At 73.0% G+C, this 226,589-nt stretch carries 217 protein-coding genes, 2 tRNA genes, 1 pseudogene and 1 riboswitch (1 of these 221 cut by a window edge); of the genes and pseudogenes, 107 read left to right on the top strand and 113 right to left on the bottom strand.

The features are described 5' to 3' along the window. From QRT05_RS01680 to QRT05_RS01665, 4 genes are all read right to left on the bottom strand, one after another. Positions 1-749, bottom strand: the 5' portion of a protein-coding gene (locus QRT05_RS01680) for a CPBP family intramembrane glutamic endopeptidase (RefSeq protein ID WP_289444628.1). It extends 52 nt beyond the left edge of the window; only the first 749 of its 801 coding nucleotides appear in the window; the start codon lies at positions 747-749; the stop codon falls past the left edge of the window. Between the two features lie 60 nt (positions 750-809). Further along, positions 810-3,203 carry a heavy metal translocating P-type ATPase gene (locus tag QRT05_RS01675; RefSeq protein ID WP_407650303.1) on the bottom strand — a complete coding sequence of 798 codons (2,394 nt, stop codon included), beginning with the start codon at positions 3,201-3,203 and terminating at the stop codon, positions 810-812. 83 nt (positions 3,204-3,286) lie between these two features. Continuing rightward, positions 3,287-3,520 carry a heavy-metal-associated domain-containing protein gene (locus QRT05_RS01670; protein WP_289444623.1) on the bottom strand — a complete coding sequence of 78 codons (234 nt, stop codon included), beginning with the start codon at positions 3,518-3,520 and terminating at the stop codon, positions 3,287-3,289. A gap of 16 nt (positions 3,521-3,536) precedes the next feature. Continuing rightward, positions 3,537-3,818: a metal-sensitive transcriptional regulator gene (locus QRT05_RS01665; RefSeq protein WP_289444619.1), complete on the bottom strand. Its 282-nt coding sequence runs from the start codon at positions 3,816-3,818 to the stop codon at positions 3,537-3,539. A gap of 106 nt (positions 3,819-3,924) precedes the next feature. Here QRT05_RS01665 and QRT05_RS01660 point away from each other — a divergent pair, with 106 nt between their 5' ends. From QRT05_RS01660 to QRT05_RS01650, 3 genes are all read left to right on the top strand, one after another. Continuing rightward, entirely contained in the window at positions 3,925-4,383 is a 459-nt protein-coding gene (locus QRT05_RS01660) for an RrF2 family transcriptional regulator (protein WP_289444617.1), read from the top strand. 133 nt (positions 4,384-4,516) lie between these two features. Beyond that, complete coding sequence (locus tag QRT05_RS01655) at positions 4,517-5,500, top strand: sulfite exporter TauE/SafE family protein (protein WP_289444615.1); 984 nt, start codon at positions 4,517-4,519, stop codon at positions 5,498-5,500. 83 nt (positions 5,501-5,583) lie between these two features. After that, complete coding sequence (locus QRT05_RS01650; RefSeq protein ID WP_289444612.1) at positions 5,584-6,138, top strand: RDD family protein; 555 nt, start codon at positions 5,584-5,586, stop codon at positions 6,136-6,138. A gap of 9 nt (positions 6,139-6,147) precedes the next feature. Here QRT05_RS01650 and hemL read toward each other — a convergent pair whose 3' ends face one another. From hemL to hemE, 6 genes are all read right to left on the bottom strand, one after another. Further along, entirely contained in the window at positions 6,148-7,473 is a 1,326-nt protein-coding gene (hemL, locus tag QRT05_RS01645) for a glutamate-1-semialdehyde 2,1-aminomutase (protein WP_289444610.1), read from the bottom strand. Next, positions 7,470-8,462, bottom strand: coding sequence for a porphobilinogen synthase (gene hemB / locus QRT05_RS01640; RefSeq protein ID WP_289444608.1), 993 nt, complete (start codon positions 8,460-8,462; stop codon positions 7,470-7,472). The genes hemL and hemB overlap by 4 nt, the downstream gene beginning before the upstream one ends. Continuing rightward, entirely contained in the window at positions 8,463-9,251 is a 789-nt protein-coding gene (locus QRT05_RS01635; RefSeq protein WP_289444606.1) for a uroporphyrinogen-III synthase, read from the bottom strand. After that, complete coding sequence (gene hemC / locus QRT05_RS01630) at positions 9,248-10,207, bottom strand: hydroxymethylbilane synthase (protein WP_289444605.1); 960 nt, start codon at positions 10,205-10,207, stop codon at positions 9,248-9,250. Before hemC ends, QRT05_RS01635 begins: the two co-directional genes overlap by 4 nt. A 166-nt stretch (positions 10,208-10,373) precedes the next feature. Continuing rightward, positions 10,374-11,777: a protoporphyrinogen/coproporphyrinogen oxidase gene (locus QRT05_RS01625; RefSeq protein ID WP_289444604.1), complete on the bottom strand. Its 1,404-nt coding sequence runs from the start codon at positions 11,775-11,777 to the stop codon at positions 10,374-10,376. A gap of 2 nt (positions 11,778-11,779) precedes the next feature. Then, positions 11,780-12,841, bottom strand: coding sequence for a uroporphyrinogen decarboxylase (gene hemE / locus QRT05_RS01620; RefSeq protein WP_289444602.1), 1,062 nt, complete (start codon positions 12,839-12,841; stop codon positions 11,780-11,782). A gap of 45 nt (positions 12,842-12,886) precedes the next feature. On the opposite strand from hemE, the gene QRT05_RS01615 reads away from it, so the two are divergent. Then, complete coding sequence (locus QRT05_RS01615; RefSeq protein WP_289444600.1) at positions 12,887-14,269, top strand: glutamyl-tRNA reductase; 1,383 nt, start codon at positions 12,887-12,889, stop codon at positions 14,267-14,269. A gap of 7 nt (positions 14,270-14,276) precedes the next feature. Here the strand turns inward: QRT05_RS01615 and QRT05_RS01610 are convergent, their stop codons facing one another. Beyond that, positions 14,277-15,134, bottom strand: coding sequence for a hypothetical protein (locus QRT05_RS01610; RefSeq protein ID WP_289446090.1), 858 nt, complete (start codon positions 15,132-15,134; stop codon positions 14,277-14,279). Positions 15,135-15,287: 153 nt separating this feature from the next. Continuing rightward, entirely contained in the window at positions 15,288-16,709 is a 1,422-nt protein-coding gene (gene purB, locus QRT05_RS01605) for an adenylosuccinate lyase (protein ID WP_289444598.1), read from the bottom strand. Positions 16,710-16,882: 173 nt separating this feature from the next. Between purB and QRT05_RS01600 the strand changes: the two genes are divergently transcribed. From QRT05_RS01600 to QRT05_RS01570, 7 genes are all read left to right on the top strand, one after another. Then, positions 16,883-17,581 carry a DUF4129 domain-containing protein gene (locus tag QRT05_RS01600; protein WP_289444596.1) on the top strand — a complete coding sequence of 233 codons (699 nt, stop codon included), beginning with the start codon at positions 16,883-16,885 and terminating at the stop codon, positions 17,579-17,581. Beyond that, the gene (locus QRT05_RS01595; RefSeq protein WP_289444594.1) at positions 17,578-18,084 is read left to right on the top strand and encodes a hypothetical protein; all 507 of its coding nucleotides are present in this window, start codon (positions 17,578-17,580) and stop codon (positions 18,082-18,084) included. The genes QRT05_RS01600 and QRT05_RS01595 overlap by 4 nt, the downstream gene beginning before the upstream one ends. Next, positions 18,081-19,082: an AAA family ATPase gene (locus QRT05_RS01590; protein ID WP_289444592.1), complete on the top strand. Its 1,002-nt coding sequence runs from the start codon at positions 18,081-18,083 to the stop codon at positions 19,080-19,082. The genes QRT05_RS01595 and QRT05_RS01590 overlap by 4 nt, the downstream gene beginning before the upstream one ends. Further along, positions 19,079-20,368 (top strand): DUF58 domain-containing protein, encoded by a 1,290-nt coding sequence (locus tag QRT05_RS01585; RefSeq protein WP_289444591.1) that lies wholly within the window; start codon positions 19,079-19,081, stop codon positions 20,366-20,368. The genes QRT05_RS01590 and QRT05_RS01585 overlap by 4 nt, the downstream gene beginning before the upstream one ends. Beyond that, a complete protein-coding gene (locus QRT05_RS01580) occupies positions 20,365-20,907 on the top strand; it encodes a hypothetical protein (protein ID WP_289444589.1) in 543 nt (180 codons plus the stop codon). Before QRT05_RS01585 ends, QRT05_RS01580 begins: the two co-directional genes overlap by 4 nt. 90 nt (positions 20,908-20,997) lie before the next feature. Further along, a complete protein-coding gene (locus QRT05_RS01575; RefSeq protein WP_289444586.1) occupies positions 20,998-21,204 on the top strand; it encodes a hypothetical protein in 207 nt (68 codons plus the stop codon). Continuing rightward, positions 21,201-22,673: a hypothetical protein gene (locus QRT05_RS01570; protein WP_289444583.1), complete on the top strand. Its 1,473-nt coding sequence runs from the start codon at positions 21,201-21,203 to the stop codon at positions 22,671-22,673. The genes QRT05_RS01575 and QRT05_RS01570 overlap by 4 nt, the downstream gene beginning before the upstream one ends. Here the strand turns inward: QRT05_RS01570 and QRT05_RS01565 are convergent. Beyond that, a complete protein-coding gene (locus tag QRT05_RS01565) occupies positions 22,630-23,010 on the bottom strand; it encodes a phage holin family protein (protein WP_289444580.1) in 381 nt (126 codons plus the stop codon). The genes QRT05_RS01570 and QRT05_RS01565 overlap by 44 nt on opposite strands. Positions 23,011-23,079: 69 nt before the next feature. Between QRT05_RS01565 and hisC the strand changes: the two genes are divergently transcribed. The 4 genes from hisC to QRT05_RS01545 all read left to right on the top strand — a co-directional run bounded on the left by hisC (position 23,080) and on the right by QRT05_RS01545 (position 28,615). Further along, positions 23,080-24,147 carry a histidinol-phosphate transaminase gene (gene hisC, locus QRT05_RS01560; protein WP_289444578.1) on the top strand — a complete coding sequence of 356 codons (1,068 nt, stop codon included), beginning with the start codon at positions 23,080-23,082 and terminating at the stop codon, positions 24,145-24,147. Between the two features lie 716 nt (positions 24,148-24,863). Further along, complete coding sequence (gene pdhA, locus QRT05_RS01555; RefSeq protein ID WP_407650274.1) at positions 24,864-26,099, top strand: pyruvate dehydrogenase (acetyl-transferring) E1 component subunit alpha; 1,236 nt, start codon at positions 24,864-24,866, stop codon at positions 26,097-26,099. Beyond that, on the top strand, positions 26,096-27,133 hold the full coding sequence (locus tag QRT05_RS01550; RefSeq protein ID WP_289444576.1) for an alpha-ketoacid dehydrogenase subunit beta: 1,038 nt from the start codon (positions 26,096-26,098) through the stop codon (positions 27,131-27,133). Before pdhA ends, QRT05_RS01550 begins: the two co-directional genes overlap by 4 nt. A 30-nt stretch (positions 27,134-27,163) precedes the next feature. Further along, positions 27,164-28,615 (top strand): dihydrolipoamide acetyltransferase family protein, encoded by a 1,452-nt coding sequence (locus QRT05_RS01545; protein WP_289444574.1) that lies wholly within the window; start codon positions 27,164-27,166, stop codon positions 28,613-28,615. 12 nt (positions 28,616-28,627) lie between these two features. Here the strand turns inward: QRT05_RS01545 and QRT05_RS01540 are convergent, their stop codons facing one another. The 3 genes from QRT05_RS01540 to QRT05_RS01530 all read right to left on the bottom strand — a co-directional run bounded on the left by QRT05_RS01540 (position 28,628) and on the right by QRT05_RS01530 (position 31,316). Beyond that, positions 28,628-29,029, bottom strand: a complete 402-nt coding sequence (locus QRT05_RS01540; RefSeq protein ID WP_289444572.1) for a hypothetical protein — start codon at positions 29,027-29,029, stop codon at positions 28,628-28,630. A 1-nt stretch (position 29,030) separates the two neighbouring features. Continuing rightward, positions 29,031-29,423, bottom strand: coding sequence for a QcrA and Rieske domain-containing protein (locus QRT05_RS01535; RefSeq protein WP_289444570.1), 393 nt, complete (start codon positions 29,421-29,423; stop codon positions 29,031-29,033). Positions 29,424-29,513: 90 nt separating this feature from the next. Then, on the bottom strand, positions 29,514-31,316 hold the full coding sequence (locus QRT05_RS01530; protein ID WP_289444568.1) for an MDR family MFS transporter: 1,803 nt from the start codon (positions 31,314-31,316) through the stop codon (positions 29,514-29,516). 135 nt (positions 31,317-31,451) lie between these two features. Between QRT05_RS01530 and QRT05_RS01525 the strand changes: the two genes are divergently transcribed. The 7 genes from QRT05_RS01525 (at position 31,452) to QRT05_RS01495 (ending at position 39,404) form a co-directional block, all read left to right on the top strand. Next, entirely contained in the window at positions 31,452-32,096 is a 645-nt protein-coding gene (locus tag QRT05_RS01525) for a hypothetical protein (RefSeq protein ID WP_289444566.1), read from the top strand. A gap of 117 nt (positions 32,097-32,213) precedes the next feature. Further along, complete coding sequence (locus tag QRT05_RS01520; RefSeq protein WP_289444564.1) at positions 32,214-32,897, top strand: YcnI family copper-binding membrane protein; 684 nt, start codon at positions 32,214-32,216, stop codon at positions 32,895-32,897. 20 nt (positions 32,898-32,917) lie between these two features. Further along, entirely contained in the window at positions 32,918-33,556 is a 639-nt protein-coding gene (locus QRT05_RS01515) for a copper resistance CopC family protein (RefSeq protein WP_289444563.1), read from the top strand. Further along, entirely contained in the window at positions 33,553-35,646 is a 2,094-nt protein-coding gene (locus QRT05_RS01510; protein WP_326522623.1) for a cytochrome c oxidase assembly protein, read from the top strand. Before QRT05_RS01515 ends, QRT05_RS01510 begins: the two co-directional genes overlap by 4 nt. A gap of 243 nt (positions 35,647-35,889) precedes the next feature. Then, positions 35,890-36,855 (top strand): type IV toxin-antitoxin system AbiEi family antitoxin domain-containing protein, encoded by a 966-nt coding sequence (locus QRT05_RS01505; RefSeq protein ID WP_407650273.1) that lies wholly within the window; start codon positions 35,890-35,892, stop codon positions 36,853-36,855. A 157-nt stretch (positions 36,856-37,012) separates the two neighbouring features. Then, a complete protein-coding gene (locus QRT05_RS01500; RefSeq protein ID WP_289444558.1) occupies positions 37,013-39,070 on the top strand; it encodes an alpha/beta fold hydrolase in 2,058 nt (685 codons plus the stop codon). Between the two features lie 106 nt (positions 39,071-39,176). Further along, positions 39,177-39,404: a DUF6458 family protein gene (locus QRT05_RS01495; protein WP_289444556.1), complete on the top strand. Its 228-nt coding sequence runs from the start codon at positions 39,177-39,179 to the stop codon at positions 39,402-39,404. On the opposite strand, the gene QRT05_RS01490 is transcribed toward QRT05_RS01495, so the two are convergent. From QRT05_RS01490 to QRT05_RS01475, 4 genes are all read right to left on the bottom strand, one after another. Next, positions 39,325-40,305, bottom strand: a complete 981-nt coding sequence (locus QRT05_RS01490; RefSeq protein WP_289444554.1) for an anti-sigma factor — start codon at positions 40,303-40,305, stop codon at positions 39,325-39,327. The genes QRT05_RS01495 and QRT05_RS01490 overlap by 80 nt on opposite strands. After that, entirely contained in the window at positions 40,292-40,909 is a 618-nt protein-coding gene (locus QRT05_RS01485; protein ID WP_289446087.1) for an RNA polymerase sigma factor, read from the bottom strand. Before QRT05_RS01485 ends, QRT05_RS01490 begins: the two co-directional genes overlap by 14 nt. 113 nt (positions 40,910-41,022) lie before the next feature. Further along, positions 41,023-41,511 carry a class F sortase gene (locus QRT05_RS01480; protein ID WP_289444551.1) on the bottom strand — a complete coding sequence of 163 codons (489 nt, stop codon included), beginning with the start codon at positions 41,509-41,511 and terminating at the stop codon, positions 41,023-41,025. Positions 41,512-41,711: 200 nt separating this feature from the next. Continuing rightward, on the bottom strand, positions 41,712-42,539 hold the full coding sequence (locus QRT05_RS01475; RefSeq protein ID WP_289444549.1) for a DUF4397 domain-containing protein: 828 nt from the start codon (positions 42,537-42,539) through the stop codon (positions 41,712-41,714). Positions 42,540-42,793: 254 nt separating this feature from the next. On the opposite strand from QRT05_RS01475, the gene QRT05_RS01470 reads away from it, so the two are divergent. After that, positions 42,794-44,212 carry a GGDEF domain-containing protein gene (locus QRT05_RS01470; protein WP_289444545.1) on the top strand — a complete coding sequence of 473 codons (1,419 nt, stop codon included), beginning with the start codon at positions 42,794-42,796 and terminating at the stop codon, positions 44,210-44,212. A gap of 2 nt (positions 44,213-44,214) precedes the next feature. On the opposite strand, the gene QRT05_RS01465 is transcribed toward QRT05_RS01470, so the two are convergent. Then, entirely contained in the window at positions 44,215-46,080 is a 1,866-nt protein-coding gene (locus QRT05_RS01465) for an NHL domain-containing thioredoxin family protein (RefSeq protein WP_289444543.1), read from the bottom strand. 71 nt (positions 46,081-46,151) lie between these two features. On the opposite strand from QRT05_RS01465, the gene QRT05_RS01460 reads away from it, so the two are divergent. Then, positions 46,152-46,970, top strand: a complete 819-nt coding sequence (locus QRT05_RS01460) for a patatin-like phospholipase family protein (protein ID WP_289444540.1) — start codon at positions 46,152-46,154, stop codon at positions 46,968-46,970. Then, positions 46,967-48,013 (top strand): 1-acyl-sn-glycerol-3-phosphate acyltransferase, encoded by a 1,047-nt coding sequence (locus QRT05_RS01455; RefSeq protein ID WP_289444538.1) that lies wholly within the window; start codon positions 46,967-46,969, stop codon positions 48,011-48,013. The genes QRT05_RS01460 and QRT05_RS01455 overlap by 4 nt, the downstream gene beginning before the upstream one ends. Positions 48,014-48,193: 180 nt before the next feature. On the opposite strand, the gene QRT05_RS01450 is transcribed toward QRT05_RS01455, so the two are convergent. Next, positions 48,194-49,486, bottom strand: coding sequence for a methyltransferase (locus QRT05_RS01450; RefSeq protein WP_289444536.1), 1,293 nt, complete (start codon positions 49,484-49,486; stop codon positions 48,194-48,196). Position 49,487: 1 nt separating this feature from the next. Continuing rightward, positions 49,488-50,093 (bottom strand): TetR/AcrR family transcriptional regulator, encoded by a 606-nt coding sequence (locus QRT05_RS01445; protein ID WP_289444534.1) that lies wholly within the window; start codon positions 50,091-50,093, stop codon positions 49,488-49,490. A 92-nt stretch (positions 50,094-50,185) separates the two neighbouring features. Here QRT05_RS01445 and QRT05_RS01440 point away from each other — a divergent pair, with 92 nt between their 5' ends. Both QRT05_RS01440 and QRT05_RS01435 read left to right on the top strand, forming a co-directional pair. Further along, on the top strand, positions 50,186-50,725 hold the full coding sequence (locus QRT05_RS01440) for a DinB family protein (protein WP_289444532.1): 540 nt from the start codon (positions 50,186-50,188) through the stop codon (positions 50,723-50,725). Positions 50,726-50,884: 159 nt separating this feature from the next. Further along, on the top strand, positions 50,885-51,733 hold the full coding sequence (locus QRT05_RS01435; protein WP_289444530.1) for a hypothetical protein: 849 nt from the start codon (positions 50,885-50,887) through the stop codon (positions 51,731-51,733). A 16-nt stretch (positions 51,734-51,749) separates the two neighbouring features. Here QRT05_RS01435 and QRT05_RS01430 read toward each other — a convergent pair whose 3' ends face one another. From QRT05_RS01430 to QRT05_RS01415, 4 genes are all read right to left on the bottom strand, one after another. Then, complete coding sequence (locus QRT05_RS01430; RefSeq protein WP_289444528.1) at positions 51,750-52,670, bottom strand: transglutaminase family protein; 921 nt, start codon at positions 52,668-52,670, stop codon at positions 51,750-51,752. Further along, positions 52,667-55,150, bottom strand: a complete 2,484-nt coding sequence (locus QRT05_RS01425; protein WP_289444525.1) for a circularly permuted type 2 ATP-grasp protein — start codon at positions 55,148-55,150, stop codon at positions 52,667-52,669. Before QRT05_RS01425 ends, QRT05_RS01430 begins: the two co-directional genes overlap by 4 nt. 161 nt (positions 55,151-55,311) lie before the next feature. After that, positions 55,312-57,255, bottom strand: coding sequence for a glycoside hydrolase family 15 protein (locus QRT05_RS01420; protein ID WP_407650271.1), 1,944 nt, complete (start codon positions 57,253-57,255; stop codon positions 55,312-55,314). A gap of 56 nt (positions 57,256-57,311) precedes the next feature. Further along, entirely contained in the window at positions 57,312-58,676 is a 1,365-nt protein-coding gene (locus tag QRT05_RS01415) for a pyridoxal phosphate-dependent decarboxylase family protein (protein ID WP_289444520.1), read from the bottom strand. Positions 58,677-58,746: 70 nt separating this feature from the next. Here QRT05_RS01415 and arr (QRT05_RS01410) point away from each other — a divergent pair, with 70 nt between their 5' ends. After that, a complete protein-coding gene (gene arr, locus QRT05_RS01410) occupies positions 58,747-59,166 on the top strand; it encodes an NAD(+)--rifampin ADP-ribosyltransferase (protein WP_289444518.1) in 420 nt (139 codons plus the stop codon). An 11-nt stretch (positions 59,167-59,177) separates the two neighbouring features. On the opposite strand, the gene QRT05_RS01405 is transcribed toward arr (QRT05_RS01410), so the two are convergent. The 3 genes from QRT05_RS01405 to QRT05_RS01395 all read right to left on the bottom strand — a co-directional run bounded on the left by QRT05_RS01405 (position 59,178) and on the right by QRT05_RS01395 (position 61,110). After that, positions 59,178-60,071 carry an SDR family oxidoreductase gene (locus QRT05_RS01405; RefSeq protein ID WP_289444516.1) on the bottom strand — a complete coding sequence of 298 codons (894 nt, stop codon included), beginning with the start codon at positions 60,069-60,071 and terminating at the stop codon, positions 59,178-59,180. A 140-nt stretch (positions 60,072-60,211) separates the two neighbouring features. After that, positions 60,212-60,394 (bottom strand): Rv0909 family putative TA system antitoxin, encoded by a 183-nt coding sequence (locus QRT05_RS01400; RefSeq protein WP_289444514.1) that lies wholly within the window; start codon positions 60,392-60,394, stop codon positions 60,212-60,214. Positions 60,395-61,039: 645 nt separating this feature from the next. Then, positions 61,040-61,110 (bottom strand) — tRNA-Gly (locus tag QRT05_RS01395). Positions 61,111-61,224: 114 nt separating this feature from the next. On the opposite strand from QRT05_RS01395, the gene QRT05_RS01390 reads away from it, so the two are divergent. Then, positions 61,225-61,830, top strand: coding sequence for a GNAT family N-acetyltransferase (locus QRT05_RS01390; protein WP_289444512.1), 606 nt, complete (start codon positions 61,225-61,227; stop codon positions 61,828-61,830). 98 nt (positions 61,831-61,928) lie between these two features. Here QRT05_RS01390 and QRT05_RS01385 read toward each other — a convergent pair whose 3' ends face one another. The 4 genes from QRT05_RS01385 to QRT05_RS01370 all read right to left on the bottom strand — a co-directional run bounded on the left by QRT05_RS01385 (position 61,929) and on the right by QRT05_RS01370 (position 66,871). Continuing rightward, the gene (locus QRT05_RS01385) at positions 61,929-62,744 is read right to left on the bottom strand and encodes an LppX_LprAFG lipoprotein (protein WP_289444510.1); all 816 of its coding nucleotides are present in this window, start codon (positions 62,742-62,744) and stop codon (positions 61,929-61,931) included. Positions 62,745-62,862: 118 nt separating this feature from the next. Further along, positions 62,863-63,777: an aldose epimerase family protein gene (locus QRT05_RS01380; RefSeq protein WP_289444508.1), complete on the bottom strand. Its 915-nt coding sequence runs from the start codon at positions 63,775-63,777 to the stop codon at positions 62,863-62,865. Between the two features lie 56 nt (positions 63,778-63,833). Beyond that, positions 63,834-66,284, bottom strand: coding sequence for a GH36-type glycosyl hydrolase domain-containing protein (locus tag QRT05_RS01375; RefSeq protein ID WP_289444505.1), 2,451 nt, complete (start codon positions 66,282-66,284; stop codon positions 63,834-63,836). A gap of 164 nt (positions 66,285-66,448) precedes the next feature. Beyond that, positions 66,449-66,871, bottom strand: a complete 423-nt coding sequence (locus QRT05_RS01370; RefSeq protein ID WP_289444503.1) for a DUF6069 family protein — start codon at positions 66,869-66,871, stop codon at positions 66,449-66,451. A gap of 189 nt (positions 66,872-67,060) precedes the next feature. Between QRT05_RS01370 and QRT05_RS01365 the strand changes: the two genes are divergently transcribed. The 6 genes from QRT05_RS01365 (at position 67,061) to QRT05_RS01340 (ending at position 71,756) form a co-directional block, all read left to right on the top strand. Beyond that, entirely contained in the window at positions 67,061-68,200 is a 1,140-nt protein-coding gene (locus tag QRT05_RS01365) for a sensor histidine kinase (RefSeq protein WP_289444501.1), read from the top strand. Next, on the top strand, positions 68,197-68,850 hold the full coding sequence (locus tag QRT05_RS01360; RefSeq protein WP_289444499.1) for a response regulator: 654 nt from the start codon (positions 68,197-68,199) through the stop codon (positions 68,848-68,850). Before QRT05_RS01365 ends, QRT05_RS01360 begins: the two co-directional genes overlap by 4 nt. 30 nt (positions 68,851-68,880) lie before the next feature. After that, complete coding sequence (gene dcd, locus QRT05_RS01355; RefSeq protein ID WP_289444497.1) at positions 68,881-69,456, top strand: dCTP deaminase; 576 nt, start codon at positions 68,881-68,883, stop codon at positions 69,454-69,456. Continuing rightward, positions 69,457-70,587, top strand: a complete 1,131-nt coding sequence (locus tag QRT05_RS01350; protein WP_289444495.1) for a hypothetical protein — start codon at positions 69,457-69,459, stop codon at positions 70,585-70,587. A 69-nt stretch (positions 70,588-70,656) separates the two neighbouring features. Further along, the gene (locus QRT05_RS01345) at positions 70,657-71,190 is read left to right on the top strand and encodes a hypothetical protein (RefSeq protein ID WP_289444493.1); all 534 of its coding nucleotides are present in this window, start codon (positions 70,657-70,659) and stop codon (positions 71,188-71,190) included. Next, positions 71,187-71,756, top strand: a complete 570-nt coding sequence (locus QRT05_RS01340; protein ID WP_289444491.1) for a hypothetical protein — start codon at positions 71,187-71,189, stop codon at positions 71,754-71,756. The genes QRT05_RS01345 and QRT05_RS01340 overlap by 4 nt, the downstream gene beginning before the upstream one ends. 23 nt (positions 71,757-71,779) lie before the next feature. On the opposite strand, the gene QRT05_RS01335 is transcribed toward QRT05_RS01340, so the two are convergent. Further along, positions 71,780-73,672: an ABC transporter ATP-binding protein gene (locus QRT05_RS01335; RefSeq protein ID WP_289444488.1), complete on the bottom strand. Its 1,893-nt coding sequence runs from the start codon at positions 73,670-73,672 to the stop codon at positions 71,780-71,782. Positions 73,673-73,757: 85 nt separating this feature from the next. Here QRT05_RS01335 and QRT05_RS01330 point away from each other — a divergent pair, with 85 nt between their 5' ends. Continuing rightward, entirely contained in the window at positions 73,758-74,192 is a 435-nt protein-coding gene (locus QRT05_RS01330) for a MarR family winged helix-turn-helix transcriptional regulator (RefSeq protein ID WP_289444485.1), read from the top strand. Positions 74,193-74,196: 4 nt separating this feature from the next. On the opposite strand, the gene QRT05_RS01325 is transcribed toward QRT05_RS01330, so the two are convergent. Both QRT05_RS01325 and QRT05_RS01320 read right to left on the bottom strand, forming a co-directional pair. After that, a complete protein-coding gene (locus QRT05_RS01325; RefSeq protein ID WP_289444483.1) occupies positions 74,197-74,544 on the bottom strand; it encodes a VOC family protein in 348 nt (115 codons plus the stop codon). After that, positions 74,541-76,637, bottom strand: coding sequence for a (Fe-S)-binding protein (locus QRT05_RS01320; RefSeq protein ID WP_289444481.1), 2,097 nt, complete (start codon positions 76,635-76,637; stop codon positions 74,541-74,543). Before QRT05_RS01320 ends, QRT05_RS01325 begins: the two co-directional genes overlap by 4 nt. Before the next feature lie 593 nt (positions 76,638-77,230). On the opposite strand from QRT05_RS01320, the gene QRT05_RS01315 reads away from it, so the two are divergent. The 7 genes from QRT05_RS01315 (at position 77,231) to QRT05_RS01285 (ending at position 84,976) form a co-directional block, all read left to right on the top strand. After that, the gene (locus tag QRT05_RS01315) at positions 77,231-80,257 is read left to right on the top strand and encodes a Na+/H+ antiporter subunit A (RefSeq protein ID WP_289444479.1); all 3,027 of its coding nucleotides are present in this window, start codon (positions 77,231-77,233) and stop codon (positions 80,255-80,257) included. Beyond that, positions 80,254-80,742, top strand: a complete 489-nt coding sequence (locus QRT05_RS01310; protein ID WP_289444477.1) for a Na(+)/H(+) antiporter subunit C — start codon at positions 80,254-80,256, stop codon at positions 80,740-80,742. Before QRT05_RS01315 ends, QRT05_RS01310 begins: the two co-directional genes overlap by 4 nt. Next, complete coding sequence (locus QRT05_RS01305) at positions 80,739-82,316, top strand: Na+/H+ antiporter subunit D (RefSeq protein WP_289444475.1); 1,578 nt, start codon at positions 80,739-80,741, stop codon at positions 82,314-82,316. Before QRT05_RS01310 ends, QRT05_RS01305 begins: the two co-directional genes overlap by 4 nt. Further along, a complete protein-coding gene (locus tag QRT05_RS01300; RefSeq protein ID WP_289444473.1) occupies positions 82,313-82,867 on the top strand; it encodes a Na+/H+ antiporter subunit E in 555 nt (184 codons plus the stop codon). Before QRT05_RS01305 ends, QRT05_RS01300 begins: the two co-directional genes overlap by 4 nt. After that, complete coding sequence (locus tag QRT05_RS01295; RefSeq protein ID WP_289444471.1) at positions 82,864-83,250, top strand: monovalent cation/H+ antiporter complex subunit F; 387 nt, start codon at positions 82,864-82,866, stop codon at positions 83,248-83,250. The genes QRT05_RS01300 and QRT05_RS01295 overlap by 4 nt, the downstream gene beginning before the upstream one ends. Then, positions 83,247-83,612 (top strand): monovalent cation/H(+) antiporter subunit G, encoded by a 366-nt coding sequence (gene mnhG, locus QRT05_RS01290; RefSeq protein ID WP_289444469.1) that lies wholly within the window; start codon positions 83,247-83,249, stop codon positions 83,610-83,612. Before QRT05_RS01295 ends, mnhG begins: the two co-directional genes overlap by 4 nt. A gap of 71 nt (positions 83,613-83,683) precedes the next feature. Beyond that, complete coding sequence (locus QRT05_RS01285; protein ID WP_289444467.1) at positions 83,684-84,976, top strand: APC family permease; 1,293 nt, start codon at positions 83,684-83,686, stop codon at positions 84,974-84,976. Here the strand turns inward: QRT05_RS01285 and QRT05_RS01280 are convergent. After that, positions 84,973-85,980, bottom strand: coding sequence for a Gfo/Idh/MocA family protein (locus QRT05_RS01280; RefSeq protein WP_289444465.1), 1,008 nt, complete (start codon positions 85,978-85,980; stop codon positions 84,973-84,975). The two genes, QRT05_RS01285 and QRT05_RS01280, sit on opposite strands and share 4 nt — an antisense overlap. Before the next feature lie 130 nt (positions 85,981-86,110). Between QRT05_RS01280 and QRT05_RS01275 the strand changes: the two genes are divergently transcribed. The 4 genes from QRT05_RS01275 (at position 86,111) to QRT05_RS01260 (ending at position 90,598) form a co-directional block, all read left to right on the top strand. Next, complete coding sequence (locus QRT05_RS01275; RefSeq protein ID WP_289444463.1) at positions 86,111-87,697, top strand: ABC-F family ATP-binding cassette domain-containing protein; 1,587 nt, start codon at positions 86,111-86,113, stop codon at positions 87,695-87,697. A gap of 10 nt (positions 87,698-87,707) precedes the next feature. Beyond that, positions 87,708-88,118 carry a nitroreductase/quinone reductase family protein gene (locus tag QRT05_RS01270; protein ID WP_289444462.1) on the top strand — a complete coding sequence of 137 codons (411 nt, stop codon included), beginning with the start codon at positions 87,708-87,710 and terminating at the stop codon, positions 88,116-88,118. A gap of 463 nt (positions 88,119-88,581) precedes the next feature. Next, on the top strand, positions 88,582-89,085 hold the full coding sequence (locus QRT05_RS01265; protein WP_289444461.1) for an FBP domain-containing protein: 504 nt from the start codon (positions 88,582-88,584) through the stop codon (positions 89,083-89,085). A gap of 40 nt (positions 89,086-89,125) precedes the next feature. Beyond that, a complete protein-coding gene (locus QRT05_RS01260) occupies positions 89,126-90,598 on the top strand; it encodes a phytoene desaturase family protein (protein WP_289444460.1) in 1,473 nt (490 codons plus the stop codon). Positions 90,599-90,604: 6 nt separating this feature from the next. On the opposite strand, the gene QRT05_RS01255 is transcribed toward QRT05_RS01260, so the two are convergent. Then, positions 90,605-90,868: a DUF4235 domain-containing protein gene (locus QRT05_RS01255; protein WP_289444458.1), complete on the bottom strand. Its 264-nt coding sequence runs from the start codon at positions 90,866-90,868 to the stop codon at positions 90,605-90,607. An 80-nt stretch (positions 90,869-90,948) separates the two neighbouring features. Beyond that, positions 90,949-91,063, top strand: a riboswitch (TPP riboswitch). Positions 91,064-91,141: 78 nt separating this feature from the next. On the opposite strand from QRT05_RS01255, the gene QRT05_RS01250 reads away from it, so the two are divergent. The 4 genes from QRT05_RS01250 to QRT05_RS01235 all read left to right on the top strand — a co-directional run bounded on the left by QRT05_RS01250 (position 91,142) and on the right by QRT05_RS01235 (position 95,791). Continuing rightward, the gene (locus QRT05_RS01250; RefSeq protein WP_289444456.1) at positions 91,142-92,206 is read left to right on the top strand and encodes a thiamine ABC transporter substrate-binding protein; all 1,065 of its coding nucleotides are present in this window, start codon (positions 91,142-91,144) and stop codon (positions 92,204-92,206) included. A gap of 7 nt (positions 92,207-92,213) precedes the next feature. Beyond that, positions 92,214-93,974 (top strand): ABC transporter permease, encoded by a 1,761-nt coding sequence (locus QRT05_RS01245; RefSeq protein ID WP_407650270.1) that lies wholly within the window; start codon positions 92,214-92,216, stop codon positions 93,972-93,974. Then, on the top strand, positions 93,968-94,990 hold the full coding sequence (locus tag QRT05_RS01240; protein WP_407650302.1) for an ABC transporter ATP-binding protein: 1,023 nt from the start codon (positions 93,968-93,970) through the stop codon (positions 94,988-94,990). The genes QRT05_RS01245 and QRT05_RS01240 overlap by 7 nt, the downstream gene beginning before the upstream one ends. 63 nt (positions 94,991-95,053) lie before the next feature. Beyond that, positions 95,054-95,791 (top strand): hypothetical protein, encoded by a 738-nt coding sequence (locus tag QRT05_RS01235; protein WP_289444451.1) that lies wholly within the window; start codon positions 95,054-95,056, stop codon positions 95,789-95,791. Here QRT05_RS01235 and QRT05_RS01230 read toward each other — a convergent pair. Continuing rightward, positions 95,788-96,858, bottom strand: a complete 1,071-nt coding sequence (locus tag QRT05_RS01230) for a GNAT family N-acetyltransferase (RefSeq protein ID WP_289444449.1) — start codon at positions 96,856-96,858, stop codon at positions 95,788-95,790. The genes QRT05_RS01235 and QRT05_RS01230 overlap by 4 nt on opposite strands. An 85-nt stretch (positions 96,859-96,943) precedes the next feature. On the opposite strand from QRT05_RS01230, the gene QRT05_RS01225 reads away from it, so the two are divergent. Then, positions 96,944-98,179: an Nramp family divalent metal transporter gene (locus QRT05_RS01225; RefSeq protein ID WP_289444447.1), complete on the top strand. Its 1,236-nt coding sequence runs from the start codon at positions 96,944-96,946 to the stop codon at positions 98,177-98,179. Positions 98,180-98,443: 264 nt separating this feature from the next. On the opposite strand, the gene QRT05_RS01220 is transcribed toward QRT05_RS01225, so the two are convergent. From QRT05_RS01220 to QRT05_RS01200, 5 genes are all read right to left on the bottom strand, one after another. Beyond that, the gene (locus QRT05_RS01220) at positions 98,444-99,385 is read right to left on the bottom strand and encodes a hypothetical protein (protein WP_289444446.1); all 942 of its coding nucleotides are present in this window, start codon (positions 99,383-99,385) and stop codon (positions 98,444-98,446) included. Positions 99,386-99,655: 270 nt separating this feature from the next. Then, a complete protein-coding gene (locus QRT05_RS01215) occupies positions 99,656-100,981 on the bottom strand; it encodes an RNA polymerase sigma factor (RefSeq protein ID WP_289444445.1) in 1,326 nt (441 codons plus the stop codon). Further along, a complete protein-coding gene (locus QRT05_RS01210) occupies positions 100,978-101,202 on the bottom strand; it encodes a hypothetical protein (RefSeq protein WP_289444442.1) in 225 nt (74 codons plus the stop codon). Before QRT05_RS01210 ends, QRT05_RS01215 begins: the two co-directional genes overlap by 4 nt. A gap of 156 nt (positions 101,203-101,358) precedes the next feature. Then, a complete protein-coding gene (locus QRT05_RS01205; protein WP_289444439.1) occupies positions 101,359-102,600 on the bottom strand; it encodes an MFS transporter in 1,242 nt (413 codons plus the stop codon). Positions 102,601-102,631: 31 nt separating this feature from the next. After that, on the bottom strand, positions 102,632-103,594 hold the full coding sequence (locus QRT05_RS01200; RefSeq protein ID WP_289444437.1) for a diacylglycerol/lipid kinase family protein: 963 nt from the start codon (positions 103,592-103,594) through the stop codon (positions 102,632-102,634). A 195-nt stretch (positions 103,595-103,789) separates the two neighbouring features. On the opposite strand from QRT05_RS01200, the gene glsA reads away from it, so the two are divergent. Further along, complete coding sequence (glsA, locus tag QRT05_RS01195; RefSeq protein ID WP_289444435.1) at positions 103,790-104,782, top strand: glutaminase A; 993 nt, start codon at positions 103,790-103,792, stop codon at positions 104,780-104,782. Here glsA and QRT05_RS01190 read toward each other — a convergent pair. After that, the gene (locus tag QRT05_RS01190) at positions 104,779-106,908 is read right to left on the bottom strand and encodes an MMPL family transporter (RefSeq protein WP_289444433.1); all 2,130 of its coding nucleotides are present in this window, start codon (positions 106,906-106,908) and stop codon (positions 104,779-104,781) included. The genes glsA and QRT05_RS01190 overlap by 4 nt on opposite strands. A gap of 158 nt (positions 106,909-107,066) precedes the next feature. Between QRT05_RS01190 and QRT05_RS01185 the strand changes: the two genes are divergently transcribed. Together QRT05_RS01185 and QRT05_RS01180 are read left to right on the top strand one after the other, a co-directional pair. Continuing rightward, the gene (locus QRT05_RS01185) at positions 107,067-108,200 is read left to right on the top strand and encodes an ATP-binding protein (protein WP_289444432.1); all 1,134 of its coding nucleotides are present in this window, start codon (positions 107,067-107,069) and stop codon (positions 108,198-108,200) included. Then, the gene (locus QRT05_RS01180) at positions 108,197-108,853 is read left to right on the top strand and encodes a response regulator (RefSeq protein ID WP_289444430.1); all 657 of its coding nucleotides are present in this window, start codon (positions 108,197-108,199) and stop codon (positions 108,851-108,853) included. Before QRT05_RS01185 ends, QRT05_RS01180 begins: the two co-directional genes overlap by 4 nt. A gap of 239 nt (positions 108,854-109,092) precedes the next feature. On the opposite strand, the gene QRT05_RS01175 is transcribed toward QRT05_RS01180, so the two are convergent. Continuing rightward, entirely contained in the window at positions 109,093-110,028 is a 936-nt protein-coding gene (locus tag QRT05_RS01175; RefSeq protein WP_289444428.1) for a hypothetical protein, read from the bottom strand. A gap of 64 nt (positions 110,029-110,092) precedes the next feature. Further along, a complete protein-coding gene (locus QRT05_RS01170) occupies positions 110,093-110,374 on the bottom strand; it encodes a hypothetical protein (protein WP_289444426.1) in 282 nt (93 codons plus the stop codon). Between the two features lie 79 nt (positions 110,375-110,453). Between QRT05_RS01170 and QRT05_RS01165 the strand changes: the two genes are divergently transcribed. Next, positions 110,454-110,882 carry a VOC family protein gene (locus tag QRT05_RS01165; RefSeq protein ID WP_289444424.1) on the top strand — a complete coding sequence of 143 codons (429 nt, stop codon included), beginning with the start codon at positions 110,454-110,456 and terminating at the stop codon, positions 110,880-110,882. A gap of 20 nt (positions 110,883-110,902) precedes the next feature. Here the strand turns inward: QRT05_RS01165 and QRT05_RS01160 are convergent, their stop codons facing one another. The 3 genes from QRT05_RS01160 to QRT05_RS01150 all read right to left on the bottom strand — a co-directional run bounded on the left by QRT05_RS01160 (position 110,903) and on the right by QRT05_RS01150 (position 112,068). Beyond that, on the bottom strand, positions 110,903-111,199 hold the full coding sequence (locus QRT05_RS01160) for a hypothetical protein (protein WP_289444422.1): 297 nt from the start codon (positions 111,197-111,199) through the stop codon (positions 110,903-110,905). A gap of 147 nt (positions 111,200-111,346) precedes the next feature. After that, on the bottom strand, positions 111,347-111,571 hold the full coding sequence (locus QRT05_RS01155; RefSeq protein ID WP_289444420.1) for a helix-turn-helix domain-containing protein: 225 nt from the start codon (positions 111,569-111,571) through the stop codon (positions 111,347-111,349). Then, a complete protein-coding gene (locus QRT05_RS01150) occupies positions 111,571-112,068 on the bottom strand; it encodes a DUF2975 domain-containing protein (RefSeq protein ID WP_289444418.1) in 498 nt (165 codons plus the stop codon). Before QRT05_RS01150 ends, QRT05_RS01155 begins: the two co-directional genes overlap by 1 nt. Before the next feature lie 154 nt (positions 112,069-112,222). Between QRT05_RS01150 and QRT05_RS01145 the strand changes: the two genes are divergently transcribed. From QRT05_RS01145 to QRT05_RS01135, 3 genes are read left to right on the top strand one after another with little or no spacing between them, the layout of a single operon-like run. Next, positions 112,223-112,672 carry a nitroreductase/quinone reductase family protein gene (locus QRT05_RS01145; protein WP_289444416.1) on the top strand — a complete coding sequence of 150 codons (450 nt, stop codon included), beginning with the start codon at positions 112,223-112,225 and terminating at the stop codon, positions 112,670-112,672. Between the two features lie 9 nt (positions 112,673-112,681). Beyond that, complete coding sequence (locus QRT05_RS01140) at positions 112,682-112,942, top strand: GlsB/YeaQ/YmgE family stress response membrane protein (RefSeq protein WP_289444414.1); 261 nt, start codon at positions 112,682-112,684, stop codon at positions 112,940-112,942. Between the two features lie 18 nt (positions 112,943-112,960). Further along, the gene (locus QRT05_RS01135; RefSeq protein ID WP_289444411.1) at positions 112,961-113,566 is read left to right on the top strand and encodes a class I SAM-dependent methyltransferase; all 606 of its coding nucleotides are present in this window, start codon (positions 112,961-112,963) and stop codon (positions 113,564-113,566) included. A 72-nt stretch (positions 113,567-113,638) separates the two neighbouring features. Here the strand turns inward: QRT05_RS01135 and QRT05_RS01130 are convergent, their stop codons facing one another. Genes QRT05_RS01130 through QRT05_RS01120 form a run of 3 tightly spaced genes read right to left on the bottom strand, consistent with a single transcriptional unit; the run spans position 113,639 to position 116,244 of the window. Beyond that, positions 113,639-114,562 carry an NADP-dependent oxidoreductase gene (locus QRT05_RS01130; protein WP_289444409.1) on the bottom strand — a complete coding sequence of 308 codons (924 nt, stop codon included), beginning with the start codon at positions 114,560-114,562 and terminating at the stop codon, positions 113,639-113,641. 30 nt (positions 114,563-114,592) lie between these two features. After that, positions 114,593-115,777, bottom strand: a complete 1,185-nt coding sequence (locus tag QRT05_RS01125; RefSeq protein WP_326522634.1) for an RNA polymerase sigma factor — start codon at positions 115,775-115,777, stop codon at positions 114,593-114,595. A gap of 26 nt (positions 115,778-115,803) precedes the next feature. Further along, positions 115,804-116,244, bottom strand: a complete 441-nt coding sequence (locus QRT05_RS01120; protein WP_289444406.1) for a YciI family protein — start codon at positions 116,242-116,244, stop codon at positions 115,804-115,806. A 112-nt stretch (positions 116,245-116,356) separates the two neighbouring features. Here QRT05_RS01120 and QRT05_RS01115 point away from each other — a divergent pair, with 112 nt between their 5' ends. Then, entirely contained in the window at positions 116,357-116,695 is a 339-nt protein-coding gene (locus QRT05_RS01115; protein WP_289444404.1) for a hypothetical protein, read from the top strand. 5 nt (positions 116,696-116,700) lie between these two features. On the opposite strand, the gene QRT05_RS01110 is transcribed toward QRT05_RS01115, so the two are convergent. Genes QRT05_RS01110 through QRT05_RS01100 form a run of 3 tightly spaced genes read right to left on the bottom strand, consistent with a single transcriptional unit; the run spans position 116,701 to position 118,852 of the window. Continuing rightward, positions 116,701-117,933 (bottom strand): APC family permease, encoded by a 1,233-nt coding sequence (locus tag QRT05_RS01110; RefSeq protein ID WP_289444402.1) that lies wholly within the window; start codon positions 117,931-117,933, stop codon positions 116,701-116,703. Positions 117,934-117,942: 9 nt separating this feature from the next. Then, entirely contained in the window at positions 117,943-118,227 is a 285-nt protein-coding gene (locus tag QRT05_RS01105) for a hypothetical protein (protein WP_289444401.1), read from the bottom strand. Between the two features lie 58 nt (positions 118,228-118,285). Beyond that, positions 118,286-118,852: a DinB family protein gene (locus tag QRT05_RS01100; RefSeq protein WP_289444399.1), complete on the bottom strand. Its 567-nt coding sequence runs from the start codon at positions 118,850-118,852 to the stop codon at positions 118,286-118,288. Between the two features lie 350 nt (positions 118,853-119,202). Between QRT05_RS01100 and QRT05_RS01095 the strand changes: the two genes are divergently transcribed. Both QRT05_RS01095 and QRT05_RS01090 read left to right on the top strand, forming a co-directional pair. Then, complete coding sequence (locus QRT05_RS01095) at positions 119,203-121,284, top strand: glycoside hydrolase family 3 protein (RefSeq protein ID WP_289444396.1); 2,082 nt, start codon at positions 119,203-119,205, stop codon at positions 121,282-121,284. A 133-nt stretch (positions 121,285-121,417) separates the two neighbouring features. Beyond that, positions 121,418-122,362 (top strand): cold-shock protein, encoded by a 945-nt coding sequence (locus QRT05_RS01090; protein WP_289444394.1) that lies wholly within the window; start codon positions 121,418-121,420, stop codon positions 122,360-122,362. 28 nt (positions 122,363-122,390) lie between these two features. Here the strand turns inward: QRT05_RS01090 and QRT05_RS01085 are convergent, their stop codons facing one another. The 15 genes from QRT05_RS01085 to QRT05_RS01015 form a co-directional block, all read right to left on the bottom strand. Next, positions 122,391-123,032, bottom strand: coding sequence for a winged helix-turn-helix transcriptional regulator (locus tag QRT05_RS01085; protein WP_289444393.1), 642 nt, complete (start codon positions 123,030-123,032; stop codon positions 122,391-122,393). A gap of 5 nt (positions 123,033-123,037) precedes the next feature. Next, positions 123,038-123,472, bottom strand: coding sequence for a VOC family protein (locus QRT05_RS01080; protein ID WP_289444392.1), 435 nt, complete (start codon positions 123,470-123,472; stop codon positions 123,038-123,040). 116 nt (positions 123,473-123,588) lie between these two features. Continuing rightward, positions 123,589-124,035, bottom strand: a complete 447-nt coding sequence (locus tag QRT05_RS01075; RefSeq protein WP_289444390.1) for an NUDIX hydrolase — start codon at positions 124,033-124,035, stop codon at positions 123,589-123,591. Positions 124,036-124,103: 68 nt separating this feature from the next. Next, a complete protein-coding gene (locus QRT05_RS01070) occupies positions 124,104-124,943 on the bottom strand; it encodes a tryptophan-rich sensory protein (protein ID WP_289444388.1) in 840 nt (279 codons plus the stop codon). A 56-nt stretch (positions 124,944-124,999) separates the two neighbouring features. Next, entirely contained in the window at positions 125,000-125,839 is an 840-nt protein-coding gene (locus tag QRT05_RS01065) for an LLM class flavin-dependent oxidoreductase (RefSeq protein WP_289444386.1), read from the bottom strand. 95 nt (positions 125,840-125,934) lie between these two features. After that, complete coding sequence (locus QRT05_RS01060) at positions 125,935-126,585, bottom strand: VOC family protein (RefSeq protein ID WP_289444384.1); 651 nt, start codon at positions 126,583-126,585, stop codon at positions 125,935-125,937. 97 nt (positions 126,586-126,682) lie between these two features. Then, on the bottom strand, positions 126,683-127,714 hold the full coding sequence (locus tag QRT05_RS01055) for a right-handed parallel beta-helix repeat-containing protein (protein ID WP_289444382.1): 1,032 nt from the start codon (positions 127,712-127,714) through the stop codon (positions 126,683-126,685). 57 nt (positions 127,715-127,771) lie between these two features. Further along, complete coding sequence (locus QRT05_RS01050; RefSeq protein ID WP_289444380.1) at positions 127,772-128,347, bottom strand: hypothetical protein; 576 nt, start codon at positions 128,345-128,347, stop codon at positions 127,772-127,774. A 15-nt stretch (positions 128,348-128,362) separates the two neighbouring features. Next, positions 128,363-129,511, bottom strand: a complete 1,149-nt coding sequence (locus QRT05_RS01045; RefSeq protein ID WP_289444378.1) for a zinc-dependent alcohol dehydrogenase — start codon at positions 129,509-129,511, stop codon at positions 128,363-128,365. 59 nt (positions 129,512-129,570) lie between these two features. Beyond that, the gene (locus QRT05_RS01040; protein ID WP_289444375.1) at positions 129,571-130,398 is read right to left on the bottom strand and encodes an SDR family NAD(P)-dependent oxidoreductase; all 828 of its coding nucleotides are present in this window, start codon (positions 130,396-130,398) and stop codon (positions 129,571-129,573) included. Between the two features lie 137 nt (positions 130,399-130,535). Beyond that, the gene (locus QRT05_RS01035) at positions 130,536-130,952 is read right to left on the bottom strand and encodes a CBS domain-containing protein (RefSeq protein WP_289444373.1); all 417 of its coding nucleotides are present in this window, start codon (positions 130,950-130,952) and stop codon (positions 130,536-130,538) included. 161 nt (positions 130,953-131,113) lie between these two features. After that, a complete protein-coding gene (locus tag QRT05_RS01030; RefSeq protein WP_289444371.1) occupies positions 131,114-131,905 on the bottom strand; it encodes an SRPBCC family protein in 792 nt (263 codons plus the stop codon). Further along, entirely contained in the window at positions 131,902-132,480 is a 579-nt protein-coding gene (locus tag QRT05_RS01025; RefSeq protein ID WP_289444369.1) for an ArsR/SmtB family transcription factor, read from the bottom strand. Before QRT05_RS01025 ends, QRT05_RS01030 begins: the two co-directional genes overlap by 4 nt. Positions 132,481-132,532: 52 nt before the next feature. Further along, positions 132,533-133,099 carry a dihydrofolate reductase family protein gene (locus tag QRT05_RS01020; protein WP_289444367.1) on the bottom strand — a complete coding sequence of 189 codons (567 nt, stop codon included), beginning with the start codon at positions 133,097-133,099 and terminating at the stop codon, positions 132,533-132,535. Positions 133,100-133,326: 227 nt separating this feature from the next. Further along, on the bottom strand, positions 133,327-133,998 hold the full coding sequence (locus QRT05_RS01015; protein ID WP_289444365.1) for a hypothetical protein: 672 nt from the start codon (positions 133,996-133,998) through the stop codon (positions 133,327-133,329). A 15-nt stretch (positions 133,999-134,013) separates the two neighbouring features. On the opposite strand from QRT05_RS01015, the gene QRT05_RS01010 reads away from it, so the two are divergent. Next, the gene (locus QRT05_RS01010) at positions 134,014-135,114 is read left to right on the top strand and encodes a DNA glycosylase AlkZ-like family protein (protein ID WP_289444363.1); all 1,101 of its coding nucleotides are present in this window, start codon (positions 134,014-134,016) and stop codon (positions 135,112-135,114) included. Positions 135,115-135,136: 22 nt separating this feature from the next. Here the strand turns inward: QRT05_RS01010 and QRT05_RS01005 are convergent, their stop codons facing one another. Both QRT05_RS01005 and QRT05_RS01000 read right to left on the bottom strand, forming a co-directional pair. Next, a complete protein-coding gene (locus QRT05_RS01005) occupies positions 135,137-135,625 on the bottom strand; it encodes an NUDIX domain-containing protein (RefSeq protein ID WP_289444360.1) in 489 nt (162 codons plus the stop codon). A gap of 23 nt (positions 135,626-135,648) precedes the next feature. Next, entirely contained in the window at positions 135,649-136,356 is a 708-nt protein-coding gene (locus QRT05_RS01000) for an SDR family NAD(P)-dependent oxidoreductase (RefSeq protein ID WP_289444358.1), read from the bottom strand. Positions 136,357-136,496: 140 nt separating this feature from the next. Between QRT05_RS01000 and QRT05_RS00995 the strand changes: the two genes are divergently transcribed. The 3 genes from QRT05_RS00995 (at position 136,497) to QRT05_RS00985 (ending at position 138,025) form a co-directional block, all read left to right on the top strand. Then, a complete protein-coding gene (locus QRT05_RS00995) occupies positions 136,497-136,838 on the top strand; it encodes a YciI family protein (RefSeq protein ID WP_289444356.1) in 342 nt (113 codons plus the stop codon). Between the two features lie 23 nt (positions 136,839-136,861). Next, entirely contained in the window at positions 136,862-137,194 is a 333-nt protein-coding gene (locus QRT05_RS00990; RefSeq protein ID WP_289444354.1) for a YciI family protein, read from the top strand. A gap of 123 nt (positions 137,195-137,317) precedes the next feature. After that, positions 137,318-138,025: a DUF72 domain-containing protein gene (locus QRT05_RS00985; RefSeq protein ID WP_289444352.1), complete on the top strand. Its 708-nt coding sequence runs from the start codon at positions 137,318-137,320 to the stop codon at positions 138,023-138,025. A gap of 7 nt (positions 138,026-138,032) precedes the next feature. On the opposite strand, the gene QRT05_RS00980 is transcribed toward QRT05_RS00985, so the two are convergent. From QRT05_RS00980 to QRT05_RS00960, 5 genes are all read right to left on the bottom strand, one after another. Then, positions 138,033-138,893 carry an aminoglycoside phosphotransferase family protein gene (locus QRT05_RS00980; protein ID WP_289446084.1) on the bottom strand — a complete coding sequence of 287 codons (861 nt, stop codon included), beginning with the start codon at positions 138,891-138,893 and terminating at the stop codon, positions 138,033-138,035. A 96-nt stretch (positions 138,894-138,989) separates the two neighbouring features. After that, positions 138,990-139,436 carry a GNAT family N-acetyltransferase gene (locus tag QRT05_RS00975; protein ID WP_289444350.1) on the bottom strand — a complete coding sequence of 149 codons (447 nt, stop codon included), beginning with the start codon at positions 139,434-139,436 and terminating at the stop codon, positions 138,990-138,992. A 57-nt stretch (positions 139,437-139,493) separates the two neighbouring features. After that, positions 139,494-140,258 carry a MerR family transcriptional regulator gene (locus QRT05_RS00970; protein WP_289444348.1) on the bottom strand — a complete coding sequence of 255 codons (765 nt, stop codon included), beginning with the start codon at positions 140,256-140,258 and terminating at the stop codon, positions 139,494-139,496. Positions 140,259-140,357: 99 nt separating this feature from the next. Then, the gene (locus QRT05_RS00965; protein ID WP_289444346.1) at positions 140,358-140,660 is read right to left on the bottom strand and encodes a hypothetical protein; all 303 of its coding nucleotides are present in this window, start codon (positions 140,658-140,660) and stop codon (positions 140,358-140,360) included. Positions 140,661-140,726: 66 nt separating this feature from the next. Beyond that, the gene (locus QRT05_RS00960) at positions 140,727-141,422 is read right to left on the bottom strand and encodes a helix-turn-helix transcriptional regulator (protein ID WP_289444344.1); all 696 of its coding nucleotides are present in this window, start codon (positions 141,420-141,422) and stop codon (positions 140,727-140,729) included. 74 nt (positions 141,423-141,496) lie between these two features. Here QRT05_RS00960 and QRT05_RS00955 point away from each other — a divergent pair, with 74 nt between their 5' ends. Next, a complete protein-coding gene (locus tag QRT05_RS00955; RefSeq protein ID WP_289444342.1) occupies positions 141,497-142,249 on the top strand; it encodes an alpha/beta fold hydrolase in 753 nt (250 codons plus the stop codon). On the opposite strand, the gene arr (QRT05_RS00950) is transcribed toward QRT05_RS00955, so the two are convergent. Together arr (QRT05_RS00950) and QRT05_RS00945 are read right to left on the bottom strand one after the other, a co-directional pair. Further along, entirely contained in the window at positions 142,242-142,649 is a 408-nt protein-coding gene (gene arr, locus QRT05_RS00950) for an NAD(+)--rifampin ADP-ribosyltransferase (protein ID WP_289444339.1), read from the bottom strand. The genes QRT05_RS00955 and arr (QRT05_RS00950) overlap by 8 nt on opposite strands. Before the next feature lie 23 nt (positions 142,650-142,672). Then, on the bottom strand, positions 142,673-143,536 hold the full coding sequence (locus tag QRT05_RS00945; protein ID WP_289444337.1) for a LysR family transcriptional regulator: 864 nt from the start codon (positions 143,534-143,536) through the stop codon (positions 142,673-142,675). Positions 143,537-143,638: 102 nt separating this feature from the next. Here QRT05_RS00945 and QRT05_RS00940 point away from each other — a divergent pair, with 102 nt between their 5' ends. Continuing rightward, positions 143,639-144,373, top strand: coding sequence for an SDR family oxidoreductase (locus QRT05_RS00940; protein WP_289444335.1), 735 nt, complete (start codon positions 143,639-143,641; stop codon positions 144,371-144,373). A 54-nt stretch (positions 144,374-144,427) separates the two neighbouring features. Here QRT05_RS00940 and QRT05_RS00935 read toward each other — a convergent pair whose 3' ends face one another. After that, positions 144,428-144,994, bottom strand: coding sequence for a GNAT family N-acetyltransferase (locus QRT05_RS00935; protein WP_289444334.1), 567 nt, complete (start codon positions 144,992-144,994; stop codon positions 144,428-144,430). A 376-nt stretch (positions 144,995-145,370) separates the two neighbouring features. Between QRT05_RS00935 and QRT05_RS00930 the strand changes: the two genes are divergently transcribed. Further along, a complete protein-coding gene (locus QRT05_RS00930; protein WP_289444332.1) occupies positions 145,371-145,583 on the top strand; it encodes a hypothetical protein in 213 nt (70 codons plus the stop codon). 54 nt (positions 145,584-145,637) lie between these two features. Next, positions 145,638-146,735: a hypothetical protein gene (locus QRT05_RS00925; protein WP_289444330.1), complete on the top strand. Its 1,098-nt coding sequence runs from the start codon at positions 145,638-145,640 to the stop codon at positions 146,733-146,735. 359 nt (positions 146,736-147,094) lie between these two features. Here QRT05_RS00925 and QRT05_RS00920 read toward each other — a convergent pair whose 3' ends face one another. Together QRT05_RS00920 and QRT05_RS00915 are read right to left on the bottom strand one after the other, a co-directional pair. Continuing rightward, positions 147,095-148,348, bottom strand: coding sequence for a hypothetical protein (locus tag QRT05_RS00920; protein ID WP_289444327.1), 1,254 nt, complete (start codon positions 148,346-148,348; stop codon positions 147,095-147,097). 353 nt (positions 148,349-148,701) lie between these two features. Further along, the gene (locus QRT05_RS00915) at positions 148,702-150,054 is read right to left on the bottom strand and encodes a phospholipase D-like domain-containing protein (RefSeq protein ID WP_289444324.1); all 1,353 of its coding nucleotides are present in this window, start codon (positions 150,052-150,054) and stop codon (positions 148,702-148,704) included. Between the two features lie 149 nt (positions 150,055-150,203). On the opposite strand from QRT05_RS00915, the gene QRT05_RS00910 reads away from it, so the two are divergent. Continuing rightward, on the top strand, positions 150,204-150,974 hold the full coding sequence (locus QRT05_RS00910; RefSeq protein WP_289444320.1) for a hypothetical protein: 771 nt from the start codon (positions 150,204-150,206) through the stop codon (positions 150,972-150,974). Positions 150,975-151,049: 75 nt separating this feature from the next. On the opposite strand, the gene QRT05_RS00905 is transcribed toward QRT05_RS00910, so the two are convergent. The 5 genes from QRT05_RS00905 to QRT05_RS00885 form a co-directional block, all read right to left on the bottom strand. After that, entirely contained in the window at positions 151,050-152,054 is a 1,005-nt protein-coding gene (locus tag QRT05_RS00905; protein ID WP_289444319.1) for an FRG domain-containing protein, read from the bottom strand. Positions 152,055-152,069: 15 nt separating this feature from the next. After that, positions 152,070-152,504, bottom strand: coding sequence for a hypothetical protein (locus QRT05_RS00900; protein ID WP_289444317.1), 435 nt, complete (start codon positions 152,502-152,504; stop codon positions 152,070-152,072). Further along, a complete protein-coding gene (locus tag QRT05_RS00895; RefSeq protein ID WP_289444315.1) occupies positions 152,501-156,028 on the bottom strand; it encodes a type I restriction endonuclease subunit R in 3,528 nt (1,175 codons plus the stop codon). Before QRT05_RS00895 ends, QRT05_RS00900 begins: the two co-directional genes overlap by 4 nt. Beyond that, positions 156,028-157,122, bottom strand: a complete 1,095-nt coding sequence (locus QRT05_RS00890; protein ID WP_289444314.1) for a restriction endonuclease subunit S — start codon at positions 157,120-157,122, stop codon at positions 156,028-156,030. The genes QRT05_RS00895 and QRT05_RS00890 overlap by 1 nt, the downstream gene beginning before the upstream one ends. A gap of 170 nt (positions 157,123-157,292) precedes the next feature. After that, positions 157,293-159,263 carry a type I restriction-modification system subunit M gene (locus QRT05_RS00885; RefSeq protein WP_289444311.1) on the bottom strand — a complete coding sequence of 657 codons (1,971 nt, stop codon included), beginning with the start codon at positions 159,261-159,263 and terminating at the stop codon, positions 157,293-157,295. Positions 159,264-159,503: 240 nt separating this feature from the next. On the opposite strand from QRT05_RS00885, the gene QRT05_RS00880 reads away from it, so the two are divergent. Further along, positions 159,504-160,091 carry a winged helix-turn-helix domain-containing protein gene (locus tag QRT05_RS00880; protein ID WP_289444309.1) on the top strand — a complete coding sequence of 196 codons (588 nt, stop codon included), beginning with the start codon at positions 159,504-159,506 and terminating at the stop codon, positions 160,089-160,091. Between the two features lie 278 nt (positions 160,092-160,369). Here the strand turns inward: QRT05_RS00880 and QRT05_RS00875 are convergent, their stop codons facing one another. The 4 genes from QRT05_RS00875 to QRT05_RS00860 form a co-directional block, all read right to left on the bottom strand. Next, positions 160,370-162,091 carry a TniQ family protein gene (locus tag QRT05_RS00875; protein ID WP_289446083.1) on the bottom strand — a complete coding sequence of 574 codons (1,722 nt, stop codon included), beginning with the start codon at positions 162,089-162,091 and terminating at the stop codon, positions 160,370-160,372. Beyond that, complete coding sequence (locus QRT05_RS00870; RefSeq protein ID WP_289444308.1) at positions 162,060-163,127, bottom strand: TniB family NTP-binding protein; 1,068 nt, start codon at positions 163,125-163,127, stop codon at positions 162,060-162,062. Before QRT05_RS00870 ends, QRT05_RS00875 begins: the two co-directional genes overlap by 32 nt. Beyond that, complete coding sequence (locus QRT05_RS00865; protein ID WP_289444306.1) at positions 163,127-164,815, bottom strand: helix-turn-helix domain-containing protein; 1,689 nt, start codon at positions 164,813-164,815, stop codon at positions 163,127-163,129. Before QRT05_RS00865 ends, QRT05_RS00870 begins: the two co-directional genes overlap by 1 nt. A 308-nt stretch (positions 164,816-165,123) precedes the next feature. Then, complete coding sequence (locus QRT05_RS00860) at positions 165,124-165,846, bottom strand: TnsA-like heteromeric transposase endonuclease subunit (protein WP_289444304.1); 723 nt, start codon at positions 165,844-165,846, stop codon at positions 165,124-165,126. A gap of 285 nt (positions 165,847-166,131) precedes the next feature. Here QRT05_RS00860 and dnaK point away from each other — a divergent pair, with 285 nt between their 5' ends. The 4 genes from dnaK (at position 166,132) to QRT05_RS00840 (ending at position 170,081) form a co-directional block, all read left to right on the top strand. After that, positions 166,132-167,991, top strand: a complete 1,860-nt coding sequence (gene dnaK, locus QRT05_RS00855; RefSeq protein WP_289444302.1) for a molecular chaperone DnaK — start codon at positions 166,132-166,134, stop codon at positions 167,989-167,991. Beyond that, entirely contained in the window at positions 167,988-168,581 is a 594-nt protein-coding gene (gene grpE, locus QRT05_RS00850; RefSeq protein ID WP_289444300.1) for a nucleotide exchange factor GrpE, read from the top strand. The genes dnaK and grpE overlap by 4 nt, the downstream gene beginning before the upstream one ends. Positions 168,582-168,687: 106 nt before the next feature. Further along, positions 168,688-169,650: a DnaJ C-terminal domain-containing protein gene (locus tag QRT05_RS00845; protein WP_289444298.1), complete on the top strand. Its 963-nt coding sequence runs from the start codon at positions 168,688-168,690 to the stop codon at positions 169,648-169,650. Then, the gene (locus tag QRT05_RS00840; protein WP_289444296.1) at positions 169,650-170,081 is read left to right on the top strand and encodes a heat shock protein transcriptional repressor HspR; all 432 of its coding nucleotides are present in this window, start codon (positions 169,650-169,652) and stop codon (positions 170,079-170,081) included. Before QRT05_RS00845 ends, QRT05_RS00840 begins: the two co-directional genes overlap by 1 nt. A 58-nt stretch (positions 170,082-170,139) precedes the next feature. Here QRT05_RS00840 and QRT05_RS00835 read toward each other — a convergent pair whose 3' ends face one another. Then, on the bottom strand, positions 170,140-171,432 hold the full coding sequence (locus QRT05_RS00835) for an ROK family transcriptional regulator (RefSeq protein ID WP_289444293.1): 1,293 nt from the start codon (positions 171,430-171,432) through the stop codon (positions 170,140-170,142). A 328-nt stretch (positions 171,433-171,760) separates the two neighbouring features. Between QRT05_RS00835 and QRT05_RS00830 the strand changes: the two genes are divergently transcribed. Next, positions 171,761-174,226: a glycoside hydrolase family 2 protein gene (locus QRT05_RS00830; RefSeq protein ID WP_289444290.1), complete on the top strand. Its 2,466-nt coding sequence runs from the start codon at positions 171,761-171,763 to the stop codon at positions 174,224-174,226. 69 nt (positions 174,227-174,295) lie between these two features. On the opposite strand, the gene QRT05_RS00825 is transcribed toward QRT05_RS00830, so the two are convergent. Further along, positions 174,296-175,129 (bottom strand): hypothetical protein, encoded by an 834-nt coding sequence (locus tag QRT05_RS00825; RefSeq protein ID WP_289444287.1) that lies wholly within the window; start codon positions 175,127-175,129, stop codon positions 174,296-174,298. 127 nt (positions 175,130-175,256) lie between these two features. On the opposite strand from QRT05_RS00825, the gene QRT05_RS00820 reads away from it, so the two are divergent. Together QRT05_RS00820 and QRT05_RS00815 are read left to right on the top strand one after the other, a co-directional pair. Next, a complete protein-coding gene (locus QRT05_RS00820; RefSeq protein WP_289444284.1) occupies positions 175,257-175,544 on the top strand; it encodes a hypothetical protein in 288 nt (95 codons plus the stop codon). A 122-nt stretch (positions 175,545-175,666) separates the two neighbouring features. Further along, entirely contained in the window at positions 175,667-176,530 is an 864-nt protein-coding gene (locus QRT05_RS00815) for a LacI family DNA-binding transcriptional regulator (RefSeq protein WP_289444282.1), read from the top strand. A 41-nt stretch (positions 176,531-176,571) separates the two neighbouring features. Here the strand turns inward: QRT05_RS00815 and QRT05_RS00810 are convergent, their stop codons facing one another. Further along, on the bottom strand, positions 176,572-177,012 hold the full coding sequence (locus QRT05_RS00810; protein WP_289444278.1) for an anthrone oxygenase family protein: 441 nt from the start codon (positions 177,010-177,012) through the stop codon (positions 176,572-176,574). Between the two features lie 73 nt (positions 177,013-177,085). Between QRT05_RS00810 and QRT05_RS00805 the strand changes: the two genes are divergently transcribed. The 6 genes from QRT05_RS00805 to QRT05_RS00780 all read left to right on the top strand — a co-directional run bounded on the left by QRT05_RS00805 (position 177,086) and on the right by QRT05_RS00780 (position 182,808). Then, the gene (locus QRT05_RS00805; protein ID WP_289444276.1) at positions 177,086-178,018 is read left to right on the top strand and encodes an AraC family transcriptional regulator; all 933 of its coding nucleotides are present in this window, start codon (positions 177,086-177,088) and stop codon (positions 178,016-178,018) included. Positions 178,019-178,202: 184 nt separating this feature from the next. Then, a complete protein-coding gene (locus QRT05_RS00800) occupies positions 178,203-179,129 on the top strand; it encodes an ABC transporter substrate-binding protein (RefSeq protein WP_289444274.1) in 927 nt (308 codons plus the stop codon). Positions 179,130-179,134: 5 nt separating this feature from the next. Continuing rightward, entirely contained in the window at positions 179,135-180,097 is a 963-nt protein-coding gene (locus tag QRT05_RS00795) for an amino acid ABC transporter permease (RefSeq protein ID WP_289444272.1), read from the top strand. A gap of 23 nt (positions 180,098-180,120) precedes the next feature. After that, on the top strand, positions 180,121-180,885 hold the full coding sequence (locus QRT05_RS00790; protein ID WP_289446082.1) for an amino acid ABC transporter ATP-binding protein: 765 nt from the start codon (positions 180,121-180,123) through the stop codon (positions 180,883-180,885). Positions 180,886-180,988: 103 nt separating this feature from the next. After that, a complete protein-coding gene (locus tag QRT05_RS00785) occupies positions 180,989-181,972 on the top strand; it encodes an ATP-binding cassette domain-containing protein (RefSeq protein WP_289444270.1) in 984 nt (327 codons plus the stop codon). After that, entirely contained in the window at positions 181,969-182,808 is an 840-nt protein-coding gene (locus tag QRT05_RS00780) for an ABC transporter permease (RefSeq protein ID WP_289444266.1), read from the top strand. Before QRT05_RS00785 ends, QRT05_RS00780 begins: the two co-directional genes overlap by 4 nt. Positions 182,809-182,852: 44 nt before the next feature. Here QRT05_RS00780 and QRT05_RS00775 read toward each other — a convergent pair whose 3' ends face one another. Next, positions 182,853-186,062 (bottom strand): BTAD domain-containing putative transcriptional regulator, encoded by a 3,210-nt coding sequence (locus QRT05_RS00775; protein WP_289444264.1) that lies wholly within the window; start codon positions 186,060-186,062, stop codon positions 182,853-182,855. A gap of 424 nt (positions 186,063-186,486) precedes the next feature. On the opposite strand from QRT05_RS00775, the gene nrdH reads away from it, so the two are divergent. The 6 genes from nrdH (at position 186,487) to QRT05_RS00745 (ending at position 191,997) form a co-directional block, all read left to right on the top strand. Beyond that, the gene (gene nrdH, locus QRT05_RS00770; RefSeq protein WP_289444262.1) at positions 186,487-186,732 is read left to right on the top strand and encodes a glutaredoxin-like protein NrdH; all 246 of its coding nucleotides are present in this window, start codon (positions 186,487-186,489) and stop codon (positions 186,730-186,732) included. A 50-nt stretch (positions 186,733-186,782) separates the two neighbouring features. Next, positions 186,783-187,199, top strand: coding sequence for a class Ib ribonucleoside-diphosphate reductase assembly flavoprotein NrdI (gene nrdI / locus QRT05_RS00765; RefSeq protein ID WP_289444259.1), 417 nt, complete (start codon positions 186,783-186,785; stop codon positions 187,197-187,199). Further along, on the top strand, positions 187,169-189,316 hold the full coding sequence (nrdE, locus tag QRT05_RS00760) for a class 1b ribonucleoside-diphosphate reductase subunit alpha (RefSeq protein ID WP_289444255.1): 2,148 nt from the start codon (positions 187,169-187,171) through the stop codon (positions 189,314-189,316). Before nrdI ends, nrdE begins: the two co-directional genes overlap by 31 nt. Positions 189,317-189,353: 37 nt before the next feature. Next, positions 189,354-190,328 (top strand): class 1b ribonucleoside-diphosphate reductase subunit beta, encoded by a 975-nt coding sequence (gene nrdF, locus QRT05_RS00755; protein ID WP_289444252.1) that lies wholly within the window; start codon positions 189,354-189,356, stop codon positions 190,326-190,328. Between the two features lie 203 nt (positions 190,329-190,531). Continuing rightward, on the top strand, positions 190,532-191,539 hold the full coding sequence (locus tag QRT05_RS00750; protein ID WP_289444250.1) for a LacI family DNA-binding transcriptional regulator: 1,008 nt from the start codon (positions 190,532-190,534) through the stop codon (positions 191,537-191,539). Between the two features lie 158 nt (positions 191,540-191,697). After that, positions 191,698-191,997, top strand: a complete 300-nt coding sequence (locus QRT05_RS00745; protein ID WP_289444248.1) for a DUF1540 domain-containing protein — start codon at positions 191,698-191,700, stop codon at positions 191,995-191,997. 65 nt (positions 191,998-192,062) lie between these two features. On the opposite strand, the gene QRT05_RS00740 is transcribed toward QRT05_RS00745, so the two are convergent. Both QRT05_RS00740 and QRT05_RS00735 read right to left on the bottom strand, forming a co-directional pair. Continuing rightward, on the bottom strand, positions 192,063-192,863 hold the full coding sequence (locus tag QRT05_RS00740; RefSeq protein ID WP_289444246.1) for a phosphotransferase family protein: 801 nt from the start codon (positions 192,861-192,863) through the stop codon (positions 192,063-192,065). A 48-nt stretch (positions 192,864-192,911) separates the two neighbouring features. Next, positions 192,912-193,664, bottom strand: a complete 753-nt coding sequence (locus tag QRT05_RS00735) for a hypothetical protein (RefSeq protein WP_289444244.1) — start codon at positions 193,662-193,664, stop codon at positions 192,912-192,914. A 137-nt stretch (positions 193,665-193,801) separates the two neighbouring features. Here QRT05_RS00735 and QRT05_RS00730 point away from each other — a divergent pair, with 137 nt between their 5' ends. Continuing rightward, positions 193,802-197,776, top strand: a complete 3,975-nt coding sequence (locus tag QRT05_RS00730) for a sigma-70 family RNA polymerase sigma factor (RefSeq protein ID WP_289444242.1) — start codon at positions 193,802-193,804, stop codon at positions 197,774-197,776. Here the strand turns inward: QRT05_RS00730 and QRT05_RS00725 are convergent. Both QRT05_RS00725 and upp read right to left on the bottom strand, forming a co-directional pair. Then, complete coding sequence (locus QRT05_RS00725) at positions 197,750-197,992, bottom strand: hypothetical protein (RefSeq protein ID WP_289444241.1); 243 nt, start codon at positions 197,990-197,992, stop codon at positions 197,750-197,752. The two genes, QRT05_RS00730 and QRT05_RS00725, sit on opposite strands and share 27 nt — an antisense overlap. A 202-nt stretch (positions 197,993-198,194) precedes the next feature. Then, on the bottom strand, positions 198,195-198,830 hold the full coding sequence (gene upp / locus QRT05_RS00720; RefSeq protein ID WP_289444239.1) for a uracil phosphoribosyltransferase: 636 nt from the start codon (positions 198,828-198,830) through the stop codon (positions 198,195-198,197). A 61-nt stretch (positions 198,831-198,891) separates the two neighbouring features. Between upp and tadA the strand changes: the two genes are divergently transcribed. Continuing rightward, on the top strand, positions 198,892-199,392 hold the full coding sequence (gene tadA, locus QRT05_RS00715; protein ID WP_289444237.1) for a tRNA adenosine(34) deaminase TadA: 501 nt from the start codon (positions 198,892-198,894) through the stop codon (positions 199,390-199,392). Here tadA and QRT05_RS00710 read toward each other — a convergent pair. Further along, positions 199,324-200,178 (bottom strand): Sir2 family NAD-dependent protein deacetylase, encoded by an 855-nt coding sequence (locus QRT05_RS00710; RefSeq protein WP_289444236.1) that lies wholly within the window; start codon positions 200,176-200,178, stop codon positions 199,324-199,326. The two genes, tadA and QRT05_RS00710, sit on opposite strands and share 69 nt — an antisense overlap. An 86-nt stretch (positions 200,179-200,264) precedes the next feature. Between QRT05_RS00710 and QRT05_RS00705 the strand changes: the two genes are divergently transcribed. The 4 genes from QRT05_RS00705 (at position 200,265) to QRT05_RS00690 (ending at position 204,593) form a co-directional block, all read left to right on the top strand. Next, positions 200,265-200,354: transfer RNA gene (locus tag QRT05_RS00705), tRNA-Ser, on the top strand. Positions 200,355-200,431: 77 nt separating this feature from the next. Next, positions 200,432-201,349, top strand: coding sequence for a pseudouridine synthase (locus tag QRT05_RS00700; RefSeq protein WP_289444235.1), 918 nt, complete (start codon positions 200,432-200,434; stop codon positions 201,347-201,349). 110 nt (positions 201,350-201,459) lie between these two features. Beyond that, entirely contained in the window at positions 201,460-203,901 is a 2,442-nt protein-coding gene (locus QRT05_RS00695) for a lysylphosphatidylglycerol synthase transmembrane domain-containing protein (RefSeq protein ID WP_289444234.1), read from the top strand. After that, complete coding sequence (locus QRT05_RS00690) at positions 203,898-204,593, top strand: esterase/lipase family protein (RefSeq protein ID WP_289444233.1); 696 nt, start codon at positions 203,898-203,900, stop codon at positions 204,591-204,593. Before QRT05_RS00695 ends, QRT05_RS00690 begins: the two co-directional genes overlap by 4 nt. A gap of 4 nt (positions 204,594-204,597) precedes the next feature. Here QRT05_RS00690 and QRT05_RS00685 read toward each other — a convergent pair whose 3' ends face one another. Continuing rightward, positions 204,598-205,428, bottom strand: coding sequence for an alpha/beta fold hydrolase (locus QRT05_RS00685; RefSeq protein WP_289444232.1), 831 nt, complete (start codon positions 205,426-205,428; stop codon positions 204,598-204,600). Between the two features lie 135 nt (positions 205,429-205,563). Between QRT05_RS00685 and QRT05_RS00680 the strand changes: the two genes are divergently transcribed. After that, complete coding sequence (locus QRT05_RS00680; RefSeq protein WP_289444231.1) at positions 205,564-207,783, top strand: esterase-like activity of phytase family protein; 2,220 nt, start codon at positions 205,564-205,566, stop codon at positions 207,781-207,783. A 551-nt stretch (positions 207,784-208,334) separates the two neighbouring features. Here the strand turns inward: QRT05_RS00680 and QRT05_RS00675 are convergent. Continuing rightward, a complete protein-coding gene (locus QRT05_RS00675; protein ID WP_289444230.1) occupies positions 208,335-209,036 on the bottom strand; it encodes a phosphatase PAP2 family protein in 702 nt (233 codons plus the stop codon). Further along, the gene (locus QRT05_RS00670; protein ID WP_289444229.1) at positions 209,037-209,711 is read right to left on the bottom strand and encodes a phosphatase PAP2 family protein; all 675 of its coding nucleotides are present in this window, start codon (positions 209,709-209,711) and stop codon (positions 209,037-209,039) included. A gap of 275 nt (positions 209,712-209,986) precedes the next feature. On the opposite strand from QRT05_RS00670, the gene QRT05_RS00665 reads away from it, so the two are divergent. From QRT05_RS00665 to QRT05_RS00650, 4 genes are all read left to right on the top strand, one after another. Beyond that, on the top strand, positions 209,987-211,093 hold the full coding sequence (locus tag QRT05_RS00665) for an LLM class flavin-dependent oxidoreductase (protein ID WP_289444227.1): 1,107 nt from the start codon (positions 209,987-209,989) through the stop codon (positions 211,091-211,093). Between the two features lie 29 nt (positions 211,094-211,122). Beyond that, entirely contained in the window at positions 211,123-211,917 is a 795-nt protein-coding gene (locus QRT05_RS00660) for a tyrosine-protein phosphatase (RefSeq protein ID WP_289444226.1), read from the top strand. A 96-nt stretch (positions 211,918-212,013) separates the two neighbouring features. Beyond that, complete coding sequence (locus QRT05_RS00655; RefSeq protein ID WP_289444225.1) at positions 212,014-213,855, top strand: AAA family ATPase; 1,842 nt, start codon at positions 212,014-212,016, stop codon at positions 213,853-213,855. 104 nt (positions 213,856-213,959) lie between these two features. After that, the gene (locus QRT05_RS00650; protein WP_289444223.1) at positions 213,960-214,892 is read left to right on the top strand and encodes an Fpg/Nei family DNA glycosylase; all 933 of its coding nucleotides are present in this window, start codon (positions 213,960-213,962) and stop codon (positions 214,890-214,892) included. A 6-nt stretch (positions 214,893-214,898) separates the two neighbouring features. On the opposite strand, the gene QRT05_RS00645 is transcribed toward QRT05_RS00650, so the two are convergent. Both QRT05_RS00645 and QRT05_RS00640 read right to left on the bottom strand, forming a co-directional pair. Further along, entirely contained in the window at positions 214,899-215,696 is a 798-nt protein-coding gene (locus tag QRT05_RS00645; RefSeq protein ID WP_289444222.1) for a hypothetical protein, read from the bottom strand. Then, complete coding sequence (locus tag QRT05_RS00640; protein WP_289446081.1) at positions 215,693-216,247, bottom strand: DUF1684 domain-containing protein; 555 nt, start codon at positions 216,245-216,247, stop codon at positions 215,693-215,695. The genes QRT05_RS00645 and QRT05_RS00640 overlap by 4 nt, the downstream gene beginning before the upstream one ends. 331 nt (positions 216,248-216,578) lie before the next feature. Between QRT05_RS00640 and QRT05_RS00635 the strand changes: the two genes are divergently transcribed. From QRT05_RS00635 to QRT05_RS00625, 3 genes are read left to right on the top strand one after another with little or no spacing between them, the layout of a single operon-like run. Then, positions 216,579-218,261, top strand: coding sequence for a glycosyltransferase (locus QRT05_RS00635; RefSeq protein ID WP_289444221.1), 1,683 nt, complete (start codon positions 216,579-216,581; stop codon positions 218,259-218,261). Continuing rightward, entirely contained in the window at positions 218,258-218,980 is a 723-nt protein-coding gene (locus tag QRT05_RS00630) for an HlyD family efflux transporter periplasmic adaptor subunit (RefSeq protein WP_289444220.1), read from the top strand. Before QRT05_RS00635 ends, QRT05_RS00630 begins: the two co-directional genes overlap by 4 nt. After that, entirely contained in the window at positions 218,977-221,022 is a 2,046-nt protein-coding gene (locus QRT05_RS00625; RefSeq protein WP_289444219.1) for a glycosyl hydrolase, read from the top strand. The genes QRT05_RS00630 and QRT05_RS00625 overlap by 4 nt, the downstream gene beginning before the upstream one ends. Positions 221,023-221,408: 386 nt before the next feature. Here the strand turns inward: QRT05_RS00625 and QRT05_RS00620 are convergent. From QRT05_RS00620 to cspE, 6 genes and pseudogenes are all read right to left on the bottom strand, one after another. Continuing rightward, positions 221,409-222,044, bottom strand: a pseudogene (locus QRT05_RS00620) (glycosyltransferase 87 family protein); the annotation flags it as partial. A 308-nt stretch (positions 222,045-222,352) separates the two neighbouring features. Further along, complete coding sequence (locus tag QRT05_RS00615; protein WP_289444218.1) at positions 222,353-222,571, bottom strand: hypothetical protein; 219 nt, start codon at positions 222,569-222,571, stop codon at positions 222,353-222,355. Between the two features lie 65 nt (positions 222,572-222,636). Next, entirely contained in the window at positions 222,637-223,287 is a 651-nt protein-coding gene (locus tag QRT05_RS00610) for a LytR C-terminal domain-containing protein (protein WP_289444216.1), read from the bottom strand. Continuing rightward, positions 223,284-223,580: a type II toxin-antitoxin system VapB family antitoxin gene (locus tag QRT05_RS00605; RefSeq protein WP_289444215.1), complete on the bottom strand. Its 297-nt coding sequence runs from the start codon at positions 223,578-223,580 to the stop codon at positions 223,284-223,286. The genes QRT05_RS00610 and QRT05_RS00605 overlap by 4 nt, the downstream gene beginning before the upstream one ends. A 35-nt stretch (positions 223,581-223,615) precedes the next feature. Further along, entirely contained in the window at positions 223,616-224,683 is a 1,068-nt protein-coding gene (locus QRT05_RS00600) for a fatty acid desaturase family protein (RefSeq protein WP_289444214.1), read from the bottom strand. 175 nt (positions 224,684-224,858) lie between these two features. Next, complete coding sequence (gene cspE / locus QRT05_RS00595; RefSeq protein WP_118767966.1) at positions 224,859-225,062, bottom strand: transcription antiterminator/RNA stability regulator CspE; 204 nt, start codon at positions 225,060-225,062, stop codon at positions 224,859-224,861. Between the two features lie 256 nt (positions 225,063-225,318). On the opposite strand from cspE, the gene QRT05_RS00590 reads away from it, so the two are divergent. Together QRT05_RS00590 and QRT05_RS00585 are read left to right on the top strand one after the other, a co-directional pair. Beyond that, entirely contained in the window at positions 225,319-225,888 is a 570-nt protein-coding gene (locus tag QRT05_RS00590; protein ID WP_289444210.1) for a SigE family RNA polymerase sigma factor, read from the top strand. Beyond that, the gene (locus QRT05_RS00585) at positions 225,885-226,505 is read left to right on the top strand and encodes a hypothetical protein (RefSeq protein WP_289444208.1); all 621 of its coding nucleotides are present in this window, start codon (positions 225,885-225,887) and stop codon (positions 226,503-226,505) included. Before QRT05_RS00590 ends, QRT05_RS00585 begins: the two co-directional genes overlap by 4 nt. The last annotated feature ends 84 nt before the right edge of the window (positions 226,506-226,589 follow it).

Here is a 226,589-nt window from a genome sequence, read left to right as displayed (position 1 = left end):
ACGAAGACCACGGTGTCCATCACGGTGTGGGCGACCACGAGGGGCATCACGCGTCGCCGGCGGCGGTAGTACTCGGAGAAGACCAGGCCCATCACGAAGTTGCCGGCCAGCGCGCCCCAGCCCTGGTAGAGGTGGTACGACCCGCGCAGTGCCGCGCTCGCGACCACGATGTACGGCTCGCGCCATCGCAGGTCCCGCAACCGCTCCATGAGGTAGCCGACCGCCACGACCTCCTCGAGCAGCGCGTTCTTGAGCGCGAGCAGCACGAGCATCGGGACGGTCCACCAGTGCGCGTCGAGCGCGGACGCCTCGACGCTCACGGCCAGGCCCATCGCCCGAGCCACGGCGTACAGACCCAGCCCGGGCAGCCCGATGAGCGCGGCGAGCCCGACGCCGACGCCCAGGTCCCGCAGCGGGCGGGCGAACGTGAGCCCGATCCGCCGGGTCGCCGAGCGTCCGCCGGCCGAGAGCAGGTAGAGGGCGAGCGCCACGGGCATGAGCGCGAACACGATCGCCAGGCTCTGGTAGACGAGGTCCAGCCAGGGCCGCGGCGAGAGCGTCGGGTTGAGCGTGGTGCTTTGGTCGGCGAGCGGGGGACCGGCGGTGAGCCGGTCGATGATGTTCACCACCGCGTACACGGCGGAGCGGCCGAGCGAGAGCCCGAGCACGATCCAGATCTCGACCGTGAGGCGACGTCGCACGGCCCGCTCGTCGGGCTGCGGCACCTTGTCCACCGGCTGCTGGCTCACGCGCGCAGCGTAGACCCGGGTGCTGGGCGCGGGCCGGGGGACACCGGCCCGCGCCCGCGGCTACGAGAAGCGCCGCAGCCGCAGCGAGTTGCCCACCACGAGCACCGACGACAGCGCCATGGCCGCACCCGCGATCATCGGGTTCAGCAGGCCGAGCGCGGCCAGCGGGATCGCGGCCACGTTGTAGGCGAACGCCCAGAACAGGTTCTGCCGGATCACGCGCAGCGTCCGGCGGGAGAGCCGGATGGCCTGGGCCGCCGAGCGCAGGTCGCCCCGCACGAGGGTGAGGTCGGCCGCCTCGATCGCGACGTCGGTGCCGGTGCCCATCGCGAGGCCGAGGTCGGCCGTCGCCAGGGCGGCGGCGTCGTTGACCCCGTCGCCCACCATCGCGACGTGCGCGCCCTCGGCCTGGAGCCGGGACACCACCTCGGCCTTGTCCGCCGGCAGCACCTGGGCGATCACGTCGGTGATGCCGACCTCGCGTGCTGCCGCCCGGGCGGCGCCCGCGTTGTCCCCGGTGAGCAGCACGGGTCGCAGGCCGAGCGCCCGCAGGTCGTCGACCGCCTGGCGCGAGCTGTCCTTGACCGGGTCGCGCAGCACGAGCGCGCCGCGCACGGAGCCGTCCCAGGCAACCATCACGGCGGTCGCGCCGTCCGCCTCTGTGGCGTCGAACCGCTCCTGGAGCGTCGCGGTGTCGATGCCCTGCTCCCGGAGCCACGCCGGGCGGCCCACCAGCACGCGCCGTCCCAGCCCGAGCCCGGAGTGCGCCGTGCGCACCACGCCGACCACGCCGCGCCCCGGCTCGGCCCGGAAGTCGAGCACCTGGTCGGAGCCGATCGGGACCCCGTCGGCGCCCACGTCCGACGACGCGTCCCGGACGGAGGCGGCCGCGATCGCCTGGGCGATGGGGTGCTCGGCGAGCTGTTCCACCGCACCGGCGTACCGCAGCACCTCGTCCGCAGAGCCGTCCGTGACGAGCACGTCGACGAGCGACATGCGGCCCTGCGTGACGGTGCCCGTCTTGTCGAGCACCACGGTGTCGACGGCGCGTGTCTGCTCGAGGATCTCCGGTCCCTTGATGAGGATGCCGAGCTGTGCGCCGCGGCCGGTCCCCACCAGCAGGGCGGTCGGCGTCGCGAGGCCGAGCGCGCACGGGCACGCGATGATCAGCACGGCCACCGCGGCCGTGAATGCCTGCTGGGCGTCCGAGCCCGCGAGCAGCCATGCCGCCAGCGTGCCGAGCGCGAGCACCAGCACCACGGGCACGAAGACGGCGGAGATGCGGTCGGCCAGCCGCTGCACGGGCGCCTTGCCGGTCTGCGCCGCGGCGACGAGGCGGCCGATCTGGGCCAGCCGCGTCTCCTCGCCCACACGCGTCGCGCGCACGACGAGCGCACCCGAGGTGTTGATCGTGGCGCCGGTGACCTCGTCGCCCGGACCCACGTCGACGGGCACGGGCTCGCCGGTGAGCAGCGACGCGTCGACCGCGCTGGACCCGCTGACCACGACCCCGTCGGTCGCGACCTTCTCTCCCGGCCGGACGGCGAACTCGTCGCCCACGCGCAGCTCGGAGACCGGAGCGCGCCGCTCGGTGCGCCGGCCGTCGACGGTGACCAGGAGCGCCACGTCCTTGGCGCCCAGGTCCAGGAGCGCGCGCAGGGCGTCGCCCGCCCGCCGCCGCGAGCGGTGCTCCGCGTAGCGGCCCGCGAGCAGGAACGTGGTGACCACGGAGGCCACCTCGAAGTACAGCTCGGGCGTCGTGCCCTCGTGCGCGGCGCGCGGCCACAGGGTCGGCGTCATGGTCATCCCGAGCTCGCCCGCGCCACCCAGCAGCAGCGCCCACAGCGACCAGCCCGTCGCGGCCACGATCCCGATCGAGACGAGCGTGTCCATGGTGGAGGCCCCGTGCCGCGCGGCCCGGAACGCCGCGCGGTGGAAGGGCCACGCGCCCCAGGTGACCACCGGGAGCGCGAGCGCGGCGACCACCCACTGCCAGCCGGTGAACTGCAGCGCGGGGATCATCGAGACCAGCACCACGGGGACGGTCGCCACGGCGGCGTACCGCAGGCGGGTGCGCAGCTCGGCGCCGCGCGCGTCGGTGGGGGCCGAGGTGTCCTCGTCGGGGTCCATGTCGTGGCCGGGGGCCATCGTGTGGCCCGACAGCGCGTGCTCGCGCGGGTCCATGCCCGCCATGCCGCCCGGTTCGTGGGAGGCGTGCGGAGCAGGGCGCCGGTCCTGGCCGGCCGGCGCGCTGGTGCGCAGCACCGTCGCGTCGTACCCGGCGGCACGGACCGCGGCGACGAGCTCGTCGGTGCCGGCGGGGCCCGCCTGCTCGTGCTCGGGCACCCGGACCTCGACGTGCGCCTGCTCGAGCGGCAGGTTGACGGTGGCCGAGACGCCGGGCAGGCGACCCAGCCGCTTCTCGACGCGCGCGACGCACGAGGCGCAGGTCATGCCCTCGATGGCGAGGTCGACGACCGCGACGGGGGCGCTGGTCGGCGGGTCGTTCGGCGGGTTGGTCAGCGGGGCGGCGGCCGTCACAGCAGCGACCTGCGCGGTGTCAGGACGTAGCCCGCCTCGTCGACCGCAGCCGCGACCGCGGCATCGGTCAGGGGCTCCTCGGACGTGACCGTCACCTGCGACGACCCGCCCACGACGAGCTGGATGTCGACGCCGGTCACGCCGGGCAGCGCCGTCAGCTCGGTGGTGACGTGCTGCACGCAGTGGCCGCACGTCATGCCGTCGACGCCGAACGTGGTGCTCTGGCTCATGGTTCTCTCCTCGGTGTCAGCTGCGGACGAGACGGGCGATGGCGTCGGAGGCTTCCTTGACCTTGGCGGCGCCCTCCTCGGGCGACTGCCGGGCGGCGTCGACGACGCAGTGGCCGAGGTGGTCCTCGACCAGGCCGATGCTGACCGCCTGGAGCGCCTTGGTCACGGCGGCGATCTGCGTCAGGACGTCGATGCAGTACACGTCCTCGTCGACCATCCGTGCGATGCCGCGCACCTGCCCCTCCACACGCCGCAGGCGCTTGAGGTAGTCGTCCTTGGCGTCGGTGTATCCGTGCACGGTGCCCTCCTCAGGATCGTGATCCGTCTCGCGGTCGACAACACGGTACCCCCTGGGGGTATTCCGGAGTCCTCGGGTTGGCGGCCGGGGGCGGCACAATGGCCCCATGCGTGTCTCGGCGAAGGCGGACTATGCGGTGCGGGCGTGCGCCGAGCTGGCGGCGAGCCCGCACGGCGACCCGGTGGCGGCGGACGTGCTGGCCGCCGGGCAGGGGCTGCCCGTGAGCTTCGTCGAGCGCATCCTCGGCGATCTGCGGCGCGCGGGCATCGTCGTGAGCGTGCGCGGGCGCGCGGGCGGGTACCGGCTGGCCCGCGCGGCGGGCGAGATCACGCTGGCCGAGGTCATCCGCGCGGTCGACGGCCCGTTGGTGACGGTGCGGGACGAGCGCCCGCCCAGCCTCGCGTACGAGGGCTCGGCGGCGGCCCTGCTCGACGTGTGGGTGGCGCTGCGGGTCAGCGTGCGCGGCGTGCTCGACCTGGTGACCCTCGAGTCGCTCGTGGCCGGTCCGCTGCCCGAGCACGTCCGGACCATGGCGGCGAGCGCGGGCGCGTGGGAGAACCCCTGACGCTTGTCCAGCCCGAGGGCGGATGTCTCACTGGGTGAGCAGCGATTTGAACACCGACCCCTCGGATCGGGATTATCGACGAATCGCGCCGGCGTCACCGGGCGGTGTCCCCCGCGCCTGAGGTAGGTCCCCCGTGCACAAGCTCGTGCTGCTCGCCGTCGTCGGGCTCGCCGCGCAGCTCGTCGACGGCAGCCTGGGCATGGCGTACGGCGTCACGTCGAGCACCCTGCTGCTGGCCATCGGGACCAACCCGGCCGCGGCGTCGGCCACCGTCCACCTCGCCGAGATCGGCACCACGCTCGCGTCGGGCGTCTCGCACTGGCGGTTCGGCAACGTCGACTGGCGCGTGGTGCGGCGCGTGGGCGTCCCCGGCGCCATCGGCGCCTTCGTCGGGGCCACGTTCCTGGCGAACCTCGCGATGGACACCGCCAAGCCGGTCATGTCGCTGATCCTGCTCACGCTCGGCGTCTACATCCTGGTGCGGTTCACCGTGAAGGGGCTCCGCAAGGACCGGCTGGGCCAGCCGCTGCGCAAGCGGTTCCTCGCGCCGCTCGGGCTGTTCGCCGGGTTCGTCGACGCGACGGGCGGCGGCGGCTGGGGCCCGGTCGGCACGCCCGCGCTGCTGGCGTCGGGCCGGATGGAGCCCCGCAAGGTGATCGGCTCCATCGACACGAGCGAGTTCCTGGTCTCGGTGGCCGCGAGTCTCGGGTTCCTGGTCGCGCTCGGATCCGCGGGGATCGACATGGTCTGGGTCCTGGCGCTGCTCCTGGGCGGCGTGATCGCCGCACCGATCGCCGCCTGGCTGGTCCGCCACCTGCCGCCGCGCATCCTCGGCTCGGCCGTCGGCGGCATCATCGTGCTCACCAACGCGCGCACGCTGCTGCGCAGCGACTGGCTCGACCTCGGCGGCACCGCCGTCGAGGCGTGGGTCCTCGGCGGGATCGCCGTGATCTGGGCGGCGGCCATCGCCTGGTCGGTGCGCGCGTACCGCCGCGAGCAGGCCGACGAGGCGCGCGCCGCCGCGGACCTGGCGACCGACGACCCGGCCGTGGCCGCGCCCGCTCCGGCGCAGGACGCGACCCCGCACCTCGACGAGCCGGTCGCCGCTCCCCGCTGACCCGCCGGACGCGGTCTCGGCAGTCGGGTGGTTGTGGTCCGAGCGCGGGCGATTCGGGTGGGATCGGGTAGATACTCGGCGCGATGACCAGAACTCCCGAGGGTCCCGGCCCGGACCCGGACGACGAGCAGCAGGGCGCCTCGCCGGCGGCCTGGCTGCCGACGCCCACCGTGCCGTTCCCGCGGCCCGCCCCGCTCGAGGAGCCGGTTCGCGGGGACGAGGAGCAGCAGCGTCGTCCCGCCCAGCCCCCTCGGCCGCCGTACGCGTCGTGGAGCCGCCGTGCCGCCGGCTTCGGCATCGACGTGGCCGTGATGACCCTCCCGCTGGTGCTCGCGCTCACCTACGACGACGCGGTCGTCGCGGCGCTCGGCGTCACGTGGTGGCTGGCCTGGTTCGTCGGCAACCGCGTGGTGGCGCAGGGCTCGTCCGGGATCACGCTGGGCAGGCGCGTGACCGGGAGCCAGCTGCGGCGCGCGGGCACCGGGCGCCCGCCGGGCTGGCGCGTGGCACTCGTGCGGGAGCTCGCGCACGTGGCCGACGCCGTGTGGCTGGTGGGGTTCCTGTGGCCGCTGTGGGACGAGCGCCGACGCACCTTCGCCGACTCGATGTGCGGGACGACGGTGGTGCGGACGCGCTGAGGCGCCGGCTCAGGCCGGGGCGACCGCTTGCGACGCCGCGCGTGCGGCCTGCGGGAGGGCCGCCTCGATCGCGCCGAGCGCCTCGTCGTCGTGCGCCGCCGAGACGAACCATGCCTCGTACGGCGACGGCGGCGCGTAGACCCCGGCCTCGAGCAAGGCGTGGAAGAACGGCGCGTACCGGAACGACTCCGTGGAGAGCACCGTCGCGTAGTCCTGTGCACCGTTCGTGGCCGCCTCGGCGCCGAACATGATCGAGAACAGGTTGCCCGCCCACTGCACGGCGTGCGGCACGCCCTCGGCGGCGAGCGCGGTGGTCACGGCTCCGCGCAGGCGCGCGGACGCGGCGTCGACGGTCGCGTACACGCCAGCGTCGGCGAGGCGCAGCGTGGCCAGGCCCGCCGCGGTGGCGACCGGGTTCCCCGAGAGCGTGCCCGCCTGGTAGACGGGGCCCGACGGTGCGAGCTGCGCCATCACGTCGCGCCGGCCACCGACCGCGGCGACGGGCAGCCCGCCGCCGATGACCTTCCCGAACGTGAACAGGTCGGGTGCCCAGCCCTCGCGCAGGCCCTCGAGGCCCCACCAGCCGGAGTAGCCCACCCGGAACCCGGTGAGCACCTCGTCCTGGACGAGCAGGGCGCCGTGCTCGAGCGTGATGCGGCGCAACGCGGCGTTGAAGCCGGGCAGCGGCGGGACCACGCCCATGTTGGCGGGTGCGGCCTCCGTCACGACGGCAGCGATGCGGTCGCCGTGCGCGACGAAGACCGTCTCGAGCGCGTCGACGTCGTTGTACGGGACGACGATGGTCTCGGCGGCGGTCGCGGTGGAGACGCCGGCGGAGTCCGGCAGGGCCAGCGTCGCGACGCCGGAACCGGCCTGCGCCAGGAGCGCGTCCACGTGGCCGTGGTAGCACCCGGCGAACTTCACCACGAGGTCGCGGCCCGTGAACGCGCGCGCGAGCCGCAGCGCGGTCATGGTCGCCTCGGTCCCGGTCGACACCAGGCGGACCGACTCGGCCGCGGGGACGCGGTAGCGGATCTCGTCGACGAGCTCGACCTCGGTGGTCGTCGGGGCGCCGAAGCCGAGCCCGCGCGAGGCGGCCTCCTGCACGGCGGCGACCACCTCGGGCCGGGCGTGGCCCAGCAGCGCGGGCCCCCAGGACCCGACCAGGTCGACGTACGTGCGACCGTCCACGTCGGTGACGTGCGCACCGCTCGCCGACGCCACGAACAGCGGCGTGCCGCCGACTGCACCGAACGCGCGCACCGGCGAGTTGACCCCGCCGGGGATCACGGACTGGGCGTGGGCGAACACCTCGGCGCTCGTCGTCGGGCTCATCGGGTCTCCTCTGCCAGCCAGCCGGCCAGCTCCGTCGCGTAGTACGTCAGTACGTGATCGGCACCGGCGCGCCGGATGCTGAGCACGGACTCCAGAATCGCCCGTCTGCGCTCGATCCACCCGTTTGCAGCAGCGGCCTCGAGCATCGCGTACTCGCCCGACACCTGGTACGCGGCGACCGGGACGGTCGAGCGCGCCGCGACGTCGGCGAGGACGTCGAGGTAGGACATCGCGGGCTTGACCATCACCACGTCCGCGCCCTCGGCGATGTCGATCGCCACCTCGCGCGCGGCCTCCCGGCGGTTGGCGGGATCCATCTGGTACGTCCGCCGGTCGCCCTCGAGCTGGGACTCGACCGCCTCGCGGAACGGCCCGTAGAAGGCGCTCGCGTACTTGGCGGCGTACGCCAGGACGGCCACGTCGGTGTGCCCCGCCTCGTCCAGCGCATCGCGCACCACCGCGGTCTGCCCGTCCATCATGCCGCTCAGGCCGACGAGGTGGGCCCCCGCCTCGGCCTGCGCGAGCGCCATCTGCGCGTACCTGACCAGCGTCGCGTCGTTGTCGACCGCCCCCGTGGGCGTGAGCACGCCGCAGTGGCCGTGGTCGGTGAACTCGTCGAGGCACAGGTCCGCCTGCACGACGAGGGCGTCGCCCGCCTCCGCGACGGCGTCCGCGATCGCGAGGTTGAGGATGCCCTCGGGCGCGGTGGCCTGCGAGCCGACGGCGTCGCGGACCTCGGGGATCGCGAACAGCATGACGCCGCCCAGTCCGGCCTCGGCTGCCTCGGCGACCGCCCGGCGCAGCGACTCGCGCGTGTGCTGGAGGACCCCCGGCATGGAGGTGATGGGGCGCGGCTCGGTCAGCCCTTCGCGCACGAACACGGGCAGCACCAGCTGCGCCGGGTGCAGGCGCGTCTCGGCGACCAGGCGGCGCATGGCGGACGTGGTTCGGATGCGGCGGGGGCGGACACGTCCCGGGGTGGCACTCACTCAGATCTCCTCGCGGGTCTGGACTGCGTGGGTCAGGGCCTCGACGAGCCCCGTCATGGTCTGGGTCGCGGCCGTGGCGGCGAGCGGGAGGCCGTGGCGGCGCACCTCGGCGGCCGTCGTCGGGCCGATCGCCACGAGCAGCGTGCCGGGCGGCGGGGTGCCGAGCTGGGTGACGAGCTCGCGCACGGTGCTGGCGGACGTGAGCAGCGCGGCCCGGATGTCGCCGTCGGCCCACGAGCGGCGGACGTCGGCGGGCGGAGGGTCGGCCGGGACGGTCCGGTACGCGACGACGTCGTCGACGTGCCAGCCGCGGGCCCGCAGACCGTCGGTCAGCGTGGGTGCGGCGAGGTCGCCACGCGGGAACAGCACGCGCGTGCGCTCGCCGTCGGGTGCGGGCCACACCCGGACGAGTGACTCTGCCGTGGACGGGGCAGGGGGCGTCAGGTCGACCTCGACGCCCGCCTCGCGCAGGGCGCGCGCCGTGCCGGGCCCGACCGCGGCGACCGTGACCTGGTCGACGAGGTCCGCGAGGGACCGCCCGCCGACCTCGGCCCGCGCCGCGAGCACGGGCACGGCGGCCGCGCTGGTGAGCACGAGCCAGCGGTACCAGCCGGCCCCGAGGGCCAGCAGCACGTCGTCGAGCGGCCCGGTGTCCTGCGGCGGCACTGTGGCGATGAGCGGCACCACCTCGGCCGTGGCGCCCGCGGCCGCCAGGGCCATGACGGCGGGGCTGGCTCCGGCGACGGGCCGGGGGACCAGCACGCGCCAGCCGGCGAGCGCCCCGCTCATCGAGCGGTGCCGAGCTCGGCCAGCTCGGCGGCCCCTGCCCCGAGCAGGTCCTCGGCGAGCCGGGCGCCTAGGGCGAGCGCGTCGGCCTCGGGCCGGTCGCCCGGCAGGGCGGCCGCCGACCGGCGCAGCGTCGCCGTGCCGTCGGGGCGGGCCACGACCGCGTCGAGGCGGATCTCGTCGGCGGAGACCGTGGCCAGCGCGCCGATGGGCGCGGCGCACCCCGCCTCCAGGCGGGCCAGGAGCGCGCGCTCGGCGACGACCGCGAGCCGCGTGGGCAGGTGGTCCAGGGCGCGAAGCGCCACGGCGAGGGGTGCGTCGCCGGGCTCGCCGGCACGCACCTCGACGGCGAGCGCCCCCTGGCCCGGCGCGGGGGCCATGACTGCCGGGTCGAAGAGCTCGGTCACCGCGTCGAGCCGGTCGAGGCGGGCCAGGCCGGCGCGCGCGAGCACCACGGCGTCGAGGTCACCCGGGCCGTGCTCGGCGCCCGCGACGCGGCCGAGACGTGTGTCGACGTTGCCGCGGATGTCCACCACGACGACGTCCGGCCGGGCGGCCCGCAGCTGTGCCGCGCGGCGCGGCGATCCCGTGCCGATCACGGCCCCGGCCGGCAGCTCCGCGAGCGTGAGCCCGTCGCGCGCGCACAGCGCGTCGCGCGGGTCCTGCCGCTCGGGCACGGCGCCCAGCACCAGGCCCGGGGCGTCACCCGTGGGAAGGTCCTTGAGGGAGTGCACCGCGACGTCGCACCGCCCGTCGAGCAGCGCGTCGCGCAACGCGGTCACGAACACGCCCGTGCCGCCCAGGGTCGCCAGCGAGCCCGTGAGGCGGTCGCCGTCCGTGCGGACACGCACGGTCTCGATCTCCAGGTCGGCCAGAGCGGCGAGGTCGACGGACACGTGGCCCGTCTGCGTGAGCGCGAGCGCGCTCGCGCGCGTACCGATGCGGACGTGCTGGGGCATACGGTCAGTCTCCCCCCGTCGGGGCGCACCTGTCGAAGCGCGAGGAATTCGCGCGGGGGCGGTTCTCGGAGAACTGACAACGCGTCAGGAAATGCGCCGAATTCGTGACCTGCGTCATGTCCGTGGGACACATTTCCGGCCCCGTCGGCAATTCGCTGACGGATTGTCAGAAAGAAATGTGCGCGGAGTCACTGAGCGAGCGTGCCGCGAGCCGGGCGTCGGGGATCACCGCCGCCAGGCCGTTGCCCGCCACCCACGCGCCGGCGACGGCCACGTCGGGCACCGCGGCGAGCGCGGAGCGCAGCGACGCGACCCAGTCGCGGTGGGCGGAGCTGGGCCGGGGCAGGGCCTGCGTCCAGCGGACCGTGGCGTGCGCGACCACCGACTCGGGAGCGAGCCGCACGCCGAGCAGGGCGGACGCGTCGGCGAGCGCCGAGGCGAGGTCGGGGCCGGTCCCGTCGCTCGCGCCCGCCCGGTCGCGGTCGCCCGCCCGGTCCTCCGCGCGCCCGTAGGACAGGCGCAGCACGTGCCGGCCCGGACCCGCCTCGGCCGCGAGCCAGGGCCACTTCGCCGTCGCGTGCGTGAGCGCCTTGGCGCCCACGTCGGTGCACTCGCGGGCGACCAGAACTCCGGTGCCGCGGGGCGCCGCGTCCAGCTGCGGGGCGTCGAGCACGAGCGTGACGAGGCTGACGACGGCCCCCGCGTCGGGAGCGCCGTCGAGGGCCCCGACGAGCGGCGTGAGCAGCGACGCGACGGGCGCCGCGAGGAGCACGCGGGCCGCCCGCACCGGGCCGTCGGGGGTGTGCAGCAGCAGCCCGTCGGGCTCGCGCTCGATCCGCTCGACGGGCGTGCGCAGGCGCAGCTCCGGGACGGCGGCCGCGAGCGCGTCCACCAGCCCGTGCACGCCCCCCGTCAGGCCGGCCACGGCGGAGCCGGCGGGCGCCGCGGCGCGCATCGTGCGCACCCCTCGCGCGAGCGAGCCCTTCGAGCGCGCCACCGCGGCCGAGAGGCCGGGCGCGACGGAGTCGACCGCGAGATCGTCGGGCTCGGCGGCGTGCACCCCGGCGACGACCGGTCGCACCAGGCGGTCCAGCGCGCGGCGGCCCATGCGCGCGCGCACCAGGGCGCCGAGCGTGCCGGCGGACGCGCCCACGGACCGCGGCAGCACGAGGTCGAGGCACGCGCGTGACCAGCCCAGCACGCCGAGCGTGCGGCGCACGTCGGACGCGGTGGGCGCGGACGGGATCCCCAGCACGCCCGTGCGCGGGAGGGGACCGTCACCCGAGGGCAGGTGCACCCACGAGCCGAGCCCGCTGGGCGCGCAGACGTCTCCGCCCAGGCCGATCTCCGCGAGGTAGTCGGTGACGATCCCGCCGCGGGTGGCGAACGACTCCGCCCCGGCGTCGAGGCGCAGCCCGCCCACCTCGTGGCCGCGGACGGCGCCCCCCGGTGCGTCGCGCGCGTCGAGGACGAGCGTCCGCAGCCCGGCCCGCACCAGGTCCCGGGCGGCGACGAGGCCGGCGACGCCGCCACCGACGACGACGACGTCCCAGCGCTCGTCGCCCACCATGGTCAGAGGCTGTGGATCAGGCCGACGAGGCGCGTGAGCACCTCGGGGTCCGTGGTGGGCGGGACCCCGTGGCCGAGGTTGACCACGTGACCCGGCGCCGAGCCGCCGCGCGCCACCACGTCGCGCACGTGTGCCTCGAGCACGTCCCACGGCGCAGCCAGCAGGGCGGGGTCGATGTTGCCCTGCAGCGGCGTGGTCCCGCCGAGCCGGCGCGACGCCTCGTCGAGCGGGATCCGGTAGTCGACGCCCACGACGTCGGCGCCGACGTCCCGCATGGCCGCGAGCAGCTCGCCCGTGCCCGTGCCGAAGTGGACCGTGCGCACGCCGAGGTCGCTGACGTGCGAGAGGGCCCGCGTCGAGGCGGGCGCGACGTGCGTGGTGTAGTCGCCCAGCGACAGGGAGCCGGCCCACGAGTCGAACAGCTGCGCGGCGCTCGCACCGGCGAGCACCTGCGCGCGGAGGAAGGTTCCCGTGACGTCGGCGGCCCACTCGGTGAGCGCCCGCCAGGTCTGCGGGTCGGCGTGCATGAGCGTGCGCGCGGCCAGGTGGTCGCGCGAGGGCCCGCCCTCGACGAGGTAGGCGGCGAGCGTGAAGGGCGCACCCGCGAAGCCGATCAGCGGCGTGCTGCCCAGCGCGGCCACGGTCAGCGCGACGCCCTGGGCGACCGGCTCGAGGTCCTCGGCGGTGAGCGTCAGCTCGCGCAGTCGCGCCACGTCGTCGGCCGTGCGCACGGGCGCGCCCATCACCGGACCGACGCCGGGCTTGATCTCGACGTCCACGCCAGCCAGCCGCAGCGGCACGACGATGTCGGAGAAGAAGATGGCCGCGTCGACGCCGTGCCGACGCACCGGCTGGAGCGTGATCTCGCTGGCCAGCTCCGGGGTCAGGCAGGCGTCGAGCATGGCCGTGGTCCCGCGGGCCGCCTTGTACTCCGGCAGCGACCGGCCGGCCTGCCGCATGAACCACACGGGCAGGCGCTCGGGCCGGTCACCCGAATATGCGCGCACCAGCGCGGAATGCGTCGTGCGGCCGTCGGACAGCGGATGTGTGAGCGAAAGAACCACGCGTCGATTGTGCCCGACAAATGGGTGAGTGATTAACTCGGGGACGTGGTGCTGCTGTCGCTCGTCGCGTCGCACCACGAGCTCGACCTCGCCGTGCTGGAACGTCTCTCGTCGGACGCGCACGTGGTGGGGGGCGAGCTCGTGAGCGCGTCCCCCTCGATCTCCGGTTCCGTCGTGCTCGCGACGTGCAACCGGTTCGAGCTCTACCTCGACGTCGACGACGCCGCCCACACGCCCGCCGCGCGCGCCGCCGCTGCCGCGGCCGTCGCCGCCCGCTCCGGGTACGACGAGGCGAGCGTCGCGGCCCACCTGCACGCGATGACCTCGACGGAGGCCGCGGGCCACCTGTTCGCGGTCGCCAGCGGGTTGGAGTCCATGGTGGTCGGCGAGCGCGAGATCGCCGGTCAGGTGCGCCGGGCGCTGACCACCGCGCGCCGCGACGGGACCACCACGAGCGACCTCGAGGCGCTGTTCCAGGCGGCGTCGCGCGTGAGCCGCGCGGTCGACGCCGGCACCGGGCTGGGCGGCGCAGGCCGGTCCGTGGTGGGCGTCGCGCTCGACATCGCCGAGGCCGAGCTGCCCGACTGGTCCGAGGTCCGCTGCGTCCTGATCGGCACGGGCTCGTACGCCGGGGCGTCGCTGGCCGCGCTCAAGGCGCGCGGCGTGGGCGAGGTGCGCGTGTACTCCCCGAGCGGCCGCGCGGGGCAGTTCGCGGCCGCGCGCGGGGTGCGCGCGGTGCCCGCAGGCGCCGACCTCGCCGCGGAGCTGGCCGGCATCGACCTGGTCGTCGCGTGCAGCGGCGCCGCCGGGGCGGTGCTCGAGGTGGACGCGCTCGCCGCGAGCCGGTCCGCCGACGCCCGCCCGCTGACCGTGGTCGACCTGGCCCTGCGCCACGACGTCGACCCGGGGGTGCGCGAGCTGCCCGGCGTCCGGCTCGTGTCCCTGAACACGGTCGCCCAGCATGCCCCGGCCGAGCACGCGGCGGTCGAGGCGGCGCGCGGCATCGTCGACGACGCGGCCCGCGACTACGAGGCCGACCGCCGGGTGCGCGAGTGGAACCCGGCCGTCGTGGCCGAGCGCACGCGCGTGCTCGGTGGGCTGGAGACCGCGCTCGAGGCGCTGCCCGAGGACCTGCGCGACGAGCGCGCCGAGCGGGGGCTGCGCCGCCGCACGCGCGCGCTGCTGCACGGGCCGACCGTCCGGGCACGCGAGGCCGCGCGCGCCGGGGACACGGCCGCCTACGCCGCGGCGCTCTCGGCGCTGGCGGCGATCGGCGTTCCCGCGGTGGCGGGGGTGGCGGGGCCTTCGGGCACTGCATCGTCGGGCACTGCATCGTCGGGCACTGCACCGTTAGGCACTGCACCGTTGGACAGGGCACCGTCAGGCACCGTGCCGGCAGGCCCCGTGGCCGCCGGCTCGCCCGCCTAGGCCGTCGTCAGCTCCGCACCGTCTGGCGCTGCTGCGCGGCCGCCGGCCCGGGCGCCCACGTGTGCGGCACCACCTGGTTGGTCTGGATGTCGGTCAGCTCGGCCGCGTAGACCACGGCCTCGTACACGCCTGCCTCGATGCGGTCCATCTGCAGGTGCTCGGCCCGGTCGATGTCGTCGCCCAGGTGCGAGATGCGGGCGACGACGTACCGCTGCGCGTCCTGCCACTGGTCGACCACGCGCACGGACAACCCGTTCCACTGCGCGGTCAGGTCCAGCTCGAACAGCTCCGTCACGTCCTGGCGCGGCACACGCCGGTACCACCGCCCGTTGGCCGACTGCCGGAAGCCGGTCTCGGCCAAGGGCGGGTTGGCGAGCGCGAGCACCAGGGTGTGCCCGTTGTCGATGACGTCTGCCTCGAGGTACGCGCCGTGCCACTTGGCGACCGGCCCGACGCAGCGGGACAGCGACGCGAGCGCGGGGCGGGGACCGCCCAGCGACGTGAGCGTCCAGCCCGTCCCCACGTCGCCGTAGCGCGCGAGCAGCGTCGCGTGCCCGTTGGCGTGGATGCGCACCAGCTCGGTGCCCGGGGGGATGCGCGAGTGGCGCAGCCACCACAGCGGCACGATGTAGCCCGGCACGTCGCGGTACTGCAGGTGCGGCGACGACTCGAACCGCAGCACGTCGATGTGCTCGTCGTGCGGGCTGAAGGGGGAGTCGGGGTAGCCGAGGCCGTGCACCTCGAACAGCTGGGCCGGGGTGGTGGCGAACGAGACGTCGGCCGCGCGCACGACGTACCCCGCGAGCCGGTCGTGACCGGCCGTCAGGTACGCGTGCGAGAGCGCAGGCGTGATCGCCTTCTGCATGAGCGTCACGGAGGTTTCCTCGCCAGAAGATCGGATGAACCGGGGGAAAACGGACGGGGGTGCGCGACGATTGTGCAGACAAACCGGGCGCGTGTCCAGGTTCGTTCCACCGAACGGATGACGGGGCGCGCCGACGCGCCTCCCCGGGCGAGGTCAGTCCTCCAGGTAGGAGACCAGTGCGCCGGCCAGGCCGGTGTAGGAGGCGGGCGTCAGCGCGGCGAGCCGGGACGCGACGTCGTCGGGCAGGCCCAGGCCCGCGATGAACTCGCGCATGTCGTCGGCCGTCAGGCGGCGGCCGCGCGTCAGCTCCTTGAGCCGCTCGTAGGGGTTCTCCATCCCGGTCACCCCGGCCACCGAGGCCGCGCGCATGGCCGACTGCACGGGCTCGCCGAGCACCTCCCAGTTCTCGTCGAGCTCGCGCGCCAGCAGCGCCGGGTCCACGGCGAGACCGCGCAGGCCGCGGCGCACGTTGTCGATGGCGAGCAGGCTGTGCCCGAACGCGGGCCCGATGTTGCGCTGGGTGGTCGAGTCCGTCAGGTCGCGCTGCAGGCGGCTGGTCACCAGGGTCGAGGCGAGCGTGTCGAGCAGCGCGCACGAGATCTCGAGGTTGGCCTCGGCGTTCTCGAACCGGATGGGGTTGACCTTGTGCGGCATGGTCGAGCTGCCGGTCGCTCCCGCCACGGGGATCTGCGTGAAGACGCCGCGACTGATGTAGGTCCACACGTCGGTGGCCAGGTTGTGCAGCACGCGGTTGAAGCGCGCGACGTCGGCGTAGAGCTCGGCCTGCCAGTCGTGCGACTCGATCTGCGTGGTCAGCGGGTTCCACGTCAGGCCCAGGTGCTCGACGAACGCCTTGCTCACCGCGGGCCAGTCGGCGCCGGGCACCGCGACCGCGTGCGCGCCGTACGTGCCCGTCGCGCCGTTGAGCTTGCCCAGGTACTCGTCGGACGCGATGCGTCGCAGCTGACGGCGCAGCCGGTGCGCGAGCACCGCGAGCTCCTTGCCGAGCGTGGTGGGCGTCGCGGGCTGGCCGTGGGTCAGGGCCAGCAGCGGCTGGTCCTTGAGCTCGACGGCGAGCGCGGCCACCTCGTCGGCCAGCGCCGTGGCGGCCGGGAGCCAGACCCGCTGCACCGCGTCGCGCACCATGAGCGCGTACGAGAGGTTGTTGATGTCCTCGCTCGTGCACGCGAAGTGGACCAGCTCGCCCACGTCGCGCAGCGCGGAACCCTCGGGTGCGTCGGCCAGGCGGCGCTTGAGGAAGTACTCGACCGCCTTCACGTCGTGCACCGTGGTGCGCTCGATCTCGCCCAGCTCGGCGATCTCGTCGGCCCCGAACGTCGCCACCACGTCCCGCAGGTAGCTGACGTCGTCGTCCGTCAGCGTGGGGGCCCCGGGCACCACGCCGTGCTGGGCCAGGTGGACGAGCCACTCGACCTCGACGTGCACGCGCTCGCGGTTCAGGGCCGCCTCGGACAGGTGGTCCACCAGCGGGGCGACCGCCGCGCGGTAGCGGCCGTCGAGCGGGCCGAGGGCGATCGCGGGGGTCACATCTGCCAGGGTCACGCGCGCAGTCATGCCGCCATGGTCCCAGAGTGCGGGGACGTGGTGCGGGGGGTGTCCAGGTCGCGCCCGTGGCGGACGGGTGACGCCCGGCCGGGCAGGGCGGCACCGGCGCCCGGGGGACGCGCCCGTCAGTAGGGTGTGGTTTCCGCACGGACGGCCATGACGCGTGGCGGCGAGGAGGATCGGTGCAGCGCACGCAGGACGCTCGCCGGACCGGCGCCGCGGTGGCCGCGCTCGTGACGCTCGTGGTCCTCGCCGCGGCCTTCGCCGGGTCCTGGCACGCGAAGGTGCAGGTGCCGGGCATGCCCACGCTCGACATCGCCCCGCCGGCGGTGCCGACCCCGGGGCCTGACCCGACGCCCGTCGCGGGGGCGGGGCAGCAGCACGGCGTCCCCGCGTGGGTGCCGATCCTCAGCTTCCTGCTGCTGCTGACCATCGGCTACGTGCTGGTGCGCGCCCGCCGGTGGCTGCGCCGCGGCATCACGGCGGACGGCCCTGAGGCCGACGAGCCCGTCGTCGACCGTCCGCCGCACGAGCTCGCGATGCCGGCGCTGCGGGACGCGATCGTCGAGGCGACCCGGCTGCTCGACGACGCCGAGGTCCCTCCGGGCGACGCGGTGGTGGCCGCCTGGGTGGCGCTCGAGGAGGCGGCGGCCCGCAGCGAGGTGGTGCGCGACCGTGCGGAGACCGCGACCGAGTTCACCGTCGACGTGCTGGGCTCGACCATGGCCGACCCGGCCGCGACCCGACGGCTGCTCGGCCTGTACCTGCAGGCGAGGTACAGCGAGCACGCCGTCACGGGGGACGAGGTCGCGGCCGCCCGCGAGGCGCTCGTCGTGCTGGCCGACGGTGTGCGGCACGTGCGCGTGGAGGAGCGGCCGTGACGCGGCGGCAGGTGCGCAACGGGGTGCTCGCGTTCGTGCTCGCCACGGGCGTCGCCCTGCTCGTCACGCGGCCGGGCACGGCCCTGCTGTTCGGCCTGGTGGTCACGGCGGTCGTCGTGCTGCTGGGCCGGCTGGACCTCGAGGACGAGGTCGAGCTCGAGCCCGAGCGCGTCATCCGGCGCGACGGCGCGCGCGGCGAGCTGCAGGAGCTGGCCTGGGCGTTCAGCAGCCGCGACGGGCGCCTCTCGGAGCGGGCGCTGCGCCGGCTGCGCGAGGTGGGCACCGTGCGCCTCGCCCGGCACGGCGTCGCTCTCGGCGACCCCGAGCACGCGGACCGCGCGCGTGCACTCGTCGGCGACCGCGCGTACGCCACCCTCACGCGCCTGTCGCACCCGCTGCCCGGCGCGGCGGACGTGCGCCACACGCTGGACGCCCTCGAGCGGCTGGGCCCCACCCGCGCCAACGATCACCCGCACGCCTACGACGCACCGGAGAGCACATGACCAGCACGCCCGAGACCCTGCCCGTGCCCGCGGTCGCCGCCGCGGGTCGCGCCGTCCTCGACGAGGTGGCCACCGCGGTGGTCGGCATGCGCGAGCCGCTGCGGGTGGCGCTCGCGGCGGTGCTCGCGTCGGGCCACGTGCTGTTCGAGGACGTCCCCGGCCTGGGCAAGACGCTCGCCGCCCGGTCCCTGGCGACCGCGCTCGGGCTCGAGTTCCGCCGCGTGCAGTGCACGCCCGACCTGCTGCCGTCGGACATCACGGGCTCGAGCGTCTTCGAGCCCGCCACCACGTCGTTCGAGTTCCGCCCGGGCCCGGTGTTCGCGGGGCTGCTGCTCGCGGACGAGATCAACCGGACGGCGCCCAAGACGCAGTCCGCGCTGCTCGAGGCGATGGCCGAGCGCCAGGTCACCGTCGACGGCGTGACGCACTCCCTGCCGCAGCCCTTCCACGTCTTCGCGACCAGCAACCCGGTGGAGTACGAGGGCACCTACCCGCTCCCCGAGGCGCAGCTGGACCGGTTCATGGTCCGCCTCGCCGTCGGCTACCCGGACCGCGAGGCGGAGGTCGACGTGCTGGCCCGGCGCCTGTCGCGGCGCGCGGAGGAGGCGCCCGTGCGCACGGTCGTCGACGCCGCGACGCTGCGATCCATGCAGGCCGGGGCCGAGGCCGTGAGCGTCGACCCGGACGTGGTGCGGTACTGCGTCGACATCGCCGCCGCCACCCGCACGCACGGTGCCGTCGAGGTGGGCGCGTCGCCGCGCGGCTCGCAGGCGCTCGTGCTCGTCGCACGGGCTCTCGCCATCCTGGACGGCCGTGACTTCGTGACGCCGGAGGACGTCAAGACCGTGGGCGTGCCGACGCTCGCGCACCGCATCTCGCTCTCCCCGTCGGCGTGGGCGGCCGGGGTCGCGCCGCAGCGCGTCGTCGCCGAGGTGCTCGCGTCCGTGCCGGGCCCGACGACGGCGCGACGCCCGGCCGGTGACCCGGTGACCCCATGAGCGAGCGCTGGCCGAGGGCCCGCGTGACCGCCGCGGGCGTGGCGGTCGGTGCCGCCCTGCTGCTGGTGGGCGCGGTCACGGGACGGCCGGACGTCGCCGTGCTGGGCGCGGCACCCGTGGTCGCGGGCGTGCTCGACTGGCGGCGGCGCCCCGGGGGAGCCGTGCACGCGACGCTCGAGGCGACGGGCCGCGCCGCGGCGGCGGGCACGCTGACCGGCGACGTCACGCTCACCGCGCCGCCGGGCACCGCGGCCGTGCTCGTCGTCGTGCGGCGCCACCAGGAGGTGGTCCGCGAGGTGCTGGTGGACGTGGACGGCACGCGAGAGCTGCCGCTCGTGGTGCGCACCGTCCGGACCGGGCCGCAGACGCTCGCCGACGTCGACGCGCAGGGGATCGGCCCCGGCGCGGCGAGCATGTCGGAGGCCGCGCAGCCCGTCTCGCGGACCACCCTCGTGCTGCCCGACGTCGGCCACCTCGACGTGCTCCCCCTGCCGCCACGGCTCCGCGGCCTGACCGGCGCGCACGACTCGCGCCGGCCGGGTGAGGGCGGCTCGCTGCGCGACGTGCACCCGTTCGCACCGGGCGACCGCCTGCGGCGCATCGACTGGCGCGTGACCGCGCGGCGCTCGCCCCGGCTCGCCGAGCTCTACGTGCGCCGCGAGCACGCCCTCGCCGAGGCGGTGGTGGTGCTCGTGGTGGACTCGCGCGACGACGTGGGTCCCGACCCGTTGACCTGGCGCGGGCCCACCGTGCCCGCGGCGTCCGACGCCACCTCGCTCGACATCGCGCGCCGGGCGGCCGCGTCCCTGGCCCAGGCCTACCTGAGCGCGGGGGACCGCGTCGGACTCGACGACCTGGCCGCGATGCGGCGGCCGCTGCCCCCGGGTGGGGGCCGCCGGCAGCTGGACCGCATCCGGCAGGCCCTCGCCGTGACCGCGCCGGTGGGCGAGGCGCGCGGTCGGGTCCGCGCGCCGCAGGTGCCGTCGGGCGCCCTCGTCGTGGTGTTCTCGACGTTCCTCGACGACGACGCCGCGGACGTCGGCGTGCAGTGGCGCCGGACCGGCCACCGGGTGATCGCCGTCGACGTCCTGCCACCGCTGCGGACCGCGCACCTCAAGGAGCGGCACCGGTTCGCGCTGCGCATCGTGCGGCTGGGGCGCGAGAACCGCCTGGCCGCGCTCGCAGACGCCGACGTCGAGGTGGTCACCTGGCACGAGTCGCCGGCGAGCCAGCTCACGCAGCTGGCGCGGCGGTCGCAGCGGCGGGTGGGGGCGGGAGCGCGATGAGGCGTGCCGAGCTCTCCGCCGAGGCGGAGCTGGAGTCCGGGACCGTGGTCGCGCTCGCCCTGGTGCGTGCCGCGCTGGTTCCGGTCGTCGTCGCGCTGCTGGTCGTCGCATCGCTGTCTGCCGGGGCGGCGGCGGGCACGGTCTGGGTGGTGTCGCCGGTGATCGCGGCCGCGGTGGCCTGGCGTCCGTGGGGTGCGTTGCCGGCGCTGGTCGGGGCGCTCGCGGGCGTCATCGTCCTCATCGGCGGCCGGCCGCCTGTCGGGGTCGTGATGGCGCTGGTGCTGCTGGTGCACCTCACGCTGTGGACGGCTGCGTTCGCCGCGCGCGGGTCGTGGAACGCCTGGGTCGAGGTGCGCGTGCTGACCCGCGCCGCGCGGGGCTTCCTGGGGGTCCAGCTGGGAGCGCAGGCGCTCGCGATCCTCGCCGTGACGGTCTCGGGCGCGTCGCTCGGGACGGGCGACGTGTGGCGGGCCGCGGCGGTGCTGGCCGCGCTCGGGGTCGCGCTGATCGCGCTCCCGAACCTGCCCGCGGACCGCTGAGGCGTCCACAGCCCCGGCGGCTCGCCCGCATGCGCCCGGCGCCGGCGCCGCGGTCGCGGAGCGGTGGATCCCGCTTCCTACGGTCGCGGGATGTGGACCGATCCGCTCCCGCACCTGCTGGCCGCCCTCGACGAGCTCGCCGAGGCGCGACGCCTGCTCGCGGACGCCGGCTCGGTGCCGTGGGCCGGGCCGCTCGCCGCTCCCTACCGGGCCGGGGTCGACGCGTCGTCGGCTCTCGTCGCGCGCGTGCACCGCGGGACGGACGAGCTGGTCGTGCTGGTGGGGTGCCGCCCGTGAGCGGGTCCCCGTGGGGGGACGGCAGCGTCCGCGCGGTGGGCGGCCCCGGGCCGACTGCCGTCGAGCTCGGGGACCTGGAGCGCGCGTCCGCGGTGCTGCGCGCCGCCGTCGACGCGCTCTGGCGGGCGGACGCCCGCCTGCGGGCGGCGGGTCTCGCCGAGCAGGCACGCAGCATGCCGGCCCTGGTCGACGGTCCGCGTCCCGCTTTCGCCGCGTCCCACACCGACGCGCTGGGCCGGAGCGCGCTGCTCGCCGCCCGGCACGTCGACGACCTGCTTCGGCGGCTGCGCCACGTGCTCCGCAGGCTCGACGAGGCGGAGTGGTGGGTGGGCCGGGCGATGCACGCGGTCGTGACTGCCGAGGCGCACGTGGCGGGGGAGGTCCCCGCGCTGCTGCCGGCGGTGGTCCCGTTCGTCGTCCCTGCCGCCGTCGGCGCGTGGGTGGGGGCGCGCGGAGACGCGACCCGCGTGGCCGGCGCGGCCGCAAGTGCGCAGGTGCCCTCCGCCCTCGTGGCTCCGACCGCGGCCTTCCTGCGCGGCGCGCTGCCGGGTGCGCGGCCACCCGCGACGGACCCGCTGGGCGCGCTCGCGGGGGAGGCCGCGTCGGGTGAGCTGCCGCCGGCCGTGCTGCTCCCGCGCGCCGACCCGCCCGCCTTGCCGGTACCCCGGTCGGCGGCGGACCTGCTGCGCAACGTCTCCGCGACCTACCCGAGCGACCACGGCGGACTCCCGGGCACGGCTCGCTCGAGCATCTCGGTGCAGCGCCTCACGCACCCCGACGGCACGCGCGGCTGGGTGGTGGAGATCCCGGGGACGCAGAGCGCCGCCTTCGGCGGGGACGTGGCCACGGACATGGCCACCAACGCGCGACTCATGGGGGGACTGCCCGACGACATGTCGACCGCCGTCCTGCACGTCCTGCGGGATCTGGGCGTGCCGCCCGACGAGCCGGTGCTGCTCGCCGGGCACAGCCAGGGGGGCATGGTGGCCGTCACCGCGGCGGTCCTGGCGGCGGGCGCGTACGACGTGCGCGCCGTGCTGACGGCGGGGTCGCCCGACGTCCCCCGGACCCTCCCCGCCGGGGTCCAGGCCCGGCACTACCGCATCGACGAGGACGTGGTGCCCCAGACCGACGGCCGCGCCGACGTCGTGAGCGGCGACGTGGTCGCGGTGCGGCGCAGCATCGGGGCCGCGAACGTGGCCCACGCGCACGCGCTCGAGGAGTACGTACGCACCGCGGAGCTGGCCGACGCGGCGCTCGCGGGCAGCCCGGCGCTGCGCCGGTTCGACGCGGAGCTGGCCCGCGTGCTGGGGCCCCCGGGGACCACCCAGCGGACGTGGCAGCTCGCCGTCACGCGGTCACCGGCCCTGGTGCGCACAGACCCGGGCACGGGCCTGCCGCGGACCCCGCAGCTGCGGGCGGCGACTAGTCCCGGGCGTCCGGGAGCAGGAGGGAAAGGAAGAAGCTGACCAGCGAGATGATGAGCGCGCCGAGCACGGCGGTCCAGAAGTCGTCGATCCGCAGGCCCCAGTCGGTGAACTCCGTGACCCACGCCGTGAGCATCAGCATGAGGGCGTTGACCACCAGGGTGAACAGCCCCAGCGTCAGGATGTAGAGCGGGATCGAGAGGAACGCGACGATCGGCTTGACCACCGCGTTGACGATCCCGAACACGAGCGCGATCAGCAGGATGATGGCGACGTGCTCCCAGTCGGAGTCGTAGCCGACCACGTCGAGCCCGGACAGCAGGACGGTGGCGAGCCAGATGGCGACGCCGTTGATGAGGATGCGGATCGCGAAGGCCATGGCGCGATCCTGCCACCTGGCGCCGGACTCAGCCCGGTGCGCGCCGGGGGCGGGTGGCATGCTGTCCGCGTGACCCGCGTCCCCCTGCGCCAGGCCCTCGCCGACCTTCCCCCGTACGTGCCGGGCGGCCGTGCACCGGTGGGGGCGGCGGCGTTCAAGCTGTCCTCGAACGAGAACCCGTACCCGCCGCTGCCGTCGGTGATGGCGGCGATCGTCGACGCGGCCGCGGACATCAACCGCTACCCGGACATGTACGCCACCGAGCTGTCTGAGGCGATCGCGGCGCGCCTCGGGGTCGGCACCGACACCATCGTCACCGGGTGCGGCTCGGTCGCCGTGCTCGGGCACGTGCTCACGGCGGTGTGCGAGGCGGGCGACGAGGTGGTGCTGCCCTGGCGCTCGTTCGAGGCGTACCCGATCGCGATCACGCTCGCGGGTGCAGTCGGCGTGCCCGTCCCCCTCGCGGCGGGCGGCCGGCTCGACCTCGCCGCGATGGCCGCAGCGGTCACGCCCCGTACGCGCGTCGTGCTGGTGTGCACCCCGAACAACCCCACCGGGCCGGCGGTGCACGCCGACGAGCTCGACGCGTTCCTCGAGGCGGTCCCGTCGGACGTGCTCGTCGTGCTCGACGAGGCCTACGTCGAGTTCGTCCGCGATCCCGACGTGCCCGACGGGCTCGCCGTGTTCGCCGACCACCCCAACGTCGTCGTGCTCCGCACCTTCTCCAAGGCCTACGGCCTCGCCGGCCTCCGGGTCGGCTATGCGGTCGCCCGGCCGCGGCTCGCCGCCGGCATCCGGGCCGCGTCGACGCCGTTCGGCGTCTCGCACCCCGCGCAGCTCGCCGCGCTCGCGTCGTTGGACGCGGCCGACGAGCTGCTCGCGCGCGTCGATCGCGTGGTCCGCCAGCGCACCCGGCTGCTCGACGGTCTGCGCGCGCAGGGCTGGGAGGTCCCGGACACGCAGGCCAACTTCGTCTGGCTCCCCTTGGGTGAGGCGTCGACGCACTTCGCCGAGCGCTCCATCCGCGCGGGCGTCGTCGTGCGGCCCTTCGCCGGTGACGGCGTGCGCGTGAGTGTGGGCGAGCCCGAGGCGATCGACCTCTTCCTCGAGATCGCCGGCGAGCACCTGTCCCGCTGACCCCGGCTCGGGCGGTGCCGCCTGGTCCACCCCGGCCCGGCCACCCACCCCGGCCCGGCCACCCGCTCCGCCCCGGCCACCCGCTCCCCGCCCCGGCCGCCGCTCCGCCCCGGCCCGGCCCGACGCAGCCCCGCCTCGCCCTGCGCCAGCCGCGAGTGCCTCCGTCGTTTCGCCGATTCCGCATCACTTCGCCGATCTGAATCGGCGTACCGATGCCGAATCGGCGAAGTGACGGGAGACCGGCCGGCCACCTCGCCTACACCGGGCCCGTCGCCCTGCCGCCCCACCTCCACTTGCGCCAGCCCCGGCCTCGCGAGTGCCCGGGTCGCTTCGCCGATTCAGCATGGCTTCGCCGATCTGAATCGGCGTTTCGGTGCGGAACCGGCGAAGTGATGGGGGAGGCCGGTCGCGGAGGCGCGGAGGCGCGGAGGCGCGGAGGCGCGGGGGCGCGGAGGCGCGGGGGCGCGGATCTGCGAGCGGTCGTCGTCGCCGTAGACCGCGCCCGCCCAAGAGCGGGCCGGCGCCCCTCCCACTCGCGGCTCGTCCGCAGCACGCCCCCGCCGGCTGTGGGAGCCCCACAAAGGTCACACCCGAGCCTTGTCGGAGGCCTTCCCGAGAAACCTACGGTTCCGTAGGCTACGGTGTCGTAGGTTCGAGTCCCCCGCTCGGACGCACCGGTGCGGCCCGCAGGCCGCGGCACGCGAAGGAGCAACCGCGTGAGCTCGAACGACACCACCGAGACGGCCGCCGACGTGGCTGCGGCGGCATCCGGCCCCCTCACCACGGACGGGCTGGTCCAGCTGCTCACCCCCGAGGGCCGACGGGTCTCGCACCCCGCCTACGACCACCTGGTCGCGCACCTCGACGCCGACGCGCTCCGCGCGATGTACCGCGACATGGTCATCGTCCGACGGTTCGACACCGAGGCGACCGCACTGCAGCGACAGGGCGAGCTGGCGCTGTTCGCGCAGGCGCTCGGCCAGGAGGGCGCGCAGATCGGCTCCGGGCACGCGCTCCTGCCGCAGGACCACGTGTTCCCCAGCTACCGGGAGCACGGCGTCGCGCACACGCGCGGCGTCGACCTCGCCGACGTGCTGCGCCTGTTCCGCGGCATCGACCACGGCGGCTGGGACCCCGTGGCGCACGGCTTCCACCTGTACACGCTCGTGATCGGCTCCCACACGCTGCACGCCACCGGCTACGCCATGGGCGTGCAGCGCGACGGCGCGGTGGGCACCGGCGACCCCACGCGCGACACCGCCGTGGTCGCGTACTTCGGCGACGGCGCGACGTCGCAGGGTGACGTGAGCGAGGCGCTCGTGTTCGCGGCGGTCAACGAGGCGCCCGTGGTGTTCTTCTGCCAGAACAACCAGTGGGCGATCTCCGAGCCCACGACGAACCAGTCCACCGTGCCGCTCGCGGACCGCGCGCCCGGCTTCGGCATCCCGTCGGTGCGCGTGGACGGCAACGACGTCCTCGCCTCCTACGCCGTCACCCAGGAGGCGCTGCAGCGCGCGCGCTCGGGCGGCGGGCCCACCTTCATCGAGGCGTTCACCTACCGCATGGGCGCCCACACCACGTCCGACGACCCGAGCCGCTACCGCAGCGCGGAGCAGGAGGACTACTGGCGGCGTCGCGACCCGATCGACCGCCTGCGCGCGTACCTCGAGAGCCTGGGCGAGCTGCCCACATCCTTCCTGGACCAGCTGGACGCGGAGGCCGACGACCTCGGCGAGCGCATCCGCACCACGGTCCGCGCGATGGGCCGTCCGTCGCCGGCATCGATGTTCGAGCACGTCTACGCGACGCCGCACTCGGTGGTGGACGCGGAGCGGGCGTGGTTCGAGGGTTACGAGTCGTCGTTCCTCGACGGGAAGCACGGCGACGGCAGGCACGGCGAGGGCGCGCACCACGCGGCCGGGCAGCAGACGAGGGACGGGAGCCACCGATGAGCACGACCACCGCAGCCGCGCCGGCCGCCGTCGAGAGCCGCCCGGAGCCGACGGGCGTGCAGCGGCTGACCTTTGCCAAGGCGATCACCCTCGGCCTTCGTCGGGCCCTGGCCGACGACCCTCGCGTGCTGCTCATGGGCGAGGACATCGGGAAGCTGGGCGGGGTCTTCCGCGTCACCGACGGGCTGCAGGCGGAGTTCGGCGCGCAGCGGGTGGTGGACACGCCGCTCGCCGAGTCGGGCATCGTCGGCACCGCGATCGGGCTGGCCATGCGCGGGTACCGGTCCGTGTGCGAGATCCAGTTCGACGGCTTCATCTTCCCGGCGTACGACCAGATCACCACCCAGCTGGCCAAGATGCACTACCGCTCGCACGGCCGGCTCACGCTGCCCGTCGTCATCCGCGTGCCCTACGGCGGCGGCATCGGCGCGGTCGAGCACCACAGCGAGTCCCCCGAGGTGCTGTTCGCCCACACGGCCGGCCTGCGGGTGGTCACGCCGTCGAGCCCGGCGCAGGCCTACGCGATGATCCAGGAGGCCGTGCGGTCTCCCGACCCGGTGCTGTTCTTCGAGCCCAAGGGCCGCTACTGGGAGAAGGGCGAGGTCGACCTGGACGCGCCCGCGGCCAACGGCCTGGACGGCGCCCGGGTGGTCCGCCCGGGCACCGACATCACCGTGGTCGCGTACGGCCCCACCGTGCAGACCGCGCTCAAGGCCGCCGACACGGCCGCGTCGGAGGGCACGAGCATCGAGGTCGTCGACCTGCGCACGCTCTCGCCGCTCGACACCGCGACGGTCGCGGAGTCCGTGCGCAAGACGGGCCGGTGCGTCGTGGTGCACGAGGCACCCGTGCTCTACGGCACGGGTGCGGAGGTGGCCGCGCGGGTGAGCGAGGAGTGCTTCTTCCACCTCGAGGCGCCCGTGCTGCGTGTCGGTGGCTTCCACACGCCCTACCCGGTGGCCAAGATCGAGCACGACTACCTGCCGAGCCTGGACCGCGTCCTCGACGCGGTGGACCGCTCGCTCGCCTTCTGACGCCCAGCACCGACCCGAGGAGTACGAGACGTGCCCACGTTCAAGCAGTTCCCGCTCCCCGACGCGGGTGAGGGGCTGACCGAGGCCGAGATCGTCGCGTGGCAGGTGGCCGTGGGAGACCGCGTCGAGGTCAACCAGACGATCGTCGAGATCGAGACGGCCAAGTCGCTCGTCGACCTGCCCAGCCCCTGGGCCGGCGTGGTGACACAGCTGCTCGTCGCCCCGGGGACGACGGTGGACGTCGGCGTGCCGATCATCGAGATCGACATCGACCCTGACGGTGCGCCCGCCGAGCCGCCCGTCGTCACCGGGTCGGTGCGGCACGTCGGTGGGTCGGAGCGGCACCGCGGCGTGGAGCCCGGCGGCGCCGACGAGATCGAGGCGGCGCGTCCTCCGGCCCCGGCCGCGGACGCTCCCCAGTCGGCACAGGCATCCGCGGCGGACGCGGAACCCGCCGGCGCCGTGCTGGTTGGCTACGGCCTGGCGGAGGGCGCCGCGGGTCGTCGTCCGCGCGGTGGCGAGACCGCCGCCGCATCGTCGGCCACCGCGCGTGCGGGCGCGCCCGTGCCCCGGAGCCCGCACGCCCTGGCCAAGCCGCCCGTGCGCAAGCTGGCCCGTGACCTGGGCGTCGACCTGGACTCCGTCACGCCGACCGGCCCCGGTGGGATCGTCACGCGCGAGGACGTGCTGGCGCTGAGCGCCCGCGCGGAGGGCCGGACGCTCGCCACGTACGCGGGGGACGACCAGCCCTGGCTCGCCTCGGGCACCGTCTCCTCCGACGGCCGCCAGACGCGCGTGCCCGTCAAGTCCGTGCGCAAGCGGACGGCCGAGGCGATGGTCGCGAGCGCCTTCTCCGCTCCGCACGTCACGGTGTTCCACACCGTCGACGTCACGCGCACCATGAAGCTCGTCGAGCGGCTGCGGGCCGACCGCGAGTTTGCCGACGTACGCGTCACGCCGCTGCTCGTCGCCGCGAAGGCGCTCATGCTGGCCATCCGTCGGCACCCGGAGATCAACGCCTCGTGGGACGAGGGCGCGCAGGAGATCGTCTACAAGCACTACATCAACCTCGGCATCGCTGCGGCGACGCCGAGGGGGCTGGTGGTGCCGAACATCAAGGACGCGCACCGACTCACGCTGCGCGAGCTGGCCGACGGGCTGGCCCAGCTCACCGCGACGGCTCGCGCCGGCAAGGTGTCGCCCGCCGACATGTCGGACGGCACGATCACGATCACCAACGTGGGCGTGTTCGGCATCGACACGGGCACCCCCATCCTCAACCCCGGCGAGGCGGCGATCCTGGCGTTCGGCGCGATCCGGGAGCAGCCGTGGGTGCACAAGGGCAAGATCAAGGTGCGTCACGTGACCCAGCTCGCGCTGAGCTTCGACCACCGCCTGGTGGACGGTGAGCTCGGTGCGCGGGTGCTGGCCGACGTGGCGCGCGTGCTGGCCGAGCCCGCGCACGGGCTGGTCTGGGGCTGAGCGCCCGCCCGGTCAGGCCACCGAGGCCGGGTGCCCGCGCTCGACGAGGAACGCCCAGACGGACAGCACGATCGCCAGCGCCTCGGCGATCGCGCACGCCCAGATCGGGAAGCCCTGCCACTGTTCGTGCACGCCCATGAAGCCCGACGACGTCGTGGACAGCAGGAACGCGCCCAGCGTCGACGCACCGAAACCGGCCGCCAGGAACAACGGGAACCAGTGGCGCCACACCAGCAGCAGCACGCCGATCACCAGCCCGGCCACGGCGTTGATCATGAACGCCGTGCCGACGCGGGTGTCCTTCATGCCGTCGGCCCACAGCTCGAGGTGGATGACGGCCGAGAGCATGACGCTCGCGGAGACGAGCGCGCGCAGCACCGCGGACGTGGCGGCGGGCCCTCGCAGCCAGGCCATCTCAGGCACCCGCGAACACGGCGTCGCCCTCGACCCGCACGTCGAAGGGCGTGAGGCCCTCCTTCGCCGGCCCGGCAAGCACCGCGCCGGTCAGGTCGAAGCGCGAGCCGTGGCAGGGGCAGTCCAGCTCGCCGTTCCCAGGCGCCACCGTGCAGCCCTGGTGGGGGCAGATCGCGGAGTAGGCCGTCACCTCGCCCGCGGTCGCCTGGACCAGCAGGATCTTCTGCCCGCCCGCCGACGCCGCGATCGCCCCGCCCACCGGGATGTCCGCCACCTTCGCGAGCGAGCCGTCGGCCGCCTGCGTCGCGGTGGGGGTGTCCGACCCGCCCCCGCAGGCCGCGAGCACCGCGACGCCCGCGGCGACCGCGGTGAACGAGCCGGTCCGCGCCAGCATCTGGCGTCGATCGATGCATCCGGTGCAGCTCTGGCCGTGCTCGTGCATCGTCGCCTCCCAGTCGGTTCCGCGCAGGGTCGTGCCTCGAACCTAGCGGCGCTCGGTGGGAGCCGCCTGTGAATCGTCGGATCCCGCCCGGGGTGATTCCTGAGCCACGAGGCTGGCGGTCGCGCCGTCAGGCGTGACCCCGGCGCCGGTGGCCCGGGCATGGTCCTCGTCCATGCGGCCCTGGATGCCGGACACGTTCCGCAGCGGCAGCTCGGGCAGCATGATCGCCAGGACGACCCCGAGCACCAGCGCGATCGCGGTGAGGATCATGACGAGGTCCACGGACTGGGCGAAGCCCTCGAGGAACGGGCGCGCCAGCCGGGCGTCGAGCCGGCCGATGAACGCGGAGTCGTCGATCGGCGGCACGGAGCCCGAGCCGTTGAGCAGGTTGAGCACGGGGGCGTTGTCGGGGTTGCCCGTCACGGCCGGGTCGGCGAGCGCCGCCCGGAACTCGGGCGCCGTGCTGAGGCGGGCGAACGCGTCCTGGATGTTCCTGCCGACCGTCGAGAAGAGGACCGACAGGAAGATCGCGGTGCCGAGCGTGCCGCCCATCTGACGGAAGAACAGGGACGACGAGGTGGCCACGCCCATGTCCCGGACGTCGACCGCGTTCTGCACCGCGAGCACGAGCGGCTGCATGGTGGTGCCCAGTCCGAGGCCGAAGATGACCGAGGCCGCGAAGATGTAGGCGAGCGGGGTGCTGGCGTCCACCTGCGAGAACGTCGCCGCGCCGATCACCATGAGCACCGTGCCGAGCACGGGGAAGATCTTGTAGCGGCCGGTGCGCGACGTCGTCTGACCGGCGATCACCGAGCCGGCCATGATGCCCACCGTGAACGGGATCAGCGTCAGCCCCGCCTGCGTGGGGGTCTGGCCCTTGACGATCTGCAGGTAGAGCGGGAGCGTCGCGAGTCCACCGAACATCCCCAGGCCGATGACCGTGTTGGCGGCCGCCCCCACCGAGAACGTGCGGTTGCGGAACAGGTGCAGGGGCAGGATCGCGTCGCCCTGCGCGCGGCGCTCGGCGAGCAGGAAGAGCACGAGCCCGACGAGCCCCACGCCGTAGCTGGCGAGCGCCCGGTCCGATCCCCAGCCCCACACCCGGCCCTGCTCGGCGACGAGCAGCAGCGGCACGAGCGTCAGCACGAGCGCGAGCGCGCCCTGCCAGTCGATGCGGTGCTCCACGCGCCGCAGGGGCGGGAGGTGCAGCACGCGCCAGATGACGAGGATCGCGACGATGCCGATCGGCACGTTGATGAGGAACACCCAGCGCCAGCCGTCGATGCCGAGGATCGTCTCGGCGCCGGCGAAGAAGCCGCCGACCACCGGGCCCAGCACCGACGACGTGCCGAACACCGCCAGGAAGTAGGCCTGGTACCGGGCGCGCTCCCGGGGTGCGACCAGGTCGCCGAGGATGGTGATGGCGAGGGCCATCAGGCCGCCGGCCCCGAGCCCCTGCAGCCCGCGGTAGGCCGCGAGCTGGTACATCGAGTCCGCGCTGCCGGACAGTGCCGAGCCGATCACGAACAGCGTGATGGCCGTCATGTACAGAGGCTTGCGCCCGTAGATGTCGGAGAGCTTGCCGTACAGCGGGGTCGAGATCGTGGCCGTCAGCAGGTACGCGGTGGTGACCCAGGCCTGGAGCGACAGCCCGTTGAGGTCGTCCCCGATGGTGCGGATGGAGGTCGCGACGATGGTCTGGTCGAGCGCGGCGAGGAACATGCCGATCATCAGGCCGCCGAGGATGGTCAGGATCTCCCGGTGCGTGGGCGGCTGGAACCCGGAGGGGTTCGACGTGCCGGCCGAGGAGGCCTCGGGTGCTGCGGGGTGCGTGCTCTGCGACATCGGACCTTCTCGACGAGGGGGGCGCTGGGAGGGCACTAGGCCGTAGTGCGTAACGCCGGCGGTCGGCAGATGTGTTCCCGAGGCATCTCGGAAAGCGCTCTCCCGCGGATCGGACAATCGGGCTACGGTGTCCCGGTGGTCACGCCGACGAGGGGAGCGCTGCGGTTCGCGCGCGCGCTCGTCGTGGCCGCGGTCGTCGTCGCTCTCGCGGCGGGCGCGCACGTGTTGGGCGGCGGGTCGCTCCCGGCCGGCACCGTCACGCTGACGCTCGGGGCTCTGGTGCTGGCGCTCTGTGCCGCCGTCACGTCGCACCGGCTCGGGATGCTGGGCTCGACGGCGCTGCTCGCGTCCGGTCAGGTGGGCCTGCACGCGGCGTTCTCGGTGTTCGAGGACGGCGGGTGCACCGCACTCGTCCCCTCGGGTGCGCACGCCCACATGGCGGGAGCCGCGCACTCCGCCTACCTCGCGACCTCGGGGTGCGGATCAGCCGCGGCGCACGCGACCTTGCTGCCCATGTTCGGTGCGTGGTCGATGATCGCCGCGCACGCGATCGCGGTCCTGGCGTGCGCCGCCGTGATCGCGGGCACCGACCGGGCCCTGATGTGGCTCGTCGCCTGGCTCGGCCGTCGGCTCGCGCCGACCGGTGTCGTCCGGCTCCCCGCCTGGGCGGAGCTGCCGGTCGCCGCCGAGGACGGCTCCTTCGAGCGCCAGACGTGGCGCGGCGTGGTGCCCCTGCGGGGCCCGCCCGCGTGGCACCGACCGGTGCCGCCCGCCCTCTAGCGGCCGAGCGGCGCCCCGACCCGCTGGAGACCTCTGCGTCCTCGGCGCGTCCTGCCACCCGCCTGGGGGTGCCCGCGCGACGGGCACGTCCGGCCCGCTCAGCCAAGGAGCTCTTGCATGTTGCGATCCGTCATGCCCCGACGACCCCTGCCCACGATCGCCGCGACGGCGCTCGTCGGCCTCGCCCTCGCCGTCCTTCCGGCCACCGCCGCCTCCGCCCACGTCCGGGTGGTCCCGGAGTCCACCGCGGCGGGCGGCTGGACCGTCCTCACGGTCCGCGTCCCCAACGAGAAGGACGCCGCGACCACCACTCAGGTGGTGCTCGACCTGCCCACCGACACCCCGCTGAGCCACGTCGGCGTGCGCCCGGTCCCCGGGTGGACCGCCGAGGTGCGCACCGCCACGCTCCCGCAGCCCGTCGAGGTGCAGGGCGCCACGATCACCGAGGCGCCCCGCCGCGTCGTGTTCACCGCCACGGGTGACGCGGCGATCGGCGCCGGGGAGTTCCAGGAGTTCGCGCTGCAGGTGGGACCACTGCCCGCCGAGGGCACGCGCCTGCTCCTCCCCGCGCACCAGACGTACAGCGACGGCACGGTGGTGGACTGGGACCAGCCGACGACCGACGGCGACGAGCCCGAGCACCCGGCGCCGGAGCTGACCGTGACCGCCGCCGACGCCGGGTCGGACGCGTCGTCGTCCGACCGTGCGGCCGTCTGGTTCGGCCTCGGCGGGTTCGCGCTCGGCGCCGCGGCCCTCGTCGTGGCCCTCGTCACGGGCCGCCGACGCCAGGTTCAGCCGTGACGTGGGGGATCCTGGGACACATGCGTCGTCGTACCGCCCCCGCCTCCGGACTCGTCGTCGGGGTCCTGCTCGCGCTCGGCGTCGCCGTGGCGCCCGCCGCTCAGGCGCACGACGAGCTGGTGGGGACAGAGCCGGCCGACGGCACGACGGTCGCCACCGTCCCCGAGAAGGTGACGCTCAGCTTCGAGGAGCCCGCCGTGGCGCTGGGCACCGCGATCGAGGTCACGTCGCCGGACGGCACCGTGGTCAGCGCGGGTGACCCCGTGCTCGTCGACACGACCGTGAGCCAGGCCGTCGAGGGCGACTCCCTGCCCGCCGGGACGTACGACGTGACCTGGCGCGTGACCTCGCAGGACGGGCACGCGGTCTCGGGGGCGTTCTCGTTCGTCGCCGCTCAGCCGACGACGGCTGAGGCGTCGCCCGCGCCGACGACGCAGGCCACGCGCGCATCGACGGACGCGCCGGTCGTCGTGCACCACGCGGCGCCGAGCCCGTCGGCGACGGCGGACCCGACGGCCGACCCGTCGACCGCGTCGGACGACGACGGGCCCGCGCCGCTCGCGGTCATCGGCGTCGGCCTGCTGATCGGGGCCGTGTTCGGCCTGCTGGGCTGGCGGCGTGCTCGTCGTCGCTCGGCCGGAGGCCCGGAGCGCCCGTGACCGACGTCCGCCGCACCGCCGACACCCGACCCGCCCGAGCCGTCGACGACCGACCAGGCGGGCCGGGTGCCGGCGCGCCCGCGAGCCCGTGGCGCGTGGCTGCGCTCGTCGTGGCGGCCGTCGTCGCGGTGGTCGCCGCCGTCGCGTTCTCCGGTGCGGCGCTCCCCCAGCTCCTGCGCGACCCCGGTGCTGCCGTGCGGTGGGGGCTGCCGGTCACCGCGACGCTCACGGAGCTGGCCGGTGCGGTCGCACTCGGTGCGCTCGTGCTCGCCGTGTGCGTGCTCCCGCGCGCAGGAGCCTCCGAGCGAGGCCGCGGGATGCGGGCCGACGGTCGCGCCTATCCGGTCAGCCTGCTGGTGGCGGGGTGGGCCGCCGGGGTATGGACCGTGGCGTGCGTGGTCAACCTGGTGCTCAAGTACGCGTCCGTGGCCGGCCGGCCCCTGGACTCGGCGTCGTTCGGCCAGGAGCTGGGCGTCTTCGTCACGCAGATCGAGCTGGGCCGCGCGCTGCTGGTCATCACCATGGTGGCCGCCGTCGTCACCGCGCTCTGCCTCGTGGTGGCGACCCCCACCGGCGCGGCATGGACCGCGGCGCTCGCGCTCGTCGCGCTGTGGGAGCAGGCGCAGCTCGGCCACGCCGCGGGCGCGGCCGGGCACGATCTGGCGACGTCCTCGATGCTGCTGCACCTGGTCGGGGCCGCGATCTGGATCGGCGCGCTGGCCGCGCTCGCGCTGCTGGTGCGGCGGGTCGGCACCGACCTGTCCGCCTCGGTGGCTCGCTACTCGGTCATCGCCGCGTGGTGCTTCGTCGCGGTCGCCGTCTCGGGCACGGTCAACGGGGTCATCCGCCTCGGGTCGTGGTCCGACCTCGGCACCGAGTGGGGGACGCTGCTCCTGGCCAAGGTGGCCCTCTTCGTCGTGCTCGGGGTGCTCGGCCTGGCCCACCGGCGCGCCGTCATCCCGCGCCTGGACGGTGGAGCCGCCGAGCGGGCTGGCACGGCGCTGTTCTGGCGGCTGGTGGTCGTCGAGCTCGCCGTGATGGGGGCCGTGTCCGGGGTCGCCGTCGCGCTCGGCTCGACGGCGCCGCCCGTGCCGGAGGTCCCGCCCGCCGACCCGACGCCCGCCTACCGGCTCACCGGCCACGCTCTGCCGCCCGAGCCGACCCTCGCGCGCTGGTTCACCGAGTGGCGCTGGGACCTGGTGCTCGCGGCCGCGGCGGTGTCGGGGCTCGTCGTGTACTGGCGCTGGGTGCTCCGCCTGCGCCGCCGGGGCGACTCCTGGCCGTGGGCGCGCGCCGCGTCCTGGACGGTCGGCATGGCGCTGTTCTTCTGGGTCACCTCGGGCGGCGCGTCGACGTACGGGCACGTGCTCTTCAGCGCTCACATGGTCCAGCACATGATCCTGGCGATGGTGATCCCGCTGTTCCTGGCGCTCTCCGCGCCGATCACCCTGGCGCTGCGCGCGCTCCCCGTGCGGACGACGATGCTGCGCGGCGACGACTCGCGCGGACCGCGCGAGTGGATCCTGGTGATGGTCAACAGCCACGTGGGCCGGTTCCTCGCGAACCCGATCGTCGCGGCCGTGAACTTCGTCGGCTCGATGCTGGTGTTCTACTACTCGGGCCTGTTCGAGTGGGCGCTGCGGTCCTCGGTCGGCCACCTGGCGATGGTCGTGCACTTCTCGCTGGCCGGGTACCTGTTCGTGAACGCGATGATCGGCATCGACCCCGGTCCGAAGCGGCCGCCCTACCCGCAGCGGCTGCTGCTGCTGTTCGCGACGATGGCGTTCCACGCCTTCTTCGGCGTGACCCTGGTGGGGGGCGACTCGCTGCTGGTCGCCGACTGGTTCGGCCTCATGGGCCGTCCCTGGGGCGCGTCCGCGATCGCCGATCAGCAGGCCGGCGGCGCGGTGACCTGGGGGATCGGCGAGATCCCGACCCTGGTCATGGCGGTCGCGGTCGCCGTCGCCTGGTCCCGCGACGACGAGCGCGCCGCCCGCCGCCGCGACCGGCGCGTGGACCGGGAGGGCGACCTGGAGCTGGACGACTACAACGCGATGCTCGCCCGCCTCTCGGACCAGGACCCCAAGTAACCCAGCCGGGCCCCGGGCCGCCGCCCCGCGGCCCCGCGAACCGGTGGTTGTCCACGGTTGCGGGTGGTCAACCGCGGAAAACGACGGGTTCGCCCGCGCTCGAGCGCCCGAACCTGTGGTTGTCCACGGTTGCGGGTCATGAGCCGCGGACAACGACGGGATCGGCCGTGCTTGACCCGGTTGTCGGTCCGGGGCTGGGGACAACGGGCTACCGACGTCGGCGATCTTCGGTGAGATGGCCGTGTGCCTCGGGGAGTGGTCGTGCCGCCCAGTCTCGTCGCGGTCGCTGCGCGGCAGCTCGGACTCGTGTCCTCCGCGCAGTGTGACGATCACGGCGTCGCCGACGGGCCACGGACCCGACTGCTTCGCGCGGGCCGATGGACGCGCCCGACGCGAGGCGTCTACGACACGGAACCGATGAGTGATCATGACCGTCCGCCCGACGACCGACGACGGCGGGCCGCGTGGCTCGGGATGCTCGCCTACGGCCCGCGCGCGATCCCGGTGGGTGCGTGCGCCCTGGCGCTGCACGGCGTCGCCGGCCTGCCCGCCCGGATCGCACCGGAGATCGCACTGCCCGGCGGGTCGGCGGTTCGACCCCGCGACGGGATCCGCGTGCGGCACTACGACGACTTCGTGACCACCCGGCTGGGTGGGCGGCTCGTCGCGGCCTTCGACGACGCCCTCGTCCAGGCCCTGCCCGAGCTGAGGCGGACGCCTGCGGTCGCGGTGCTCGACAACGCGTTGAACCGTGGGCTGGTCGACGACGAGCGCCTGGCTGTCGTGCGGGCGGCGATGCGTGGGCGGCGCGGGGCAGCCGGGGTCGACGCGTGGTGGCACCTCGTCGACGGGCGCGCGGAGTCGCCGCTCGAGTCCGACGCGCGGCTCCGCTGCATCGACGCCGGGATCGGACCGCACGAGCTCCAGGTCGAGGTCTCCGACGGCGCCGGCCGGTTCCTCGCGCGCGGAGACATGGGGTGGCGGTTGCGCGGTGGACGGTGGTTGCTCGTCGAGATCGACGGTCGGGAGGTGCACGACGCTCCGAGCGCCCTCTACGCGGATCGGACCCGCCAGAACAGGCTGCTCGCCACGGGCCGGATCGACCTCCTCCGCTTCACCGCGCGCGACCTGGGCTCGTACGCGGCGTTCATCGCGCCGATCCGCGCCCACCTCGCGGCCGACGCGGCGGCCGACCGGCGGCGAGCCTGACGTTCTCCACGGTTCGAGGCCGTCGAGCGTGGACAACCCCGGTTTGACACCCGGCGGTCGCGGGGGCGGGGGGCCGGGGGCGGGGCGAGGGTCGGCGAGGTGGACCAGGAGGGCAGAGGCTGGGCGGGAGGGGTGGTGGGCGTGATAGGACGGGGTGGTGACTGATGCCGCCACGCCGTTCCACGACCTCGAGCAGTACGTCGCCATCCCTCGGTTGTCGGGGCTGAAGCTGTCACCCGACGGCACGCGGCTCGTCACCGCGGTGGCCACGCTGGACGCCAAGTCCACCAAGTACGTGACCGCCCTCTGGGAGGTTGACCCGACCGGCGAGAAGCCGGCCCGGCGGCTGACCCGGTCGGCCAAGGGCGAGGCCAGCGCCGCGTTCACGCCCGCGGGCGACCTGCTGTTCACCAGCGCGCGCCCGGACCCCGACGCCAAGGAGCAGGACGACGAGCCCGCCCCGGCGCTGTGGCTGCTGCCCGCCGACGGTGCGGAGGCGCGCGTGGTCGCGCAGCGCACCGCGGGGCTGGGCGGCGTGAAGGTGGCCCGCGACGCCGGGACGCTGGTGGTGGGCTCGGACGTGCTGCGCTCGGCCACCGACCCCGAGCACGACGAGAAGCTGCGCACCGCCCGCAAGGAGAAGAAGGTCGCCGCGATCCTGCACGACGGCTACCCCGTACGGTACTGGGACCACGACCTGGGCCCGGACCAGCCGCACCTGTTCACCTCCGACGTGCCGCAGTCGGTCACGTCGCCGCTCGCGGCGGCCCGCGACCCGCGGCTGGAGCTCAAGGACGCCACGCCGGACGCGCGCAGCGCTCTCGTCGAGCAGGGCTACGCCATCAGCCCCGACGGCGCGACGGTCGTCGCCGGGTGGGGGGTGCCCGGTGCGGGCGGCGACCTGCGCGCGCAGCTGGTCGCCATCGACGTGGCCTCGGGTGAGCGCCGGGTTCTCGTCGACGATGCCGGCGCGGACGTCGGTGGCCCCGAGATCAGCCCGGACGGGCAGTGGGTGGCGTTCTGGCGCGAGACGATCTCGACCCCGTTCCAGTCCCCGGTGGTCCGGGTGTGCGTGGTGCCGCTCGCCGGCGGGGACGCCCGGGTGGTCGCCGACGGCTGGGACCGTTGGCCCACGGGGTTCGTGTGGCTGCCGGACAGCCGTGGACTGCTGGTCACGGCCGACGACGACGGCCGCAGCCCGCTGTTCCGCGTGGACCTGGCCTCCGACGAGGTCACGCGCGTGACCGCCGACGACGCCGCCTTCACGGACGTGCAGGTCAGCGCGGACGGCAGCACCGCGTTCGCGATCCGGGCCTCCTACGAGGCTCCCGCGCACCCCGTGCGCATCGACCTGAGCACCGGGACGACGACCGCGCTGCGCAGCCCGGTCGAGACCCCGGCCCTGCCCGGCCGGCTCACCGAGGTGGAGACGACCGCCGAGGACGGCCGCCGCGTCCGCGCGTGGCTGGCCCTGCCCGAGGGGACCGACAAGGCGCCGCTGCTCCTGTGGATCCACGGCGGTCCGCTCGGCTCGTGGAACGCCTGGTCGTGGCGGTGGAACCCGTGGCTGCTGGTGGCGCAGGGCTACGCCGTGCTGCTCCCGGACCCCGCGCTGTCCACCGGCTACGGCCAGGAGTTCGTGCAGGTGGGCTGGGGGTCGTGGGGAGCCGCGCCCTACACCGACCTCGTGGCGATCACGGACGCCGTCGTCGCGCGCGACGACATCGACGAGACCCGCACGGCCGCCATGGGTGGTTCGTTCGGCGGCTACATGGCCAACTGGGTGGCGGGCCACACGGACCGGTTCCGCGCCATCGTGACGCACGCGAGCCTGTGGGCACTGGACCAGTTCGGCCCGACGACGGACGCCGCCTTCTACTGGGCCCGCGAGATGACCGACGAGATGGCGCTCGAGAACTCGCCGCACCGGTTCGTCGACAAGATCGTGACCCCGATGCTCGTGGTGCACGGCGACAAGGACTACCGGGTGCCGATCGGCGAGGGACTGCGCCTCTGGTACGAGCTGCTCTCGGCGAGCGGCTCGCCGGCCGGCGAGGACGGTCGCTCGCAGCACCGCTTCCTGTACTTCCCCGACGAGAACCACTGGGTGCTCAGCCCCCAGCACGCGATCGTGTGGTACCAGGTGGTGACGGCGTTCCTGGCGCAGCACGTGCTGGGCGACGGCGACGCGGCGTACCCCGACATCCTGGGCTGATCGGGCGACCCCGCGCTCCTCCGGGTGCGAGGAGCGCGAGGTCGCGCCAGGCTCGTCGGGAGCCGGCGCACCCCCCAGCGCAGGCACCGACCGAAGGAGAGTCCCCATGGGAATCGGTGGCGGCATCGCCCTCATCGTCATCGGCGCCATCCTGTCGTTCGCCGTGAAGGACGCGGTGGACGGCGTGAACCTGGTGATGATCGGTTACATCTGCATGGGAGCCGGCCTGCTGGCGCTCATCTTGTCGATCGCCCTCAACACCCAGCGCACCAACACGACGCACCGCGAGGTCGTCGAGCGCCGCGACGTCCCGCCCGCGCCCCCGCAGGTCTGAGGCACAGGCCTGACGCGCAGGCCTGACGCGCAGGTTCGAGGCACCGAGCCTCAGGTCGTGCTGGTCGTGGGGGGCGCCGCGCTCCGGCGCGCTGGGCGCCCCGCACGATCGAGTCGCCCGAGTGGGCAGGATCGCCGTCGAACTGCTCCTGCGAGACGTCGACCACCGAGAACTCGCTGAGGTCCAGCCCGGCGGGAAGCTCGAACCGGCCCGAGGCGCCCTCGAGCGTCCCGACGGCCACCAGCCCGCTGACGTCGGGCCGCAGGAGCCACACCTCGCGGAATCCCGCGGGAGCAGTCTGCTCGTTCACGTCGACCACCAGCACGCGGGTCCCGTCGCGGCGCGTCTCGACCGTGGCCGAACCGTCCGCGTCCCAGCCGGGCAGAGGCTCCAGCGTGGCGGTGGCGACCACCGACTTCACGCGGTCGCCCTGGGTCAGGGCCCAGGCCGCACCGGCCCCGCCCACGATGATGCCCACGACGGCCGCCGCCGCCGCCCAGGCCCACGCACGCGGTCGGCGACCCCCGGCACGGCGGGGAGCCAGCGGCACGACGACGTCCGGCGCCTCGTCCGGCAACGGCTGGACCGAGCGCTCGGGCGCAGCCTCGGCCGAGTGCTCGGGCGCAGCCTCGACCGCCCGCTCCGGCGCGGCGGTGCCCGATCCCGACGCGGGTGCGAGATCGAGCTCGGCGGCGACGCGCTCCCACACCTGCGGACCCGGCGAGACCAGCTCGGCGTCACCCGCCCGGGCCACCGCGACCACGTCGGCCAGCACGGCGATCTCGTCGGCGCACAGCTCGCACTGCTGGACGTGGGCGCGGTCGGCCGTCGTCCCGGCCTCCTCGCCCAGCGCGAGGAGGGCGAGCACGTCCTCGTCCACGTGGAACTCATCCAACGGCACCGTCCACCTCCCATCGGTTGCGCAGCCGAGCGAGACTACGCCGCACATGGCTCTTCACGGTGCCCAGCGGCAGGCCGAGCCGGTCGGCGATCTGGTCGTGCGTGAGGTCCTCGTAGAACGCGAGCCGCAGGATGGTGCGCTGCGGGTCGCCGAGGCGCGCCAGCTCGTCGGCGACGAGCACCTGGTCGACCACCCGGTCGTCGGCGGCGGGCAGCTGCTCTCCGCGCGGCTCGGTGGCCGCGAGCAGCCGCCGCTCACGCGCGCGGCGCTCGTGCGCGTCGGCGACGGCGTGCCGGGTGATCCCGATCAGCCACGCCGGGAGTCGCGAGCGCGTGGGGTCGAAGCGGTGCCGTCCGCGCCACGCGTCGACGAACACCTGCTGGGTGACCTCCTCGGCGTCCTGGACGGTGCCGAGCGATCGCAGCGCGATGGTGTGCACGAGCGCCGACCAGCGGCGGTACGCCTCGCGGATGGCGAGCTCGTCACCCGCGGCGAACGCGGCGCCGAGCTCCTCGACACCCTCGCCGTCGGGGTCGAGCCGGTGCCGGTGCGGCGCCGGCTCCTGAGGGCGTGCGGGAGCGTCCGACCGCTCAGGGTCGCTCACGCTCACCCAGCCCTCCTCGTCCGTCGTCCGTGCCGAGATGACCCCACCTGTCCCACCCGTCCCCGCCGAGCGCGGGATGGCGGGCTCCAGCACCGCGACCGCCGCAGCCATGGCTACGCACCTGTCGGTTCGGCGACGACGACGACGTTGTCTGCATAGTGCCTGATCTCAGGCTGCCATGCTCCCCCGCAGGTGACCAGCACCAGCCGGGGATCGCCCTCGCGCGCGAACCACTGGTCGACGGGGGCCTCGTCCTTCGGGATCTTGCGCACGGACACCACGCGGTACCGGTGCGTGGCACCGTCCTTCGACTCGACGACCACCGAGGCGCCCGTGCGGACGTCCCGGAGCCGAGAGAAGGGCCCGATGCCCGTGACCCACGAGTCCACGTGGGCGGCGATCACCGTGTTGCCGGGCGCACCCGGCGCGGGACCGAACCGGTACCAGCCCGCATCGGTGGCCCGCGGCGGGATGTCCATGGTGCCGTCGTCGGCCACCCCGACCGGCACCACCGGCATGCGCAGGTCCAGGCTGGCCACGGTGAGCCGGGCAGGTGGGCTGCCCGGGATCGCGACGGGCGCGGGCGCGGTCGCGTCGCGCACGGGCACCCGCGCCGGCACCGGCGCTGGAGGCGGCGCCGGTGCCGGTGCGGGGTCCCCGCCGCCGGGAGCGGACGGGGCTGGCGCCGACGACACCACCGGCTCGGGCTCCTGCGCGTTGCTCGGGGTGCACGCTGCAAGGAGGCCGACGAGGAGCGCGACAGCCAGCGCGCCGCTCGTGCGGTGGTGTCGTCGTGCCATGGTCAGCGGCCCGCGTCGGCGCGCCGGCGGTTGACGACGGCCAGCGAGACCACGCCGAGCGCACCGAGCGCGTACGGCCACACCGGCGTGGTACCCGAGTCGGAGACGAGGCCCACCTGGCCGGCCTGCACGCCCGACGGGTTGCCGTGCAGGCCGTCGATCACCTGCGTGGCCAGCGCCAACGTGGAGGGGTCGGCGGTGGCGTCGCCCCAGGCGTAAAGGATCGTGTTGGTGCCCTCGGCGACGTCCACGTCGGCCGGGCCCAGCAGCGCGGGCTCGGTGGTCCCGGTGGCGACGACGCTCGCCGAGACGGTCCCTGCCGGCAGGTCGAGCACCTTCTCGTCGGGGTTCTCGAGGTTGGAGATGACCGCGTCGCTGCCCGCGAGCACGTCGACGCCGGGGGCGGCCGCGACGTGCCGCACGGTGATGCGGCCCTCGCCGGGCGCCGTGGTCGACGTGTCGTTGGTGAACAGCGTCGCCGTGGGGTCGCCGGAGCCGTCGAGGTGGGCGACGGCGGTGTAGTTCTTGCCCGCGGCGAGCTCGAGATCGACGGGCCCGATGGCCGGGTCGCTGTCGTCCTTCGCGTCGGACGCCGTGATCGCGACCGTGTAGGTGCCCGCGGCCAGGTCGAGGGGGCCGGCCAGCTTGCCGGGCTGGAAGTCGTCGAGCGTGAGCTTGCCGTTGACGTACACGTCCACGGTGAGACCGGGGACGCCGTGCAGGACGGAGAGCTTCGCGTCGTCCGCGGCCGACGCCGGTCCGGCGGTGGCGGCGACGGCGGCAAGGGCGAGGCTCGCGGCGGCAGTGCCGGCGAGAAGTCGTGCGCGCATGGTGCGTCCTTCCTTCGGGGCAGCGCCCGGATGGCTGCTGACACCACCTCTTCCGTGCGAGGGCCGCGGTTGGATGCAGCCGGATGCAGTCGGATGCAGCGCGTGGGATCCACCTGCGACAAGACACCCCCGGGTGACACGCCCGAGCCCGCGGCAGGGTGGAATCCGGTCGCCGACCACGCGGATGGGTGATTGGCCGGGTTCGCGCCCCGGAACGTGTCGTGGAACCCGTCCGCAGGCGCGATGATGGCCCGGTGACTCGACGAGCGGCGGCATCGCCTGGCGCGCGGGCGGGACGACGGTCCGCCGCGGCCGTCGTCGGCGCCCGCGGCCTCGCGCTCGCTGCGCACCGCCTGGACCGGTGCCGCACGCTCGAGGACGTCCAGCAGGTGACCACCCGGATGGGCGTCGACGTGCTCGGTGCGACGCGGGTGGCGTTCTGCCGCATCGAGCAGGACACGTGCCGCATCCTGGAGATCACGCCCCAGCCGACCGACCCCCGGCTGCTGTGGATGGTCCGCTCGTCCTACCGGGCCGACGAGCGCCCCGCCCTGCGCGCGCTCATCAGCGACCGCGCCAGCTGGGTGGCCCACGCCGTCGACATCGAGGGTGTGCCCGTCGCCGACGGTGACGAGGAGGCGGGCGACGCCGTCGAGGTCGCGACGCTCAAGGAGATGTCCGCGGGCTCCGCGCTCGCCGCGCCCATCATCGTCAACGGCACGGTCTGGGGGCAGCTGTACGCGATCCGGGCTCTCGACGCCGGCCTGTTCTCCCTGGACGACGTCGCGCGCGCCGAGGTGCTCGCCGCGCTCGCGGCCGGGGCCGTGGCCCGCGTGGACCTCGAGGCGCAGGTCCGGCACCTGGTCGCGGACGACCCGCTCACGGGCCTGGCCAACCGTCGGGTCGCGGACGCGGTCGCGGAGGCCGCGCTCGAGTCGGGCGACGAGACCTGCATCGTGATGTGCGACGTCGACGGCCTCAAGCGGGTCAACGACCAGATGGGCCACGACGCCGGCGACGACCTGCTGCGCAGCGTGGGCGACGTGCTGCGCCGCGTCGCGGACGCGTTGCCCGGCACCACCGCCGCCCGCATCGGCGGCGACGAGTTCGCGCTCGTGACCGTCGGCCGCAAGCGGTCCGAGGTCGCCGAGACGATGTCGACCACGCTCGCCATGTACCCCCTCCCGCACGGCGCCGCGATCTCCTACGGCGTCGCCTCCACGGCGGTGTCCGGGCCCGTGTCCGCACGCCAGCTGTTCCGCCGCGCCGACGTCGAGCAGTACCGCGCCAAGCGCGCGCGGGCCCGCCGGCTCAAGGTCGCGACGCCGACGGCCGACCCGGCCGTGACGGCCGAGCGCGTCGTGGTCGTCGGCTCGGCCGCGATCGCCGCGGCGCAGTCCGGCGTGGTGCCGCGGCTGTGTGCGCTCGCGGCGGCGGTGACGGAGACGATGGGCGGCTCGGCCTGGGCGGTGCTGATGAAGCGCGGCGAGGAGAGCTCGGCGATCGCACGCGGCGGGAGCCCCTCGGACCTCGACCGGGAGCAGTCCACCACCACGTTGGAGCACGGCCCGTGGCTGGTCGAGATCGGCGTCTCGTCGACCGCCGCGGCGGGAGGCGTCGTGCGGTCCGCGCTCGACGCGCTCACGGCCGTCGCCGTGATGGGCGCGAGCTGACCTCAGCCGTGCAGCGGTAGGGACAGGCTCGCGGCCGCACCGGCCACGACCCGCACGGGCACGCCCCAGTCCTGCGCGTTGAGGTGGCACGCCGGGTACTCGACCGCAGGGTCGTCGTCGCAGCTGGCGGCGTGCGCGGTCACGTGGAGCACCCCCTCGGGCACCTCCGGGTTGAGCCGGAGCGCGCGCTCGAGCGGGACGCCGTCGCCGGCACCGTCGAGCAGCAGCTCCGGCGGGGTCGAGGAGACCTGCAGGCGGGTCGAGGGGCCGTAGCGGTCGTCGTACTTCTGGCCGGATGCGGGCGTGAAGACCACGTCGAGCGCGACCTCGCCGGGAGCGAGCTCGGTCACGGGCCGCTGCGTGCGGTGCGCGCCGCCGTCCACGTGCTCGCCCGTGGCGAGCGCGATGCGGGTGATGCGGTGGGCAGCCGACTCGACCACCAGCAGGCCGTCGGGCAGCACGACGAAGCCGCTCGGCTCGGCGAGGCCCGACGCGATCGTCGTGACCTCCCCGTCCGCGTAGCGCCGGACCGCGCCGTTGTAGGTGTCCGCGACCACGACCGACCCGTCACCGAGCACCGCGACGCCGAGCGGGTGCTGCATCCGGGCCTCGGCCGCCGGGCCGTCGCGGTGGCCGAAGTCGAACAGTCCCTCACCCACGGCGGTGTGCACGGTGAGGGTGGCGGGCTCCAGCCAGCGCAGCGCGGAGGTCTCGGAGTCTGCGATCCAGACGCGTCCGTCGGGGCCGACCGCGAGGCCGGACGGCTGCGCGAACCAGGCGTCGCGGGAGGGCCCGTCCAGCAGGCCCTCGTTCATGGTGCCGCCGATGCGCGACAGCGAGCCCTCCGTGCCGTCGAAGGCCCACAGCGTGTGGTTGCCGGCCATCGCGACGACGAACGCCCCGAGCTCCTGCGACCACGCGACGTCCCACGGCGAGGAGAGCTTGAGGTCGCGCGCCGCCGCCGTGTCCGCGTCGGGCTGGCCGGCGGGCCGCTCCCAGCCGACGACGTTGTCCGCCGCGCCCACCATGTACTGCGCGCCGGTACCGGCCACCGTGGTGACCTGGCCGTCGGTCAGTCGCACGCCGCGCAGCACGTGGTTGACCGTGTCGGCGACCAGCACGTCGTAGCCGAGCCACGCGCGCAGCTCGTCGGGCACCAGGCACACGCCGTTGGGCTCGTGGAAGCGCGCCACGTCGGGCATGCCGTCCACCAGCCCGCGCTCGCCCGAGCCGATGCGACGCACCAGCGTCTCGCCGTCGGGGGCGAGCTCCGCGAGCGAGTGGTGGCCCGCGTCCGCCACCAGGAGGTTGCCGTTCGGGAGCGCGACCGCCTTGGCGGGGAACCGCAGCGTCCCGGCGGTCGGCTCAGGCGCCACGTAGGGCCCGTCGCCCCGGTGCAGCGTGCCCTTGGCATCGTGCTCGGCGACGAGCTCCTCGACGAGGATCTCGACGTTGCGCCGGTGGCCCTCGCCCGCCATCTGCGCGACCACGTAGCCCTCGGGGTCGATCACGACGAGCGTGGGCCAGGCCCGTGCGGTGTACGCGGACCAGGTGACCAGCTGCGGGTCGTCGAGCACGGGGTGGTGCACCTCGTACCGCTCGACGGCCGCCGCGAGCGCGACGGGGTCGGCCTCGTGCACGAACTTCGGCGAGTGCACGCCCACGATCACCAGGACGTCGCGGTACTCCTCCTCGAGCGCGCGCAGCTCGTCGAGGACGTGCAAGCAGTTGACGCAGCAGAACGTCCAGAAGTCGAGGACGACGATCTTGCCGCGCAGGTCGGCCAGGGTGACGTCGCGGCCGCCGGTGTTGAGCCACCCTCGGCCCACCAGCTCGGACGCCCGGACGCGGGGAAGACGAGAGGTCACCGCCTCATTGTCGCAAGCCAGCGGCCCCGGAACGCGACCCGAGCGGGTGTCCGATGTGTCACCATCCGAAGGTGACCATCGGACTGGTGCTGGGCGGCGGCGGTGTGCGCGGCGCGGTGCAGGTGGGGATGCTGCGCGCGCTGTTCGAGGCGGGCGTGGTGCCGGACATCGTGGTGGGCACCTCGATCGGCGCGATCAACGGTGCGGCCGTCGCGCACGACCCGACGGTGAGCGTCGTCGACCGGCTCGTCGACGCGTGGGCGTCGCCCGCGGCGGCCGCGATCTACGGCGACTCGTGGCCCAAGCAGCTGCGCCGCCTGGCGAAGTCGCGCACGCACCTCAACGACCCGGGACCGCTGCGTGCGCTCCTGGTCGACATGCTGGGCGAGGAGCCGACCTTCGAGGACCTCACCGTGCCGCTGGCCGTGACCGCGGCCAGCATCGAGCGCGCGGCCGAGCGCTGGTTCGACTCGGGTCCGCTGATCCCCGCGGTGCTCGCCTCGTCGTCCGTGCCGGGCGTCCTGCCTCCCACCGAGATCGACGGCGAGCACTTCGTCGACGGCGGGATCGTGAACTCCATCCCGTTGGGTGAGGCCATCCGCCGGGGAGCCACGCGCGTGTACGTGCTGCAGGTGGGGCGCATCGAGGAGTCGCTGGTGGCGCCCGACAAGCCGTCCGACGTGGCCCGCGTGAGCTTCGAGATCGCGCGCAGGCACCGGTTCTCCCGGGAGATCGACCTGGTGCCCGAGGGCGTCAGCGTGCACGTGCTGCCCAGCGGTGGCCCCAAGCCCGGCGACGAGAAGCTGGGGAGCTACCGCAAGCTCGACGCGACCAAGGCCCGCATCGACTCGGCGTACGAGGCGAGCGTGGCCTACCTGGCGCAGTCGTGAACTGGCGGCTGCCGCCCCGGTGGGTGCGCCGACTGGTGCTGTGGCCGCTCGCGCCCGTCCTCGCGCTGGTGCTGCTGCCGGTGGGACTGATCCTGTTCGCCCTGGTGGGCGGCCTCATCACGTGGCTGCTGCCCGGCCGGCTGCGGCTCACGCGCATCCTGTGGATGGCGGTCTTCTACATCTTCTGGGACGCGACGGTCGTCATCGTGGCGTTCGCGCTCTGGGTCGGCTCCGGCTTCGGGTGGGCCATGGCGCGGCCGCGGTTCCAGCGCGCCCACTACGTGTTCGCCGGTCGGATGCTGCAGGTGCTGTTCTGGCAGGTGCGCTGGACGCTGCGCCTCAGCATCGAGGTGGAAGAGGCGGACGTGGGCACGGTGCTCACGGGGCGCCCGATCATCGTCGCGAGCAGGCACGCGGGCCCGGGCGACTCGTTCATCCTGGTGCACGCGCTGCTCAACTGGTTCGCGCGCGAGCCGCTCATCGTGCTCAAGGACACCCTGCAGTGGGACCCCGCCATCGACATCCTGCTGAACCGGCTGCCCACGCAGTTCATCACGCCGCACTCCGCCCGGCGGACGGGTGCCGCGGGGCTCTCGTCGGCGGTGGGCGACCTGGCCGCCAAGCTCGACACGCGCAGCGCGCTGCTCATCTTCCCCGAGGGCGGCAACGTCACGCCGCGCCGACGCGTGGCCCGCATCGCGGCGCTGCGCGAGAAGGGCCGCGAGGACCTCGCGGTGCAGGCCGAGCAGATGGTCAACGTCATGGCGCCGCACGCCGGCGGCCTGCTCGCCGCGCTCGACGAGGCCCCGGAGGCGGGCGTCGTGTTCGTGGCGCACACGGGCCTCGACCGCCTGGTGACCACCCGCGACATCTGGCGCGAGCTGCCGATGGACAAGCGCATCATCATGAAGGGCTGGCCGGTGGACCCGGCCGAGATACCGCGCGGGCGCGACGCCCAGGAGGAGTGGCTGTTCGCCTCGTGGCTCCGCACCGACCGGTGGATCGCCGCCAACGACCCCACCGCGGTGCCGGACACGGTCTAGCCGGACTGCGACGCTCCCGCGACGCTGACGTTCCCGCGACGCTGACGCTCCCGCGACGCTGATGCTCGCGCGACCTTGTGGTTGTCCACGGATCCGGGGCCGGAAGCGTGGACAGGTGCAGGTTCGGCCGGTGGCCGGTGGCCGGTGGCCGGTGGCCGGTGGCCGGCGGGCGCGGTCCGGTCAGGCGCGGTCGAGCACGTAGATGCGCGGATGGTGACCCTTGGCGAACACGCGGGTGACCGAGCGGACGGTCCACTGCTCGGTTTCGCGCAGGCAGCGCTCCATGAGCTTGATCTCGTGCGTGAGCACCAGCAGACGGGCACCCGGCGCGGCGAGGCGGTGCGCCGACTGCAGGAGGGCCGCGTGCAGGTCCGCGTTGGTGGCGTGCGAGCCGTGCAGCGTCCCCCATGGCGGGTCGGCGAGCAGCAGGTCGTAGCCGCCGTCCAGCGAGTCGTCGCGGATGTCCGCGGTGACGAGCCTCGCAGCGCGCTTGAGCCCCGCGGCCTCGAGGTTCTCGGTGGCGGCCGCGATGGCGTCCGGCGCGTCGTCGATCCCGACGGCGGCGGCCGCCGGACCCGCGAGCAGCCGCTCGATCAGCAGCGTCCCGGAGCCGCACATGAGGTTGACCACCCGGTCCTCGGGGTCGTTGCCCGCGAGCCGGACCATGGCCGCCGCGATCGTCGCGTTGGCGGCGCCGGGGTAGTCCGCGGATCGCCACGGCCGCGCCGAGAGCGGGCGGTTGCCGATGCGGACCAGCACGTCCCAGCCGGGATCCTGCTCCCCGCGGGTGGGTCCGCGGCGCACGCGGACGACGAGCTCGCCGTCCTTCTCGTCGTACTTGAGCCCGGTAGCGGCGGCCAGCTCCGCGCCCAGGCGGGTGAACGCGGACGAGTCGCTGCCGGCGGCCTCGAAGCGGAACGTCGACGAGCCCGCGACGCGCAACGAGGCGTACATGGCCTCGACGATGCGTGACAGGTGGTCGCCGCTGCTCAGCGACCGGGGACGCGGCACGTCGAAGTGCAGCACGAGGAACGCGGCGACCGCGGTGGTCAGCCGACGGACGTGGGGCAGCGGGTTGGTGATCGCGACGGCCAGTGCGTCGTCGCGGCCGACGACGGGCGTGGCCGGTCGTCGCGGGCGGAGCACCTCGGCGACCTCGTCGCGCAGCACGTCGCCGAGGCCGGGCAGGAACGTGAGCTCGATGCGGGTCTCACGGGCGTGCTCGTCCCGCGATCCCTGGCGGCCGTTCTGCGCGCGGCTCGCGGGGCGGTGGGGTCCGCTGCGGTGCGGTGGCGCGCCGTTCCGGCCGCCGCCGGACGACCGGCCGCCCGACGAGCGGCCGCCGGCCGACCCGCCGCGCGAGGACCCGCCCGCCGACCCGCCGCGCGAGGACCCGCCGGCCGACCCGCCGCGCGAGGACCCGCCCGCCGACCCGCCGCGCGAGGACCCGCCGCCGGACGAAGGAGCCGGCACCTCAGGCGCTGACGAGGACGGGAGCACCGACGGCGCGGAGCACGAACGCCTCGGTCTGGGCGATGGCGCGCTCGCGGGCGGGACCGTCCTCGGGAACACCCCGCCCGGACAGGCAGGCGTTCACCAGCGGAACCGTGGTGTCGAGGTCCTGCTCCGGGAACGCGCCCGAGGCGATGCCCGCGGACAGGATCTCGCGCAGCACCTGCTCGACCACCGCCACGTGCTCGCGCACTCGCTGCTGGGTGGTGCGCGAGAGCACCGAGCGCAGCTCGGGCCCGGGGGCCACGTGGTAGACGCGCTTGAGGTTGGCCTGCTGGCGGACGTACGTGCTCAGCTGCTCGACCGGGTCGTCGATGTCGTCCAGCGCGCGCTGCAGTGTCGCCGCGTACTGGTCGGTCTCGTGGGTGATGAAGCCCAGGAGCAGCGCTTCCTTGTCGGGGAAGTGGTTGTACACCGCGGTGCGGCCCACCCCGGCGGCCTGCGCGATCTCGGCGAGGGTGATGGCGTCGAAGCCCTGCTCCGCCATGAGCGTCGACAGCGCGGCGAAGAGCTTCTGTCGCGTCTGCTCGCGGTGCTCGTGCAGCGATCCGCCGATGATCTTGGGCATGGTGACATCCTCGCATGCCGCGTCAGAAAAACCTACGCGCCGCAGGGCGGCCTCGGGCGCTGCTCGCGCCGGAGGCGAGATATCTTGCGGGGATGACGACGCCCGACGCCGCCCCTGCCATCGAGCCCGACGAGAAGGACTGGACGTGGGTGCTGCGGGAGCGGTGCCCCGAGTGCGGGTTCACGGCCGCCGACGTCGACCCCGAGGCCATCGGTGGCACGGTGCGCGACCTGGCGCCGCGGTGGGTCGCCGCGCTGCACCGTCCCGGCGCGCGCGAGCGTCCGGACGCCGGCACCTGGTCCACCCTGGAGTACGGCGCTCACGTGCGTGACGTGCTGCGGATCTTCGGCGGCCGTCTGCAGCTCATGCTCGAGCAGGACGACCCGCCCTTCGACAACTGGGACCAGGACGCGACCGCGCTCGCGGACCGCTACGACCTGCAGGACCCCACCGTGGTCGCGGACGAGTTGGCGGATGCTGCCGACGAGACCGCCGCCCGGTTCGACGCCGTGCCCGACGACGCGTGGGAGCGCACCGGCCGCCGCTCCAACGGCTCGGACTTCACCGTCCGCACGCTCGGCCAGTACTTCCTGCACGACGTGGTGCACCACCTGCACGACGTCCGCGGCTGACCGGTTGTCCACAGGGTTCGTCCACAGTCGGTGGGTACTGCGGGTGAAGCCCTGTGGACAACCTGGCCTTACCGGTGGATGCCCGGTGGATGCCGAACGGCAGCACCCCGGAAACATGCCGGCAGCATGCCCGCAGCATGGGGCCGGTAACGTCCGGCCATGGGTCACGACTGGGTAGTCCCCGCGGAGCTCGACGGACAGCACGTCCTCGCCGTCCCGGGCGGGTCGGACGTGGTTGCGCTGGCCACGGCATGGTTCCCCGACGCCCGGTGGGAGCAGCAGCCGAGCGTCAGCGCCCCGGCCGTCACCCGCCCCGCCGGTGCTCGCTTCCGCGGCGTGGCGGTCCAGGAGGCCGCGGTGGTGACGACGGGCAGCCTGCGGCTGGGGGACGCGGGCCTGCTCGTCGGGCCGGTCACGGTCGAGGGCCACGACCTCTACGGGCTCGCGGAGCCGTCCGAGCGGGCGGTCGCGTGGACCACGGCGGCCGCCCGCCACGTGGCCGGCCTGACCGTCACCCCGGACCGGCTGCACCGGCTCGCACCCTCGGCGGGCGCCGCGGTGGACCTCACACTCTGGTCCGCCCAGCCCGTGTCCGCCGCCGACGTCGTCCCGGTCGTCCGGCCCGCGCTGAGCGGCTCCCGGCTGGGAGGTGTCCCGCAGCCGCACGGCGGCGCGCCCACGCCGTTCTCGCTGACTGCGACGTTCGAGTACGACGGCGCGATCGTCGTGTCGATGGAGCGGCCGGGCGAGCGCCCCGCCGTGCTCGACGCTCTGGACTGGCGCGAGCACGGGCCGTGGGCGTACCGCGTGGTGTGGGAGCCGCTCGAGCCGGGCGAGCTGGCCACGGAGAGCCCCTCGCCGCTGCACGTGATCGCGCGCGACCGCGTGGCGCCGTCGATGGCTCGGGTGGCGGCCGCACTACGCGAGGCGGTGGGCGGCACGGTCGTCGACTCGTCGGGCTTCGTCGTGACGCCCGACGAGCTGCGGCATCGGTCCGCCCGGCGCTAGCAACCGGGCGGGACGGTCACAGGAACGGGGTCGAACCCGCCGGCACGAGGTCCACCGCGACGCTCAGCCGCGAGCCCGACCCCTCCGTGAAGATGACGCCGCGCAGCGGTGGGACGTCCTGGTAGTCGCGGCCCCAGCCCAGCACCACGTACCGGTCGTCGACGAACTGGTCGTTGGTGGGGTCGACGTCCACCCACCCCGCACCGGGCACCCACGCCGACACCCACGCGTGCGACGCGTCGGCGCCGCGCAGCTTCTCGCGGCCGGCCGGCGGCCTGGTCTCGATGTAGCCCGACACGTAGCGGGCCGGCAGACCGTGCGCGCGCAGCGCCGCGATCATCAGGTGCGCGAAGTCCTGGCACACGCCAGCACCCTGCGCGAGCAGCTGCGCCTGCGTGGTGCTGACCGTCGTGGAGCCCGAGCGGTAGGTGAGCTCGGTGCGGATGCGGTGCGCGAGGTCGACGAGCACGGATCCGAGCGACCGGCCCGCCGCGAACGACGGCGCAGCCCACGCGCGCACCTCCGCACCCGGGTCGACGTGCGTCGACGGCAGCACCAGCTCGCGCAGCGCGACCAGCGCGTCGGGGGAGACCGCCGCGGCCAGGTCGCCCTCGTCGACCGCGCGTGCCGCCTCCTCCCACGTCACGGGCGGGAGCGAGTCGAGCGTCGCCGCGACGCGGGTCACCTCGACGATCGAGCGCGCGGTGACGACCAGCTGCGTGTGCGGGAGGGTCACCCCGTAGTAGGTGGTCCGGTTGCCGTAGTAGTCGATGTGGGTGGAGCTGTCGGCGGGTGCCGGGTCGACCTCCACGGTCGTCGCCAGCACGGCCTGGCCGGGCAGGTCGCGGGGGGTCATCGTCGTGCGCCCGTACGAGTCGGTGACCGGGCTCGCGTAGCTGTAGGTGGTGCGGTGCACCAGGTCGTAGGTGCGGCTCACGGGCGCTCCCCCTCGTCGGCCGCGTCCCAGGGGTCCTCCAGCGCCCGGCTCGGGCCGGGACGGGCGAAGTGCACACGCTCGATCTCTTCGGCCGCGGACCGCAGGCGCCACGCCATCGAGTCGAGCGCCTCCGCGAGCCGCTCGCGCCGGCCCTCGGCCGACGAGACTGCCGCGGGGTCGAGCTCGGCCACCAGGTCGGCGACGTCGGCCAGCAGGTGCTCGGCGGCGGGAACCGTCCCGAGGTTCTCCCGCACGCGATCCAGCTGGAACGCGAGCGCGCGCGGGTTGGTGCGGTCGCGCAGCAGCAGGTCCAGCGCCTCGGCGACGCCTGCGCCCGACGCGTACCGGCGACGGAACGTGATCGACGAGTCGTGCGACAGCACCACGGCGTCCACGAGCGCGGCCTCGACCGGCGTGGGGCGGCGCTCGACGAGCGTCGCGCGCAGGTGCTCGACCACGTGCTGCGCCCGCTCGACGCGGCGGCCCGCGTCGAGGAACTTCCAGCCGACGTCCCGCACCAGCCCCTCCGCGGCGATCCCCGCAACCGCGAGCAGCCCTTCGAGCGTCTGGTCCAGCACCGACCGCAGGCCGGCGGTGGCCGATCGGGGGTCGTCGTAGGAGCCCAGGTCGAGCGCCTCGTCCGGCGCCGGACGCCTGCGCGAGCGCTCGGCGCGCAGCACCCGGTCGATGCGGGCCAGCGGGCCGAAGGTGTCGGTCGAGAGCTGGTCGCGCACCGTGGCCGCCGACGAGCCGAGGCGCCGCAGGACGGACGTGACCGAGGTGGGCGTGCGCGGGTCGAGCACCAGCTCGCGCAGGGTGGCGCCCGTCCGCTCGTCGTCGGGCTCGACCGCCTGCACGAGCACCGCGAGAGCGCGGCCGCCCGCCGAGCGGGGCCGGTGGTGGAAGTCGTCCCAGCGGTCGACGACCACGCGCAGCAGCCGGGCACGGTCCTCGGCCCGTTCGGCGTACCGGCCCATCCACCACAGGTTCTCGGCGGTGCGTGGCGAGATCGCCGCGCCGAGCCGCGCGCCGCCCGCGCCCGCGTCGAGCGCGTCGTCGTCCGGCACCAGCGGGTCCGGCTGGCTCGACAGCACCCACACGTCCTTGGCGACGGCGCCCGACGACGACGAGACCACCGCGGACGCCGCCACGCGCGCGAGCCCGCCGGCCATCACGGCGTACGAGCCGCGGTGCGCGACCGCATACGTGCGGAGCATGGCGGCCCGATCGGTCTCGTCGTCCGCGGACCCCGGCCGGTGAGCGGGTTCCTGGGCCGCCCAGGCCCACGGCTCCGCGGCGATCCTCGCGGCGAGCGCTTCGCGTCCGGCGGCGTCGAGGGTCCAGCCCTGGATCAGGCCCGGGGTCGAGCGTCGGACGGTCGGGAGGACCACGAGCTCGCCCAGGCGCGACAGCACGTGCTGCAGGCCGGTGGGCTCCCCGCACCACCAGGTGGGCGCCGACGGCAGGGCGAGGTCCTGGTCCAGCACCGTCCGCGCCAGGCGCGGCAGGTAGGCGAGCAGGGCGGGGTTCTCCAGCACGGAGGCGCCCAACGGGTTGACCACGCTCACGGCGCCGCCCCGCAGCGAGCGGACGAGTCCCGGCACGCCGAGCCGCGAGCCCGTGCGCAGGTCGAGCGGGTCGCACCACTCGGCATCGACGCGGCGCAGCACCACGTCCACCGGCTCGAGCCCGTCGAGTGCGCGCAGCCACACCCGGCCCTCGCGGACCAGCAGGTCGGGGCCCTCGACGAGCGGGAGCCCGAGCATCGACGCCAGGTACGCCTGGTCGAAGGCGGTCTCGCTGGCCGGCCCGGACGTCAGCAGCACGATGCGTGGCTGCTCGGCATGCGGCGGCGCGACCTCGCGCAACGCGGCCCGCATGGCGTGGAAGAACGGTCCGAGGCGCTGGATCGATGCCTGCCGGTACACACCGGCCAGCACCTGGGCCACCACGCGTCGACCCTCCATCGCATAGCCCGCCCCGGACGGGGCCTGCGTGCGGTCGGCGACGGCCCGCCACCCGCCCGCCGGGTCCCGCACCAGGTCGGTCGCCGTGAGCACCAGCTCGCGGCCGCCGGGCAGGCGCAGTCCGTCCAGCGCGCGCAGGAAGCCCGGGTGCGCGACGACGGCGGTGGGCGGGAGCAGCGAGTCGGTGAGCAGCCGGCGCGCGCCGTAGACGTCGGCCAGGACGGCGTCGAGCAGCTCGGCGCGCTGCACCAGCGCCGCCTCGAGCCCGGCCCACTCGGTCTCGTCGACCATGACCGGCACGGGATCCAGCCGCCACGGTCCCGCGCCCTCGGGCCGGTCTGCGCCGTACGTGACGCCGTGGTCGGCGAGGAGCCGCTCGGCGTCCTCGCGCGCGCGGGCGAGCGCGGCATCGTCGGGCACGTCGTCCGGGTCCGGCAGCCAGCCCCAGTCCGGACGGTGCTCGGGCTCGCCGCCGTCCACGGCCGGGCGCGGCGACGAGAGCAGGTCGGTCACCCCCGGAGTCTGGCGCATCACGCGGCCTCGTCGCGCCCGACGCCACGCGCCGGCTCCGGGTACCGGTCGCCGAGCCGGTGGTTGTCCACGGCTACCGGCCCGCGAGCGTGGACAACCACGGGGTCGAGCCCAGGGCGGGCTCGGGCCCCCGCGTGGGCGGGTCAGCCGCCGCGGTTGGGGGGTTCGAAGTGGATGCCGTCGTGGCCGGCCTGCTCCTCCGCGCGGATCACGTGCATGGCGGCGTTGATGAGTGCCAGGTGGGTGAACGCCTGCGGGAAGTTGCCCAGGTGCCGGCCGGAGCGGGGCTCGATCTCCTCCGCGTAGAGGTTCAGGGTGCTCGCGAACGACAGGAGCCGCTCGCACAGCGCCCGGCCGCGGTCCAGCTCGCCGATCTCCACGAGCGCCGAGACGAGCCAGAACGAGCAGATCGTGAACGTGCCCTCCTCGCCGACCAGGCCGTCGTCGGTCTCCTCGACCCGGTAGCGCAGCACCAGCCCGTCGACGGTGAGCTCGTCGGCGATCGCCAGGACGGTGGCGCGCACACGCTCGTCAGTCGCCGGCAGGAACCGCAGCAGGGGGACGAGCAGCAGCGACGCGTCGAGCGCGTCCGACCCGTAGCGCTGCACGAAGACGCCGCGGGAGTCGACCCCGTTGGCACAGATGTCCGCGTGGATCTCGGCGGCCTGCTTCGACCACTGCTCCGCGAAGTCCGGCTCGTCGTGCATGCGCGCCAGCCGCGCGCCGCGGTCCAGGGCGACCCAGCACATGAGCTTGCTCGACGTGAAGTGCTGCGGCTCGCCGCGCACCTCCCAGATGCCACGGTCGGGCTCGTGCCAGTGCTTGATGGCCTCCTCGACCTGCCGCTTGAGCACGGGCCACAGCGACTCGGGCAGCTGCTCGCGCGACTTGGTGTGCAAGTAGACCGAGTCCAGCACCGCGCCCCACACGTCGTGCTGGCGCTGGTCGTACGCACCGTTGCCGATGCGCACGGGCCGGGCGCCCTCGTACCCGGTCAGGTGCGTGAGCTCGTGCTCCTCGAGTGTGTCCTCGCCGCCCACGCCGTACATGATCTGCAGCTCCTTGTTGTCGCGGCAGACGTCGTGGATGAACGCGAAGAAGTCGTTGGCCTCGCGGTCCAGGCCGAGCGTGTACAGGCCCCACAGCGCGAAGGTGGAGTCGCGGATCCAGGCGTAGCGGTAGTCCCAGTTGCGCTCGCCGCCCGGCGTCTCGGGCAGGCTCGTCGTGGCCGCGGCCAGCAGCGCACCCGTCGGGGCGTACGTCAGGCCCTTGAGCGTGAGCGCGCTGCGCTGCAGGTAGGTGCGCCACGGGTGGTCCGGGAACACGCCCTGCGTGATCCACTCGCGCCAGAACTCCTGCGTCCGCCACAGCATGTCGGCCGCCTGCTGCCACGTCGACGGTGCGGGGAGCGGCGACCAGGAAAGCGCGACGTACGCCTTGTCGCCGTTGACCATGCGCGTCCGGGCCGAGGCGGTGCGCCCGTCGACGCCGAGGCGCAGGCTGGACGTGAGCCGGAGCGTCGGGCCGCCGACGTCGGGGTCGGGGACCGCCTCGATCGACGTGTAGCCCGTGCCCGTGTAGTCCCAGCGCGCATCGGAGCGGGCGTAGTCGGGCGCCGGCGCGCACGTCACCTCGAGGTCGACGGTGCCGCTGACGCAGGTGATGGTGCGCAGCAGGATGTGCTCGGCGTCGTCGTCGGTGGGCGTCCGCCGATGGGTCGCCGACCGCTCCTCGTCGTTGTGCCACGGCCCCATGACCATGGCGTCGCGCACGATGAGCCAGCCGGTGGGGGTCTGCCACGTCGTCTCCAGGACGAGCGTGCCGGGCAGGTAGCGGCGGGCGGTCGGGACGCGGATCCCGTGCGGACCCACGCGAAAGGAACCGGCCCCGCGGTCCAGCGTCGCGGCGAAGATGCTCGGAGAGTCGGGGCGTGGCACGCACATCCACTCGACGGCCCCGGAGGGCGAGATGAGGCAGTTCGACTCGCAGTCGGACAGGAACGCGTAGCTCGCGATCGGCGGGAAGTTGGACCTGGTCGTCGAGTCGAGCGGGGTGCCGTGCGCGGGGGGCGGGGTCACGGGGGCCATGGCTCAGCGTGGTGCATGCGTGTCCGGGTTGTCAGCCCCCTCGGCAGGCGGGAGGGTCACGCCTGCAGGGCCCGGCGGACCGCGTCGACCGTCTCCTCGACCGCCTCGTGGTCGGTCTGGAAGTTGCTCACGGAGAAGCGCACCACCGCCCGGTCCCGCCAGCGCGAGGGGTAGGCGTAGGCGACCCCGTCGTCGCGGATCCGCGCGGCCAGGGCGGTGGTCGCGCCGTCGTCGGCCAGGGCGACGCAGACCTGGGTGTAGACGACGTCGTTGACCACCTCGACGCCGGGCAGCTCGCCGAGTCGGGTCGCGAGGTCGACGGCGGCCGCGTGCAAGCCGCCGACCAGCTCCGCCACGCCGGACCGGCCCAGCGTGGCGAGCACGGCCCACACGGGCACGCCGCGTGCGCGACGGGACATCTCGGGCACGTACTCGTGCGGGTCGTGGCCCGTCTCGGTCGCGACGAGGTAGCTGGCGCTCGAGCCGAACGACGCGCGCACGGCCGCGGGGTCGGCCACGATCGCGAGCCCGCAGTCGTAGGGGGTGTTCAGCGTCTTGTGCGCATCGGTGGCCCAGGAGTCGGCGGCCTCGATGCCCCGCGTGAGGTGCGCCAGCGACGGCGCAGCGGCCGCCCAGAGCCCGAACGCCCCGTCGACGTGCACCCACGCGCCGGCCTCGTGCGCGACCGCGGTCGCCGCCGCCAGGTCGTCGAAGGCCCCCGAGTGGACGTTGCCGGCCTGCAGGCAGACGATCGTCGGGCTGTCGTCGAGCGTGGCCTCCAGGGCCGCGACGTCGATGCGCCCCTGGTCGTCGGCGGGGACCAGGTCGGCCGCCCCGAGCCCGAGGTACCGCGCGGCGACGTCCACGGACGCGTGCCGTTCTGCGCCGGCCACCCAGCGCACCCGGGGGCCCCCGCTCAGCCCGCGGGCCGCGACGTCCCAGCCGGCGTGCGCGAGCAGCCGGTCCCGGCCGGCGCCGAGCCCGACGAAGTTGGCCATGGTGGCCCCCGTCACGAACCCCACGCCGGCTCCCGCTGGGAGCCCGAGGAGGTCCAGGAGCCACGCGGACGCGAGCTCCTCGACCGCGGCCGTCCCGGGCATGGTGGTGCGCATCGCGGCGTTCTGGTCCCACGCGCCCACCAGCCAGTCCGCGGCCAGCGAGACCGGGTACGTCCCACCGATGACCCACCCGTAGAACCGCGGCGACTGGCTGGTGAGGAGCCCGGGCTCCACGGCGTCGACGAGGCGGGCGATCACCTCCCGGGCGTCGCGCGGCGACTCGGGGAGCACGGTCCCCAGCGCCTCGACCACCTCCGGGATGCTCGCGCCGGCGGGGATCGGCCGCTCTGCCATGCCCGACAGCCACTCGACCGCGCGTCCTCGCGCCAGCTCGAGCAGCCCGACGTAGTCGCCTGCCGTCATCCTGCGAGTGTTCTCCCGCCCGGGGCGCGGGTCAACGTCATGATGGAGGGACCGAGCCGAGGGGGAGCGCATGCCCGTGCCGTTCGAGGTCCACGAGTCTGGTGCCTATCTGCACGGCACCAAGGCCGACCTGGCCGTCGGCGACCTGCTCGAGGCCGGGCGGCGGTCGAACTTCGGCGGCGGCCGCACGGCGGGGCACGTCTACGTGACGCAGACCCTGGATGCCGCCGCCTGGGGCGCGGAGCTCGCGCACGGGGAGGGTCGGGCCCGCATCTACGTCGTCGAGCCGACGGGCGAGCTCGAGGACGACCCGAACGTCACCGACAAGCGCTTCCCGGGCAACCCCACACGGTCCTACCGCACGCGTGAGCCGGTGCGCGTGGTGGGCGAGCTCGACGACTGGGAGGGGCACTCGCCGCAGCAGGTGCAGACCATGCGGGACCATCTCGCCGAGCTGGCGCGGCAGGGCTTGGACGAGATCGACGACTGACGCTCTGAGCCTCAGAGCAGCCGGCCGCCCGTGACCGCGATGCGGTCGCCGGTCATGTAGCTCGACTCCTGGGATGCGAGGAACACGTACGCGGGGGCGAGCTCGGCCGGCTGGCCCGCCCTGCCCAGCGGGGTCTCCTCCCCGAACGACTCGACCTTCTCCTCGGGCATCGTCGCGGGGATCAGCGGCGTCCAGATGGGACCGGGGCACACGGCGTTCACCCGGATGCCCTTCTCGCCGAGCTGCTGCGACAGCCCCTTGGTGAAGTTCAGGATGGCGGCCTTGGTGGTCGCGTAGTCGAGCAGCTCCGGGCTCGGCTGCGTGGCCTGGATCGAGCTCGTGTTGATGATCGAGGACCCCGGCTCCATGTGCGGCACGGCAGCCTTGGTGATCCAGAACAGCGCGTACACGTTGGTCTTGAGCACCCGGTCCAGCTGCTCGGTGCTGATGCCCAGCAGGCCCTCGTTCTGGGACATCTGGTAAGCGGCGTTGTTCACCAGCACGTCGATGCCGCCGAGCTCGCGCACCGCGGTCTCGACGAGCGACCGGCAGTACTCCTCGTCGCGTACGTCGCCGGGGAACGGCACCGCGCGACGCCCGGCCTCCTCGATCAGGCGCATGGTCTCGCGGGCGTCCTCCTCCTCCTCGGGCAGGTAGGAGATCACGACGTCGGCGCCCTCGCGCGCGTAGGCCAGGGCGACGGCTCGCCCGATGCCGGAGTCGGCGCCCGTGATGAGGGCGCGCTTGTCCGTGAGCCGCCCGGAGCCGCGGTAGGACTTCTCGCCGTGGTCCGGCTCGCGGCTCATGTCGTCGGTCAGGCCGGGGTGGTCGATCGTCTCGGCGGGCTGGGTGCTCGCGTCCGGGTGCTGCGTCCGCGGGTCCGTCTGGGTGGTCTGGTCGGTCATCGCGTCCTCCTCGGGATGCGGGCAGGTCGGCCGTGCACGGCAGCACGCGACTGCCGGCTCACGACGCGCGACGACCGGCGTTCGCGGGCGTCGCGGTGGGCAGCGGTGACCAGGCCGGAGCCCGGCCGGGTCACCGGGGGTCAGGCGTTGCCGATGTGCTCGTCAGCCGCCGACTCGGCCTTGCTGATCTGCTCGTCGTGCGAGCCGCCGGTCACCGACGACGCGGCGTCGCTCGCCTTGTCGATGCCCGCGTCGGTCGCCTTCTCGCCCTTGTCGCTGTCGAGCGCGTCCGAGGCCTTGCCCTTGCGGTCGTCGATGCCCATGTCTGCTCCTCGTGCGTGATGTCCCTGCACGCCGGCTTCTTCGGCTCGCACCATGGTCGGTCGCCGGCCGGGCATCCGCATCCCGGCCGCCGGACCCCGACTCGCTTCGAGCGCGCACCGCGTCGTCCGCGCACCCGCGTCGTCCGCGCACCCGCGTCACCCGCGAACCTGCTCGGTGGGCAGCGAAGTTCCCGGTGAGCGGGCACAACGCTGCCCACACGCGAGCCGCCGAGCTGGCCAGCGGGTCCGCGCACCCGCGTCACCCGCTCACCTGCTCAGTGGGCAGCGAAGTTCCCGGTGAGCGGGCACAACGCTGCCCAGCGAGCTGCCGAGCTGGCCAGCGGGTCCGCGCACCCGCGTCACCCGCGAACCTGCTCGGTGGGCAGCGAAGTTCCCGGTGAGCGGGCACAACGCTGCCCAGCGAGCCGCCGAGCTGGCCAGCGGGTCCGCGCACCCGCGTCACCCGCTCACCTGCTCAGTGGGCAGCGAGGTTCCCGGTGAGCGGGCACAACGCTGCCCACACGCGAGCCGCCGAGCTGGCCAGCGCTGATCGCTAGGGGGCACGGGGACGGGATCGTCGGAAGGGGCCGACCGGGGTACGAGCGCGAGGGCGACCGTGCCCTGCCGTGCGCGAGACATTCTGGGAGCGGGTGACGGGAATCGAACCCGCGCTATCAGCTTGGGAAGCTGATGTTCTGCCATTGAACTACACCCGCGCGACGAGCCGACCGGGACCTGACCAGGCCCCCGCCGTCATCGGCCCGGTCAGCATACCCGCCGCCCAGCGGGCCGCGAAGTCGGGTCCAGCGGGGATGTGAGAAGGTCCGAGGGTGCCCCGATCGATCCGCCCGTTCCACCCGTCCGACCTCGGTGCGATCTACCGCATCTGCCTGCTGACCGGGCTCGCGGGCGGCGACTCGTCGCACCTGTACCGCAACCCCGAGCTGCTGGGTCACGTGTACGCGGGCCCGTACCCCGTGGCGGACCCCAGCGCGACGTTCGTCGTCGCGGACGACGAGGGCGTCGCCGGCTACATCGTGGCGACGGCGGACACGGCCGGCTTCGAGCGTTGGCGCGAGGAGAGCTGGTGGCCGGTGCTGCGCGAGCAGTTCCCCCCGCGCGACGACCCCCAGGACGGCACCGAGGACCACGTGCTCGTCGAGCGCGTGCACGAGAGGTGGCCGACGGACGCTCCCGTGCTGGAGCGGTTCCCGGCGCACATGCACATCGACCTGCTGCCGCGCGCACAGGGCGAGGGGCTGGGCCGCGCGCTGGTCGAGACGCTGGCCGCGTCGCTGCGGGAGCGCGGCGTGCCGGGCCTGCACCTGGGCGTCTCCAAGGAGAACCCCGGCGCCATCGCGTTCTACCACCGCGTCGGGTTCGTGACGCTCGAGGAGCTGCCCTGGGGGTATCTCCTGGGCCTGCCGTTGGCCTGAGACGACGAAGGCCTGAGACGACGAAGGCCCGAGACGACGAAAGCCCGAGACGACGAAGGCCCGCACCCGGAGGGGCGCGGGCCTTCGAGGCTGCGACGTCAGGACGTCGGCATGTCCGTGATCTGGTCGGCGGGCGGCGCCTTCACGGTGACCTTCTTGCCCCAGTCGGTCATGGTCATCTCGGTGGTGGTGCCGGACTGGTCCATGACCATCTTGCGCGGCTTGCCGTCCGAGCCGATCCAGTACGTGTAGGTGAACGTCTTGGGCACCGACGTCCCGGCGGCCTTGAGCGCGTCGCCCATGGACCCGGTGATCTTGCTGGTGTCGACGACCACCTCGTACGGCTGCGCCTCGACGCCGTCGATGGTCTCGGGCTCGCCCGACTTCTCGACGCTCACGACGGCGTCCTGCATGGCCTTGACGCTCGCGGCGGGGTCCATCTGGTCGGTCAGGCCGCCCAGGCTCGCGGCCATGGGGTTGGACTCGTCGCTGGGGTCGACCTTGAAGAACTTGTTGCCCGACAGCTCGCCGAGGTTCATGTACCAGATGCCCTCGAGGACGCGGACCTCCATCTCCATGCCCTCCGAGGACATGGTCATGGCCATCGCGATGTCGTCGCCGTCGACGACCGCGTCGCCCTCGGCCGTCATCGCGACGCTGCCGCCCGCGGACGTCGTCATGACCGTGTGGTAGCTCGCGTCGCCCGACATCGAGTCGGCGATCGTGGTGATGAAGTTCTCGGCGTTCAGCTCGGTCGACTGGGCGGGAGCCTCGGGCGTGGCCGCGGTCGTCGCGCTGGCTGACGCGCTCGGCTTGGTGGCGTCGTCGTCGGAGCTCGACGAGCAACCGGCCAGGGCGAGCGCCGCGGCGGCGGCCGACGCCGTGGCCAGGACGGTGAGACGGCGGACGTGCATGAGTGCCCCCTAGGGCTGGCCGCTGGATGCAGGGACGTGCCGGTGGGCGGCGCAGGTGCCACCGGGCGCCGCCATGGTCCCACGAGCGCGGGCCGTGGACCGCGCGATCGTCAGATCGTCAGCGAACCGTGACCGAGAACGCGGCGGTGCGCGCCTGACCGGGCTGCAGCACGAAGACGCCCGTGCCCTCGACGCCCGCGGCGTGCAGGGCGAACCCGCCGTTGACGTGGGTCACCGGCTCGACCGCGAAGTAGGACCGTCGGCGCGGCACGTAGACGACGAGGTGGCCGTAGTCGGGGTCCGCCTCGAGGTCGACGTGCACCGGCTCCTCGCCGGGGTACGTCAGGCGCGTCGCACCCGTGAGATCGGTGAGGACGTCGTCGACGAACGCCTCGCCGAGCGCACGGGGCGACCGGTAGTCGGCGCGCGCCGGGACCTCGCCGGCCGCACCCGTGGCGATGCCGGCGTCGAGCGCGTAGCCGTGGCCGGCCGGCACGTGCAGCAGCGGGTCCGGTCCCGCCGTGCGCTCGCCGACCGGCGCCAGCACGCGCTGGAAGTAGGGGTGGTGGCCGAAACCCGCCGGGAACGGGTCGACGTCCGTGTTCTGCAGCGTGGTCGTCACGGTGAGCGATCCGTCGACGACCGCGTAGACGATGCGCGCGCGGAAGTGCCACGGGAAGTTGACGCCCACCTGGTCGCTGCTCGCCATCTCGAGCACCACCCGGTCATCGGCCAGCGACGCCACGGTCCAGGGCGAGTGCCGGACCGCGCCGTGGATGGCCGTGCCGTCCGCGCCGTTGCGCTGCAGCTGCCACACGTGCCCGCCGAACGGCAGCTCGCCGCGGCGGATGCGGTTGGACCACGGCAGCATCGGGAACGACGCGCACCGCTCGGGGTTGCCGCGCGACGCCAGCGGCGTGGGCCGGAGCAGGTCGCGCCACACCCCGTCCGCGGTGCGGATGCGGCCCGCGGCGAGCGACGCGCCGACGCCGGGCAGCACGTCGACCTCCCACCGCTCGTTGCGCAGCGTCACCACCGAGCCGTGGCGCGCGGGCGCCACGGCTCGCGGTGCGAGCAGCTCGTGCGTCGTCAGAGCGTCACCTCGACGCGGACGGTCGAACCCGCCGGCGCGTACGGGACCGTGTTGCCCTCGATCGGAGTGCCGTCGACCACGAGCGCTCCGCGCGAGCCGCGCGCGCCCGAGTTGGTCACGGCGATCTCGTACGTCGCGCCGCGCGCCACGCGCGTCACGGTGAACGCGGGCACGTCGGGGCCGATCTGCGGGTCGACGACGAGCCCGTCGTAGTCCGGCCGCACGCCCAGCAGATGCTGCGAGACGGCGACGAAGTTCCACGCCGCGGTGCCGGTCAGCCACGAGTTCTTCGCCTCGCCGTGCCGGCTCGCCTCCTTGCCGGCGATCATCTGCGCGTACACGTACGGCTCGAGGCGGTGCACCTCGGAGATGTCCTCGCGGTACGCGGGGGTGATGCGGCGGTAGTAGTCGAACGCCTTGTCGCCGCGGCCCAGCACGGTCTCGCCGATGATCACCCAGGGGTTGTTGTGGCAGAAGATGCCACCGTTCTCCTTGTAGCCGGGCGGGTACGTCGACACCTCGCCGAGCTGCACCTGGTACGTCGTGTACGCGGGGTGCTGCAGCACCATGCCGTGCTCCGTGGCGAGCAGCTCGCCCACCGAGTCCAGCGCCTGCTCGGCGGCCCCGGACTCCACGCCCACGCCCGCCATGACGGCGAAGCCCTGCGGCTCGATCCAGATCTTGCCCTCGGGGTCCGCGTCGGTGCCGACGGGGGTGCCGTAGTAGTCGTACGCGCGCAGGAACCAGCGGCCGTCCCAGCCGTCCTTGAGCACCGCGGTGCGCATCTCCTCGACGAGCCCGGTGGCGCGCTCGGCGACGTCCGCGAGCCCCCGGCGAGCGGCGAGGTCGGCGTACTGCTGGCCGTAGAGCACAAACTGCGCGGCGATGAACACCGACTCCGCGACGCCTCCGGCCTGGTTCTCCGTGGTCTGGAACGACTCACCGGGCGTGGTGGAGAAGCAGTTGAGGTTGAGGCAGTCGTTCCAGTCGGCGCGGCCGATGAGGGGCAGCCCGTGCGGCCCCCGGTTCTCCACGGTGAACTCGAACGAGCGCGTGAGGTGCTCGAACAGCGGGACCTCGGAGCCGGGCTCGTTGTCGAACGGCACGGGCTCGTCGAGGATCGAGAAGTCGCCCGTCTCCTTGACGTAGGCGGCCACGCCGGCGATGAGCCACAGCGGGTCGTCGTTGAAGCCCGAGCCGATGTCGTTGTTCCCGCGCTTCGTCAGCGGCTGGTACTGGTGGTACGCCGACCCGTCCGCGAACTGGGTGGAGGCGATGTCGATGATCCGCTCGCGCGCACGCTCCGGGATCAGGTGCACGAAGCCCAGCAGGTCCTGGTTGGAGTCGCGGAAGCCCATGCCGCGCCCGATCCCCGTCTCGAAGAACGAGGCCGAGCGGGACATGTTGAACGTGACCATGCACTGGTACTGGTTCCAGACGTTGACCATCCGGTCCAGCTTCTCGTCGCTCGAGCGCACCGAGTACGTGGACAGCAGCCCGGTCCAGTGCGACCGCAGCGCCTCGAAGGCGGCGTCGGCCTGCTCGGCGGTGGCGAACCGGCCCAGCAGGTCGTGCGCCCGACGACGGTTGATGAGCTGGTGGTCGTCGTCGGCCCACTTCTCGTCGTCCGGGTTCTCGACGTAGCCCAGCGTGTAGACCAGGTCGCGGGACTCACCGGGTGCGAGCGTGAGCCGTACCGAGTGCGAGCCGATCGGGTACCAGCCCGAGGCGACCGAGTTCGCGGAGACGCCCGCGCGCGGCACGGCCGCCTCGCCCAGCCCGTTGTACGCGCCGACGAACGTGTCGCGGTCGGTGTCGAAGCCGTCCGCGGGCGTGTTCACGCCGAACACCGCGTAGTGGTCGCGGCGCTCGCGGTACTCGGTGCGGTGGTAGATCGCCGACCCGTGCGGGCCGTCCTGCTCCACCTCGACCTCGCCGATGGACAGGTTGCGCTGGTAGTTCGTCTGGTCGTCCTGGGCGTTCCACAGGCAGAACTCGACGAACGAGAAGAGCGTGACGGTCTTCTCCGCGTCGGAGTCGTTGGTGACCGTGACGCGCTGGATCTCGGCGTCCTCGCCCAGCGGCACGAAGAAGAGGGTGTCGACCGTGAGGCCGCCGCGCGAGCCGGTGATGCGCGAGTAGCCCAGGCCGTGGCGCGCCTCGAAGCGGTCGAGGTCCGCCTTGACGGGGAGCCACGAGGGCGTCCACACGTCGCCGTCGTCGTGCACGTACAGGTAGCGGCCGCCCGCGTCGGCGGGGATGTTGTTGTACCGGTACCGCGTGAGGCGGCGCATCTTCGCGTCCCGGTAGAACGAGTAGCCGCCGGCCTGGTGCGACACGAGCGAGAAGAACCGCTCCGACCCCAGGTAGTTGATCCACGGGTATGGGGTGTGCGGGGTGGTGACGACGTACTCGCGTGCGTCGTCGTCGAAGTACCCGTAGCGCATGTGGTCGTGCCCCTCGCGTGCTCGTCAGGACCGCGGTGGCCCGGCGCGACCGGCGGCTGTGCCGGTCCCGAGCCGCGGGCCAGATGCGGCTTCTCGATGGTGTGGGATCGCTCCCACGCGGTCCACGGTCGAGAGCATAGCCCCCCGCCCCTGGGCCCGTCACGTCACTGCCGGACGCGGGCTCGCGGGCTCCTGCGCGGGTCCAGCCCGACGACCACGACGACAGCGACGGCCACGTGCAGAACCGCCAGCAGGAGGGTGCCCGACGCGGTCGTCGCGCCCAGCGGCCCGACGAGGGAGACCAGCAGGACAGTGCCGCACGTGAGGCGCCACGCGAGCACGGCGGGACCCTTCCTCGCCCGCGCGCAGGCGGCGCGCACGGGCCAGGCGAGCAGCACCGCGAGCGCTGCGACGGCAGCGACCGGGGCCGGTCCGACGGCGCTCGTGGTGCCGTCCGCCGCCTCGACCTCCGCGGTCACGCCCGCTGCGGGGACGGCGATCAGCCACACGGCCAGGGCGACGACGACCGCCGCAAGGACGACGGCCGCGACGGGGACGCGACGAAACGGGGCTGGCGTGGTCGGCATGGCTCCTCCAGGTGCTCGGGCCGACCGGTCGGGCGGCGCACTCCCATGCCAGCGGTGGGCGGCTCAGGGCGCGTCGGCCGATGGGCTGCCGCCGGCCCGACGTCGGTCGCGCGCGGCGGGACGGGCGTCGCGGGCACCCCCTCCTTTGGTCGGTCGCGGCACGCAGTCACGATTTCTACGCTCGTCGTCATGACCACGACGACGCTCGACTGCCCCCCGGCACGCATGCCCGGGCCCGCCCTGCTGGTGCCGCTCGGAGCCGCGCTCGCCGTGCTCACGGTGCTGGCCGCGTGCGCCCCGTCGCTCGCGGGCGACCACACCGTGCCGCTCGTGCTGGACCTCGCGGGCGGGGTGCTCGCGCTCGTCGTGCTCACGATGATGACCACGCGTCCACTGCTGGCCGGCGTGCTGCTCGCGGCGCTCGTCGCGGTGACACCCGCGGCCACACCGGCGGCGACCGCGGGCACGCTCGTCGCCGCCCGCTGGTTCCCGCTGCGCACAGCCGTCCCCGTGGCGCTGGCGAGCGTGCTGGGCCACGCGGTGCAGGGCCTGTGGCGCGACCCCGGACTGCCGTACGGATGGTGGCTGCTGTGCGACGTCGCGGTGCACGCGGCGCTCCTGGGTTGGGGCGCGTACGGGCGGTCACGCGCCCTGACGGTCCAGCTGTGGCGCGAGCGGGCGCGGACCGCCGAGCGCGAGCAGGCGGCCCGGGTGGACGAGGCCCGGGTCGCGGAGCGGACGCGGATCGCGCGCGAGATGCACGACTCGCTGGCGCACCGGCTCTCGCTGCTCGCCACCACCGCGGGAGCGCTGGAGTACCGCACCGACCTGAGCGCGGAGCAGGTGGCGCGCGCCGCGGGCGTGGTCCGGGAGGGGGCCAGCGACGCGCTCGCCGACCTGCGCACCGTGATCGGCGTGCTGCGGGAGGGGCCCGACGACCTGCGGCCGTTGCCAACCCCGGACGACGTGACCGGGCTCGTGGAGCAGTGTCGCGCGGCGGGCATGCAGGTCGAGCTCGAGTCCGCGGACCTCGCGCACCTGCCGTCCGCGGCGGGCCTTGCCGTCTACCGGGTGGTGCAGGAAGGTCTGACCAACGCGCACCGGCACGCGCCCGGCGCCAGGGTGCGGGTGCGGGTCGAGACGCGGTGGGACGGGGCGACGGTGGTCGAGGTGGTGGACGACGGCGGTCCCGGTGGGGCCGGCGCATCCGTCGGGGCGGGCAGCGGGTTGCTGGGGCTGCGCGAACGCGTCGAGCTGCTGGGCGGCGCGCTGACCGCCGCGCACGCCCCGTCGGGCGGGTTCGTCCTGACGGCCTGGCTCCCGGCATGAGCGTCCGCGTGCTGGTGGTCGACGACGACGCACTGGTCCGGGCCGGCCTCACGCTCATGCTCGACGGCGCCGACGACGGCGCGATCACGGTGGTCGGCCAGGCGGCCGACGGCTCCGCGGTGCCCGGGGAGCTCGACGCGCACCGGGCGGACGTCGTGCTCATGGACCTGCGGATGCCCGGCGTCGACGGGATCGCCGCGACCCGAGCCGTCCGCGCGCGCACCGACCCTCCCGCCGTCGTGGTGCTGACCACCTTCGACACCGGGCCCGAGATCGAGGGGGCCCTGCGCGCCGGCGCGGCCGGCTACCTGCTCAAGGACGCCGCACCCGCGCGGATCGTCGCCGCCGTGCTCGCCGCGGCGGCTGGGGAGCCGGTGCTCTCTCCGCAGGTCGCGCGCCACCTCATGGACGCGACCGCACGGGCGGGCGGCGAGCGTGAGCGTGCCCGCGCCGCGCTGGCACGGCTGACACCGCGGGAGCAGGACGTGGTGCGTGCCGTCGCCCGCGGGCAGAGCAACACGCGCGTGGCTCGGTCGCTGTTCCTCAGCGTGCCCACGGTCAAGGCGCACGTGTCGAGCGCGCTGCTCAAGCTGGGGCTCGAGAACCGCACGCAGCTGGCGTTGCTCGTCCACGACGCGGAACGGCTCTGAACCGCGCCGCGACCGGGCTACCGTTGCCCCGTGCTGCTCTCCGACCGTGACATCAGGGCCGAGCTCGAGTCGGGCCGCGTGGCCCTCGAGCCCTACGACGCGGCCATGCTGCAGCCGTCGAGCATCGACGTGCGCCTCGACCGGTTCTTCCGGCTGTTCGACAACCACAAGTACCCGTACATCGACCCGTCCGCGGAGCAGCCCGACCTGACTCGCCTGGTCGAGGTGGAGCGCGGTGAGTCGTTCGTGCTGCACCCGGGCGAGTTCGTGCTCGGTTCGACGTTCGAGCAGGTCACGCTGCCCGACGACATCGCCGCGCGGCTCGAGGGCAAGTCGTCCCTCGGCCGCCTGGGGCTGCTCACGCACTCGACCGCGGGCTTCATCGACCCCGGCTTCAGCGGGCACGTGACGCTCGAGCTGTCCAACGTGGCGACGCTGCCCATCCTGCTGTGGCCCGGCATGAAGATCGGCCAGATGTGCTTCTTCCGGCTCTCGTCGGCGGCCGAGAACCCCTACGGCTCCGGTGTCTACGGCTCGCGCTACCAGGGCCAGCGCGGCCCCACGGCGTCCCGCTCCTGGCAGGGCTTCCACCGCACGGACGTCTAGATGGCACTCCCTCGCCTGCCCCTGACCAGCGACCCGCAGCTCACGACGCGGCACCTGCTCGCGCTCCCCGCGGGGATCGAGCCCGACGAGGTCGAGGTGCTCGCGGCGAGCCGGTTCGCGGCAGCCCGGTGGGAGGGTGGCGGCGACGCGCCCCAGAAGGGCCGGCGGCCGATGACGGCGGCGTTCGGCATCCGGGTCACGGCCGCGCCGGCCGCGCCCGTGCTGCGGCTGTCGCGCCACTCGACGCTGACCGGGCCCTACGGCGTGGCGCCCGACGACGTGGTCGCGCTGGGCCTGCCTGTGTCGACCGCCCAGGTGTACGACGTGGCGTGCACGCGCGAGCGCGGTGAGCCGCCCTACGCCGGCGGAGGCGACCGCGACGGCATCAACCGCGCGTTCGCCGACGGCCTGCCTGTGCGCGAGGAGCGCCGCGTCGTGCAGTGGCTCGTCGACGCGGCCCGCAGGCTGGGCGGCGCGGTCCGGATCGGAGGGCGCGGCACGATCCTCGCGCCCGACACCGAGGGGGCCATCGACGTCACGGTGCTGACCGACCGCTGGGTGGAGCCGGCCGACGCGCTGGCGATCGTGCAGCGCGCGGTCCCGCGTGCCCGCCTGTCGGTCCCGGCGCCGTGGGAGGGTCCGGCCACGGATACCGGTCGCCACTCGCACGCCGGCACCCCGCACGGGATCACCGAGCGCGGCGGCGCCGGGCTGCGGTCGGCGCTCGAGCAGTTCGGCGTGCAGGACCCCGACGAGCGCCGCCGGCTGCTCGCGGAGGCCGCGGCCTTCGACGAGATGATGCTGAGCACCCCGCAGCTGGTCGAGTCGTTCGGCGTGGTCGTCGACCTGGGCGTGGACGGGATGATCGCGGTCGAGGTGGGCGAGCCCGACGAGGTGCCGCCCCTGCTGCGGTCGGTGGAGTGGGCCCAGCGCGGCGTGGTCGCGTACCGCGTGCACTGGGAGCCGCTGGTGGTCGACGAGCTCGAGGCTGAGCGGCCCACGCTGGAGCACCGGGTGGCGCGTCGGCGCGCCGCCACCACGCTGCACGCGGTCGCGCGCGTGCTGCACGAGGCCGTGGGGGGCGAGATCGCCGACGAGGCGGACTTCCTGGTGGACCCGCGCGACCTGTGACGTCTTGACGGGGTCGTGCCGCGGCCCTACCGTCCGATCCGGGCGGTCTGCCCGGTTCGAGGGGGGCATGTGAGGCATCGACGAGCGCTGCGCGCGGTGGGGATCGGCGCGGCGGGACTGCTCGCGGTGGCAGCCGTCCAGTCGCCCGCGGCCGCCAGCTACTACTCCGGCGGGATGCCGAGCCGCACGTTCTCGGTGCGCCCCGTGGGGATCAACGACGTGTGGATCGGCTACCTCGACTCGGCGCGCGGCTACTGGAACGCCACCGCGGCGGGCACGCACCTGACCCGGACCAGCACGTCGAAGAACACCTACACGGCCGGGCGGTGGAGCTACAGCTGGGGTGGCCGGTACACGCCGTCGGGCAGCGGTTCGAGCCGCACGTTCACCATCGAGGTCAACGTCCAGTACCTGCAGGCGCGCGCCGGCGACGAGCTGAGCAGGTGGTGCCTGTCGACCACCACGCACGAGCTGGGCCACGGGCTCAAGCTCGCGGACAACCCCAGCACCACCAAGGCCTCGCTCATGAAGTACGACCGCGACCCCGCCAAGGTCTACAAGCCGACCGCCTACGACGTGAGCGAAGTGGTGAAGTACGCATGAGACGAGTCGTGCTGCTGGTCGTCGGGGTGCTCGCGCTCGCCGGGTGCTCGTCGGACCCCGAGGTGGTGGTCTCCTACGCGGACTATCCCGCCTACTCGACGCCGCAGGAGATCGTCGACGCGGCCGACGCCGTGGTGCGGGGCACGGTGACGGGCTCGCGCGTCAAGGAGGACCGCCCCGAGGTGTCCACCGACGGCGACCCCTCGCTCAACCCCCAGGCGGGGCTCGACGAGGTGCCCGACGTCCCCGGTGTCGTCGTGACGATCTCCACCGTCCGCGTCGAGGAGGTCGTCAAGGGCGACGTGGCGGTGGGGGACCTCATCGAGGTGGCGCAGCTGGGTGGGCTGTACGACGGCGTGCAGTACGTCGAGGCGGCGACCACCACGCTGGAGGAGGGGTCCGACTACGTGCTGCTCCTGGCTGCGCACGGTGCCGAGGTGCCGTTCGACCTGCTCCACCCGGTCCAGGCGATGTACACGGTCGACCACGGCGACCTCGACCCCGTGGCGCCGGACAACGAGGTCGCGGTGGACACGCTGGACGAGCTCGCGCAGCTCGCGGAGTGACCCGCCCGCGTGACCCACCCCGCTCACGCCGCGGCGGGCTCGCGGAACTGGGTGCGGTAGAGCTCGGCGTACAGCCCGCCGGCCGCGAGCAGCTCGGCGTGCGTGCCCTGCTGGACCACGCGACCGTCCTCGACGACGACGATCGAGTCCGCCTTGCGCACGGTCGAGAGCCGGTGCGCGATCACGAGCGACGTGCGGCCGACGAGCGCCTCGTCGAGCGCGGCCTGGACGGCCGCCTCCGACTCCGAGTCGAGGTGCGCGGTCGCCTCGTCCAGGACCACCACGTCGGGCGCCTTGAGCAGGAGCCGGGCGATGGCCAGACGCTGGCGCTCGCCGCCGGACAGCCGGTAGCCGCGGTCGCCGACCACGGTCTCGACGCCGTCGGGAAGGCCGGACACGAGCGTCCAGACGTGGGCCTGGCGCAGCGCTCGCTCGAGGTCGTCGTCGGTCGCGTCGGGCCGGGCCAGCCGCAGGTTGGCCGCGATCGTGTCGTGCAGCATGTGGGCCTCCTGGCTCACCACGCCGACGGTCGCGCGCAGCGACTCCTGCGTGACGTCCCGCAGGTCGGCTCCGGCGATCCGCACCGAGCCGCGCGTCGGGTCGTACATCCGGGTCACCAGCTGGGAGATCGTCGTCTTGCCTGCTCCCGACGGCCCGACCAGGGCGACCACGTGGCCGGCGGGCACGCGGAACGAGATGTCGTGCAGCGTGTCCGCGACGGGGTCGTGGCTCAGGGCCGCCGCGGCCTCCAGGGAGGCGAGCGAGACCTCGTCGGCCGCCGGGTACCGGAAGCCGACGCCCGAGAGCTCGACGTCGGCGCCACGGGCGGTGACGGCCTCGCGGAGGTCGCCGGCGCCGGGCTTGTCCGTCACCGTCGGCTCGAGGTCGAGCACCTCCAGCACGCGCTCGAAGCTGACGAGCGCGGTCATGACGTCCACCTGGACGGTCGACATCGCGGTGAGGGGGCCGTAGAGGCGGCTGAGGTAGGCGGCGAGCGCGACCACCACGCCGACCGTGAGCTCGCCCCGGATCGCCAGCACGCCGCCCGCGCCGTAGATGATCGCGATGGCGACCGACGCGAGCGTGGTCAGGCCGACGCGGAACCACGTGGCGTAGAGCGCGCGCGTGACGCCGATGTCCCGCACCCGGGCGGCCTGCGTCGCGTACGCCGCCGACTCGCGCGCGGGGTCGCCGAACACCTTGACCAGGTGAGCGCCGGCGACGTTGAAGCGCTCGTTCATGATCTGCGCCGCGTCGGCGTTGCGCTCGTAGCTCTCGCGCGTGACCGCCGCGATGCGCTTGCCGAACCACCGGGCGGGCAGGACGAACGCGGGCAGCAGCACGAGCGAGAGCGCGGTGAGCTGCCACGACATGGAGAGCATGGCGGCGAGCACGAACACGATGGTCAGCGTGTTGCTGACGACGTTCTGCAGCGTGGACGTGAACGCCTGCTGGGCGCCCAGCACGTCGCCGTTGAGGCGCTGGACGAGCGCTCCGGTGCGGGCGCGGCTGAAGAACGCGAGCGGCATGCGCTGCACGTGGTCGTACACGTCGGTGCGCAGGTCGTAGATGAGGCCCTCGCCGACGCGCGAGGAGACCCAGCGGTCCGCGACGGACAGGCCGGCACCGAGGAGGGCCAGGCCCGCGATGGCGGCCGAGAGGAGCACGACGCGCCGGGTGTCCCCGGTGGCGATGCCCTCGTCGATGAGGTTCTTGACGAGCAGCGGCGTGAGCGCGCCGGCCGCCGCCTCGAGCGCGATCAGGCCCACGAAGACGGCGAGCTGGACGCGGTACGGCCGCGCGAAGGCGAGGATGCGGCGCAGGGTGTCGCGGGTGAGGCGCCGGTGGGTGACGGTGCCGTCCTTCATGAACCCGCGCATCACGCTGGGGCCGCCGCTGCCGAGGGGGGTGGACATGGGCGCCTCCAGGGGGTCGATTCGCCGATGGTGAGGCTAACTCACTATGTGCGAGGTTCAAAACTTGTGCGATAGCCTCGCCGCCGTGAGCACGGACCAGACCGACGGATCCCCCGGGGAGTTCCTCGACCTGCTCTACGGCGTGCTGCACGCGGTGCGGCGCGAGACGGCGGTGCTGCTCCGGTCAGTGGGAACCACACCGGGGCAGCTGCGATTCCTGCGCACCCTGTCGCGCTGCGACTCGCCGCAGCGGCTCGGGGAGATCGCCGAGCGGCTCGACGTCGCGCCACGGTCGGTGACCTCGAAGGTGGACCAGGCCGAGGCCGACGGTCACGTGCGGCGCATCCCCGACCCGACCGACCGGCGTGCCACGCGGATCGAGCTCACGGACGCCGGCCGTGCGCTGCTCGCCGCGGTCGCCGTGCAGCAGCACCAGGGCGCCGAGGAGCGGCTCAGCGTGCTCTCCGACGACGAGCGGGCCGAGCTGCTGCGGCTGCTGCGGGCGGTCAACGACGCCTGACGCGTCACGCGGGGCTGACCACGCACCACTCGTTGCCCTCGGGGTCGGTCAGCACCTGGAACGAGCCGGCGGTGTCGCGGTGCACGCCTCCCTGGCGGGTCGCGCCCAGCGCCTCCGCCTCGAGGGTCGCGGCCTCGACGTCGTCGACCAGGACGTCGAGGTGCAGCCGGTTCTTGGTCGTCTTGGCCTCGGGCACGCGCTGGAACGCGATCAGGGGTGACCCGGGAGCCTGCAGCCGGCACCAGTCGGGGTCGCGCAGCTCCGGCGTCCCGCCCAGCACCTGGGCCCAGAAGCCCGCGAGGGCGAGGGGGTCGCGGCAGTCGACGACGACCTCGTCGAGCCGGCCGATCACTGAGCCCCCTCACGGACCCGGTCGAGCAGCAGCAGCGAGATGTCCGTGACCTCCGGGACCCCCACGCCCTCGTGCCCGCCGGCCGCCGCGGCGACCCCGTCGCTGAGCATCACGGTGCAGAACGGGCACGCGGTGGCGACGACGGACGCGCCGGTGCCGATCGCCTCCGCCGCGCGCGTGGTGCTGATCCGGGTGCCGATCGACTCCTCCATCCACATGCGCGCACCGCCGGCGCCGCAGCAGAAGGACTTCTCCTGGTTGCGTGGCATCTCGGCGATCGTGAGCCCGGGAAGCGACCCGAGCAGCTCGCGTGGCGGGGAGTAGATCTCGTTGTGCCGACCCAGGTAGCAGGGGTCGTGATACGTGATCTCGGTGGCCTCCTGCGGAGCGGGCCGCAGGCGGCCGTCCGCCACGAGGGTGTTGAGCAGCTCGGTGTGGTGCACCACCTGGTAGCGACCGCCCAGCTGGGGGTACTCGCGTGCGATGGTGTTGAAGCAGTGGGCGCACGTGACGACGATCCGCGTGGCCCCCACCTCGTTGAGCACCTCCACGTTGGCCGTGGCGAGCATCTGGTAGAGCAGCTCGTTGCCGGCTCGTCGGGCGGGGTCCCCGGTGCAGCCCTCCCCGTCGCCCAGCACCGCGAAGCTCACGCCGGCCGTGTGCAGCAGCTCGGCGACCGCCCTCGTCGTGCGCTTGGCCCGGTCCTCGTACGCGCCCGCGCAGCCCACCCAGAACAGGTACTCCACGTCAGCCGCGGACTCGACGTCGCCGCCGACCACCGGGACGTCGAACGGCAGCCCCTTCGCCCAGTCCAGCCGCGCGCGCGCCGGCAGGCCCCACGGGTTGCCCTGCCGCTCGAGCTTGGTGAACGCCCCTCCGAGCTCCTTGGGGAACGCCGACTCCATGAGCACCTGGTAGCGGCGCATGTCCACGATGGCGTCCACGTGCTCGATGTCGACCGGGCACTGCTGCACGCACGCGCCGCACGTGGTGCAGGCCCACAGCGCGTCGGGGTCGACGACGCCCGAGCCGATCAGGTCGATCCCCGCGTGCGACTCGTCGGCCGCGCGCAGGTACGGCGCCGTCGCGGCGGCGTGGTCGCGCAGCGCGAGGGTCACCAGCTTGGGCGACAGCGGCTTGTCGGTGGCCCACGCCGGGCACTGGTCCTGGCAGCGGCCGCACTCGGTGCACGTGGCGAAGTCGAGCAGGCCCTTCCAGGTGAAGTCCTCGATGGCGCCGACCCCGAGGCGGGCGTCGTCGGGCAGGTCCTCCAGGCCCTCGAGGTCCACGGGGCCGTGCTGCGTGGTGATCGGCTGCAGCGGTCCCAGCGCGGGCCGGCCGTCGGGCTCGCGCCGCGCGTAGACGTTGACGATCGCGAGGAACCGGTGCCACGCGACCCCCATCGTCGGCTGGAGGCCGACGACGACGAACCACGACATCGACACGACGATCTTGACCGTCGCGACCACCACGACCGCGTTCTCGAGCGTCGCGGTGTCCCAGTCGGGCGCGAGCCAGGCGGTCAGCGGGAAGTGCAGCGCCGACTCGCCGCCCATCGCGTACTCGAGGCTGCGCAACGCGATCACCGCGAGCACCACGAGCGCGACGGTCGCCTCGACGAAGAACGCCTGCGCCTGGTTGGACCCGAAGAACCGCGAGCGGCGGGCGTCCACCCCGCGCGGCTGCAGGCGCAGGCGCAGGACGAAGAGCGCGACGATGCCGACCAGGGAGGCCCACGCGAAGAGCTCGATGACCCACTCCAACGGCCACAGGTGCCCGATGAGCGGGAGCGTGAACCCGGGGTCGACCACCTGGCCGTAGCCGGTCAGGAGCGTGAGGAACAGCAGGGGGAACGAGAGCATCACCACCCAGTGCGCGACCTTGACCAGGGGGCGGTGCTGGAAGCGCCCGTGCCCGAGCACCTCCGCCACCAGCCGACCCGCGCGCGGCCCGAACGGTCGCCAGCGGCCCGGTGCGGAGCGCCCCACCCGCACCGTGCGCACGATCTCTCGTGCGCCCCGCGCGAAGATCGCCACGCCGACGACGGTCGCCACGAGCACCAGCACCAGCGCGACCCACTGCAACCCGTTCACGGCGCCACGCTATCGGCCGCCGCGCCCCGCGCCGGCACCATCCGGCCCGGCCGGGCCTGGTCCGGTCCCACCGCCGAGCCGGAGGCGGTCAGCGCCGAGCCGGGGCCGGGGGCCGGTCCGCGTCGAGCCGGTGGCCGGTCCGCATCGGAACGGAGGTTCCGCATCGCTACGCGGATTCGAATCGGCGTGATGATGACGAATCGGCGTAGTGATTCGCTCGGGGCACGCAGTCGCCGACTGGACGCAGCGCGCGGGCGCGCGGCGGGAAGGACCCACCGTCGCAGACCGGCGGGACGGGCCCACCGGGGGAGACCGGCGGGACGGGCCCACCGGGGCAAACCGGCGGGACGGACCCACCGGGGCAGACCGGCGGGAACGGCGCACCGGCGGGAGGTGAATCCTGCCGGCGAGCGGCTCCCGCGGAGTCGACCGGTACAGACGGTTGGTAGAGTCTTGACCAATCCGCTGGATCTTCTGGGGACGCCCGTCGGCGCCCCCTGCCTGCCGTACCCGCGAGCCGGGCGCGGATCCGCCGGACCTGACACCATCGAACGAACCGTGCACCCCGCCCCGACAGGACGGAGACCGGACGCGTGCTGCTGCTGCTCGCCATCCACCTGGCCGCAGCCGTCGTCGCGCCCGTGCTCGTGCGGTGGTGGGGCCGGCGGGCGTTCTGGGCCCTGGCCCTCGCGCCGGCGAGCGCGGCCGTGTGGGCGCTGTCGTGGACGTCGGCGGTCCGCGAGGGCCGCGGGCCGGTCGAGCAGGTCCAGTGGATCCCTCAGCTCGGCATGGAGCTGACGTTCCGGCTCGACACGCTGGGCTGGTTCATGGCGCTCATCGTCGGCGGCGTGGGTGCGCTCGTGCTCGTCTACTGCGCCGGGTACTTCTCGGTCAGCGCGCACGGCCTGGCCAGGTTCGGCGGCGTCTTCGTCGCGTTCGCGGGAGCGATGCTGGGCCTCGTCCTGTCGGACGACATGCTCCTGCTGTTCGTGTTCTGGGAGCTCACGACGGTCACGTCGTACCTGCTCATCGGCCACTACAGCGACCGCAAGGCGAGCCGGCGCGCCGCGATGCAGGCCATCGTCATCACCACGGCGGGTGGCCTGGCGATGCTCATGGGCGTGCTGCTGCTGGGCGAGGCGGCCGGCACCTACCGGCTCTCCGAGGTCGTCGCGCACCCGCCCGGCGGCACCACGGCGACCGTGGCGATCTTCTGCCTGTTCGCGGGCGTCGCCACCAAGTCCGCGCTCATCCCCTTCCACTTCTGGCTCCCCGCCGCGATGGCCGCCCCCACCCCGGTGAGTGCCTACCTGCACGCGGCAGCCATGGTGAAGGCCGGCGTCTACCTCGTGGCGAGGTTCGCGCCCGCCTACTCCGATCACGTGTCCTGGCGCTGGTGCGTCGTGGTCCTCGGCGGCGGGACGCTCCTGCTGGGCGGCTACCGCGCGCTGCGGCAGCACGACCTCAAGCTGGTGCTCGCGTTCGGCACGGTGAGCCAGCTGGGTCTCATCACGTTGCTGGTGGGGCTCGGGTCGCGGGCGACGGCGCTCGCGGGGCTGGCCATGCTGGGCGCGCACGCCATGTTCAAGGCCGCCCTGTTCCTCGTCGTCGGCGTGGTCGACGCCGCGACCGGGACGCGTGACCTCCGCCGCCTGTCGGGGGTGGGCCGTGCCCTTCCGGTGACGGCGCTCGCGGGCGCGCTGGCCACCGCGAGCATGATCGGGCTGCCGCCGTTCGCCGGGTACGTGGCCAAGGAGGCCGGCCTCGAGGCGCTGGGCCACCTCGACGAGGGCGCTGCCGGGCCCGTCGTGCTCGTCGCCGTCGCACTGGGCTCGGTGCTCACGGTCGCCTACGGTCTGCGCCTGTGGTGGGGCGCGTTCGCGACCAAGCGCGCGCTGGTCCCGGCCTCCGCGGTGGTGCCCGACGCCGTGGCCACCCAGATGGACGGCGCGAGCAGCCCGGGCACGACGACGCGGCTCGAGCTGGTCGAGGGCGCGGAGCCCGCGCCCATCACGCGGCCGTCCCTGATGCTCGTGTGGCCGGCCATGGTGCTCGCGCTGCTCGGCCTCGCCGTCGCGCTGCTGCCCGGGCTGGGCGAGGAGCTGCTGGCGCCCTACGCCGACACGTACCCGGAGGGGGAGCCGGGCCACCTGACGCTGTGGGCCGGGGTGACGCCGACGCTCGTGCTGACGCTCGGCATCCTCGGGGCCGGCCTGGCGCTGTGGCTGCTGCGCGACAGGGTCGAGCGGCTGCAGGCCGGTGCCTACCGGGGTCCGGACGCCGACCGGGTCTACCGCCGGTTCATGCGCCGGCTCGACGACGTGGCCGCCGACGTCACGGCCATCACCCAGCGCGGTTCGCTGCCGCTGTACCTCGGCATCATCCTGGCCGTCTTCGTGCTGGCCGTGGGGCTCACGACCCTCACGCAGGGCACCTGGCCGCGCGAGCTGCGCGCGTACGACCAGCCCGCGCAGGTGGTCTTCGCGGCGGCGACCATCGCCTCGGCGGCGCTCGCGGCGCGCGCGCGTCGCCGCCTCAAGGCCGTCATCCTGCTGGGCATCGGCGGGTACGCGGTCGCCGGCCTCTTCCTGCTGCACGGCGCCCCCGACCTCGCGCTCACCCAGGTGCTCGTGGAGACCGTGACGCTGGTCGTCTTCGTGCTCGTGCTGCGCCGCCTGCCCCCGTACTTCTCCGACCGGCCGCTGGCCGCCTCCCGCTGGCTGCGGCTGGGGATCGGGCTCGGCGTGGGGCTCACGGTCGCGGGCGTCGCCCTCGTCGCGCCCGGCGCGCGCATCCACGAGCCGGTGTCGAAGGACTTCGCCGAGGAGGCGGTCCGGTGGGGCGGCGGCCACAACATCGTGAACGTCACGCTCGTGGACATCCGCGCCTGGGACACCATGGGCGAGATCTCGGTGCTGCTGGTGGCGGCCACGGGCGTCGCGTCGCTCGTGTTCCTCTCGCGCCGCGGCGGGCAGATCTTCCGGGCCGACGAGGCGCGCGCCGAGCGTCACGTGTGGGCCGGGGCGCCCGATCCCATGGCCCGGCTCCGCCGCGGCACCGACCCCGCGCGCGTGGACGCGCCGGCCACGGACCGGGAGTGGCTGCGCGCGGGGAGCACGCTCGCCCCGCAGCGGCGTTCGGTCGTCTTCGAGGTGGTCGTCCGGCTGCTGTTCCAGACGATGATCGTCTACTCGCTGTTCCTGCTGTTCAGCGGCCACAACGCGCCCGGCGGCGGCTTCGCGGCGGGCCTGGTCACGGGGATCGCGCTGATCGTGCGGTACCTCGCCGGCGGCCGCTACGAGCTGGGCGAGGCCGCGCCGGTCCAGCCCGGTCTGCTGCTGGGGCTCGGCCTGTTCCTGTCGGCGGGCGTGGGGCTGTTCGCGCTCGTGCTCGGGGGGTCCGTGCTGCAGTCCTGGATCATCGACGTCCACCTCCCGGTGGTCGGCGACCTGCACGTGGTGACCAGCGTGTTCTTCGACATCGGCGTCTACCTGGTGGTCGTCGGGCTGGTGCTCGACATCCTGCGGTCGCTGGGCGCCGAGCTCGACCGCCGGGCCGAGACCGGCGAGGACGCGGCGTTCGGGGCCGACGACGGCGTGCCGACGGAGGTCGGTCGATGATCGACATGACCCCCAACGTCGTGCTCGTCGTGACCATCGGCGTGCTCTTCACCGCGGGCGTCTACCTGCTGCTCGAGCGGTCGCTGTCCCGCGTGCTGGTGGGCGTGATCCTGCTCGGCAACGGCGCCAACCTGCTGTTCCTCGTGGCGGGCGGCGCGGCCGGCCGGCCGCCGCTGGTGGGTGTCGAGCCCGAGGGGCAGATGAGCGACCCCCTGCCGCAGGCGATGGTGCTCACCGCCATCGTCATCACCCTGGGCATGACCGCCTTTCTGCTCGCCATGGCGTACCGGTCGTGGCAGCTGCACCGCCACGACGAGGTGCAGGACGACGTCGAGGACCGCCGCATCGCCCGCCTGGCGGCGATCGACGAGCGCGCCACGGCCGACGACGACACCGAGGAGGGCTCGGAGACGCTCGACGACCAGGCAGCCACCGCGCGCGACGAGACCGGTGACGGCCAGCCGGCGGACGAGGTGCGCCGATGACCGACTGGAGCTGGTTGGTCCCGCTGCCCGTGGTGATCCCGCTGTTCGCCGCGGGCCTCGCCCTCGCGCTCTATCGCCGGCCGCGGCTGCAGCCGATCGTCTCGGTCACGGCCCTGTCGCTGGTGCTGCTCGCCTCGGTCGCGCTGCTCGTCATCGTCGACGACGGGCCGCTCGTGGTCGACGTCGGTGACTGGGCCGCCCCCGTGGGCATCGACCTGGTGGCCGACCGGCTGTCGGCGCTCATGCTCACCATCTCCTCGGCGGTCACGCTCTGCGTGCTGCTCTACTCGCTCGCCCAGGGCCGCGACGACGACGAGGAGTCCGCGCCCGTCTCGATCTACCACCCGACGTACCTGGTGCTGACGGCGGGGGTCGCCAACGCGTTCCTGTCCGGCGACCTGTTCAACATCTACGTCGGCTTCGAGATCCTGCTGGCGGCCTCGTTCGTGCTCCTCACGCTGGGCGGGACCGGCGAGCGCATCCGGGCGGGCAGCATCTACGTCGTCGTCGCCCTGCTGTCGTCGGTGCTGTTCCTCGTCGCGATCGCGCTCGTCTACGCCGCGACGGGGACGGTGAACCTCGCGCAGCTCGCCATCCGGCTGCCCGAGATCGACCCCGGCATCCGGCTGGTCCTGCAGGTGCTGCTGCTGCTCGCGTTCGCCATCAAGGCGGCCGTGTTCCCGCTGTCCGCGTGGCTGCCGGACTCCTACCCCACCGCGCCGGCGCCCGTCACCGCGGTGTTCGCGGGCCTGCTCACCAAGGTGGGCGTCTACGCGATCATCCGCACGCAGACGCTGCTGTTCCCCGAGGGCCGGCTCGACGACGTGCTCATGTGGCTCGCGCTCGCGACCATGGTGATCGGCATCCTGGGCGCTGTCGCGCAGGACGACATCAAGCGACTGCTGTCGTTCACGCTCGTCAGCCACATCGGCTACATGGTCTTCGGGATCGCGCTGTCCTCCGACGCCGGGTGGAGCGCGTCGATCTACTACGTGGCGCACCACATCACCGTGCAGACGGCGCTGTTCCTCGTGGTGGGTCTCGTCGAGCGGGTGGGGGGCTCGACGTCGCTGACGCGGCTCGGCGGCCTCGCGCGCGTGGCGCCCGTGCTCGCCCTCCTGTTCTTCGTCCCCGCGATGAACCTCGCCGGGATCCCCCCACTGTCCGGCTTCCTGGGCAAGCTCGGCCTCCTGGAGGCGGGCGTGCACGTGGGCACGCCGCTCGCGTACACGCTCGTGGTCGGCGGCATCGTCACGTCGCTGCTCACGCTCTACGCGCTGGTCAAGGCGTGGAACAAGGCGTTCTGGCAGAGCCCCGAGGTCGAGCCGCGGCCCGTCCGGCTCCCGTTCGGCATGGTGGGCCCCGCTGCGGCGCTCATCGGCGTCGGCCTGGCGCTCACGTTCGCGGGCGGCCCGCTGTACGCCTACACCGAGCGCGCCTCCGAGGCGCTCGTCGAGCGGTCGCCGTACATCGACGCCGTCCTGCCCGACGGCGAGCGCGGCACCGGCGACTCCGCCGACGTCGCCGAGCACGACGACCGCATCAGCATCGACCTGGGTGGTGGCGACGGATGAGCCTGCACCCGCGCCGCGCGCGGCCGCGTCCCCAGTGGGGCACGGTCGCGTGGCTGACCGTCGTCTGGGTCCTGCTGTGGGGCGATCTCTCGGTCGGCAACGTGCTGGCCGGGATCGTCCTCGGGCTCGCCGTCACCACGGGGCTGCGCATGACACCCCTGGCGTTCCACGGCCGCGTGCGTCCGCTCGGGGTGGTCCGGCTCGCGACCCGGTTCGCGATCGACGTGGTGCGCGCCTCCTTCGAGGTCAGCCTGCTCGCGCTCCGTCCTCGGTACACGCCGCGGGGTGCCGTGATCGGCGTCCAGCTGCGCAGCCACTCCGACCTGTACCTGACCATGACGGCCGAGCTGTGCTCGCTCGTGCCCGGCTCGCTGGTCGTCGAGGCCCACCGGCTCACGGGGATGCTGTACCTGCACGTGCTCGACGTGCGGCAGTCGGGCGGCATCGAGGCGGCGCGCCGGGCGGTGCTCGACCAGGAGGAGCGCGTGCTGCGGGCGTTCGCGTCGGACGCGGAGCTCGCGGGAACCGGTCTGCCGGGGGTGCGCGCATGACGTGGGTGATCGCGGTGTGCGGCGTGCTGCTGACGGCCGGCGCGGTCCTCGCCGTCGTGCGCGCGGAGAAGGGCCCGTCGATCCTGGACCGGACCGTCGCGCTCGACATCGTGGTCACGACGATGATCGCGGCCGTCGCCCTCTACGCCGCGATCGAGCGCCGCGCCGACGTGGTGCCGGTGCTGGTGGTGCTGTCCCTCGTCGGCTTCGTCGGCTCGGTGACCGTCGCCCGGTTCGCCGCCGTCGAGCCGGAGGGCGAGGGCCGGGTCCGGACGCGCGAGGAGGTCGCGGCGGAGGACAAGGCACGCCGCGAGGCGGAGGAGAGCACGGAGGGCGGCGCGACCGACGAGCACGGCGGCGCGGCCGAGGGGGAGGTCCGATGAGCTGGGACACCGTGGCCGACGTCGGGTCGGCGATCTGCCTGCTGGGCGGGGCGTTCCTCGCGTTCGCCGCCGGCGTGGGCGTGCTGCGCTTCCCCGACCTGCTCTCCCGCATGCACGCGGGCACCAAGCCGCAGGTGCTGGGCCTCATCCTGGTGCTCGTCGGCCTGGCCCTGCGCCTGCGGTCGGGCGGCGCGGTGTGGGCCCTGGTGCTCGTCGCGATCTTCCAGATGCTGACCGCGCCCGTCGCGGCCCACATGGTGGGTCGCGCCGGCTACCGCACGGGCAAGGTCCGCCACGACCTGCTCGTGGTCGACGAGCTGACCAACGACCTGGACCGGCTCCGCAAGGAGGACGAGAGCTAGGAGCACGAGCCGCCTCCGGCGCTAGGGTCGTCCCGTCCGGCACCATCCGCGGCCGCACCAGGGAGTCCGGCGTGTCCCAGCCCGCCCCGCAGGCACGACTGACGGTGCGCGGCGCCATCACGCTCGGCGTCGGGGCGATGGTCGGCGCGGGGATCTTCGCCCTGTTGGGGCAGACCGGCGCCATCGCGGGCTCCGCCGTCTGGCTCTCGTTCCTGCTGGCCGGCCTGATGTCGGCCGCCCTGGGCTACACGCTCGTGAAGTTCGCGATCCACCTGCCGTCGTCGGGCGGGCTGATCGCCTATGTCGAGCACGGGTACCGCAGCCGCCGCCTCGTCGGCGTCACCGCATGGCTCGGCTACCTGACCGCGGTCGTCGTCGTCGGCGCCATGGTGTCCGCATCGTTCGGCGACTACGCGGCGGTGCTCATCGCCGACGGACCGCCCGGGGGATGGCTCTCCAAGCTGTGCGCGTCGGTGCTGGTGCTGGCGGGCGCGTGGGTCACCGTGAGCGGGCCTCGTCTGGTGGACCACGTCCAGTCGGTGATCGTCGGGCTCCTCCTGGTCGTGTTCGCGATCTTCGTCGTCGGCACGCTGTCCCAGCTCGATCCCTCGCTCCTGGCGCCCAGCACCTACCCGGGAGCGGGGGACATCGTCGCGAGCGTGGCGTTGACGTTCTTCGCGTTCCTCGGGTTCGGGGTGATCTCGTTCGCGGGCGCGGACCTGCGCCGGCCGCGACGGGACATGCCGATCGCGATGTACACGGCGCTGGCGATCACCACGGTGCTGTACGTGGCCGTCGCGCTCGGGGTGTTCGGCACGCTCTCGGTCGACGAGGTGGTCGCGGCGGGCCCGCGAGCCATCGCCGTCGCCGCCGAGCCGGCGCTCGGGCACGCGGGCTACGTGATGATGGCGGGCGCCGCCCTGCTCGCGACCTCCTCGAGCGTGACCGCGACGCTGTACGCCGGCCGGGCGCTGACGTCGTCGCTGGCCGCCTCCGGCACCTTCCCGCCGCCGTTCGGCTCGGGAACCCGGCTGGGTCGGCACGGCGGGCTCGTGATCACCGCCGCGCTGATGATCGCGTTCGTGACCGTGCTCGGCATCGACGCCCTCGCGTCCATCGGCAGCGCGGTGTCGCTCGCGGTGTTCGTGCTCGTGGCCGTCGCGGCGTTCCGGCTGCGCTCCGAGCTCCAGGCCTCGCCCGTGCTGACCGCGTCGGCGGCGGGCATCTCCGGGTTCGTGCTCGCGTGGTTCGTCGTCGACCTGTACTCCGCCCAGCGCCGCTCGTTCTGGCTGATGCTCGCGCTCGTCGCACTGGCCGTCGCGATCGACGCGGTGTGGACGCGCCGCCGGTCCCGGTCGGGCTAGCGGTCCTGCGGGTACACGACGCCGAGCGCGGCGAGCCCCTCGTCCATGAGCTCCTGGATGGCGACGGTGTCGGCGTGCGGGACGAGAGGGCTCTCGAGCAGGCCGGCGCGCAGGCACCGCTCGACCTCCTCCACCTGCGGCGTGTAGCCGGCGCCGTGACCCGCGAGCGGGTCCTCGATGCGGCGCTCCTCGCCTCCGACGCTGACCGTCAGCCCCGACGGGCGGTGCCCGGGGGACTCCAGGCGGAGGAAGCCCTCGGTGCCGCCGATCACCGTGTCGTTCGACATCACGACCGCGGCGGAGAACATGAGCTGCGCCGTGGGCCGGCCGGCCGCGGTCCACTGCACGGCGACGGTCTCGTCCGACCCCGTCGGCGAGAGCGTGCCGCTCCAGGTCGCGCGGTCGGGCAACCCGACGAAGAGCGACGCGATCGTGATCGGGTACACCCCGAGGTCGAGCAGTGCACCGCCCCCGTTGGCGAGGTCGTACAGCCGGCTGGTCGGGTCGAACGGGACGCCGATGCCGAACGACGCGCGCACGTGGCGCACCTCGCCGATCGTTCCGTCGGCCGCGAGCTGCTGCGCCTTGCGCACCAGCGGGTTGGCGCGCGTCCACATCGCCTCCATCGCGAAGACGTCGGCGGCGCGGGCCGCGTCGAAAACCTCGCGCGCCTGGGCCGCGTGCAGGCAGACGGGCTTCTCGACGAGCACCGACTTGCCCGCCTCGATCGCCAGGAGGGCCTGGCGGTGGTGGTTCGGGTGCGTCGTGGCGACGTACACGACGTCGACCTCGTCGTCCGTCACCAGGTCCTCGTAGGAGCCGTAGCTGCGCGCCGCGCCGTGCTCGGCCGCGAACGCCGCCGCACGGTCGGCGTCCCGGGCCGCGACCGCCGTGACGACGTTTCCCGACGTGAGCCGCAGGTCGGAGCACACCGTGCCGGCGATGGAGCCGGCCCCGAGGACTCCCCAGCGGACGGGTCGGTCGTCGCTGATGGCAGCAGGCATGGCGGTCTCCCTCACGTCGTCGTCACGCCATTGTGCGCGACGTCCTCACGGCGGGCTGGCGGGCGGCCACGTAGGGTTCGAGCGCCGCGTCGTCGCCCGTCGATGCGGCCGCCGAGCCGTCGAGGACCCCGTGAGCCTGATCCGCCTGAACGCCGTGTCGATGCAGTTCGACGACCAGGTGGTGCTGCGCGAGGCGTTCCTCAAGGTGCGCGAGGGTGACCGCGTCGGTCTCGTCGGGCGCAACGGCACCGGCAAGACGACCTTCCTCGAGCTGGTGCTGGGCCGCAGGGAGCCGACGTCCGGCACCGTCGACCGCAACCTCGGGCTCACGATCGGGTACTTCTCGCAGTTCTCCGAGCTCGCGGGGGATCGCAGCGTGGCCGAGGAGCTCAGCGACCTGTTCCCCGAGGTGCACGCGACGCAGGCTCGGCTGGACGCGATCGGGGAGCGCCTCGGCGAGCCGGTCGCGGACGACGAGATGTCCCGGCTGCTGGCGGAGCAGGCCGCGCTGTTCGAGCGCATGGACGCGCTCGACGGCTGGTCGTACGAGAACACGATCGACACGGTGCTGACGCGGCTGGGGTTCGACGAGGAGCGCCGCGCGCTGCCCGTCGACCGGCTCTCGGGCGGGTGGCGCAACCGCGCCGCGCTGGCCCGGATCCTGGTCCAGGGACCCGACGTGCTGCTGCTCGACGAGCCCACCAACTTCCTCGACCTCGCGGGCGTGCGGTGGATCGAGGGCTGGCTGCAGACCTACCCCGGTGCCGTGCTGGTGGTCTCGCACGACCGGCAGTTCCTGGACGGCGCGGTCACGCGCATCCTCGAGATCGAGAACCGCCGGCTGCACGAGTACGAGGGCGGCTACACGGCGTACGTGCGCGCCAAGGCCACGCGGATCAAGGCCCTGGAACGGCAGTTCGCGCACGAGGAGGAGCTGCTCGCCTACGAGGCGGAGGCGAGCGACGCCCGTCGGCAGGCCGTCAAGGAGCGCGGCACCGCCCGCAGGCTCGCGGACATCAAGAAGCGACAGGCCCCGCGCCCGGTCGACGAGATCATCACGTCGATCTACGCCGACCTGCACGTCAGCGAGAACCTGCTCCAGGTGGAGGGCATTACCAAGGGCTTCGGCGGCGACCCGCTGTTCGAGGACCTCACGTTCTCGCTGCACCGGCGCGACCGTGTGGCCGTCGTCGGCGCCAACGGCTCGGGCAAGTCCACGCTCCTCGACGTGCTGACCGGCGTCACCGAGCCCGACGCGGGCCGCATCGTGTGGCGTAAGGGTGCCTCGTTCGTCTCCTACAACCGGGCCGTCGAGGAGCTCGACCTCGACGACACCGTGGCGCACTACGTCAGCGCCGCCCCGGGGACCCTCGCGTACAGCGCGACCAAGAAGAACGTGAACCGCTTCCTCACCATGCTGCAGTTCTCCGAGGCGGAGCTGCGGCAGAAGATCGGCACGCTCTCGGGCGGCCAGCGGGCTCGCGTCGCCATCGCGGCGTGCCTGCTGTCCGGGGCGTCGGTGATCGTGCTCGACGAGCCCACCAACCACCTGGACCTGGCCAGCGCGCAGGTGATGGAGCGGGCGCTCATCCACTTCCCGGGAGCTGTGGTCGTCGTCAGCCACGACCGGTTCTTCATCGACAAGGTGGCCGACCGGCTGCTGACCTTCGACGGCTCGGGGGCGGTCCTGGAGAGCGCCGCCACCGGCGCGCTCTGATACTGGAGCCATGTCCGACTGGAACCAGAACATCATCGACGAGTTCCGCGCCAACGGCGGGGACGTGCAGACCATGGGCTTCGGCCGCGGCCTGGTGCTGCTGCACCACCGCGGCGCCCGGACCGGCACCGAGCGGGTGAGCCCGGTGGCGGCCATCCGCGCCGACGACGACACGTGGCTGGTCGCCGCGTCCAAGGGCGGCGCCCCCACGCACCCCGCGTGGTTCCACAACCTGCTCGCCCACCCCGACGTCAGCATCGAGACGCCCGACGACGGCACGGTGGACGTGCACGCCACCCAGCTGCTGGACGGTGCGCGCGACCAGGCGTGGGAGCGGTTCAAGGAGCGCTCCGAGGGCTTCCGGTCCTACGAGCAGAAGACCACCCGGGTCATCCCGGTGCTGGAGCTGCGCCGCCGCTGACGGGGGCTCGAGGTCCAGGGGCAGGGCCCGGTCAGCGCGTCCGTCGCCGTCGTCTCGCCGATTCCGCATCGATCCGCCGATTCGAATCGTCGAATCGATGTCGAATCGGCGAAGCGACGGGCGCTGCGGCGGCCGATAACGTCGGCGGGATGGGTCCGGGTGGGACCGAGGTCGCGCCCGGCGCGCGGGTCCGGGTGGGACCGAGGTCGCGCGAGGCGCGCGGGCCAGCGGCGTAGTCTGTTCCAGGCGGTGCCGCGACGCGGCGCCGGTTCATCGGACCGGCGAGGAGTGCAGATGCTGGGCATCGCGGGGAGCGGGGTGGCCGTGCAGGCCTGCTCAGGCGACCACGTGGCCCGCGCCGTGAAGCTCTGACAGGAGCGCCGGCGCGGAGCGGCTGCGACCCCGCAGCGACCGTCCGCCGGCGACAGCGGCGGACTCCGACGCACCCTCCCGGAAGCTGACCATGAACCCCTTGACCGAGAAGCAGATCCGCTCCTGCTTCGTCAACGCCTCCAAGCGCGAGGCGAACGACGCCACCCTCCCCGACCTGGCGCAGGTGCGCTGGGACCGCCTCGACTACCTCGGCTGGCGCGACCGCAAGGCGCCCCTGTCGTCGTACGTCGTCATGCTCATCGACGACGAGCCCGTCGGGGTGCTGCTGCGCAGCAACGACGCCGCCCGCGGTCGCCGCAAGGCGGTGTGCGCCTGGTGCGAGGACATCGTCGAGACCGACGACGTGACGCTGTACGTGGCCAAGCGGGGTGGAGCCGCCGGCCGGCGCGGAGACACCATCGGCACGCTCGTGTGCACGGAGTTCGCGTGCTCGAAGAACGTCCGCCGGATCCCCACGCGCGCCGAGGCCGGCGACGGCGCGGAGGGCGCGCGCGAGCAGATCATCGAGCGGCGCATCGCGGGGCTGCGCGAGCGGTCCACGCGGTTCGTCGAGGAGATCCGCAGCACACGCTGACGGCACGAGCCCGGCGCCGTCGGGGTGCTTAGATCGAGTCGTGCCACGCGCCGAGGTCGTCGTCGTCGGGTCCGGTCCGAACGGGCTGGCCGCCGCGGTCGTGTGCGCGCGGGCCGGCCTGCGGGTGCAGGTGCTCGAGGCGCAGCCGACCGTCGGCGGCGGCGCACGCACGCTCGACCTCGGCCTGGCCGAAGGCGTGGTGCACGACCTGTGCTCCGCGGTGCATCCCATGGCGTGGGCGTCGCCGTTCTTCGAGGCCTTCGACCTGCGAGCACGCGGCGTCGAGCTGCTCTCGCCCGAGGTGTCGTTCGCGCAGCCGCTGCCCGACGGGCGCGCGGGGCTGGCGTTCCGATCGCTCGACCGCACCGTCGAGGGGTTGGGGGTCGACGGCGGCGCGTGGCGCTCGCTCGTCGGCCGGCTCGCCGACGACCACGCCGCGACCGTCGCGGTGGCGCTCGGCGACAAGCGGTCGATCCCCGACCGGATGCTCGGTCGGGGGCTCGGCACCGCGGCGGCGTTCGGGCTCGCGGTGCTCGAGCAGGGCACGCGGGCGTGGGACCGGCGGTTCGTCGGCGACGTCGCGCCCGCGCTGCTCACGGGCGTCGCGGCGCACGCCATCACGCCCCTGCCGTCCCTCGCCGGCGCGGGCACCGCCCTTCTGCTGAGCGCCCTCGCGCACGCGGGGGACGGCTGGCCGATCCCCCGAGGCGGGTCAGCAGCCATCACCGCGGCCCTCGTCGCCGACCTCGTGGCGCACGGTGGCGAGCTCGTCACCGACCTGCACGTCGGCTCGTTCGCCGAGCTGCCGCCCGCGCACTGCTACCTGTTCGACACCACGCCACGGACGCTGCTGGCGGTGCTGGGCGACCGCATCCCGCCGCGCAGGCGCCGCGCGCTCGAGCGGTTCACGTACGGCAACGCGGCCGCGAAGGTCGACTTCGTGCTCGACGGACCGGTGCCGTGGACCGTGCCCGAGGTGGGTCTGTCGGGGACGGTGCACGTGGGCGGCACGCGGCCGGAGATGGCCCACGCCGAGGCCGAGGTGATGGCCGGCCGGCACGCCGAACGGCCGATGGTGCTGGTCAGCGACCCGACGGTCGTCGACGAGTCGCGGCGCGCGGGCATGCTGCGGCCCCTGTGGAGCTACGCGCACGTGCCGACCGGGTCGGACGTGGACGTGACCGAGGCGGTCACCGCCCACATCGAGCGCTACGCGCCCGGGTTCCGCGACGTGGTCGTCGCGAGCCGTTGCATCCCCGCCGCGCACATGAGCGCGCACAACGAGAACTACGTGGGCGGCGACATCTCGGCGGGCGCCGCGACCATCACGCAGATGTTCGCGCGCCCGACCGCGTCGTGGGAGCCGTACGCCACCGGGCGCGACGGCGTCTACCTCTGCTCGGCGTCCACCCCGCCCGGTCCGGGCGTGCACGGGCTCAGCGGCTGGTACGCCGCCAGGCGCGCGCTGCGCGAGTGCTTCGGCATCGCCGAGGCGCCCAGCCTCGCTCCGTGACGGTGCTCAGGCGCCGTCGTTGGAGGTGAGCTTCGCCGCGCCTCGCGTGGCCAGCACGCGCGCCACACCGACGATGGCGCCGGTCAGCGCGGTCGCGGCGACGAGCTCGGTGAGCCCGTGGTCCCCCTCGTCGTCCGCACGCGGCGGCTCGTGGCCGGTGCGGGCCTTCCACGTCTCCGCGATGAGCTTCTGGGCCAGCCACGCCGCGGCGAGCGCTGCGGCGGTGCCGACGAGCTTGGCGACGAGGTCCTGCTGCTTGCTGCCGGACATGCGTGCTCCTTCGAGTGTGGGGAGGTCTGCCACGACCGTAGCGCCGTGCGGGCGCAGGTGCTGGTCGGGCGTAGGATGACGGCGAACGACAGGGGAGCGTCAGGCCAGGTGCCTGGACGCTGAGAGTGCGGACAACCGCAGACCCTCGAACCTGATCCGGTTGGTACCGGCGTAGGGAGTCGGGCTTCTCATCTCCGTGGTCGTCGTCGCGCGTCCCACGGACGGTCGACGACGGGCGCGGGGACCCCTCCAGACGATGGAGGACAACGCACCATGCACAGAAGGTTCATGCTCGTCGCCGCGGCGACCGTGGCGGTGGCGTCGCTCGCCGCCTGCTCGTCGGGCGACACCCCGGACTCGCCGGCCGCGAGCGGCACCAGCGCGGCCCCGGGCAGCGTCACCCTGGTCACGCACGACAGCTTCGCGCTCAGCGACGGGATCCTCGACGACTTCACCGCGCAGACCGGGATCGCGGTGAAGGTGATCCAGCAGGGGGACGCGGGCGCGCTCGTCAACCAGCTGGTGCTGACCAAGGACGCGCCGCTCGGCGACGTGATGTTCGGCGTGGACAACACGTTCGCGTCGCGTGCGGTCGACGAGGGCGTCGTCGCGCCCTACACGTCGGCGGCTCCGGCAGCCGCGGACGCCGCCAAGCACGCGGGGGGAACGGGCCTGACCGCGATCGACTACGGCGACGTGTGCATCAACGTGGACCATGCGTGGTTCACGAAGCACGAGCTCGCGGAGCCGACGAGCCTCGACGACCTGACGGACGCGCGGTACAAGAACCTGCTCGTGGTCCCGAACGCGGTGACGTCGTCGCCCGGGTTCGCGTTCCTGCTGGCCACCATCGGTGCCAAGGGCGACGGCTGGCAGGCGTACTGGGCCGACCTGAAGAAGAACGGTCTCAAGGTCGCCGACGGCTGGTCGGACGCCTACTTCACCGACTTCAGCGGCGGGGGTGGGGGCGGCCCGCGGCCGATCGTGCTGTCCTACGCGTCCTCGCCGCCGTCGACCGTGCCGAAGAGCGGCGGCGCCGCCACGACGGGCGCGCTGCTCGACACCTGCTTCCGCCAGACGGAGTACGCCGGCGTGCTCACGGGCGCGAAGAACCCGCAGGGCGCCCAGAAGCTGGTGGACTTCCTGCTCTCCGACGAGGTCCAGGCGGACATCCCGACGTCGATGTACATGTACCCGGTGAGCACGGCGGTCGAGATCCCGGCCGACTGGCAGAAGTACGCGCCGCTGGCGACGACGCCGTTCGACGTGGCCCCCGACCAGATCACCGCGAACCGCGAGGCCTGGCTCGCGGAGTGGTCGCAGACGGTGATCGGCTGACCCTGCCATGACCGCCCCGGTGCTCACCCGTCCCACCACGCCCCTCGCGGGCGCGGGGCACGGGCGTGCACCGGGGCCGGGCCGGACGATGGGCGCCTTCTGGGTGCTCGCGGTCGCGCTGCCCGTGCTGTTCCTCGCGGTGTTCTTCGCGTGGCCCGTGCTCGCGATGGTGGGGCGCGGGTTCGTGACGGACGGGTCGCTGGACCTGACGGGGTTCGCCGACGTGTTCTCTCGGCCGCGCACGTGGCGCATCGTCGGGCTGACGCTCGCGCAGGCCGCGATCGCGACGAGCCTCGCGGTGCTGCTCGGTGTCCCGGGCGCCTACGTGCTGTACCGGCGACGGTGGCGGGGCCGCGGCGCCGTGCGGGCGCTGGTCACCGTGCCGTTCGTGCTGCCGACGGTGGTGGTGGGTGTCGCCTTCCGCTCCCTGCTGGTCTCGGGCGGTCCGCTCGGGTTCCTGCACCTGGACGGCACGTTCGCCGCGATCGTGGCCGCGCTGGTGTTCTTCAACTACGCCGTGGTGGTGCGCGGCGTCGGCGGCATGTGGGAACGGCTCGACCCACGTGCGTCCCAGGCCGCCCGCGCCCTCGGGGCGTCGCCGTGGCGCGCGTTCCGGACGGTCACGCTGCCGGCTTTGACGCCGGCGATCGTCTCGTCGGCCTCGCTCTCCTTCCTGTTCTGCGCGACGGCGTTCGGCACCGTGCTGGTGCTCGGCGGGTTGCAGTTCGGCACCGTGGAGACCGAGATCTGGGTGCAGACGACGCAGTTCCTCGACCTGCGCGCGGCCGCCGTCCTCTCGGTGGTGCAGCTCGTCATCGTGGCCGGCGCCCTGCTGCTGGCCGGGCGCGCGCGTTCGCGGCGTGAGCGCGCGCTCGCGCTGTCCGCGCCTGCCGAGTCCGTCCGTCCGCTGACGCTACGGCGCGCGCCGGGGTCACCGCGCCACGACGGGCACGCGCTGGCGCTCGGTGCCGCGGCGGTCACCGCGCTCGTCGTCCTGCTGCTGTGCCTGCCGCTGGTCAACCTGGTGCTGCGCTCGCTGCGGGTCGGCGACGGCTGGGGTCTCGACCACTACGCGGCGCTGGGCACGCCGGGCGCCGCCAGCGGGGTGTCGGTCTGGTCCGCGACGGCCACGTCGCTGCGCACGGCCGTGACGGCGACGCTCCTGGCCCTGGTGGTCGGCGGGCTCGTGGCGCTCGTCGTCTCGCGGCGCCCCCGCCGGCCCGCGGGCCGACGCGCCGTGACCGGGCTGGACGCGCTGTTCATGCTGCCGCTCGGGGTCTCGGCGGTGACGGTCGGCTTCGGCTTCCTGGTCTCGATGCACGAGCCGTTCGGCCTGCCCGTCGACCTGCGCACGTCCGGCGTGCTGGTGCCGATCGCGCAGGCGGTCGTCGCCGTGCCGCTCGTTGTGCGCATGGTGCTGCCCGTGCTGCGGGCCGTCGACCCGCGGCTCCGGCAGGCGGCCGCCACGCTCGGGGCGACGCCCGGCCGGGTGCTCCGCAGCGTCGACCTGTCGATCGCGGCCCGGTCCGTCGGGCTGGCGGTCGGCTTCGCGTTCGCGGCGTCGCTCGGCGAGTTCGGCGCCACCTCGTTCCTCGCGCGCCCCGACGAGCCGACGCTGCCCGTGCTCATCTTCCGCCTGATCGGCCGGCCGGGCGCCGACAGCTACGGCACGGCGCTCGCGGCGTCCGTGGTGCTCGCCGCGCTGACCGCCGGCATCGTCGCCGCGTCCGAGCGGCTGCGGGCCCCTGGCACTGGAGGTGACTGGTGAACGGACTGGGTCTGCACGACGTCGTGGTGCGCTACCCCGGGGCGACCGCGCCGGCGGTGGATGGCGTCTCGCTGCACGTCGCCCCCGGTGAGGTGCTCGCGCTGCTGGGGCCGTCGGGGTGCGGCAAGTCGTCGCTGCTGCGCGCGGTCGCCGGGCTCGAGCCGCTGGCCGGTGGCGCGGTGACCTGGGACGGTGCCTCGGTGGTCGACGTGCCCGTGCACCGGCGTGGCTTCGGGCTCGTGTTCCAGGACGGGCAGCTGTTCACGCACCGCGACGTGGGCGGCAACGTGGCGTACGGCCTGTCGTCGGGCGGCCTGTCCTGGCGCTCGTCCGCGAGCGGGCGCTCCCACCGGGTGGCCGAGCTGCTCGAGCTCGTGGGCCTGGCGGGGTACGAGCGCAGGGAGGTCGCCACGCTGTCCGGAGGGGAGCGGCAGCGGGTCGCGCTGGCGCGGGCGCTGGCACCCGCGCCGCGCCTGCTCCTGCTCGACGAGCCGCTCTCCGCGCTCGACCGGTCCCTGCGCGAGCGGCTGGCGGTCGACCTGCGCGCTGTGCTCGTCGCCACCGGGACCACGGCGGTGTTCGTGACCCACGACCAGGACGAGGCCTTCGCGGTCGCGGACCGCGTGGCGGTGCTCGCGGACGGCCGGCTGCTGCAGGTGGACACCCCGCCCGAGCTGTGGCTGCGGCCCGCGTCGCGTGAGGTGGCCCGCTTCCTGGGCTACGAAGCCTTCGTGCCGGTCGGCGACCCTGCGGCCGCCCCGCTGCTCGCGGCGACGGGTCCGCGGTCCGGATCCGTGCTGGCGCTCGCCGAGGGCGCGTTCGTCGTGACGCCGGGGGACACAGCGGCCAAGGGCACGGTGCTGGGTGTCACCTCGCGCCGCGGCCGGTCCGAGGTGCGGGTCGACGTGCCCGGTGTGGGGCCCGTGACGGCGTTGGCACCCGTCGGCGCGCGGTGGGATGCCGGGGACGTCGTCGGGCTGAGGATCGACGGGAGCGCGATCGCCTCCCTCGACTGACGCCGCCGTCGGAGTCGCGCTACGGTCGAAAGGTCGGCCGCCGACCACACCGAGGTGAGAGCGATGACGCTGGACCGCCGCGAGATCGTCGCGATGGAGTTTCCCGCGGTGCCCGCCACGGTGTGGAAGCACCTGCGCGACCCCGAGCTGGTGCGCCGGTGGTACCGCTGGGACGCCCCGGACCTCGACGAGCACGTCGCCGCGTTCGTCGCCGGGACCGAGGGGCACGACGCCGCCGGGCGGCACACGCTCACGTGGCCCAACCACGACGTGCTGACGCTCGGCCCCGCGGGCGGTCATCCCGAGATCACCCACCTGAGCGTGACGCGCCGCAGCCACGAGGTCGCGGGGTTCGACGGGGTGTACGACTATGCGGACGCCATCTGGGTGGCCGGTGCCGAGCAGCTGCGCTTCGCGGTGACCGTCCAGCCCGGCCAGCCGCGCAGGACGCTGTCGGTGTTCGGGCTCGACGCGGGCGACCGTCGCGAGCGGTTGCTCGACCGCGCCGGGCTGCACGGGGTGCGCGGCATCCCGGTGGGGAGCAACGTGCAGGCCCGTCGGCCCGACGGGACCCTGCTGGGCGGCACGCTGCTGCACAAGAGCGACGAGCTGCTGGTGCTGCACGTGCACGGCATCACGGCGGCGCTGCTGGTGCTCGTCGAGACGCCCGCCGCGAGCGCACCGCCGCACGGGACGGTGGGCGCGGTGATGTCGACGTACGGGCTCGACGACGAGACGTTCGCGCAGGTGGAGTCGCGGTGGAGCGACTGGTGGCGGATGGCCGGTGCGCGCCCGCGCTAGGCCTGCGCCAGATCGCGCTGCCACTCGCCGGCGCCACCCGCCGGGCGGAACCCGAGCTCGACGTTGATGGCGAGCATGGGCGCGTTCTCCTCGGCGTTCCAGGTGCCGATGCGCCGCACCGTCGGCATCTCGACGGCCAGACGCTGCAGGTTCGCGGCCTTGAGCAGCATGCCCAGCCGCCGACCACGGTGCTCGCGGATCACCAGGGTGTCGTGCTGGTGCACGTACTCGTCGGTGTGCGGGACCACGAGGAAGGCCGTGTACCCCGCCAGCGTCCCGGTGGGGACGTGCTCGACCACCGCGGTGAGGAAGCGCAGGTCGCGCTCGGCGAACTCGGCCTCGCGGTCCCGGATCCGCTGGGCGTCCCAGGTCTCCTCGCCCCAGTCGAGCCCCGCGGTGGGCACGTCCGTGCTCATCCTGGTCTGCAGGATCGCGAACTGGTCGAGCCACTCGGCGGGCGTGGGGCCGCTCCAGTGCAGCACGCGGTACTCGTCGCCCGCCGCGCGCTGCGCCGCCTCGCGGTGGTCCGCGAGGGCGGCGGCGGGCAGGGGCACGTCGAGGACCGACCGGCGCGACACCTGCTCGAGCTGCCAGCCGCGACGGGTGAGGAACCGGACGCCGGGGTCGTCGAGCGCCACGCGCCCCTGGCCGGTGGGGGCGCTCAGGGCGGTGGGGCCGGCCGGCGGCTCCACCGCCTGGTCGGTCGACGCCATCAGCTTGGTCCGGCCCGCCTGCCGCGCGACGTCCATGAGCCGGTCGTAGATCGCATCGCCGATGCCGCCGCCGCGCGCCGTCGGTGCCGTGCCCACGTCGACGTAGCCCGTGTGGGTGTTGTCCGTGAGGAACAGGTTGAGCGCGCCGTAGGCCACCGGGCTCCCCGCGTCGTCGAGCGCGACGAGACGCACCTTGCGCTCGTAGCGCTGGTCGCGCAGCCCGCCCGCGACCTCGCGCTCCGTGCGGTGGAAGTCGGTGGTGCCCCACGTCTCGAGGACCACGGCGTTGTGGGCCTCGACGTATGCGCGCACCAGTCCCGGATCGGACCCGTCGACCTCGCGCAGTGTCGCCATGTGCCTACCGTGCGCCGCCCCGCGCGGCGCGTCCATCGGATATAGAGTTCGGGTCTCCGAAACTTGGCGGACGGGACTCCGGATCATGGCGGTGAGCACGGCGGGTGTGCGCCTGGCGGGGCGTGCCCGCGCGCTCCTGCTCGGTCCGGCCTTCGTGGCGGCGATCGCGTACGTGGACCCCGGCAACGTCGCCGCCAACCTCACGGCCGGGTCGCGCTACGGGTACCTGCTGCTGTGGGTGCTGGTGGTGGCGAACGCGATGGCCGTGCTGGTGCAGTACCAGTCGGCCAAGCTGGGCCTGGTCACGGGCCGGTCGTTGCCCGGCGTGCTGGGGTCGCGCCTGGGCCGGCGTCCTCGGCTCGCGTTCTGGGTGCAGGCCGAGCTGGTGGCGGCGGCGACGGACATCGCGGAGGTGGTGGGCGGTGCGATCGCGTTGCAGCTGCTGTTCGGGGTGCCGCTGCCGATCGGCGGGCTCATCGTCGGCGCGGTCTCCCTCGGCCTGCTCAGCACGCAGAACCGGTTCGGGCAGCGGCGGTTCGAGCTCGTCGTGGTCAGCCTCCTGGGGGTGATCACCCTCGGCTTCCTCGCGGGCCTGGTGGTCAGCCCTCCAGACGCGCGCGGCGTGCTCTCCGGGCTGGTGCCGCGCTTCGACGGGTCCGACTCGGTGCTGCTCGCGGCGAGCATGCTGGGCGCCACCGTCATGCCGCATGCCATCTACGTCCACTCCGCGCTCGCGCGCGACCGCCACGGGCGCGCCCCCGATGCCCCGTCGCTCGCACGGCTGCTGCGGGCCACGCGGTGGGACGTGGGGGTCGCGCTCGTCGTCGCCGGCCTGGTCAACATCGGGCTGCTGCTGCTCGCCGCGTCGGGCCTGCGCGGCGTGTCCGGCACCGACACGATCGAGGGCGCCTACGACGCCATCGTCGCCGCCCTGGGACTGGGGATCGGCATCGCGTTCGCCGTCGGGCTGCTCGCGTCGGGCCTCGCCTCCACGTCGGTGGGTGCCTACGCGGGCGCGACGATCATGGAGGGCCTGCTGCACCGACGCATCCCGCTCGTCGTGCGCCGCGTGGTGACGCTGATCCCCGCGGTGCTGCTCCTGGCGCTCGGCGCAGACCCGACCGGCACGCTGGTGATCAGCCAGGTGGTGCTCAGCTTCGGCATCCCGTTCGCGGTCATCCCCCTGGTGGCGTACACCCGCTCGCGCGAGGTCATGGGCGATGCCCGCACCGGGCCGCGCCTGCACGCGGTGCTCGTGACGGTGGTGAGCCTCGTGGTCATCCTCAACCTCACCCTCCTGGCCCTCCTGGTCACCACCTGACGCCTTGGGGGCCTACTCCGGGCTCCCGCTGCGCCCGGCCGAGCCCGGGCCGGCCCCGGCGGCACCGGCCGAGCCCGGCTCACTACGCCGATTCCCCATCGATTCGCCGATTGGAATCGGCGAATCGATGCCGAACCGGCGAACCGATAACCGATGCCGAACCGGCGAACCGATAACCGATGCCGAACCGGCGAACCGATAACCGATGCCGGCGCGGGTGCCAGATCGGACGCCGCGGCCCGGGAGCCTCGTCAGGGTGGTGGCTCAGGCGGCGAGCGCGCGACGGGGGCGCAACGAACGGGAGACTGATGCGGGCAGCAGCGGCAGCACACGCTTCGTGAGGCTGCTCAGGTCCGAGCTGGTCACCCGCAGCACGCGACTGCCCGTCTCGACGAGCGCGTCGTGACGGCGCTTCTCGTCGAACAGGTCGGCGCTCGTGCCGTACTTGGTGCGGCCGTCGTACTCCAGCAGCACGCGGAACTCCTCCCAGCCCAGGTCCGCCCAGTAGGTCCCGAGCCGGGTGCCGACCGAGACCTGCGTGGTCGGCAGCGGCATGCCGTCCCGGACGACGACGAACCGAGCCGCAGACTCACCCGGCGACTCGGCTCCGTCGTCGGCGATCGCGAGCACCGCTCGTGCGCGAGCGGCTCCGTTGCGAGCCGTGCGCGCGTGGACCGCCGCGGTCAGGTCTGCCACGGGCAGCCCGCGATGCAGCGCGGAGTCGGCGATGACGAGCCCGTGGAGCGGCGGAAGAGTCGCGAGGCAGTCGGCCACCGTGCGGGCGAGGCTCGTCACCGGAAGGCCCGAGACGACGGTGAGGTCGCCATCGGCGAGTGCTCCGACGTGGCTGGCGATCGACGGCGTCCGCTCGCCTCCCGCCGCGCGAGGGCCGAGCACGTGAGTCCTCGTCGGGACTGTCCACGTCGGCAGTCCCCAGAGCAGGGCCGCCGACTCGTGCGAGAACCAGTGCGGCGCGATGAGGCGACGGTCGGTCCCCGCGATGTTCGCAAGCGCCCGTCGCCGCGCTCGTTCGTACGGCGATTCTTCGGTGGCGCGCTGCGCGACGTAGACCCCGTGCGACGTGCGTTCCCACCGCCCGGAGCGGAGCTTCTCAGCCACGACCTGGGGCGGACGGTCGCGCGTCAGCCACACGGTCGGCAGCTGGGCGGGCTCGATCTGCGCGGAAGCGCCGGGTCGACGAGGCATGCGTCGGATCGTCCAGTGCGGCGCGTGCCCGATCCCGCTCTGCCGAGCGTCCTGGGGGCTTCCGACGTCGAGCGGGTGCCTGTGGTGACGCCGGTGACTGGATCGTTTCGCCGATTCCGCATCGTTTCGCCGATACAAACCCGCTGTCTGATGCCGAATCGGCGAGATGACGAGGGGAGCGCCCGCCCGTGCGCAGCCCGGCCCGGCCCAGCCCCGCCCGGCCCGGCCCAGCCCAGCCCGGCCCGGCCCGGCCCGCGGCGGGGCCGGGGCTCAGCGCGGCAGGTCCGCCAGCCGGGTGGTGAGGTGCACGCGCTCGGCGTCGCTCGTGACCAGGGCGAGGGCCCGCTCGTACTCGGTGGCCGCTCGACGTGGGTCGCCCGCCCGCACCAGAAGCTCGGCGCGGACCGCGGGGAGCCGGTGATGGCGGGGGAGGGCGTCGTCGAGGCCTTCGAGCAGCGCGAGCCCGGCCGCGGGTCCGGCCGCCTCGGCGACGGCGACCGCGCGCGCCAGGCGCACCACGGGGGAGCCGGTCAGCTCCTCGAGCGCGGCGTAGAGCGCGCAGATGCGGTCCCAGCGGGTGTCGGCCGACGAGGGTGCCGTCGCGTGCTCCGCCGCGATGAGGGCCTGGAGGCGGTACTCCTGCGCGAGCTGCGACACCGCGGCGGACGACGGCGCCTGCTCGTCGGACGCGGGCCCGCGCAGGGGTCCGGGCGCGGGCCCGGACAGGCGAAGGGGCGCCGGCTCGGCCAGCAGCCCCACCGCCTCGGCCACCTCCTCCATGTGCCATCGCGACCGGTCCTGGTCGGGCAGCAGCACCAGGTCGCCGGAGGGCGAGAGCCGCGCGTCGCGCCGCGAGTGCTGCAGCAGCAGCAACGCGAGGAGCGCGGACAGCACCGCGCGGCCGGGCAGCAGCTTCGACAGCTGCCGCGCCAGCCGGATCGCCTCGTCGCCCAGGTCCACGCGCAGGGTCACAGGGCCGGACCCGGGCTGGTACCCCGACGTGAACATGAGGTACAGCACGGTCGCCACGGCATCGAGCCGGGTGTCGAGCTGGTCCGCGGGCGGCACCGCGAACGGGATGCCGGACGAGGCGAGCCGCTTCTTGGCGCGGGTCAGCCGGGCCGCCATCGCGCTCTCCTGCACCAGCAGCAGGCGCGCGATCTCCGTGGTGCTGAGGCCCACGACGAAGCGCAGGGTCAGCGCCACCCGGTCGTCGGCCGCGAGCGCCGGGTGGCAGCAGGCGAAGACGAGCCGCAGCTGCTCGTCGGCCACGTGGGCGCCGTCGAACGGGTCGACGACGGCCGCGGCGGCGGCGCGCATCTCGTCGTCGACCACCATCAGCGGCTCCTTGCGGCGGTGCACGGCCTCGGTGCGCAGGCGGTCCAGCACGCGGCGGCGCGCGGCCGTGAGCAGCCAGGCGCCCGTGTTGGTCGGCACCCCGTCGGACGGCCAGTGCCGCGCGGCCGACTCGAACGCGTCGCCGACGGCGTCCTCGGCGAGGTCGGGTCGCTGGTACTGGCCGATGAGCAGGCCGACCAGGCGGCTCCAGCTGGTCCGCCAGGCCTCCGCGAGTGCAGCATCGACGGCCGCCGTCATCGCGGCTCCGCCGGTCTGACCTCGAACGCCCCCGCCAGCCCGGCGAGCGACTCGGTCACCGCGTCGAGGTCCTGCGCCTCGACGAGCGCGACGGACGACAGGCCGCCGACGAGCGCGCCGGGCGTGAGGGCGCCGTCCCACACCGTCGTCGCGGCGTCGGCCGACGAGAGCGCAACGCAACCGGGCGCGAACCCGCCGAATCCCAGCACCACGAACTGCATCGTGCGTCCTCCGTCCCGGTCACCCGTCGTGCCCGCTCGCGGGTGTGACGGACGAGGGCGGCGTGGATCGACAACCGATCTCCCGGTGGCCGTCCGGTGGCGGATCCTCACCTGCGCATGATGGTCCACCACCGCCCGGCCTGCACAGGGGCGCCGCTACTCGGGGGCCGGACCCTCGTCGGCGTGCACCACGTGCCGCAGCTGCCCCCAGATGAGGACGACGAACAGCGCCGACCCGAGGAACGCGAACCAGAAGGGCGCCGTGACGCCACGGTGCTGGGCGAGGACCCCGCCGATGCCCGAGCCGATCACCAGACCGCCGAACACGCCCACCAGGTTCACGCTGCCCACCCGCCCCTGGAGCGCCATCGGCACGGCCCGCTGCCGCACGGTCACGGAGGTCGCCCCCCAGACGAAGGCGTGCGCGCCGAAGACGAAGAAGACCACCAGGGCCACCCACGGCGTGCTGGTCAGGGCGAGCGCGAGGTGCGTGAGGGTCTCGACGACGAGGCCCACCCGCATGAGGTTGCCCAGGCTGATGCGGGCGGTGAGCCACCCGTAGGAGGCGATGCCGACCAGCCCGCCGACGGCCCCTACCGTGGTGATCAGCCCGAAGCCGATCGCGCCCAGCCCCAGGTGCTCCGTGGCGTACAGCACCAGCACCGACCACGCGGCGCCGAACGTGATGTTGAAGATGAAGATCGTGAGCACCAACGTGCGCACGGCGGCGTGGTGGCGCACCCAGCGGAACCCCTCGGCGATGTCGGCCAGCACGTGGGAGTCGTGCCCCTCCTCGCGCCCGTGCGGTGGCAGCACCACGCGCGCGACGAGCACCACGCCGCCGGCCACCAGCACCGCGTCGACCGCGAGCGGCCACGCCTGACCGGCGGCGAACAGCGCGGCGCCGATGGGCGGTCCCGCCAGCTGGTTCACCGTGATGAACCCGGCCTGGATGCGTGAGTTGGCCAGGGCCAGGTCGTCGCGGTGGACGAGCATCGGCACGAGCGTGGACGAGGCGTTGTCGGCGAACGTCTCAGCGGTGCCGAGCAGGAACATGGCCACGAGGACCAGGCCCACGGTGGCGCGGTCGACGAGCACCGCGAGGGCGAGTGCCGCGAGCACGGCGCAGCGCACGAGGTCGACGACGATGACGAGCCGGCGCCGGTCCAGGCGGTCGGTGAGCGCTCCGGCGAACAGACCGAAGAGCAGGGGCGGCAGCCACTGCAGCAGGGCCGCGAGCGCGACGACGAAGGCGTCATGGGTGCGGGCCGCCACGAGCAGCGGGCCCGCGGCGATGAGGATGCCGTCGCCCAGGTTGGTGGTCCAGGACGAGGCGAGCACCCACCGGAACGGGACGCCGAGCCGGCGAGGCACCACGGTCTCGACGATTCGGCTCACAAGGCGGAGACGATAGCCGCCCGGAGCCCGGTCAGCGCGAGTGGGGGCCGCCCTCGGCCAGGTCGTCGGCGGAGTCGGGCTGGTGCACGCACACCCACAACGACGCCGGCCGGACCGTGACCTCGAGCGTCGTGCCCGGCTCGATGACGTCGCCGTCGAGCTGCCGCGGCTGGGGCTCGGTGGCGCGGACCACGACGTGCTTGCCGCGCAGGTACTCCACGCGCGGCAGCCGTCGGCGCCCGCGCAGCACCCCGAACAGGATCTCGAACCAGTGCGCCAGGTTCCGCGGGGCGACGATGGCCACGTCCATCGCGCCGCTGTCCGCCTCGGCGTCGGGCAGCACGTTCACCCCACCCTGCAGACGGCCGACGTTGCCCACCAGCACGGTGCGCGCGTGGCGCCGCACGGGCGGCTTGCCGTCGACGGTCACCTCGACGCGCATCTCGTCGTCGAACGCGTGCCGCAGCGCGGAGAAGACGTACGCCACGGAACCGGCGCGGGCCTTGAGCGCCGTCGGGGCGTCGTCCACCATGGCGGCGTCGAGCCCCATCCCGGCCATCACGGCGAACGACTGGCCCTCCACGTCACCCACGTCGATCGCGCGCCGACCCCGTTCGAGGACGGTGTCCACGCCGTCGGGCACGTTCGTGGGGACGTCGAGGTTCGTGGCGAGCAGGTTCCCCGTGCCGCCGGGCAGCACGGCGAGCGCGGCGTCCGTGCCCACCAGGCCCTCGATGGCGGAGCGGACGGTGCCGTCGCCCCCGCACACGAACACCACCTCGGCGCCGTCGGCCACGGCCTGCTCGGCCTGCCCGCGTCCGGGGTCCTCGGCGGTGGTCTCGAACCAGGCGGGCGCCGGCCAGCCGGCCGCGGCGAGCTGCTCCGTGATCTCGTCGCGGAGCTCGGCGGCCCTCTCGACGCGGTTGGCGTTGACGACGACGGCGGAGCGGAGCGGCCCGCTCCCGTGGCGCTGGGCAGAGGCGGGTTCAGTCACGGGGCGAGTATCCCGGCGCGCGGCCCGGCGCGCACGACGAGCCACGGCGAGGGCACGCCCCCGCTACCGTGACACCACCACCGGGCTCGACGAGAGGCAGCTCATGGCGACGCACGACACCGCGCTACCGACCCCGGTGCCCTGGACGCCTCCCGGATCCAGCGCGAGCGCGGCCGACCACCAGCAGGGGACGGCGTGAGCGCGACCGGAGAGGTGATCGTCTCCACCGGTGAGCTGCCCGACCGGGACAGGGTCCGCGGGTTCGTCGATGACGCGCACGCGAGGTTCGCAGGCGTGGACGACGGGTTCGTGGCCGACTACATCCCGGCGCTCGCGGCCGCGGACCGACACCTGTTCGGGCTGAGCATGGTCGCAGCCGACGGGGTCTCGCACGACGTGGGCGACGCGCACCACCCGTTCTCCATCCAGTCGATCTCGAAGGCATTCGTCTACGCGCTCGTGTGCCAGGAGCTCGGCCACGAGGCGGTGCTGGACCGGATCGGCGTGGACGGGACGGGCTTGCCCTTCGATTCGGTCATGGCGCTCGAGCTCAACGCGGGGGCCACCATGAACCCGATGGTCAATGCCGGCGCCCTGGCGACCACCAGCCTCCTCCCCGGCGCGACGTCGGTGGACAAGTGGGAGGTGCTCGTCAGCGGTCTGTCCGCCTTCGCAGGCCGGCGACTCGTCGTCGACGAGGAGGTCTACGCCTCGGAGGCGGCGACCAACCAGCGCAACCAGGCCATCGCCCGTCTGCTGCAGAGCTACGGCACCATCTACGCCGACCCGACGGAGACCACCGACATCTACACCCGGCAGTGCTCGCTCCTCGTCACCGCGCACGACCTCGCGGTCATGGCCGCGACCCTTGCCGACGGTGGGGTGAACCCGGTGACGCGCGAGCGCGTCGTCGACGCGGCCGTCTGCCGCGCCGTGCTGGCAGCCCTCGCGACGTCGGGGCTGTACGAGCAGTCGGGCCGGTGGCTCGCCACGATCGGGCTGCCCGGCAAGAGCGGAGTGTCGGGCGGGATCATCACCGTCGCCCCGGGCAAGGGCGGGCTGGCCACCTTCTCCCCGCCGCTCGACGCGGCGGGGAACAGCGTGCGGGGCCGGCTCGCCACGCGGTACCTGTCCCAGGCTCTGGGCCTGAACATCTTCGCGTCGGCGCCGCACCCGGACCACGGCTAGACCGCGACCAGCACGGGCAGCCGCTCCTCGCCGTCCACGTCCACGCGCGGGAGCACGCGGCCGAGCCACCGCGGCAGCCACCAGTTGGCGCGTCCGAGCAGCTTCATGGTGGCCGGCACCAGCACCATCCGGACCAGCGTCGCGTCGATGAGGATCGCGGTGGCGAGCCCCACCCCGAACATCTTGGTCGCCGCGTCGTCGCCCAGCACGAAGGCGAGGAAGACGCACACCATGATCAGCGCGGCCGACGTGATGACGCGTCCGGTCTTGGCCACACCCGCGACGACCGCCTCGTCGTTGTCGTCGGAGCGCGCGTACTCCTCGCGGACGCGCGAGAGCAGGAACACCTCGTAGTCCATGGACAGCCCGAACAGGATGGCGAACATGAACATCGGGATGAACGAGACGATCGGCACGGTCGCCTCGAGCCCGATGAGGTCGGCGCCCCAGCCCCACTGGAACACCATGACCATCACGCCGTAGGACGCCCCGATGCTCAGCAGGTTGAGCAGCACCGCCTTGAGCGGCACGAGCACGGAGCGGAACACGAGCACGAGCAGCACGAAGGACATCAGCAGGACCGCGGTGACGAACACCGGCAGACGGTCGTTGACGCGCACGCCCACGTCCGCGAAGTTCGCCGTCTGACCCCCGATGTGCGCCTGCGCGGGACTGCCCGCGAGCGCCTGGGGGAGCACGTCGTCGCGCAGCCGCTGCACGGTGTCGTGGGTCGCCTCCTGCTGGGGGCCGGTGGTGGGGTAGACGACGACCGTGCCGAGGTCACCGCGGACGACCGGCTCCTCGAGCGCCGCGATGCCCGGGTCGGCGGCGAGCGCCGCGGCCACGCGGTCCAGCGCGGTGGCATCGCCGTCGAGCTCCACGGCCACGACGAGCGGGCCGTTGCGGCCGGGCCCGAAGCCCTGCGACACCAGGTCGTACGCCTGGCGCTGGGTGTAGTGGGGTGGCAGGGCGCCGTCGTCGGGGATGCCCACCCGCAGCGCGACGACGGGAGCGGCGAGCGCCACCAGCAGGGCAGTCACGCCCACGAGGTAGACCCGAGGGTGCCGGGTGACGTGCCGCGTCCACCGCGCCCAGCCCGGGCTCGTCGCCACCACCGGGCGGCGCCCCACCACCCGACGCCCGACCACGGCCAGCAACGCCTGCAGGAGCGTGACCGAGGCACAGACCATGACGAGCACGACGAGCGAGATCGCGATACCGCCCGCCGTCATGAACGGCACCTGGGCGACCGCCAGACCGAGGATCGAGACCATGACGATGCCACCGGCGAACACGACCGGCCGTCCGGCGGTGGCGGTCGAGCGGGCCACCGACTCGCGCGCCGGGACGCCGTGGGCCAGGTTCTCGCGGTGCCGGGTCACGACGAACAGCGCGTAGTCGATGCCCACGCCGAGGCCCACCATCGCCCCGAGCACCGGGGCGTAGCTCGGCACGACCATGAGGTGGGCGAGCAGCGGCATCGAGCTGACCCCCACGGCGAGGCCGAGCACGGCCATCCCGATGGGCAGCGCCGCCGCGACGAACGACCCGAACGCGAGCAGCAGGATGGCCAGCGCGGCCAGGATCCCCACCAGCTCCCCGACGTTGGCGGTCGACTCCTCGTAGGCGAAGAACAGGTCCCCGCCCATCTCGACGCGCAGCGAGTCGTCGGCCCGCAGACCCTTGAGGTGGGTGAGGTCCGCCGGCGAGAGCTGGTCGAGCGTCGGGTACTGCACGCGGACGAGGGCGACCGTGCCGTCGGGCGAGAGGCCGTCGCCCGTTCCCGCCGGGTCGGTGGTGCCCAGCACGTGCGGCAGCGCACGTGCGTCGGCCTCGAGCCGGGCGAGGGCGTCGCGGGCCGCGGGGTCGTCGGCGAACGACCCGCCGGACGCCGGCGTGGCCACGACCTGGGCGGTGAGCCCGGCCTGGCCGGACCCGGCCTGCTCCAGCAGGTCGTTGGCCCGCTGCGAGTCGAGACCGGGCACGCGGAAGGAGTCCTCGAGCTTCTGGCCGAAGGCGCCGGACGCGCCGACGACGATCATCGCGAGCACCACCCAGGTCCCGATCACCGTCCACGGACGGCGGGCCACGTGGCTGGCCAGGCGGTACAGGGTCTGCGAGAGCATCGGGTCCTCCAGGTGGGGTGGCGGGTCGTTCCGATCGTCGCGACCCGCGCGGCGCGCGACATCGGCCGCCGAGCCCGCGCTGACCTGGCCGAACGGCGGGCGCACCGGTGGTCCTTTCGGTGGATCCGGCGGAGGCCGCCAATCCCTACGCTGGGTCGGTGATCCCTGGAGCGTTGCGGCGGCTGTGGGCCGAGCCGCGCGCGCCCGGCGCCCCCCGACGGGTGTGGCGCGACTGGTTCCTGTTCGGCGTGATCGTCGTGATCGCGGTGCTCGAGACGGCGCTGCGCCCGGACGTGGTGTGGCCGCCGGTGGCGCTCGCGATGGCGCTCGGCCTCGCGTGCACCATGCTCTGGCGTCGCACGCACCCGCTCGCGATGATCGCGCTGACGTTCGGCGCGGTGATCGCCGTGTCCGTGGCGTCCCTCGCGGCGGGCGTGGAATCCGTCGGCCTCGGGGCGATGGCATTCGTCGTGCTGCTCGGCTACGCGCTGCTGCGCTGGGGCTCGGGGCGAGAGATCGTGCTGGGCACCGCCATCGTGCTGGTGGCCTTCACGGTGGGCATCTCCAGCGACTACACGACCCTCGGCGAGGCGGTGGGCGCGTTCATCTTCATGGCCTCGCCTTTCGTCGTCGGCGCATCCGTCCGCGTCTTCTCCGTGTCGCGCGCGCGAGAGCTCGACCAGGTGCGGCTGCGCGAGCGCGAGCAGCTGGCACGCGAGCTGCACGACACCGTCGCGCACCACGTGTCCGCCATGGTGATCCGGGCGCAGGCCGGTCGCGTCGTCGCCGCGACGCAGCCCGCCGCGGCCGGCGAGGCCCTCGCCGTGATCGAGGCCGAGGGGTCGCGCACGCTCGCCGAGATGCGCGTGCTGGTGGGTGCGCTGCGCGATCGCGGCGACGCGGCGCTGGCGCCGGCGAGGGGTGTCGTCGACGTGCCGTCGCTCGCGGCGGCGGACGAGCGCGTCGCGGTCCGGCTCACCGGCGACCTCGACGACCTGGGCCCGGCGGTCGGGGCGGCCGTGTTCCGGATCGCGCAGGAGTCGGTGACCAACGCCGTACGGCACGCGCGCGGGGCCACCCGCATCGTCGTGGCCGTCACCGGGTCGCCCGACGCGGTGCGCTGCGTCGTCACCGACGACGGCGACACCGTGCTCGCGCCTCGCTCGGCGGGCTACGGCATCGTCGGCATGACCGAGCGCGCCACGCTGCTGGGCGGCACGATCACGGCCGGGCCCGGCTCGTCGCGCGGGTGGGTCGTCGACGCCGTCCTGCCGAGGGCGGCCGCCGCATGACCATCCGCGTGCTGGTCGCCGACGACCAGGAGCTGATCCGCACCGGGCTGCGCATGATCCTCGACGCGCAGCCCGGGATCTCCGTGGTGGGCGAGGCGGCCGACGGGCGCGCCGCCGTGCGGATGGCGCGCGAGCTGGCGCCCGACGTGTGCCTGTTCGACATCCGCATGCCGGAACTCGACGGCCTGGAGGCGACCCGGCTGCTTGCCGGCCCCGGCGTCGCGGAGCCGATGGCGGTCGTCGTCGTGACCACCTTCGACCTCGACGAGTACGTGCACGGCGCGCTCAAGGCGGGTGCGCGCGGCTTCCTGCTCAAGGACGCCGGCCCGGAGCTGCTGACCCAGGCGGTGCGTGCCGCCGCCAACGGCGAGGCCCTCATCGCCCCGAACGTCACCGTCCGCCTCCTCGCCGCCTTCGCCGACGCCCGCCCCGCCAGCCCGCACGCGCCGCTCGTCGACCCGCTGACCGCGCGCGAGGAGGAGGTGCTGCTCACGGTGGCACGTGGCCTGACCAACGTGGAGATCGCGGCCGAGCTGCACATCAGCCTCAGCACCGTGAAGACCCACCTGGCGAGCCTCATGGCCAAGCTGGGTGCCCGGAACCGCGTGGAGATGGCGATGTGGGCCTACGAGACCCACCGCATCCCCACCTGACCCGCGGCCCCGCCCCGCGCCACCTCGCGTTCGCCCGGACGGCGCAGCCTGTCCGCCCGCCCAGCTCACCCGCGCGGCGCGTAGCCCGCCCACGCCATCCCGCACGAAACCGTCACTCCGCCGCGAGACCGTCACGTACAACTAACGATCTCGTGGCGGAGTAACGGTCTCGCCGGCGCCCAGCTCGTCGGCGCCCAGCTCGCCGGCGCCCAGCTCGTGGGCGCGCGGCGCGTCGGTGCTCACCACGCGAGCTCGCCCCGGCGGCGGAGGTCGCTCGTCACGGCGGCGGGCAGGTGACGCGCCACCCGGGCCTCGAAGGCTCCTCGGACGCGGAGGTCCTCCTTGGTGACGCGGATCGGGCGCCAGCCCTCCTCCACGAGCGCGTCGTGCCGGCGCTTCTCCGCGACGAGTGACTCGGTCGGCCGGTCGGCGTACTTGATCCGACCGTCGTACTCGATGACCACGCGCCACCGCGACCAGCCGAGATCGCCGTAGAACGTCCCGAGCCGCGTCGGGATCCGGATCTGCGTCTCGGGTGGCGGGAAACCGGCCCGCAGCAGCCGATACCGGCAGATCGACTCCGGCGCCGACTCCGCCCCGTCGTCCGCGACGGCGAGGATCGCTCGGGCCCGCGCATGCCCCCGCGCACGCGGCCGGGCATAGGCGTCCCAGGCGGTGGGATCCACCCCCGCCCGGAGCGCGGCGTCGGCGATCACCAGCGCGTCGGCGGCCGGCAGCGTCGTCATGCAGTCCCACGCCGTGCGCGCGAGCGTGGTGGCGGGCAGCCCGGCCACCACGGCGCGATCGTCGGCCGGTGGGAGCGGCGTGTGCCGCACGACGCCGCTCCGCGCACGGCTGCTGGGGGCGTGGGCCTGGTACACCTCGACATCGGAGGGCAGGCGCCACATCCCCAACCCGTGCAGCAACGCGGCGGAGGTGTGGCTGAAGCAGTGCTCCGTTCGCGCCAGATGGTGAGCGGCGGCGATCCGCGCGAGCAACAGGTCCTGCGGATCGCCGGCGGGCGCGAGCAGGTAGGCGCCGCGGTGCAGGCGCGTGAGCGACCCGTCGGCGACCAGGCGCGCGAGGTGCTCGTCCCGGTGGTCCCGCGCGAGGACGAGGCGCGGTGGTGCCGCGGGAGGGCGCAGTCCGGAGCTCGAGCCTGGGCGTCGGGGCATGCGCCAGCCTCGCGCGGGGTGCACCCCGTCCGACGGGCTCAGCTGCAGATTGTGGACAACCGGCTCAGGCCCGCGGACGTCGTCGGCCCAGGACGTACCCGCCCACGCCGCCGAGGCCGAGCAGCCCGATGGCCAGCAGGGCGAGGCCGAGCCGCGCCGACGTGGTGTGGCCCTGCGTGGTGACGACGCCGGACATCGGCGAGTAGGCGAACCACCCGTACGCCGCGGTGCGGGACGCGCGCCACAGCAGCCACCCGCCGACGCCGACGAGGGCGACGGCCAGCAGCGCGGCAGCGACGATCGAGCCACGCCGGGCTCGACCGGTGGCGAAGCCCGGGGTCGTCATGCCCGCATGCTTCCGCACCTCGAGCCCAGGAGGCAACGGTGCCGTTGTGCCCCGGACCGGGTTCCGACACGCTGACCCCATGGACTGGACCTTGGAAGTCGTCGTCGTGCCCGTGAGCGACATCGCCGCTTCGGTGGAGTTCTACCGCGACCAGGTGGGATTCCACCTCGACCACGACACGCAGACCGAGCACATGCACGTCGTCCAGCTGACCCCGCCGGGCTCGGGCTGCTCGATTGTCATCGGCGACCTGCCGTCGCAGAACGAGATGGCGCCGGGCTCGCTCAAGGGCCTCCAACTGGTGGTTGCCGATGCGGCCGCCGCGCGCGCGGAGCTGGTCGGACGCGGCGTCGAGGCGTCCGAGATCACGGTGTTCGACGAGCGCGACGGCGGCACGTTCTTCTGGTTCAGCGACCCCGACGGGAACACCTGGAGCGTCCAGCAGATCCGTGCGCGCGCCGACAAGCCGCTCATCCCGGTCGAGGCGCGCGGCCGCTTCGGCAGCTGAACCCGCGCGCTCAGCGGCGGTCAGCGGCGGACGGCATCGGCCGTCTCGGTGTACCAGTGGACGAACGCCGGCCCGGGCGCGCCGCTCCGTCGGCGGAAGGCGCGGTTGCGCAGCGTCGTCGGGCGCAGGTTCAGCCAGCTCGCCTTGGGCAGACCCGGCACGCCGGACGGCACGCGCACGTGGTCGCGGCGCGCGGTGCGGTCCTGCGAGGTGGAACGAGCGACCGAGTACGAGCGTCGCCCGACGCGGGCGAGCACAAGCACGGGCCGGTCCTTGCTGCCGCTGCCGTCCTCGAAGGGCACCTCGGCGAACCACACCTCGCCGGCTTGGGGGCGGGCGTTCCGGCCGGCGGCCCAGAGCGCGAGGACGATCCCGACGGCGAGCGCGGCGTACGCCTACCAGGGCATGCTCGCGAAGGCGTCGACGAGATCCTGCAGATCGTCCTCGGGCGGCATGCGCGCAGCCTAGGGGACCGCCCGAGCGGGCTGGTCGACGTGACGCAGCAGGTCACCCGGTTGGCAGTCGAGCGCTTCGCACAGCGCCTCGAGCGTCGAGAAGCGGACCGCCTTCGCACGGCCGTTCTTCAGGACGGCGAGGTTGGCGGGGGTGATCCCGATGCGCTCGGCGAGCTCGCCCACGGACATCTTGCGGCGCGCCAGCATCACGTCGATGTCCACCACGATGGGCATCAGATGACCTCGTCGAGCTCGGCCCGCAGGGTGGTCGCGGTCGTGTCCAGGGCCACCGCCTTGGCCAGGAGCGCCCGCATGACGAGCACCAGCAGCGCGATGCCGGCGGTGCCGACGCCGCCGATGACGACGAGCAGCACGACGCCCGGCGCGACGGCCTCCCCCGGCGCGAGCACGAACGACAGCACGACGGCGAGCGCCGTCGCCGCACAGGCCGCGCCGATGATGACATCGACGTAGCGGAACGCCGACGCGCTGAACACCGTCTCGCGCCGGACCATCGTGAGCAGCTGCCAGACGCAGACCAGTGCGACCTCCACCGTCGCGACGCCAGCGATCCCGATCAGCACGAACGGCCAGCGCAGCCGGGCCACGTCGGGGTCGCCGTGGGACATGTCGACGCCGAGCAGGGGGAGCAGGACGACCTGCACGAGCAGCAGGCCACCGAGCATCAGCATGAGCAGGGCACGCAGGGCCCTGATGGTCCAACGGCTCATGGATCCTCCACCTATCGATAGTCAATAGATGGTGACCGTATATCGATAGATCTGATCTGTCACGCTGCAGGTTGCCCGCTCCTACGTCTGGCCGCCGACGACCGCCGTCCGTCCGGGATGGCGATGGTCGGCCTCTGACGGCAAGACTCGGACGATGGCCAGCACGCGCACGATGAAGACGCTCAGCGTGCTGCACCGCGCCGCCGTGCGGGTCAGCCGCGGGCGGGTCGGAGGCCGCCTGCTGGGCGACCCCGCCCTGGAGCTGACCACGACGGGCCGCCGGTCGGGTCGGCCGCGCGTCTCGATGCTCACCGCGCCGCTTCAGCTGGGCGACAGCCTCGTGGTCGTCGCGTCGCGCGGCGGCGACGACGTGCACCCGGCCTGGTTCCTCAACCTGCGCGACGACCCGCACGTGCAGGTTGCGCTCGCCGGCGGGCCGCGGCGTCCGATGCTCGCGCGGGTCGCGGATGCCGACGAGCGCGCCCGGCTCTGGCCCGCCATCACCGCCGGGTCGCCCCACTACGCCGCCTACCAGCAGCGGACCACGCGCGAGATTCCCGTGGTGCTGCTCGAACAGGCGCACGACGTGGGCGTCTTGCCCTAGTCTCTCCGCATGCTCATCATCGGTCTGATCCTCTTCGGCATGCTGGTCGGTGCGGCCGCGCAGCTCATCCTCGGCCGCGAGGGGAAGCGGATCGACTGGACCATGGCGATCGTCGCCGGGCTCGCCGGCTCGTTCGTGGGCGGGCTGCTCGCCAGCCTGATCGCGGGCGACGGGATCGAGCTCCGGGCCAGCGGCATCATCGGCTCCATCGTCGGAGCGATCATCGTGACCGCCATCTGGCGCTGGTCGCGGAACCGTTCCCGGGCCTGACCGGACGCCGCGAGCGCCATGCCCGAACCGGCGTACTGGGATCGGCAGGCGGCGACGTGGGACCGCAGCACCGCGTTCGTCGAACGCCGTCTGCTCGCGCCCGCGCGCCGCTGGGTCACCGCGCGCGCAGCGGGCCGGACGCTCGAGGTAGCCGTCGGCACGGGGGCCAACCTGCCGTACTACGACGCCAGGGTGAGCGACCTGACCATCACGGACCTCAGTCCGGTGATGCTCGAGGCGGCCGTCGCGCGGGCTCGCACGCTGGGACGTGAGGTGCACAGCCTGATCGCCGACGGCGCGCACCTAGGCCTGCCCGACGACGCGTACGACACCGTGGTCTGCACGTTCGCCATGTGCTGCGTGCCTGACGAGGTGGTCGTGATGCGCGAGCTCGCCCGCGTGCTGCGACCTGGCGGCACCCTGCTCCTCGCCGACCACGTCGAGTCGTCGGCCCGCCTCGGTCGGGGGGTGCAACGGGTGCTCGACGCGTTCTCGTCGGCCGAGTCGGGAGAGCACCACCGCCGCCGACCGCTGCTGCGTGCCGGCGAGACAGGCCTCCGTGTGGTCGAGCACGACGCCTCCCGCTGGCGCCTGGTGGAGCAGCTGGCCGCGCGCGCCGCATGAGGCGCCACACGTCCTAACGAGCGGGGGGGGCACGGGTCGGAAACCGCGGACGCCGCCCCGCCCGTCACCAGGTCAGACGCGGACGACGACCTTCCCGCGCACGTGGCCCGTCTGGCTCGCCTCGTGCGCCGCCGCGGCGTCGGCGAGGTCGAAGACCTGTTCGACGTCGACGCGCACGTGGCCGGCCTCGATCAGCGCGCCGAGCGCCTCCAGGTCCTGCGTCGACGGCCGCACCCACACGTAGTGCCCGCCGAGGTCCTCACGCGCGCCCGCGTCGACGATGGAGGCGATCGTGCCACCCGCCGTGAGCAGCTGCGGCGCGGTCTGCACGGCGTCCGAGCCGCCGTAGTCGAGGATCACGTCCACGCCGTCAGGGGCGGCCGCCCGCACGCGCTCGACCAGCCCGTCGCCGTACGTCACGGGCGTCGCGCCCAGCTCACGCAGGTGGTCGTGGTTGGCCTCGGACGCCGTGCCGATCACGGTCGCCCCCAGGCTCCGGGCGATCTGCACCGCGAACGACCCGACACCACCGGCGGCCGCGTGCACCAGCACCGTCTGACCCGCGCGCACTCCCGCGCGCTGGATCGACTGGTACGCCGTGAGACCGGCCAGCGGGACCGCCGCGGCCTCCTCGAACGACAGGGACGCGGGCTTGCGCGCCAGCGTGCGCACGGGAGCCGCCACGAGCTCGGCGAACGTCCCGCCCTGCACCCAGTCCTTGCGGACGTAGCCGTACACCTCGTCACCGACCGCGAGCTCGGGGGTGTCCAGACCCACGCGCTCGACGACACCCGCGACGTCCCACCCCGGGACGGCGGGGAACGTGACGTCCATGACCTGGTCGAGGTAGCCCTGGCGGACCTTCCAGTCGACCGGGTTGACCGACGCCGCCTTGACGCGCACCAGGACGGAGTCGGGCCCGACCTTCGGGGTCGGGAGCTCGGTGAGCTCGAGGACGTCGGAGTCGCCGTAGCGGGAGTAGGTGATGGCTCGCATGCCCACTCGCAGCACCGGGAGGCGGCGCAACTATTCCTGCCCGGGATCCTGCTCCCGCGTGAGACGCGCCACCTGCGCGTCCAGGTGCCGGCGCTCGGTGGTGCTCGTCGCGCGGCCCGCAGCGCGGCGGTAGTGGGCGAGGGCGAGGTCGACCTCGCCGGCGCGCTCGTGCAGGTGCGCCCGCAGCTGGTCGATGCGCGGGAGCGTCGGGTCCATCCCGTCGAGGACGGCCAGCCCCGCAGCCGGCCCGTCGAGCATCGACGCGGCCACGGCACGGTTCAGGCGCACCACGGGGCTGCCCGTCACGCGCTCGAGCAGCTCGTACAGCGCGTGGATCTGGGACCAGTCCGTCGCCTCGGCGCTGGCGGCCTGGTCGTGCAGGGCCGCGATGGCGGCCTGGAGCTGGTACTCGCCGACGACGCCGTGAGCGATCGCCGCGTCGAGCAGGGCCGTGCCCTCGGCGATGCGGTCCACGTCCCAGAGCGAGCGGTCCTGGGCTGCCAGCGGCACCAGGTCGCCGGAGGCATCGGTCCGGGCGGGACGGCGAGCGTCGGTGAGCAGCATCAGCGCCAGCAGGCCCGCGGCCTCCGGGGAGCTCGCGTCGGACGCGTGCAGCAGGCGCGCGATCCGGATGGCCTCCTCGCTCAGCTCGACCCGGGTCAGGCTCTCTCCGGCGCTGCTGGCGTACCCCTCGTTGAACATCAGGTAGAGCACGCGCAGCACGCTGCGCAGCCGGTCCGGGTGCTCGTCGGGCGACGGGGGCCGGAACGGCTCGCCGGCGATCTTGGCCTTGGCGCGGCTGATGCGCTGCGCCATGGTCGCCTCCGGCACCAGGAAGGCGCGGGCGACCTCCGCCGTCGACAGGCCGCCGACCGCCCGCAGCGTGAGCGCGACGGCGGTGGCGGGCGTCAGCAGCGGGTGGCAGCACAGGAACAGGACGGTCAGCGTGTCGTCCTCGTGCACCGCGGCGCCGTCGGGCGGTGCGAGGGCCACCCGGACCTCGCGCTCTCGTCGGGCTGCGTCACTGCGCCACTGGTCGACCATGCGGCGCGAGGCGGTCTGGAGCAGCCAGCCGCGCGGGCGGTCCGGGATGCCGCCCGCGCTCCACCGCTCGGCCGCGGTGATGATCGCCTCCTGCACGGCGTCCTCGGCCGCGTCGAAGTCGCCCCACCGCCGCGCGAGCGTGCCGAGGACCTGCGGCGCGAGCGTGCGCAGCAGGTCCTCGACGTCGCGGGCGCCGTTCAGGGGGTGCCGCTCGCCGACTCGAGGAACGCCGCCATCTCGTCCGGGTCGGAGGGCCCGTCGTCCATCACGCGCCGCACCTGGATCGGCTGCTGGGTCGGCACGCCGCCCCGTCCGGGCACCGCCGAGACCAGGCCGGCGATCTCGAGCGCACGCTCCTCGCTCGCGACGTCGACGATCTGGTACCCGGCCACCCACTCCTTGAACTCCGGGAACGGGCCGTCGGTCACCACCGTCGTGGTGCCGTCCGAGGTCACGACCTTCGCCAGGTCGGGGCCGGTGAGGATGGTGGTGCTCAGCAGCTCGCCGGTCTCCTCCAGGCTGCGGTTCAGCCGCCCGTAGTAGCTGAGGTGGTCGGCGACCTCCTGCTCGGTCCAGGCCGACATCGGTGCGTCGTCCGGTCCGCTCTGGAAGTCCACGATCAGCAGGTACTTGGCCATGATGCTCCTCCGTCGTCGTGCCCGTGCGGGCTCCTGTACCTGAGGAACGGAGCCGGTGGACGTTCCTCGACATCGGCGACCAATCTTCCCCACCAGGAGTAGTTTTCCGCGTGTGGAGCTACCTGCGACGCAGATGCCGGGACGACTGGTGCCCGCAGGGGGTGGCCACGTCCCCGTGCGGGTGCGCGGGTTCCTCCAGGCGGCCGCGCCGCAGCGGCCGTCTCGGCGGTTCGCGGTGCTCCTGGCACGCAGCGAGCACGGGGTCGTCAAGGTGATGGACGGACCCCGGGTGCTGGGCTTCCTGCCCGACGCGTGGTCCCAGCGCGTCGACTTCGAGCTGTGGTCCTGCGAGCAGGCCGGGGAGCCGGCGCTGGCCCGCGCGGTGATCGAGGGCGGCCCCGGCGAGCGCGAGCTGTTCGTCATGCTCGACTGGGCGCGCCCGCGCGCCTGACGCGCTCATGCGCGGCGGTGCCGTACCAGCCACACGGCGGCGCCCAGCAGTGCCACGACCGCGCCGCCGACGACCGCCCCGACGGGCAGCGTGAGGGCGAGGACGAGGCAGCCCAGCAGCCCCAGCGCCGCCACCCAGTGCGGCGCACGACCCTCGTCGCGGCGCATCCGCAGCGCGCTCGCGTTCGTCAGGGTGTAGTAGGTGAGGACGCCGAACGACGAGAAGCCGATGGCGCCGCGCACGTCGAGCACGGCCACGAGCCCGATCACCACGACGGCGACGGCGAGCTCGGCCCGGTACGGCACGCCGTGGCGGGGGTGGATGGCACCGAGGAACGGCGGCAGCTCGCGGTCTCGCGCCATCGCCAGGGTGGTCCGCGAGACACCCAGGATCAGCGCCAGCAGCGCACCGAGCGAGGCGACCGCCGCGCCCACCTGCACCACCGGGCTCAGGTGCGCGTACGAACCCGCCTCGACGACCGCCCGCAGGGGTGCAGTCGTGGCCGCGAGCCCGTCGGCGCCCACCGCCAGGAGCGCGCTGGCGGCCACGACCAGGTAGACCACGAGCACGATCCCGAGCGCCAGCGGGACGGCACGCGGGATCGTGCGCCGCGGGTCCACCACCTCCTCGCCGAGCGTGGCGATGCGGGCGTAGCCGGCGAACGCGAAGAACAGCAGCCCGGCGGACTGCAGGATGCCGCGCAGGTCGGAGCCGGGGAACGGCGCGACGTTGTGGGATGACGCGGTCCCGCCGGCCAGCGCGGCGACCACGACGACGACGAGCGTGCACAGGGTCAGCGCGACGATCAGCCGGCTCAGCCGCGCCGAGCGCTGCACGCCCCGGTAGTTCAGCGCCGTGAGCGCCACCACCGCGAGGACCGCCACGAGCCGGGCCTGTCCCGGCGCGGCGTACGAGGCGAACGTGAGCGCCATCGCGGCGCAGCTCGCGGTCTTGCCGACCACGAACGACCACCCGGCCTGGAAGCCCCAGAACGTCCCGAGCCGCCGCCGCGCGTACACGTAGGTGCCGCCCGACTCGGGGTGCACCGCGGCCAGCCGTGCCGACGAGGTGGCGTTGCAGAACGCGACGACGGCCGCGATGCCCAGGCCGATGAGCAGCCCCGACCCGGCCGCCTCGGCGGCGGGGGAGAAAGCGGCAAAGATCCCCGCCCCGAGCATCGCCCCGAGGCCGACGACCACGGCATCGGCCACCCCCAGCTTGCGCGCGAGGGTGGCCATGCTCGGAGCCTACGGCCCGCCTGCCGTCATCGACCCCCGTGCGACCGGCCGGTCCAGCGCGGCGGCACCCACCCGCGCCGGGTCGCACGGATCCGGCGCGCGGCGCCCGGCGATGCCCCCGCCCATCGCCCGCGCGTGCCGGTCCACCGAGGGCCGCTTGAGGAGGCCGGCCGGGCGCGCGGCGCGGGCGGCGGCCACGTGGGCGCCGGGAGGCCGGTCGGCGACGAGCCCCACCTCGCGGCGCCGGCGCCCCCCGTGCGGCAGGGTGCGGGCCCCGTCGGGGTGCACCACCACCAGCGCGACCGGACCCCGGGCCCGCCGGGTGCGCAGGGCGCCGTGAGCGCGCGCACCGTCACTGCCCGATCCGCCCGTCGATGCGCTCGCGCAGCAGATCGGCGTGGCCCATGTGCCGGGCGTACTCCTCGATGGTGCCGACGAGCAGCTCGCGCAGCGAGATGTCCCCGCCGCCGCTGCCGTGCTTGTTGAGCGAGTCGTCCGCGGTGATCTCGAGGCTGGGCGCCGCGGCGACGAAGCTCGTCGCGAACTCGACCTCGGCGCGCCACGCCTCCCACGCCTGCGCCACCACGCGCGGGTCCGCGACGGCGCCGTCGAAGTCGGCGTCGGGGTTCTCGGGGGAGCAGTACAGCTGAGGCACGTTGTGCCCCGCCATGAGCACGCGGAAGCTCTCGCGCTCCATCTCGGCGAGGTGCCTGACGAGCCCGAGCAGCGACATGGTCGACGGCTGCACGGACCTGCGGGCCATCGCCTGCGCGTCCAGGCCCGCGCACTTCAGCTCGAGCGTGAGGCGCTGGCATCGCAGCGACTCCACGAGCGTGGCACGCTCGTCGCCCAGCGCCGGCGCGGTCTCGCGCGGGTCGTCGGCCAGGTCGAGGAACATGTCGGCGCGTCGTGGGGCCATCACCGCATCGTGCGCCGGTCGGAGGAAGGCGCCAAGCGCTTTTCGCCGACGCGCCTCGGGACGGGGTGGGTCCACGACGAGCGCCGGACCGGCGCTGCCCGGCCGGTTGCGCGCCGCGCCCGAGCGGGTGATGGTGGACGAGCCGGTCCCGCTCAGAGCCGAGTGGACCGGTGCCCGGGCCCCCTCGACGGCGAGCGGTGGTCACGGGTCGGATGGCCGGACGCTGCGGCCGGGTCGGGACGACCTCGGACGGTGTCGGCAAGGAGTGGGTCCGCGGTCCTGTTCGTGTCGGCACGACGAGGGCCGACGACGGCGCGGAGGGATCCGACCGCGTCGAGGAGGAGGACCCCATGACCCCGAGGATCGATCGTGCGCGCGCTGCGCGCAGCCCATCACGCAGGCAGCACCGACGAGCCGCGGCGGCAGCGACCGCCGGGACGCTCGCGGCGGCGCTCGTCGTCCTGGCCGGGCTGCCCGCCCAGGCCGGCGGCGGGTATGGCGGCGGCCACGGAGGGAGCCACCACGCCAAGCAGCCCGTGCTCGGCACGCGCGGCGTCCCCCTCATCACGGTCGACCACCGCCGGTTCCGCGACCTGGACCGCAACGGCCGGCTCACCCCGTACGAGGACTGGCGTCTGTCGGCAGCGACGCGCGCCGCCGACCTCGTCGGGCGCATGACGCTCGAGCAGAAGGCCGCACTGCTGGTCCACGGCACCCTGCCCACGAGCGGGACCGGCTACCGGTTCGAGGACACGACCAGCCCCGGTGTGAACACCCTGGTGGGCGACCGCCACGTGACCACCTTCATCACGCGGCTCTCGGCGCTGCCCAGCCAGATCGCCGCGGCGAACAACGCCGTGCAGGAGGCCGCCGAGGGACAGCCGCTCGGCATCCCGGTGGTGGTCTCGACCGATCCCCGCAACGGCTTCTCGGTGACCGAGGGGCAGACGGTCGCCCGGCAGGGCGTCACCGCGATGCCCGACGCGATCGGGTGGGCGGCGACCGACTCGCCGCGGCTGAGCCGGACGCTCGGCGACATCGTCCGCCAGGATTACCGCGCCGTCGGGATCCAGGAAGGACTGTCCCCCCAGGCCGACATCGCCACGGAGCCGCGCTGGACGCGCATCAACGGCACCTTCGGCTCCTCGTCGGCCGACGCCCGCGACCACGTGGAGGCCTACGTCGAGGGCCTGCAGGACGGTGACCACGGCCTGCGCCCGACAAGCGTCGCTACCGTGACCAAGCACTGGGTGGGCTACGGCGCTCAGGACCAGGGCTTCGACAGCCACTACTACTACGGCCGGTTCGCCACGTTCCCCGGCGGCAACTTCGCGGAGCACCTCGTGCCCTTCGAGGGTGCCTTCGACGCCCAGACCGCCGGCATCATGCCGACCTACTCGATCCTCGAGGACCTGGTCTACCAGGGGCACGCCGTGGAGCAGACGGGCGCCGGGTTCTCCACGTTCCTGCTGCAGGACCTGCTGCGTGGCCAGTACGGCTTCACGGGCGTGATCGTCTCCGACTTCGGCATCACGGGCGACTGCCCCGCGCAGTGCCGCGCCACCCGGCCGCCGGCGTCGTTCATCGGCCCCTGGGGTGTCGGCATGCCGTGGGGCGTGGAGGATCTCACCGTGGTGCAGCGCTACGCGCTGGCGATCAACGCGGGCGTCGACCAGATCGGCGGTTCGGACGACCCGTCCAAGGTGCTGGCCGCCGTCTCCTCCGGAGAACTGACCGCGGCACGGGTGAACCAGTCCGCCGTGCGGGTGCTCACGCAGAAGTTCCAGCTGGGCCTGTTCGAGAACCCGTACGTGTCCGTCGCGAAGGCGGACAGGATCGCGGGCAACGCGCGGTTCCAGCGGGTCGGCGACGACGCCCAGGCGCGGTCCCTCACGCTGCTCACCAACGCGCACAAGACCCTGCCGGTCAAGGCCAAGAAGGTGGGCGCGGTCTACCTGTCCGGAGTCTCCGCGGACGTCGCACGAGCCCACGGGTTCACCGTGACCGCCGACCTGGCTCAGGCGGACCTGGCGATCGTCCGGCTCTCCGACCCGCGCGCCGGTGCCGACCTCACCGGCCTGGAGTGGACCGGCTCCGAGCCGGACTACCAGGCCTTCCAGGCGGCGACGGCCGCGGGCGTCCCGACGATCGCCGTGCCCAAGATGGACCGGCCGCTCATCCTCACCCATGTGGCGGACCGTGCCGCGGCCGTCCTCGCCAACTACGGCGTGTCGGACGAGGTGCTTCTCGACACGATCGTCGGGAAGCGCTCGCCGGGCGGGAAGCTGCCGTTCGAGCTGCCCTCGTCGATGGCCGCGGTGGAGGCACAGCTCGGTGACGTCCCGGACGACTCCGCGGACCCGCTGTTCGAGCACGGGTTCGGCCTGTCGTACGGCAAGAAGCACGGCGGCTGGGGACACCAGCACCGCTGAGGGGCGTCGGCACGACGACCGGGCCGGCCCGCGGCGCACCGCGGGCCGGCTCGTCGGCGGTGGCCGGTGCACGGTTCCCGTCCGGTCGGGGGAGACTGGGGGGAGCAACGTCCTGCATCGACGAGGAGTCACCGTGCCCGAAGGAACAGTCCGCTGGTTCGACGCCGAACGCGGCTTCGGCTTCCTCGCGCTGGACGACGAGGGCGGCGAGGACCTGTTCGTCCACGCGTCCGAGATCGTCGGCGACGACGGGCCGAGGGTGCTCCGCGAGGGCCAGGTCGTCGAGTTCGAGATCGGCACGGGCGACCGCGGTCCGCAGGCGCGCCGCGTGCGCGTCACGGGCGATCATCCGTCGGGCGCGGCGCTCGGTCTGCTCGGCACGGTGTCCTGGTACGAGCCGGGCAAGGGGTACGGCTTCGTCATGCCCGATGGTGGTGGGGCGGAGATCTTCCTGCACAGCTCGGCGATCGTCGGCGGCGGCGTGGTGTCGGAGGGCCAGCGCGTGGCGTTCCTGGTCGTCGACGGCGAGAGGGGCCCGCAGGCGGACCACCTCCTGCCGCTCGGGGCACAGGCGGCGCCGCAGGCGGCCCCCGACGGTGCCGACGGCACCGTGACCTGGTACGACGCGGACAAGGGGTTCGGCTTCGTGTCCCCCGACTCGGGCGGTGAGGACGTGTTCGTCCACGCGCGGTCGCTGGCCGGCGGGCTGTCCGAGCTGGCCGAGGGTGATCGTGTGACCTTCGACGTCGCCGAGGGCGACCGCGGGCTGCAGGCTCGCGACGTCCGGCTCGTCGGTGCCCCGGCGCGCCGGGGCGGGCGGGCAGCACCCGACCGCGACCGGCCGGGCCGGTCGCGGGAGACCGGGGGCGGCGGCGTGCGCGGCGGCGAGGGCGTCGTCGCGCGGTACGACGCGGACCGCGGCTTCGGCTTCATCACGCCGGATGCGGGCGGTGCCGACCTGTTCGTGCACGTGTCGGTGGTGCGAGGTGCGGAAGTGCTGGAGGCGGGCGACCGGGTCCGGTTCACCGTGCGCCAGAGCGACCGCGGGCCGCAGGCCGACCGGGTCGAGCTGCTGTAACCCGGGGGGCCGCGCCGCCCGCGGCCGCTCAGGCCGCCAGGTGGAACGTGCTCGCGAAACGGCCGAGCAGGGCGGGCGCGCCGCGGAGGACCTCCACCACGCCGGTCGTGATGGCCTCGTCGGGGGCCAGCTCGCCGGAGATGACCCTCCGGATGTCCGGGCCTGCGGCGAACGCCAGGTCCACCGGGCCGTCGCCTCGGAGCACGTCCAGCGAGGTCCCGTCGACGCGCACCAGGAGCTCGGCCGGCCCGACGCGCGCCGCGTAGGCGGTCGCGGGCAGGGTGGCCGCCACCTCGGGCCGGAAGGCCGTGCGCAGCGCCATGGTCATCGAGTCGGGCGTGACGACCTGGCCCTCGCGGGGGTCACCCATGGCCTTGAAGCCCCACGCCCCGAGTGCGAGCACGACGGGCTCGAGCTCGCGGCCGTACGGCGTCAGCTCGTAGATGATGACGCGGGAGCGCGGCACCCGACGCAGGATGCCGGCGGCCTGGAGGTCCTTGAGCCGCGCCGCCAGGATGTTGCTCGGGATGCGGGGCAGACCCGCGGCGAGCTCTCCGTAGCGGCGCGGCCCCACCAGCAGGTCACGCACGATGAGCAGGGCCCAGCGCTCTCCCACGAGCTCCAGGGCCTGCGTGACGCCGCAGTACTGCCCGTAGTCGCGCGCTGCCACGGAGCTCAGGCCTGCTGCTGGGCGAACGCCTCGGGACCCTGGGCCGCGGCGACGGGGTCCATCCAGCCGAACTCGAGCACGTTGCCGTCGGGGTCGGTGAGCTGGCGCTGGTACATGAACCCGTAGTCCGAGGCGGGTCGAGGCTCGCTGCCGCCTGCGACCAGTCCGGCGGCGACGGCGGCGTCGACCGCGTCCCGGCTCTCGACGAAGATCGCCGTCGAGACCGACGGTGCGACGGCGGGGTCGCCGATCGGGAGGTCGGTGAACGTCTGGAAGAACTCGCGCACCAGGATCATGAAGTAGCTGTGGTCCTCCTCCACGATGACGCAGGCGGCGTTGTGGTCGGTGAACTTCGGGTTGATGGTGAATCCCAGGGCCGTGTAGAACGCCTTGGCGCGATCCAGGTCGGTCACCGGCAGGTTGACGAACATCGAGGTCATGGCAGTACCGCTTCCGTCTGTGTGCTGACGTGCTGACGACGCTCACACTTGCAAAAAACAAGCGTCCGGTCAAGGGGTCCGGCGCAGCTGTCATGACGGACGTACCGGGCAGGCCGTCAGGCGCGCTCCTGCGGCGGCGGCAGGAGGCCCGCCAGACCGAGCGCGACGTCGACCAGCTCGACGCGCGGCAGGGTCCCGAGCCGGTGCAGCGCCACCCAGGCGGCCCGGTCCGTGCTGCCGTCCTGCTCGTGCGCCAGCCCGCCTCCCACCACGTGCGCGCGGTACACGACGCGCAGCAGCTGGGTCTTCTCGGTGAGCTGCGTGGGCCCACGGGCCGGGTCGACGACGCGCGACGACAGGCCGAGCAGCTCGTCGACGGTGACGGCGTAGCCGGTCTCCTCCTGGACCTCCCGGACGACGGCGTCGGCAGGATCCTCGAACGCGTCGATCCCCCCGCCCGGCATCGTCCAGAGCGGGCCGGCGCCGACCGAGGGTGCGAGCCGGGCCATGAGCATCCCGCGCTCCTCGACGACCACGGCGTACGCGCTGACTCGCAGGGCCACGACCCCACCCTAGGGCGGGGCGTCGCGCGCCGGTGGGCGGATGGCGCGCGGCGGCGTCGCGCTGGGGGTCAGCCGGCGGTCGCGCGTGCCCGGCGGCTCCTCACGCTCATGACGACGGGCGCCACGAGGGCCACGGCGGCGGCGACGAACGCAGCCACCGCCACGGTCTCGTCGACCAGCGCCCCCCGCGTCCGGCCCAGCCCGATCCAGCCCAGCCCCCACGCCATCGCCAGGCCGACAGGGAGGGCGACGCTCGGCCTGCCGGCGCCGAACACGGCGTACGCGACGGACAGGACCGCCCCGGCCGCGAGCACGACGACCGACCACGTGGTCGCTCCGAGTCCCAGGCTGCCCACCTCCGCCGTCGAGAGGAACGCCGCGACGTTGGCGAGCGTGGCCACCGAGACCCAGCCCAGGTAGAGCCCGACCGTGACGTCGGTGACCCACGAGGCTCCGACGGCAGTGTGCGCGAGCCGCACGAGCCTGACGAAGACCACCGCCAGGACGGCGACCAGCGTGAGGATGACCGCGACGCTGCCGCCCACCGACCCGGCCTGGACCACCGCGATCCACAGGGCGTTGAGCAGCATGGAGCCGAGCACCCACCAGGACACGGCGCGCAGTCGCGGGTCGGCGCCGCGGCTCGGCAGCGCCTGCACCACGGCGAACACTCCCAGGCCGAGGTAGATCAGGGACCAGATCGAGAACGCCGGGTTGTCGGGCGCGAGCGGCGTCGCGGTCGCGGACAGCGCGCCGCCCGCCGCCTCGGCGATCGGCTGGCCGCCGAACGCGCCCGACCCGACGGCTGCGCCCCCGATGGCGACGACGGCACCCAGCAGCACCGTGACCTGGCGGACCCGGTCGCGGGTGGTCGCGGGGCTGGCGAGGGTGGCACTGTGCGCGTCCATCCGCCCAGCGTGCCAAGGCTTCGCTACCACAGCACCCGGGGACGAGTGGCGCTCCGTCAGAGGGTAGGCACACCTCGCCGGATCCGGGCGGTCAGCGCCTCGTGCGTCGACGCGGGACCCTCCCAGGCGGAGTGGATGAACCACGTCGCCCCCGCCTCGGCGAGCGCGGCCAGGTGGTCCCGCGCCTCGGACGCGTCGTCGGGGAGCACGCCCTGGAGCACGATCTCGAACGCCCCCGCGTCCGGGGCGCGGTGCTCCCGCACCCATGACGCGATGGCCGCGACGTCGGCCGGTCCCAGGTGCTCCATCGTGCGGTCGCCGCGCAGCTGGGGGATCACGCCGTCGTACTGCACGGCGCGACCCATCGAGCGCTCGCTCGGGAACGCCCCCACCACCCAGATCGGCACACGCGGGCGCTGTACCGGGCGCGGAGAGATCTGCAGGTCGGTCACCGTGTGGTGGTGGCCCTCGTAGGAGAACGTCTCGCCGCGGAACGCGAGGTCGAGGATCGCCAGGTGGTCGTCGAGGAGCTCGGCGCGCTCGCGCGTGCCGGTCAGCTCCCCGGAGACGCCCGCGAACGCCCGGTCGCTGGGCACGCCGAGCCCGGCCGGGATCACCAGGCGGCCGCCCGACAGGTGGTCGACCGTCAGGGCCTGCCGCGCGACGACCCACGGCCGACGCCTGGGGAGGGCGAACACGAGCGCGCCCAGGGTGATGCGCGCGGTCCGCACGGCAGCGGCCGCGAGCAGGGCCCATGGATCCCAGATGAGCCCGTCGGACCCCAGGTCGATGGCGTCCCAGGTGAAGAAGCCGTCCCAGCCGTGCTCCTCGGCCTCCACGGCCAGGCCCACCACCTCGTCGGCGCTCCCGAACGTCCCCACGATGCCGATCTTCACGGTCCCCCCCGTCGTCGTCGCTGCCTCGTCACGACCCTAGGCGCGAGCTCCGACATGCCACCGCGGGAACGGCCGCGAGCAGGCGGCCCGACGAGTCAGTCGGTCGTGTCCGTCCAGGAGGCGATGTCGACGCCGTGGTTCTCGGGCGACGCGAGGGACCACCAGGCGGGCGCGTACGAGTCGTCGACGAGCCTGCCGCCGGCCGCGAGCGCGGCCTCGACGCGCGCGGGCGCCTGGTCGGCCGGCACGAACACGTCGAGGTGCGTCCGGCCACGGGAGGGGACGTCACCGGTGATGGGGTTGAAGGCGAGCTGCGGGCCGCACCGCAGCGGGTCGACCGCGTCGGTGTCACCCAGCTCCTCGTACCCCAGCGCCGCCACGAAGAACGGGCGCGCGTCGGCTGCCGAGTGCTGCGCGACGTATAGGCCTACCGACTGCACACGAGAGGGGTCGGGCGTCATGCCGAGCTCGTGGGCAGCCTGCGAGACGGCGGCGGCGAAGTCCGTGGCCGCGGCGGGGATGCCGTCCGGCCCCGGCGGGACGCGGACGACGACCGCCTCGGGGCGCACGTCGACGTCCGGCCGTACGCCGAAGCGCTCGGCCGCGGCGACGACGGGTGCGACGAGACCTGACGCCTCGCCGAGCGAGCGCGCCGCGAACACGGCCTGCGGGCCCGTCCCCGTCACGCGCCAGTCGGTGACGCCGGGCGCGCGGTGGAACTGCGCGGGAGAGATCGTCTCGCTCATGGGGCTCCTTCGAGATGCCGCCAGGGCGTCACGCCACGAGCGGGCCAGGACCGCGTCGTCCCACGGTACCGAGCGCGGGTGCCGTCGCCCAGGCCCCTCAGGTGATCCGCGAACCGGAGCGGACGAAGCTCTTGCCGAGGAAGAAGATGCTGTGGGTCTTGCCCGTCCAGAAGCTGCCTCCGGTGTTGCGGGTGAGGGTCGAGCGCGTGACGGTGAGCGTGCCCGTGCGGTCGTTGCTCACGTAGAAGATGCCGGGACCGCCCTCAGGGGCGTGGTTGCGCTGGATCGTCGAACGGTCGACGGTCACGGACTGCCGGGTGCCGTCGAAGTAGACGGCTCCACCGTTGCCCCCCTTGCCCGACGACGCGCCGGTGCCCGTGGCGTCGTTGTCCCTGAGCGTGCTGCCCCGCAGCAGCATCGGCGCCTGCAGCGAGGAGACGGCGCCGCCGTTGGCGCACCGGTTGCGCACGAAGGTGGAGTCGAGCAGGCGCGACGTGGCGCGCTGACCCACCAGGCGCACCGCCCCACCGCCGGCGTCGGAGTCGCGCGCGATGCACCGGTTGTCGCGGAACGTGACGCGCTGGACGGTCAGGCGACCGCCGCGCATGGCGATCGCACCTCCGCCGCGCAGGTTCTCGAGCCGGTGCCCCGACCATGTGGGTGCCTTGGTGGCGTTTCCCTTCTGCATGACAAGGTTCTTGACCACGATGTGCGGCGTGGTCTGCCGGTCGCAGTGGGCGTCGAGCCAGCCGAGAGACTCCTGGCACGTGTTGACGTACAGGATCGGTCGCTTGTTCCCGCCCGAGAGGACCACCTTCCCGCCCCCGTCGAGCACCAGCCGCTGCACGACCTTGGCGGAGCGGTCCTGCCACGGGTGCTTGCAGGTGGTGGTGTTGCACACGACGAGCGTGCGGTCGAGGACGATCGTGACCCGCTCCGGCCCGCAGCGGAACTTGACCGTGCCGCCGCCCCGTACCGCCTTGGCCAGCGCGGCCGGCGTGCACGACCGCGCCGTCCCCGTGCCCACGTAGGTCACCGGCGAGGGGGTCGCGGCGGCGGCCGGCGTCACCGCGGCGGGGACGAGGAGCAGCATCGCCGCGGCGGCGACGGAGGCGAGCGCACGACGCATGTGCGCACCGTAGTCGCTCGCGGCCGTGCCGTGGATCCGCGGGTCGTCGGTCAGCGGTCAGCGGCGCGCGCGTCGCACCCCCGACCGCACCACCAGCGCGCCGACGACGGCAGCCGCCACCCACGGTCCGGCGACGATCACCGGGTCGAGCGGCTGGTGCACCACGTCGGTCCTGCGGACGCCGAACCGCGACGAGAGCGGCCTGGCGGACGGCTCCCCGAGGATCCCGGTCTCGGTGATCGGGTTGTCCGGGTGCAGCGTGCCGAACGACGCCAGGTGGCTCTCGACGGCGTCGATGCGGTCGGCCGCGAGGAGCAGCAGCCAGTGCGCGGCCCGCCCCTCGCTGTACCGGGCGTACGCAGCGCGCCTGACGACGCCCGAGAGTCCCTTGGGAGGGCAGGACGTGCCGAACACGGGGGTCAGCCTGCCGTGCTCGATCGACCGTTCGCGGGGCCATCGCTCGGGCTGCTGCTCGGGCAGGTCCCAGTGCGCGCCCGACGCGCCTGGGTCCAGCCGCTCGCGCGGCACGGCCGGACGGTCCGCGGGGTCGAGGTCAGCGCCCCAGCCCGGGATCCTGGCGCGCAGCTGCTCCGCCGACTCGGGGAGCGGGGGCTTCTCAGCTCGGTACGGCATGGTGGATCCTCCTTGTCAGGCGGCGCTCGGCACGATCAGCGGCTTGATGCAGCCGTCGAGCTTCGACGAGAACAGGTGGTACCCCTCGGCGATGTGCTCGAGCGGGATGCGGTGGGTGACGATGTCGCTGGGCCGCAGGTAGCCGCTGCGCACGTGCTCCAGCAGCCGCGGCCACTGACGCTTCACGGGGGCCTGGTTGGTGCGCAGCGTCAGGCCCTTGTTCATGGCGTCGCCGAACTTCACCGCGCTGAACATCGGGCCGTACGCGCCCATCACCGAGACCGTGCCGCCCTTGCGCACCGAGTCGATGGCCCAGTTGAGAGCCACCGGCGAGCCGCCCTGCAGCTTGAGCTTGGCCGAGGTGACGTGCTGCAGGAGGTTGCCGTCCGCCTCGGCACCGACGGCGTCGATCACCCTGTCGGCCCCGAGGTAGTCCGTGAGCCGCTTGAGCTCGACGACGACGTCGTCGTGCTCGACGAAGTTGACCGTCTCCGCGTAGGCGAACGTCCGCGCCTTCTCGAGCCGGTACTCCAGGTGGTCCACGACGATCACGCGGCCGGCGCCCATGAGCCAGGCGGAGCGTGCCGCGAACAGGCCTACGGGACCGGCCCCGAACACGACCACCACGTCGCCCTCGACGATGTCCGCCAGCTGGGCACCGAAGTAGCCGGTGGACAACGCGTCGGTCAGCAGGACCGCGTCGTCCTCCTCGAGCCATTCCGGGATCGGCGAGGGACCGACGTCGGCGAAGGGCACGCGTACGTACTCGGCCTGCCCGCCGTCGTAGCCACCGCACGTGTGCGAGTACCCGTAGATGCCCCCGACCGCCGTGGCGTTCGGGTTGACGTTGTGGCAGTTGGAGTACAGCCCTCGCGCGCAGAAGAAGCACGAACCGCAGTAGATGTTGAACGGCACCATGACGCGGTCGCCCGGCTGCAGGCGCTCCACCGACGGACCCACCTGCTCGACCACGCCCACGAACTCGTGCCCGAACGTCATGCCCACGCGGGTGTCCGGCATCATGCCGTGGTACAGGTGCAGGTCGGACCCGCAGATCGCCGCTCGGGTGACCCGGACGATGGCGTCGTTCGGGTGCTCGATGGGCGGGATGTCCTTCTCCTCGATGCGGACCTTGTACGGACCGCGATAGACCATGGCGTGCATCGACGTCCTCCTCGTTGTCTCCTCCGGGCGCGTGCCCGCGCCGGTGGCTGGTCGGACGGTCAGGAACGGCCGTCCGTGCCGTCGTGGTCGTCGGGACGGGTGAAGGCCGCGTGCACCGCGGCCTTCGCCCGGTCGGGCAGCACCGCGGCGGCAGCGGTCTGCGAGCGCGCCCGCAGGCTGCGCACCGCAACCTTGTCCTTGCCCGCCATCAGGCCCTCGTAGGCCTGCGCCGCGACGTCGGCGGGGTCGTCCTTGCCGCCCCGCCCCGCGCGCGTGTCCTCCATGCCCGCCCGCGTGAAGAACTCCGTGTCGGTCGGCCCCGGCAGGAGTGCCGTGACGGTCACGCCGCTGTCCTTGAGCTCGTGGCGCAGCGCCTCGGCGAAGGACAGGACGAAGGACTTCGACGCGGCGTACGTGGCGTAGAAGGGGCCCGGCATGAGGCTCGCGACCGAGGCGGTGAACAGCACCCGCCCGGATCCGCGGGAGACCATGGCGGGCAGCAGCTCCTTGGCCAGGCGCACGGGGGCGACCACGTTGAGCATGACGACCTCGAGGTCGCCCTCGAGCGGCGTCTCGACGAACGCGCCACCCTGGCCGACGCCCGCGTTGAGGATCGGGGCGTCGACGGGTCGGTCCGCCGACGTCACCTCGGCGACCAGCTGGCGCACGCCGTCCTCGGTGGTCAGGTCGGCGACGACGGATCGGACGGCCGCGCCGCCCGCGGCGAGCGAGTCCGCCGCGAGAGCGATGTCCGGGCCCTCGGCGGTCACGATCAGGTCGAAGCCGTGGTTCACGAACTGGAGGGCCAGCTCGAGCCCGATGCCGCTCGAGGCGCCGGTGACAACGGCGAGCGGTCGCGGTCCGAGGGTCGACGAGGCGTCGGTCATGGCAGATCTCCTGTGCACAGGGACAGGCCGATCTGCTGCGGCCCTGGGCGACGCCGGGGGCGACGTCGATCATCGATCGTCTCCCGCCAGGCGCCACCTCGCCACCGCTGGGCGAGATGGCGGCCGGGGTGCTGCGGTCAGTCGTTGGGCGGTGCGGCGGAGATGTCGGCGAGGGCCGAGTCGGTGTCGAGCGCCTGGGCGAGGTCGCCGAGCGTGACCACGCCGACGGCGGTGTCGCCGTCGACCACGGGAACGCGCCGGACCGCGTTGTCGCGCATGATCTGGACGACCTCGGCGATGTCGTCGTCGGGACGGACGGTGACCACCGAGGCGGTGGCGAGCTGGCCGACGAGCGCGTCCAGGCCGATGCCCTCGGCCAGGCCGCGGACCACGAGGTCGCGATCGGTGACGATGCCGACGACCGCGCCGGCGTCGGCCACCACCAGGGAGCCGACGTCCTGCGTGGCCATCGTCTGCGCGACGGACCGCAGGGAGTCGGTCACCTCCACGACGGTGGGGTGCGTGGTCATGAGCTCGGAGACGATGGGTGCCATGCGTGGCCCTCCTCAGGCGGATGCTCCTGACCGCCGATGCCGCGACATCGCCGGTCTGCGGCGAGCTGCTTGACCGCTCGGCCACTGTGGACCGCCGCGGTCGCATCCGCATCTGGAACCGGGCCGTCGGGCGCCGCGGTCACCGCCGCGCCCGGAGCCCGTCACGCCGGGACGGTGAGTCCCGCGAGCCGGGCCCGCCACGCGGGCTCCTCGCTGCGCGCGTAGTCCGCCGCGTCGGGGGAGAAGAGGTACGCCCGGACGCCCGCGATGGACGTGCCGTCCTCGGCGGCCCACGTGTACACGGACAGGATCCCGGGCACCGGGGAGGTGAGGCGGAGCAGGGCCTGGCGCTCACCGAGCCGCTCCACGGTTCCGGTGGAGCCGTGCAGGTCGACCGTCGCACCCTCGTCGTGCAGCCCGAGGTCCGCGCTCAGCGTGGACCACAGCGTGCCCGCGTCGCCGGGATGCGGGGCGGACACCTCGAGGTGGGTGGCCGTCTGGCCCGGGAAGTGCGCGAGGTAGAGCCGCAGGTTGTCGAAGAAGGGCAGCCAGCCGGGAGCCAGCGTGTCCCACCACTGCGACTCCCACTCGGCCCCGATCCCGAACCCGCTGCTGGTGACGCGCACGACGCACGTGCCGCCCGACTGCGCCTCGACGACGAACTCGGAGGTCAACGGGCTGAGCGTGTCCGGGTCCTTGCCCATGAGGGCGGCCCAGTCCTCCTCGTAGACCAGGCGGCGCGGCGGGTCCCACCGGGTCACGTGGCCGTCCGAGCCCATGCCCTCGCCCATGTCGAAGTGCAGGGATCCGCCCTCGCGCTCCTCCAGCACGGTGGGGGTGAACCAGGCGCTCATCCCCTTGGCGGTGGCGATGGCGTCCCAGACCTGCTCGGGCGTGCCCGGGACCTCGACGCTGAACTCCAGGCGGTACGGGACGGTCGGTGCTGTGCTCATGACTCCTCCTCGGGAACGGGATGGGCGGCGACGACGAGCCGGTGCGGCCGGCCGTCGTCGTGGTGGTAGCGAGCGGCCAGGTCGAGGACCGCCGCGGTGAGGTCGTCCGCGAAGGCGGCGCGGTCCGCTGCCGAGCGGAAGCCGATCTGCGTGTCGATGGTCAGGGTCGGCACGCGCGCGCCGGAGGCGGCCCCCCGGCGGGCGAGCGATCCGACCTCGCGCACGACGCGGCCGGCGAGGGCCACCAGGTAGCCGGCCGAGAGGTGGTCGGCACTCGCGTCGGGGTCCGCGGCGGAGGTGGTCACGGCCGCGGGCGAGACGACGTACGACGCCGCGGACGCCTGGAGCACCCGCTCCGTGATGCCCCCGTGTCGGCGCTCCTCGGCGAGCTGGACCAGGCCGTGGGCCTCGAGCGTCTTGAGGTGGTAGTTCACCTTCTGGCGTGCGATGCCGACCCGCGCCGCGAGCCCGGCGGCGGACGCCGGCTCGGCGAGCTCGCGCAGCAGCCGGGCCCGGACCGGGTCCAGCGCGGAGGCGGCCGCATCCGGGTTCTCGATGACCTCGACGTCCTGCATGCACCCACCGTGACCCTTGACAACTTTGTTTGTCAAGAGTGCGCCGGACGTATCAGTCGACGCTGCGCACCGCGTGGCGCGTGGAGATCACGCCGTTGCCGAACCGCCGCTGGTCCAGCAGCTCCAGGTCGAGCCGCATGCCGCGTGGGAGCGCCGGCTTGCCGCCACCCACCACCACCGGGCACAGGAGCAGCACGCACTCGTCGACCAGCCCGTGCCGGAACGCCTCCGCGCCGAGGGTCGCACCGCCCACGCTCAGGTCCGCGGCGGCCGTCTCCTTCAGCCGCCGCACCGCCTCCGGCTCGAACCGTCTCTCGATGCGTGTACGCGCCGTCGAGACCGTCTCGAGCGTCGTCGAGTAGACCACCTTGTCGGCATCGCGCCAGATGCGTGCGTACTCACGGGCCACGGCCGGCTCGTCCGTCAGCCAGTCGTCGTCCTCCCAGACGCGCATCGTCTCGTACATGCGACGCCCGTAGAGCGAGGTGCCGATGTGCCGCTCGTGCTCGTTCCAGAACGCGTGCACCTCGTCGTCGGGGACCGACCAGTCGAAGGAACCGTCCTCGTCCTCGAGGTAGCCGTCCAGCGAGACGTTGGCGGCGTAGATCAGCTTGCCCATCCGGGTGCCCTCCGAGAGGTGAGCCACCAGGTTCGCAGCGGCACGCGCGCCGGGCAAGGACCCGGCCGGAGGTCACCAGGGCAGGTAGTACGTGAGCAGGTCCGCCGCGGTGCGGAGCTCGAGCCCACGGGGCAGCGTCGTCGGCATGGGCCGAACCCTGCCGGAGCGTGCCCGCCGTCGTCCACGGCATTCGGCGACGCCGGCGTCACCGCGGCGCGCAGGGGCGTTCAGGCCACCAGCGTGCGGCGTTGCTTCGCGATGCGCAGGCCGACCGCCAGGTTGAGCACCCCGAGGCCGAGCGCGGCGGCACCGGAGCCGCCACCGGTCGCCAGGAGGGTCGCGCCACCGGCCGCGGCCAGCGACCCGCACACCAGGTACGTCCACATCCGGCGGCGCGAGGGCGCGAGGTGGATCTCCTCGGCGTACCACGGCCTCGGGGCGCTGGAGCCGTCGCGCTCGGCACGCACGGGTGGCGGGTTCCAGGCGCGCGACACATCGGGGTGGCAGACCGGGCCGTACGCCGGATCAGGGCTTGTCCGGGGCAGCGCCTGCAGCCAGTATCGGTCCACCGCGTCGGCGAGGGCCGCCGTCGGCACGCTCGGTGCCCGAACGAGCACGACCTCACGGTCGGTGTGCCACGCACCGACCACCCCCGGCATCGTGGCCAGGACGTCGACCGAGCCGCGCACGAGCGCCGCGTAAGGTCCGGCGGCGACGTCGCTGAACTCGAGCTCGACGTCCGGCTCGTCGCCGCGCCCCGGGATCCGCTCGATGTCGTAGAGCGCCTCGTCGTCGAACACTCCGAGAAGACGCTGCATGGCGATCTGATCGGCGCCGTCGCCGTGCACCTTGAGCGTCGAGCGGCAGACTCGACGCATGGCGTGCACAGGACCGGTCATGGGGGAGAGGCGGGCGTGATCCCGTTGCGCGTGACCCGCCGCCAGGCGCTGGCCTGGCGGATGCGCCGCCAGCTGCTGGAACCTCCGGGGACGGTGTCGGTCGACGACGTGGTGCACCGGCTCACGGCCCTGCCCGCCCAGTCGGACGTCGAGCTCGCGGTCCGGACCAGGCAGGCGTCGTCGTCACCAGGAGAGGTCGAGCGGGCGGTGCGCGACGGGCGGCTGCTGCGCACGTTCGCGTTCCGGGGCGCCGTCCACGTGATGACGCCCGAGCACGCGAGCGCCTACCTCGCGCTGCGCGCCGTGGGCCGGCAGTGGGAGCGGGCGAGCTGGCAGGAGTACTACGGCCTGGTGCCCGACGCGTGGCCCGCCTTCCGGTCCGCGGTTCGCGACGCCCTCGACGAGGGTCCGCTCTCCCCGGCCGAGATCGGCGAGGCGCTCGCGGCGCAGATGGAGTACGCGCGCCTGCAGCCGATCTTCTCGACGGAGCCGTGGACGTTGCTCAAGGCGCTCGCGTGGCAGGGGGACCTCGTCTTCGGACCGCCGCGGGACGGCAGGGCGACGTTCCAGCGTCTGGACCGCAACCCGCGCTGGACAGGGCTGTCCGACGTCGCGACGGCCGGACGCCATGCCGTCACCTCCTACGTCAGCGCGTACGGCCCGGCGACTCCCGACCACCTGCAGTACTGGTTGGGCGGAGGGCTGAGCGCCGGGCGCCGCCGGGTCCAGGGCTGGGTCGACGACCTGCACGACCGGCTCGCACCGGTCGACGTGGAGGGCACGGCGGCGTTCGTGCTGGCGCAACACGTCGACGAGCTGGCCGCGACCGAGCCGACCGATGCCGTCGTGCTGCTGCCCGGCTACGACCAGTGGGTGCTCGGCCCGGGCACCGCCGACCCGGACGTGGTGCCCGCTCCACACCGTGCCGTCGTGACCCGCGGAGCCAACCTCGTCCTCGCCGGGGGCGCCGCGGCGGGCACCTGGTCGGTGCGCGGGGACGCCCTGTCCATCTCGGTGTTCGGCGGTCGCCCGGGGCAGCGCGCGCTCGACGACGCGGTGGCCCGGCTGGCCCGGATCCTCGACCGGGAACTGCAGCCCACGGTGCTGACGGGATGACCAGCGCGACACCGGTCCGCGCCTACCAGCCCGCGCGCACAGCCCAGGAGGCGATCGCGAGGTCGAGCGGACTCGCGTGCGCGGGCGCGGGGCCGGCCGGGTCCAGCCAGCCGAGCTCGAGCATCTCCCCGTCGACCGGCGTGACGTCCACCTCGACGCTCACGTCGGCCAGGTACACGGCTGCCAGCTCCGCGCGGGGCGCCGGGCCTGCGAGCTCGAAGCGCGCGAGCCCGATCCAGACCAGGTCGGCGACGACGAGCGCCGTCTCCTCGGAGAGCTCGCGCAGCGCCGCGCCGCGCGCCGTCTCACCGGGCTCCCGGACGCCGCCCGGGAGCTCCCAGGTCAGACGCCAACGGTTCAGGCCGACCAGCACGGCGCTGTCGGGCCTCCTGACGACCACGAGCGAGAGGGGGCACGGCGCGTCGAGGTGGTCGATCGCCTCTTCCGGCGCGTGCCACAGCTCGAGGAGCTGATGGCCCCGGCTGTCGCTCACCGGGAGCTCTGGTGTCATCAGGGGACCGTAGCCCGTGCAGCTCAGAGGCGGGCGAGGACCGATCCGCCGTGGACGGCCAGCACCTGGCCCGTGGTCCAGCCCGCACGGGGTGAGGTCAGGTAGGCCACCGCCTCGGCGACCTCCTCGACGGTGCCCGGCCGCCCCGCCGGGATCCCGGCGAGCCGCCCGGCGACGAGCTCGTCGGTCAGCCTGCCCGCCCAGAACTCCGTCTCCGGTACGAACCCCGGTGCCACGGCGTTCACCGTGATCCCGTCCTTCGCCACCGCGGCGGCGGTGCCCGTGACCCACGCGCTGACGGCCGCCTTCGCCGCCCCGTAAGAGCCCGCTCCCCGCAGCGCGGCCACGGAGCTCATGGCGACGATCCGCCCGCCCGGGCGGCTCATGCGCGGGAGCAGCGCCTCGGCCAGCAGGACGGTGGTCAGCACGTTCAGGCGGAAGTCGTCCAACCACATGGCCGCCGCGCCGGCGATCCCGTCGTCGTGACGGGTTGCCGTCCCGCCCGCGTTGAGCACGAGGACGTCGACCACGCCCAGCCGGTCGACGAGCGCCTGCACCTCGTCGGGCTCCCGCAGGTCCGCCACCTCGACGCGGAACGCGCCTCCCGACGCGCCTTCGAGCACATCCCGCCGCCGCCCGACGATCGTCACCTCGTCGCCGTCGGCCCGCAGGCGGCGCGCCACCGCGAGGCCGATCCCTGTCCCACCGCCGGTGACGACCGCGTGCCTCATGCCTCGATCCTGATCCCTGGGCCCCGGTGCCCGCGACAGGAATCACGCTCGGGGCCGTCCCGACACGTGTGTCGATTCCGGCAAGGCCCGTCCGTCACAGTGGTGGCAGGGCACAGGGGCCGCAGCACAGGAGGAACGCCATGACGCAGTACGCCATCTACTTCAACCAGCAGTGGGTCGGGGACCACTCCGACGAGTGGTTCCGGTCCCGCGTCGAGCCCAGCATGGCCGTCGTCCGCGACATGGAAGCCGCAGGCGTCCTGGTCTTCGCCGGCGGCCTCGAGGAGGACCGGGCCGCGGCGTTCAGCGTCGACGCGACGAGCGGCACCGTGTCGATCAGCGACGGCCCCTACATCGAGACCACCGAGTACTTGGGTGGGATCACGATCATCGACGTGCCCGACCTGGACACGGCCAAGATGTGGGCGGGCAGGGTCGCGGAGGGATGCGGCTGGCCCCAGGAGGTCCGGGTCATCAGATAGGTCCCGAGGACGAGGAGCAGGCCATGAGCACCTTCATCACCATCGGATACGGCGACCGCGCCGGCTACGACCGGACCGATCCGGTCGTGCGGGACGAGGCACACCGAGCTGATGCACGCCTGCGGGACCGCGGAGTCGTCATGGGCGTCGCCGGCACCCCGACGCAGGTGCGCAACCACGACGGTGCCGGGGTGGCGACCACCGACGGCCCGTTCTTGCGGTCCGACCTTCCGCTCGCGGGCTTCGCGGTCATCGAGGCGGACACCCTCGAGCAGGCCGTCGCCCTCGCGTCCCGGACGCCCTGCGCCGTCGCGCACGGCGTCGTCGAGGTCTGGCCGCTGCAGACGACCACCTGAATGGACGACGGAGGCGACCGCGCCGCCTGGTCCCCGGCGCCGGATGGCCGAGGAGGGCGCCACGCCTGAGAATCGGCTCCATGGTCGACGGGATCGTGCTCCGCAGCTGGGACGGCTAGGCACGTGGACGTCCGCGTCGGGCTCTGTGGCTGGACGGTCTCCCAGGCGTCGTACGTCCGCCGCTTCCCCGTCGTCGAGGTGCAGCACACGTTCTACGAACCGCCGTCCGATGCCGTGCTGACGCGTTGGCGAGCGCAGGTGCCGGCCGGGTTCGAGTTCACGATGAAGGCGTGGCAGCGTGTCACCCACGAGTCCAACAGCCCGACGTACAGGCGACTGAAGCAGCCCTTGCCCGAGGACGCCCACGGCCAGGTCGGAGCGTTCCGCACCACGCCCGCCGTGCTCGCGGGATGGCAGCGGACCCTGGAGTGCGCGCGCATCCTGCGGGCCACCGCCGTGCTGCTGCAGTGCCCGAAGAGCTTCCGCCCGACGGCGGAGAATGTCGGACGCCTGCGCGCCTTCATGACGCACGTGGAGCGCCCGGCGGCGCGACTGCTGTGGGAACCTCGCGGCGAGTGGCCCGTGCCGCTGCTCACCGAGCTCTGCGCCGAGCTGGATCTCGTCCACGTCGTCGACCCGATGCAGACCGAGACCGTGACGCCGGAGCAGACCTACTACCGCCTGCACGGCACCACCGGCTCGCGTCACGTGCACTCGGACGACGAGCTGCGCCGGCTCCGGGACCGGGTCGATGGCCGCCCGTCGCCCTACGTGATGTTCAACAACCTCCCCCGCGTGGGCGACGCGGAGCGGTTCCTCGCGCTGCTGTGACCGGCGTTCACGCCTCTGCGGTGATCTCGGCGATCACGTGACGGGCATTCGCCGCCAGCGCCGGGTTCGTGTCTCGGTAGTACGGCAGCTGGACCAGGGCCTGCGCCAGCGCGCGGGCGCGGGCGCGCGTCCAGTCGGCGTCGTCAACCTCGAGGGCCTCCCGGAACACGGCGCGGTCGGTGCCGGTGAGCAGGTTCCAGGCGACACCGAGGTCGAGCGTCGGATCACCGACGCCGAAGCCGCTGAAGTCGATCAGGCCGGTCAACCGGTCGTCGGTGAGCAGCAGGTTCCCCGGGGCGATGTCGTGGTGCACCCACGTCCGCTCGCCGTCCCACTCGGCGGTCGCGAGCGCGTCGTCCCAGATGGCCCTCACGCGTTCGGTGTCGATGTCCACGGCGAGGGCGGTGATGTCGCGCCGGACCTGCTCGTCCCGGTCGGCGAGCCACCCCGACTTGACGACGCCGCCCTCGAGATCGGTCGCTCGGACGGCGCGGACGAGCCCGGCGACGTCCTCGGCGAACTGCTCGGGCCTGCGCAAGCCGCCGACGACGGGATTGGTCCCCGGCACCCAGGTGAGGACGGCCCAGGTCCACGGGTACCCCTCGCCGGGCGCGCCGACGGCGACGACCCGGGGGATCGTGACGGGGAGGGCGATCCGGGGGAGCCACTGCGCCTCGTGGTCGACGGAACCCGAGGCCCAGTGGATCCGCGGCATCCGGACCACCAGGTCGTCGCCCAGGCGGAACATCGCGTTGTCCGTGCCGCTCGACGGCAGGCGCACGATCGGCAGGTCCGCCCACCGCGGGTGCTGCGCGGTGATCAGTCGTCGGACGGTCTCGACGGGGATCTCGAGCTCGTCGGCGTGCATGCGTGTCACGGGGCCCAGTCGAGCAGCGCCGCGCCAGTGCGACAAACGCAATTCGGACGGCACCGGGCGGCGTGCGAGGACTCCGTCGTTGCCCCATCAGCTGTGGGGCTCACGCCTCCAGGTGAAGACTCTCACGGGCGATTCGGCTCCAGACTGGCTCCGGTAGAACGCCAGCGCCTCGGTGTCGTCGGCGTCTGCCGGGACGAACACGTCCGCGATGCCCGCCCCGGCGGCCAGCGCCCGCAGCGTGGCGACGAGCCCGGCGGCGACCCCTCGCCGCCGGTGCTCGGGATGCACGGCGAGGTCGTAGACGAAGACCTCCGCCGACTCCGACCGCGTCATGGGGATCGTGTGCGCGGTGATCCCGCCGACCACGCGGTCGTCCTCGAAGGCTGCGACTGCCCAGAACGAGTCGTCGGTCAGCAGGGCGTCGACGTACTGGTCGCCCAGTGGTTCCGCGTCCTCGCCGAACGCCGCGGCCATCACGGCGAACAGCGCGCGCGCCTGGTCGGCGTCGCCGGGCCCGAGTCGTCTCGTCGTCACCGGTCGATCGTGCTCCACGACAGGCGGCCCCGCGACGGCTCCGGCGGGTCGTCGACGTCAGTCGAGCGCCTGCATGAACGACCAGAGGTGCCCTTCGAGGTCGTGCGCGCTGTAGACGCGGTACCCGTACGGCTGGTCGATGGGGTCCTGGCGCACGTCGACGCCCGCCGCGACCGAGCGCGCGTGATGCGCGTCGACGTCGTCGACGAGCACCGCGACGGATGCCGTCGACGAGCCGAGAGACCGCGGCGACGCGAGGCCGTATGACTCCTGCTCCGGGTGCAGCCAGATGATGCCGTCGCCCGCATAGAGCTCACCGTGCACGGCCCGGCCGTCGTCGTCTCGCACCAGCTCCCCGGCGACCAGACCGAACGTCCGGACCAACCACGCGTGGGCGGTGCCGAGGTCGGCGTAGACGAGCAGCATGATCCGCTGCTGGACCGGCGGCTCCCACGTCGTCATCTCCTCGACGACCGCCAGCAGGTCGGTGCCGTCCGAGGCCAACGCTCCGGCTACCTGAGAGCGCAGCCGCGCGGTCGCCTCGAGCCGCTCGTCCAACGCCGCCAGGTGGGTCCGCATCGCTGCTTCGACGTCCCACTCGGGGTCGTCGAGCGCGCGCCGCACCTCGCCGAGCCCCATGCCGAGCCGCCGCAGGAGGCTGATCTGGTAGAGCCGCTGCGCGTCGGAGGTGTCGTAGAGCCGGTGGCCCGCGGCGCTGCGTGCCGACGGTGTCAGCAGTCCGATCTGCTCGTAGTAGTGCAGCGTGCGGATGGTCAGCCCGCTCGCCTGCGCCATCTCCCCCACGCGGTGTCCCGTGCCCATGGACAAGGACGCTAGGACCTCACGCCGCGTGAGAGGCAAGGCGCGGCTCGGACGAACCTCGGTCTCCCCCGGGTCCGCCCGGGACGCCCGGGCGGTGCGTCAGCGACGGAGGCTGACGACGGCCACGTCGTCGCCTGCCTTGATGCGCAGGTGCGAACCTGCGGGCAGGGGAACGAGTCGCAGCATCCTCCTGATCGTCGCCGCGACGGCGGTCGTGTCCTGGGGGTACACCCAGACCTCCGCCTCGTCCCGACCGAGCAGGGTCCCGTCGACCTCGGCCTTCGAGGCTCGCAGCGCGAGCCGCAACCACGGCTCGACCACGCGGACCGCGCGAGCTCCATCGGGGCCTGGCAGCACCACCACGATGCAGTCGGGCAGACCGGCCTCACGACGGCTCTCCACGCGCGAAATCTAGCGTCTGCGCGACGCGCGAGATGGCGGTGCTGGCCCCGAAGGTTGATCGGCGAGTCACCCGCCCCAGCCCTGCACCGACCTGGCATTCGGCGGAGGGTCTCCGACCTCGTGGACGGTGTGGCCGCTGCAGGCCGTCGTGGTGACGCTCGCCCGCTCGATGCGCGACACGGTGAACCATCGCATCGCGTCTCGCAGGTGGCACCACCCGACCAGGTACCAGACGCCGCTCGGGCGGGCGAACAGCACAGGCTCGACGTCGCGGGTCGTCGTGCTGCCGTCTCCGGACGTGTAGCGGATGCGGATCACCCGCTGCTCGGCCATCGCCTCCTCGATCGCCGACCTGACGGCGCGCGAGGACGGCGGGGGCGCAGTGACCCAGACGCGGTCGGCGAGCTCCGTGGCCCGCGCACGGGTCCTGGGGTCGAGAACGTCCATGACCTTCCGGATGCCCGCGGCCGCCAGGTCCGCGTACGGAGCGTCGGGTGCGGTGGAGACAGCCGTCATGAGTGCCACGGCCTGCGCCGGGGACAGGGTGACCGGGGGCAGCGACGCGCTCGCCAGCCCGTATCCGCCACCCGGGCCGGGGCGAGACCAGATCGGGACGCCGCTGTTGTCCAACGCATCGAGGTCTCGCTTGACGGTGCGGACCGACACCGAGAACTCACGCGCCAACCGTTCCGCGGAGACGCCTCGCGCACCGCTGCGCCGCAACGTCTCGGAGAGGGCGTGGAGGCGTTCGGCGCGCTTCATCGATCGCGCCTCGGCACATTCATGACAGAAACAGTGTCACACCTTTGTCGACCCTCGCCACGAGGATCGTCAGCATGACCACCACGACGAGCAGTCCGACCATCGTTCTCATCGCCGGCCACTGGCTGGGAGCGTGGGCCTGGGACGACGTCCTCGACCACCTCGACACCGACCGCACGCATACCGTCGCGATGACCCTGCCCGGCCTCGACGGAGACGACACCAGCCGCACCGCGAAGACGCTCGACGACCAGGCAGCTGCGGTCCGGGACGTCATCGCTCAGCACGGCGATCAGGCTGCAGTCCTCGTCGCGCACAGCGGTGCCAACGCACCGGTCACCCTCGTTCTCGACCGACACCCCGACCTCGTCTCGCGGGTGGTGTGGGTCGATTCCGGACCTGTGGCCGACGGCAGCGCCTTCGCGCCGGACTTCCCGGTCGAGCTCGACGAGCTACCCCTGCCGCCGTGCGACGCCCTCGGACAGCAGGCGAGCCTCGAGGGCCTGGGCGCCGAGGCCCTTGCGCGCTTCCGGGACCGAGCCGTCCCCGAGCCGGCCGCGGTACTCCGTCAAACCGTCGAGGTCGCGAACCCGGCCCGCCACGGCGTCCCGACGACGTTGGTGTGCTGCTCCATCTCGAGCGCGCAGGTGATCGAGCTGGCTCGGGCGGGTCACCCCATGTTCGCCGAGGTCGCGCACCTCGAGCGCGTCGACTTCGTCGACCTCCCCACGGGCCACTGGCCCATGTGGAGCCGGCCCCGCGACCTCGCCGAGGTGATCCGGTCAGCGGCGGCGCACACCAGCCGAAACGGACCGTCGATCAGTTGATGATCTCGTCGCGGTCCTCTGCCCGCAGCGCCGCCAGGCGGTCGCGCCACCCCTGGAGCGCCTCGGGGGTCAGCCGCGTCCAGTCGAGCACCTCGCCGACGACTCGCAGCGGCTCCCTGCTGCGGTAGGAACGGGTCGGGTTGCCGGGGAACTTGCGGTCGGTGACGTTGGGGTCGTCTTCGAACGCACCGGTCGGCTCGACGACGTAGACCCGCGGAGCGGCGTCCCCGGGCGCGAGCTCAGCGGCCAGCCCTGCGCCGTCACGGAGCGCGGTGAAGTAGACGTGGTTCATGACGATCTCGGGCCGGTAGTTCGACCGGAAACCGGCGGTGAGGAGATCGCCCACCTGCAGGTCTGCCTTGGTGCCGTGGAAGAAGGGGCCCTCGACCGTGTCACTCACCGCGGCAGTCTACGAGCCGGGCATCAGCCGCGCGGGCTGGCGTAGAGACGCGACGCCGTGCGCACCAACCCCGCGACGCCCGCGGAGACGCTCTGCGGCGGCCAGGCGATGACCGTCGTGACCGGGGGAGCGTCGGAGACCGGGACGACGGCCAGTCCTTCACCCGCGTTGACGCGCGCCGACTCGGGCATCAGGATCGCGGCGCGCCCGAGTCGCACGAGCTGGAGCACCTGCGTCAGGTCGCGCAGCTCCGGCCCGGGCCCGTCGGGGTAGGTGCCGTCGAGCCGGGGCCACCGTGGCGGTGGAAGGTCGGGGATCGATCGCGACTCGGCGACGGTGAGCGATGCGGCACGGCTCACGGGATGCCCGGCAGGAACGATCAGCACCTGGTCCTCGACGCACAACGTGTCCGCGTCGAAGCCGCTGAGGTCGTCGAAGGGCTGGTGCAGGATCGCGACGTCTGCGCGCCCGTCGCGCAGCATGGGTCCCTGGTGACCGGGCGGACTGAGCACCACCTCGACGTCGACGGCGTCCGGTTCGGCGGCGTAGGCGTCGAGCAGCTTGGCCATCAGCTCGCTGGATGCGCCCGCCTTGGCCGTCAGGACCACGGTCGCGCGGCCGGCCGCGACGATGGCACGGCGGGTGCGTCGCTCGGCCGCCTCGACCGCGGCGAGGGCGGCCCGGCCTTCCCGCAGCAGCGTCTCGCCCGCGGTCGTGAGGGTCATGCCGCGGGGTGACCGGACGAACAGGTGAGCGCCGATCCGGCGCTCGAGCTGGGAGATGGCTCGCGACAGCGGCGGCTGGGCCATGCCGAGGCGTTGTGCGGCTCGACCGACGTGTGACTCCTCGGCGACGGCGATGAAGTAGCGCAGCTCGCGTGTCTCCACGCACGCAGGGTACGCCTCCAGCGTCGCGTGATACCGGCGCGGTATCGCGTTGCACCGGATCGGTGTTGGAACGCGCAGCCGACGTGATTGCACGATCGACGCATGACAGAGAACAGCACGAAGAAGAAGACCGCACTGGTCACCGGTGCCAACAAGGGCATCGGCTACGAGATCGCCGCCGGTCTGGGCCGGCTCGGTTTCCGCGTCGGCGTCGGTGCGCGCGACGCGGGTCGGCGGGACGACGCCGTGCAGAAGCTGCGTGCCGAAGGGCTCGACGTGTTCGGCGTCCCGCTGGACGTGACCGACGACGAGAGCGTCGCGGGCGCCGCCGCGCAGCTCGACGGGCAGGGCGGCCTCGACGTGCTCGTGAACAACGCCGCCATCACCGGTGGCATGCCGCAGGAGCCGAGCACCGTCAGCCCCGCGGAGGTCCTGCGGGTCATCGACACGAACGTCGTCGGAGTCATCCGGGTCACCAACGCGATGCTGCCGCTGCTGCGCCGGGCTGAGTCGCCGCGCATCGTGAACGTGTCCAGCACGGTCGGGTCGCTCACCCTGCAGACCGCGCAGGCGGAGAGCGTCGGTCCGGTCTCCGCGGCGTACTCGCCGTCGAAGTCGTTCCTCAACGCCGTCACGATCCAGTACGCGAAGGAGCTCGCCGGGTCGGGGATCCTGGTCAACGCCGGGTGCCCCGGGTACGTGGCGACCGACCTCAACGGCCACCGTGGTACCCGTACTCCCGAGCAGGGCGCCGCCGTCTTCGTTCAGCTCGCCACGTTGCCCGACGACGGCCCCAGCGGCACCTTCCGGGACGACGCGGGCGTTTTGCCCTGGTGATGGACCGAGGTCGCCTCTCCGGCGACCTCGGTCAGGACGGGCCGGCCGGACCGGTCATGGGCGGACCTCGGCGCGCATGACCCATCGCCACTTGGCGATGCGCCGGTCCCTCACGAACCCATGCCGCTCGTACAGCTCCTCCGGCCCCGTATGGAGGTAGGCGCCCCGCTGCGGCGGGCGATCCACGGTCTGTTCCGGATAGGCCTCGACGACGCCGCCGCCCGAGCGCCTGATCTCGTCCAAGGCCCCTTGCACGGCGGCCGCGGCGATCCCCCTGCCGCGGTCCTTCGAGTTCGTGAAGATGCATCCGATGCGCCAGTCGGGCGGATCCTGTGCTTCCGCGTCGTAGGCGCGGCGGTTCTTGATGCTGGGAAGCTCCGGCGGGGTGCCGAACTGGCACCAGCCGACGCATCGGCCGTCGTCGTAGACCAGCACCTGGCGCACCGCTCCCTGTTGCACGAGCTGCTTCTTGGCGTCGTGGTTGCCTTGGCGTGTCCCGGTGGAGCCGCCCGGATGGAATCCCACGCACCAGCAGCCGCCCCACACGCCGTTGTTCGACTCGACGAGCGCAGCGAAGTCGTCCCACGTCTCCGGCGTCAGCATTTGGGTGGTCAGCGCCATGGGGCAATCCTCACGGAAGGCGGCGGCACCCTCAATGGGCCGGTGCAGGCGCGGGCGACCGGCGGTGCCGGGCGGTGTGGGAAGGCACCGGAGATGTCCGATGTCCGGAGCGGTCAGCGCGTTCGGGACCTCGGGACAGGGGTAGCACCTAGGCAACGGCAACCTGCCAGCAGAAGGATGCTGGTACCAAGCTCGTACCGGCAGGAGCGCGCGGATGTCCGCCTCATCGTTCGTGTCCCTCTGGTCTCGGTTCGTGCGGTCACGCGGCCGAAAGCTGCCGCGGCGCCCTCCTCTGGCTCGCCGGGCGTCGGTCCAGCAGACGGCTGGTCGGCTGCCCGCCGACGGGACGTGGGTGAAGGCCGTCTGGGGATGGGGCATGTACTCGGTCGACTTCGCCGTCGCCGTGACAGCTGCAGGGGAGTTCCGGTGCTACATCGGCGCGTGGCCCTTCGTGTGGTCCTCAGGGGCTCTCGTCCCGCCACCCCGGGGCGCGAACCAGGTCACGCACCGCGTCGTGGTCTACGGCGACATCTGGCTGCGGACGACCTCCGGCCGGGACGCGTCCTACACGATGCAACCGATCGGATGACCGCCGTCCCACCGGCGGCGCGACGTGCTCTCGCACGAGCAGAGGCAGAAGGCCATGGACCTGCACATCATCGGGACCAACGACGACGGACCCGTCACCAACAGCGGCCCCTTCCCCATCTACACGCCCGAGTCGAGCAACGTGCCGTGGCGGATCGCGATGACCGACGATCGCAGGACCTGGGACGCCCGCCACGCCATGCCGGCAGTGGGAGGCGTCGCCTGGGACGGCCCTGACATCACAGCGATGGCGGCGACGAGCACGTACGACCCCGAGGTGCACACATTTGCCCTCGTCGCCGGGAACTTGTGGCACAGCCGGAACCTTGGCGGCTTCGCGCACGTGCACGGCCCGAACAACGAGGGGATCGGCGACTTCACGCACGTCGCCGCAGCGGGTGACCGGTCACGAGTGCACGTCGTGGGGCTGATCAAAGGCAACGTCTGGCACGGGATCTGGGATCCGGGCCCCGACGGCACGCGGGACGAATGGACCGGGTTCAACCATCTGCACGGCCCGAACAACGAGCCGCATGGCCGGGAGCTGGTGGACGTGGCCTGCGCCGTGGCGGGCTCGACCGTCCACGAGCCCACGGGCCCGGGCGGCGACCTGCACGTCGTCGCGGTGCTCCGTGGATCGACCGTCTGGCACAACATCCGCTACCCCGACGGATCGTGGCAAGGGTTCAACCGATTCGTCTTGCCCGCGAACATCCCCTACGAGGTTCGCTGGGTCCGCGTCGCCGGGACGTTCCGGGGCGATCTGCACTGTGTGTTCTACCTGGAGGGCGGCACCGGTCCAGGGCTGTGGCACACCATTCGGTTCAACGACGGGACCTGGCAAGACGTGCGGCGGCTGTGCCGAGTCGAGCTGCGGGCCTTGTGCTGTACCAGCGACGGATACCGGCTCTTCGTCGTCGGGATGGCACCCGCAGCGATCACACGGACCGAACCGAACGACCGGTTCTACTACCTGAGCAGCCGATTCCTCGCGACCTACCGGGATGACGGGCGGGAAGCCCCCTGGCATCCCTTGGGCATTCAGGCGGAGCCGTCACCGTTCGCGTCGATCGGCTTCGTCCAGCATGCGTACGACCACGAACCGCCGGTCCCGTTCGAAGGTCTCGTCTGCGCCGCACACACTCTGCTCTGAGCGCGAACCTCGCTGCACGGTGAGCCGGCGTACGGACCGGTGTAGGAACTCATCGAACTTGTCTGGAGCTCGACGCTCTGGCCTGCGTGCAGACAACTAGGTGAGACAGCGGCCGTCTCACCTAGTTGTCCGATTCCTCAGCGCGGGTTTACTGGAAGGCGGAGCGGCGACCCGCTGACTGCGGGGACGTCCGACCGAACCGAGTACGCGCGCGGCACCCCACGCCGACTGCTCGGGCTGACCCGGACCCGCGCAGCCGTAGGAAGCCAGCTCCGCCTTGGCGATGCATGGGCCGCGCCAGCCCATGTCCGGACGATCCGCGCGTGGCGAGATTCGACGAGTTCGTCATTGCGACCCAATTACGCGTGCCATATGCCGAGCGGAGAGATGCTCTTCGCCAGTGCCTCGCCGCCGACGGACAGCGGGCCGCTCCAGGCCAGTTCGGTGACGTCGATGCCGGCGTCGGTGGCCACTGCCTCGACGAGCGTCCGGCCGACCCCGCGCCGGCGCCACAAGTCGGCCGTGAAAATCACGTTGATGACCGGTCGTTCGCGGATCGAACTCTGGGGCTGTGGAGCGGCGTCGAACGCGTGCCATCGGACTGCGACCTCATCGAAGACCGAGACGAAGCCGACGACGCGACCGCCGTCATTCAGCAGGTAGGCGCGCGCGTTCCCGTCGGACGGCTCACCGTCGCCCACGGCGAACGAGGCGAAGTCGTAGTGGTTCTCGCGTCGGGGTAGGACTGCGCTGGCGTACGCGAGCTTGCGCCACGCTGGTGGAGACGTTCCGGTCACGAGCGCTACCTGACCGGCTGGCCAGATGACGTTGCGGGGTACTGGAAGCCCGATCGACCAGCTCAGGTGAGCGCGCCGGTGCTGCAGCTGCTCGAACTCCGCCGGCGTGCGAGCGGTACCGCATGGGCACTCCTGGACTGGATCTGGTCTCGACGTGATTGCGATGGCGACCACAGGAGTTGGCTCGCGCCATGATGCGGGCTCCCGGTCGACCTCAGGGCGAACGGGCTCGTTCTCGGACCACTCGTGCTGCACGTAAGGCGCAGGGTCGGTGTACGACTTGAACTGGTCGGGGAACTCGCGGAGAAGCTCGCGACGAGACCGTGGCATCGTCGGCCGGACCCACACCGCACCAGGCAATGCTCGTCCGTTGAGCCGCAGACCACGGGCATCCGCTTGGGCGCGCAGGTACTTCACGAACGCGGTCGGCGACGTCCAGAAGTCGATGCCCTGCCGCAGTTCCCGCTCCCCGGGCGCCAGCCAAGTATCGAGCGGCACGGCCATCCGGGATGTCAACGCTCCGATGCCGGTCAAGTCGCCCTCGAGCTCGGCGGCGCGCAGAGCCTTCGCAGCTTCGTCCGCAAACTCGAACGGAACGAAGAGCGTGACAAAGCTGGAACTCGTTCCGTAGAAGAAGTCGCCCGCGTACCCGTGGACCCACAGGTAGTCGCACGCCGCGTTCACGCAGCGCTTCACCGCTGCTGCGAACTCCGGTGTGAGCTCCGCGTCCTCGCGCCCCTCGGCGGCGGCGCGGTAGGCGTAGTCGTCTCGGTCGAGTGTCACTGCCGCGAACTGCCGCCGCGCCTCGACCTTCACTCTGCGACCCCCACGAGCACTGAGGGGATCGACTGCCAAGACGCGGCTCACGATTGGTCTCTGTACGTCACGGCACAAGCGTGCCGCAGCCAGGATCCCGCGTCACGCGCCCACGAACGGCCGCATCGTGATGCCCGGGCTGGTGGGTCACCAAGGGTGTAGGAACTCATTGAACGTGTCCGACGCTCGCCAGTCTGACCTGCTGTGGGACAAGCAGGTGAGGTGGCGTCTCACGTGGTTGTGAAATGACCCCCGTCAGGCGGACGCGGCGAGTGCGACTGCCTCGACGCATTGGTGGACTGCTCGGTCGCGAGAACTTGACCGAAGGCACGGCCTTGCCGCTCGTGCCGCCCTCACCCGTGTCGTGCTGTCAGAAAGATGCCGCCTGCGGCCTCGACAAGGTCGACCTTGTACCGCCCCTCTTCCAGAAAACGTGCGATCGTGCGGCCGCGGCCCTTGAAGCCTGTAAGCGTGGTTCGTCGGAAGATGTGTTTGACGAACGCCTCCTGCTCGGCGTCGTCCTCGACAAGCCGCAGGCCGAGATTCAGAAGTTCATCGGAGTCGAGGCGCAGGAACGAACTTCCGCCGCCGTGACCGTTCGTTTCCGTTCCCCGAAGATTTAAAGTCTCGAGGTCGAACGTCATGTGTAGCGTGATCGATGGGGACCACTCCCACTCCCTTAGCGTGGCGATAAAGTTGACTCCTTCGGCGGATGCTGGGTCCGGAAATTGAATCTTCACGTGCAACGGCTCACCGTGGATCGTGACGCGCGACCCCATCGTGAACGCTTGGCTTGCATAGCTCATCTGGCCTTGCGCGACGCGAACGAGCGCGAGCCTCCCTGTCGGGGACAAGATCATCGGGACGAACTCGAGCCTCGTCAGGTCGATGCTCCGGCCATCTGCGCCGCACCACGCGGTCAGGGACTCGCCCGAGTCGACCTTGAAATACCCTCCCTGGTCCCACACATCGACGAGCCGGCCGTAGGCGGCACCTCGAAGGTTCACATACGGCGAGGACTGCACACGGCGAGCTAGGAGAACAGCGAACCGCGCCTCGTGTCGTGCGCGTTCCTCTTCACGGCGGCGCGTCTCGGCGGCGCGGGCCTCGGCGATGCGCCTCCGTTGCGCGGCCTCCCGTTCGCTAGCAAGGCGCTGCCGGCGGGGTCGGTCAGCCGCCTCGAAGCGCGCCACCAGTTCGGCTACCGCTGTTTCCACGTGATCGATCTGATCAGTTAGCTGCGCGATCAGTCGGTCCATGTCGTCTTCGGTGACGGCTTCGGCCTCTTCAACCCACGCCCGGATCTGGCTGCGAAACTTCTCTTCAGGGATCGGTTCGCGCGGCACCACGGTCGCCTCGCGGCTCCGTCGCCCGTATCCGGTGAAGTTCTGCGATCCGACGGCGAACCTGGTTCCGTCCGCGACCAACACCTTCGCGTGCAGCCTCGGCAGCGTGCGCACTCGAACCCCCGCCGCGACGAGGCTCTTCAGAGCAAACAACTTCTTGCGGTAGTTCGCCGGGCCGCTTCCAGGCGAGAGGTCCGTTACGAGGATCACCTGATTCGCCGGGACGCCCGCTCTGTGCAGCAACCGCACTACCTGGTCGTCCATGTACGGAGTCAGCACCCACACGGCGATCTCGGCCCGCTGAACGAGACGTACCCAGGCCCTGTACGCGTCCCGCGCGAGGAACTCGTCAGTGGCCACCGTGCTCACCTCGAAGGAGTGTCGACTCGTCTGCGCGGATTCCAGTCAACACCAAGGAGGGCGCCGTCCTCCTACCAAACAGACGCGGTCACATGCTAGGCGGACCCGATTGACCGCACCAAGCCGCCTCCTGCGTGCAGACTTGCCCGATGGCGGAGAAGCCCAGGAACTTCCGCATCGGCGTGATGCGGAAGAGCACCAGCGAGTTCAAGCCAGTCTTCAACATCGCGACCGCCGGGGATGGCGGGTTGATTGTCGCTCCTCGTGAAGTCCCTGAGGTTGCCGAGTGGTCGTATGGCATCGCACGTGCCGGAGCCGGGGGCACAATAGGCGTCCGCGACATCATCCGGACTAGCGACCGGCCGAAGTTGCACTGGCACCGATCAGGTTGGACCGCGATCTCGCTGACCGGCGCGCGCCTGCGGCGCGCGGGGATCGCATTCGCGCCCCTACCGGACCTTCGAGCTGCGCAGATCGCGTCGATCATCGTGGAGCGCCCATGGGCGTTCCCCAGCGAAGCGCCGCGCAAAGGCGACCAATTCTTCGTTGTCCCAAGCTGGCCGATGCACTTGGGTGTCGAGGTCTATGCGTACTTCGTGCCGCATGGGACGAGCCTGAACGTCGTTCGATCTACGCTGCCTGCCGTCGGTCTGATCGACGGCGACACCGAGCGAACGGTCGTCGACCTAAGGGGCCGCGGCGTCGAAGCCATTCTGGTCTTTCGATTCCGGGCATCTGACGACAACGCCGGGGCGGCGGCGATTAGCGTGGTGGCAGGCCCACTGCGCCGGAAGCCACGACGCTCCACTCGGTATGTCGCCCTGTGGTCTGGCACTACCGACAACCCAAAGGTGACGGTCGACGAGCCACCACCGGTCGGAGCCTTCCTGGGCGAGGGCCGATCTCTCGGCCCTGCGTGAGAGTGGGCTTGTCCGCGTCACGTCACCAGATCATCGGCGCGTGACTTTGAGATGGCTGGGCCGAACGGGGAGAACTCAGTAGCCCGGACCATAGAAGGTGATTGCCCCCAGCGACGGCGCTGGCTGGATCGGTGACTCCAACAGACGCTTGAATCCAATGTCCTTCGTGGCAGGCGGGAACAGCGTGTAAGTGCTTGTCATTCCCCCGGTACCGAGCCATTCGAGCGCGTCACCGAGACGGATCCTTAAGTGGGCGGCGACCCGGTCGTTGAGAGAGTTCTCTGGACCGTTTGACATCTCCGGATTGTGGAGTGCGCGGGGAGCCATCAGTAGGCCGTGCTGTGCGTGTGGACGAAGGTAAACCGAGGGTACCGAGTAGCGGAGGTCGATCACACGACAGTCGTTGCCGATCTGGTATCCCGGGATGCCCGCGGGGCGGAGCGGTCCAGTGTCCATCACGACGACGTAGGCCATTGCGTCGCCGCCCTCCTGGGCCACGCTTCGTCGAAGGAAGTGAGCCTGCCCCCCAACGGTTACCTGTCGATGGCATGCGAACCAGAGGGCGACCCAGAGGTTGTCGACCACGTCGAGCCAGCGAGTTCGCAGCCCGTAGTGTTGCAGGAGCGGTTCGACGGCCGCGCGGTAAGTGCCAGAGACGATCGGGCTACGCGCGCCATTCCGCGAGTCGTACTTCTCCGTGCAGAGGTGACCGTAGGAGAAGCTGAACGGCGGCCGTGGCGCCGTAGGGCTGGCCTGCGCGCAGAGGCACTTTGAGCGCAAGAGTTCATCGACAAACTCCCTGAACTCGCGCGCCCATCCATTCAACGAGCGCCCCGAGTGTGCCCGGAGCGCAGAACTCGACGTGGAGGCGTGTAGTCGCGTCTCACCTCGAAAGAGGACCAGCCCTCCTGTCGAGGTGAACTTGAGCCAGCCCGCGGCCTGAGTGAGGGCATGTGGGTCTTGCACGTGAAGTACGCGTCGCGGCCCGGTGCCCACGTCCTTCACGCCATCGAAGGTCGCCCTGCGACGATCTCTCACCGTGTCACCTCTCTCTCGCCCGTTGCGGCATCCGGCGGACATTGACGGAGTCGGACGTCACGCGGTGGGCCACTGGCGCGGGCGGGACACCGCCGCCTCGTGCAGGCGCGACCGGACCGCTCGCAGAGACGGCCTCGTGTCGAGGTGGCGATAATCGACGTACGTGTGTCCGGTCGGCAGTCCTGCGTCGATGTCTGAGTCATCGACCGCGCGTGTGCCGGCCGTGGTGATCTCCGCGACCGTCACGCCCCACGTCCCGGCGGTCTGGCCGCCAAGTGCTAGGCGTTCCTCGAAGGCGAGCTGGGCGGTGGCCTTGGTCGAGCGTGCGCCGGAGATTTTACCGTTGTCGCCGGTGGACTCGCAGAACATCTGGACCGACGGGACGCCGCCGTCGAGGTAGCTGGGGTGACACTGCCGCCAGTAGAACTCGTCGTCGTGGTCGAGCTCGATCTCGTGCGGCTCGAGTGCTGCGTAGCCGTTCGTCGTGGTCACGATGCTCCACCCAGCAGGTCGGCGACGACGCGCGCGGTGGCGTAGGTCTCGGCCCCGCGGACGGTGTCCTCGTTGCCGTCGGCGTGGAGCACGAAGACTTCCTGGACGCGGTCGAGGAGCGTGACCTCGACTCGTGGGCCTGGCCCGTGCCATTCGAGCTGCACGCCGCCCGCCGGCGTCGGGTAGATGCGCGGGAGCGAGACGTGGAACTCGGTGAGGGCCGCCAGGAGCGCGCGAGCCGCCTGGAGCGACTCGCGGTCGATCGGCGCGCCCTCGCCGTCGAGCCACCCGGCCTCGAGTGCCTCGAGCTCAGCGAGCCGGGCCTCGCCCGGAGTCGCTGGAGGTGAGGTGGCACCGGTGGGCGTGCTTGTGACAGCGGCGTGGATCATCGCGCCGATCTCGGCGATGAGTCGGTGGGAGTCGGTGTTCCCCGAGGCGATGTAGTCGGCGATCGCGTTGTGGGAGTGCTGGTTGGCGAACACGGCGTCGACGACCGCGTCCGACAGGTCAGGCGACTCGAGGAACTGCACCCGGGAGTTGACGCGTGCCTGCTCAACGAGCTCCTCGTTCTCGAGGAGTACGGCGCCGAGCGTGTCGACGAACCCTTCGACCTGGCTGCGGGAGAACTCGGCACCGAACAGGTCGTTGAGCCGGTCGATCACTACCTGGAACGCGATCAGCACGGGGTCGGGCGCCTTGCCCGAGCCGGCGGCAACGACCCCACGCAGCCCAACTCCGCTACCGAGCGTGATGTCCTGCGTCTCGCCGGGCGTGTGCTTGATCTTCTTCAGCACGACGTCGGACACGTCGATCTCGGCGGTCACGGTCGACGGCCGGATGTACCTCTCGAGCAGGCGCAGGAAGATCGCGCGCTTCTCAAGCTGGGTGTCGGCGTAGTCGACGACCTGGCTCATGAAGTCGTAGAGCCGCACGAACGTGCCGACATCCTTGCGGAACTGGCCGAGCGCCTCGACCTCAGCGGTGTCGTCGCGCCGGACGGCGTCGGTGTAGCGCTTGGCGAACTCGTCGCGGGCCGGCTTGATCGTCGCTGCTAGTGCGTTGTTGCCGGCACGCCCGACCCACGCGGCTACACAGGCTTCGACCTGAGCCTCGGTGAACACTGCGGCCTGGTCGAGCTTGGCCGAGATGTCGTGGACAACGTTCGGGTCGGTCGTCGTCTCAAGTCGAGCGTCGGTGTAATACGGCTCGAACGACTTACGGATCTCCTCGGGGTCGTTGACGAAGTCGAGGACGAACGTGACGTCCTTGCGCACGCCCGACGGGGTCCGGTAGGTGCGATTGAGCCGCGAGAGGGTCTGCACCGCAAGGACTCCGGACAGGCGCTTGTCGACGTACATCGCGGACAGCAGCGGCTGGTCGAACCCGGTCTGGAACTTGTTCGCGACGAGCAGCACCTTGTACTCCGGGCCGGAGAATGCGGACGCGATCTGAGACCCGATCTTGGTCGGGTTCATCGACGACTCGGTGAATTGCCCAGGGCCGGTGTCGGTGTCCTCGACGGAGCCGGAGAACGCGACGAGCGTGCCGATGTCGGTGTACCCGCGCTTGGCGATGTAGGCGTCGATCTGCGTCTTGTACCGGACCGCCGCTTTGCGGGAGTCGGTGACGACCATCGCCTTGGCGTGCCCGTCGAGCAGGTGGGCGACGTTCTCGCGGAAGTGCTCGACGATGATGGCGCACTTCTGGCTGATGTTCGTCGGGTGCAGCTTCACCCACCGCATCAGGCCCTTGGTCGCGGCGGCCTTGTCGACGAGCACGTCCTCGAAGGCCTGCTCGACGGGGCTCTCGTAGCCATCCTCCGGCTGCGGAACTCCCGCGACGCTCCGGGCGATCTGCCACGCCGTGTCGTAGGTCTGGTAGCCGCGCAGAACGTCGAGGATGAACTCCTCTTCGATGGCCTGCTTCATCGTGTACGTGTGGAACGGCTGTGGGATGCCGTCGGCGTCTGGGGTGCCGAACAGCTCGAGGGTCTTGGCCTTCGGGGTCGCGGTGAACGCGAAGAACGACACGTTCGGCGTCGTCGCCCGTGCGGTCATCTCGGCCGCGAGCTCGTCCTCGACGGAGATCTCGCCGCCGTCGTCGAGGTCGGCGCGCTCCGCGGCGGACAGGATCGTGCGGATCTTCCCGGCCGTCGCACCGGACTGCGAGGAGTGAGCCTCGTCGGCGATCACGGCGAACGTCCGGCCGGCGAGGCCCTGGTTCTCGGCGATGGCCTCCATCGCGAACGGGAACGTCTGAAGCGTGACGACGACGATCAGCTTTCCGCCCGTCAGCGCCTGAGCCAACGCCTGGGACTTCGAGCCCGACTTGCGGGCCTCGACCTCGTCGACGGTCGTGATGATCCCCTCGCCGCCCGACGACCCGGTGTCGGCGGAGTCGATCTGGCGGACCGCGACCTGCAGCTGGTCGTCCAGCACGGTGCGGTCGGTGACAACGATGACTGTGTCGAACACTTTTCGGTCCTGGTCGTCGAACAGACGCGCCAGGCGATGCGCCGTCCAGGCGATCGAGTTCGTCTTGCCCGAGCCGGCGGAGTGCTGGATCAGGTACTTCTGCCCCGGCCCGTGCTCGCGGGCGTGCGCCACCATGGCGGTGACGGCCTCCCACTGGTGGTAGCGCGGGAACAGCAGCGTCGTCGACTTCGCAACCGCGCCGCTGATCGGGTCTCGCGACTGGCGCGTCTCGACGTGGCAGAACTTGCCCAGGATCGTCAGCCATGCGTCGCGGTCGAGGACCTTCTCCCACAGGTACGACGTCGCCGAGCCGAACGGGTTCGGGGCATTGCCCTTGCCGCCGTGCCCGTCGCCGGCGTTGAACGGCAGGAAGTGCGTCTTGTCCCCCGCGAGGCGGGTGGTCATCCACACCTCCTCGTTCGACACGGCGAAGTGCACGAGCGCGCGGTTGCCGAACCCGAGCAGCGGCTGCACGTGCCCGCCCGGGTCCTTGGGCTGACGGGCCTTCTTGTACTGGTCGATCGCCTCCGCGGCCGACTGCGTGAAATCCGTCTTCAGCTCCAACGTCGCCACCGGCAGACCGTTGACGAACAACGCCAGGTCGAGCGACCGGTTGTCCTTCGTCGAGAAGTGCACCTGCCGCATCACCCGCACCCGGACCTTGGCGTAGTCCGCCAGCGTCGTCGGGTTCAGCGAGGTCGCCGGCTTGAACTGGCACATCCGGAACGACGACGACACGTGCTTGAACCCGCGCCGCAGCACGTTCAACGTGCCGCCGCCCTGGTCGGCCGCGGTGTCGAGCACCTTGCAGAGCCGGTCGAGCAGCGCGCTCGTCGCGGCCGGCTCTTGCGACGTGCCGGCCTTCACCGACTTGGCGAACTCCTCCGGCTGCGTGTCCCGCAACCAGCCCAGTACGTCGCCCGGGATGATCGCCCGCTCCCGGTCGTATTCCGCGCCCGGCTCGTGGTCCGTCGGCGAATACAGCCACCCGTGCGCCGCCAGATGCGCGCACAGCTCCGACTCGAAGGGCTTCTCGTTGTAATCCGCCATCACGCCACGCCCTCCGTGGCCCGGCCCGCGCTGCGGACGTCGATCTGGCCCGTGACAGCCGCGGTGATGAGCGCGGCGCGCCGCTCCTTGGCGAGGGCGATGTGCTTCTCCGTCTTATGAATGAGCAGATCAACTTTCGCTGTCTGTTCGTCCAGGTCGGTGGCAACCCTCGTTTGCGTTTCGAGATCAGGCAGGGGAACCGGGGTTCGAGCGAGGGTCCCGAGGTTGAGGCGGCGAAAGGTTGCGCCAGCGACTTGTGAGTCCCAATACTCGGCTGTCTCACGAGAGCAAAGCACCCAGACGAGGTAGCGGGTCACTACAAGCGATGGGTCGGTTGCCACGCGGACGGTGTCCTGCGTGAGATTGGCACCTGTCAGAGACGCATCCACGACCGCGACCCGGCCGTAGGCGGGCCCGATGGAGACGACGAGGTCACCGCCTGACAGCGTGGATCTGCTGTATCCCGCCGCGATCTCGCGCGTCGTTCGTCGTAGATGGTCCAACTCTGGGGACCGCCCCTCGCCGGGCATGTCAGACGGGCCGATGTAAGGAACGCCGTCCTCAACGGGTTCACCGCACTGCAGGATGCCGTACGACATAGGGCGCTCTGGGGTTACCAGACGCCGCAACCGAGTTAGTTCGTGACCGGATAAGGCGTCTGATACGACCGCCGACCGGCGTTCGCGGAGCGTAGTGATGAGTTGCGTCTGCTTGTCGATCAGCGTGTCGATCCGCGACGTCTGCTCGTCCAGAAAGTCCGCAATGGCCCGCTGTTCATCGGCAGGGGGTTGCGGGAGCGGCACCTTGTCGAAGTCGCCGTACTTGATCGACTGCCCGTCACGTAGTTGGTTGACCGTGGCTTGAAGGCTCCGGACGTAGCCCTGTGATTTCAAGGCCCAACGGAAGAAGCGCGGGTCAACGCCTGGGCGAGGCGTAAGTACGGTGTACGCGACACTGACCTTGCCTGCAAACCTGGAATGCTCGATCCCGCCCTGAAAGCTGCGCAGGTGAATGATGAAGTCGTCCGGTTCTACGTGCTTCATCGAGTCGGCGCCCTCAAGGTTGAGCACGACCCGGCTGCCCGTGATCCGCATGAACTTTTCCTGGGGGAGGACCCCGTACGTCTGCGACGGCGTCAGGTGCACATCCGCGTCGGTGCAGGACTGTCGCCGCTCAGTGAAGAGTGTCTTGGGCCTCGCGACCCGCCATCGGTCCGGCGTCGCGTCCAGCCACTGTGAGAAGCTCGACTGAGGCGATCCCGGTCTCACGCCTCTACCTCCCGCAACAGGTCGAGGATTTCGCCCACCAGCGCGTCCAGGTTGCGATCGATCTCCTCAAGCGGCCGGGGCGGCACGTACGTGTAGAAGTGCCGGGTGAACGGGATCTCGTAGCCCACCTTGGTCTTGGTGCGGTCGACCCAGGCGTCGGGGACGTGCGGCAGCACCTCGGCCTGCATGTACGCGTCGATGACGGCGCGCTCGGTTCCGTCGGCGTCGGCGGTCTTGGGGGTTCCGTTCCAGCCGAAGGGGATGTTCTCGGTGTCGCGCAGCTTCGGGTCCGGCTCGGGGCTGCCCTTGGCGTCACGGATCTCGTCGGCGTTCTCGTCGCGTTCGCCGATCGTGAGCCACAGGGTGCGGCGTTGCGGCGTCGTGAGTGTGACGCCGTTCGAGCCGAGGTGCTTGCCGAGGTCCTTCATGAACGCGTCGCGGTTGATGTAGACCTCGTCGCCGAAGGTGGCGAGCACGTCAGCGAGCCGGTCGCGGTCGACGCCCTTGAGCTTCGGCTCGTCGCGGACGAGCGCGACCCGCGCGGGGGTGCAGGCGAAGCGCAGTCGCAGCGGGCGTTCGACGGTGATGGTCCAGTAGCCGAAGTCTTGCGTGTCGAAGATCTTCGAGGTTTCGCTGGCTTCGAACGCGGCGTAGTCGGCGAGTATCGCCTTGCGATCGACGTCGCTGATCTTGACGCGCTTGGAGCCGAGAGACTTGCGCATCTTGCTGGAGCGTCCTGAGGCATCGATCAGCTGGACCTTGCCGGCCCGCTCGTCGGACTTGGTGTTGTCGAGCACCCACACGTAGGTCGAGATGCCAGTGTTAAAGAACATGTCGGTCGGCAGCGCGACGATCGCCTCGACCAGGTCCTTCTCCAGCAGCCACCGGCGTATCTCCGACTGCCCCGACCCGGCGCCGCCGTTGAACAGCGGTGAGCCGTTCATGACGACGCCGACGCGTCCGCCGCCCTGCGAGGCCGGACGCATCTTGGACGCCAGGTGCAGCAGAAAGAGCATCTGCCCGTCACCGACGCCGGGCAGTCCGGGGCCGAACCGGCCGGCGAGCCCGCGCTTGTGCTCGTCCTTGACGGCCTTCTCCGATGCCTTCCAGTCGACCCCGTAGGGCGGGTTGGCGAGGCAGTAGTCGAACGTCTGGCCGGGGAACTGGTCGTCGGACAAGGTGTCGCCGAGCTTGATGTTGTCCGGGTTCTGGCCCTTGGCGAGCAGGTCGGACTTGCAGATCGCGTAGGACTGGTCGTTGATCTCCTGCCCGTACAGCGTCAGGCGGGCGTCGGGGTTCTCCTCGCGCAGGTGCTCCTCGGCCAGCGAGAGCATGCCGCCGGTCCCGGCGGTTGGGTCGTAGACCGTGCGGACGGCGCCCTTCTCGGCGAGGGCGGCGTTGTCCTCGGCGAAGATCAGGTCGACGACGAGGCGGACTGCGTCGCGCGGTGTGAAGTGGTCACCGGCGGTGGCGTTCGAGGCTTCCGCGAAGCGGCGGATCAGGTCCTCGAACAGGTCGCCCATGTCGGAGTTGGAGATGACGTCCGGGTGCAGGTCGACCTTCGTGAACCGCTCAACCACCAGGTAGAGGCGGTCCTTCTCGGCGAGCTTGGCGACGACCTCGTCGAACTTGAACCGATCGAACACGTCGATCGCGGAGGAGAACGAGTGCACATACTCGACGAGGTTGGCCTGCAGCCCGTCGGGGTCTTGCAGCAGGCCGGTGAGCGTGAACTTCGAGGTGTTGTAGAACCGCAGCCCGGTGGCCTGGCGGACGAGCGAGGCCTGGCGCATCTCGGAGTCCACGCCGGCGATGAGGCCCGCGATCGTCCCGCGGTGCGGCTCGAGGATCGCGTCGAGCCGACGCAGGATCGTCATCGGCAGGATGACCGACCCGTACTCGTGCTGCTGGTACGGGCCGCGGAGCTGGTCCGCGATCCCCCACACGAAGCTACTGAGCTTGCTCACCGGTGTTGCCCTCGACTCTCCACGCGCTGTTCACGGCGCGCGAGCCCGGCCCACGGTCACCGCTGATCCATCGCGAGGCTATCGGCTGGGCGATGGCTCCTCGTGCAAGTCCGGACGTCCGAGTCGTCTGGTACCCGCTACCTCATCGAGGTGAACCTCGTGCTGAAGGGAGGACGCGGGCGAGGCAGCCGAGCATGAGCGCACCAGGGCTCTCGATTGGTGACTGATAACCTCAGGTAAATGAGAAGTAAGGCGCCCCCGCTTCTGCCGGTCCTGCGATCGCAGTTGCAGGGTTTGGTCCTGTACGAGGTGCTCACGAGCGACGAGGGTTGGACCGCCGCCGAGCTGGCTCGCGCGCTCGACGAGCCCGAGTCCTCGGTGCATCGGGAGACCCGGCGGTTGCTCGCAGCCGGGCTGCTGACGTCGACACAGGTCGGTCGCGCAGCGGTCCTGCGCAGCAACGACACCAACCCCGTGACCGAACCCCTGCGCCAGATGCTGATCATCAGCTTCGGCCCGCGCAAGGTGCTCAGGATCGCCCTGAATGACGTCGCTGGGATCGACCGGGCGTACATCTTCGGTTCTTGGGCAGCGAGGTTTGTCGGCCTCCCGGGGCCCGCGCCGGGCGACATCGATCTGCTGATTGTCGGAAGTCCGGCTCGGGGAGCGGTCGATTTGGCGCTGGACGGGCTCGAGGCCCGACTTCGCCGCGAGATCCACGTGACGTTCGTGTCCGCGAAGGCGTGGTCCGAGGCGAGCGATCCGTTCGTGCGCAACGTGCGAGACAACGCATTCGTCCCGCTCGACGTCGTCGACGATGGAATCTGAGCTTGCCGGGCGCCGTCGAGCTAGAACTCCAGGTGCCAAGGTTCGCGCACGCCCGACGGGGTGAGCAGTGCGTGGCGGACGAGGGCGGCCATGGACCCGCGGAGGCGGGCGACGGTGCGTGCCGTGCTGCTCGCGTCGACGGCGTGCCGGAGCTCGTCGATGCCGTGCGGCTTGATCGCTCGAGGGCCGGGCGCCTGGAGCCACGCGACGATCGCCGAACGCTCTGACGCCCCGGAAGGTCCTGCCTGACCCGAAGGCAATTCGCACGAGGCTGCGCTTCATGGCGGGCGCGCCGGCGTATCCACGTCGGCCGTGAGGTAAGCCTCCTCCGCGATCGCGCGGCGCAGGTCGTCAGAGAGCGCGCTCGGAGCCTCGTCGGATCGCAGTGGTGCCTGCGCGAACGAGGGATGGCCGCCGGTGTGGTCGAGCCAGAACCTGCACGCGGCCGCGACGACATCCCCGGTGCGGACAGGGTGGTCGAGGTGGCGCGTCGCCCGACGACAGGCTCCGAGGAGCGCACCGGTGTCGGCGAGGTCGAGCCGGCGTCGCTGGTAGTCGATCGTCGGCGGTGAATCGTGGATGCGGTGGTACAGATCGTCGATCGCCGAGAGGTACGTAGGCCAGAGCTTGGCGTCGAAGACCGACCGCCAGTACGTCCTGAAGCGGGGAGCGGTCATCGCCGGCAGACCGAGGGCGATGGCGATTCGACTCCACGGCCGGTCGGTTCCGTACCGAGCGAGGCAGGTCGCCGTGAACGCGCGTCCCAGCGGCGAGTTGATCCCGAGGTGGGTATCGGCGTCGATGTCGAGGGCGTATTCGTCGACGACTTGTGGGATCCAGGCGAGCGGCAGCGCGGGGCGTCCGTCCGGTGCCTGAAGCACACGGGTCGTGGGGTTTGCGCCGTCGGGATAGCGGGGCCGGTCCGATCCGAGTCGGTGGCTGAGCTCGGCGCCGAGGCTGAACGTCCCGTGGAAGCCCGTGAGGGTGATCGCGACGATCAGCGGGTTGCGCGGCTTGGAACGCACCTGCGCGTCGCTGGCCAGCGGCGCCAGCTCGTTGTTTGGGCCAAACGCCTGCCTACGGCCGGCCTCGCGACTCGACGCGACCAGACTGCTCGCGCCGAGCACGGCGTGGGCTTCGAGGAGCGCGCGCAGGTAGACCTCAGGCCGGGACGAGCGCGTCGCGTTGATGTGCCGATCGACCATGGTCAGCCACGCTTCCAGGATGGTCTGGGCGCGGCCGTGGGTGCCGCATGTTGGCACCAAGGCGTGCGGGTCGTTGGCTACTCGGGCCGCGATATCGAACAACGCGACTTGCGCCTCGACGACGTCGTGGAAGACGACCGGCGCCTCGACTGTCGCGAGGTCGGTGAGGCATCGCCGTCGGTATCGGCCACCGGTCGACAGGGTGTCGAAGGCTGGGCATGTGGTGATGTCGGTGCGGCTGGTGAGCCACGCCGCGCCGCCGAACGGCGGGCGATCGCACCCCGGGCAGGAGTCCACCAGCTCGACGTGATGCTCGATGCAGACGACGTGGAGCGGATCTGTCCACGACTCGCGCCAGTAGCCGTCCCGGCGCAGGCACTCCGGACAGAACTTCGTTCGCGACAGTGCAGTCGTGCGCGCCTCGAGCCTGTTCTCGCGCCGGTACTCGGCGCGAGCTTCCGACAGAGCGCGGCCGATGCCGCCGCGCAGGTCGGACAGGTTCTCGACGGTCACGGCGAGTTGCTCCGCGAGGTTCCCGCGTGCGGGCGCTGGCAAGCTGTCAAGGCGCAGGACTCGTTGCGGAGGGATGTCCACACCGACGCTGCGGAGCAGGTCGCGCGGGGACAGTGCATACCTGCTCGCTACGCGGACCAGCCACGACGCCACGTGCTCGTCGATGTGCCGTGGGACCGCGATGGGGAGCCGGTCGACGACGTGGCCGCCGCCCGCCGACCGTAGACGTCGTGCTCGCGCGGCGACTGGCTCAGCGGCGCGCGGCGCTGACCTCGGCGGCATTGTCGAGAAGGACGCGGTCGATGATGCGGCGATCGATCGTCTCCGAGCCGCTTCGGATGGCACGGTGGCACGCGCGGTCGAGCAGTGTTGTGAGCGAGTTGATGTTGCCCTGCGTGCGGCGGAAGATCTCCCGGGCCTCGTCGGTGAGCATCCCTTCGCGCCCGTCGGCGAGGACGATGTGCTTCTCGAGGGCGCGCAGCAGCGCCGTCCACGCGCGGTAGCCGGACTCGTTGTCGATCCGGAACGCCTCTACCGCGCACCGGGTCGCGCGTCGGCTGGTCTGCGCATAGGCGGTCTGCTCCCCCAGCAGCCCCTCGTCGAAGAACCGCTTCTCGGTGAGGTTCACGCCGGTGTACACGAAGGTCACGGGCATCTCGTTCGCCAGCCACTTGAGGTGGTTCGAGACGTCCATTCCGTTGCGGTGCTTGAAGTCAATGAAGTGCAGGTCGTCGATGATGATCATCTTGGTCTGGCAGGACAGCACGCAGTCGACCGCCAGCGCGCCCAGGGTCGAGGTCGACGCCTTGCGTGCGCCCGGGTGACCGTAGAACTCCAGGATCTTCGTGTTGAGGCCCTTGAGCGTGATACCCGCGGCGAGCGGGACGAAGGCCACGGGCCAGCGCTGATGACCTTCGGCCGTAAGCGGGCCCCGCGCGCCGCACACGCGTCGATGCAAATCCCTCCCGAACTGCTTCGCGATCGTCGTCTTGCCGTTGCCAGCGGGCGCATCGACGACCGCGGCGCCACGGAGCCGGTCGCCGTCGCGTCGCGACGACGCCATGACCTGGTCGAGCACGTCGTACGCGTCCAGCACCTGGAAGGTGTTGATCGTCGGCAAATTGGCGTTCCAGACCATCCGGCACTCGTCGTAGGCCGCGCGCTCCTCGGCGCCCAGGCGCTCGAGCTCGGCCAGGTCGAGACGCTCGAGCGGCTCCCGCGGGGCCGCGTTCACGAACGCGTCCCATCCCGCCTTGCGTCCCAGGGCGAACTCCCGCGTGCCGTTGCGCTCGAGCCACAGCGCCCATCGGTTCGTCATCAGTCGAGCACCTCGAACTCGTCCACCGGCTCGTATCGCTCGAAGACGTCCAGGTCGTCGGCGGGCCGTGATCGCGCAGCCCGCCGCTCGAGCAGGTCGATCACGCCTGGCAGGGCGGCAACTTGTCGGGAGTCCCCGCCCTCGTTGTTCGGCGCGGGTCGCGAGGCGAGCCTTCGGGCGAGGCTCTGGTGGCGCCGGGTCGTAACTTCCCCTCGCTGCCAGGCTCGGAGCAACTCGTGGACGGCCGCCGATGGGTTGTCGACGTGGATCCCGCAGAGCGCGACCCTCTTCGCGTACTCGACGGCGTCCAGACTGAACGGAGCGCCGAGAGCAGGGGCGTGCTCCCAGGCCAACTCGTGCCACGACGCGTCCGCTGGGTCCCGGAACCAGATGTGCCGGACGTCTTGCGCGTCGACGTGAAGCGGCCACTTCCCTGGGTGCGCACCGCCGTAAGTCGACTGCAGGTTGCGGTATGGGTTGAGGGCCTCGCCGTCGTAGCGCAGCCCGTTCACCTCGACGCCGTAGTGCTGGATCGTCCGCCACTTCACATCGAGGAACTCGAACGCGAGCTCGCGCGACGCGGGGAGTACCAGGCCGCCGGTCCGCGACAGTCCGATCTCGAACATCTGGGACGGTGTGAAACGCGCACGTGGCACGTCCGGCAGCGCCAGCCCTGCGTGTTCGGAGTGGTGGTAGACCGTCGATACCCACTCGCGGATGATCTGCTCGAGCTCGGAGACGTAGTAGAAGGCGCCCTGCTCGACCGCATGGCCGCGTGAGTACACGTCGGGACCCTTGTAGCCCGACAGGTGCTGGAGCAAGGACTGCCGCATCGTGCCGAAGAAGCGTTCCAGCGTCGGCTTGTCGGTCGGCTTCTTCTTGATGGCGGGCTGGACGCAGATGCCCAACCTGGCGCACGCGCCGATGACGTGTGCCGAGAGGTACTGCTTACCGTGGTCCGTCACGATCGTGTCTGGAATGACGGCCGGGAGGCCGTTGCGGCGCTCCTGGTGCACGCCGTCGGGCACTTCGGTGCCCACGAGCACGTTGGACGGAACGCCGTGGTACGGCCAGTCGCCCTCGCCGGCTTCCTGCGGCTGCAGGCATTGGAAGAGCACGTTGGCGACGTCCGAGGCCTTCGTCGAGATGGGCGTCAGGCGTAGGCCAAGGATGCATCGCGAGAACAGGTCCATCGCGACTGTGAGCTCGACGGGGACCCACCGCCCGGTGACCGGCTCCATCGCGAAGACGTCGAGCGAGTTCGTGTCGAGCACGACGTACTCGCCCGGGCGGTCGGCGCGCAAACGCCCAAGGACGCCCTCAGGCCGCGCTGCGACCGAGCGCCGCGCCTTGGCGGAGCCGAATGTGTATCGACCCTTCTCTAGGGCGCTCAGGCGGCGGTAGGCGGTGGCCTGGTGGGGCAGTTCGACCGAGTCTCCGTGGAGCGCGACGACCTGGCGATTGACCTCGTCGATCACCGCGAGCCGTGTGGGCGTCGACGCGTTCGTGTACGACTTCAAGACGGCCAGACATGCGTCGTCCCAGCGCGGATCGACCCTCGCCGCGCGACGCTCCACGACACGGTTGTCGACCAACCCGTCGATCCCGCGCGCCTGGAACGCGGCCACGCGGCGCTGGAGCGTCCGCACGGAGATGCCCAGGCGATTGGCGGTCTCGGCCAGGTGCACGCCCGATGGACCTCCCGCGCGTAGAAGCTCGGCGATGTCGGCGGCGCTCGCCTCAGCAGCCTCTCGTCTGTGTCGTGGGAGCGACGACAGTGCGACGGCGCCGAGATCCGACGGACCCCTTGTGCCGGGTGCGGCTCGATTCGCGCTCAGCGCATGAGCGCTTGTCGCGATCTCAGCGATTGCGACGTTGGCGACGTCGTGGTCACGTCGAAGCACGGCTTCGCGGGAGGTGACTGCTTCGACCTGCCAGCACGCGCCTTGCCACCACAGGGAGGCGCCCGGGCGAAGCTCGAGCGTCGCCGGCGGGTTCACGCGGCGCTCACGAGGGTTCGGGCGTTGATGGGAGCGCGCAGGTCACAGACGAGCTGTCCCCGCCAGAGAGCGGCGAAGACCACGATTCGTGGGGTAGCGGTCGTCGCCGTTGCTCGGGCGCTTCGTTCGAGCTCTCCGAGCGAGGTGCCCGTTGCCGGGCAAGAAGCAACGACGCTGTCGACGGCTGAGTCGGGGACGATGTTAGGGCGCCGCGCGGCCGCGAGCAGACGAACGTTGCGCAGGATCGTCGGATGGGCGCCCGACCAGACCTCGTAGGGCCAGCCGCGTGCACCGAGGGCGTGGCCCGTCCAGTTCAGCGAGGCCCGGACATCGGGCTTGTCGAGCATGCGTTCCAACTTGACGTCGATCACGCGGACCTCTTGATGCTCATCGATCACGAGGAAGTCTGGAAACCGCGTGCGGTCTCGTTCACCGTCGCGGCCAGTGAGCTCGAAGGGCTGTGCCGCGATTCGCCGTACATGCGGATCGAAGTCGGCGAGCCACAACCAGGCGAGCTCAAGCAGGCTCTCGTACCAGACGTGACCGGCGTTGGTCGCCGACCAGAAGAGCCCTGGATAGTTCGACTGGCCGACGTACGAGGGCGGGATCCGGACGGGAAGGCCCCGCGCGACGTGACTGCCGTCGACCGAGGCGAGCGAGGTTTCCTGCTCTTGGCCCTCGCTCGTGATGTACCTGACGCGCAACGCCCCAGCGTCCACGCCCTCAACGGTGCGCCTACGACAACTCCCTGCGAACTGCGACACGCCGATGACAACTTAACGCGAATACGACAAGTCGGATGCGAACCCACAACCGGTGCCATTAGCTGGCGTACCGGCGTGCGGGAATGTTCCCCATGCCGCCAAGGTTGAGCCCATCAGACTCAAGTTCGCATCGCCCCGCTTGCTTCCTGACGACACCGGATGCAAGGTTGAGTGCAGCGGACTCAAGAGCGGCCCGCGAGGGCCACATCCAGCGGCACAGATCGAAAGAGGGAACAACACATGGCACGAGCAGTCGGCATCGACCTGGGCACCACCAACTCGGTCGTCGCGGTCCTCGAGGGTGGCGAGCCCACGGTCATCGCCAACGCCGAGGGGTCGCGCACGACGCCGTCGGTCGTCGCGTTCTCCAAGACCGGCGAGGTGCTCGTCGGCGAGATCGCCAAGCGCCAGGCCGTCACCAACGTCGACCGCACCATCACGTCCGTCAAGCGCCACATGGGCACGGACTGGTCGCAGTCGATCGACGACAAGAAGTACACCGCGCAGGAGATCAGCGCGCGCGTGCTCTCCAAGCTCAAGCGTGACGCGGAGGCCTACCTGGGCGAGCCCGTCACCGAGGCCGTCATCACCGTCCCGGCGTACTTCAACGACGCCGAGCGTCAGGCCACCAAGGACGCCGGCGCCATCGCGGGCCTCAACGTCCTGCGCATCATCAACGAGCCCACCGCCGCCGCCCTGGCCTACGGCCTGGAGCGCGGCAAGGAGGACGAGCTCATCCTCGTCTTCGACCTCGGTGGCGGCACGTTCGACGTCTCCCTCCTCGAGGTGGGCAAGGACGAGGACGGCTTCTCCACGATCGAGGTGCGTGCGACCTCGGGCGACAACCGCCTGGGCGGCGACGACTGGGACAACCGGATCGTCGAGCACCTGACCGCCGAGGTGAAGAACTCGACCGGCGTCGACCTGTCCAAGGACAAGATCGCCGTGCAGCGTCTGCGCGAGGCGGCCGAGCAGGCCAAGAAGGAGCTCTCGTCCGCGACGAGCACCAACATCTCGCTGCAGTACCTGTCCATGAGCGAGAACGGCCCGGTCCACCTGGACACCAAGCTGACGCGCGCGCAGTTCCAGCAGCTCACGCAGGACCTGCTGGACCGCACCAAGGCCCCGTTCAACGCCGTGATCCGCGACGCGGGCATCAAGCTCTCCGACATCGACCACGTCGTGCTCGTCGGCGGGTCCACGCGTATGCCGGCCGTCACCGAGGTCGTCACCGAGCTGACCGGCGGCAAGGAGCCGAACAAGGGCGTCAACCCGGACGAGGTCGTCGCCGTCGGCGCGGCGCTGCAGGCCGGCGTCATGAAGGGCGACCGCAAGGACGTCCTGCTCATCGACGTGACCCCGCTGAGCCTCGGCATCGAGACCAAGGGCGGCGTGATGACCAAGCTCATCGAGCGCAACACGGCCATCCCCACCAAGCGGTCGGAGATCTTCTCCACCGCCGAGGACAACCAGCCGTCGGTGCTGATCCAGGTGTTCCAGGGCGAGCGTGAGTTCGCGCGGGACAACAAGCCGCTCGGCACGTTCGAGCTGACCGGCATCGCGCCGGCGCCGCGCGGCCTGCCGCAGATCGAGGTCACGTTCGACATCGACGCGAACGGCATCGTGCACGTGTCCGCCAAGGACCGCGGCACGGGCAAGGAGCAGTCGATGACGATCACCGGTGGCTCGGCCCTCCCCAAGGAGGACATCGAGCGCATGGTCCGCGAGGCCGAGGAGCACGCGGCCGAGGACAAGAAGCGCCGCGAGGACGCCGACGCCCGCAACTCCGCCGAGCAGCTGGTCTACTCGACCGAGAAGCTGCTGGTGGACAACGCCGACAAGCTGCCGGACGACGTCAAGACCGAGGTGCAGGCCGCGGTCGGCGAGCTGAAGGTGGCGCTCGAGGGCACGGACACCGACGAGGTCAAGGCCAAGACGGCGAACCTCTCCACGGTCGCGCAGAAGATCGGCGAGGCCATCTACGCCAACCAGGGCGCGGCAGACGCGGCCCCCGCGGGCGAGGAGCCGACGAGCTCCGCGTCTGACGAGGACGTCGTCGACGCCGAGATCGTGGACGACGAGGCCGAGGAGGCCAAGTGACCGAGTCCGACGAGCCGCGTTTCACGGACAAGCGCCGTCTCGACCCGGAGACGGGCGAGGTGCGCACGCCCGAGGACGACGTGCTCGCGGAGGCCGAGTCGGTGGCCGCTGAGGCCGAGGAGTCGATCGTGCTCGAGGGCCTCATCGAGGCCCAGAAGCTCGCCGCCGAGCGGCTCGAGGAGATCCAGCGCGCCAACGCGGCGCACTACAACCTCGAGCAGCAGTACTCGGCGTACGTGAAGCGCTCCAAGGCCGACGCCCTCGCGGCGCAGGACCGTGGGGTCGCCAGCGTGGCGGAGGCGCTCATCCCGGTGCTCGACGACATCGAGCTGGCTCGCCAGCACGGTGACCTCACCGGTCCGTTCGCGAGCATCGCCGAGAAGCTCGAGGCCACGCTCGGACGCTTCGGCGTGCAGCGCTACGGCGCCGCCGGCGAGCCGTTCGACCCGGCGGTGCACGAGGCGCTCATGCACTCGCACTCCGCCGACGTCAGCGAGCCGACCGTGCAGACGGTGCTGCAGCCCGGCTACCGCACCGCGGAGCGGGTGCTGCGCGCGGCCCGCGTCGCGGTCGTCGACCCCGAGGCGTGACCCACCGGACGCCGCGCCCGCACGCCGGGCGCGGCGTCCGACCCACACAGCCGTCCGACACGCAGCAACAGAGCGTCCGACGCAGAGCAACAGAGAGGGAGGCTCGGTGACAGGGCAGGACTGGATCGAGAAGGACTTCTACCGCGTCCTCGGCGTGCCCAAGGATGCCGATGCGGCGAGCATCAAGAAGGCCTATCGCAAGCTCGCCCGCACCAAGCACCCCGACCACAACCCCGGCGACGCCAAGGCGGAGGCGGAGTTCAAGGAGATCGGCGAGGCCTACGCGGTCCTGTCCGACCCGAGCCAGCGCCAGCAGTACGACCAGCTGCGCGCGATGACGGGCGGCGCCCGCTTCCAGGCCGGCGGCCGGGGCGGCGGAGCGGCCGGCTTCGAGGACATGTTCGGCGGGATGTTCGGCGGCGGCGCCGGCGGAGCGCGGACGCGCTCCACGGGTGCGCCCGCCGGGTTCGAGGATCTGCTCAGCGGGATGTTCGGCGGCGCCGCCGGCGGTGGCTTCCAGCGCGGCCCGCAGCCCGGCGCGGACCTCTCGGCCGCCGTGACGCTGCCGTTCCGCGAGGTGGCGGAGGGCGCGACCGTGTCCCTGTCGGTCGAGGGGCGCACGGTCAACGCGCGCATCCCCGCCGGGGTGCGGGACGGCCAGAAGATCCGGCTGCGTGGCAAGGGCCGCCCGGGCGAGCCCGGTGCGCCCGCCGGCGACCTCGTCGTGACGGTCCGCGTGCAGCCGCACCCGGTGTTCACCGCCGACGGCACGAATCTGCGGATCACCGTCCCCGTGGCCTTCGACGAGGCTGCGCTGGGCGCGACCATCGAGGTGCCCACGCTCAACGGCGGGCCCGTCCGCGTCAAGGTGCCCGAGGGCACACCGTCCGGCCGGGTGCTCCGGGTCAAGGGCCGGGGCATCGGCGAGAAGGGCGATCTGCTCGTCACCGTCCAGGTGGTGGTCCCGCAGCGGCTCTCTGCCGCGGCGCGCGAGGCCGTCCAGGCGTTCGGCATCGCGACGTCCGGTGAGGACGTGCGTGCCGGCCTGATGGATCAAGCCAGGTCGTAGTGGCCGGCGACGACACCCCGCTGTACGTCATCTCGGTCGCCGCGGAGCTGGCGGGCATGCACCCGCAGACGCTGCGGCAGTACGACCGGCTGGGCCTGGTGTCGCCGTCGCGCACGGCCGGGCGGGGTCGGCGGTACTCGCTGCGGGACGTCGCGACGCTGCGGGAGATCCAGAGGCTCTCGCAGGACGACGGCGTGAACCTGGCGGGCATCAAGCGCATCCTCGAGCTCGAGGCGGAGGTGGACCGCCTGCAACACCAGGTGGCGTACCTGCGCGCGTTCGTGGATCCCGGCCGACGCGTGTTCACTGCCGATCCTCGCGGGGACGTCGTCGCGACCCGTCGCGTGGCCCGTCAGCCGCGGCCCATGCAGCCGCCGCGTGCCATCACGCAGTCGGGGTCGGTCGTGCTCTGGCGGCCGTCCCCGCGCTGAGCGCTCGACCCGCGCTGAGCGTTCGACCCGCGCTGAGCGCCCGACCCGCGCTGGGCGCTCAGCCCCAGGGGACGCTCCCCGGCCCGCTCTGCCGCAGGCCGTGCGACACGGCCCGGCCGGAGATCGCGGTGTGGGTGGAGGACGCGCGCGGCGCGAGCTCGCTCTGCAGCACGAGGGCGGCACCGCCCACGGCGGCCGCCTCGGCCGCGTGCGTGGAGATCACCACCTCGACCGCGTGGCTGGTGCGCGCGAAGAACCCACGCTCCAGCTGGGTCCGGATGGCGGGCACGTACAGCGAACCGGCCTGCGCGAAAGCCGGCCCCGTGAGGATGATGCGGTCGAGGTCCATGAGGTTGGCCAGGCCGTGGATCGCGAGCGCGATGTAGCGCGCGGAGCGCTGGATGATCGCGACGGCGCGCGGGTCGCCCACCATCGCCTCCCTGGCCACCGTCGCGAAGTCCTCCGCGACGCCGATCCCGCGCAGGTCCATGCCGGCCTCCCGTGCGGCGGCCACGACGGCAGCGGGCCCCGCCAGCACCTCGACGCAGCCGCGGCTCCCGCACCAGCACTCGGGTCCGTCGGCGTCCACGCAGAGGTGGCCGATCTCGCCGGTGTTGCTGCTGGCGCCGCGGTACACGTCGCCGTTCACCATGACCCCGGCCCCGATGCCGGTCCCCATGTACACCGCCGCGAAGCAGGAGCTCGACTCCGTGCTGCGGGTCCAGTACTCGCCGACCGCGGCGGCCGTCGCGTCGTTCTCGAGCATCACGGGCAGCGTGACCGTCCGCCGGAGCGCGTCGGCGAGGGGATAGGTGGACCACGCCTCCAGCCCCGCCGGTGCGCCCGCCACGGCGGCTGCGCCGGCCAGCGGCCCGGGGGCCACCACGCCGAGGCCGACGATGCGGTCCGGGTCCACGCCCACCTGCGCCATGAACGTCGTCAGCTCGGTGCCGATGCGCTCGACGACCTCGGCCGGCGACTCCATGCCGAATCCCGGCCGGCGCCAGCGACCGACGATCGCGCCGCCCAGGTTCGACAGCACGTAGGTGATGCCCGAATGGTCGAGGTCGGCGCCGACCGCGTACCGCGAGTCGGGTGCCAGGGCGAGCAGCACGGCCGGCTTGCCCCCCGTCGACTCGGCACGGCCGGTCTCGACGACGAGGCCGTCGTCGATCAGCCGGCGCACCACGGTCGAGATCGTGGCGCCGGTCAGGCCCGTCGCGCGGGTCAGGTCCACCCGGCTGATGTTCCCCGCGCCACGGATGACGTCGAGGAGCGCGGCGCGCGTGGTCGCGTGCAGCAGCGCGGAGCGCGTGGGCGCGTTCGGCGTCCCGCCGGGTCCGGCGCTCACGAAGCCTCCAGGGTCTGAGGGTGCGCGTCGATGGCGTGTGTGGGGGAGACCCCGTCGACGTTGACTGGTCGACCGTCGCCGTGGCGGCTCGCGCTGCTCCGGGGCGCGGTCGATGCGCGCTCCTTACCATAGGTGCGTACTGGTGCTCCAGTCACTCGTTGTCCACGCCCGAGACCCGATTGCTGGCGGATGCGACGGACTTGCCCTGGCTGATTTTCACCCCGCAGAGGGGCCCGTCCGCACGTGACGCGGCTTCCGGGTGCGCCCCCGAGGGGGATCCCCTGTAGAACAGGTGCGACGCCGGGTCCCTACACGCACCAGGAGCCCCATGAACCGCACGACTCTGCACGACGGCTGGACGCTGCGCTCCGCGGGTGGACCGGTGCCGGGGCACATCGTCGACCGGACCATTGCCGCAGAGGTCCCGGGCAGCGTGCACACCGACCTGCTCGCGGTGGGTCTCATCGACGACCCGTACCTCGACCTCAACGAGGACCTCCTCGCCTGGGCGCACCGCGCGCAGTGGCGGTACTCCCGCGAGCTGACCGCCGCGCCGCCAGCGGCGGGCGAGCGCGTCGACCTCGTGTTCGAGGGCCTGGACACCGTGGCCGAGATCAGCCTGGGCGGCGCGCCCCTCGCGCGAACGGCCAACCAGCACCGCACGTACCGGTTCGACGTGCGCGAGCACCTCGCCGCCGCCGACGGCCGGCCGCTCCCGCTCGACGTGCTCTTCCGGTCCGCGCTCGAGCACGCGGAGGCGGAGGCGGACCGCATCGGACCCCGGCCGGGGGCGTATCCGCACCCGCTCAACATGGTCCGCAAGATGGCCTGCAGCTTCGGCTGGGACTGGGGACCGGACCTGCAGACCGCGGGCATCTGGCGTCCCGTGCGCATCGAGCGGTGGCGCACCGCGCGGATCGCGTCGGTCCGGCCGCTGGTCACGGTCGGCGACGACGAGGCGCGCGTCGCCGTGCACGTCGACGTGGAGCGCTCGGGCGCGCCCGTGGCCGACCTGCCGCTGCAGGTGCGGATCGGGGACACCCGCGTCGATGCCGTGATCGCCGCCGACGCGAGCTCGGCGGTCGTGGAGGTCGTCGTGCGCGACCCGCAGCTGTGGTGGCCGCGGGGCCACGGCGAGCAGCCGCTGTACCCGCTCGTCGTCGACCTGGCCGGCCTGGAGTCGTGGGAGCGCCGGATCGGCCTGCGCACGGTCGAGGTGGATACGTCCGACGACGAGCACGGCACGGCGTTCACCTTCGTGGTCAACGGGGTGCCGGTGTTCGTGCGCGGAGCGAACTGGATCCCCGACGACCACCTGCTGACCCGCATCACGCGGGAACGGCTGGCCCGCCGGCTCGACCAGGCGCTCGGGGCCAACCTCAACCTGCTGCGGGTCTGGGGTGGCGGGATCTACGAGTCCGACGACTTCTACGAGCTGTGCGACGAGCGCGGGCTCATGGTCTGGCAGGACTTCCCGCTCGCGTGCTTCGCGTACCCCGAGGAGGAGCCGCACCGCTCCGAGCTCGAGGCGGAGGCCCGCGAGCACGTGGCGCGGCTCTCGGTGCACCCCTCGCTCGTCCTGTGGAACGGCGGCAACGAGAACCTCTGGGGCCACGAGGACTGGGGCTGGAAGGACGAGCTCGCCGGCCGGACCTGGGGACTGGGCTACTACGAGGACCTGTTCCCGCGCGTGGTCGCCGAGCTGTCCCCGACCACGCCGTACGCGGCGGGAAGCCCGTTCTCTCCTCGCCGCGCCCCCGCCGAGGTGCACCCGAACGACCCCGACCACGGCACGCACCACCAGTGGGAGGTGTGGAACCGGGTGGACTACACGCACTACCGCGACGACGTCCCGCGATTCTGCAGCGAGTTCGGCTTCCAGGGCCCTCCCACCTGGGCGACGCTCGAGCGGGCGATCCGCAACGAGGACGGCTCACCGCTGTCCACCGACGACGCGGTCTGGCTGCTGCACCAGAAGGCGGCGGACGGCAACGCCAAGCTGGACCGGGGGCTCGCACCGCACCTCGGCGTGCCCGACGACTTCACCGACTGGCACTGGGCCACGCAGCTGAACCAGGCGCGCGCCGTGTCCCACGCCATCACGCACTACCGCTCGTGGTGGCCGCGCACGGCCGGCGCGATCGTCTGGCAGCTCAACGACTGCTGGCCGGTGACCTCGTGGGCCGCGATCGACGGTGACGGGCGACCCAAGCCGCTGTGGTGGGCGCTGCGAGCGGCCTTCGCCGATCGGCTGCTGACGGTGCAGCAGCGTCCGCAGGGCCTGGTCGTCGCCGTGGTCAACGACTCGCCGTCGCGCTGGACGGGAGCGCTCGAGGTCAGGCGGGAGCGCCTGGACGGCACAGTGCTGGCTGCGGCGTCGCTGCACGCCGGAGCCGCGCCGCGGACCGTGGAGCTGGTGGTCCTGCCCGACGAGGTGGCGGTGCCGGCCGACCCGGCGACCGAGGTCCTGGTGGCGGAGCTGGACGGGACGCGCACGGTCCACACCTGGGCGGAGGACGTCGCGCTGCACCTCGAGTCGGCCCCCGCCGACGTCACCGTCGAGGCCGAGGACGGCGGGTACGCGGTCACGGTGGTGGCTCGTTCCCTGGTCAAGGACCTGACCCTGCACGCGGACCGCCTGGACCCGGCGGCCGTGACCGACCAGGCACTCGTCACCCTGCCGGCCGGCGCGACGGCCCGCATCCGGGTGCGCACCGCGGTGACCGGGCTCGAGCACGCCCTCGCCTCGTGGCCGGTGCTCCGCAGCGCGAACGACCTGGTGGCGCGGACCTAGCGCCGAACCGGTGGTTGTCCTCGGATCCGCCCGTGGGGGCGCGGACAACCACCGGTTCGGCGGCTGGAGTCAGCCGGCGCGGGCCGTCAGCACCAGCTGGTCGCCGACCTCGAGCTGGACGTCGACGATGTGCACGCCCGCGGGTACCTGCGTGCCGAGGTCGATGCGACGACCCTCGAGCGCGGCCAACCGGCCCTTCGCCGCAGCCAGGAGCGCCGCGACGAACGGGTTCCCGCTGGTCGCCGTGATGTCGCTGAGCGTGAGCACCAGGTTGTCGTCGATGGTCGCGCGGGCGCCGCCCGTTGCCGTCGCGGACAGGATCCCCTTGCGCAGCTGGGCCCGCACCGCGACGGCGACGGCCCGCGGCCCCTGCGAGGTCAGGTCGACCTCGAGCTTGGTGAGCTTGAGCCCCTGGCCCGCGACGAGCTCCGCCGCGCGGCGCTCCACAGCGGCGACGACCGCCGTGCGCGGTGCGGCGACGCGGCCGGTGCCGACCAGCGGCGCCTCGGGCGACGGCTCGACGAGCTCCGCGGCGAGCGAGCCGTCCGTGCCCTCCACCCAGGAGAACGGGACCTTCTCGGCGTCCGCCCGGAGGTCCACGGGGATGCTTTCGACGGTCAGGGGGTGGGCCTCGACGCGCAGTCGCCCGACGGTCCCGCGCTCGCGGCCGTGCACCGCGGTCCGTTGCGACGAGCGGCGCGCGTCGCTGACGACGAGCCCGGTGAGGTCGATCTCGAGCGAGGGGATGTCGGCCCCGTCGACCGTCGCGCTCACGCGCCCGCCGGACCTCCCGCCGGTCTCGGCCGCGATGGTCGCGAGCACGCGCTCGCCGAGCTCGGGGCCGGTCGTGGGTCGCGGTGCGCGGCCCAGGGGAAATGTGGTGGTTGCATCGGGTTCTGCCATGGTCCGACCCTAGGCGCAGCCGCCGCCGCTCGTGGCCGATCGACCGTCGTCGGAGTTGGCGGAAAAACGACGCACAACGTCATATCTGCCACTCGTCGCGCGGTCCGGACAGGACGACGGTGGGGTCATGACGACCTTGATGACAGTCCTGACGGCCCTGGTGATCCTCTCCCCGCTCGTGGTCCTGGCGCTGCGGAGCACGCGGTGGGATCCCGTCGAACGCCGGCGCGCGGGCTCCCCCGTCCCGGTGGCACCACGTCGGGTGGTGGGGAGCCCCTCGCTGCACGGTTCGGCCACCCGCGCGGAGGTCGGCACGGAGGTGGGTGGAGCGGCCGACGACGTCGACGCCGACGCACGTCGCGTGGCGCTCGACGTCGCGGCCGTGGCGGCCCACGAGGTGTCGGCTTCGCGGTGAAAACGGGCCAGATGCCGCCAGCCGAAAGCCTGGGTTTGCCCGACGGCGAGAACTTTTAGTCAGTTGAAGAAGAAAGCGGCGAACCTCGACCGGGCCCTGGTGCATCTGCCACCCTGGGCGCCGTGATCCCCCGAACTGGTGCCGTCGGCCTGGTTCTCGCGCGCCCCGCGAGGACCCTGGGCAACGAACCGTTCTTCGGCGACCTCATCGCGGGGATCGAAGAGGTGCTCGCCACCGACGACCGCTCGCTGCTGCTGCACGTGGTGCCCGACCACGCCGCGGAGCTGGCCGCGTACCGCCGCTGGGCCGAGGGCGGACTGGTGGACGCGGTCGTGGTCGTCAACGTCGTCGCCGAGGACCCGCGGTTCGCCGTGCTGGCCGAGCTCGGCATCCCCGCCGTCGTGGTGGGTGGCCCGTCTGCCGACGTGCCGTTCTCGAACGTCTGGATCGACAACGCCCAGGCGTGCCGGGACGCGGTGGACTACCTCGTCGGGCTGGGGCACCGACGTCTGGGCCGCGTCAGCGGCCCGCGCGGCCTCATGCACACGCACGCCCGGACCGAGGCGTTCGCCGAGCGGTGCGCACGGCTGTCCGTCGAGAGCACGATCGTCGAGGCCGACTACTCCGAGGAGTCGGGCAAGGCGGCGACGCGCGAGCTGCTCGAGCAGCCCGAGCCCCCGACCGCGATCATCTTCGACAACGACGTGATGGCGCTCAGCGCCCTGGCCGTCACGGCCGAGCGGGGCGTGATGGTGCCGGGCAGGCTCTCCGTGCTGGCGTGGGACGACTCCGCGCTGTGCCGGCTGGCCACCCCGCCGCTCACCGCGATGACGCTGGACGTGCACGGCGTGGGGCGCCAGGCGGGTGTCGCGGTGCTCGACACGCTCGCCGGCGGCCCGGTCCGCTCCTACCCCGCCCCGCCGCAGCGGCTCAGCGCCCGCGGCTCCACGGGCCGCCCCGCGGCGCACGCGGCGGCCTCCGTCTGAGCCCCCGGCGCCGGGCGTCCCCGCCGGGCGCCCCCGCGGCCTCACGGCGCAGGCGCCTGCGCGAGCAGCAGGCACACCAGGCTCGCGATGCCGGTGAGCGTGCGCAGGCCGTGGAACAGCACCCACGTGCGCTCGAAGTCGGCGCGCGAGCCGCCCGCCGCCAGCCGGTCGTTGAGCGGCACGTTGACCAGCACCGTGACGAGCAGCGTGACCAGGGCGAGCCCCGCCGCGACGTAGAGCACTGGCGTGCGGATCAGCACCGCGGCCAGCACCGTGAGGACGGGCGCGCCGAAGAAGACCAGGAAGAACACGGGGTTCACGATCGAGACGTTGATGCGCTTCATCGCGTCGACGAAGGCCGCGTCGCCCATGCCGTGCAGAGCGGGCATCACGGCGACGACGAACGCGAGGTAGATCCCGGCGAGGAGGCCGGCGCACAGCCGCGCGCCCAGCAGGACGGTGGTCATGGGGGTCAGGTCCATGACTCGACCCTGCCGACCGGCGACGAGACTCTCCATGGTTCACATGCTCGGATGCATGTGCGATCGTCTCACGATGGACGATCTCGGTGGGCTGCTCGACGGTCCGCGTGCGCGGGGGGCGTTCCTCCTGCACGCCGTCTTCGCGCCGCCGTGGTCCATCCGGGTCGAGGACGAGGCACCCCTGACTGTCGTCGTGCAGCTGCAGGGGACGGCGACGTTCACCGGCTCCGAGGGAGCCGTGCCTCTGGCGGCCGGGGACGTGGTGCTGGCCCGCGGTCCCGCGCACTACTCGCTCGCCGACTCGTCGGGCACGCCGCCCGACATCCGGATCCTGCCGGGCCAGGTCTGCGTCGACCCCCACGGCCACCTCCTCGCCGAGTCGATGACCCTGGGCGTGCGCACGTGGGGCAACGCCGCGACGGGCGACGCGCAGATGCTGATCGGCACGTACGAGCGTGCGACGGAGGTCGGGGCGCGCGCGCTCTCCCACCTGCCGTCGGACCTCGTCGTGCGCGGGCTCGACTCGCCCCTGGTGGGGCTGCTCGCCGCCGAGGTCTCCCGGGACGCACCGGGGCAGGAGGCGGTGCTCGACCGCCTGCTGGACCTGCTGCTGGTGACGTGCCTGCGGCACGTGTTCGCCGACTCGGCCGCGACCGCCCCGGCCTGGTTCTCCGCGGGGCGCGATCCCGTGGTCGGCCGCGCCGTGCAGCTGATCCACCACCACCCGGCGCACCCGTGGAGCCTGGCGTCGCTCGCCGCCGCGTGCGGCGTCTCACGCGCGACCCTGGCCCGCCGGTTCACCCGGCTCGTGGGTGAGCCGCCTATGTCGTTCCTCACCGGGTGGCGGCTGGCCGTCGCCGCCGACCTCCTGGCCGAGGGTGACGCGACCGTGGGCTCGGTCGCGCAGCGCGTCGGGTACGCGAGCGCGTTCGCCCTGAGCACGGCGTTCAAGCGTCTGCACGGGGTCGCCCCGTCGGAGTACCGGCGTCGCTCCGCGGCGTCCTGAGCGGGGCTCGGCGGGCCTGTTCGTGCGCCGCTGCGCGCGTGTCCGGCGAGCGAGAGGGTTACCACGCCGTAACACCGGGCCGCTACGATCCGCCTCGCGCGACCGACCAGGCGCGCCAGAACTGACCTCCGGTCAGCTGCTGCACTCACCGCGCACCCCCCGGGCGCGGCGAAGGAGGATCCACGTGCGCACGTTTCGTCCCGCAGTCCTGACCGCCGTCGTCCTGAGCTCCGCGTTGGCCCTGGCCGCGTGCGGTGGTGGCGACGACGACACCGCAACGCCGGGCGCCCCGAGCGCGTCGGCCGCCGCGAGCTTCGACCCGACGTCGGTCGCGAAGGACGACGCCGTCGCGGCGCTCGTGCCCGAGAAGATCAAGACGGCCGGCAAGCTCGTCGTCGGCTCGGACACCACGTATGCGCCGGCCGAGTACATCGACGAGGACGGCACCACGCCGATCGGCTACGACGTCGACCTGGCCAAGGCGCTCGCCGCGGTGATGGGTCTGCAGGCCGACGTCCAGACGGCCTCGTTCACGGGCATCATCCCGGCCATCGGCAGCAAGTACGACGTCGGCATCTCGTCGTTCACCATCAACCCGGACCGCCTGCAGCAGGCGAACATGATCCAGTACTTCGAGGCGGGCGAGGCCTACGCCGTGCCCAAGGGCAACCCGAAGAAGATCGACCCCGCCAACCTGTGCGGCCTGACGGTCGGCGTGCAGACCGGCACGGTCGAGGACGAGGAGCTCGATGCCCTCATCGCGAAGTGCAAGGCGGACGGCAAGGACGACATCACGCCGCTGAAGTACGAGAAGCAGTCGGAGGTCACCACGGCGCTCGTCGGCGGCAAGGCCGACATGATGTACGCCGACTCGCCGATCATCGCCTACGCGATCGCGCAGACCGGCGACAAGCTCGAGCAGCTCGGCGACGTGTTCGCCAGCGCGCCCCAGGGCATCGTCGTGAGCAAGGACGACCAGGCGCTGACCGACGCCGTGCAGAAGGCCATGCAGAAGCTCATCGACTCGGGCGACTACCTCAAGATCCTCACGGCGTGGGGCAACGAGGCGAGCGCGGTGGAGACGGCAGAGCTCAACCCGTCCGTAGGCTGATCCCCGTGACGACGCCCACCGCCGCGAAGACACCGGCCCCGGAACCCCAGCGGATCCACGCGATCCCCGTGCGGTACCCCGGCCGGTGGATCTCCGCGGCGGTGGTCGTCGTGCTGGCGGCCATGGTCGCCAACGCGCTCATCACCAACGACGTCTTCCAGTGGTCCACGGTCGGTGAGTACCTCTTCAGCGCGCCGATCCTGCGCGGCGTGTCGTGGACCCTCATCCTCACCGTGGCCTCGATGGCGATCGCGATCGTGCTCGCGGTCGTGCTGGCGGTCATGCGTCGTTCCAGCAACCCGGTGATGCGCTACGTGTCGTGGGTCTACATCTGGTTCTTCCGCGGGACGCCGATCTACACGCAGCTCGCGTTCTGGGGCTACGCGTCGGTGATCTACCACAACCTCAGCCTGGGCATCCCGTTCGGGCCCGCGTTCGTCACGTTCGACACCGCCGTGGTGCTCAACGCCACGCGCGCCGCCATCCTCGGCCTGGCCCTCAACGAGGCGGCCTACCTCGCCGAGATCGTCCGGGCGGGCCTGCAGAGCGTGGACCGGGGTCAGTCCGAGGCGGCCCGTGCGCTGGGCATGAAGGACGGCCGCATCCTGTGGCGCGTGGTCCTGCCCCAGGCGATGCGCGTGATCGTGCCCCCGACCGGCAACGAGACCATCTCCATGCTGAAGACGACGTCGCTGGTGCTGGCGGTCCCGTTCATCCTGGACCTCAACTACGCGCAGGCCGCGATCGGCAACCGGCTCTTCCAGCCCGTGCCGCTCCTGGTGGTCGCCGCCATCTGGTACCTCGCCATCACGAGCATCCTCATGGTCGGGCAGTTCTACCTCGAGCGGTACTACGGACGCGGCTTCGACGAGCACGTGCCGCGCCGCGGCCGACGAGGCCGGCAGGCGGCCATCAACTCCGCGCACACCACCGCCGACCCCAGCCCCCTGGACGGAGTCACCCCGTGAGCGCGCTCGACCCCGACGCCCCCATGGTCGAGCTGGCGGGCGTGCACAAGTGGTACGGCGACAACCACGTGCTGCGCGGCGTGGACCTGGTGGTCCCGCGCGGCACGGTGACCGTGGTGCTCGGCCCGTCCGGCTCGGGCAAGTCCACCGCGCTGCGCTGCATCAACCAGCTCGAGGAGATCGGCGCGGGCTGCATCCGCGTCGAGGGCGAGCTGCAGGGCTACCGCGAGGGCACCCGCCGCGGCGAGGACGTGCTGTACCGGCTGCACCCCAAGCAGATCGCGGTCCAGCGCGCCCGGGTGGGCATGGTGTTCCAGCGGTTCAACCTCTTCCCGCACATGACCGCGCTGGCCAACGTCATGGAGGCGCCGGTCCAGGTGCTGGGCGTCAGCAAGGCCGAGGCGCGCGAGCGCGCGAGCGCGCTGCTCGAGCGCGTGGGGCTCTCCGACCGGCTCGACCACTACCCCTCGCAGCTGTCCGGCGGTCAGCAGCAGCGCGTCGCGATCGCGCGCGCGCTCGCCATGGAGCCGGACCTCATGCTGTTCGACGAGCCGACGTCCGCCCTGGACCCCGAGCTGGTGGGCGAGGTGCTGGGCGTCATGCGGGACCTGGCGACGTCCGGCATGACGATGATCGTCGTGACCCACGAGATCGGTTTCGCGCGCGAGGTCGCCGACCAGGTGGTGTTCATGGCCGACGGCGCCGTCGTCGAGCACGGACCCGTCTCCCAGGTGATCGACGCGCCCACCGAGCCGCGCACGCAGGACTTCCTCGCGCACGTGCTCTGACGGGGTCGGCGCCCGGACCTTCGTCGGCGGCCCGTCAGGCCGTGTCGGCCGGTGTCAGGAACGTGTCGGCGCGCTGTCAGGCGCCCCGTGCAGGGTGTGACCCATGAGCACAGACCTGGTGATCGAGGCCGAGGGCCTCGTCAAGCACTTCGGTGAGACGAAGGCCCTGCAGGGCGTCGATCTCGCTGTTCGTCGGGGGACCGTCCTCGGTGTCCTCGGCCCCAACGGCGCCGGCAAGACGACCGCCGTCCGCATCCTGTCCACCCTCCTCGTCCCCGACGCGGGGTCGGCGACCATCGCCGGCTTCGACGTCGTGAAGCAGTCCCAGCAGGTCCGCCAGAGCATCGGCCTCACCGGCCAGTACGCGTCCGTCGACGAGGACCTCACGGGTCGCCAGAACCTCGTGCTGTTCGGCACGCTGCTGGAGCTGGGCCGCACGGGCGCCAAGGCGCGCGCGGCCGAGCTGCTCGACTGGTTCGACCTGGCCGACGCCGCCGACCGGCCCGCCAAGACGTACTCCGGCGGCATGCGTCGCCGCCTCGACCTGGCCGCGAGCCTCGTCGGGCGCCCGGACGTCATCTTCCTCGACGAGCCCACCACGGGCCTCGACCCCGCCAAGCGCGAGGACATGTGGGACGTGGTCCGCTCGCTGGTCACCGACGGCTCGACCGTGCTGCTGACCACGCAGTACCTCGAGGAGGCGGACGCGCTGGCTGACGAGATCACCGTCATCGACCACGGCCGCGTCATCGCGCACGACACCCCCGAGGGTCTCAAGCGCGTCGTCGGCGGTCAGACCCTCGAGGTCCGCCCGGCCGACCTGGCCCGCATGGAGGAGACCGCCACGATCCTGGGACAGGTCTCCACGGGCGTGAGCGGCGCCGCCGAGGTGCGCAAGGGCCTGCTCGCCGTCCCGGTGGCGGACGACACCGCCATGACGGCCACCGTCTCCCGGCTCGCGGCGGCGGGCATCGCCGTCACCGAGCTCTCGCTGCACCTGCCCAGCCTCGACGAGGTCTTCTTCAAGCTGACCGGCCGCACGGCCTCCGACGAGGACGCGAACCCGACGACGGAGGTGGCCGCATGAGCGCCGCGACCCTGACCCCCGCACCGCGCACGAGCACGGTGCCCAAGGCCGCCGAGGCGGCCCGCAAGCCGCTCCCGATGGTCCGGCACTCGCTGGCCTTGGCCAAGCGCAGCCTCATCAAGACGTGGCGCACGCCCGAAGCCCTCATCGACGTCACGCTGCAGCCGGCGATCTTCCTGGTGATCTTCGTCTACATCTTCGGCGGCGCGGTCGCCGGCGACACCACGAGCTACCTGCAGTTCCTGCTGCCGGGCATCCTGGCGCAGACCATCGCGCAGGGCGCCATCGCGATCGGCGTGAACCTCAACACCGACCTCACCAAGGGGATCTTCGACCGGTTCCGGTCGCTGCCGATCCCGCGCTCGGCGCCCCTGCTGGGTGCCGTGCTCGGCGACGTGGTGCGCTACGTCATCGTCGTCGTCTCGACCATGAGCATCGGCTACCTCATGGGCTTCCGCATCGAGACGAACCTGGCCGCGGCCGTCGCCGGCTGCGTGCTCGCGATCCTGTTCGCGCTGTGCCTGTCGTGGGTGAGCGTCTTCGTCGGGATGAAGGTCCGCACCAGCGGCGCCGTGCAGGGGATCATGTTCCTGCTGATCATGCCCTTGAGCTTCGCGTCCAACGTCTTCGTCCCGACGGCGACCCTGCCGGGCTGGATGCAGGGATTCGTGACGGTCAACCCGCTGACCCACCTCGTCGGTGCGATGCGCGCGCTGTTCATCGGCGGCGCGGAGAACCCGATGGGCAACCACCTCGTGTGGACGCTCGCCTGGTGCGTCGGCCTGGTCGCGGTGTTCATGCCGCTGGCGCTGCGGGCGTACCGGAAGAAGATCTGACGCCGAGCGCGAGGGGGGCGGTCCTGGGGGGACCGCCCCCCTCGTCATGTCCCCAGGAGGTCGTCGGTCAGCGCCCGGACGCGCGCCGCGACGGTTTGCGCCCGCAGGTTGCGCACGGGTTCGACGGCCGCCGAGCGAGCCGGCTCGTCGCCCACGATCGCGGCGACCGCGCCGTCCTCGTCCAGCTCGAACATCATCTGCAGGTTCGCGCCCAGGCGCATGCCCATCGCGTACAGCTCGACGGTCACCTCCGTGAGGCCGCGGAAGGCGGCCAGCTCCGCGAGAGCCAGCGCGTACGTGCCCACGACGGGCATGTCGGAGCTGGCCAGCGCGTCGTTCCCGGCGCCGCGCAGCAACCTCGTCGCACGCTCCTCCGCGGTCGTGCGGACCCGATCGTCGGCGTCGGCGGCCCGACGCAAGTGGATCATCGCCGCCACCGCCCGGGTCACGGCCCGTGCCTGGGGCGGGTTCACCGGGTGCTCGTCCACGAGCGCCACGGCGGCGTCCACATGCGTCGCCGCCTGGTCGCGGTCGCCGCGCGTCCACGCGATGTGCGCCAGTCCGAGGTGCGCCTGCGCGGCGTCGCCCTGGTCGACCTGGTCGGAGGAGGCCACGTCCAGTACGCGCGTGTACGCCTCTGCGTCGCCGCGCAGCGCGCGCTGCACGTCGAGCAGCACGCGGATGCTCCACGCGTCCCCGAAGGCGCCGATCGCCTCCAGGTGGTGCAGCCCCCGGGCCAGCCACTCCTCGGACTCGGCGGACGCGCGACCGCTGCCGATCCACTGTCCGATCCCCTGCGCCGCCATGCCCATGCCCCAGTGGTCGCCGACCGCCTCGAACCGGCGGTAGGCCTCGCGTGCGGCGACCCGGGACTCGACCGCGTCGCCCTCGTTCTCCAGCACCGCGGCACGCAGGAACAGCCCGATGCCCTCCAGGTACGGGTCGCCGCACTGCGCGAGCCGGTCCGCCGGCTCCAGCACGCGCGTCATGTCGGTGGTGCCGATGACCGACAGCGTCTGGGCCATCGCACGGGTGCGCGGCGAGAGCTCGTCCTCCCGCTCGCGCAGGGTGGTGCGCACGGCGCGCAGCGCGATCGCGGCCATCCGCTTCGAGGCGATCACGCCGCTGTTCACGGACGCGAACGTGCCGACCATGGCGGCGGCGTCGGCGCGCGGGAGCTGGCCACCCGACCGTGAGCCGTTGATGAAGGCCGAGCGGACGCGCGCGCGGGGGTCGTCGAGGTGCAGCAGCCGGCGCGCCCAGGACACGACCTCGCTGTGCAGACCGCGCACGGTCCACAGCCAGCTGAGCGCCGCGAGGACGTCCAGCGCTGCCGACTCGTCGTCGTGCGCCAGCGCCCACCGGGTGGCGACCAGCATCGCGTCGGCGTCGAGCGCGGTGGCGTTGAACGCCCGCACCTGCCCGTGGCCCACGAACTCGGCCCCCAGCTCGGTGGCGCGACGAGCCGCCCACCCGACGAGCCCCGTCATGGCCGCGTCCCGCTCGCCGGCGTCGTCCAGTCGTGCCTCGCCGTACTCGCGCACCGTCTCGAGCATGCGGTAGCGCGCCGGGCCGTCGTCCTGCTCGGCCAGGCTGAGCAGCGACTGGTCCACGAGCATCGCGAGCCCCCGGCGCACCTGAGCGGCGGGGAGGTCGGCCGCGACGGCGGCGGCCGCCTCGGCGCTGAACGACCCGCCCACGACCGCGAGGCGCTGCAGCAGCGTCCGCTCGGCAGGGCTCAGCAGCTCGCGGCTCCAGTCGACCATCGCCCACAGGCTCGCGTGCCGGTCGGGCAGGCCGCGCAGCGCGTCGTCGAGCAGGCCGAACCGGTCGCTCAGGCCGTCCAGCACGTCCTCGACGGGCATCGAGCGCAGGCGGGCTGCCGCGAGCTCGAGCGCGAGGGGCAGGTTGTCGAGCCGGTGGCACAGCTCCAGGGCGCGGCTCGCGTCCCAGGTCAGCCCCGGCCTGCCGGCCCGGGCGCGGCTCTCGAGCAGGTCGAGCGCGTCCTGGTCCGGCAGCGTCCCCAGGCGGTGCACTGCCTCCCCGACGATCCCCAGCGGTGCGCGGCTCGTGGCCAGCACGACGACGTCGGGCGAGGCGACCCCCAGCAGGTCCGCGACGACGATCGCGACCGCGTCGAGCAGGTGCTCGCAGTTGTCGAGCACGACGAGCCCGTCGAGGTCCGCCGCGGCGACCCGCAGCCGGTCCACGGGGTCCAGGAGCCGGCGGTCGACGTTGAGCTCGGCCCGTGCGGGCGTCGTGTCCATGCCGCCGATCGCGCCCAGCACGGCGGGGAGCACCTCCTCGGGGGAGCGCAGGCCCGCCAGCTCGACGACACGGACGGAGCGCCCCTGGGCCGCGACTGCGCGCGCGACCTCCGACGCCAGCCTCGTCTTGCCCGCGCCGCCGGTCGCCACGAGGGTGACCAGAGGGGCGTGGTCCACGGCCGCCAGCACGGTGGCCAGGTCGGCGTCCCGGCCGATCAGCGGCGTCGTGGCCCGGCGCCACGACGGCGGGACCGCGAGCGTGGGCGTCGTGCGGACGCCGGCAGCCGGGGTCGTGGCCACGGCGGGCGCCAGCTCGCCGCGCAGCAACGCGAGGTGGGCGTCGACGACGACCGGAGACGGGTCGGCCCCGTACCGGTCGGCGAGCTCCGCCCGCACGCGCTCGACGAGCTCGAGGGCCTCGGCGTCGCGGCCCTGTGCGGCGAGCACCTTGACCAGCAGCGCCAGCGCCGGTTCGTCGGGTGGGTTGCGGTCGACGAGCCGGTGCAGGTCGGCGCCGTCCAGCGCGCCCGCCCCGGCGAGGGCGGCCTGCGCGCGGACCACGGCCACCTCGGAGAAGAGCCGGGCCGCGTCGCCGTCGTCCAGGTCGGGCACTGCGGGGAACAGGGCGCGCGCGTCATCCGCCGCCAACCGCGCAGCGTCTGGCCGGCCGGCGCGCAGCTCGGCCGCAGCCCTGTCCGCCAGGGCACGCGCGTCGGCGGCGTCGACCTGCACGTCGTCGGCGTTCAGGCGGTAGCCGCCCGGTGCGACGAGGATCGGGACACCCGTGCGGCGCAGGCGGGAGACGAGGGCCTGGATCGCGCCCGTCTCGTCCTGCGGCGGCTCACCGTCCCAGACCGCCTCCGCGAGCGCTCCCACCGAGACCGCCCGCCCGCGCGCGTCGACGAGGGTGCGCAGCACGGCGGCGAGTCGCTCGCCGCGCACCGGCCGGCCGTCGACGGCGAGCTCGCCGAGCGTCGTGATCTGCACGGCCCCAGCATCGCGTATCGGCGGGCCGCTGATCGCTGCGCCTCCCCGCGAGCCTGTCGGCGGCGCCCGCGTACCGGCGTCTGCCGCGCTGCCGTGGCGGCGGGCTGTGGACGGGTCTGGGGACGGTGGGCGTGTCGGTGTGGACGGCCTGTGGGCGTCGCACGGGAACCGCGGCGGCGGCCGCGCGAACGTGCTGGCCAGGGGGCCGTGTGGGCGCCCACAGGTAGTGTGAAACTCCACCCACAGGGTGAAAAACGACACACGTGTAACACAACACCTAGTGGTCCATTGAAGTGTCAGACACAAGGTGTAGTGTCTTACCCACGCACTCAGCAGGAACGTCGCGGCCTCTCGCAGGCTCCCGACGGCAGGGGGCGAGGGGCTCCGAGCGGGGCCTTTCACGACGATCTTCACGGAGCGCAAGATGACGATCACGGTCTACAGCAAGCCGGCGTGCGTGCAGTGCAACGCGACCTACCGCGCGCTGGACAAGCTGGGTGCCGACTACACGGTCGTGGACATCAGCGAGGACGCGGACGCCCGCGACTACGTGATGTCGCTGGGCCACCTCCAGGCGCCCGTCGTGATCGTCGACGGCGAGCACTGGTCGGGTTACCGCCCGGACCGCATCGGCGCCCTGGCCGAGCGTCTCGCCACCGTCGTCGCCTGAGGGCGACCACCCGGCAGCACCTGCACGACCCGGGGCAGAGGGGAACCATCGTGAGCTCGCTCGTGTACTTCTCCTCTGCCTCGAACAACACGCACCGCTTCGTCGAGAAGCTCGGCCTGGCGGCCTCCCGCATCCCGTTGCGTCCCACCGATCCGTTCCTGCACGTCACCGAGCCCTATGTGCTCGTCGTGCCGACGTACGGCGGGGGCAACGAGGGCGGCGCGGTACCTCGTCAGGTCGTGAAGTTCCTCAACGACGAGGGCAACCGCACTCTGATCCGCGGCGTCATCGCCGCGGGCAACACCAACTTCGGTGAGGCCTACTGCATCGCGGGGGACATCATCGCGGCCAAGTGCCGCGTCCCCTACCTGTACGGGTTCGAGCTGATGGGCACAAGCGAGGACGTCAACCGCGTCCGTGAGGGATTGGGACGATTTTGGCAGCGACAGTCACAGATACCCGCGTAGACCTGACGGGACTGGACTACCACGCCCTCAACGCCATGCTGAACCTGTATGGCGCGGACGGGGAGATCCAGTTCGACAAGGACCGGGAAGCGGCACGGCAGTACTTCCTGCAGCACGTGAACCAGAACACGGTGTTCTTCCACGACCTGAACGAGAAGCTCGACTACCTCGTGGAGAACAAGTACTACGACCCGGCGGTGCTGGAGCAGTACGACCGGCCGTTCATCAAGACGCTCTTCGAGTACGCGTACTCGAAGAAGTTCCGGTTCCAGACGTTCCTCGGCGCCTTCAAGTACTACACGTCGTACACGCTCAAGACGTTCGACGGGAAGCGCTACCTCGAGCGCTTCGAGGACCGCGTCTGCATGGTCGCGCTCGCGCTCGCCGCGGGTGACCAGGACTACGCGATCTCCCTCGTCGACGAGATCGTCTCGGGTCGCTTCCAGCCGGCCACGCCCACGTTCCTCAACCTCGGCAAGGCGCAGCGCGGCGAGCCCGTGTCCTGCTTCCTGCTGCGCATCGAGGACAACATGGAGTCCATCGCGCGCGGCATCAACTCCGCGCTGCAGCTCTCCAAGCGCGGCGGCGGCGTCGCGCTGCTGCTGTCGAACGTGCGCGAGCACGGCGCGCCCATCAAGCACATCGAGAACCAGAGCTCCGGCGTCATCCCCGTGATGAAGCTGCTCGAGGACTCGTTCTCGTACGCCAACCAGCTCGGTGCCCGTCAGGGCGCCGGCGCCGTGTACCTGCACGCGCACCACCCGGACATCTACCGGTTCCTCGACACCAAGCGCGAGAACGCCGACGAGAAGATCCGCATCAAGACGCTCTCGCTCGGCGTCGTCATCCCGGACATCACGTTCGAGCTGGCCAAGAAGAACGAGCCGATGTACCTGTTCTCGCCGTACGACGTCGAGCGCGTGTACGGCAAGCCGTTCGCGGACGTCAACGTCACCGAGAAGTACTACGAGATGGTCGACGACGCGCGGATCAAGAAGACCAAGATCAGCGCCCGCGAGTTCTTCCAGACGCTCGCCGAGCTGCAGTTCGAGTCCGGCTACCCGTACGTGATGTTCGAGGACACGGTCAACCGCGCGAACCCCATCAAGGGCAAGATCACGCACTCGAACCTGTGCTCGGAGATCCTGCAGGTCTCGACGCCGTCCACGTTCAACGAGGACCTCTCGTACCAGCACGTGGGCCGCGACATCTCCTGCAACCTCGGCTCGATGAACATCGCGCTGGCCATGGACTCGCCGGACTTCGGCAAGTCGGTGGAGGTCGCCATCCGCGCCCTGACGGGCGTCGCCGACCAGACCAGCATCGAGTCGGTGCCGTCCATCAAGCGCGCCAACGCGGGCGGCCACGCCATCGGCCTGGGCCAGATGAACCTGCACGGGTACCTGGCGCGCGAGCGGATCTTCTACGGGTCCGACGAGGGCCTGGACTTCACCAACATCTACTTCTACACGGTGGCCTACCACGCCATCCGTGCGTCGAACCTGCTGGCCAAGGAGCGCGGCACCGCGTTCGAGGGCTTCGAGGACTCGAAGTACGCGACCGGTGAGTACTTCGAGAAGTACGTCGACCGCGTGTGGGAGCCGCGCACGGCTCGCGTCGCGGAGCTGTTCGCCGAGGCCGGCGTGCACATCCCCACGCAGGACGACTGGCGGGCGCTGGCGGAGTCGGTGCGCGAGCACGGCATCTACAACCAGAACCTGCAGGCCGTGCCGCCGACGGGGTCGATCTCGTACATCAACCACTCGACGAGCTCGATCCACCCGATCGCCTCGAAGATCGAGATCCGCAAGGAAGGCAAGATCGGTCGCGTCTACTACCCGGCGCCGTTCATGACGAACGACAACCTGGAGTACTACCAGGACGCGTACGAGATCGGCTACGAGAAGGTCATCGACACCTACGCCGAGGCCACCCAGCACGTCGACCAGGGCCTCTCGCTGACCCTGTTCTTCAAGGACACGGCCACCACGCGCGACCTCAACAAGGCCCAGATCTACGCCTGGCGCAAGGGCATCAAGACGATCTACTACATCCGCCTCCGCCAGCTCGCGCTGGAGGGCACGGAAGTGGACGGCTGCGTCTCGTGCATGCTCTGACCGCGTCGAACCCCATGAACCACCTGAAGGAATCACGATGAGCGAGAAGCTGAAGCTGATCAGCCGGGTCTCGGCGATCAACTGGAACCGGCTCGAGGACGACAAGGACGCGGACGTCTGGGACCGCCTGGTCGGCAACTTCTGGCTGCCGGAGAAGGTGCCGGTGTCCAACGACGTGCAGTCGTGGGCGACGCTCACCGAGCAGGAGAAGACGCTCACCATGCGCGTCTTCACGGGTCTGACGCTGCTCGACACCATCCAGGGCACCGTGGGCGCCGTGTCGCTGATCCCCGACGCGATCACGCCGCACGAGGAGGCCGTCTACACGAACATCGCGTTCATGGAGTCGGTGCACGCCAAGTCCTACAGCTCGATCTTCTCGACGCTGTGCTCCACCAAGGAGATCGACGAGGCGTTCCGCTGGTCGGAGGAGAACGCGAACCTCCAGCGCAAGGCCGAGATCGTCATGGACTACTACCGCGGCGACTCGCCCCTCAAGCGGAAGGTCGCGAGCACGCTGCTCGAGTCGTTCCTCTTCTACTCGGGCTTCTACCTGCCCATGTACTGGTCGAGCCGCGCCAAGCTCACCAACACGGCCGACCTGATCCGCCTCATCATCCGCGACGAGGCCGTGCACGGGTACTACATCGGCTACAAGTACCAGAAGGGCCTCGAGAAGCTGTCGGCGGCGGAGAAGCAGGAGCTCAAGGACTACACGTTCGAGCTGCTCTTCGAGCTGTACGACAACGAGGTGGAGTACACGCAGGACCTCTACGACGGCGTCGGGCTCACCGAGGACGTCAAGAAGTTCCTGCGCTACAACGCCAACAAGGCCCTCATGAACCTGGGCTACGAGGCGCTGTTCCCCCGCGACGAGACGGACGTGAACCCCGCGATCCTGTCCGCCCTGTCGCCGAACGCGGACGAGAACCACGACTTCTTCTCGGGCTCGGGCTCGTCCTACGTCATCGGCAAGGCCGTCAACACGGAGGACGAGGACTGGGAGTTCTGACCCAGCGCCCGCGCTCGCGTGCGGCTCACGAAGGGGCTCGGCTTCGGCCGGGCCCCTTCGTCGTACGCGTCCGCGGCGGTTCGCCCACCCGATGGCATCGGCAGGGGCGCCCGAACCGCCATACTTGCGCGCAGGCCGCGGCCAGTGCAGCGGAACGCCAGGAGAGCAGCGCCCGAGGGCGGACACGACGAGGAGGGTGAGCGATGGCCGGCACCGACGTGCCCGAACGCGAGGCGATCACGCTCTCGCACGTCGCTCAGCGCGCCGGTGTCAGCCTCAAGACAGCCTCGCGCGCACTCAACGGGGAGCAGCACGTCGCCACCGCGACCCGGGAGCGCGTGCTCGCGGCCGCGGCTGACCTCGACTTCCGGATGAACCCGCAGGCGAGCATGCTCAAGCGCGGGATCGCGACGCCGGCGGTCGGCATGATCACGGGCGACCTCGCCAACCCGTTCTACTCGGCGCTCGCCAAGGGCGTGGAGAAGGAGGTGCGCGCGGTGGGCGCGCACCTGACGATCGCCAGCTCGGACGAGGACCCCGACGTGGAGCGGGACCTGGTCCGCGAGTTCGCCGACCGGCACGTGCGCGGCCTGGTCATCGCCTCCACCCGGGCGTCGCACGAGGACATCGCGGTGCTCATCGCCCGCGGCACGGCCGTCGTGTTCGTCGACCGGCCGCCCGTCGGGGTCGAGGCCGACTCGATCGTCATCGACAACTACGGCGGCGCCTACACGGCGACCCAGCACCTGCTGGCCGTCGGTCACCGGCACATCGCGTTCGTCGGCGACTACGAGCGGCTCAGTACCCACCGCGAGCGGCGCCGCGGCTACACCGACGCACTCGCGGAGGCGGGCTGCGAGCCGATCGTGCGGGTGGACTCGCACGACATGCTGGCCGGTCGCGACACGGTGACCGAGCTGCTGACCGGCGACCAGCCGGTGACCGCCGTGCTGGCAGGCAACAACCGGATCGCGCTCGGGGCGGTGCGCGCGATCGCCGCGACCCGGCCCGAGGTGGCCCTCGTCGGCTTCGACGACTTCGACCTGTCGGACGTGCTGGGGGTCACCACGGTGGCGCACGACGCGACCGAGATGGGTCGCCTGGCCGCGCAGCGCATCCTGGAGCGCACCGGGCGGATGACGTTCGAGCGCGTGGTCATGCCGACGCGGCTCATCGAGCGCGGATCGGGCGAGAAGCCGCCGCCGGCGTGAGCCACGCCCCTGATCTGCGACGACGCCCGCCGGATGAGGTCACCCTCACTCGGAATGGGCCTCTGACCTGCGGGTAAGCCAGGCCTTCCTGGCTAGTCGGCGCGCGGGAACGGGTCTAGCGTCGACGGGGACGCGTTCCCCAACCTGCGGAGGTCACCGTGAGCACCCTGATGGACATGCCGGCGGTCACCGAGTGTTCGGTGGCCGGCTGCTCCTACAACGACCACTCGAGCTGCCACGCGGCCGCGGTCACGATCGGCGGCACCAGCGGCGACGCGTCGTGCGCGACGTTCATCCCGCTCGGCGTCCGGGGCGGCCTCGACAAGGTCGTCACCCACGTCGGCGCGTGCCAGCGTGCCGAGTGCACCCACAACTCCTCGCTCGAGTGCACGGCGGCGGCCGTGCGCGTCGGCGCCGGGCACGACCATGCGGACTGCCTGACGTTCCAGCCCGCCTGACCAGGCTCTCTCACGCATGACGGCCACCCGCGCGAGCGGGTGGCCGTCATGCGTCGGGCCGGCGGTCAGGGCCGGGCGGAGACCTCGATGAGCTCGCGCACCAGGGTGGCGGCCACCGGGACCAGGTCGCGCTCACCCGCGACGAGGGAGGGGTCCTCGGCTCGACGAGCGGCGGCCTCGTCGAGCGCACCGAGCACGTCGACGTCCACGGCGGAGACGAAGGCGGCCAGCAGGGCGCGCGCCGCCTGGGAGTAGACGCCGCCCGCGTCGACCGCGACCTCGGCGATGATGAGCGCCGTCAGTGCGACGTCCAGCTCGGCCGTCCCGATGCGGGTGTTGCACCAGTCGACCACCGAGGGCCCGTGGGCCTCGGACAGGATGACGTTGCCGGGGTGCAGGTCGAGGTGCACGACGACGGTGCCGACCACGGACTCCGGCCAGGACTGGTGCGTGGGGCCCTCCCAGTCCTGCGGGACGGGCAGCGCGTGCAGCCGCACGTGCAGGTCGGCGAGCACGGCGGCGGCGTCGTGGATGGACGTCTCGCCCGCCGCGAGCGACTGGAGCAGCGTGGGGCCGTGCAGGCGCTCCATCACCAGGTCGGGGCCGGCCGCAGCGAGCACGGCGGGCGCGGGATAGCCGTGGGCGACCACGTGGCGCAGCATCGCGGCCTCACCGGCCGAGTCGCGGCCGCCACGGTAGCGGCGCAGCACGAGGTCGTCGTCGACCGCGAACACGTCTGCCGAGTCCCCGGAGTCCAGGAGCGGGCCGGGATCCTCGGCGCCGAGCAGCGCCTCGATCTCGGCCCTGCGGGCTAGGTGCCCGGGGTCGGCGCTGGGGTCGCCAGGGGCGAGCTCTGCGGGTGTCATGGATCGACGGTAGGCGGATTCTGCCGGATTGTCCTGCCCGCGCAACCGTCAGGAGCGGGCCAGTCGCCTGACCAGGTCCTCCGCGTCCGGCGTCTCGCGCGGCACGTCCACCCGGCGGATCCGCACGGGGCATCTCGTGGCCGAGCGCAGCGGCTCGTCAGCCACGCGGCGATCGATCTCGCGTCTCAGCAGGGGCACCAGGTCGACGTGGTCGATCCCGCCACGGACCAGAGACACGAACACACCCCCGCCCAGCGCCGCCATCGGATGGCCCGGACCGTAGGTCGCGGTCATCGCCTCCCCGACGGCTGCGGAGCGCGCGATCCGGATACTGGGCGGCACGTCTCCGGCGGCCACGTCCACCACCACCAGCTCACCCGGCTCGAGCGAGGCGCACGCCTCCGCGAGGCGCACGGCCAGGTACTGGGCGGTCGGAAGGCCCGACTCGGGGTCGCGGCTGGTGCCGCTCACCACGGCGACGGCCTGCGCCTCGGCCCAGCCGCCGCACAGGGCGCGCACCACGGTGGGCGGTGCCGGGTGCGGTCCGAGCGCGCGGTAGAGGCACGAGACGTCGTCGAGCGTCTCCTCGATGCCGACACCGATCTCGCCGCGCGCCCGTCCGAGGTTCCAGGCCGAGTCGCGGGGGTCGTCGCCGATCGCCACGGAGTACGCCATGTGCGAGACGGCCGCGTGCTCCCAGTCCGTGGGGCGCAGCCACGCCGAGGAGAGGCTCAACGAGCGCCATCGCGCCGCGAGCTCCTCCGGGAGCGCGGCGCCGCCGAGGCGCGCTGGTGTCGTCACACGGGTTGAGAGTCGCCTCGGCGGGCAGCGTGACGCCAGTTGCCTGTTTTTCACCCACCGGGTCCCCACGCTCAGCCGGTTCGCCGTATTCGCCCGATATGGCACTCTGAACGGGGCCAGGTAGAGGAGGAACCCGCGTGAGCACGGAGGCGGGCATCGAGGACGACGTGCGCGAGGACGCCGAGCTCATTGCTGCCGCCCGCGGCGGTGACGCTCAGGCGACGGGGGAGCTGTACGAGCGCCACGCCGGCGCGGCGCTCGTCGTCGCCCGCCGGTACACGGACTCGACCGCCGACGCCGAGGACGTCGTCGCGGACGCGTTCTCCGCCGTGTTCCTGGCCCTGCAGCGCGGCAACGGCCCCGACGTGGCCTTCCGCGCCTACCTCTTCACCGTGGTGCGCCGCGTCGCCGGGCTGCAGCGCGACCGCGCGCGGCGGGTGGAACCCACGGACGACGTCGCGAGCCTCGAGGCCGGGACCGCGTGGGCGGGGACCGCCGAGGAGCCCGCGCTCGAGGGCTTCGAGCGCGGTGTCGTCGCGCGGGCGTTCCACGGGCTGCCCGAGCGGTGGCAGGCGGTGCTCTGGCACACCGAGGTCGAGGGTCTGGCGCCCGCGCAGATCGCGCCCCTGCTGGGCCTGACCGCGAACGGTGTGGCCGCCCTCGCGTACCGGGCCCGCGAGGGCCTGCGGCAGGCCTACCTGCAGGAGCACCTGCGCGACCCGCTCGACGATGGGTGTCGCGCAGCGGCGGGCAAGCTTGGCTCGTACGTGCGCGGCGGGCTCGGTGCGCGGGAGACGGCACAGGTGGAGGCGCACCTCGAGGAGTGCGGCGAGTGCCGAGCACTGGTGCTCGAGCTCACGGACGTCAACCACGGCATGCGGGCGATCGTCGCGCCGCTGGTGCTCGGCCTGACGGGCATGGGCGCGCTCGCGTACCTGCTCCCGGTGGGCGGCGGCCTGGCCGCCGGCTCGGCCCTCTCCGCGGGCGGCACGCCGGGCGGCGCCGCGGCGGGCGGCGCGACGAGTACCGCCGCGGCAGGTGGGGCGACCGGCACCGCGGCGGCGACCGCGGGCGGGACGGCGGGCGCGGGCGCTGGCGGGACGGCGACCGTGGGTGCCGCCGGCACCGCCACCGCCGGGGCGGTTGCCGCCGGGGCGGCGGGAGGCGGTGCCGCGGCGTCGGCCGCGAGCGCGGGAGGGGTGGCCGCGTTCCTGGCCGCGATCCCCGCGACCGCGGTGGCCGTCGTCGCGGGCGCCGTCGTCGTCGCCGGGGTCACGACGGCCCTCGTCGTCGGGATCCTGCACGGGCCGGACCGAGGCGCGGCGCCCGGGCCCACCGCGAGCGCGTCCGCCACCCTCGACCAGCCCACCGCGTCGCCGACCGACCCGGGACCGAGCGCCACACCGACGCCGACGCCGACCGCATCGCCGACGGCGACGCCCGAGCCGACACTCGTCCCGGTGCTGCCGCCCGAGTCGGTCCCGGGAGGTGCCCCGACGGCCGAGCCGACCTCGCAGCCGACCGCAGAGCCCACGGCGGAACCGACCGCGGAGCCGACGTCAGAGCCCTCGCCGACCGCCGCGCCGACGGACACCCCCACCGATCCGCCCGCCGAGCCCGCCGAGCTGTCCGTGGTGCTTCCGGACGCGGGCGTCGCGCTGGACGCGGGCGCGGAAGACCAAGAGCTCTCCATCGACGTGGTCAACAGCGGAGGGACGGCGGCGGCCGACCTCGCCGCGGACCTCCAGCTGCCGGCGGGCGTGTGGATCGACGACGTGCTGACGGTCACCAACCCGGGAGCGACCGGCCGGTTCGCCGGCGCGGGAGACCCTGGCTGGGTGTGCACCGGGGGCAGCCGGTCGCCGGCCGCGCACTGCACGCTCGACGTCCTGCCGCCCCACTCCACCGCGAGCCTGGTGCTGCGCGTCTCGGTGGACGAGGACTACGAGGCCGCGGACGGCGTCATCAGCCTGCACGTCAGCGGCGCCGAGCTCGACTTCGACGCGGCACCGATCCCGGTGCGGGTCGCGCCGGCCCCCGCCCGCCTCGCGCTCGTCGAGGAGGTGCGGTCGTTCACGCTGGTGTCTGGCCGACCGACGAGCCTGGTGCTGCCGCTGCGCAACGCGGGCGGTGTGAGCGCCGACCAGCCCCGCGCGACCTTCAGCCTTCCCGACGGCGTCTCCTGGGCGGTCGGCGACGGTGCCTGGACGTGCGACCCCGCGCAGGAGGCCGCCGTCGACGGCGTGACGTGCACGCGCACCACCCCGCTCGCGGCCCGGGCAGCGACCACCCTGGCGCTCGAGCTCACCGCCGGGGAGCCCGACGCGGTGACCGGCGGCCTGGCCGTGACGCTCAGCCCCAACGGCCGGGCTGCACCGACGCCCACGACCATCCCGTACGCCGTCAAGACCCCGGCGCGGCTGGCGGTCTCGGCGAGCGAGCGCGTCGACGTGCTCGGTGGCCACGCGGTGCCGGTCGAGCTCGCGGTGCGCGACCGCGGCGACCTCGACGCGGGCGAGCTCACCGTCACGGCGACGGCCCCGGCGGGCTCGTCGTGGGGCGCCGCCGAGCTCGAGGGCTGGGGGTGCTCGGTCAACGACCGCGTCCAGACCTGCACGCGGGACGGGCTGGCCGCGGGTGCCGAGGCCCCGCTCCGGCTCGCGTTGCGCGGCGACGTCGGCGCCACGGGTGCGCTGGGCGACCTGGTGGTCGCGGTGGCCGCCGACGGCGCGGACCCCGTGGACGACGTGCGCGTGCCCGTGGTCGGCGTCCCGCCCGCGCTGTCCGTCAGCGATGCCGCGGCGCGCCGGCTCGACGGCGGCGACGTGCAGGTCGAGCTGGCGGTCGCGGTCGCCGACGGGTCGGACGCGGCCGGTGTGGTCGTGCGCGCCTCGCTGCCCCGCAACCTCGCCTTCGTGGCGAGCGACGCCTCGACGCCCGGCTGCGCGCTGGCGGACGACGCGCGAGTCGTCGAGTGCCAGCTCGGTGACCTCCCCGCCGGCGGGTCGGTGCCGGTGCTCTTCCACGCGCAGCTGCGTTGGAGCGACCCTGCCGCCCGGGTGGCGCTCGTGGCGCGGTCGGGAGGTGTCGAGAGCGACCGGGTGCTGGTCGCGGTGCCCGCGACGTCCGGCGGCCTGGCCGCGCGCTTCATCGGCAGCGGCATGGCGGTCACCGAGGTCGGCGCGCCCCTCCTGTCGTGCCGCACGAGCGAGAAGGCGTGCGTGAACGTCCTCAACTACGGCACGTCGGACAACAACGGCCTGGCGATGGTGCCGCTCGACGAGGCGGTAGGTCCCGCGCCGGCTCAGCGCACCGGCGTCCCCGTCTCGTCGTCCGCCACCCTGGGCGCCCTGCGCGGGCCGGTGCAGTTCGCCGGCCTGTACTGGGCCGCGAACAAGGTGGCTGCGGACGCGTGGAGCACCGACCGCAGCACGGTGCAGCTGCGCGGACCGGGCGGGGGCTACGTGCCCGTGCGGGGCGAGGTGCTCACCGAGACCACCGACAACGGCGGTCGCTCGTACTACCAGTCGTTCGCCGACGTGACCGACCAGGTCGCCGCGCGCGGCGTGGGCACCTGGTCCGTCGCCGACGCCGCCGTCGCGGTGGGGCGAGGAGACCGAGACCCGACGTACTTCGCGGGGTGGGCCCTCGTGGTGGTCTACGAGGACGGCAGCTCCGCGGACGTGTCCGTGTACGACGGAGGGGCCTGGGTCGGCTCCGCGAGCGCCCCGCCCGTCTTCTCGTTCGCGGGGGCCGCGGGCACCTCCGCCCGCGTGGGGGTCGTGGCCTGGGAGGGCGACTACGGCAGGACCGGGGACGCCCTGCGGCTGAGCAGCCCGTTGTGCGGGGACTCGTGGACAGCGCTGACGCCCACGCGGCTCGGCGGCGGGACGGGGTCGGCGAGCAACGCGTTCGACGCCACGGCGACGGGCTGGCGCGCCGCCAACTCGCTCGGCACGGATGCCAAGGGCTTCCGGCCCGTGACGCTCGCGTGCGACGTGAGCTCGTTGACGGCGACGACCACGGGCGACCAGTACCTCGTCGGCGCGATCACGCTGCGGACCGAGCCGCCGCCCCCGCCCGAGCTAATGGTCGGCGGGCAGCAGTCGTAGCTCGGTGAGCCGGTCGCCGATGCGCCGCACGTCGTCGGACCCGCCGGGAACCAGCGAGAGCGCGGTGACGGTCTCGGCGCCCGGCAGTGCGTCGACCGCCAGCTCGTGCAAGCTCGCGGCGACATCGGCGAGCGCGGTGACCGACGTCGAGTCCGGCACCGCGACGTAGAGGACGAAGCCGGCACGGGGTGCGGGCAACGGGGTGGGCAAGGCCATGGGGATCTCCGGGTGTGCGGTCCGCCAGACGGGGCGGGAGGGTCGGGCCTGAGGGGCGACGTCAGGCCGGACAGCGCAGCGCGCGTACGCCGACGGCAGACGCCGCCGTGGCGTAGTGCGTGGATCGGATCACGCAGCGAGCATCGCACGGCTCGCGGCCGCACCCAAGGGGTTACTCCCGCGGTCTCACGCGGTGGATGGCTCAGACGATGCCGTACAGGCGGTCGCCCGCGTCTCCCAGGCCGGGGACGATGTAGGCCTTGTCGTTGAGCCGCTCGTCGACGGCGGCCACCACGACCGAGACGTCGGCCCGCTCGCCGACGAAGTCCTCGACGACCTTGAGCCCTTCCGGGGCGGCCAGCAGGCACACGGCGGTGACGTCGCGCGCCCCGCGCTGCAGGAGGTAGTCGATCGCGGCCACGAGGGTGCCGCCCGTGGCCAGCATCGGGTCGAGCAGGAAGCACTGCCGGCCCGACAGGTCGTCGGGGAGGCGGTTGGCGTACGTGATCGCCTCGAGCGTCTCCTCGTCGCGCTGCATGCCCAGGAAGCCGACCTCGGCCGTGGGCAGCAGGCGGGTCATGCCGTCGAGCATGCCCAGGCCCGCACGCAGGATCGGCACGACGAGGGGCCGCGGGGAGGCCAGCTTGCGCGCGGTGGTGGTCGTCACCGGCGTCGTGATCTCCACCTCGCGCATGTGCACGTCACGCGTCGCCTCGTAGGCGAGCAGGGTCACCAGCTCGTCGACCAGGAGGCGGAACGTGGCCGAGTGGGTGCTCACGTCCCGCAGGACGGCGAGCTTGTGGTCGACCAGGGGGTGGTTCGCGACGTGCAAGCGCATGGGGCCAACCTACCGGGTGTCCACCTGCTGGGATGCGTGCCGGCTAGGAGATCATGGCGACATGAGCACGCGACCCGAGGCGCCCGCCGACGCTTGGGCGATGGGGGAGGCGTTGGCCGAGGCCGCCCTCGCGCTGGCCACGGACGACGTCCCGGTGGGTGCCGTGGTCCTGGGTCCGGACGGGGCGGTCGTCGGGCGCGGGCACAACGTGCGCGAGGCCGCGGCCGACCCGACCGGGCACGCCGAGGTGGTGGCGCTGCGGCAGGCCGCGCAGACGCTCGGTCGGTGGCGGCTCGACGACTGCACGCTCGTGGTCACGCTCGAGCCCTGCCTCATGTGCGCCGGTGCCACGGTGCTGGCCCGCGTGCCCCGCCTGGTGCTCGGCGCGTGGGACCCGAAGGCCGGCGCGTGCGGCTCGCAGTGGGACGTGGTGCGCGACCGTCGGCTCAACCACCGGGTCGAGGTGGTGGGCGGCGTCCGGGCGCAGGAGAGCTCAGCGCTGCTGGTGCGCTTCTTCGAGGGCCGCCGGCAGGAGCCCGGCCAGGGCGACGAGGGTCTCTGACGTCCCGGCGTGCAAGGTCACGGCGGCGTACCGGTCACCCCGCGTCGCCCCGCGGTTGACGATCACCACCGGCTTGTCGGCACCGGCCGCGTGCCGTACGAACCTCAGTCCGCTCTGCACCGTCAACGACGAGCCCGCCACGAGCAGCACGTCGCCCTCGTCGACCATCGCGTACGCGGCGTCGACCCGGGCCCGCGGGACCGTCTCGCCGAAGTAGACGATGTCGGGCTTGAGCATCCCGCCGCAGACGGGGCAGTCCGCCACGACGAAGTCGGCGGTCTGCTCGATGACGGCGTCGGCGTCGGGCGCGATCTCGATGTCGGCCACCGACTCGGGCGCGAAGTGGGGGTTCAGCGCGGTGAGCCGGTCGGCGAGCTCGCGTCTGCTCATCACGTGCCCGCAGCGCAGGCACACCACGCGGTCGTACCGGCCGTGCAGGTCGATCACGTTGCGCGAGCCCGCGGCCTCGTGCAGCAGGTCCACGTTCTGCGTGATGATCCCGACCACCACGCCCGCCTCCTCGAGCCGCGCCAGCGCGCGATGCCCCTCGTTGGGTTGCGTGCGGCGCACGTGCCGCCAGCCGACGTGGTTGCGAGCCCAGTAGTGCCGGCGGAAGGCCTCGTCGCCCGTGAACTGCTGGAACGTCATGGGAGTTCGGGGTGGGGAGTCCGGCCCCCGGTAGTCGGGGATGCCGGAGTCCGTGGAGACGCCGGCGCCGGTGAGGACCGTGATCCGCCGGCCGGCGAGCAGGGCCAGCGCGTCGTCGAAGTCGGCCTCGGCTGTCACCGATCCACCGTACGTCGAGGCCGCCCGCACCCGCCCGGGCGGCCGGATTCGGAGCATCGGCCCCGACCGGGTACCCTTCTCGGCGAGGTAGCGTGTCCGAGCGGCCTAAGGAGCACGCCTCGAAAGCGTGTGTGGGTGAAAGTCCACCGTGGGTTCAAATCCCACCGCTACCGCCATCGATCGAACCCCTCGCAGGAAGCCCAGCGGCTTCTCGCGGGGGGTTCAGTCGTTCGCCCGCCCGTAGCATCGACGCGTGCCCCCTCGCTCCCCGTTGCCCGCCCGGCACGGCCTGAGCGCCGCGTGGCTGCGCACCCCGGACCGGGACCGGTCGCGCACGGACGAGTGGCTCACCATGGGCGCGTGGCTGGCCGACCGGCTGCCCGAGCACGTGGACGTGGCCGGGATGCTCGCGGCGCAACGGTTCGTCGACCAGGACGGCCGGCCGGTGCTCGCCGACGAGCCGTTCCGGCACCACCGCTTCGTCTGGTTCCACCGCGACCTGCGCGACGAGCCGGAGGTGACCTCGCCGATCCACGTCGTGCACCGGGACGAGCGCCTCGTGGTGGTCGACAAGCCGCCGTTCCTGTCCTCCATCCCGCGCGGGCGGCACGTGCGGCAGAGCGTCGTCGTGCGGCTGCGGGCCGAGCTGGGACTACCGGACCTGTCGCCGCTGCACCGTCTGGACCGGGTCACCTCGGGTCTGCTCATGCTGGCGACCGAGCCCCGGTGGCGCGGTCCCTACCAGTCGCTGTTCGAGCGCCGCGCGGTGCACAAGACCTACTGGGCGCTGGCTCCGCTGCGCGAGGACCTGGTGCTCCCCGTCGTCGTGCGCAACCACATCCGCAAGGAGCGCGGCGCGTGGCAGGCGGAGGTGGTACCGGGGGCACCCGTCAACGCCGAGACCTGCATCGAGCTCGAGTCGGAGCGGGAGGGTCACGGCGTGTACCGGCTGACGCCCGCGACGGGTCGCACCCACCAGCTGCGTCTGCACCTGCACGGCCTCGGCATCCCGATCGTCGACGACCCGCTGTACCCCGTGGTGCGGGACGTCGACGTCGACGACTTCAGCCGTCCGCTGCAGCTGCTCGCGGGCCGGATCGCGTTCGCCGACCCGGTCGACGGCAGCGCGCGCGAGTTCCGCAGCGTGCGCCGGCTGCCGTTGAGCAGCTGATCCCGGATCCGTCCGCGCTGGTCATGCGCGCAGCGCGCCCGCGCCAGTAGCCTTCGACCCAGCCGGTGCGAAGTCCGGTCCACGTCCGTCACCGCGTGCAGGAGGGGTCGATGACCGTCCGGTCGGAGCAGCCCCGCACCACCGTGCGTGCGCTGGCTCGCATCTGGTCCTCGTCGCCCGACGCGCGGCGGTTCCGTCGGCCGACCGACGTCCTCCTGCTCCTGTCCTCGCTGCTGTTCCTCGGCCTGCTGAGCCTGCCGGCGCCCGGACCCTCCGGCGCCGACGACGCCCTCGCCACCCTGCTCACCTGGCTGGAACCGGTGTTCGGGTGGCTGTGGAGCGTCGTCTACGCCCTGCTGGCGCTGTGGGGGCTGTGGCTGGTGCTGCTGCCCGCGGCGAGCCGGGGACGTCGACGCCTGCTCGTCGACCAGGCGGCCGCGGCCGTGCTGGCCCTCGCGGGGGCGACGCTCGTCGGGGCGCTCGTGGGCACGGACCCGTCCGACACCATCCACGCGCTGGTCGCGTCCGGCCCACCCGTGGTCTACGTCGCCAGCCGGATCGCGGTCCTCACGGCCGTCGTCGTCGTCGCCTCCCCGCACCTGGCCCGGCCCTGGCGCTACGCCAGCCGCCTGGTGATCGGGCTCGGCGCGCTCGCGGCGATCGGGCTCGGCACCACCAACCTGCTGGGGGCGGCTGCCGCGATCGCCGTGGGCACCGCCGCCGCCGCGATCACGCACCTGCTGCTGGGCACCCCCCAGGGCAGGCTGACCGACGAGCAGGTGCAGGTGGCTCTCGCGGACCTCGGCGTGCCGGTGACGCGGGTGGCACCCGCGCCCACGCACGGGTCCGCGAGCACCGTGCTGCTGGCCGAGACGGCGGACGGCACCGCGCTGCGCGTCACGGTGTACGGGCGCGACGCGTGGGACAGCCAGGTGGCGGGGTCGCTGTGGACCGCCCTGACCCGGCGTGGCGGCAGGGCCCACGTGGGCAGCAGCAGGAGGTCACGCGTCGAGCACGAGGCCCTGCTCACGCTGCTCGCGGCGCAGGTGCAGGTGCCGACGCTCGACGTCGTTGCCGTGGGTGTCGCGGTGCAGCGCGACGCGCTGCTGGTCACGAGCAACCCGGCGACGACGCTCGCGGAGCTCGAGCCCGAGCAGCTCACCGACGCGCTGCTGGGCGAGATGTGGCAGGCCGTGGTCAGGCTCAACCGCGCCGGGATCGCGCACGGCCAGATCGACGGCAACCGCGTGGTGATCCGGACGGACGGCACGGCCGCGCTCGCGGACTTCGACGCCGCCCGTCAGGCCGCCGACGAGGGCGACCTGCGCACCGACCAGGCGCGGCTGCTCGTCGCGACCTCGCTGGTCGTCGACCCGGACCGCGCCGTCGCTGCGGCGGTGGCGACCCTGGGCACGGACGGGCTCGCCGAGGTGCTGCCCTACCTGCAGTCCGCCGCCCTGGGACGCGACACCCGCACGGACCTGCGCGAGGAGAACTGGTCGCTCAAGGAGCTGCGGGCCACCGCGGTCGCGGCCGCCGGCGTGGAGGAGCCGCCGCTCGAGCGCCTGCGCCGGGTCACGCCGCGCTCCATCGGCGTGCTGGTGGTCGTCGCGCTGGTGGTCTACTTCGTGGTCACGCTGCTCACGGGCGTCGACTTCGCCAGCGTCGCGGACGCCTTGACGTCCGCCAACTGGGCCTGGGTGCTCGCGGCGCTGCTGCTGACCCCCGTCATCCAGGTGTCGTCGGCCGGGGCGACCCTGGGCGCGACGCTCGCTCGCCTGCGCTACCTGCCCGTGCTGATGCTCCAGTACGCGATCCAGTTCATCGCGCTCGTCATCCCGGCGTCCGCCGCTCGGCTGGCGCTCGAGGTGCGGTTCTTCCAGAAGTTCGGCATCCCGGCCGCGGCCGCGGTCTCGTTCGGCGTGATCGACAGCGTGAGCGGCTTCGTGGTGCAGATGGTGCTGATCGTCGTCATCCTCGTCAGCGGCCTGCCGGGGTTCACGGAGAAGCTGCTGACCGGCCCCAGCGAGGCCGAGTCCGGCGAGACCGACCCCGGCTTGCTGGCGGTCCTGGCCGGGCTGCTGCTGGTGGTCGTGATCGTCACCGTCGCCGTGCCCCGGTTGCGCCGGCGCGTGCGCGAGGCGGTGCCGCGCATCCGCAGCGCGCTCACGGAGCAGGCGCGTGCCGCGCAGTCGACCCTGGGGGTGCTGCGCCGGCCGGACAAGGTGGCGGCGATGCTCGGCGGCAACCTGGGCGTCCAGTTGCTCCAGGCCTGCGTGCTGGCGCTGTGCCTGCACGCGTTCGGCGAGAGCGCGCACTTCTCGCAGCTGATCCTCATCAACACGGCCGTGAGCCTGTTCTCCGGCCTCATGCCCATCCCGGGCGGCATGGGCGTGGCCGAGGCCGGCTTCACGCTGGGGCTCCAGGCGATCGGCATCCCGAGCGCGATCGCGGTGTCGACCGCCATCACGTTCCGGCTGGTCACGTTCTACCTGCCGCCCATCTGGGGCGCTCCGGCGATGCGCTGGCTGCGTCGTCGGGAGTACGTGTGACGAGCCCGGTCGCCCGCCGCGCCGGCCCCCTGCGCCGGCTCTGGTGGCGGGCGCTGGACTACACCGCCGTGGGCTGGTGGCAGACGGTGGCGGTGCTGTCCCGCACGCACCCGGAGGCGTTCGCGAGCGCCCCGGCGGGCGCGCCCACGGTGGTGCTGCTGCCCGGGGTGTACGAGCCGTGGCGGTTCCTGCTGCCGTGGGCGCGCCTGCTGCACCAGCGCGGCGCGTCGGTGCACACGATGCCCGAGCTGGGGCTGAACCGCGGCAGCATCCCCGCCGCGGCGACCGCGCTCGGTCGCTACCTGGCCGACCGTGACCTGCGCGGCGTGACGCTCGTGGCCCACAGCAAGGGCGGGCTCATCGGCAAGCTGGCCATGGCGCAGGAGGACCCCGACGGTCGCATCGCCGAGCTGATCGCGGTGAACACCCCGTTTGCCGGCTCACGCTACGCGCGCTGGTTCCCCGTGCGGGCGGTGCGGGCGTTCGTGCCCACCAACGCCACCATCCTCGCGCTGGCCACCGAGCACGGCGCCAACGCCCGGATCACGTCGGCGCACAGCTTCTGGGACCCGCACGTGCCGGAGGGCAGCGAGCTGGCCGGAGCCGTGGACGTGGTCCTCGAGACGCCCGGTCACTTCCGTCCGATGACCGACCCGGTGCTGGTCGAGCTGCTCCTCGCGCGCGTCGGCTGACGGCTCAGGGGTCGCGGGGCAGCTGCAGGACGCGGGTGAAGCCGGGCTCGTCGGGGTCGTCGGCGATCTCGACCCCGTCGAGCCACGACTCGATGACGTGCGCCAGCTCGCCGGGATGGCTGAAGTTGATCGCGTGCGCGGCGCCCTCGATGAGCGCGACGGTGATGTGGTCGGGCGCGAGCCGACCCACCTCGCGCACGCGGTACGGCGGCGCCATGAACGGGTCGCGGCTGCCGATCACCGCGAGCGCCGGCACGGGCGTGTGCAGCAGCCGGTCGAGCGACGGGAACCGCGTGAGCTCGCTGAACAGGTTGAACGCGTTGACGGGCCCGAACCTCAGGTAGTCCGGCACGGCGATCCGGGCCATGCGCGGGCTCTCACGCACGCCGTCGACCGCGAGCTGCTTGAGGGCCCGTCGGAACGGCTGGTTGTGCACGCCGCCGGCGGGCGAGACGAGCACGAGGCGGTCGACGCGCTCGGGCGCGGCGTGGGCGAGCTCGAGCGTGACGGGGCAGCCCATCGAGTTCCCGACGAGCACCACGCGCTCGAGCTCGAGCGCGTCCAGGATCTCCACCAGGGCGACCGCGAGGGCGGGGATGCCGAGCGTGAAGTCGCGTCGCTCGCTGCGCCCGTACCCCGGCAGGTCCGGCACGACGTTCATGGCGCGGCCGGCCAGGCGCCGCGCCGTGGGCATCAGGTAGGCGCCCGAGATGGCGAACCCGTGCACGTGCACGATGGGCGTCGCACCGTCCACCGGGGTGCTCACCCGGTACGCCACGCGATGACCGTCGACCTCGAGCGACTTCTCGCTCCATCCCGTTGCGTCCGCCGCCATGCCCTGATGGTGGCAGGCGAGCGCGGATCGCGCGACGCCCTGCTCGGCGCGCCGGTCCCTGCCCGGTGTGCCGCTTTCATCCTCATGTCGCCGGGCGGTCGTCTGCCTGTCGTCGAGCAGAGGTTCGGTCGACCCATGAGAAGACGAGCGACCCTCTCCGTCCTGGCCACCGCGGTGGCCGCCGCCCTCCTGCCCATCGCGACCCCCGCCGTCGCCGCGGACCGCCCGGGCCCCACCGTCGTGCAGCCCACACTTGTCGCGCGCGCGACGCTGTCCGCCGACTACCTCGCCGCCGGGCCGCAGTCCGGTGCGCTCGCCACCCCCGCGAACGGCCGCCCGGGGCCGTTCGCCGGCCAGGTGATCCCCGGGTTCTCCGGCGTGGTCGATGCGGGTGACGGCACGTTCTGGGCGATGCCGGACAACGGCTTCGGCAGCAAGGCCAACTCCGCGGACTTCCTGCTTCGGCTGTACCACGTGACCCCGAAGTGGCAGACGGACCGCGGTGGCGCCGGGGCGATCAAGGTCGGCACGTTCATCTCGTTGCGCGACCCCGACCACCGCATCGACTTCCCCATCGTGCACGGCGACACCAGGCAACGGCTGCTGACCGGCGCGGACTTCGACGTCGAGTCGGTGGTGCGCCAGAAGGACGGGAGCTTCTGGATCGGCGAGGAGTTCGGGCCGTTCCTGCTGCACGTCGACGCCACGGGCAAGCTGCTCTCCGTTCCGGTGCCCTTCCCGGCCGGGAAGTCGCCGCAGAACCCGTACCTCGCAGCCGGTGAGACGCCGCGCATCAAGGCCAGTCGAGGGTTCGAGGCGATGGCCGGCTCGAAGGACGGTCGCTACCTGTACCCGATCACCGAGGGCGCCTTCGTCGACGACCCGCTGCAGCGTCGACGCACCATCTCCGAGTTCGACACTCGCACGCAGCGCTACACGGGCGTGACGTGGGCGTACCAGACCGACCAGGACGCGAACGTGGTGGGCGATGCGTTCGCCACCGGCCGGCACCGGATGCTCGTCATCGAGCGCGACGACTTCCAGGGCGAGGCGTCCGTCATCAAGCGCGTCTACGCGCTGGACCTCGATCGCCGCGACGTCGACGGCTTCGTCCGCAAGATGCTCGTCCTCGACGCGTTGAAGATCGCCAACCCGCACCACATCGGCGGGGGCGACGGCTACGGCACGGGCGACCCGTTCTCGCTCCCCGTGCAGTCGTTCGAGACCGTGGTGCAGCTCGCCGACGGTCGGCTGCTGATCGCCAACGACAACAACTACCCGGGCAACGCGGCACGGGTCGCCGGCAAGCCCGACGACACGGAGATGGCCATCGTCGACCTGCGCCGGGTCCGCGCGCCGCGCGCGAGCGAGACGACCGTCATCGGGCACCGCGGGGCGAGCGGGTACAGGCCCGAGCACACGATCGCGTCGTACGAGACCGCGATCCGGATGTGCGCCGACTTCATCGAGCCCGACGTGGTCTCCACCAAGGACGGCGTGCTCGTCGCTCGGCACGAGAACGAGATCGGCGGCACCACGAACGTGGCCGACCACCCCGAGTTCGCCGCACTGCGCACCACGAAGGTCATCGACGGGCGCAGCCTGACGGGGTGGTTCACGGAGGACTTCACGTTCGCCCAGCTCAAGACGCTGAGGGCGAAGGAGCGTCTGCCTCAGGTGCGACCTGCCAACACGGCGTTCGACGGGCTGTACGAGATCCCGACCCTGGACGAGGTGATCGACCTGGCCCGGCACTCGGTCTCCTGCGACGGCAAGCAGGTGGGCGTCTACCCCGAGACGAAGCACCCGACGTACTTCGACTCGCTCGGGCTCTCGCTCGAGGAGCCCCTCGTCGCGCAGCTCAAGGCCAACGGCCTCGACCGGCGCAAGGCGCCCGTGCGGGTGCAGAGCTTCGAGACGGGCAACCTGCGCGAGCTGTCCCACCTGACCAGGGCCCCGCTGGTGCAGCTGGTGGACTGCTCGGGCGCGCCGTTCGACCTCGTGGCGGCCGGTGACCCCCGGACGTACCGCGAGCTCGTCACCGCGCCGGGACTGGCCTCGATCGCGACCTACGCCGACGGCGTCGGCCTGTGCAAGGACCTCATGATCCCGCGCACGGCGGCCGGCACGCTCGGCACGCCGACCACCGTGATCCGCCACGCGCACCGCGTGGGCCTCGAGGTGCACGGGTGGACGTTCCGCCGGGAGAACCAGTTCCTGCCCGCGGAGTACCGGGTGGGCACCGACCCGAACGGCGTGGGGGACCTCGCCGGTGAGATCCGCGCCTTCGTCCGCATCGGCCTGGACGGGGTGTTCAGCGACAACCCGGACGTGGCGGTGGCAGCCGTGAGCTGACCGGCTCGGATGCCCGCGGCGGCCTGCTGCGGGCATCCGGCCTGGTTCCGCTGAAAGGACATGCCGAGTCGGGCCAGGTCAGGGGCAGGGGGGCTGGTTCGGGGTGGGCTCGGGTCATGCCGTAGGTCATCGACCCCGGCGTCGGGACCTCGACGGTCCGGGTCAGTCCGAGCCGGGTGACATGGAGCCTGACGTCGTAGGTACCGACCGACTGGACCCCGCTGAAACCGGCACACGCCAGGGTCATGGAGTAGACCACCCCGAACTGTTGCCGGGTGCCACCGTCAGCAGCTCCGTGTCGGCGGTCGACGAGCCACCTTCCGCGGGGATCGCGTGCAGATGAGCACCGAGCCGGAGGTCGCCGCCCTCGTCCGGCGCGACGCGCACGACGACAGGCACGGGACCCTCGTTGCGGTACGACCACTCGTCATCTGTCCCCCTGGGCGTGGTCGCGCGGTCACGTTAGCCCCCAGCCGCCGGGCACGAACGAGAAATGCCCCGCCAGCAGGGCCGGCGGGGCATCTCGTCGATCATCGTCCGTGGTCGGTGCGTCACCCGGCCGAGGCGCTCCGCACGTCCCGTCGCAGGTAGTTCCAGGCGAGCAGCGCGCACACGATGCCGTTGGCGAGCCCGACGAGCACGTCCGACAGGCTGTGCATGCCGCGGTAGAGGCGGGCGGTGCCCATCGTCAGCGGCGCCAGCAGCAGCAGCACCGTGACGACCACGCGCAGCGCGCGGTTCGGGATGCGCTGGGCGACGAGCGCCAGGGTCACGTACAGGGCGGTCGACGCCCCGGTGTGCCCGCTCGGGTAGCTCGAGGTGGGGGGCGCGTCGTCGAGGTGGTCGACGTCGGGTCGTTCGCGACCCACGACGAGGGAGGAGGTGAGGAACACCGCTGCCTGCAGGCCGATGGCCAGGCCCGGGATGACCGCGAACCACCACTGCCTGGTCCAGATCAGCAGCGCGGCCATGGTGAGGAACGCCAGCGTGACGACGATCGGGGTGTTGCCGATCTGGCTGATCACGGACGTGACGTCGTTGAGCGCGGGCGTGCGGATCGAGACGAACCACTCGCTGACGGCCTTCTCGCCGGGCAGGTTGTCCAGCGGGCCGGTGATGAGGAACCCGAGGCCCACGATGACCAGCCACAGCCCCACGGCGGGGAGCGCCGCCCGCATGCCGAGGTCGCGCCAGAACTCGCGGCTCGTCGGTCGGCTGGTGTCCAGCTCGTAGCGATGCACGAAGGTGTTCACTCAGGCCTCCGGTTCGTTGCGGGGCGCGGTCCATCCGCGGTACCCGAGGTACGACGCGCCCGAGACGGCCGCGCCGAGCAGCATGCCGCCGACGACGTCGGACGGGTAGTGCGCGCCGAGCAGCACGCGGTCGGCGCTCTGCGCGAGGGTGAGGGCGGCGGCCACCGCGGGAACCGCGACCCGCGCACGGGGACCGAGCGACGGCCACAGCAGCAGGGTGACGGCGGTGCCGGTCGCCGCGGCGGCGAACGCGTGGCCGGACGGGAAGGACGTGCCGCCGGCATGGACCAGCGCGTCCTCGACGACGGGGCGCGCGCGCCGCACCAGCTCCTTGGCGAGGTTCGCGATGAGCCACGCGGCCATCAGCGTGCCGAACCCCCACAGGGCGCGCCCGGGCTTGTGCTGGCGACGCCACACCCACAGGCACACCAGCGACCCGCCCAGGTAGACCCACGTGGGCTGGAACGCCTGCTGCCAGGTGACCAGCGCGTCCCTCAGCCCGGCGTGGGCTCGCGTGAAGTCGGTGGCCTCGACGATCGCGTGCCGGTCCCAGCGCACGATCGGGCCGACGTCGGAGCGCACGACGTAGGCGAGGGCGGCGACGGGCAGGCCGACGGCCAGGGCGAGGCCACCCGCTCGCAGGAGAGCGGGCCACGGCATTCGGGCTCGGCGCACGCCAGGAGGGTATGGGCGCGGAGCCGGATGCGCGCGCCGAGTGTCTAGCCGGGCGTCTCGGCGGGCGTCTTGGCGAGCCGCGTGGACACGCGTTGACATCGCCGAGCGGCCGTGGATACATTTCCTACCGAATCAGTCGGGATTAAAGCGAGGGGGATGCGCCGTGACCGTCGCCTCCATGCCCCGCTCCTGTTGTCGCTGTTGTCGCTGAGCCGACGACCCATCGCGCCCGTCTCCTGACGCGAGCGCGCCCGTGCGACCGACTGGATCCCCTCATGACCTTCCTCAACCACGCCCACATCGGCCTCGACCTGACCGAGACCCGCGCCCGCGCCGCGTCCTGGAAGGACGTCGGATCGACGGCGGCGCGCCCGTTCGACGGCGCGCACGTGCTCGAGCTGGTGGCCCTCGCCGAGCGCGGCACGCTCGACTTCGTGCTGTTCGACGACGACTTCACGCTGCAGGCCTCGCGCAACACGACCCTGCGCGGCAGGCTCGACCCCGCCCTGATCGCCGCTCGGCTGGGGCCGCGGTCGCGGGGCATCGGGCTCGTGGCGAGCGTGGGCACGCGCCACACCGACCCGCGCGACGTGGCCCAGGCCGTGGCGTCGATCGATCGCGCGAGCGGCGGCCGCGCCGCGTGGCAGCTGGGCGGCACGGACGTCGACCAGGGCGACGACGTCGCTGCGGCCGTGGCGAGCGGCGGCCACCGCCTCGACGTCGCCGCGGAGCAGGTGCTGCGGTCCTGGGACCGGTGGGACGGAGCCGTGCCGCAGCCGGCGCTCGCGGGCCGGGGCAGCTACGTCGACGTCGAAGGCATCCACTTCGCCGCCAGCGCGCGCGGTGCCACGCCGCCCCCGCCGCAGGGGCGTCCGCCCATCGTGGTGCGACTGGGCGCTGCGGGGTCCCTCGATGTGGCTGCCCGGTTCGCCGACGTGGTGCGCATCCGCGCCACCGGTCGGGCCGAGGCTCAGGCACGCACGGCACAGGTGCTCGACGCGGTGGCGGGCGCGGGCCGCGACCCGCGCGACGTGCGCGTGCTGGTCGACGCGTTCGTCGTGCTGGCCGCCGACGAGGCGAGCGCGCGCGCCCGGCTCGAGCTGGTGGCCGAGCTCGACGGGGTCGCGGGTGATGCGGCCTCGCTGGTGCACGCCGGCACGGCCGAGGACCTGGCCGACCTCGTGGGCGACTGGGTCGAGAGCGGCGCCGCGGACGGCTTCACGGTGCGGCCGGCGTCCCTGCGCACCGACCTCCACGAGCTCGTCGAGCACACCGTGCCGGCGCTGCGGGCGGCCGGGCTGTTCCGCGACTTCTACCCGGGTACCACGCTGCGCGACACGCTCGGCCTGGCCGGTCAGGAGGCTCTCGCGGTCAGCGCGTGAACGCGCGCCTCGGTGTCTAGGCTCGCCGTGTGACGGATCTGCACCGCATCGCGTCAGCGCATCTCGGCAACCTGCGTGACATCGGGGGACGGGGGACGGCGGACGGCCACCGGGTCGCCACCGGTGTCGCGTACCGCTCAGCGGAGCTGGTCGACGAGGCGATCGTCGACGACCCCGACCTGGCGGCGCTGGCGATCCGCACCGTGGTCGACCTGCGCACGGCCGACGAGCGCCGCACGCGCCCCGACCGCGTGCCCGCGGGAGCGCAGCTGGTGGAGCTGGACGTGCTCGCGGACCTGCCCACGGGGGCCGCGGCTCAGGTGGCCGCCCTCTTCGGTCAGCCGGGTGGACTCGCGCACGGCCTCGCCGGCGTGGACCTCGGCGAGCAGATGCGGACCACCTACCGCGCGCTCGTGAGCAGCGCGTCCGCGCGCAAGGCGTACGCGGCCTTCGTGCGCCTGGTCGTCGACCCCGAGCGTGTCCCCCTGATCTTCCACTGCACGGCGGGCAAGGACCGCACGGGCTGGGCGGCGACGATCCTGCTGCTGGCGGCGGGAGTGACGCGTGAGCAGGCGAGCGAGGAGTTCCTGGCGGTGAACCCCGCCGTCCACGCGGCCTACGCGCCCCTGCTGTCGCAGGTCGAGGCCGGCGGTGGCGACCCCGGCGTGCTCGTGCCGCTGCTCGAGGTGCGGGCCGACTACCTGCAGGCCGCGTTCGACGAGATGGACCGCGTGCACGGCTCGTTCGCGGGCTACCTGCGCGAGGGCGTGGGCCTCTCGGAGATCGAGATCGAGGCGCTGGGCAGGACCCTGCGCGCCGGTTAGTCCGATCGGGTGGTCCGATATGTCCGATCTTGCCGGTTCCGGTGGGCGGCCTGACGATGGGGTGTCCGCCCTGACCAGCACGAAAGGACACACCTCGTGGCCGAAGAGCTCGTCTCGCCCATCCGCCAGGGAGCGCACGACATCGCGCTCGACCGGGAGCGGATGCGCCGCCGGCGGGTCTACCGGTTCGCGACGTTCGCGCTGCTGATCGAGGCCTACGTCATCACCGCCGCCGTCACCGGCCGCTCGATCCTGCCGCCGCTGCCGCAGATCGACCCGTTCCTGCTCACGATCGTCGCGTTCTTCGCGCTCATGCTCCTCATGGTGGTCGCGACGCAGATGGGGTCGGCGCGCTCGCCGCACCTGGTGTACCGGCCGGAGCAGGTGGACGTGCGGCTCGACGACGTGGTCGGCATCGACCCCGTCAAGGAGGACGTGCGCCGGTCCATCGACCTGTTCCAGACGCACCGCCGGTTCGCGGACCAGATGGGCGGCTCCCCGCGCCGCGGGCTGCTGTTCGAGGGCCTGCCCGGCACCGGCAAGACGATGACGGCCAAGGCGATGGCCGCCGAGGCGGGCGTGCCGTTCCTGTTCGTCTCGGCGACGTCCTTCCAGTCGATGTACTACGGCGCGACGGCCAAGCGGATCCGCTCCTACTTCAAGGCGCTGCGCAAGGCGGCCCGTGCCGAGGGGGGTGCGATCGGGTTCATCGAGGAGATCGACGCGATCGCCATGGCCCGCGGCGGCATGACGTCCGGCATGACGGCGTCGCCGATGTCGGGGTTCCACCGCGGCGTGGTGCGCAACCAGGTGGTCTCCGAGGGCACGGGCGGCGTGGTCAACGAGCTGCTGGTGCAGATGCAGTCGTTCGACGAGCCCACCGGCGCGGACAAGATGTACAACCGCCTGGTCGCCCGCCTCAACCTGTTCCTGCCCGCGCAGCGACAGATCAAGCAGCGCCGGCCGGGCCGCGCGCCCATCCTGCTGATCGCGGCGACCAACCGCGCCGACTCCCTGGACCCGGCGCTGCTGCGACCCGGCCGGTTCGACCGGCACCTGACCTTCTCGACGCCGGACGCGCTCGGCCGCCGCGAGCTGGTGGACCACTTCCTGACCAGGCGTGCGCACGACGCGGACCTCGACGACCCCGTGATGCGCGACCGGGTGGCGGCGGCCACCAACGGGTGGACGCCCGTCATGATCGAGCACCTGCTCGACGAGGCGCTCGTGAACGCGCTGCGCCGCGGCTCGCTGCAGATGTCGTTCCACGACGTGGAGCAGGCCCGCATCACCGAGATGGTCGGCATCGGCCAGCCCGTGCGCTACACCGCCGCCGAGCAGGAGCTCATCGCGACGCACGAGGCGGGGCACGCCACCGTCGCGTGGCTCGTGGCACCCAACCGCACGCTCGAGGTGCTGACGATCGTGCGCCGCGGCAGCGCCCTGGGCCTGCTGGCGCACGGCGAGTGCGAAGAGGTGTGGACGCACTCGCAGTACGACCTGCAGGCACTGGTGCAGATCGCCATGGGTGGCTGGGTGGCCGAGGAGCTCTTCTTCGGGCAGACCTCCACCGGGCCGGCCTCGGACCTCGCCGCCGCGACGAAGACCGCCGCGCAGATGGTGGGGGCCGCGGGCATGACGGGCTCGCTCATCTCGTTCGCGGCGACGCCGCACGACCTGGTCTCCGCGGTGCTGAGCGACAGCAGCGCGCGCGAGCAGCTGGAGACCGTGCTCGACGACGCGCGCAGCCACGTCCGCCGGCTCCTGAGCCGCAACCGGCACCTCGTCGAGGCGCTGCGCGACGCGCTCCTGGAGCGCTACGAGCTGATCGGCACGGAGATCACCGACGTGCTGGAGGCTGCCGCGCAGGCCCCGGCCCCCGCGCCCGTGACGCCGCCGACCGGCACGCCGGTGGCGAAGGTGCTGCACGTCGCCTGAGCGCGGGCATCGGCCCTGACGTCAGCGCCGATGCGCCGGACGGCGGCAGGGTCGCCCATGCGCCGGACGGCGCCAGGGTCGCCCGTAACGCGTACGGTGACCGGGTGCCCGAAGGTCATACCGTCCACCGCATCGCGCTCCAGGTGGGAGCTGACCTCGTCGGGCCGCCCCTGGCGGTGAGCTCCCCGCAGGGCCGGTTCGCCGCCGGCGCGGCTCGCCTCGACGGGCAGCGGATGCTCGAGGTGCATGCGGTCGGCAAGCAGCTGTTCTGCACGTTCGAGTCCGGCGACGTGCTGCGCGTCCACCTGGGGCTGTACGGCGCGTGGGACTTCTACGGTCGCATCACGCCGATCGTGGACGGGCAGGCAGCGGTGGGCAGCATGGGGGCCCCGCGGCTGCGCCGCGTGCTGCGCATGGGCGAGGACGAGCGGGAGGCGCCGGCCGACGAGGGCGGCCTGCTGGCCCACTTCCCACCCGACCCCGTGGGTCAGGTGCGCGTGCGGCTCGCGTCCGCCGAGTCGGTGGCCGACCTGCGCGGCCCGTCGGCGTGCGAGGTGCTCGACCCCCAGGAGGTGCAGGCGGTCGTCGACCGGCTCGGGCCGGACCCCGCCAGCACGGAGGACCTGGAGGCCGCCGGTGCGGTGGTCGTCGATCGGATCACCACGCGGGGAGTGGCGGTCGGGCAGCTGCTCATGGACCAGTCGGTGGTGGCCGGCATCGGCAACATCTACCGCGCCGAGCTGCTGTTCCGCGCGCGCCTGGACCCGCGCACGCCCGGTCGTGCGGTCCCGGGCGACGTGGTGCGCGCGCTGTGGCGCGACTGGGCGACGCTGCTCGCGGACGGCATCCGGGACGGAGCGATCCTCACCCGCGAGGACCTGGACGCCGAGGGGCGGGCCGCGGCGCTCGCGGACACCGCCCTGCGGCACTGGGTCTACGGCCGGGCCGGGCTGCCGTGCCGCGTGTGCGGGACACCCGTGGTGGTCGAGGACATGGCGGCCCGCAAGCTGTACTTCTGCCCGCACTGCCAGCGCTGACGCCAGCTAGGGCTCCAGAAGGGCTCGCCATGCCCTGTGGTGCTCCACGGCGACACCCTCGTACCCCGCCGTGTCGGCGAACGCGGCATCGACCAGCGCGGCCTCGCGCTCGAGCACGACGGGCCCCTCGTCGTAGAACGTGAAGCGCGCACCACCCGCGACCTCCGGGGTGTCGGTCTCGACCCCGATGGTGAAGGGGACCGTGCTGCGCCGCGCGGCCGGCGTGGCGAGAGCGACGATCCCGTCCGGCCCGGCGGCGTGGTCGCTGAACGCCACCACCACGATCCGGTCGGCACGCTCCAGCGCGGCGTCGAGCACGGTGCCGTGCCCCCAGGGCTCGGACGCGAGCCACCACGGGCAGTCGATGCCGACGGGGCACTCGGGAGCGTCGGCGCGAACCGCGTCGAGGACCGCCAGCCACCGGCGGATCGCCCCGTCCCGGTCCGACTGCCAGGCGGGCAGCGCCCACGGCTCGACGTCGAGCTGGATCTGCGTGGCGCCGGCCGCGCGTGCGGCTCGCGACCACTGCACGGCTAGCCGCGGAGCCGTTAACCACCCGGGGTCGCCGCCCAGTGCGGCCGCCGAGACCCCGGCGCCGTCGAGCGCGCGCAGCGCGGCCGTGAACCACTGGCCCACCGGTCCCTCGTCGGCCGCCCAGGGGGCCGACAGCATCACGCGCGTCAGATCGTGCGCACGCGTGAACGCCACGAGCTCGTCGGGCGCCGCGGGCGCGTACCCCCGCCCGCGGGCATCCTGCGACGCCGGGACGGGGTTGTCCCACGCCCACATCGCGGTGATGCTCACCCGCGCTCGCCCACGTCGAGCGGCACGGCCAGCGTGTTCTCCGCCTGCGCGAGCGGGCAGGCCCAGGCCGGGTCGTACGCGCACGAGGGGTTGTAGGCGAAGTTGAGGTCGACGACGAGGCCGTCGTCGGTCGCGCCCAGGTTCGCGCCCTTGATGGTGTCGATGAGGTACCGCCCGCCGCCGTACGTGCCGCGCCCGGCGAGGGCGTCCTTGACCGGGACGAACAGGCCGCCGCCGTACGAGCGCAGCGCCCACACGGCCAGCTGACCGAGCCCGGGCAGCTCGAGCCGACCCACCCGCTCGAAGGGCACGACGCCGTCGGTGCCGGTCGGCACGTCCATCCGACGAGGCTCGGTGGGCAGCACCGGCACGACGAACCGCAGCGCGGGGTCGTAGGGCGCGACGTCGAGCCCCGTGAACGACGAGCGGTCCAGCACCGGCGACGCCGGGTGGGTGGCGAACAGGTCGTCGCGCGCGGCCACCCAGCCCCGGTGGGCCGCGGCCGGGTCGTCGGCTGCGCGGACGTCGGCGTAGATGCGCGCCACGCGCATGCGCCAGTCAGCCACGGCCAGCGCGAAGTCGAGCGAGCTCAGGTCGAAGGTGTCCACGCCGGTCACGCTACGCAGGGGCCGCGCCGTCCGCCGGTCGGGAGCCGGACGGGCGCCGGAAGGACGCCGGACGGCGCCCCTCGGCGTTCATCCGGGTGTGACCTGGAGCACACGGCGCGTTGGTGGACATTCCGCGCGATGCGTCCGTACCGTCGAAGACATCCCCGGAGGCGCCAGTCCAGGCGCACCTCGGCGGACTGGCGCCACCGACGCCGTCGCAACGGCAGAGGTGGGCCCTGGTGGCCCGTCTTCGACGCACGTGACGGGGGCCATCATGACCACCACGTTCGACCGACTCCTCTTCGAACCACGCCGCACCGACGAGCCACGGGCCCGGCCGGCACGCTCGCGCGAGACCGAGATCGCGCAGAGCCCGTCGATGGTGCTCCTGGTGCTGCTCGCCAGCGCGGGGATCGTGGTCTACGCGCTCTTCCTGCTCAACCCCGCCAACCGCGGCGACTGGCTGCCCTACGTCATGGTGATCGCCGCCGAGACCGTGCTGGTGGTGCATGCGCTGCTGGCCATGTGGACGGTTCTGGCCTCGGGCTACAACCCCCGCGGCTTCACCTTCCACCACGCGCAGGACCGGCTGTACGGCCTGGAGGAGATCCTCCAGCGGCACACCGAAGCGAGCCCGCAGGACTGGACGATGTCGTTGGACGGACGCTCCGTCAGCATCGACGTGTTCATCACCACGTACGGCGAGGACCTGGACACCATCCGCCGCACGGTCACCGCCGCGGTCGCCATGCAGGGGCGGCACCAGACCTGGGTGCTCGACGACGGCCGGTCCGACGACGTGCGTGCACTGGCCGGCGAGCTGGGGGCCAGGTACGTCCGCCGCCTGTCGACGAACGGCGCGAAGGCGGGCAACCTCAACCACGCGCTGTCGCTGACCAACGGCGAGCTCTTCGTCGTCTTCGACGCCGACTTCGTGCCGCGCCCCGAGTTCCTGCACGAGACGGTGCCGTTCTTCGCGGCGGACGACGTCGCGTTCGTGCAGACCCCGCAGGCGTACGGCAACCTGCACACGGTCGTGAGCAAGGGCGCGGGCTACATGCAGGCGGTCTTCTACCGCTTCATCCAGCCGGGCCGGAACCGGTTCAACGCCGCGTTCTGCGTGGGCACCAACGTGATCTTCCGACGCGCAGCGATCGAGGACGTGGGCGGCATCTACTCCGACTCCAAGTCGGAGGACGTGTGGACCTCGCTCATGCTGCACGAGAACGGCTGGCGCACCATCTACATCCCGCAGACGCTCGCGGTGGGCGACACCCCCGAGACCGTCGAGGCCTACACCAAGCAGCAGCTGCGGTGGGCGACGGGCGGCTTCGAGATCATGCTCACCCACAACCCGATGTCGCGCCGGCGCCGGCTCACGGTGGACCAGCGGCTGCAGTACACGGTGACCGCCACGTTCTACCTCACGGGGATCGCACCGCTGCTGCTCATCCTGGTGCCGCCGCTGCAGATCTACCTCAACCTCACGCCCATGAACCTGACGATCACGCCGGCCACGTGGTTGCTCTACTACGCCGGCTTCTACGTGATGCAGGTGCTGGTCGCCTTCTACACGCTGGGCTCGTTCCGCTGGCAGACGCTGCTCATGGCCGCGGTGTCGTTCCCCATCTACGTGCGCGCTCTCCTCAACGCGATCTTCCGGCGGGAGCAGGCGTGGCACGTCACGGGGGCGAAGGGGGACTACCGGTCGCCGTTCGCGTTCATCCAGCCGCAGGTGCTGGTCTTCGTCTTCCTGGCCCTCACCACGGTGGTGGGCGTGTGGAAGGACCTCAGCAACGGCTACCCCAGCCTGGCCCTCGCCTGGAACGCGACGAACACCGTGATCCTGGGCGGCTTCGTGGTAACCGCGTGGCGTGAGGGACGAGCAGCACGGCGCAGCCTGCGCGCGTCGCGCGGAACGCGCGCGGCGATCGAGACGACCGGAGGTGCAGCATGACGTGCAGTGGAAGGTTCCGGCTGCTGGTCGGGCTCGTGCTGGTGCTGGTGGTCGCGGCGCTGGCCACGTACCGGCTCAACGAGAGCCGCGGGGTCGCGACCAGCGACTCCGCGCAGATCCTCGGCAAGACCTACGACGTCGGCACGCCTTACGCGGGCCTGGTGGTGAACCAGGCGGTGGAGGTGGGGGACGAGGTGCGTGCGGGTCAGACCCTGTTCGTCATCGACTCGGCCCGCCTGCACGAGCCCGGCGCCGCGAAGCTCACGCCCGAGACGACGCACCTGGACGACGAGGGGCGCCTGGTGGTCACCGCGACCGGGCCGGGCCTGGTGACGGCCGTGACGGCGACGCAGGGCACCTTCGTCGACCCGGCGGCCGACCTGGCCACCGTGCAGCGACAGGGCACGCTCTACGTCCAGGCGGAGTACACGCTGTCCCCCAAGGAGTACGCCCGGGTGCCCGACCGCGCACCCGTGACCGTGGTGCTGCCCAACCAGACGAGCGTCGACGGGCACGTGGACCGCGTCCAGGTGGAGACGGTCGACGGCAAGGCGCAGGCCGTGGTGACGGTGGTGAGCGACGGGCTGGTGCAGGGCGACCAGGCCGGGCTGGTCTCGGCCGGGACGCCGGTGGTGGCGCGGCTGCACCTGCGCAACGACGGGGTGGTCACCACGGTCTCGGACGCCGTGAAGGGCTATCTCGACGGGGTGGTCGGATGACGGCGCGCCGCTGGCTGGTGGCCGGGAGCGTGGCGGCGGTGATCGGCGTGACGGGTGCGCTCGTGGCCGTCGCGTCCCCCTGGTCGGGACCCGGGGAGACGTCCGGGCCGACGGGCGCGCCGTCGGTGGCCCTCGCCGCGCCGCCCACGGTCGACAGAGCGGCGCTCGTCGCCTCCGTGCCGCACCGGTCGGTCGCGAAGGTGGAGCCGGTCCGGCTCGCCGAGGGCCTGGTGCCGCCCACCAACCGCTGGTACTCGGGACTGGTGTTCGGCGACGAGCCGCAGCCGGTGTTCGCCGAGCCGCTCTCATTCGGGCTCACCGCGGACGGATTCACGCTGGGGCTCCCGGCCCCGACCGTGAGCGCCCAGACGATCGCCGGGCCGCACGTGCCGGCGCTCACCGTGAGCGTCGGCGCCGCCTCGGCGCGGATCAGCGCCGCCGACCCGGTGAGCGCCACCATCGAGCTGCTCGACGCGTCGGGGAAGGTGCTCGGCCGGGTGGTGATCGCCGAGGGCTCGCCGTTCGTCTCGTTCACCGCGGCCCGAGACGTGAGCGTGCGCACGCAGGGTCCGCTCGCGGCGACGCCCGAGGGCCCGGCCACCGCGGCCGGGGAGCGCTGGGCCCTCGTCGGCCCGGCGTACCGGGACGGCGTCACCGCGGTGGCCGACGGCGAGAGCGTGTCCTGGTACGCGCTGCCCGACGCTCCCACCGCGGCGGCCGCCGAGACGCTCGCGCGCGCCGCGGCGCACCCGGTGACCGGCGTGGACGTCGGCTACGCCGTGGACGCCGACGCCGCCACCACCAGGCTCACCTACCGGACGGCCGACCGGGCCGAGACGGCTCACGTGCTGATGCCGCACCACACGGCCGGTGCGGGCTGCGATCTGGGGACCTACCCCAGCACCTACGGCGACCTGCGCCTGTGTGCCGGCTCGACGCTGGTCTCCTCGGTGCCCGTGCAGCATCCCGCGGGTGCGTTCGACCTCGGGGATCTGGATGCCGACCGCCGCTCGACGCTCGTGGCCGCGGTGAAGCACGACGTGGCGTCCACGCCCGCGTTCCCGTCGGACACGTACTTCGGCGGCAAGGCGCTGCTGAGGGCCGCGACGCTGATCTCGTTGGGCGACGACCTCGGCGTCGACATCTCGGCCCTGCGCGCCACGACCGTCGCGGCGCTGCGCGAGTGGGGGCAGCCCGACGGCTGCGAGCTGCGCGACGCCCGGTGCGTGGTCTACGACGAGAAGGCCCGCTCGGCCATCGGACTGACGGCGTCGTTCGGCTCCGACGAGCTCAACGACCACCACTTCCACTACGGCTACCTCCTGGCGGCCGCGGGGATGCTGGCCGCGGACGACAAGGCGCTCGCGAAGGACCTCGCGGACGTGATGAACCTCTTGGCGCAGGACATCGCCGCGGCGGTGCCGTCCGACCAGCTGCCGCAGCTGCGCTCGTTCGACCCGTACGCGGGGCACTCGTGGGCGTCCGGCACCTCTCCCTTCGCCGACGGCAACAACCAGGAGTCGAGCTCGGAGGCCGTGAACGCGTGGAACGGGCTCGGGCTGTGGGCGGCCGCGTCCGGCCAGAAGGCCCTGGGTACGCAGGCCACGTGGCTGCTGTCGACCGAGGCGGCCACGGCCCGCGCGTACTGGACCGCCCCCGCGCTCCCCGCGGGCTTCGCGCACCAGGTGGTGGCGCTCAACTGGGGCGGCAAGCGGGACTGGGCCACCTGGTTCAGCCCGGAGCCGAGCGCGATGCTGGGCATTCAGCTGCTGCCGCTCGGACCCGCACAGCTGTCCCTGAGCCGGGGGGTCGACGCCGAGCGCATCCGAGCCTCGGTGCGGGAGGCGGCACCGAACGGGTACGACGTGATGTTCGGGGGCGACCTGCTGGGCTACCTGGCGCTCGCCGGTCCCGACGACGCGTCCTCCGCCTGGACGGAGCTCGAGTCGCTCCCCGCGTCGGCGATCGACGACGGGACGTCCCGCGCGGCGCTGCTGGCGTTCGTCGCGGCGGCTGGTTCGTCGTCGCCGCCCTCCGGGTGACGCAGCAGCTCGCGCACGGTGTGCACCAGGAGCACCAGGAGGGCCGCGTTCCGGGCGGCGAGCACCAGCGTGACGAGCCACTGGCCGGTGATGACCCCGTCGTACCCCCACGGGAACACGAGCTGCGTGAGCCCGGCGGTCGCGCCGACCAGCAGGGCGCTCGTCCGCCACCGCGGCAGGCGGAGCGCGAGCGCCACGGCGACGGGAGGGGCCAGCCAGCCGATGTACTGCGGCGAGCCCACCTTGTTGAACGCGATCAGCACCACGCACATCAGCAGTGCGCCGCGCACCAGCATCTCGGCACCCACGCGCGGCTCCCGCCACAGGCGGGCGTCGAGGTCGGATCGCCGCCACCACAGGAAGAGCGCGGCGGCCGCGAGGGCGACGAAGAACAGGACCCCGATGGTGTCCGCCGCGGCCTGCGTGCCCGGCCCGGCGAGCTCCCAGGACACGATGGGCTCGTTGAACCGAGGCGTGACCGCACCACCCCAGAGGCTGGCGAGGAGCCAGGGGGTCGCGCCGACCGCCTCGATCTGCAGCCCGCGCTGGTCCTGCTGGGTGAGGAACGACGTGAGGTGCGGCAGCCCGCCCGCGGCGGCGGTCACCCCGACGACCAGCGCGCTCACCGCGGCGGCCGGGGCCACGACGTCGCGCCACGGTCGGCGCGCCGCGAGGAACAGCGGTGCGAGGAGCGCACCCGGCGCCACCTTGATCCACGCCGCGGCGGTCAGCAACGCCGAGGACAGCCACGGGTGCCGCAGCCCCAGGACGAGGGCGACCACGACCACGGGGGCGACCGCGGCATCGAGCCGACCCAGCGCGACGGGACCCAGGAGCGCGAGGAACGCGACCCACCACCACGCGCCGGCGGTGGTGGCCCGTCGGCTCGTGCCCAGCCCGGCCCACGTGGGCGTGTGCAGGAGCGCGAGCACGGCGACGGCGTCGAGCGCCGCGACGCTCATGCACCACGCGGTGGCGTAGCCGGACGTGCCCACCGTGCCGCCCGCGGCGGCGACCAGCATCGGCAGCAACGCACCCGGTGGGTACACCCAGGCGGCGTCGATGCCCTGCCAGAAGCCCTCGTGCAGCCCCTGCCACATCCAGAACCGGTACAGGTCCAGGTCCCAGAACGCGCGCGCGGGCACGATCACCACGCCCAGCAGCCAGAGCCAGCCGTGGACGAGCACGAACGCCACCCAGAGGGCGGGCTGGGAGCTCAGCAGGCGGCGCAGTGGGTCCTCCGTCGACAGGGGTCGCTCAGCGGCCCGGGCGGGAGGATCAGGCTAGTCGGTGCGCCTGTGGGGGCTGCCCGTCGATCTGGCGGCGGCGGTCAGAACGGAGCGGCCGGCGGAGCGACGGCGCCCGCCTGCGCGCCCGCGACCGGCGGGATCGGCATGCCCTCGAAGCCGAGCACGCGTTCGGCGGTCTCCTGCTCGTCGGCCTCGGCGCGCGGGGCGGTCGCCTTCACCGGATCCAGCTCGCCGCGGTCCTCGATCACGTGGTCGGGGAAGGGAGCGACGTCGGGCGTGTCGTCGTCGGACGTTGTCATGTCAGATCGCCTCCAGACTCGCAGCATGCGGATGCGTCCAACATGGCACCGCGGCGCGCGTCCCGCTACTTCTTGGCGGTCGCCTTGGCGCTGGCCTTCGGCGTCGCCTTCGCCGAGGCCTGCGCGGCGATCTCCTCGAGCGGCTTGCAGTCTGCAGGCGCCACGAGCGGCTTGTCGGGATCCAGTGCGACCTCGTCGAGCGACTGGAGGTCCTGGAAGTCCGAGCCCAGCGTCAGGTCGACGCTCGCGTCCTTGCGCGCGTCCTGCTTGAGCTCCGCGCCGGGGATGTGCGCCAGGAGCGTGTAGGCGGCGGCCACGCCCTTGATGCCGAAGTTGATGCGCGCCACGCCCTGGTACTGGACCGGGGCGTTGGTCACCACGAGCACCTTGAACCCGCGGTCCTTGACCTCGTCGCCCGTCCTGCCGGCCAGGCCCGCGGTCGAGGTGCCGTTGTAGACGTTCACCTTGACCTTGCTGTACTTCACCGGCTTGGCGCCCTCGGGCGGGCAGGGGAAGTTGCCGAACGTGGGCGTCGGCGTGGGCTCGGCCGCGAACTGCTTGTCGAGGAAGGGCAGGTCGACGCTGTCGGTGTAGAGGGCGGCAGCGCCCAGCCCGACGACGGCCAGGCCCGCGAGGAGCACGCCGAAGACGACGGCCTGCCGCTCGTGCATGCGCCTGCGGCGCAGCTGGCGCGCGCGGTCGGGATCGAGGCTCACTCGATCACCAGCACGCGCGCATGGAGGATGGCGCGCTGCTGCAGCGCGGCGCGCACGGCGCGGTGCAGGCCGTCCTCGAGGTACATGACGCCCTTGTACTGGACGACGTGCGCGAACAGGTCGCCGTAGAACGTCGAGTCGTCGGCGAGCAGCGAGACCAGGTCGAGGGTGCGCTTGGTGGTCACGAGCTCGTCGAGGCGCACCTGGCGCGGCGGCACGTCGGCCCACTGCTTGGCCGTCTCGAGGCCGTGGTCCGGATAGGGCCTGCCCTCGCCCACCGACTTGAAGATCACGGGGTGAGTCTAGGTGGTCGCAGGACCGGCCGGGATCAGGTGCGGTAGAGCGCCGTGATGGGGCACGAGAACAGGTCGCGGTCCGGTCGTCCCACCGTGTTGAGGTGGCGGACGATCATCGCGTACGACTTCGGCAACGACACCGCCAGGTAGGGGATGTCGTTCTTCTCGCAGTACGCCTTGACGATCGGCTGCACGCGGCGCAGCGTCACGCGCGGCATCGACGGGAAGAGGTGGTGCTCGACCTGGTGGTTGAGGCCGCCCATGAGCACGTCCACCCACCGGCCGCCACGGATGTTGCGGCTGGTCAGCACCTGGCGGCGCAGGAAGTCGACGCGCGCGTCCTTGGGCAGCAGCGGCATGCCCTTGTGGTTGGGCGCGAACGAGGCGCCCATGTAGAAGCCGAACAGGCCCAGCTGGATCGCGAAGAACACCAAGCCCTTGACCGGGGACATCACGGAGAAGACGAGGGCGATACCGCCCAGCAGGCGCACGGCGATCATGGTCGCCTCCACCGCGCGGTGCTCGAGCGGCTCCTTGGACACGAGCCGCTTGATCGCGGACAAGTGCAGGTCGAGGCCTTCGAGCAGCAGCAGGGGGAAGAAGAACCAGCCCTGGTGGTTCAGGTACCAACGGCCGAGGGGCGAGGTGCGCGCCGCGGCGCGCTCGGGCGTGAGGGACAGCGCCTCGAGCTCGATGTCCGGGTCGGCGCCGATCTGGTTCGGCTTGGCGTGGTGGCGCGTGTGCTTGTGCTGCCACCAGCCGTAGGACAGGCCGACGAACAGGTCCGCCAGCACCAGCGAGGTCCAGGTGTTGGCCTTGCCGGACTTCCAGATCTGCCGGTGCGCGGCGTCATGCCCGAGGAACGCGATCTGCGTGAGGATGACGGCCGCGCCGGCGGCGACGAGCAGCTGCCACCAGGAGTCGCCCACCAGCACGATCGTGGTGACGAGCGCCGCCATGGCGACCACGGCGCCGGCGATCCGCGCGGTGTAGTGCCCGGGGCGGCGGCGCATGAGGCCGGCGGCCTGGACCGCCTTGGTGAGTTCGGTGAAGTCGCTGACTGCTCGATCGCGAGGCCGCGTGGGGGTGGTGGTCGACATGGCATCCGTCCTGTGTGTCCGGCGGTGGGCATGGGGGCGGGGCGATACCGACGTATCGGCGTCAAGGGTCCGACGATCCACCGGGGTAACGACCGACGGCGGCGATGAGTTCCCGGGTGCAGCAAGGCCCCCGACCGGAACCCGGTCGGGGGCCTTGCTCAGCTGATCGCGAGGATCAGAGGGGCGAGACGTTCGACGCCTGCGGACCCTTGGGGCCCTGCGTGGTCTCGAACTCGACCTTCTGGTTCTCCTCGAGCGTGCGGTAGCCGCTGGAGGTGATCGCGGAGTAGTGCACGAAGACGTCGGTCCCGCCGTCCTCGGGCGCGATGAAGCCGAAGCCCTTCTCGGCGTTGAACCACTTCACGGTGCCGGTGGCCATGTCGTTCTCTTCTCTGTCGTACGGTCGGACAACCCTCGGCAACTGGCCGAGGACCGGTGATCACGGTGGTCGTCGTCCGTCCCGAGCGAGCTCGAGAACGTGGTGCCACGCCCACCCTGGGGCATGCGCGGCGGTCATGACAAGCGATGCACTGCGACTACGGTGCCCTACGGTACGGCACAACCGGGTCGAAAGTCTCCCCTTTGGTGTCAACGAATCCGCACGCTGGGACGTGTCATCAGGTATGACGGTCCTCATGGCGGAGCCAGGCCCACAGGCGCAGGCCGCTGGCGCGCCTGTCCCGCCGTCCTCGACCATCCCCGCGCGGGCGGGCCCGGCCCCGGACCGCGACGCCGAGTTCTCCGCCTTCGCGCTGTCCGCGCAGGCGGAGCTGGGCCGCACCGCCTGGCTCCTGACGGGCGACGTGCACGCCGCCGCGGAGCTGGTGCAGACCGCCCTGGTCCGCACCTACACGGCATGGCCGCGCGCCCGGGAGGGAGACCCGCTCGCGTACGCCCGCCGCACCCTGGCCAACGCGCGGATCGACACCTGGCGCCGGCGTCGCCGGGAGGTGCTCGCCGCCCCCGACGAGCTGCCGCAGCGGGCCGGGGCCGACGAGGGCGCCGTCGTCGAGCAACGCGACGAGCTGGTGCGCGCGCTCGCCGCGCTCAGCCCGCAGCAACGGCGGGTCGTGGTGCTGCGCTACCTCGTCGGGCTGTCCGAGCGGGAGGTCGCCGACGACCTCGGGGTCTCCGCCGGGACCGTCAAGACACAGGCCTCGCGCGGGCTGCACAAGCTGCGCGCCTCCCTCGGGGAGCTCTCGTGACCGGGCCCGTGGACGACGACGCCTGGGTGGCCGGCCTGCGGGACCGCGTCGGCGAGGTCGCGCCGGACGTGCCGGTCGACGTCGCGGGCGCGGTCCGCCGCGGCCGCCGTCGTCACGCCGCGCGCACCCTGGCCGTGCGAGGCGTGATGCTGACCGCCGCGTGCGCCCTGGCCGTCGCGGTGGTGCCCCGCGCGCTGGGCGCGTTGGGGGAGTCGTCCGCCGACTCGGCGGGGTCGGTGGCCGTGGGGGCCCCCGCAGCGGACAGCGCGAGCGCGGGCGCACGGCCCGCGCGTGCGCTCGCGCCGGCGGAGCTGGCGGCCGAGCTCGCGGACGGCTCGCTGGCGTCCGACCCGGTGCTGGTGATTCAGCCCGACGTGCCCGACCCGGCCGCGCTGCTGGCCGCCATCGGGCGCGTGGAGCCCAGCGACCGGTTCACGCCGTCGCCCGTCGCCGTCAGCCCCGCGCAGTGGCCCGCCGCGACGGCGGGGTGCCTGGACGAGGCGGGGTGGGCGGTGACCCTCACGTCGGGTGCGTGGGAGGTGGAGGTGCCGGGCGGGCAGGCACGCGCCTTCCTCGTCGACCTCGCCGGGTGCGTGGCCCGCTACCCGCTGCGCTGACCCAGCCGCCGTCGTCTCGTCGCGAATCGCTACTTCCTCGCCGATACGCCCCAGTCATGTAGCGGATCGGCGAGGCAGTAGCGA

Source organism: Cellulomonas edaphi (assembly GCF_030362815.1).
GTDB classification, from domain to species: domain Bacteria; phylum Actinomycetota; class Actinomycetes; order Actinomycetales; family Cellulomonadaceae; genus Cellulomonas; species Cellulomonas edaphi.
The sequence above is the reverse complement of the archived record's forward strand: the minus strand, read 5'-3'. Positions and strand labels throughout refer to the sequence as shown.

Excerpts from the sequence above, each read along its gene's own strand:
- QRT05_RS00970 (WP_289444348.1), bottom strand. The coding sequence starts at position 140,258 with ATGGGCACGGGACACCGCGTGGGGGAGATGGCGCAGGCGAGCGGGCTG.
- QRT05_RS01040 (WP_289444375.1), bottom strand. The coding sequence starts at position 130,398 with ATGACCGACGCCTCGTCGACCCTCGGACCGCGACCGCTCGCCGTTGTC.
- QRT05_RS01215 (WP_289444445.1), bottom strand. The coding sequence starts at position 100,981 with ATGACGGCGGCCGTCGATGCTGCACTCGCGGAGGCCTGGCGGACCAGC.
- QRT05_RS01635 (WP_289444606.1), bottom strand. The coding sequence starts at position 9,251 with ATGAGCGGGGCGCTCGCCGGCTGGCGCGTGCTGGTCCCCCGGCCCGTC.
- nrdF (WP_289444252.1), top strand. The coding sequence starts at position 189,354 with ATGAGCGAGAAGCTGAAGCTGATCAGCCGGGTCTCGGCGATCAACTGG.
- QRT05_RS01015 (WP_289444365.1), bottom strand. The coding sequence starts at position 133,998 with ATGACCGGTCCTGTGCACGCCATGCGTCGAGTCTGCCGCTCGACGCTC.
- QRT05_RS01670 (WP_289444623.1), bottom strand. The coding sequence starts at position 3,520 with ATGAGCCAGAGCACCACGTTCGGCGTCGACGGCATGACGTGCGGCCAC.
- QRT05_RS00995 (WP_289444356.1), top strand. The coding sequence starts at position 136,497 with ATGACGCAGTACGCCATCTACTTCAACCAGCAGTGGGTCGGGGACCAC.
- QRT05_RS01190 (WP_289444433.1), bottom strand. The coding sequence starts at position 106,908 with ATGCTCTCGCAGACCCTGTACCGCCTGGCCAGCCACGTGGCCCGCCGT.
- arr (WP_289444518.1), top strand. The coding sequence starts at position 58,747 with ATGCCCGTGCCGTTCGAGGTCCACGAGTCTGGTGCCTATCTGCACGGC.
- QRT05_RS01080 (WP_289444392.1), bottom strand. The coding sequence starts at position 123,472 with ATGACCTCGATGTTCGTCAACCTGCCGGTGACCGACCTGGATCGCGCC.
- QRT05_RS01625 (WP_289444604.1), bottom strand. The coding sequence starts at position 11,777 with ATGGTGGGCGACGAGCGCTGGGACGTCGTCGTCGTCGGTGGCGGCGTC.
- QRT05_RS01175 (WP_289444428.1), bottom strand. The coding sequence starts at position 110,028 with ATGCCCCGACGCCCAGGCTCGAGCTCCGGACTGCGCCCTCCCGCGGCA.
- hemC (WP_289444605.1), bottom strand. The coding sequence starts at position 10,207 with ATGCCCCAGCACGTCCGCATCGGTACGCGCGCGAGCGCGCTCGCGCTC.
- QRT05_RS00940 (WP_289444335.1), top strand. The coding sequence starts at position 143,639 with ATGACAGAGAACAGCACGAAGAAGAAGACCGCACTGGTCACCGGTGCC.
- QRT05_RS01170 (WP_289444426.1), bottom strand. The coding sequence starts at position 110,374 with ATGACGACCCCGGGCTTCGCCACCGGTCGAGCCCGGCGTGGCTCGATC.
- QRT05_RS00825 (WP_289444287.1), bottom strand. The coding sequence starts at position 175,129 with ATGGCAGAACCCGATGCAACCACCACATTTCCCCTGGGCCGCGCACCG.
- QRT05_RS01660 (WP_289444617.1), top strand. The coding sequence starts at position 3,925 with ATGCGTGTCTCGGCGAAGGCGGACTATGCGGTGCGGGCGTGCGCCGAG.
- QRT05_RS00600 (WP_289444214.1), bottom strand. The coding sequence starts at position 224,683 with ATGTCGACCACCACCCCCACGCGGCCTCGCGATCGAGCAGTCAGCGAC.
- QRT05_RS01055 (WP_289444382.1), bottom strand. The coding sequence starts at position 127,714 with ATGCGTCGTGCGCTCGCCTCCGTCGCCGCCGCGGCGATGCTGCTCCTC.
- QRT05_RS01000 (WP_289444358.1), bottom strand. The coding sequence starts at position 136,356 with ATGAGGCACGCGGTCGTCACCGGCGGTGGGACAGGGATCGGCCTCGCG.
- QRT05_RS00895 (WP_289444315.1), bottom strand. The coding sequence starts at position 156,028 with ATGGCGGATTACAACGAGAAGCCCTTCGAGTCGGAGCTGTGCGCGCAT.
- QRT05_RS00615 (WP_289444218.1), bottom strand. The coding sequence starts at position 222,571 with ATGACAACGTCCGACGACGACACGCCCGACGTCGCTCCCTTCCCCGAC.
- QRT05_RS00820 (WP_289444284.1), top strand. The coding sequence starts at position 175,257 with ATGACGACCTTGATGACAGTCCTGACGGCCCTGGTGATCCTCTCCCCG.
- QRT05_RS01110 (WP_289444402.1), bottom strand. The coding sequence starts at position 117,933 with ATGGCCACCCTCGCGCGCAAGCTGGGGGTGGCCGATGCCGTGGTCGTC.
- QRT05_RS01120 (WP_289444406.1), bottom strand. The coding sequence starts at position 116,244 with ATGGCCAAGTACCTGCTGATCGTGGACTTCCAGAGCGGACCGGACGAC.
- QRT05_RS00725 (WP_289444241.1), bottom strand. The coding sequence starts at position 197,992 with ATGGCCTTGCCCACCCCGTTGCCCGCACCCCGTGCCGGCTTCGTCCTC.
- QRT05_RS01300 (WP_289444473.1), top strand. The coding sequence starts at position 82,313 with ATGAGCCTGCACCCGCGCCGCGCGCGGCCGCGTCCCCAGTGGGGCACG.
- QRT05_RS01365 (WP_289444501.1), top strand. The coding sequence starts at position 67,061 with ATGACCACGACGACGCTCGACTGCCCCCCGGCACGCATGCCCGGGCCC.
- QRT05_RS01180 (WP_289444430.1), top strand. The coding sequence starts at position 108,197 with ATGACCATCCGCGTGCTGGTCGCCGACGACCAGGAGCTGATCCGCACC.
- QRT05_RS00810 (WP_289444278.1), bottom strand. The coding sequence starts at position 177,012 with ATGGACCTGACCCCCATGACCACCGTCCTGCTGGGCGCGCGGCTGTGC.
- QRT05_RS01340 (WP_289444491.1), top strand. The coding sequence starts at position 71,187 with ATGAGACGAGTCGTGCTGCTGGTCGTCGGGGTGCTCGCGCTCGCCGGG.
- QRT05_RS00930 (WP_289444332.1), top strand. The coding sequence starts at position 145,371 with ATGTACTCGGTCGACTTCGCCGTCGCCGTGACAGCTGCAGGGGAGTTC.
- cspE (WP_118767966.1), bottom strand. The coding sequence starts at position 225,062 with ATGGCCACCGGCACCGTGAAGTGGTTCAACGCCGAGAAGGGCTTCGGC.
- QRT05_RS01070 (WP_289444388.1), bottom strand. The coding sequence starts at position 124,943 with ATGGACGCGCACAGTGCCACCCTCGCCAGCCCCGCGACCACCCGCGAC.
- QRT05_RS01020 (WP_289444367.1), bottom strand. The coding sequence starts at position 133,099 with ATGGGCAAGCTGATCTACGCCGCCAACGTCTCGCTGGACGGCTACCTC.
- hemL (WP_289444610.1), bottom strand. The coding sequence starts at position 7,473 with ATGAGCCCGACGACGAGCGCCGAGGTGTTCGCCCACGCCCAGTCCGTG.
- QRT05_RS01475 (WP_289444549.1), bottom strand. The coding sequence starts at position 42,539 with ATGCGCGCACGACTTCTCGCCGGCACTGCCGCCGCGAGCCTCGCCCTT.
- QRT05_RS01265 (WP_289444461.1), top strand. The coding sequence starts at position 88,582 with ATGAACCCCTTGACCGAGAAGCAGATCCGCTCCTGCTTCGTCAACGCC.
- QRT05_RS01535 (WP_289444570.1), bottom strand. The coding sequence starts at position 29,423 with ATGCTGGCGCGGACCGGCTCGTTCACCGCGGTCGCCGCGGGCGTCGCG.
- QRT05_RS01420 (WP_407650271.1), bottom strand. The coding sequence starts at position 57,255 with ATGGCCCCCGTGACCCCGCCCCCCGCGCACGGCACCCCGCTCGACTCG.
- QRT05_RS00870 (WP_289444308.1), bottom strand. The coding sequence starts at position 163,127 with ATGACGAACCGATGGGCGCTGTGGCTCGAGCGCAACGGCACGCGGGAG.
- dnaK (WP_289444302.1), top strand. The coding sequence starts at position 166,132 with ATGGCACGAGCAGTCGGCATCGACCTGGGCACCACCAACTCGGTCGTC.
- QRT05_RS01130 (WP_289444409.1), bottom strand. The coding sequence starts at position 114,562 with ATGCGAGCCATCACCTACTCCCGCTACGGCGACTCCGACGTCCTCGAG.
- QRT05_RS00925 (WP_289444330.1), top strand. The coding sequence starts at position 145,638 with ATGGACCTGCACATCATCGGGACCAACGACGACGGACCCGTCACCAAC.
- QRT05_RS00680 (WP_289444231.1), top strand. The coding sequence starts at position 205,564 with ATGAGAAGACGAGCGACCCTCTCCGTCCTGGCCACCGCGGTGGCCGCC.
- QRT05_RS01650 (WP_289444612.1), top strand. The coding sequence starts at position 5,584 with ATGACCAGAACTCCCGAGGGTCCCGGCCCGGACCCGGACGACGAGCAG.
- QRT05_RS01100 (WP_289444399.1), bottom strand. The coding sequence starts at position 118,852 with ATGGCCCCACGACGCGCCGACATGTTCCTCGACCTGGCCGACGACCCG.
- QRT05_RS01005 (WP_289444360.1), bottom strand. The coding sequence starts at position 135,625 with ATGACACCAGAGCTCCCGGTGAGCGACAGCCGGGGCCATCAGCTCCTC.
- QRT05_RS01440 (WP_289444532.1), top strand. The coding sequence starts at position 50,186 with ATGACGACGCCCGACGCCGCCCCTGCCATCGAGCCCGACGAGAAGGAC.
- QRT05_RS01405 (WP_289444516.1), bottom strand. The coding sequence starts at position 60,071 with ATGACCGACCAGACCACCCAGACGGACCCGCGGACGCAGCACCCGGAC.
- QRT05_RS01095 (WP_289444396.1), top strand. The coding sequence starts at position 119,203 with ATGACCCCGAGGATCGATCGTGCGCGCGCTGCGCGCAGCCCATCACGC.
- QRT05_RS01565 (WP_289444580.1), bottom strand. The coding sequence starts at position 23,010 with ATGGCCTTCGCGATCCGCATCCTCATCAACGGCGTCGCCATCTGGCTC.
- QRT05_RS00905 (WP_289444319.1), bottom strand. The coding sequence starts at position 152,054 with ATGTCCGCCGGATGCCGCAACGGGCGAGAGAGAGGTGACACGGTGAGA.
- QRT05_RS00980 (WP_289446084.1), bottom strand. The coding sequence starts at position 138,893 with ATGCACGCCGACGAGCTCGAGATCCCCGTCGAGACCGTCCGACGACTG.
- QRT05_RS01585 (WP_289444591.1), top strand. The coding sequence starts at position 19,079 with ATGAGCGAGCGCTGGCCGAGGGCCCGCGTGACCGCCGCGGGCGTGGCG.
- QRT05_RS00695 (WP_289444234.1), top strand. The coding sequence starts at position 201,460 with ATGACCGTCCGGTCGGAGCAGCCCCGCACCACCGTGCGTGCGCTGGCT.
- QRT05_RS00890 (WP_289444314.1), bottom strand. The coding sequence starts at position 157,122 with ATGCGGATCACGGGCAGCCGGGTCGTGCTCAACCTTGAGGGCGCCGAC.
- QRT05_RS01515 (WP_289444563.1), top strand. The coding sequence starts at position 32,918 with ATGCGTCGTCGTACCGCCCCCGCCTCCGGACTCGTCGTCGGGGTCCTG.
- tadA (WP_289444237.1), top strand. The coding sequence starts at position 198,892 with ATGAGCACGCGACCCGAGGCGCCCGCCGACGCTTGGGCGATGGGGGAG.
- QRT05_RS01140 (WP_289444414.1), top strand. The coding sequence starts at position 112,682 with ATGCTCATCATCGGTCTGATCCTCTTCGGCATGCTGGTCGGTGCGGCC.
- QRT05_RS00740 (WP_289444246.1), bottom strand. The coding sequence starts at position 192,863 with ATGACACCCGCAGAGCTCGCCCCTGGCGACCCCAGCGCCGACCCCGGG.
- upp (WP_289444239.1), bottom strand. The coding sequence starts at position 198,830 with ATGCGCTTGCACGTCGCGAACCACCCCCTGGTCGACCACAAGCTCGCC.
- QRT05_RS01415 (WP_289444520.1), bottom strand. The coding sequence starts at position 58,676 with ATGACGGCAGGCGACTACGTCGGGCTGCTCGAGCTGGCGCGAGGACGC.
- QRT05_RS01335 (WP_289444488.1), bottom strand. The coding sequence starts at position 73,672 with ATGTCCACCCCCCTCGGCAGCGGCGGCCCCAGCGTGATGCGCGGGTTC.
- QRT05_RS00630 (WP_289444220.1), top strand. The coding sequence starts at position 218,258 with ATGACGTGCAGTGGAAGGTTCCGGCTGCTGGTCGGGCTCGTGCTGGTG.
- QRT05_RS01360 (WP_289444499.1), top strand. The coding sequence starts at position 68,197 with ATGAGCGTCCGCGTGCTGGTGGTCGACGACGACGCACTGGTCCGGGCC.
- QRT05_RS01250 (WP_289444456.1), top strand. The coding sequence starts at position 91,142 with ATGCACAGAAGGTTCATGCTCGTCGCCGCGGCGACCGTGGCGGTGGCG.
- QRT05_RS00910 (WP_289444320.1), top strand. The coding sequence starts at position 150,204 with ATGGCGGAGAAGCCCAGGAACTTCCGCATCGGCGTGATGCGGAAGAGC.
- QRT05_RS00780 (WP_289444266.1), top strand. The coding sequence starts at position 181,969 with ATGAGCGCCGCGACCCTGACCCCCGCACCGCGCACGAGCACGGTGCCC.
- QRT05_RS01225 (WP_289444447.1), top strand. The coding sequence starts at position 96,944 with ATGGCGGTGAGCACGGCGGGTGTGCGCCTGGCGGGGCGTGCCCGCGCG.
- QRT05_RS01580 (WP_289444589.1), top strand. The coding sequence starts at position 20,365 with ATGAGGCGTGCCGAGCTCTCCGCCGAGGCGGAGCTGGAGTCCGGGACC.
- QRT05_RS01370 (WP_289444503.1), bottom strand. The coding sequence starts at position 66,871 with ATGCCGACCACGCCAGCCCCGTTTCGTCGCGTCCCCGTCGCGGCCGTC.
- QRT05_RS01145 (WP_289444416.1), top strand. The coding sequence starts at position 112,223 with ATGGCCAGCACGCGCACGATGAAGACGCTCAGCGTGCTGCACCGCGCC.
- QRT05_RS01435 (WP_289444530.1), top strand. The coding sequence starts at position 50,885 with ATGGGTCACGACTGGGTAGTCCCCGCGGAGCTCGACGGACAGCACGTC.
- QRT05_RS01155 (WP_289444420.1), bottom strand. The coding sequence starts at position 111,571 with ATGCCCATCGTGGTGGACATCGACGTGATGCTGGCGCGCCGCAAGATG.
- QRT05_RS01060 (WP_289444384.1), bottom strand. The coding sequence starts at position 126,585 with ATGAGCGAGACGATCTCTCCCGCGCAGTTCCACCGCGCGCCCGGCGTC.
- QRT05_RS00960 (WP_289444344.1), bottom strand. The coding sequence starts at position 141,422 with ATGAAGCGCGCCGAACGCCTCCACGCCCTCTCCGAGACGTTGCGGCGC.
- QRT05_RS01230 (WP_289444449.1), bottom strand. The coding sequence starts at position 96,858 with ATGGCGACACTGCGCGAGGTCGACGGGTCCGATCCGGGACTGGTGCGC.
- QRT05_RS01035 (WP_289444373.1), bottom strand. The coding sequence starts at position 130,952 with ATGGCACCCATCGTCTCCGAGCTCATGACCACGCACCCCACCGTCGTG.
- QRT05_RS00625 (WP_289444219.1), top strand. The coding sequence starts at position 218,977 with ATGACGGCGCGCCGCTGGCTGGTGGCCGGGAGCGTGGCGGCGGTGATC.
- QRT05_RS01610 (WP_289446090.1), bottom strand. The coding sequence starts at position 15,134 with ATGCAGAAGGCGATCACGCCTGCGCTCTCGCACGCGTACCTGACGGCC.
- QRT05_RS00785 (WP_289444270.1), top strand. The coding sequence starts at position 180,989 with ATGAGCACAGACCTGGTGATCGAGGCCGAGGGCCTCGTCAAGCACTTC.
- QRT05_RS00955 (WP_289444342.1), top strand. The coding sequence starts at position 141,497 with ATGACCACCACGACGAGCAGTCCGACCATCGTTCTCATCGCCGGCCAC.
- QRT05_RS01135 (WP_289444411.1), top strand. The coding sequence starts at position 112,961 with ATGCCCGAACCGGCGTACTGGGATCGGCAGGCGGCGACGTGGGACCGC.
- QRT05_RS01280 (WP_289444465.1), bottom strand. The coding sequence starts at position 85,980 with ATGCCTGCTGCCATCAGCGACGACCGACCCGTCCGCTGGGGAGTCCTC.
- QRT05_RS01045 (WP_289444378.1), bottom strand. The coding sequence starts at position 129,511 with ATGCACGCCATGGTCTATCGCGGTCCGTACAAGGTCCGCATCGAGGAG.
- QRT05_RS01030 (WP_289444371.1), bottom strand. The coding sequence starts at position 131,905 with ATGAGCACAGCACCGACCGTCCCGTACCGCCTGGAGTTCAGCGTCGAG.
- QRT05_RS00805 (WP_289444276.1), top strand. The coding sequence starts at position 177,086 with ATGGACGATCTCGGTGGGCTGCTCGACGGTCCGCGTGCGCGGGGGGCG.
- QRT05_RS00685 (WP_289444232.1), bottom strand. The coding sequence starts at position 205,428 with ATGGCGGCGGACGCAACGGGATGGAGCGAGAAGTCGCTCGAGGTCGAC.
- QRT05_RS01025 (WP_289444369.1), bottom strand. The coding sequence starts at position 132,480 with ATGCAGGACGTCGAGGTCATCGAGAACCCGGATGCGGCCGCCTCCGCG.
- QRT05_RS00750 (WP_289444250.1), top strand. The coding sequence starts at position 190,532 with ATGGCCGGCACCGACGTGCCCGAACGCGAGGCGATCACGCTCTCGCAC.
- QRT05_RS01235 (WP_289444451.1), top strand. The coding sequence starts at position 95,054 with ATGACGCTGGACCGCCGCGAGATCGTCGCGATGGAGTTTCCCGCGGTG.
- QRT05_RS01400 (WP_289444514.1), bottom strand. The coding sequence starts at position 60,394 with ATGGGCATCGACGACCGCAAGGGCAAGGCCTCGGACGCGCTCGACAGC.
- QRT05_RS01520 (WP_289444564.1), top strand. The coding sequence starts at position 32,214 with ATGTTGCGATCCGTCATGCCCCGACGACCCCTGCCCACGATCGCCGCG.
- QRT05_RS01445 (WP_289444534.1), bottom strand. The coding sequence starts at position 50,093 with ATGCCCAAGATCATCGGCGGATCGCTGCACGAGCACCGCGAGCAGACG.
- QRT05_RS01270 (WP_289444462.1), top strand. The coding sequence starts at position 87,708 with ATGTCCGACTGGAACCAGAACATCATCGACGAGTTCCGCGCCAACGGC.
- QRT05_RS01295 (WP_289444471.1), top strand. The coding sequence starts at position 82,864 with ATGACGTGGGTGATCGCGGTGTGCGGCGTGCTGCTGACGGCCGGCGCG.
- QRT05_RS01050 (WP_289444380.1), bottom strand. The coding sequence starts at position 128,347 with ATGCCGTACCGAGCTGAGAAGCCCCCGCTCCCCGAGTCGGCGGAGCAG.
- QRT05_RS00935 (WP_289444334.1), bottom strand. The coding sequence starts at position 144,994 with ATGGCGCTGACCACCCAAATGCTGACGCCGGAGACGTGGGACGACTTC.
- QRT05_RS00875 (WP_289446083.1), bottom strand. The coding sequence starts at position 162,091 with ATGCCGCCGAGGTCAGCGCCGCGCGCCGCTGAGCCAGTCGCCGCGCGA.
- QRT05_RS00790 (WP_289446082.1), top strand. The coding sequence starts at position 180,121 with ATGGTCGAGCTGGCGGGCGTGCACAAGTGGTACGGCGACAACCACGTG.
- QRT05_RS00640 (WP_289446081.1), bottom strand. The coding sequence starts at position 216,247 with ATGCGCGTGGCGCGCATCTACGCCGACGTCCGCGCAGCCGACGACCCG.
- QRT05_RS00635 (WP_289444221.1), top strand. The coding sequence starts at position 216,579 with ATGACCACCACGTTCGACCGACTCCTCTTCGAACCACGCCGCACCGAC.
- purB (WP_289444598.1), bottom strand. The coding sequence starts at position 16,709 with ATGACTGCGCGCGTGACCCTGGCAGATGTGACCCCCGCGATCGCCCTC.
- QRT05_RS01255 (WP_289444458.1), bottom strand. The coding sequence starts at position 90,868 with ATGTCCGGCAGCAAGCAGCAGGACCTCGTCGCCAAGCTCGTCGGCACC.
- QRT05_RS01245 (WP_407650270.1), top strand. The coding sequence starts at position 92,214 with ATGACCGCCCCGGTGCTCACCCGTCCCACCACGCCCCTCGCGGGCGCG.
- QRT05_RS01550 (WP_289444576.1), top strand. The coding sequence starts at position 26,096 with ATGAGCACGACCACCGCAGCCGCGCCGGCCGCCGTCGAGAGCCGCCCG.
- QRT05_RS01310 (WP_289444477.1), top strand. The coding sequence starts at position 80,254 with ATGATCGACATGACCCCCAACGTCGTGCTCGTCGTGACCATCGGCGTG.
- QRT05_RS00830 (WP_289444290.1), top strand. The coding sequence starts at position 171,761 with ATGAACCGCACGACTCTGCACGACGGCTGGACGCTGCGCTCCGCGGGT.
- QRT05_RS01675 (WP_407650303.1), bottom strand. The coding sequence starts at position 3,203 with ATGACCTGCGCCTCGTGCGTCGCGCGCGTCGAGAAGCGGCTGGGTCGC.
- mnhG (WP_289444469.1), top strand. The coding sequence starts at position 83,247 with ATGAGCTGGGACACCGTGGCCGACGTCGGGTCGGCGATCTGCCTGCTG.
- QRT05_RS00990 (WP_289444354.1), top strand. The coding sequence starts at position 136,862 with ATGAGCACCTTCATCACCATCGGATACGGCGACCGCGCCGGCTACGAC.
- QRT05_RS01540 (WP_289444572.1), bottom strand. The coding sequence starts at position 29,029 with ATGGCCTGGCTGCGAGGGCCCGCCGCCACGTCCGCGGTGCTGCGCGCG.
- QRT05_RS01495 (WP_289444556.1), top strand. The coding sequence starts at position 39,177 with ATGGGAATCGGTGGCGGCATCGCCCTCATCGTCATCGGCGCCATCCTG.
- QRT05_RS01150 (WP_289444418.1), bottom strand. The coding sequence starts at position 112,068 with ATGAGCCGTTGGACCATCAGGGCCCTGCGTGCCCTGCTCATGCTGATG.
- QRT05_RS01305 (WP_289444475.1), top strand. The coding sequence starts at position 80,739 with ATGACCGACTGGAGCTGGTTGGTCCCGCTGCCCGTGGTGATCCCGCTG.
- QRT05_RS01210 (WP_289444442.1), bottom strand. The coding sequence starts at position 101,202 with ATGCAGTTCGTGGTGCTGGGATTCGGCGGGTTCGCGCCCGGTTGCGTT.
- QRT05_RS01385 (WP_289444510.1), bottom strand. The coding sequence starts at position 62,744 with ATGCACGTCCGCCGTCTCACCGTCCTGGCCACGGCGTCGGCCGCCGCC.
- QRT05_RS00590 (WP_289444210.1), top strand. The coding sequence starts at position 225,319 with ATGGCGGAGCCAGGCCCACAGGCGCAGGCCGCTGGCGCGCCTGTCCCG.
- nrdH (WP_289444262.1), top strand. The coding sequence starts at position 186,487 with ATGACGATCACGGTCTACAGCAAGCCGGCGTGCGTGCAGTGCAACGCG.
- QRT05_RS00665 (WP_289444227.1), top strand. The coding sequence starts at position 209,987 with ATGACCTTCCTCAACCACGCCCACATCGGCCTCGACCTGACCGAGACC.
- QRT05_RS01575 (WP_289444586.1), top strand. The coding sequence starts at position 20,998 with ATGTGGACCGATCCGCTCCCGCACCTGCTGGCCGCCCTCGACGAGCTC.
- QRT05_RS01220 (WP_289444446.1), bottom strand. The coding sequence starts at position 99,385 with ATGCCTCGTCGACCCGGCGCTTCCGCGCAGATCGAGCCCGCCCAGCTG.
- QRT05_RS01350 (WP_289444495.1), top strand. The coding sequence starts at position 69,457 with ATGGCACTCCCTCGCCTGCCCCTGACCAGCGACCCGCAGCTCACGACG.
- QRT05_RS01165 (WP_289444424.1), top strand. The coding sequence starts at position 110,454 with ATGGACTGGACCTTGGAAGTCGTCGTCGTGCCCGTGAGCGACATCGCC.
- QRT05_RS01375 (WP_289444505.1), bottom strand. The coding sequence starts at position 66,284 with ATGCGCTACGGGTACTTCGACGACGACGCACGCGAGTACGTCGTCACC.
- QRT05_RS01590 (WP_289444592.1), top strand. The coding sequence starts at position 18,081 with ATGACCAGCACGCCCGAGACCCTGCCCGTGCCCGCGGTCGCCGCCGCG.
- QRT05_RS01530 (WP_289444568.1), bottom strand. The coding sequence starts at position 31,316 with ATGTCGCAGAGCACGCACCCCGCAGCACCCGAGGCCTCCTCGGCCGGC.
- QRT05_RS00880 (WP_289444309.1), top strand. The coding sequence starts at position 159,504 with ATGAGAAGTAAGGCGCCCCCGCTTCTGCCGGTCCTGCGATCGCAGTTG.